This window comes from Pseudoxanthomonas kalamensis DSM 18571 (assembly GCF_010211745.1).
Lineage (GTDB): Bacteria > Pseudomonadota > Gammaproteobacteria > Xanthomonadales > Xanthomonadaceae > Pseudoxanthomonas_A > Pseudoxanthomonas_A kalamensis.
Window position 1 is genome coordinate 1 of record NZ_PDWQ01000005.1, and the last position, 226,025, is coordinate 226,025.

Sequence of the window (226,025 nt, forward strand, 5' to 3'; positions counted from 1 at the left end):
CGCGCCCCCCGCTCCACCGCCCCCGGTCGTGGAGGCGGCTCCCGAAGCCCCTGCTCCCGAAGCCAGCCTGCCGCTGTCCGCACGCGAACGGGCCGCAACTGTCGGCGGCACGACTGCCGTCCAGCGCCAGCAGGCCGATCCCGAACTGCAGGCCGACATGGCCGCCAAGGCCGAGACCAACGCGGACCGCAATGCCTCCCTGGACAGCGTCGTCGTCACCGGCAGCCGCATGGCAAGGGGCGACGGCGCGGTCGAGGACGATGCGCAGCTGTCGCGACGGAAGTGGATCAAGCGCATCCAGCAGCGCCTGGACGATGGCGACACCGACGGCGCCCGCGCCAGCCTGCGCCTGTTCGTCGACAAGTACACCGAGGACAAGGTGCCGCAGGACCTGCGCTTCCTGCTTGAGGAATGAGCCACACCCTCGCCCACCCGGTCCGGCTGGAAACCGAAGTCAAGCACAGCCGCTTCCTGGCCCTGGCCGCGTCGGCGGACGATGCGCAGGCCGCGCTGCAACACGTCGCGCGGGTGTCCGACCCCGGCGCCACCCACAATTGCTGGGCCTACCGGATCGGCGACGAATACCGCTCCAGCGACGACGGCGAACCGGCCGGCACTGCCGGGCGGCCGATCCTGGCCGCAATCGACGGCCAGGGCTACGACCACGTGGTCGTGGTGGTGACCCGCTGGTTCGGCGGCATCAAGCTCGGCGCCGGCGGCCTGGTCCGCGCCTACGGCGGCGCGGCTGCCGAATGCCTGCGCACCGCCCCGCGGGTCGAACTCGTGGCCACCACCAGCGTGACCCTGCATGTCGGCTTTCCCGACCTGGGCGCCGCGCACCAAGCGCTGGCGGCCGCCAACGCGCACAAGCACGCCGAAAACTTCGATGCCGAAGGCGCCCGGCTGTCGGTCGAACTGCCCATCGATGGCGTCGAAGCCTTGAAAATCCGCCTGCGCGACGCCACCCGTGACCGGGTAAGGTTTCTGGATACCGACGAATGAGTTCCCCCGACGCCGGCGCCGCCGGCAGCATGGACGCCGCAGCCGCGGGCAAACCGAAACCGCGCCTGGGCAGCCTGCGTGCGTTGTGGCCCTTCGTCCGTCGCCACGCCGGCCTGTTTGCTGCATGGATGATCGCGCTCGGCGTCGCCTCGGCCGCCACCCTGTACCTGCCGACCGCCTTCCGCCAGCTGGTCGACGACGGCTTCCAGAGCGGTGGCGCCAACATCAACCGCGCCTTCGTGCTGATGCTGTGCGTGGTGATCGTACTGGCGCTGGCCAGCGCCTCGCGATTCTTCTTCGTCTCCCTGCTGGGCGAAAAGGTCGTCGCCGATCTGCGCCGGCAGTTGTACGCGCACCTGATCGGGCTGGACGCCGGCTTCCACGACCGCACCCGCAGCGGCGAACTGGTGTCGCGGCTGACCGCCGACAGCGAACTGCTGCGCAGCGTGGTCGGCAGCAGCATGTCGGTCGCCCTGCGCAGCATCGTCACCGTGACCGGCAGCGCGGTGATGTTGTTCGTGACCAACCCGAAACTGGCCGCGTACGCTCTGGTCGGCATTCCGCTGGCGGTGCTGCCGATCGTACTCGGCGCGCGCCGGGTGTCGAAGACCTCGCGCGCCAGCCAGGACCGGGCGGCCGACGCCAACACCCTGGCCAGCGAAACCCTGGGCGCGATCCGCACCGTGCAGGCGCACGCGCGCGAGCCTTACGAGCAGGCGCGCTTCGGCGATGCCGTCAACGCCACGGTGAAGACCGCGCGCAAGCGCATCCTGACCCAGGCGCTACTGACCGCGGTGGCCATCACCACCATCTTCGGCGCACTGATCCTGGTGCTGTGGTCGGCCGCGCACCAGGTCGCCGACAACACGATGAGCGCCGGCACCCTGGCCCAGTTCGTGCTGTACGCGATGATCGGCGGCGGCTCGGTCGGCGCGCTGGCCGATGTCTGGAACGAGCTGCAACGCGCCGCCGGCGGCATGGGCCGGATCAACGAACTGCTGCAGGAAACTCCGGCCATCGTCGCCCCGGCAAGGCCGCAACCGCTGCCGCAACCAGTGCGCGGCGAGATCCGCTTCGAACACGTGCGCTTCCGCTATCCCTCGCGCCCGGACCTGCCGGCGCTGGACGATTTCGACCTGCAGGTCCGTCCCGGCGAGACGGTCGCCTTGGTCGGCCCCTCGGGCGCCGGCAAGAGCACCGTGTTCTCGCTGCTGCTGCGCTTCCACGACGTCGAAGCCGGCGCGATCCGCGTCGATGGCACCGACCTGCGCGAACTCGACCCCGCCCGCTTGCGCGAAAGCATCGCCCTGGTACCGCAGCAGCCGACCATCTTCGCCGCCAGCGCCGCCGACAACATCCGCTACGGCCGCCTGGACGCCGACGACCAGGCCCTGCGCGCGGCCGCGCGTGCGGCCAAGGCCGACGAATTCATCGACGAACTGCCGGAAGGCTACGACAGCCAGTTGGGCGAACGCGGTGCGCGCCTGTCCGGTGGCCAGCAGCAACGCATCGCCATCGCCCGCGCCCTGCTCAAGGACGCGCCGATCCTGCTGCTGGACGAGGCGACCAGCGCACTGGACGCGCAGAGCGAACGCGCGGTGCAGCAAGCACTGGAAACGCTGATGCACGGCCGCACCACCTTGGTCATCGCCCACCGCCTGGCCACCGTGCTGAAGGCCGACCGCATCGTGGTGATGGACCACGGCCGCATCGTCGCCCAGGGCACGCACGAACAACTGCTGGCCGAAGGCGGCCTGTACGCCGACCTGGCGCGACTGCAGTTCATCGACTGAAGCCGCGCCCTTCGCCGCGCGGCTGCGGGTACCATGTCGCGATGAAGCAAATCAGCATCCATACCGACGGTTCCTGCCTCGGCAATCCCGGTCCCGGCGGCTGGGCCGCCCTGCTGCGCTACGGCAAGCACGAGCGAGAACTGGCAGGCGGCGAAGCGCACACCACCAACAACCGCATGGAACTGATGGCCGCGATCATGGCGCTGGAGAGCCTGAAGCATCCGTGCACGGTGTCCCTGTACATCGATTCGCAGTACGTTCGCCAGGGCATCACCGAATGGATGCCGAACTGGCTGCGCCGCAACTGGAAAACCGCCGGCGGCGACCCGGTGAAGAACCGCGACCTGTGGGAACGGCTGCACGCGGCTACCGGGCCGCACGCGATCGAGTGGCACTGGGTCAAGGGCCACAACGGCGACCCCGACAACGAACGCGTGGACGAACTGGCGCGCGAACAGGCCGAGAAGCTGCGCGACGCCGCAGCCGCATGAAGCACGCCCTGCTGCTGGAAACCCCGCGCCTGCGCCTGAGCCTGCTGTCGGACGACTCGCCGGCCGACGCCGATTTCGCGCTGCGACTGCTCAACGACGCCGACTTCATCGCCAACATCGGCGACCGCGGCGTGCGCACCCAGGAGCAGGCCAGGATCTGGCTGCGCGACGGCCCGGTCCGCAGCTACCGCGAGCACGGCTACGGCATGTACCGGGTGGACGAGAAGGCCGGCGACCGCGCGGCCGGCGTGTGCGGGCTGGTGAGCCGCCCGGGCCTGGACGGCCCCGACCTGGGCTATGCCCTGCTGCCGGAGTGCCGCGGCCGCGGCTATGCCGTCGAAGCCGCCGCCGCCGTACTGGAACATGCGCGCGGACAACTGCGCCTGGGCCGGCTGCTGGCCATCGTCAACCCCGACAACACCGCCTCGGCGGCGGTGTTGCAGAAACTGGGATTCGGCTTTGCGACAATGGTGCGGCTGCCGGGCGACACGCGCGAACTGCGCCTGTTCCGCTTCCCTGCCCCCGGCCGCACTGCCTGAAACCTGCGGAAACCGAATGCGCCAGATCATCCTCGACACCGAAACCACCGGCCTGGAATGGAAGAAGAACAACCGCATCGTCGAGATCGGTTGCGTCGAACTGGTGGAACGGCGGCCGAGCGGACGGACCTACCACCAGTACATCCATCCCGAGCGCGAATTCGAACCCGGCGCCGCCGAGGTCACCGGCCTCAGCCTGGATTTCCTGAACGGCAAGCCGAAGTTCGCCGAAATCGCCGACGAGTTCCTCGCCTTCGTCGACGGCGCCGAACTGGTGATCCACAACGCCGCGTTCGACATCGGCTTCCTCGACTACGAGCTCTCGCTGCTCGGCCCGCATTACGGGCGGATGGAGCAGCGGGTGCAGGTGGAAGACTCGCTGCAACTGGCGCGGCAACGTTTCCCCGGCCAGCGCAATTCGCTGGACGCGCTATGCCGGCGGCTCGGCGTGGACAACGCCCATCGCCAGCTGCACGGCGCCCTGCTCGACGCCCAGTTGCTGTGCGAGGTCTACCTGCACCTGACCGCCGGCCAGGGCGAGATCGGCTTCGACAGCGTCGAGGAACCGCAGGCGCAGCGCGCGACCGCCGTGTTCGGTGGCGGCGCGGTCGTCGCAACATCCGACGATCGTCCGCGCGTGCGCGTCGACGACGAGGAACGGGCCGCGCACGAGGCGCGGCTGGAGAAGTTGCGCAAGACGGCTGGCGGCGCGGCGTTGTGGGACCTGGTGTCCGGCGCCTGACGCGGATGATTACTGGCAGCGCACCAGGATCGCGGTGACGTTGTCCGAACCGCCGCCATCCAGTGCGGCGGCGACCAGGGTATCGACGCATTCCTGCGCGCTGCAGTCGTACTGCCGCAGCAAATTGGCGATGCCGTCGTCGTCCACTTCCTCGGTCAGGCCGTCGCTGCACAGCAGCAGCTGCATGCCCGGCCGCAGTTCGCCGGTCAGCGTTTCCACGTTCAGCTGCATCGGATCGGTCACCCCCAGCGCCTGGGTGACCACGTTGCGGTGCGGATGGCTGCGCGCCTGTTCGCTGGTCAGCGCGCCCTGGGCGATCAGTTCCTGCACGTAGCTGTGATCCTGGCTGAGCTGGGCCAGATGGCCTTCGCGCCACAGGTAGGCGCGGCTGTCGCCGACCCACGCCACTTCGAAACGGTTGCCCTGGACGCGCATCGCGACCACGGTGGTGCCCATCGGCAGGCTGTCGTTGCGGCGGCGGGAGATGCGGATGATTTCCTCGTCGGCGGTGCGGATCGCCTGCGGCAATGGCGCGCCGCCGCGGACTTCGCGCACGATGGTTTCGCGCGCCAGCGCGCTGGCCACTTCGCCGCAGGCATGCCCGCCCATGCCGTCCGCCACCAGCCACAAGCCCAGGTCGCTGTCGCCGTAGTAGGTGTCTTCGTTGAGTTCGCGGCGCAGACCCACGTGGGTCAGGTGTCCGAATTCGATCATGCTGCAACTGCCGGAGGATGGGTGGACTGCCCTGTCCGCGCTGTCCAATGTATGCAAGCTGGCGACGGACAAATGTCCGGATTCACTCATTTCTGATGGATCCCGAATGTTCGGACAGCACCCCTGCATGGGTTAATACGCAATCCCGCGACAGGTGAGGACATTCCCGCGACCGCCTGCTGTGCGCATCGGTTCAGGCAACAGCGGCGCCGGCTTGCCAATACGGGCGCGCCTCGGGAGGAATCGCGGCCAGGGTCCGCTTTTCGGCCTGGAAGACATTCACCGCGCGCCACGGCCGCAGCGCGTCGGCAGCATCGTCCTGCCGTACCGACCAGGCCGGTCCCAGGGTCGAACCGCGTCCGGTATCCGCCAGGGTCAGGCCTGCACCCTGCAGCCGGTGCCGCCAGGCATCGCCGCGCAAGGCCGACAGCCCGCTCTCGCGCCAGCGCAACCGGTAGCCGCTCCACGGATTCAGGGCGAACATCAGCAGCCGTCCGCCGGGTTGCAGCACGCGGGCGCATTCGGCCAGCAGCGCCTCCATGCCTTCCATGTCGAGGATGTGCTGGATCACCACGGTGCCGACCGATTCGATCGCCAGCGGCAACGGCAGCCGGCAGTCCAGCGCCCCGCGCAGGCCATGGCCGACCCGCTGCAGGCGCAGGCCGCGCGGCGGCAATGCCGTCCCGTCGCCCTCGGCTGGCAACGGGCCGAGCCACAGCCACGGCTGCGCCGGCAGGCCGTGGCGCAGGAAGGCCTCCAGCCGCGGCTGCTCGGCCGCCAGCAGCGCCTGCCCCGGCCGGGAGGCGAACCAGACCAGCGGGTCGGCGGGCGGCTTGACGGACAGGGTCGGCATTGCCCAATTGTAGGTTCAGCAGGGCGACACGGGCGGGGCCCGCCTCGGGTTAAGCTGTCCGGCCTTCCGGTCCTGCCCCTGCCTATGCGTCTGACTGCCCTGCCGGCCTTCGAGGACAACTACATCTGGGCCCTGGTCGATGACGAGGGCGATGCGGTCATCGTCGACCCCGGCGATGCGGCCCCGGTGCTGGCGGCGACCGAAGCCGGGCTGTGGCCGGCGGCGGTATTGCTGACCCACCACCATCCCGACCACATTGGCGGCGTGGCCGCCCTGCGCGCGCGCTGGCCGACCCTGCCGGTGTTCGCGCCGGAGGACTCGCGTATCCCGGTGGCCAGCGAGCGGGTCGGCGACGGCAGCCGGATCCGGGCCAATGGCTGGGATTTCGAGGTGATCGCCGTGCCCGGGCATACCCTGAGCCATATCGCCTTCCATCGCCGCGGTGGCAGCGACAGCCCCGGTCACCTGTTCTGCGGCGATACCCTGTTCAGCCTGGGCTGCGGGCGGCTGTTCGAAGGCACCCCGGCGCAGATGCTCGCGTCGCTGGACCGGCTGGCCGCCCTGCCCGCCATGACCGAGGTCTGCTGCGGCCACGAATACACCCTGGCCAACGCCGCCTTCGCCCTGGCCGTCGAACCCGGCAACGCCGAGCTAAAGAAGGTCGCCGCCGAAGCCGAGCACATGCGCCAGGCCGGCCGCCCCAGTCTGCCCTCGACCCTGGCCCGGGAATGCGCGGCCAACCCGTTCCTGCGCGTGGACCAGCCAGCCGTGCGGGCCGCCATCGCCCGCCGGTTGGGGCGCGAGCCGGCCGATCGGGTGGAAACCTTCGCCGAACTGCGGCGCTGGAAGGACGGATTCCGCGCATGAGGGCAGTGACCGGGCTGGGCGCCCTGCTCCTGCTGCTGATGGCGTGGCCGGCGGCGGCGGCGGCACCGCCCAAGGCTGCCGATCCGGCAATCGAAGCCGCCGCTCCGGCCGACCCGGTGACCGCGACTGACGGTTCCGGTTCCGTTGCCGCAAGCGACCCGGCCCCCAACGACGACACCCCGGCCGCAGCCGCAACGACCGACACCGGGACGGCCGCGAACGCCCCCGCCGCACCGGAGACGCCGCTACCAGCGGTTCCGCCGATCGACCTGGCCAGCCTGCCGTTGCCGGCGCTGCCGCCGATCCGGCTCGACAGCCTGCCGCCACCGACGGTCCGCAACGGCGTGGACATCTACCGCCAGTTCCGCGAAGGCCTGGCCGACCCGGTCTGCGACGAGGCCGCCACCCGCGACCGCTGGAAGCGCCACTTCGGCCATGCCCCCGGCCGGCTGGCCGAGGACGGCGACGATCTGCTGCCGCTGTTCGGCTACGTGGTCGAGCAGTTCCGCGAGGCCGGCCTGCCGACCGAATACGCGCTGATCCCGTTCATCGAGAGCGGCTACAAGCCCTCGGCGCGCAGCAACAGCGGGCCGCTGGGCATGTGGCAATTCATCGTCAGCACCGCGCGCAACCACGGCGTGCAGATCCGGCCGGGCTACGACGGGCGGCTGTCGCCGGTGGAATCCACCCGCGCCGCGACCAGCTACCTGAAGACCCTGCACAAGATGTTCGGTCGCGACTGGCGGCTGGCGATCATGGGCTACAACGCCGGCGAATACCGCATCCTGCAGTCGATGCGTCGTGCCGGGGTCAATTCCGCCAATGCCGACCCGGCCAAACTGCCGGGCCTGTCGCCGATCACCTATGCCTACGTGGAAAAGCTGCACGCGCTGGCCTGCATCCTGGAACAGGCCGAGGACCGCGACGACTGGCTGCGGCAACTGGATCGATCCGTGCCGCGGCTGGCCGCGCAGCCGCTGCCGGCCGGCGCCAGCCTGGACGACTGGGCGCGCCGGCAGGGCCACGACCCGGCCTGGCTGAAGCGCCTGAACCCGGCGCTGACCAAGCCGGTCCGCCGCAACGGCAAGCCGCTGCTGGTGCTGGCCCCGGCCGGACCGGGCGGCACGGTCGTGGCGGCGGCGCCAGAGCTTGGGGAAGCACAGCCCGCCACGGCCAGCACCGCCACGGACGACAGCACACCGCGTCCGTCGAGCTATGTGGTCAGGCGCGGCGATTCGCCGTGGACCATCGCCCGTCGCCACGGCCTGAGCGTCAAGCAGTTGCTGGCGCTGAACGGCCTTCCGGCCAATGCCGTGCTGCGCCCCGGCCAGGTGCTGAAACTGGACGCCGCCCCGGTTCCCTGAACAGGCCGGCGCGGCGTGGCAGAATAGCGCCGCATTCCAACCGCGAGCACACCATGGGTTTCCTGCAAGGCAAACGCGCCCTGATCACCGGCATCGCCAGCGAGCGTTCGATCGCCTCCGGCATCGCCGAAGCCATGCACCGCGAAGGCGCGGAACTGGCCTTCACCTACCAGAACGACAAGCTGAAGACGCGGGTCGAAAAGGCCGCCGCCGAGTACGGGAGCGACATCGTGCTGCCGCTGGACGTGGCCGACGACGCCCAGATCGCCGCCTGCTTCGAGCAACTTGGCCAGCGCTGGAGCAACGGCTTCGACATCGTCGTCCACGCCATCGCCTTCGCCCCGCGCGAAGCGATCAGCGGCCAGTTTCTCGACGGCCTGACCCGCGAGAACTTCGCCCTGGCCCACGACATCTCGGCCTATTCGCTGGCTGCGCTGGCCAAGGCCGCGCGGCCGCTGATGCAGGGCCGCCAGGGCGCCCTGCTGACCCTGAGCTATCTTGGCGCCGAGCGCGCGCTGCAGAACTACAACCTGATGGGCGTGGCCAAGGCCAGCCTGGAAGCCACCGTGCGCTACCTGGCGCTGAACCTGGGCCCGGAAGGCATCCGCGTCAACGCCGTCTCCGCCGGCCCGATCAAGACCCTGGCCGCCGCCGGCATCTCCGGCTTCCGCAAGATCCTCGGCCATGTCGAACACGAGGCCCCGCTGCGGCGCACGGTGACCATCGAGGACGTCGGCAACGCCGCCGCCTTCCTGTGCTCGGACCTGGCCGCCGGCATCACCGGCGAGGTGACTTACGTCGATGCCGGCTACAACATCCTCGGCATGACCGGGCTGGGCGACGCCGAATAGCGCGCCGAGCCGCCCGCAATTCCTTCCCTCCGCCGACACGCCCGAGGCTTCGATGGCCGGTTCCAGCCTGTTCGCCCTGATCGACGACATCGCCACCCTGCTGGACGACGTCTCGGTGATGACCAAGGTCGCGGCCAAGAAGACCGCCGGCGTGCTCGGCGACGACCTGGCGCTGAACGCGCAACAGGTCACCGGGGTGAACGCCGACCGCGAACTGCCGGTGGTGTGGGCGGTGGCCAAGGGCTCGCTGGTCAACAAGGCGATCCTGGTCCCGGCCGCGCTGGCGATCAGCGCGCTGGAAACCTGGCTGCACGGCAAGGGTTACAACATCCCGCTGATCACCCCGCTGATGATGGCCGGCGGCACCTTCCTGTGCTTCGAAGGCGTGGAGAAACTGCTGCACAAGTTCCTGCACGGCAAACAGGAAGACGCGCAGCACCACGCCGAACTGGTGCAGGCGGTGCAGGACGAACAGGTCGACATGGTCGCCTACGAGAAGGACAAGATCCGCGGCGCCGTGCGCACCGACTTCATCCTGTCGGCGGAGATCATCGTCATCTCGCTGGGCACGCTGGCCGGACGCAACCTGACCGAACAGCTGCTGACCCTGATCGCGATCGCCCTGATCATGACCGTCGGCGTGTACGGGCTGGTCGGCGGCATCGTCAAGCTGGACGATGCCGGCCTGGCGCTGAACGCCGATACCCGCGCCGGCGGCTGGGCCGGCTTCAAGCGCGCGCTGGGGCGCGGCATCCTGCGCAGCGCACCGTGGCTGATGAAGGGCCTGTCGGTGGCCGGCACCGCCGCGATGTTCCTGGTCGGCGGCGGCATCCTCGCGCACAGCATCCCCGCCCTGCACCACCTGATCGAACCCTACGCCGCGGGCGGTTTCGGCGGCCTGCTGTCGATGCTGTTCAACGCCGCTGTCGGCATCGCCGCCGGCGTGGTGGCGGTCGCCGTGGTCACTCTGGTCTCGCGCTTGCGCCGCAAGGCCCCGGCCGACGCCGGCGGATGAACCGTGCCGGCGCCCGTCCTCGCGGGCGGGCCGGCTTTCGTGCGAGCATTCAGTCATGAGCGTGCAGTCGAGCATGTCCAAACGTCTCCCTCCCTGGCACGAGCACATCCGCCTGCCGAGCGGTCGCGAACTGCTCATCCGGCCGATCCGGCCCGAGGACGCCGGCCCGATCCAGGGCAGTTTTTCGCTGCTCGGGCCGGAAGAAGTCCGCCACCGTTTCCTGCAGACGCTGCAGGAACTGACCCCGGAGATGGCGCAGCGCCTGTGCCAGCCGAACCCGAAAAGCGAATTCGCCCTGGTCGCGGCCGAACCCTTGCCGCCGGGCGAAGCACTGATCGGCGCGGTGGCGCGGGCCTCGCTGGTGCCGCGCACCCGCGATGCCGAATTCGCCATCCTGGTCAGCCGCTTCATCGCCGGCCAGGGCCTGGGCCGCAAGCTGATGCAGAAACTGGTCAAGTGGGCCAAGGGCATGAAGCTGGACTACCTGCAGGGCAGCGTGCTGGACAGCAACCAGCCGATGCTGCAACTGGCCGACTCGCTGGGCTTCCGCCGCCAGCCGCAGGACGGCGCGCCAGGTCTGGTGCGGGTGGTGCTGGACCTGAACGAATAGGCCGTCGCCGCGGGCGGCCGTTAAAATGTCCGACTTCGCGCTGGGCACGCCCGTGTCCGGCGCTGCCGTTGTTTTGCGCATGAGCCGAATGAACCGATCCGCCTTTCCCTTCGACGCCCTGTCCCCCCCGCCGCTGCCGCGCGGCAGCCAGACCCGCGCCTGGTGGAAGGCGCCAGCCTCGCCGACGGCGCTGGCATGGCACGCGATCCGCGCTGCCCGCGCGCATGCCGCGCCGCTGCTGCTGGTGGCGCGCGACAACCACGGCGCGCACCAGTTGGAATCGGACCTGCACACCCTGCTCGGTGGCGACCCCGCGCTGCCGGTACTGGCCTTCCCGGACTGGGAAACCCTGCCCTACGACCGCTTCAGCCCGCACCCGGACATCATTTCGCAGCGCCTTGCGACCCTGCACCGATTGCCGACGCTGGCGCGCGGCATCGTCATCGTACCGGTGCAGACCCTGATGCAGCGCCTGCCGCCGCTGTCCTACGTGGTCGGCGGCAGCTTCGACTACCGCCTCGGTCAGACCCTGGATTTCGACGCCGAGAAGCGGCGGCTGGAATCGGCCGGCTACCGCCATGTGCCGCAGGTGCTGGACCCGGGCGACTTCGCCGTGCGCGGCGGCCTGCTGGACGTCTATCCGATGGGCAGCGACACCCCCCTGCGGCTGGAACTGCTGGACGACAGCATCGATTCGATTCGCGCCTTCGACCCGGAAAGCCAGCGTTCGTTGCATGCGCTGGACACCGTGCAGCTGCTGCCGGGACGCGAGGTGCCACTGGACGAGGCTTCGCTGGAACGCGCGATGGAGCAGCTGCGCGAGCGCTTCGACCTGGATACCCGCCGCAGCGCGCTGTACCAGGACCTGAAGTCGGGTCTGGCCCCGGCCGGTATCGAGTACTACCTGCCGCTGTTCTTCGACACCACCGCCAGCCTGTTCGATTACCTCGGCGAAGGCGCGCTACCGCTGCTGTCCGATGGCGTCGACGAAGCCGCCGAAGCGTTCTGGGCGCAGACCCGCAATCGCCACGAGCAGCGCCGACACGACATCGAACACCCGCTGCTGCCGCCGGATGCGCTGTACCTGCCGCCGGACGCGCTGCGCCAGCGGCTCAACCGCGGCCTGCGAATCGAAGTCTGTGCCACCGGCCACCCGCGTCACGACGAAGCGCAGGCGCTGGGCGACCAACCCGCCGCTTCGCTTCCGCTCGCGGTCAAGGACGCAGCTCCCGGCGCGGCGCTGAAATCCTTCCTGGACAGTTATCGCGGCCGCGTGCTGATCGCCGCCGATTCGCCCGGCCGCCGCGAGGCGCTGCTGGAAGTACTGCAGGCGGCGGAACTGAAACCTCAGCTTGTCGAAAGCTTCTCCGCTTTTGTTCGTCATCCCGGCGCAAGCCGGGATGACGGCACGACGGCCGACGATGTCCGCTTCGCCATCGCCGTGTCACCGCTGGAAGACGGCTTCGCCGTCGACGACCCGCAGATCGCAGTGCTGACCGAGCGTCAGCTGTTCCCGGAACGCGCCACCCAGCCCAATCGGCGCCGACGCAGCGGACGTGAACCGGAAGCGATCATCCGCGACCTCGGCGAACTGGCCGAAGGGGCGCCGATCGTGCACGAGGACCACGGCGTCGGCCGCTACCGCGGGCTGATGACGATGGATGTCGGCGGCCTGCCCGGCGAGTTCCTCGAAATCGAATACGCCAAGGGCGACCGCCTGTACGTGCCGGTCGCGCAGTTGCACCTGATCAGCCGCTATTCCGGCGCCAGCGAAGACACCGCGCCGCTGCATTCGCTCGGCGGCGAGGCCTGGAGCAAGGCCAGGAAGAAGGCGCAGCAGAAGGTCCGCGACGTGGCCGCCGAACTGCTGGAAATCCAGGCACGCCGCCAGGCCCGCGCCGGTCTGGCGCTGCCGCTGGACCGGGCGATGTACGAACCGTTCGCCGCCGCCTTCCCGTTCGAGGAAACGCCCGACCAGCACGCCGCCATCGAGTCGGTACTGCGCGACCTGCAATCCAGCCAGCCGATGGACCGGGTGGTCTGCGGCGATGTCGGTTTTGGCAAGACCGAAGTCGCCGTCCGCGCCGCGTTCGCCGCCGCCAGCGCCGGCAAGCAGGTCGCGGTGCTGGTGCCGACCACCCTGCTGGCCGAGCAGCACTACCGCAATTTCCGCGACCGCTTCGCCGACTGGCCGCTCAAGGTGGAAGTGCTGTCGCGCTTCAAGACGCCCAAGGAGATCAAGGCCGAACTGGCGCGATTGGCCGAGGGCAAGCTGGACGTGATCGTCGGCACCCACCGGCTGCTGCAGGCGGACGTGAAGTTCGCCGACCTGGGGCTGGTCATCGTCGACGAGGAACAACGCTTCGGCGTGCGCCAGAAGGAGGCGCTGAAGGCATTGCGCGCCGAAGTGCACCTGCTGACCCTGACCGCCACCCCGATCCCGCGCACGCTGAACATGGCGATGGCCGGGCTGCGCGACCTGTCGATCATCGCCACCCCGCCGGCCAACCGGCTGGCGGTGCAGACCTTCGTCAGCGCCTGGGACACCGCCCTGCTGAAGGAAGCCTTCCAGCGCGAGCTGGCGCGCGGCGGCCAGGTGTATTTCCTGCACAACGACGTCGAAAGCATCGGCCGCATGCAGCGCGATCTGCAGGAGCTGGTGCCCGAGGCGCGAATCGGCGTGGCCCACGGGCAGATGCCCGAGCGCGAGCTGGAGCAGGTCATGCTGGGCTTCCAGAAGCAGCGCTTCAATGTGCTGCTGTGCACGACGATCATCGAGTCGGGCATCGACATTCCCAACGCCAACACCATCATCATGAACCGCGCCGACAAGTTCGGCCTGGCCCAGTTGCACCAATTGCGCGGTCGGGTCGGCCGTTCGCATCACCGCGCCTATGCCTACCTGCTGGTGCCCGACCAGCGCAGCATCACCGCCGACGCGCAGCGCCGGCTGGAAGCCATCGCCTCGATGGACGAGCTGGGCGCGGGCTTCACCCTGGCCACCCACGATCTGGAAATCCGCGGCGCTGGCGAACTGCTCGGCGAAGACCAGAGCGGGCAGATGGCCGAGATCGGCTTCAGCCTGTACACCGAACTGCTGGAACGCGCGGTGCGCAGCATCAAGCAGGGCAAGCTGCCGGACGCCGACGCCGGCGAGGATAGCCGTGGCGCCGAAGTCGAACTGCACCTGCCGGCACTGATCCCGGAAGACTACCTGCCCGACGTGCACACCCGACTGACGCTGTACAAGCGCATCAGCGGCGCCCGCGATGTCGAGGAACTGCGCGAGTTGCAGGTGGAAATGATCGACCGCTTCGGCCTGCTGCCGGAACCGGCGAAAAACCTGTTCACGGTGGCCGAACTGAAGCAGTCAGCCACTGCGCTGGGCATGCGCAAGCTGGAACTGGGCGAGAACGGCGGCCGCATCGTGTTCGAATCCAAGCCGGACATCGACCCGATGACCCTAATCCAGATGATCCAGAAGCAACCGCGCATCTACGCGATGGACGGCCCCGACAAACTGAAGATCCGCCTCCCCCTGCCCGAACCTGTCGACCGCCTCAACGCCGCCCGCGGCTTGCTGGCGGCGTTGGCCAAGGGTGGCTGAGCCTACCCGGGCCGCAGCATATGGCGGCGAGCCAGGGCCCACCCTACGCCAGCCGGGAAAGTGTAGGGCGGGCTCAAGCCCGCCTTGCGAGTTAACCACCACGGCAATGGACGTACACCGCTGGCAATCCACCGTCCGGGGCTCGTCAGGGAGGCGCGACTGCCGTTCAGCGGTAGACTCAAATAAATCTTGGCAGATGGGGAACTGCATGGACTGGATCAATCCACTAGCAACCGTGGCCGCATCGTTTGCCGGCGCATGGGCAGCGTTCAAGCTGCAATCCACACAGCAGAAGAATGAAGAAGTTCAGAAGAACATTACAGCCGCCAATCGCACTCTATTGACGCTCATGCAGCAGGTCAATGAACTCAAGCTATTCCAGATTGACCAACTTGACCCCTACCGGGAAAGTCCGGCAAGGCACATTCAAATTCTGCCTACGCTTCCCTACAGTACGGAATCTCTAAAGTTTGACTTTCAGTCCCTTTCGTTTTTCAACACTAAAGGCGGATTTCAAATCTTATTTGAATTGAGCGTAGAAGAAAGACGCTACATTGAAGCTCTGAAGGCGATCAACGAACGATCCCTAATGATGCGCGACTCAATACACCCTATGCTAATTGCTGCCGGCTTTGATGAAAAATCGCTCTACTCAAAAGATGACTACTTGAACGCACTTGGCGAATCCCTTTACATGCAGCTAAAGAGACTGACTAATCAAGTCTATTACCATGTAGATAGAACAATAGACTCGATCTATGAAATGAATGAAAGATTCAAAACAGAAACAAAAAAGAAGTACCCAAAAGCCACATTGGTCAACTTTGAATTTGCATCTGACGTTCAGCAGCAAAAGCAGTCGGACTCCCTCAAATATGGTGACCCTGACCAGGATTAGCAGATACCCGTACGCAGCGATGCGACCTGCCCTGGACCTGGGATATTCGGACTAGTAGAAACTTGAGAGGCCCATAGGTTGGGGTGAGCCTGCGAACCCCAACATGCAGACAGCAGGCATAGCAGATGGCCCAACTGTCGACAGGGCGATGTGGTGTTGGGGTTCGCAGGCTCACCCCAACCTATGCAGTCATGTGGCCTAAAGTTTGTTCGCCCGCTGCGCCTGCTGTTCAGCCAGGGTCAGAGCGACGTTGTTGCGCAGGTAAGCGGGTTCCAGTTTGTCGGCCGGGAGAGCTTCGCCGCGGGCGAAGGCGGTGGCGGCCAGCCGGGCGACATCAGCGGCGTGCGGCAGGGCCGTGCTGTCGATGCGGCTGAAGCGCGGGGCCAGTTTCGTTTGCAGGATGCCTTCGCCGGCCGCGAAGCCGGTGCCGACGCCGATCCAGCCATCGTCCTCACCGGGCAGGACATGGTCGGTCGGGGCGATCACGACCTCGTTCCCCTGCCCCTGCGGTTCGCCGCCTTCGACATGGAAGGTCGCCGCGTAGATTTCGCCCATCCGCGCGTCGATGGCGGCCAGGATGCGACTACCCTCGAACATTTCGGCCATGCCCCGCATGGCCAGCGCGCGCAACGTGGATACCGGCAACACCGGCAGGTCCAGCGCCAGCGCGATGCCCTGCGCCAGCGCCACGCCGAGACGAACGCCAGTGAAGGCGCCGGGGCCGCGGCCAACGGCGACCGCGTCCAGTTGCGCGCGGGCGATACCGGCGTCGGCCAGCAAGGCCTCGGCCCACGGCAGCGCCAGTTCGGCATGGCGGCGTGGCGCGACCTCGAAGCGCTCGCGCACCTCACCGTCCAGCCACAGCGCTACCGAACAGCCTTCGGTGGAGGTTTCAAAAGCGAGCAGCCGCATACCAGTCGTCTTCCTCGGGTTCGGTCGTGGTGATCGGGGCATCCAGCGTTTGCGCATCGGCGCCGAAGAACGCGGCCACCTCGCCCAGGTCGCGGGTGCGGGCGAATGGCGGCAGCGAGTCCATGAACACCCGGCCATAGGATTTCTGGTCCAGCCGCGGGTCGGCCAGCACCAGCACGCCGCGGTCGGTTTCGCTGCGGATCAGCCGGCCCACGCCCTGCTTCAGCGCGATCACCGCCTGCGGCAGTTGTTCGTCGCGGAACGGGTTGCCGCCGGAACGACGAATCGCGTCCAGCCGCGCCTCGAACACCGGGTCATCCGGTGCGGCGAACGGCAGCTTGTCGATGGCGACCACGCTGAGCGCCTCGCCGACCACGTCCACGCCTTCACGGAAGCTGGCCGTGCCCAGCAGCACGCCGTTGCCGGACTCGCGGAAATGCTGCAGCAGGGCCGCGCGCGGCATCTCGCCCTGCACGAACAAGGGCCAGGCTTCGTCGCGCAGCGCTTCGGCGGCTTCGCGCAGGGCGCGATGCGAGGCGAACAGCAGGAAGGCGCGACCGCCGGACGCCTGCAGCACCGGCTTCAGCGCGGCGACCAGGGCGCGGGTGTAGTCGCGCGAATTCGGCTCCGGCAATCCGGCAGGCTGGTAGCACAGCGCCTGCCGCGACCATTCGAACGGGCTGGGCTGCAGCAGGGTCTGCGGATCGTCCAGGCCCAGCCGCAGCGCAAGATGGTCGAAGCGCTCGCCCACGGCCAGCGTGGCCGAAGTGAATACCCAGGCCGCGCGCGACTGTTCGCGGTGTGTGCGCAGCGGTCCGGACACGTCGAGCGGCGTGCGTTGGCAGCGGAAGCCGCGCGTGGTCAGTTCGTACCAGTACACGTCCTGGTCGGGGTCAGTGGCGGCTTCGGCGACTGCCTGCGTTTCGTCCGGCTCCGCGTCGTTTGCATCTTCCACGGCATCCGCATCTTCCGGCGCCTGGCCCAGCCATCGACGCAGGCGGCCGACGATGTCGACGTTGCGCGCCGCGCAGGCATCGAGGCCGGGCGAGGCCTCGGTCAGCGGCGCCAGCGCCTCGCGCAGCTGCGCCAATGCCTCCAGCAGCGCATCGAAGCCTTCGCGCACCTCCGGCTTGGCCAGTGCGCGTTCGCGGGTGCCGCGCGCCGGCAAGCCTTCCAGATTGGCGCGCAGTTCGCGCAACGCCTGTTCCAGCGTGCGGACCGGCGGCTGCAGCGCCGCCAGTGCGCCGGGTACGTTGTGGCATTCGCTCAGGCAGTCGCGCGCCAGTTCCTGCAGCGGCCGCATGCCGAAGCCTTCGCCGAAGAAGTTGGCGGCCAGTTCCGGCAGCTGGTGCGCCTCGTCGATGACGAAGGCCTGCGCGCCGGGGAGGATTTCGCCAAAGCCTTCCTGCTTCAACGCCAGGTCGGCCAGCAGCAAGTGGTGATTGACCACCACCAGATCGGCGGCCTGCGCGCGCTGACGCGCCTGCACGACGAAGCAATCCTCCCAGAACGGGCATTCGCTGCCGAGGCAGTTGTCGACAGTGGAGGTGACCAGCGGCAGCAGCGGCGAATCTTCCGGCAGCCCTTCCAGTTCGGCCATGTCGCCGAATTTGGTCCGCCCGCTCCAGGCGACGATGCGCTGGAACTGGCCGACCTGTTCGCGCGAGGTCAGCCGCGGTTCGCCGCGCGCCTGTTCCAACCGGTAGCGGCACAGGTAGTTGGCCCGCCCTTTCAGCAACGCCGATTTCAGCCCGGTGCCCAGTGCGTCGCGCACGCGCGGCAGGTCACGGTGGTAGAGCTGGTCCTGCAGGGCGCGGGTGCCGGTGGAGATGATGGTCTTCATGCCCGACAGCAGCGCCGGCACCAGGTAGGCGAAGGTCTTGCCGGTGCCGGTGCCGGCTTCGGCCAGCAGGGTTTCGCGCTGCTCGAAGGCCTCGGCAATGCTCGCCGCAAGCCGTTGCTGGGCCTGGCGCGGGGAGAAGTTGTCCAGTTGGCTGGCCAGCGCGCCGCCCTGGTCGAGGGCCTCGCGACTGGCGGCGGCGAGTCGTGACATTGCTACATTCTAGTCACGCCGGCCACCGTGCAGGCTTGGATCTGCGCATGCGCGGACGCCGCGTTGAGGTCTTCGCCACGGGCCAGCCGCGCCTGCTCGATCGCCGCCCAGTGCCGCCGGCACAGCGGGCCGACCCGCGAGCCAAGGTCGAAGGCGCGCCGGGCCAGCCGTTCCACCCGCTCGTAGTCGGCCTGCAGCAGCGCCACTTCGGCACGCTCCTGCAGCACCGCCGGGTCGTCGCCGACGATCAGCAGGGCCTGGTTCAGGGCATTCACGGCAGTTTCGATATCGCCTGCGGCCAGCGCCCGCTCCGCGGCCAGCCGCAGGTCTTCCACCTGCGGGTCGCGCAGCGGCTGCACCTGCAATTCGGTGTCCTCGCCGCCACCGGCTTCGCGCACCGCGACCAGCCGTTGTTGTGGCGATACCGACGGCTCGACCGGCACAGTTACCAAAGACGAACCAGCGCAGGCGCACAGTGCCCACGCCACTACAAACCCGCAAACGTACTCTCGCAGCGTCATGGCGTGGACGGCGCCGGGGTGTCCGCCGGCGGATCTTCCCGCTTCGGCGGCAGGCCAAAGAAGCGCCGCCAGCCGCTGGCCTTCGGTGCTTCCTGCGTGGCCGGGTCGGTCGGCGACGGTCCGGCGACCTCGTCCGGCAGCGCCGACGGCGGTTCGATCACGCAGGAACGGTACGCTGGCACGAAGCCGACCACGAACGGCAGGCGGCGCGCGCCGGGGCAGCCGGCATCGGTACTGGCGTCGCCGACCACCCATTGCCAGTCCATGCCCTTGTTCGACACCCGCAGCGGCGCACTGGGCAGGCGCGAGAACAGCCCCGACCACACCCGCATGGCATGGGTGGCGCCATACAGTCCGGCCTGCTGGTTCTGGTCGTTGCCGACCCAGACCACGGCCAGGTGATCGCCGGTGTAGCCGGCATACCAGCTGTCGCGGCCGTCATTGGTGGTACCGGTCTTGCCGGCCGGCTTCAGCCTGCCCAGGCCATCGGCCAGCAGTCCACGGCCGGTACCGTTGCTGACCACGTCCTGCAGGGCCACACCGACCAGATTTGCGGCCAGCGAATCGCCCGGCTGCGCCGGCGCCGGGGTCTTGTCGTAACGCTTCAGCAACTTGCCGTCCGGATCGAGCACGCCGCGCACCGCGTGCAAGGGCTGGATCTCGCCGCCCGAGGCCAGGAACTGGTACAGCTGGGCCATCGCGTAGGGGCTCTGGTCGGTGGAGCCCAGGATCAGCGCCGGATTGGGCTGGGCCTCGATCCCGGCCAGCACCTTCAGCAACTGCGCCAACCGCTGCGGATCGACCTGCATGCCGACCCGCACCGTCGCCTGGTTGTAGGAATGCGCCAGCGCATCGATCATCCGCACCGTGCCATGGCTGCGGTTGTCGGAATTGTCCGGCCGCCATTCACGGTTCTTGCCCAGCCGCACCGCCACCGGCGAATCGTCGACCCAGGTCGCCAGCGACCAGCGGTCCGGCTGCGCCAGCGCCAGCAGGTAGACGAAGGGCTTCAGCAGCGAACCGACCGGCCGCTTGGCCTCGACCGCGCGGTTGAAGCCCGGCTGCGACACGTCGCGGCTGCCGACCACGGCCAGCACGTCGCCGTCGTGCACGTCGGTGACCACCATGCCCACCTGCAACGGTGGCCGGTCCTTGCGCTCCAGCGATTTCAGCGCACGCGTCGCCGCGCCTTCGGCATAGGCCTGCGCGGAAGGCGACATGCCGGTATGCACGGTCAGGCCGGCGCCCTGCAGCGCGCCTTCCGGATAGTCGCGCGCCAGCTGGCGGCGGACCAGGTCGACATAGGCCGGGAAGCGATTGGCCGCGGTCAGTCCCGGGGTGGCGGTGACCCCCAGCGGCGCCTGCAATGCGCGCTGGTATTCGGCGTCATCGATCAGCTTCGACTCGTGCATCATCCGCAGCGCCAAGTTGCGCCGGTCCAGCGCGCGCTCCGGATGGCGACGCGGGTCGTAGTAGGACGGACCCTTGACGATGCCGATCAGCAGGGCGATCTGCTCGGTGCTCAAGGCCTCCAGGTCGCTGCCGAACCAGTACTCGGCGGCCGCGGAAACGCCATGGATGGCCTGGTTGCCACGCTGGCCCCAGTACACCTGGTTGAAATAGGCCTCCAGGATGGTGCGCTTGTCGTAGCGCGCATCGAGGATGATCGCGTACAGGATCTCGTTGAACTTGCGCGCCGGGGTCACTTCCTTGCCGATCCCGAGCAGGCCGCTGCGCGCCAGCTGCTGGGTGATGGTGCTGGCGCCCTGGCGCACCTTGCCGCCCGACTTGAGCGTCACCCACAGCGCACGCGCGATACCGCTGAAATCGATACCGTGGTGGCGGGCGAAGTCGCGGTCCTCCACCGACTGCAGGCCGGTGACCAGCAGTTCCGGCACGTCTTCCAGCCGGACCAGGCGGCGCTCTTCCTGCTTCTGCCCGTACAGGGTGGCGATCCGCGCCGGATCCAGTCGCACCGCCTTCAGCGCCTGATCCTTGTCCAGGTCGCGCACGCTGCCGACCCGGCCGCCGGTCAGGCTCACCCGGATGCGCTTGGCAGGCACCCGGCCGTCCACGTCGATGTAGCCGCGGCTGGAAATGGTGAAACCGCTTCCCTCCACGGCATAGGTTCCCGGCAGCGTGCCGGCACCGTCGTCGCGGTAGGCGGACGCGGCCAGTTCGGTCTTCAGCGTGGCCGCATCCATCGCCAGCCCGGGCGAGAGCAGCAGCGGACGGGCGTACACCCGGGTCGGCACCTGCCATTGCAGCGCACCGAAGCGCTGGCTGACCTGATGGTTCAGGTACAGCATGTACGGGATCAGGAAGCCAAGCCCCAGCCCCAGCAGCGCCAATACCGCCTTGACCAGCCAGCCGCGCCAGGCCGGCGCGCCGTCTTCGTAGTCCGTGTCGGGGTCTGCTTCGTCGTTGCGGGCCACGGGAATGCGACAATGGGATGAACGGCGAGTCTAGCGCAGCCCGGTGGTGCTGCGGCCCCGCCACAAGACCCCCGCTCAGCTGGAGTTGCAAACGGAATGTCGATTTCCCTGGCCGGCCTGCGTTATCGCATCCAGCGCACGCTGGGCCTGATCCGCCGGGGTCTGACCAGCCTGCGCACGCGCGGCTGGCAGGCCAGCTGGGAACGCGCGCAGCTGCTGTTCCGGCGCGAGCAGGCGCCGTTGTCGGCTGCGCTGTATTTCCCGACCGGCTACCCGCTGGCCGTCGATGGCGACGACTTCATGCCATTCGTGGTACCGGCCAGCGTCACCCCACGCGCCAGCGTCGTCATCCCGGTCTACAACCAGCTGGCGCATACCCTGGCCTGCCTGCATGCGCTGGCCGATCATCCGCCGCAGGCCGCGTGCGAGATCATCATCATCGACGACGGTTCCAGCGACCGCAGCGGCGAATGGCTGCCGCGCATCGAAGGCCTTCGCTACCACCGTCGCGCCGAGAATGGCGGCTTTGTCGCTGCCTGCAACGACGGCGCAGCTGTGGCACGCGGCGAATACGTGGTGTTCCTCAACAACGACACCGTACCGCAACCGGGCTGGCTGGACGCCCTGCTGGCCACCTTCGAAACGCATCCGGATGCGGGCCTGGTCGGCGCGCAACTGCTGTATCCGGATGGCCGCCTGCAGGAAGCCGGCGGACAGGTATTCGCCGACGGCAGCGGCTGGAACCGCGGCCGCTTCGAATCGCCGGACGATCCGCGCTATGCCTGCCTGCGCGAGGTCGATTACTGCTCCGGCGCGGCCATCGCCGTGCCGCGCGCGCTGTTCTCGCGGCTGGGCGGGTTCGACACCCGCTACGCCCCGGCCTATTACGAAGACACCGACCTGGCCTTCGCCGTGCGCGCAGCCGGGCGGCGCGTGCTGTACCAGCCGCTGGCGCGGGTGGTGCATGCCGAAGGCGCGACCGCCGGCACCGATACCGGCCAGGGCATCAAGGCCTACCAACTGCGCAACCGGGACCGCTTCCGCGACAAGTGGCGCGGTGCACTGCACGACCAGCCCGCGCCCGGCAGCCGGCTGTCCGATGCCGTTCCCGGTCGATGCCGGATCCTGGTGATTGCCGACGCGGGGCCGCGTCCGGACCGCGATTCCGGTTCGCTGCGCCTGTTCAACCTGATGCGCTTGCTGGACGAAGAAGGTGCGCAGGTGGTGTTCTTGCCCGCCGACCGCCGCCATGACGGCGACTACACCCGCGCCTTGCAGGGCGTCGGCGTACAGGTCTGGTATGCGCCGTGGCTGGACGAACTGCCAAACTGGCTGCGCGAACACGGCGGCAGCTTCGACACGGTGATGGTGTGCCGTTACCACCTGGCCGAAGGCCTGCTGCCGCTGTTGCGCCAGCATGCGCCGCAGGCGCGGGTCGTGTTCGACAGCGTCGACCTGCATTACCTGCGCGAGACACGGGGCGCCGAACTGGCCGGCGATGCCGCATCGAAGCGCGCGGCCGCTGCCACCCGCGAACGCGAACTGGCGGTGATCGCCGGCAGCGATGTCACCCTGGTGGTCAGCGCGAACGAATGCGAACTGTTGCGGCGGGACGCGCCGCAGGCACGGGTCGAGATCGTCTCCAACCTGCATCGCCCCGCCGGTCCCGGGCTGCCGTTCGCGCAGCGCCGCGACCTGGTGTTCGTCGGCGGCTTCGGCCATCCGCCCAATGCCGACGCCGTGCTGTGGTTCGCGCGCGAAGTCTTTCCACGCGTGCGCGAACGGCTCCCCGACGTGCGGTTCCACTGCATCGGCAGCAATCCGCCGGCAGCAGTCCGCGCCTTGCAGGACATCCCCGGCGTGATCGTGCACGGTCACGTACCGGAACTGACACCGTGGATGGAAGGCGCGCGGATCGCCGTCGCCCCGTTGCGCTACGGCGCCGGGGTCAAGGGCAAGATCAATCTGAGCATGGCGCACGGGCAACCGGTGGTGGCTACCACGTGCGCGGCCGAAGGCATGCATCTGCGCGACGGCATCGATGCGCGGATCGCCGATTCGCCTGACGCCTTCGCCGATACCATCGTCCGCCTGTACGGCGACGAGGAGTCATGGAATTCGCTGGCACGCAACGGGCTGCAGAACGTTGCCACCCATTTCTCGATCGATGCCGCGCGGGCGGCGGTGCGGCGAGTGTTTTTCACGGCAGCAGCCGACCAGACAGCGGCCGGCTAACCACCGGCATCGCGCACGCGGGCAGCGAATTCGGCCAGCCCAGGCGCTGCGGCATCGGTCGCCCGCGCCTGTTTCACCGCTTGCGTGGCGAAGGCTACGTCGCCGGCGCGCAGGCGCTCTTCGCCGGTAGCGATCCACTTGCCCGCCAGTCGGCGGCGTGCATCGGCCAGCGCATCCGAGCGCGCATCCAGCGTTTGCCAGGCATCGAAACAGGCCTGCGCGCGGCGCACGCGATTGCGTCGCAATTCGTCCTCGAAGCAGGCCTGTACCGCCACGGTGACGCGGCGCGCGACCGCCTTCACTTCGGCCGAATCCGGCGCCAGCGATTGTGCGCTGCGCAGCTTGTCGTACGCGCTGTCACCCGGCGGCGCGATCCATTCGCCACGCGTTTCGGCACGGGCGATTTCGTCCAGCAGGGTCTGCACGCGACGCTGCCTTTCCGCCCCCGGCAGTGACAACGACGCGGACTGCGCATGCGCCTGGCGCGCGCGCTGCAGGGCACGTTCGGCATCGCGGACGGCCACCGCGTCGGGCTGCAACGCCTTCGCCGCGGCCAGCTGCCTTTCGGCTTCGTCGAAACGGAAGTCCGCCGCCAGCGCGGCAGCGGCGCGCGCATGCGCCTGCACCACCTGTTCCAGGCCGCGCTGTGCGGCATCGTCCGCTCCGGCGGCCAGCACCTGACGGTACAACGCCTGCGCGCGATCCAGCTGTCCGTGCTGCAGGGCGCGATCGGCCTGCCGACGCCGCTGTTCGCGCACCCGCGACAATTCCGCGCGCGCCTGCGGCAGTTCGGCATGGCCGGCGTCGTAGCGGTCGGCCGCAGCGATCATCGCGGCGGCGGCAGCCAGATCGTCCTGCCCCAGAGCATGCCAAGCCTGTTGCAGCAGATCGGTCAGCGCGTCCTCGCGCCCTTCCAGCGCCTCGACGCGTTGCGGTTGTACTGCCAGCACACGCTGATACAGCGGCAATGCCGCGTCCTCGGCGCCATCGAGACGATGCTCGGCCAAGGCCTCGGCCGCCTGCGCAAGCCATTGCTCCACGCCGGCGCTGGCTGCCTGCCGTTCGCGCAGTTCCGCGGCTACCGCGTCGGTGAGTTCACGTGGCGCCTGCAGCTCGCGCGCCAGTTTCAGGGACTCGTTCGCATCCGCCAATCGGCCGTCACGCAAGGCCGTCCGTGCCTGGCCGATGGCGGCGTTGGCGACCCGGGTCAGGCCGGCACGAGCCTCGCTGCGATCCGAATCCAGCGCCAATGCCGCCTCGTAGGACTGGCGCGCGCCGCTGCCGTCGGCCGCGTCCAGCCGTCCTTCGTGCAGGGCGGCATCACCGGCATCGAGCAGAGCCTGCACCTTCGATGCTGGCCACAGCGCATCGGCCAGCGGTTGCCGGAACAGCAATGCGATCACCACCAGCAGCAACAGCACGGCCACCGCCCACTGCCAGTGGCGACGACGGCGCCAGGCCGGTACCTGCCGGTGCGCGCGCGGTCGGGACGGGATATCCGCAGGCCAGCCAGGCGACGGCTCGATGCGATTGCGCAGCTTGTCCGATGGGCCGGTCACCGCGACAGCATACCCTCGCCTCCCGACCACTCAGGCTGAACGGCGCGCCTCTTCGACCCCGGGTAACGCATCCAGCTTGCCCAGCAGGGTCGACAGCTGCGCATAGTCGGCGACCCTCAGGCGCAGGCGAAAACGCACCCGACCGCTGTTGCGCAGCGGCTCGCTGTGGATGCCCAGCACGTGCACATCCTGCTGCGCGATCAGGTTGGTCACGTCCTTCAGCAACCACTTGCGGTCCACCGCGGTGAGCTGCACGTCGGCCTCATAGCCACCTGCACCGCTGCCCCATTCCACCGGCAGCACCCGTTGCGGATTCGCCGCGGCCAGCCGCTGAAACGCCGCGCAACCGGTGCGATGCACAGTGACGCCGCGGCTGCGGGTCAGGTAGCCGGCGATCGGTTCGCCGGCCACCGGCTGGCAGCACTTGCCCAGCTGCACCAGCAGGTTGCCCACGCCCTGCACGGTGAAGCTCGAACCCGCGTCCGCAGACCTCCGTGCAGGTGGTGGTCGCGGCGAAGGCGCTGCCGGAGCCGGCGGACGCTGCTCCTCGAACAGGGCGCGCCCGACTTGGGTCGGACCGACATCTCCGAGTGCGATCTGCACGTACAAGTCGTCCACGCTATCGGCATGGAAGCGCTTCAGCAGCGGCGCCAGATCGGCACTCAGCTGACCCATCCGCCGCAGTTCGCGTTCGAGTATCTCGCGACCGGCCTGCACGTTGTTGGCGCGGTCGAGCTTGTGAAACCAGGCCCGGACCTTGTCGCGCGCGCGTCCGCTGGCAAGGAAGCCGTTGGCCGGCAGCAGCCAGTCGCGCCGAGGCTCGGCGATCTTGGCGGTCAGGATCTCGACCCGGTCGCCACTGCGCAAAGTGTGGCCGAGCTGAACGATGCGGCCATTGACCTTGGCTCCGCGCGTGCGATGCCCGACCATGGTATGCACGTGGTAGGCGAAATCCAGCACGGTGGCGCCCTGCGGCAGGTCGATCACCTCACCCTTCGGGGTCAGCGCGTAGACTCGGTCCTCGGCCAGCTCGTCCTCCAACCCGCCGCCGAGCGTGTCGCCTTCGCCGGATTGCTCCAGCAACCGGCGCATCCAGGCGATCTTGCGTTCGAAACTGCGGTCGGCACCCTTGCTGCCGCCTTCCTTGTAGCGCCAGTGCGCGGCCACGCCCAGTTCGGCCTGCGCATGCATTTCGTGGGTGCGTATCTGCACTTCCAGCGTGCGCCCCTCGGGACCGACCACGGCGGTATGCAACGAACGATAGTCGTTGGCCTTGGGGCGGGCGATGTAGTCGTCGAACTCGCTGGGGATCGGCGCCCACAAGGCATGCACCACGCCCAGTGCGGCATAGCAGGCGGCCACGTCGTCCACCGTCACCCGTACCGCGCGCAGATCGTACAGTTCGTCCATCGGCACCTGCTTGCGCTGCATCTTCCGCCAGATGCTGTAGATGTGCTTGGGCCGGCCGCTGATTTCGGCGGCGATGCCGTGTGCGACCATCGCCTCGCGCAGCTGCGCCTTGACCCGTTCGATGAAGCGTTCGCGCTCGATCCGCTTGCCGTCCAGTTCGCTGGCCAGCTGCCGGTAGGTATCCGGCTGCAGGAAGCGGAAGGTCAGGTCTTCCAGTTCCCACTTCAGCTGCCAGATACCCAGCCGGTTGGCCAGCGGTGCGTGGATGTCGCGCGTCAGCAGGGCCAGCGCGCGGCGCTCCTCATCGGGCAAGTCGCCGGCCGCTCGCATCCGCGCCAGCTGCCGCGCCAGCAGGATCGGCACCACCCGCAGGTCCTGCACGATCGCCAGCAGCAGCCGGCGCAGCCCTTCGGTATTGCTGCCTGCCGGATGCTCGGCATGCAGGGCCCAGACCTGGGCGGCGGCCTTCTGTCCCTCGACCAGGCTGGCGATGGCCGGATCTCGCGCGGCCAAGTCCGGCACGACTTGCTCGCGCAGGGCCGGCACGTCGTACCACAGCGTCGCCACCAGTACCTCGGCATCGGCCGACAGCCCGCCGAGAATGTCCAAGGTATCGGCCAGCACGTCCCACGGCAGGCGGCACTCGACCATGGCCGGCGCCGATGCCAGCCACGCGCGCGCACCGTCGCGCAGCGCCGGTGGCAATCCGCCCAATACAGGCCGATCGAACAGTTCGCGCAGGTTTTCGCTGGGGATTTGCGGCACAGCCAACATTCATTCCGGATATCACTACACTACCCGGCACCCGATCCGAGGAACAGACCATGCCAAGACCGGCCGTGATGCTGCATGTCGTTTTCGTCGCCCTGCTGCTGGCGCTTGCGCCAATACCGGGGATGGCACAGGAACAGACGGACGCCGACCTGAAGAAGCAGATGTCGGCGGAGGAATTCCGCGCCGCCGGACTGGACAAGCTGTCGCAGGAAGAACTTGCCAACCTCAACGCCTGGCTGAACCGCAAGGTCGATGCCGTCACCACCGCGGTCACCGCCACGCTTGCCGCGGAAGTCGCCGAAAAGGCCCGCGAGGAAGGACGCCAGGAGGTCGTGCAGAAGAACCGCGGCTTCTTCGACTTCGGCTCCGACGAGCCGATCATCTCGACCATCGACGGCGAGTTCAAGGGCTTCGGCAAGGGTCGCCAATACCGTCTGGCCAATGGCCAGGTCTGGGAGCAGACCGACTCTGCCACCCTCGCCGGCGTGCGCCGCGACAATCCGGAGGTCAGCATCAAACCCGGCGTCCTCGGCGTCTGGTACATGAAGGTCAAGGGCTACAACACCTCAGCCAAGGTGCGCAGGATCAAGTAGCTGGCCGGCCGACATGCCTTCGTCATCCGGCAGGCCAATACTGGCCGACTTGAATTTGCGGAGACTAGGATCATGTCGGTAATCCTTCGCCTCGTCGTCATCTGCGCCTTGTTGTTGGCGCTATCCGCGCCCGCGCCAGCCGCCGAATACGTCCGCATCGAGCAACGCCTGTCTCCGGAGCAGATGCGGCAGACCGGACTGGATCGGCTCAGTGTGGAACAGCTGGAACTGCTGAACCAGTTGCTGCAGATGCCCGCAACGGCAAGTGCGACGACTGCGGGTGACGTTGCGACCGCTTCCGACGACGGTTCGCTGGCCTTTATCGGCCTGGGCCAAGCGTCCATCCATGCGCGTGCCCGTGGCCGCGTCGAAGGCTGGGAGCCGGGCAGCGTGTTCGAGCTGGACAACGGCCAGCGCTGGCAGGTGCTGAAGGGCAAGCTGCGCCTGCGCGAGCCGGTCGAATCGCCGGAGATCCTGCTGGTGCCGGGCATCGCCGGACGCTGGTTCCTGCAGGTGGACGAAGACCTACCGAAGGCCCGCGTGTTCCGCATCGACTGATCAGCGTCGCGACGACGCCTGCAGTCCGGCCAGCCGCTGTGCCAGCTTCTTCGCCGAAACGCCCCCACGCGCAGCCAGCTCCTGCGCGAACAGCGATACCCGCAGTTCTTCCAGCTCCCAGCGCAGCGCCTGCCATTCCGGTTGCGCGTCGGTGCCTGCTGCGCGTGCCGTCGCCAGCGCATCGGCGAACGGCTTGATTTCCAGCATTCGCGCCTGGTCGCGCGAGGGGTCGCGCAAGGCACGCTCGACCCGCAGCGCCATCGCCTTCAGGTAGCGCGGGAACTGCGCCAGCGCCACGGCCGGGGTCCGGCGCAGGAAGCCAGGATGCACCAAACCATCGAGCTGCTCGCGCAGGTCGTCCAGATTGCCGCGCGCCCAGCCGACCAGCGGCGCTTCCAGCGCGGGGCGCAGCTCAGCGACCGCCGCCAGGATCGTTTCTGCCAGCGTCAACCGTTCCATTGCCTCGGCGAACAGCGCGCGACCGGCCTGTTCACGGCGCTGGACGAAGGCCTCGCGGGTGCGGATGTCCTGCAGGCCGTCGGCCAGCACCGCGTTCAGCGCCGCATCGACGATGTCCGCACGCAGCCGATCCTTGTCGGTCGCGGCCTGACCCCCAGTCTCGGCGAAACGCTCGATGGCTGCGTACAGCAGGCCGATCTTCGGCGACACCGGCAACTGCCGGCGCGCCTGCCGCAGCGTGTCGGCCAGCGCCATTTCCAGCAGCCGGCGCACGCCGCGCGGATGCGCGCGAACGGCATCGTCGCGATCGGCGAATACCTGCAGGTCAACCCGGCCATCCACCTCCTGCAGCGCCGGCCATGCCGGCACACCGGCTTCGCCCGGAACCTGCAACGGAATCGGCTCGGCCGGGAACTCCTGCAGACCTTGCGTGGCCAACGCACGTCCGGCGCGGGCGGCGAACGCCTGTCCCGCGCGCTCGCCGAAACACGCGAGCAAGACGTCCAAATCACGGGATTCGGCCAGCACCCGGCCTTTGTCGTCGCGCAGGCGCAGGTGCATGCGCAGATGCGGTTCCAGCGCAGCCTCGTCGAAGTCCGTGGCCGCCACTGGCGCGCCGGTGGCCTTGCCGAGAAAGCGCGCCAGTTCGCCACGGATGTCGTCGGCACTGGGCTGCGGAAAGGCCTCGAAGAAGGCGCGGCCGAAATCCGGTGCCGGCACGTAGTTGCGCCGCTGCGCCTTGGGCAGGCTGCGGATCAGCGCAGCCGACTTCTCGGCGACGAAGCCCGGCGCCAGCCACGACAGCCGCGCCGCATCCAGCGCACCCAGCAGGTGCAGCGGCACATCCAGGCTGACGCCATCATCGGCCGCGCCCGGCTCGAAGCGATACTGCAACGGCAGCCGCGCATCGCCCAGCGCGAAGTACTTCGGATAACGATCTTCTTCGCTGCCCTCGCCCGGCAGCAGATCGGTCAGCGACCAGCGCAGGCTGCGGCGCGACGCTTCATCCAGCGTCTTCCACCACGCGTCGAGCCCGGCGGCGGAATGGATTTCGGACGGAATCCGGTCCAGATACCAGCGCGCCTGCCAGTCCTCGTCGGCAACGATGCCGGCGCGGCGCAACTTGGCCTCTTCTTCATGCGCCTGCGCCAGCGTCTTCAGGTTGTCGGCGACGAATCCGGCGCGGCTGTTGATCTCGCCGCTGACCAGGCTCTGACGGACGAAGATTTCGTGCGCCTCGGCCGGGGCGATGCGGCCGTAGTGCACCGGCTTCTTCGGCGCCAGCACCAGCCCGAACAGGCTGATCTGCTCCGAAGCCAGCACGTGCCCCTGTGCGCGCGACCAGTGCGGGTCGAAATGCTTGCGCGCCAGCAGATGCGGCAGCTCGGCGATGACCCAGTCCGGCTCGATTGCCGCATTGCTCAGACCCCAGACCTTCTGCGTGTCCAGTAGGGTGGCGCTGAGTACCCACGGCGGCGTGGAACGCCCCGCGGATGACTTCGCCAGCGCCGAGCCGGGAAACAGCTGGAAGCGGCGCTGTCGCGGCGCCTGATAGTCACCCTTGTCGGTGCGATGGCCGATCTGGGTCGGAAGCCCGGCGATCAGTGCGCGATGCAGGAACAGGTAGGCGCCCTGGCGTTCGCGTTCGTTGGAGCCCTCGCGCAGCAAGGCCGAGGGCTCGCCTGGCTGCCAGCCGAGTTCGGCGCACAGCAGCAGCAACTGGCGATGCAGTTCGCGCCATTCGCGCATGCGCAGGAACCCGAGGAAGTGCCGTCCGCACCAGTCACGCAGCTTCGACTGGGTCAGGTCCTCGTGCGCCTGCCGGTAGCCTTCCCACAACTTGAGGATGCCGACGAATTCCGAGCGCGGGTCGGCAAACTTCGCATGCGCGTTGTCGGCCGCTTCGCGCGCCTCCGGCGGCCGCTCGCGCGGGTCCTGGATGCCGAGAAAGGCGGCGATGACCAGCATCTCGCGCAGGCAGCCATGCCGTTGCGCGGCCACCAGCATCCGCGCCAGCTTGACGTCGACCGGCAAGCGCGCCATCTGCCGGCCGATCGCAGTCAGCCGGCGCTCGCGATCAACCGCACCCAGTTCGGCCAGCTGCTGCCAGCCGTCGGCGACGGCGCGCTCGTCCGGCGGCTCCAGAAACGGAAAATCCTCGACCCGTCCCAGCCCCAGCTGCAGCATGCGCAGGATCACCCCGGCCAACGACGCGCGCCGGATCTCCGGGTCGGTGAACTGCGGCCGCGCCTCGAAATCGGCCTGCGAATACAGCCGGTAGCACACACCTTCGGCGATGCGCCCGCAGCGGCCGCTGCGCTGGTTGGCGCTGGCCTGACTGACCGGCTCGATGTGCAGCCGGTCCAGCTTCTGCCGCGGGCTGTAGCGTTTGACCCGGGCGAACCCCGGATCGATCACGTAGCGGATCCGCGGCACCGTCAGCGACGTCTCGGCCACGTTGGTAGCCAGCACCAGTCGTCGCTGCGGCCCCGGGTTGAATACCCGATCCTGGTCGCGCGCCGACAATCGCGCGTACAGCGGCAGTACCTCGGTCTGCCGGTACTTGCGCCGCTCCAGCGCCTGATGCGCGTCGCGGATTTCGCGCTCGCCGGGCAGGAACAGCAGCACGTCGCCGCGCGGGGCGTGGCGGGTGATGTCGTCGACCGCGGCGACGATGGCGTCGTTGACGCTGCGCTCGCCTTCGCGCGACTCGCCCTCTTCCCCGGTCTCGCCCTCCAGCGGCCGGTAGCGTATCTCCACCGGCCAGGTACGGCCCTCGACTGAAATCACCGGCGCATCGTCGAAATGGCGGGAAAAGCGTTCCGTGTCGATGGTCGCCGAAGTGACGATCAGCTTCAGGTCGCGGCGCTTGCGCAACAGCTGCTTCAGGTAGCCGAGCAGGAAATCGATGTTGAGGCTGCGCTCATGCGCCTCGTCGACGATGATCGTGTCGTAAGCCGACAGCCAGCGGTCCGAAGCGATTTCGGCCAGCAGGATGCCGTCGGTCATGAACTTGATCCGGGTGTCGTCGCCGGCCTGGTCGCTGAAGCGCACCTGGTAGCCGACCGCGCCACCCAGCGGCACCTGCAGTTCCTCGGCCACGCGCCGTGCCACCGCACGCGCGGCGATCCGCCGCGGCTGGGTGCAGCCGATGGTCCCGGCCACGCCACGGCCGGCGGCCAGGCACAGCTTGGGCAACTGGGTGGTCTTGCCGGAACCGGTTTCGCCCGCAATCACCACCACCGGATGCTTTCGGATCGCGGCGACAATGCGCTCGGCCTCGCGCGCCACCGGCAGCGATTCGTCCACCGTGACCGATGGCGTCGAAGCCGCGCGCGCCTCGCAGGTGGCGACCGAAGCCGCCAGCGCCCGCTCGAACGCCGCTCTCGCCGTCGCGTCGCGCGGCTTGCCCCGCCAGCGCGACCACAGCCCGTGCAGGCGGCCGCGATCGCGGCTGAGCGCGCGGCCGATGCCGCGCCGCGCCGCCCTCAATGCCTCGTCGATGTCCTTGTCAATAGAACCCATCAATAGGACCGAATCACGATTTCACTTTCACATAAGGTGCCGATGGCGATATTGTGGCGTCATCACTCATAGGAGTCGCGTCATGGCCAAGAAATCCGCCAGCAAGAAAGCCCGCGTCGTCGCCGACGCCTCGCCCAGGATCGACATCGGCATCGGTACCGGCGACCGCAGGAAGATCAGCGAAGGCCTCTCGCACTTCCTCGCCGACGCCTACACCCTCTACCTGAAGACCCACAACTACCACTGGAATGTCACCGGGCCGATGTTCAACTCCCTGCATGTCATGTTCGAAGGCCAGTACACCGAACAATGGACGGCGCTGGACGAAATCGCCGAACGCATCCGCGCCCTGGGCTTCAACGCACCCGGCTCGTATGCCGAGTTCGTCGCCCTGTCCAGCATCAAGGAAGCGCCCGGCGCGACCGCGGTGCCGGAAGCCACCGAGATGATCCGGCAGCTGGTCGCCGGCAACGAAGCGGTCTGCCGCACCGCCCGCAAGGTACTCAAGGCCGCCGGCAACGCCGGCGACGACCCCACCGCCGACCTGATGACCCAGCGCCTGCAGGTGCACGAGAAGAACGCCTGGATGCTGCGCTCGCTGCTGGAGTGAACCACCAGCTGTCCCGGCAATGACGAAAAAGCCCGCATCGTGCGGGCTTTTTCGTCTGTCCTGCCGGAGCGGACGGAATTTGGTCGGGGTAGCCGGATTCGAACCGACGACCACTTGTCCCCCAGACAAGTGCGCTACCAGGCTGCGCTATACCCCGGAGGGGGGCGATTATACAGGATGCCGGCGGATTCCCGCCGAGCCTCAACGGCGCAGCAGATGCAGGATTTCCTCCAGCTCCATGCGCACCTGGCGCACGATCTGGTTGCTCAGCGCCGACTCCTGCCTGGCGCCCTCGCCGTCCAGCCGCAGGCGGGCGCCGCCGATGGTGTAACCCTGTTCGTACAGCAGGCTGCGGATCTGCCGCACCATCAGCACGTCGTGGCGCTGGTAGTAGCGGCGGTTGCCGCGGCGCTTGACCGGCTCCAGGCTGGGAAACTCGGTCTCCCAGTAGCGCAGCACGTGCGGCTTGACGTCGCACAGCTCGCTGACCTCGCCGATGGTGAAATAGCGCTTGGCCGGGATCGGCGGCAGCTCGCGGTTACTGCCGGGGTCAAGCATTCGGCTCGCCTCCGGCGTAGACCTCGACGCGCTCCTTCAGCTTCTGCCCGGGGCGGAAGGTGACCACGGTACGCGCGGAAATCGGAATCTCCTCGCCGGTCTTGGGATTGCGGCCGGGGCGCTGGTTCTTGCGCCGCAGGTCGAAGTTGCCGAAACCGGAAAGCTTGACCTGACGTCCCTGTTCCAGCGCTTCGCGCAATACGTTGAAGTATTCGTCGACGAATTCCTTCGCCTCGCGCTTGTTCAGGCCCACCTCGTCATAGAGGCGCTCGGCCATTTCCGCTTTCGTCAGTGCCATTCGGTTTCCCCTGCTCCTGCCTGCGACTACTGTCCCTGGCCGCGAACCTTCGCCCCGTGTTCGCGACCGACGGCAGCCATGATATCGCGCATGACCGCGTCCACATCCGGGTCAGTCAGAGTGCGCGAGTTGTCCTGCAAAATCAAGCCCATAGCCAGACTCTTGCAACCCGGCTCCACACCCTGACCGACGTAACGGTCGAACAACCACAGATCACGCAGATTGCCACCGGCAGCGGCCTTGACCGTGGCCGCCAGTTCGGCCCAGCCGACCGATTCGGCCACCACCAGCGCCAAGTCGCGGCGCACCGAGGGATAGCGAGACAGCTCGGCTGCACGCGGCAACGCGCGCCGCGCCAACGGTTGCAGGTCGATCTCGAAACCCAGCACGTCCGCGTCCAGGTCCAGCGTGCGCTGCAGGCGCGGATGCAGCTGGCCGATCCAGCCGATGCGCTCGCCGTCGCGCCAGACCTCGGCCGAACGGCCCGGATGACCAAAACCTTGCTGCGCCGGACGGAACTCCAACACCGCGCCGGCGACTGCGGCAAGCGATTCCAGATCGCCCTTCAGGTCGTGGAAGTCGACCGGTCGCGCCGGCTCGCCCCATTGCTCGGCCCGTGCATCACCGCAGGCGACCGCGGCAATGCGCAGGGTTTCGCGCGGTGCTTCGCCGGGGCCGGCCTGGTGGAACACGCGGCCGAATTCGAACAGGCGTACGCGTCCGGCCTGGCGGGCCAGGTTGCGATGCAGCGCATCGACCAGCCCCGGCAACAGCCAGGTACGCATGACTCCGAGTTCGGCGCTAAGCGGATTGGCCAGCGGCACCGCATCGGCCTCCACGCCCCAGTCGCGCAGGCGCTGCGCGTCGAGGAAGGCGTAATCGATCGCTTCCCGATATTCGCGCGCCAGCAATTGCCGACGCAGCGTGGCTTCGTCGACCCGGGTTTCGCTCTGCATCGCCACCCGCGTCGGTCCGCCGGGCAGCGTCGTCGGAATGCGTTCGTAACCGTGGATGCGCGCCAGCTCCTCGATCAGGTCTTCCTCGATGGCAATGTCGAAGCGGCGGCTCGGCGCCACCACGCTCCAGCCATCGGCCACCACCGCGGCCTGCAGGCCCAGCGCGCGCAGGATGCGTTCGATTTCGGCATCGGCGATCTCCACCCCGAGCACACGGGCGATCCGTGCGCGGCGCAGCAGGATCGCACTGCGCCGGGGCAGCTGTTCCGGCAACTCCGCCTCCAGCACCGGCCCTGGGGTGCCGCCGGCCAGGTCCAGCAGCAGCCGGGTCGCGTATTCGATCGCCTGTCGCGGCAGCTCCGGATCCACGCCACGCTCGAACCGGTGCGAGGCATCGGTATGCAGGCCCAGTTTGCGGCCGCGGCCGATGATCGCATCGGGGGCGAAGTACGCCGCCTCCAGGAACACGCTCTTCGTCTCCGCGGTAACGCGGGTGTCGAAGCCGCCCATCATGCCGGCCAGCGCGACCACCCGGTCGGTGTCGGTGACGACCAGGAAGTCGTCGTCGAGTTCCGCATCGCGTCCGTCCAGCAGTTTGACCGCTTCGCCGGCGCGCGAGCGACGTACGCCGACCGAGCCGTGCAGGGTGTCGCGGTCGAAGGCGTGCATTGGCTGGCCCAGCTCCAGCATCACGTACTGGGTGATGTCGACCAGCAGCGACAGCGGCCGCACGCCGCTGCGGCGCAGGCGCTCGGCCATCCATACCGGGGTCGACGCGGCAGCGTCCACGCCTTCGATCACGCGCCCGCAGTAGCGCGGCGCGGCGGCACCGGCGTGCAATTCGATGGCCAGGCGGGCATCGCTGGCTGCCGGCACCGGTTCGGTCTCGAAGGCCGTCACTTCGCTGCCGCACGCTGCGGCGACGTCGTAGGCGATCCCGCGCACGCTGAAGCAGTCGGCGCGGTTCGGGGTCAGCTTGATCTCGATGCTGGCGTCAGGCAGGCCCAAGTAGTCGGCGACCGGCATCCCGACCGGAGCGTCGTCGGGCAGTTCCAGCAGCCCGGAAGCGTCAACATCGGTGCCCAGTTCCTTCGCCGAGCACAGCATGCCGTTCGATTCGACGCCGCGCAGCTTGGCGGCCTTGATTTGGAAGTCGCCGAACTTCGCCCCGACCAGCGCCAGCGGCGCGACCAGCCCGGCGCGGGCATTCGGCGCGCCGCAGACGATCTGCAGCGGCTCGCCGCGGCCGGCATCGACCTGGCAAACCTGCAAACGGTCGGCCTGTGGATGCTTTTCCGCCGACAGGATGCGGGCCACCACTACGCCGTCCAGCGATTCGCCCAGCGCGCTGACCTCTTCCACTTCCAGTCCGATCGCGGTCAGGGTGGCGGCCAGCTCGTCGCGACTGGCGGAAACGGGGACGTGGCTGCGCAACCAGTTTTCGGAGAACTTCATCGTTTCGGAATCCGTAGGGCGGGCCCAGGCCCGCCATTTAATGAATCAGGTGCCGCAATGCCGGAACACGCGGCGGGCCAGGGCCCGCCTACGCGAACTGGCGCAGGAAGCGCACGTCGTTGTCGAAGAACGCACGCAGGTCGCCGACGCCGTAACGCAGCATGGCCAGACGCTCCACGCCCATGCCGAAGGCGAACCCGGTGTAGCGCTCCGGGTCGATGCCCGAGGCCTTCAGCACGTTCGGATGCACCATGCCGCAGCCCAGCACTTCCAGCCAGCGCGTGCTGCCGTCCGGCTGCTGCCAGGCGATGTCGACCTCGGCGCCGGGTTCGACGAAGGGGAAGTAGCTGGGGCGGAAGCGCATCTCAAAATCGCGCTCGAAGAAGGCGCGCACGAATTCGACCAGGGTGCCCTTGAGGTCGGCGAAGGTGGAATGCTCGTCGACCAGCAGGCCTTCGACCTGGTGGAACATCGGCGAATGGGTCTGATCGCTGTCGCTGCGGTAGACCTTGCCGGCCGCGATCATCCGCAGCGGCGGCGCGTGCTCGGCCATGTAGCGCACCTGCACCCCGGAGGTGTGCGTACGCAGCAGGCGACCGTCGCCGAAGTAAAAGGTGTCGTGCATGGCGCGCGCCGGATGGTGCGGCGGGAAATTCAGCGCCTCGAAGTTGTGCCAGTCGTCCTCGATTTCCGGACCGTCGGCCAGTTCGTACCCGAGTCGGGCGAAGATCTCCGTCATCCGCTCCAGGGTGCGGGTGATCGGATGCAGTCCGCCACGGCCGTCGTTGCGGCCGGCCAGGGTCACATCGACCGCTTCGCCGGCCAGGCGCGCGTCCAGTGCCGCATCTTCCAGCACCTGCTTGCGTTCGGCCAGCGCCTGGCCGATGGCGTCGCGGGCACGGTTGATTGCCTCACCTTCCACCTTGCGCTGTTCGGCCGGCAGCGTGCCCAACCGCTTCAGCTGCGCGGTGATGCTGCCCTGCTTGCCCAGCAGGCCCACCCGCAGGGTTTCCAGCGCGTCCGGGCTGGCTGCCGCGGCGATGTCGGCCATGGCTTGCGCGGACAGGGTTTCGATTTCGCTCATCTGCAATCGGTTCCAGGTTACGGCGGTCCATCCCGCAGGAGCGGCGTCAGCCGCGAACGTTTTTCGTCGATCAGCGGGTCGCGGCTCACACCGCTCCTGCAACAAGGATCGCAAAAAACGATGGGGAAGGACTCGCGCCCTTCCCCACGTTCCGTCCGGCGATGTCCTGCCGGCGATGTTCACTGCAGTGGAGACGCGGCTATCAGGCCGCGAGTGCGCCCTTCGCTTTTTCGGCCAGAGCGGCAAAACCGGTCGCATCGTGCACGGCGATGTCCGCCAGCACCTTGCGGTCCAAGGTGATGCCGGCCTTCTGCAGACCGTTCATGAAGCGGCTGTAGCTCATGCCGTTGATGCGGGCCGCCGCGTTGATGCGGGTGATCCACAGCGAACGGAAGTTGCGCTTCTTCTGCTTGCGACCGATGTAGGCGTACTGCTGGGCCTTGATAACCGCCTGCTTGGCGACGCGGAAAACCTTGCGGCGGGCGTTGTAGTAGCCCTTCGCACGGCTGATGATCTTCTTGTGACGACGACGCGCCGTCACGCCACGCTTGACTCGTGCCATGGTTCAGTCCTCAGAGATAGGGCAGCATGCGGTCAAGACGGCCCGAATCTTCCTTGCGGACGATCTGGCCGGCGCGGGCTTCGCGCTTGGTCTTGGTCGCTTTCTTGGTGAGGATGTGGCTGCGGTTGGCCGAGCCAGCCTTGTACTTGCCGGAAGCGGTCTTGCGGAAACGCTTGGCCGCGGCCCGGTGGGTCTTGATCTTGGGCATTGTGGAATCCTTGCTTGGATTGTTTCGTAACTGGTCTGGGCGGTGGCTTGCGCCACGCTTTCCGTCCTGCTCCAACCGGCTGGTAAGTCATTGATCCAAAAAGAAATCAAGACGGGTTCCTTGTTTTCGCGACCGTTTCCGGCCACGACTCCCGGCGAACCGGGCCGCGTATTATGCCCGGCAGCGGTTTTCCTTGCAAATCAGCGGGTTCTTGCAGAAGCGCCCTTCCAGGGCACTGTCCGAACCTGCGGAATTGTCCGCGGAGCGTCCGGGCATGGCGGCCGCACCCTGAAAACGCGCGCCTGCGCAAAGCCGAAGGGCGCCCTGCGGCGCCCTTCCTGCCCACCTCCGCGAACGGGAGGCTGGTTCTCGGATCACTTCTTCTTCGGCGCGATCATCATCACCATCTGCCGGCCTTCCAGCCGCGGGCGCGACTCGATGACGATCTCGTCGCCCAGTTCGGCCTCGATCCGCGCCGCCATCTGCCGACCCAGTTCCTGGTGGCTCATCTCGCGACCACGGAAGCGGATGTTGATCTTGACCTTGTCGCCCTCTTCCAGGAAGCGGCGAATGTTGCGCATCTTGATCTGGTAGTCGCCTTCGTCGGTGACCGGGCGGAACTTCAGCTCCTTGATCTCGACCTGCTTGGTCTTCTTCTTGGCTTCGTTCGCCTTTTTCTGCTGCTCGAACTTGAACTTGCCGAAATCCATGATCTTGCATACCGGCGGATCGGCCTGCGGCTGGATCTCGACCAGGTCCAGGCCATCTTCTTCGGCCATGGCCAACGCTTCGTCGCGGGACAGGATGCCCACCATTTCGCCGTCGGCGCCGATCACGCGTACCCGGGGGACGCGGATATCCTGGTTCTTGCGGTTCTGCTTGCTATCGGGGGTACTGATGTGTCGGTCTCCAAGGGTTCGCCCGGCCGGTACGACTGGGCGGAAACCGGTCCGGGGGCTGCCCGGGCCGGGACTGGCCTACGCGGCAGAGTCGGCGCGCAGACGTTCGGCGAAAGCGGCCACGGACATCGTGCCCAGGTCCTCCCCCGAACGCGTACGCACCGCCACGGCGCCATTTTCCTTCTCGCGGTCTCCCACCACCAGCAGGTACGGCACGCGTTGCAGCGTATGCTCGCGAATCTTATAGCCGATTTTCTCGTTCCGCAAATCGGTGACGACCCGGAAGCCTTGATTTGAAAGGGTTTTCCGGACCTCTTCGACATGGTCGGCCTGGGCGTCGGTGATATTGGCCACCACCGCCTGCACCGGCGCCAGCCAGACCGGGAAGGCGCCGGCATGGTGCTCGATCAGGATGCCGATGAAACGCTCCATCGAGCCGACGATGGCCCGGTGCAGCATCACCGGATGCCGGCGCTGGCTGTTCTCGTCCACGTATTCGGCGCCCAGCCGGCCCGGCATCATGAAATCCACCTGCATGGTGCCCAGCTGCCAGGTGCGGCCGATGGCGTCCTTCAGGTGGTACTCGATCTTCGGCCCGTAGAAGGCGCCCTCGCCCGGCAGCTCCTGCCATTCCACCCCGCAGGCCGACAGCGCGGCGCGCAATGCGGCCTCGGCCTTGTCCCAGGTGGCGTCGTCGCCGAGCCGCGATTCCGGGCGCAGCGCGATCTTGATCTGAATGTCGTCGAAGCCGAAGTCGGCGTACACCTGCAGCGCCTGCTGGTGGAAGGCGGTCACCTCGGCCTCGATCTGGTCCTCGGTACAGAAAATGTGGCCGTCGTCCTGGGTGAAACCGCGCACGCGCAGGATGCCGTGCAGCGCGCCGGACGGCTCGTTGCGGTGGCAGGCGCCGAACTCGCCGTAGCGGATCGGCAGGTCGCGATAGCTGTGCAGGCCCTGCTTGAATACCTGCACGTGACCCGGGCAGTTCATCGGCTTGACCGCGTAGGTGCGGTTCTCCGACTCGCTGAAGAACATGTTGTCCTGGTAGTTGTCCCAGTGCCCGGACTGCTTCCACAGGGTCACGTCGAGGATCTGTGGGCAACGCACCTCGCCGTAGCCGGTGTCGCGGTAGACCTTGCGCATGTACTGCTCGACCACCTGCCACACCGCCCAGCCCTTCGGGTGCCAGAACACCAGGCCGGGCGCCTCTTCCTGCAGGTGGAACAGGTCCTGCGCCTTGCCGATCCGGCGATGGTCGCGCTTCTCGGCTTCCTCGATCCGCTGGATGTAGGCCGCCAGCTGCTTCTTGTCGGCCCAAGCGGTGCCGTAGATGCGCTGCAGCTGTTCGTTTTTCGAATCGCCGCGCCAGTAAGCGCCGGAAATCCGGGTCAGCTTGAATGCCTTCAGGAAGCGCGTGTTCGGCACGTGCGGACCGCGGCACATGTCCACGTACTCCTGATGGTGGTACATGCCCATCGCCGTCACTTCCGGGCCCATGTCCTCGATCAGCCGCAGCTTGTAGTCCTCGCCGCGCGACTTGAAGATTTCCACCGCCTCGGCACGCGGCGTCATCTTCTTGACCACGTCGTAATCCTGGTCGATCAGCTCGCGCATGCGCTGCTCGATCGCCGCCAGGTCGTCCGGGGTGAACGGACGCTCGCTGTAGATGTCGTAATAAAAGCCTTCGTCGATGACCGGACCGATCACCATCTTGGCGTCCGGGTACAACTGCTTGACCGCATGCCCGACCAGGTGCGCACAGGAGTGGCGGATGATCTCCAGCCCCTCCTCGTCCTTGGGCGTGATGATGCGCAGGCTGGCGTCGTGGTCGATCACGTCGCAGGCGTCGACCAGCACACCGTCGACCGCGCCGGCGACGGTCGCCTTGGCCAGGCCGGCGCCGATCGATTGCGCAACGTCCATGACGCTGACGGGATGTTCGTATTCGCGGCAGCTGCCGTCGGGAAGGGTGATGTTGACCATGGTGGTATCCGGGGACTCTGGATGCGGGAGGCCGATGGCCTGCAACCGCGGCAAAAAAGACGAAAGGCGCCACGCGGGCGCCTTTTCGGCTGGCCTCGCGGGGGTGTCAGCAGTGGGCGGTCGTAGTGCTCATGTCGCACGCTCGGCCGGCGTTTCCGCGGGCCACCTTTGCCATCCGTTCCGATATTGACGCGCATGGTAGCGCAATTCGGCCGCACCGGCCCGAGGCCGGCGGGCGGTTGTCCGCGATTGGTATCATGGCCAGCCAACCTCCCTGCCAGCCCCCATCTGGAGCCCGCCCGATGACCCCGCAAGATCTGCTATCGACCTATGGCCCGCGCGAGTCGATGGAGTACGACGTGGTGGTGGTCGGCGCCGGACCGGGCGGACTGGCGACGGCGATCCGGCTCAAGCAACTGGCCGCCGAAGCCGGCCGCGAGGTCTCGGTCTGCGTGCTGGAGAAGGGCTCCGAGCCCGGCGCGCACATCCTGTCCGGCGCGATCATGGATCCGAAGGCGCTGAACGAGCTGTTCCCGGACTGGAAGGACCAGGGCGCGCCGCTGAAGCAGGCGGTGACCCGCGACCAGTTCCTGTTCCTCGACGAAACCGGCGCCAAGGCCACCCCGAACTGGCTGCTGCCGGGCTGCTTCCACAACAGCGGCAACTACATCGTCAGCCTCGGCTCGGTGGTGCGCTGGCTGGCGCAGCAGGCCGAAGCGCTGGGGGTGGAAATCTTCCCCGGCTTCGCCGCCGCCGAAGTCCTGTACACCGACGACGGCGCGGTCAAGGGCGTGGCCACCGGCAACATGGGCATCGGCAAGGACGGCGAGCCGACCGACCAGTTCCAGCTGGGCATGGAGCTGCACGCCAAGTACACGATCTTCGCCGAAGGCGCGCGCGGGCAACTGGGCCGCGAGCTGATCGCGAAGTATCGACTGGACGCCGGCAAGGACCCGCAGAGCTACGGGATCGGCATCAAGGAACTGTGGCAGGCCGATCCGGCCAAACACCAGCCGGGCCTGGTGGTGCATACCGCCGGCTGGCCGCTGGACAGCGACACCTATGGCGGCTCGTTCCTGTACCACGCCGAGGACGGCAAGATCGCGGTCGGCTTCGTGGTCGGGCTGGACTACAAGAACCCGTGGCTGAGCCCGTTCGAGGAATTCCAGCGCTTCAAGACCCACCCGGCCATCCGCGCGCACTTGGAAGGCGGCAAGCGGATCGGTTACGGCGCCCGTGCGATCACCGCCGGCGGCCTGTTGTCGCTGCCGAAGCTGGTGTTCCCCGGCGGCGCCTTGGTCGGCTGCGAAGCCGGCACCCTCAACGCCAGCCGGATCAAGGGCAGCCATGCCGCCATCAAGACCAGCATGCTGGCCGCCGAGGCCGCGTTCGCGGCCCTGGGCGAAGACCGCCAGCACGATGAACTGAGCGCCTACCCGGTCGCGTTCGAGAACAGCTGGCTGCACGCCGAGCTGAAGCAGTCGAAGAACTTCAAACAGTGGTTCAAGAAAGGCCGTTCGCTGGCCACGCTGATGACTGGCATCGAACAGTGGCTGCTGCCCAAGCTGGGCATCCGCAACCCGCCGTGGACGCTGCACCACGACACCCCGGACTACGCCAACCTGCAGCCGGCGGCGCAGTGCCCGAAGATCGACTACCCCAAGCCCGACGGCGTGCTCAGCTTCGACCGGCTCAGCTCGGTGTTCCTGTCCAGCACCAACCACGACGAGGACCAGCCCAGCCACCTGACCCTGAAGGACGCCACGATCCCGGTCGAGGTGAACTGGAAGGAGTACGCTGGTCCCGAGGCCCGCTATTGCCCGGCCGGGGTGTACGAATTCGTCGGCGTCGAAGACGGCCAGCCGCGCCTGCAGATCAACGCGCAAAATTGCGTGCACTGCAAAACCTGCGACATCAAGGACCCGACCCAGAACATCGTCTGGGTGGCGCCACAAGGCGGCGGCGGACCGAATTACGCGGGGATGTGAAGCACGATGGGCGGAATCCGGTCATGCAAGGTCCGGGCCGCCTGCTACCGCTCGTCATTCCCGCGAAAGCGGGAATCCATGGGGCTTGTCATTCACTAGTTAGGCGCTCATCGGGGGTTCGTAAGTGCCATGAAGAAGCGCGGAGAGTTCAGGGTCGCTGTTGCCGTATTTGTCGTTCTCATGGCATTGAGCGCCCTCAATCGGCTTTATCGCGTTTCTAGTCGTGAGGGCATTCCAATGCTCTCGTCCGAGGCAGTGGCGTCAGGCTGGCTGTACTGGCTCGGCATGGGAATCGGCCTTGTTGTGGCTGGCTTGTACTACCTCGGCAAGCGGGACTAGGCTGGTGCCTTGAAGGCCGCGCCCAACAATTCATTCAAGCCGACGCTGCTTCGCAGGTCGGATTGACTCAGGCCTCATTCGTCCGTGGATTCCCGCCTGCGCGGGAATGACGGCAATTATCAGGACCGTCCCTACACTCGTTCGCCTTCGGCACGGGTCCGGCGGCCGTGGCGGATGTCCAGGTACAGGCTGTAGGCCGCGGTGAAGGCCGGGAACAGGTTCTGCAACACACCCACGGCGTCCTGCTTGCTGGAGAACAGGAAGTAGCTCAGCGTCATCGCGCTGCCCAGCAGGCTCATGTACCAGAACAGCCGCGGGATGACCGGGCGCCCGGCCTTGCGCGAAGCCAGGAACTGCACCAGCCAGCGCGAACCGAACATGAAGGCGCCGGTCAGGCCGATCAGCTTCCACGGTGTCAGGTGCAGGCCGGTCCAGGCCAGCGAGACTATCTGTTCGTTCATCATGCCCATCGCGGAAACTCAGCCGCCCTGCCCCAGTTCGTCGATCGCGGTCAGCTTGCTGCGGCGGATCAGCCAGGCCACCCCGCGTAGGTCGCTGATACCGGCCAGCGCGCGTTGCAGGTTGTTGTACTTGGACACGCCGCTGGTGCGCGGCCGGTGCGAAACCGGCACGCTGACCGTCTGCCAGCCGGCGCGCTGCATCAACGCCGGCAGATAGCGGTGCATGTGGTCGAAGTACGGCAAGTCGAGGAAAGCCGCGCGCTCGAACAGCTTGATCCCGCAGCCGGTGTCCGGCGTCTCGTCGCGCAGCATGCGGCTGCGGATCGCGTTGGCCCATTTCGAAGCCCAGCGCTTGCTGCCGCTGTCTTGGCGATCGACCCGCCAGCCGGCGAACAGCTTGACCTGCGGCGCGGCGGCAGCGCGCGCGGCCAGCAGCTTGGGGATGTCGGCCGGGTCATTCTGGCCGTCGCCGTCCAAGGTGGCGATCCACGCCCCGCGCGCGGCCTTAATGCCGTTGCGCACCGCCGTACTCTGCCCGCTGCGGGTCCGGTGATGCAGTACGCGCAACTGCGGATGCCGCGACTGCAGTTCCTGCAGTACCTGCAGCGAACGGTCGTCGGAGTCATCGTCCACGCAGACGATCTCGAACGCCATCGCGTCGAGCGCGGCCACCGTCTCGGCGATCAGCGGGTCGATGTTGTCCTGTTCGTTGAACACCGGGATCACCACCGAGACCTGCGGCGTCATGGCGCGCCCGCTCCGGCAGCGCCGGCCGGCTGACGACAGGCGGCGAACAGGTCGCGTTCGCGGCGGTAGTCGCCGGTTTGTACGTCCATGATGCCCAACACCGAATCGAACAGGTTGTCGTGGCTCCAGGCGCGGCGCGTTTCGCCGGCCAGGCAATCGCGGTCGGTGTCGCTGTCGGCCAGGAAGCCCGGCGAGAACCACATCGTCATCGGCACCCGGGTCTGTTCGTCCGGGGCGATGGCATACGGCACTCCGTGCAGGAACAGGCCCTTCTCGCCCAGCGATTCGCCATGGTCGGAAACGTAGATCATCCCGCCATGATATCGGGACTGTTGGCCGATCAGATTAATCAAACGGGCCAAAACGTGGTCGGTGTACCCAATGGCGTTGTCGTAGGCGTTGACGATCTGCGCCGGGCTGCAGTCGCCGAGGTCGGCCGTTTCGCAGACCGGGGTGTAGCGGCGGAACTCCGGCGGATAGCGCTGGAAATAGTTGGGGCCGTGGTTGCCGACCATGTGCAGCACCACCACCCGGTCGCCGCGGCCATCGCCCATCCAGGTCGCCGCGCGCTCCAGCAGGATGCCGTCCAGGCAACGGTCGTCGCCGCAGTAGGCGGGATCGCTCGCATTGCTGGTGGATTCGTACGGCAGCCCCTGACACACGCCCTTGCAGCCGGACTGGTTGTCGCGCCACTCGACCGACACCCCCGCGCGTGCCAGCACGTGCAGCAGGGATTCGTGGCTGCGGATCTTCTTCTTGTCGTAGCCCGTGCGCCCGTACGGCGAAAACATGCACGGCAGCGAGACCTCGGTGCTGGTGCCGCAGGCACTGACGTCGGTGAAATTCAGCACGTCCGGGATTGCCAGCAGCTCCGGAGTCGTCTGTCGGGCATAACCGTTCAGGCCCCAGTTGCCTGCGCGCACGGTCTCGCCCACCACCATGACCAGGAGGCGCGGCTTGCGGCCGGCGGGGCTCGGCAACTGGCGGGCATCGCCGGCCACCGTCAGCAAGGCCGGCTTCGGTCCCGGCGGGTCTTCCTGCAGCACGGTGAACAGCGACACCAAGTAGTTGGCCGGGGTGACCAGGTAGCGGGCCTGGTGCTGGTTGCGCATCAGGGCCGACAGATGCTGCGACGACGCCAGTGCCGCGGTGACGCCCAGCGCCGCCACGCCCAGCCACAACGCGACGCGTGCCAGCACGGCGCTTTTCCAGCCACTGCGGCGCACCCGCACCCAGGCCAGCGCCAGCAGGGCGGGAATTGCGGCCGCTGCCGCGAGCAGCGTGTCCCAGGACAGCAGGTCGCGCGATTCCCTGGCATCGGTGTGCAGCACGTTGCGCACCATGTCCGCATCCAGGTAGATGCCATAGGCATCGATGTAATGCCCGGCCAAGGCCGACACGACCAGTAGCAACCCCAGCAACACGCGCGCCCAGGGTCGCCAGACCAGCAGGCTCAATACCAAGGCATTGACCGCCAGCAGCAGGCCGAACACGCACAGCGCCCAGCCCGGCGAGCGGGTTGCGTCTTCCATCGCCACCCGCCAGAACGCCTGGTTGCCGAACACGGCGAAATACGCGCTGGCCAGCAGGATCAGGATTTCGGTCCGCAACTGCGGACGCTGGCGCAACAGCGCCAGGGCGCGTTCCCGCCATTCGGGAACCGCCTTCGCTGACAGGGATGTGCTCACGCGTGCATCGCCTGTACTGGCGACGCGGGAATGACGGACTGCATGTTGCCGGGCTGCGGATGAAGGTCGTTGCGACCGATGCCTTCATGCTGATGGCGGCCCTGTCGGAGTCGGGTCGGAACGCTGTCGGAAGATCGTTAACCGCAGGCAACGGTCAGCGCGGATTCATTCGCTTTCGTCGCCACCTGCCGCATCGGCATCGGCACCGGTTTCGAAGGGCGGCGTGACGCATCCGGGTCTCCATGCCGTGCCGGGTACCAGCCACCAGCGCCGACGATTGGACGTGCCCGCATAGACGCTGCGCTCGTGATCGACGCAAGGGCCGATCGCTTCCTCCAGCACGAACAGCCAGCGCCGGTCCGGATCGGCCGCCAGCCAGGGGCCGGCCTCGGCCCATTGCAGGTGCCAGGGTCGTTTGAATCCGAAATCGGTCGCCGGCCGGTCGGCCTGCAACAGGTTGTGTTCGCGCCAGGCCAGCATGCCCAGTTGCGCGTCCGGCCCGATCCGGGCGCCGACATCTCGCATCAGTTTCTGCGCCGAGCCGTATTCACTGAGTACTGGCTGGATGCCCAATCCGTGGCAGGTCCACAGCGCCGCCGTCGCCAGCACCAGCGCCGGTCCAAGGCGTTTCCCCCGCCCCCAGATGGCCGCGACCAGGACCAGCCCGCCCAGCGCCAGCAGCGCATGACCCAGCCGCGCGGCATCGCCAACCTGCATCTCGCGGCGGGTCATCTGTTCCTGCACCCAGGCCAGTTCGCCATGCAACAGCACTGCGCCCAGCGCCAGCGTCAGCAGGCCGAGCAGCCACAGCCATGCCGACAGCAGGCGGCGCACCCCGGCCCGCTGTAACAACTCCGGCAACAGCGGTCCCGCCGCCAGGCACAAGGCCGGCAGCATCGGCAGCACGTACACCCCGCGCTTGCCCGGGCTCAGGCTGAAGAACAGCAGCACCAGTAGCGCCCAGCCCAACAGCAGCCAATGCCGCGGATCGGCTTGCCGCAGCCGCCGCCACCAAGCCGGCAACAACCACGGCGCCAGCAGCACGCCGGGCAACCACAGGCTCAGCATCACCTGCAGGTAGTACCAAAACGGCTTCACGTGGTGCCAGGCATTGGCGTAGCGGGTGCCGGTCTGCTTGAACAGCATTTCCCGCGCATAGGCCTGCAGGGCGGGATCATGGCTGGACAGCACGGTCGCCAGCAGCGGCACCAGCCATACGCCGGTGCCGGCAAGGAAGCCCAGCACACCGACCAACCCATGCCAGCCCGAGCCGCTGCCGCGCAGCGGATCGCGACGGCGGACCAGCAGCCACGGCAGGAATACCAGCAGCGGCAGGAACCCCACCCCCTTGGTCACCGTGCCCAGGCCGGCGGCGAAGGTCCCCAGCGCCAGCGTTCGCCAGTCCCGCCGCAACAGCAGGTAACGCAATAGCGCCCACAGCGACAGCGTGGTCATGCCGACCAGAACCATGTCGATCTGCGCGCGCCCGGCCTGCAGGCCGAATTGCAGGGTCGCGAACAGCCCCAGGGTGGCGTAGCGCGCCGCCTGCCGGTTCCACAGCCGCCGCCCCAGGTCGTACACCAGCCCCAGGGTTAGCAACGCGGCCAGCAGCGAGGGCAGCAAGAAGGCGATCCGCAGGTTGCCGGTCAGCTGGTAGGCCGCCGCCTGCAGCCACATGAACATCGGTGGCTTTTCGGCGTAGATCTCGCTGCCGCGATGCGGGAACAGCCACTGCCCCGACTCCACCATCTGCTTGGCGGCCAGTGCGAACCGCGGCTCGTCCGGCGGCGTCGGCTCGCGCAGGCCGATCCCGGCCGCCAGCGACAGCGCCGCCAGCAGCACCAGTACGGCAAAGCCGTAGCGCTCCGACCAGGCCTGCCGCGCCGGGGGTCGCAAACCGCTCAAATCCGCTGTCTCCCGATCCGCTCGTGCATACCCTGGCCGATGAAACGTGTAAGGTTTGTCGGAACGGCTCCGACAGGCTTGCGACATTTCCCCGCACATGCTGCGGAGCCCGTCGAAGCCGCCGGGATGATAGCGGCAACCTGCCGAGGATGTGCAGTCATGCGTCTGCTGGTGATCGAGGACAACCGCAGTCTGGTCGCGAACCTGTTCGACTACTTCGAAGCCCGCGGCCATACCCTGGACGCGGCGCCGGACGGCGTCACTGGCCTGCACCTGGCCAGCTGCCACCACTACGACGCCATCGTGCTGGACTGGATGCTGCCGCGGATGAACGGCCCCGAAGTGCTGTACAAACTGCGCAACGAACACGGCTCGGACGTGCCGGTGATCATGCTGACCGCACGCGACGAACTGCCGGACAAGATCGTCGGCTTCCGCTCCGGGGCCGACGACTACCTGACCAAACCCTTCGCCCTGCCGGAACTGGAAGTACGGCTGGAAGCCCTGTTGGCCCGCGCCAGCGGGCAGCGCGCCAGGCGGGTGCTGGAAGTCGCCGACCTGCGTCTGGACCTGGGCACGCTGGAAGCCACCCGCGGCGGGCAGTCGCTGCACCTGTACCCGGCCTGCCGCAAACTGCTGGAAGTGCTGATGCTGGCCAGCCCGGCCGCGGTCACCCGCGAACGGCTGGAATACGCGCTGTGGGGCGACAGCCCGCCCGATGGCGACATGCTGCGCTCGCATATCTACGAACTCCGGCGCAGCGTCGATGGACCGTTCGAGACCAAGCTGATCCACACCCTGCCGCGCACCGGATACCGGATCGGCCTGCCCTACGCCTCGGCCGCCGATGGACGATAGGCACAGCCTGCGCCGACGCATCCTGCACTGGCTCGGCATCTACGCCGTGCTGCTGATGCTGGCGGTGTTCGTGCAGGGATTCGCCCTCAACGAAAGCGCCGAACGCCTGGTCTGGCAATCGCTGCTGGACGCCGAGATGGACAACTACCTGCAACGGCGCGCCGAAGACCCGGCCTACCGCTGGCGCGATACCGGCCACATCCACCTGTACGCCCCCGACAGCGATGCGCCGACGCCCGAACCGTTGCTGCAACTGCCGGCCGGCCTGCACGATGAAATCGACGTCGACGGCAGGCTGGTGGCCTCCCTGATCCGCGACGTCGACGGCACGCGCTATGCGCTGACCCTGGGCATCGACGAATTCGAGCAGCAGGAGCGCCGGTTGACCGGGCTGATCGTCATCACCACCCTGCTGCTGGTGCTGGTGCTGGCGGCGCTGGTCGCCTGGGGACTGCGGCGGATGCTGCGCCCGCTGTCGGACCTGGCCAGCGATATCGCCACCCTGAAACCCGACCGCCACGGCCAGCGGATCGAGGTCGCCCCCACGGCAGGTTCCGAACTGCACGTCATCGCCGGCGCGCTGAACGACTACCTGCGCCGGCACGAATTGTTCGTCGAACGCGAGCGCGTCTTCATCGATACCGCCAGCCACGAACTGCGCACGCCGATCGCGGTGATCGCCGGCGCCACCGAACTGGCGCTGGAGCAACCCGACCTGTCGGCCGCCACCCGCGCCCGCATCCAGCGCGCCGACCGCACCGCGCGCGACGTCGAGCAACTGATTTCCCTGCTGCTGGTGCTGGCGAAGGAGCCGGAAAAACTGTCGCGCAACAACGACCGCCTCGCCCTCGACGAGCTGATCCCGGATATCGTCGACGACCACCGCTACCTGGCCCGCGACAAGGACCTCGACATCGTCGCCGAACCGCTGCCGCACTGCGAGATCGTCGCCCCGCTCGCGGTGGTGCAGGCCGCAATCGGCAACCTGCTGCGCAATGCCATCGAGAAGAGCGACCAGGGCACCATCCACGTCCGCCTCAGCACCGACGCCACCGTCACCATCGAGGACCCCGGCCACGGCATGACGCCCGAACAGATCAGCCGCATCTACGCCCAGGTCGCCCGCGGTGGCGGTCGCGATGGCGGCGGCATCGGCCTGGATCTGATCAGCCGCCTGTGCGAACACCTGGGCTGGCGATTGAACATCGAATCCGCCCCTGGGCACGGCACGATCAGCACGCTGCGCTTCCCGCAATAGCCCTTCACGCTCGTCCATACCCGATCCGGACAGCGCAAAGGCCGGCCAATGTGCCAACAGGCACAGAACCCGCCGCCGGCATGACCCTACGCTCCGCCGCGTCTGCACGAACGCAGTCATGCCACGAGCCTCACGCCATGAAACCCATGTACTTGTTCCTCGATACCCACGACAAGGCCAGCCAGACGTTCCCGGAAGGCATCTCCACCGCCGATTTCGAAGCCTTCTTTGCCCAGTACGAAGCCGCCTGCACGCAGGAGGGCGTCATACCTATCCGCATCCATGTCGGGCTGGAAGCCGGTCGCGCCTTCTGCCTGAATCTCGCCCCGGATGCCGAAGCGGTCCGCAAGGCGCACGAGCGTGTCGGACTGCCATTCGATTCGATCACCGAAGTGAAGACCGCAAGCCCCGGTGATATCTTCTTTTCCGGATCGACTGACTGACCGCATCTCCCGCCAGTGGGCACTCTCGACCACGTACAGGTATTCGAACGCCTCGGTCCGGCAGGAAAAGCCCTGCTGGACCGGGGTACGGTCCGCATTACCGCGCAACGGCAACAGTCGCTGCTCTACAAGGGTCAGTCGATCTCGGGAGCCTATGTCGTCATCGACGGTTGCCTGCGGGTCTACACGATCTCGCCCTCGGGCACCGAAGCCACGCTGTATACCCTCGCCCCCGGAGAAACCTGCGTGCTGGCCCTCAACAGCCTGTTCAACGACCTGCGATACCCGGCCTGGGTGGAGGCGCAGGAAGATTCCAGCATCGCCTTCATTCCCGGCAACGTCTATCGCTCGCTGTTCGCAACCGAAGCATCGGTCCGCGACCTGACGGTGCGCGCCTTGTCCACCCTGACCTTCCGCTTGATACAGGAGCTGGAAGTGATGCATTCCGGTCGCAACAAGGACCGACTGGCGCACTTTCTCCTGCACCACGCCACGAACGACGGAACGATCCGGATGACCCAGCAACGGATCGCGCAGCATCTCGGCACGACGCGCGAAGTCGTCACCCGGCTGATCGGGGAACTGGCGGATGCCGGCCTGGTGGAAACCGCGCGCGGCCGGATCGTCATCCTCGACTGCGACCGCCTGACTTTGCTGGCCTCGCCGGGCCTGAGCCTGCGCCAGGAGCCACGATCATGCAGGTGAAGGGCGCCGCCGGAACCCCCTCAGGCCCGCCACCCGAAACGCTGACCGTCGCTGCAATACAGCTCGACTGTCGGCTGGGCGATCGGGACGGCAATCTCGCCAAGGCAGCCGCGCACCTCGAAGATGCCGCGCGCCGGGGCGCCCGTCTGGTCCTGCTGCCGGAGATGATGCCCGGCGGTTATGCCTTGAGCGAAGCAATCTGGGACACCGCCGAACCGCTCGATGGACCGACCACACGCTGGATGCGCGCCCTGTCGAAGCGCTTGGGCCTGTATATCGGCACCAGCTTCCTCGAGGTAGAGAACGAGGATTTCTACAACGCCTTCGTACTGACCGGCCCGGACGGCGACATCGTGGCGCGGGTCCGCAAGAATCCTCCGGCCTCGTTCGAAGCCTATTTCTTCGCCGCCGGCAACGACCCGCACTGGTTCGACACCCCGATCGGCCGGATCGGCGTCGGCATCTGCTACGAGAACGCGCTGTACGACCGCTATGCCGAACTCCACGATGCCGGCATCGACCTCTACCTGAGACCATTCTCCGGAGCCTCCTTCGAAGCCAGATTCCCGATCCGACAGCGCGACGCCGACGTGCTCAACGCCGCCTTGCGCGACGGCACTGCCGAAACTGCCCGGCTGATGGGTATTCCGGTACTGATGGCCAACAAGGTCGGACGCCTGCAGACCCCTCTTCCGGCCGGCTTTCCGTCTCAGGACATCGAGTTCCCCGGTTACAGCGCCATTGCCGACAGCGACGGCGCCTTGCTGGGGCAACTCATGCCGGGACAGGAAGGCGTCGTGATCGGCACGGTCCGGCTGGATCCGCGCCGAAAGCGCGCAGAACGGGAGCCTCGCCGCCACGGCCGCTGGACCGCACGGATGCCCTGGTGGGCGTTCATCTGGCGATTGACCCAGCGCATGGGCGAAAGGCATTACCGCAAGGACCCGACGCGTCGGCGAATGGCCGCGGAAAAATCGGATGCCCGTGATATGGAAGCCGCATCGACTGCCCGGGATTCATCCTAGGAGCAGTGCCGTCCTGTTACCGGCATCAGGAGCGCAGGAAATGGGCGCAGATGCCAATGCGTGCAGAAGACGACGCATTGGTGGGCGGTACAGGGTTCGAACCTGTGACCCCTACCATGTCAAGGTAGTGCTCTACCGCTGAGCTAACCGCCCGAAGGGACTGCGATGCCCCGGCAGCGGGGCCGAGGGCCGCGCATGATAGCACCGCTTCGGTCGCGGCGGAATCCGCCCCGCGCTCAGGTCGACAGGCTGGCCGCCTTCAGCCGCTGGATCTGGTCGCGGACCTGCGCCGCCTGCTCGAATTCCAGATCGCGCGCATGCTGGTACATCTGCTGCTCCAGCGTCTTCAGGCGCGCGGCCAGCTTGGCCGGGTCCAGCGCGCCGTAGTCGGTTTCCGGTTCGGCCACCCTGCGCTTGCCGCGCCCGCGCGAATCGACCGCCTCGCTGCGCGCGCCTTCCAGAATGTCGGTCACCGGCTTGGCCACCGACCGGGGCACGATGCCGTGTTCGGCGTTGTATTCCAGCTGCTTGTCGCGGCGACGGTTGGTTTCGTCGATCGCCGCCTGCATCGAGCGGGTGATCCGGTCGGCGTACAGGATGGCCTTGCCGCGCAGGTTGCGTGCGGCGCGGCCGATGGTCTGGATCAGCGAGCCGGTCGACCGCAGGAAGCCCTCCTTGTCGGCGTCCAGGATCGCTACCAACGACACCTCCGGCATGTCCAGGCCTTCGCGCAGCAGGTTGATGCCGACCAGCACGTCGAACTTGCCCAGCCGCAGGTCGCGGATGATTTCCACCCGCTCCACCGTGTCCACGTCCGAATGCAGGTAGCGCACACGCACGCCGTGCTCGCCCAGGTATTCGGTCAGGTTCTCGGCCATGCGCTTGGTCAGGGTGGTGACCAGCACGCGGTCGCCCAGGGCCACACGTTCGTTGATTTCCGACAGCAGATCGTCGACCTGGGTCGCCACCGGGCGGATCTCGACCTGCGGGTCGACCAAACCGGTCGGCCGCACTACCAGTTCGACCACCTCGTCGCCGGATTCGCGCCGTTCATACGGACCGGGCGTGGCCGAGACGTAGATGCTGCGCGGCGAACGCTCCTCCCATTCCTCGAAACGCAGCGGCCGGTTGTCCAGCGCCGACGGCAGCCGGAAGCCGAATTCGACCAGGGTTTCCTTGCGCGAGCGGTCGCCCTTGTACATGGCGCCGATCTGCGGGATGGTCACGTGCGATTCGTCGATCACCAGCAGCGCGTCAGCCGGCAGGTAGTCGAACAGGGTCGGCGGCGGCTCGCCGGGCGCCTTGCCGGTCAGATGCCGCGAATAGTTTTCGATGCCCGAGCAGAACCCGACCTCGGCCATCATCTCCAGATCGAACTGGGTGCGCTGGGCCAGCCGCTGCGCCTCGACCAGCTTGTTCTGCGCGTACAGCTGCTCCAACCGCTCCTTCAACTCGACCTTGATGGTGTCGATGGCCGCCAGCACGCGATCGCGGGTGGTGGCGTAGTGGGTCTTGGGATACACCGTGTAACGCTGCAGCTTGCGCAGGGTCTCGCCGGTCAGCGGGTCGAACAGTGTCAGCGATTCGACCTCGCCATCGAACAGTTCGATCCGCAGCGCCTCGACGTCGCTCTCGGCCGGGTGCACGTCGATGGTCTCGCCACGCACGCGGAAGGTGCCGCGCTGCAGCTCGTATTCGTTGCGGGTGTACTGCAACTGGGTCAGGTGATGGATCAGTTGTCGCTGATCAATATGTTCGCCCAGCGACAGGATCAACCGCAGCGACAGGTAGTCCTCCGGTGCGCCAAGGCCGTAGATCGCCGACACCGTGCCCACCACCAGCGCATCGCGCCGCGACAGCAGCGCCTTGGTCGCCGCCAGCCGCATCTGCTCGATGTGCTCGTTGATCGAGCTGTCCTTCTCGATGAAGGTGTCCGAGGCCGGTACGTAGGCCTCGGGCTGGTAATAATCGTAATAGCTGACGAAGTACTCCACCGCGTTGTGCGGGAAGAACGCCTTGAACTCGCCGTACAACTGCGCGGCCAGGGTCTTGTTCGGCGCCATCACCAGGGTCGGCTTCTGCACCTGCTGCACCACGTTGGCGATGGTGTAAGTCTTGCCCGAACCGGTCACACCGAGCAGGGTCTGCTTGGCCACGCCAGCCTCGAAGCCATCGACCAGGCGCGCGATCGCCTGCGGCTGCTCGCCGGCCGGGGAATAGGGGGAAACGAGTTCGAAACGTTCGGACATGGGGGACTCGCCAAGGCGATCAGCAAGCATAGCAGCGATGCCGCGACGGTCGCCGCCTCAGCGGACGACAGCCCGACACGGCAATTTCCTACCCCGGCGTCATCCCGGCGGCAATGCAAGACCACGGGCGGACTGGCGATGCTGTCCGCGTCCACCAACCACAACCGGGAGTCGTGCCATGCACAGGAAGTGCCGTCGTTCCGTCGTCCATCCGCGTCCGCGCGGGTTCACCCTGATCGAATTGCTCGCCGCCGTCTCCATCAGCGCCATCCTGCTGGGCCTCGGCGTTCCGGCCATGCAGGGCCTGCTCGAACGGCAACGGGTCGATGCCGCCATGCACGGACTCACCAGCCACCTGGCGATGGCCCGGCTGGCGGCGGTGGACTACCGAACCCCGGTCAGCCTGTGCCCTGCCGACGGTCTCGGCGGCTGCCGCAGCGACAGCGATTGGAGCGGCGGCTGGCTGCTGTACCGCAACCCCGACGGCGCGCGCCAGCCGGCCGACGCGGACGCGATCCTGCGCCGGGGCGAAGCCTCGCTGGCCAGCGACCTGCGCTTCGTCTCCACCCGTGGCCGCCCGCAGGTGCGTTTCCTGCCGGATGGCCGCAGCTCGGGCAGCAACATCACCTTCAGCCTGTGCCGCGAAGGCAAGGCGCTGGGTCAGGTCGTGGTCAACAACGCCGGCCGCATCCGCAGCCAGCGCCCCGGCGTGGACAGTTACTGCACCGGCTGAACCGGCCCCGCCGCGGCTTGCCCCTGCCCCGGCCGGCCCCTACAATATGCGGCCCCGCCCGAATAGCTCAGCCGGTTAGAGCACTTGACTGTTAATCAGGGGGTCGTTGGTTCGAGTCCAACTTCGGGCGCCATGACATTCCGAAGGCCTGCGCAGCGATGCGCGGGCCTTTTCCTTGTCCGGCGATCCCCGGGGTGGGTCCGTTCCGGTTTCCGCGATATCGACCGGAGCCAGTCAGGGCGGAAACGCGAATCGTTCTCGCTGAAAGCCTCGCCCATGGTCCGATCACGACCAAAGTATGAACACTCCGGCACCTAGCTGCGGAATCACCGCAAAAATGTCGATAAACCGCTGTTTCCGAGCGATGTAGCACGTCCGCGTCGGGCTTTGCCTTGATCCGGATCAATACACCTGAACCGGACATACACTTAAACTTATTCGATTCAGTGTGCTCAGGAACTCGACGATGCAGACCGCAGTTCAGACCAAGACCGCGACTTACAACGACAAGGTCGTCCGTCAGTTCGCCATCATGACCATTGTCTGGGGCATCGTCGGCATGAGCGTGGGCGTGTTCATCGCCGCCCAGCTCTACTGGCCGACCCTCGGCGAAGGCATTCCGTGGCTGAGCTACGGCCGCCTGCGTCCGCTGCACACCAACGCGGTCATCTTCGCCTTCGGCGGCAGCGCCCTGTTCGCCACCAGCCTGCACGTGGTCCAGCGCACCTGCCATACCCGACTGATCTCGGACAAGCTGGCCGCCTTCGTGTTCTGGGGCTGGCAGGCGGTGATCGTGGCCGCGGCCGTGACCCTGCCGATGGGCATCACCCAGAGCAAGGAGTACGCCGAGCTGGAGTGGCCGATCGACATCCTGATCGCGGTGGTGTGGGTCGCCTACGCGGTGCTGTTCATCGGCACCATCGCCATCCGCAAGGTCAAGCACATCTACGTGGCGAACTGGTTCTACGCCTCGTTCATCATCGCCGTGGCCCTGCTACACATCGTCAACAACCTGTCGATGCCGGCCGGCCTGACCAAGTCCTACCCGGTCTACAGCGGTGCGGTCGATGCGATGGCGCAGTGGTGGTACGGCCACAACGCGGTCGGTTTCTTCCTGACCGCCGGCTTCCTCGGCATGATGTACTACTTCGTGCCCAAGCAGGCGCAGCGGCCGATCTACTCCTACCGCCTGTCCATCGTGCACTTCTGGGCGCTGATCGCCGTGTACATGTGGGCCGGCCCGCACCACCTGCACTACACCGCCCTGCCCGACTGGGTGCAGTCGCTGGGCATGGTGTTCTCGCTGATCCTGCTGGCGCCGTCCTGGGGCGGTGCGATCAACGGCATCATGACCCTGTCGGGGGTGTGGCACAAACTGCGTACCGATCCGATCCTGAAGTTCCTGATCGTCTCGCTGTCGTTCTACATGATGAGCACCTTCGAGGGGCCGATGATGTCGATCAAGACGGTCAACTCGCTGAGCCACTACACCGACTGGACCATCGGCCATGTGCATTCCGGCGCGCTCGGCTGGGTGGCGATGATCTCGATCGGCTCGCTGTACGTGATCCTGCCCAAGCTGTTCGGCCGCAGCCAGATGCATTCGATCAAGCTGGTCGATGCGCATTTCTGGATGCATACCATCGGCGTGGTGTTCTACATCGCCTCGATGTGGATCGCCGGGGTCATGCAGGGCCTGATGTGGCGCGCGACCAACGCCGACGGCACCCTGACCTACAGCTTCGTCGAATCGCTCAACGCCACCTACCCGTACTACCTGATCCGTTTCATGGGCGGTGCGCTGGTGCTGTCGGGCATGTTCGTGATGGCCTGGAACGCATGGAAAACCTACCGCGCTGCCGATTCCATCCCCGAACAGCAGGTGATCCCGCCCGACACCAGCGAAGCGCACGCCTGAGGACCGGACGATGAGCAACCCGAATTCGCACGAGAAAATCGAGAAGAACGTCGGCCTGATGGCCGCGCTGATCGCGCTGGTGGTGTCGTTCGGCGGCTTGGCCGAGATCGTGCCGCTGATGTACCAGGCCGAAGCGATCGAACCGCTGGAGGGCGTCGAGCCCTACCCGGCGCTGCAGCTGGCCGGGCGCGACGTGTACGTGCGCGAAGGCTGCTACAACTGCCACTCGCAGATGGTCCGCACCCTGCGCTTCGAGAGCGAGCGCTACGGCCACTATTCGCTGGCCGGCGAATCGGTCTACGACCGCCCGTTCCAGTGGGGCAGCAAGCGCACCGGTCCGGACCTGGCCCGCGTCGGCGGTCGCTATTCCGACGCCTGGCATCGGGTGCACCTGACCGATCCGCGCGCGGTGGTGCCCGAATCCAACATGCCCAGCTTCTCCTGGCTGGGCAAGACGCCGCTGGACCCGGACACCACGGTCCGGCACATGCGCGCGCTGCAGCGCCTGGGCGATCCCTACAGCGACGAACAGATCCAGCAGGCGCCGGCGGAACTGGCCGACAAGACCGAACTGGACGCCGTGGTCGCATACCTGCAAGGGCTGGGCAAGCATGCCCCGCGCGGAGGCTGAAATGATTTCCGGAATCGTGACCGCAGTGCTGATGATCCTGTTCCTGGCCGGCTGGGCCTGGGCCTGGAGCCCGCGCCGCAAGGCCGCCTTCGACGAGGCCGCGCGCCTGCCGCTTGAAAACGACGAGGAGAGCCGAGCATGAGCCTGGGATGGACCCTGTTCGTGATCGTCATCGTTGCGATCAACATCTTCGGCTGCCTGTGGCTGCTGTGGTGGACCGCGCGCCGTCGCCCCGGCGATCCCGCACCCGAGGAAACCAGCCATGTCTGGGATGCGGACCTCACCGAGTACAACAAGCCGCTGCCGAAGTGGTGGATCAACCTGTTCTACCTGACCATCCTGTTCGCGTTCGGCTACCTGTTCTGGTACGGCGGCCTGGGCGGCATCGCCGGCTACAGCCAGTGGTCCTCGGCGCGCGAGCACGATGTCGAGAAAGCCGCGCAGGATGCCAGGCTGGAGGAAACCTTCCGCCCCTACGCCAACCAGCCGATCGACCAGCTGGCCAGGGATCCTACCGCGCTGTCGCTGGGTCGCTCGATCTTCAACAACAACTGCGCGCTGTGCCACGGCTCGTCCGGCCAGGGCGCTATCGGCTATCCCAACCTGACCGACGACATCTGGCATTGGGGCGGCAGCCCGGACCGCATCCTGCAGACGGTGCTCGACGGCCGCGAAGGCATCATGCCGCCGTGGGCCAGCGTGCTGACCAGCACCGGCGGCGAGAACGCGGTCGACTACACCGTCGCCTACGTGCGCACCCTCGGCAATCCGGAACTGCTGCGCAACGACTACATGGCCGCGCAGGGCAAGAAGCTGTACGAAGGCGTCTGCGTCGCCTGCCACGGGGTCGACGGCAAGGGCAACCAGGACTTGGGCGCACCCGACCTGACCGACGACTACTGGATGTACGGCAGCAGCAAGGAAAGCCTGGTCGAAGCCCTGACCCACGGCCACCACGGCAGCATGCCGGCGCATCGCGAGCTGCTTGGCGAGACTCGCGCCCGCCTAGCCGCCTCCTACGTGTGGTCGCTGTCGCACCCGGCCGGCGGAGCCGCCGAATCGCAGTGACGCCATGAGCCAGGACTTCAGCGAGCCGCGTTTCGACCACCCACCCCGCCCGCTGGCGCAGCGGGTCGGGGCGATCGTGTGGCCGAGCTTCTTCGCCGCCGGTGTCGCGACCATGGTGTTCTTCGCCTTCGTCGATCCGCTCGCGTTGCGCGACATGACCTTCCCCGATCTGCCGCTGACGCGCGAGCTGGGCTACACCATCGGCTTCTTCATGTTCTGGCTGGCCACCGCGTCCTCCAGCCTGTTCACCTGGATCCTGCTGCGGCCCTCCAGCCGCTTCAATCGCGCGCTGCCGCCGGAAAATTGACGATGTTCCCCACCATCGGCACCCCTTTCATCGGCATGCCGCCATTTCGACATCAGATGTTCTGCACTCCGTCCGCCGGTCTTTGGCGGAACGCGGATACCGGAGAAGTCGAATGAGCCGCCGCATTCCCGCCGACGTGGTCGACGACCAGGGCAATTCGCTCTACGTCAGCGAACGCAAGATCTACCCGCGCGACGTCTCCGGCACCCTGAACCGGCTGCGGGTGGCGGCGGTGTTCTGGCTGCTGGGCATGTTCTACCTGTTTCCGTGGCTGCGCTGGGACGGACGCCAGGCGGTGCTGTTCGACCTGCCGGCGCGCAAGTTCTACGTGTTCGGGCTGACCTTCTGGCCGCAGGACTTCCTGTTCCTGGCCCTGCTGCTGATCATCGCGGCGATGGCGCTGTTCTTCTTCACCACTCTGGCCGGACGCCTGTGGTGCGGCTACGCCTGCCCGCAGACGGTGTGGACCGAGGTGTTCCTGTGGATGGAGCGCTGGACCGAAGGCGACCGCAACGCGCGGATGAAGCTGGATGCAGCGCCGTGGAGTGCGCACAAGCTGCTGCGCAAGGGGAGCAAGCATCTGGTCTGGGCGCTGTTCGCGCTATGGACCGGCTTCACCTTCGTCGGTTTCTTCACTCCGATCACCGACCTGGCCGCGCGCCTGTTCGACCTGTCCTGGGGCGGCTGGGAAACCTTCTGGGTGCTGTTCTACGCCCTGGCCACCTGGGGCAACGCCGGTTTCCTGCGCGAGCAGGTGTGCAAGTACATGTGTCCGTATGCGCGCTTCCAGAGCGCGATGTTCGACCGCAACACCCTGATCATCGCCTACGACCCGATGCGCGGCGAGCCGCGCGGTCCGCGCAAGCGCGGCCTCGGCAGCGTGTTGGACCGCGCACGCGGCCTGCTGGACAAGCAGACCGCCTACGACTACGTGTTCCGCGCCAACCGGCATCCCACCGCCGCCGACAACCGCTTGCAGGCGCACGGCACCATCACCTTCGACGCTGGCGCCGGGGCGGCGATCGAGCCGCTGCCGAAGTTTTCCACCGAGGAACTGGGCGACTGCGTGGACTGCACGATCTGCGTGCAGGTCTGCCCCACCGGCATCGACATCCGCAACGGCCTGCAATACGAATGCATCGCCTGCGGCGCCTGCATCGACGCTTGCGACGAGGTCATGCAGAAGGTCGGCTATCCGAAGGGACTGATCCGCTATTCCACCCAGAACGCGATCGACGGCAAGCCCAGTCGGGTGCTGCGGCCGCGCATCTTCGTCTACGGCGCGCTGCTGCTGGCCCTGTGCGCGCTGTGGGTGTGGGGCGTGAGCGCGCGCAGCGAATTGATCGTCGAGGTGCTGCGCGACCGCAATGCGCTGTACCGCGAACTGGCCGATGGTGGCGTCGAGAACAGCTACACGCTGAAGATCGTCAACAAGTCCGATCACGCGCAGGATTACCACATCGCGCTGGAAACTTCGGCACCGGGCATCGCTTTGCGCGACAATGAGGCGAATGTGAGCGTGGCCGCCGGCCAGGTCCTGTCCGCGCCGGTGGTGCTGGTCGCCCCGGCCGGCACCGACGGACGCCACGAAGTGCGTTTCGTCGTCGAAGGCGGCGGCGCGCGCGAGGAAATCGACAGCAGCTTCTTCGGACCGATGTGATGGACAACGACAACCGCCCCTTCTGGCGCACCCCCGCAATGTGGCTGGTGCTGGGACTGCCGCTGGCCGCGGTGGTGGCCGGCATCGCCCTGGTCGTGACCTCGATCCGTAGTGGCAGCAGCGATGCGGTGATCGACGATGTCCAGCGCGTCTCGCAGATCCAGACCACCGATCTGGGCCCGGACGAACTGGCAAGCCAGCTCAAGCTCAGCGCCGTGCTGCGCTTGCTGGAAGACGGCGGCGGCGTGGAAGTGATTCCGGTGTCCGGCGATTTCCCGCGCCAGGACAGCCTAGTGCTGGTCTTGCAGCATCCGACCGAAGCGGACCAGGATCTGCGGCTGGAACTGACGCCGTCGGACACCGGCTGGCGCGCCGACGCCGAAGTCAGCGACCGTCACGACTGGATCCTGCAACTGTCCCCCGCTGATGGCCACTGGCGCCTGCGCGGACGCGTTCCCAAGCAGCTGCATGCCGCCCGCCTGGCACCGTCGTTGAAGCCGTGACGGCATGGCGGACGATCCCGCAAGCGCGGGCTGCTACCACTGCGGCGAACCGCTGCCGGCGCAACCGGTCCTGAGCCCGTCCGGCGGGCAGACCCGCCGCTTCTGCTGCCAGGGCTGCGCCGCCGCCGCCGACTGGATCGCCGAATCGCACCTGGACGATTACTATCGCCTGCGCACCGCGCCGTCGGCGCGGGTCGGCACCGACACCATCGATCTGTCTCAGTGGGATCGCGAGGAATTGCTGCGCGAGCACGCGCACGACATCGAAGGCGGCCGCAGCATCACCCTGCTCACCGACGGCATGCGCTGCGCCGCCTGCGCGTGGCTGATCGACCGCGCCCTGAGCCGCGAGGATGGCGTGCTGGACGTCACCGCCAACGCGGTCACCGGGCGTATCCGGATCGGCTGGGACCCGCAACGCACGCCGCTGTCGCCGATCCTGCAGCGGTTGTCGCAACTGGGCTATCGCCCCTATCTGGCCGCCGGCGACGCCAGCGAACAGGCCCGTGCCAGCGAACGCCGGCGCTGGCTGCTGCGGCTGGGCGTGGCCGGCCTGGGCGCGCTGCAGGCGATGATGTTCGCCGAAGCGCTGTACCTGGATTTCGACCAGCAAATGGCGCCGGCCACCCGCGACTTCTTCCGCTGGATCACCTTCCTGGTCGCCACCCCGGTCGTGTTCTACTCCGGCTGGCCGTTCTTGGCCGGTTGCTGGCGCGAACTGCGCCAGCGCCACATCGGCATGGACACGCTGATCGCCACCTCGACCCTGCTGGCCTACTTCGCCAGCCTGGTCGAAACCGTGCGCGGCGGCCGCCACGTCTGGTACGACGCGGCGGTGATGTTCGTGTTCCTGCTGCTGGCCGCGCGCATGCTGGAACAGCGCGCGCGCAACATCGCCAATGCGCAGGTCGACGCACTGGCGCGGGCACGCCCGGTGTTCGCCGTGCGCGAGCGCAACGACGGCAGCCGCGAGTCGGTGCCGCTGTCCGAACTCCGCGCCGGCGACACGGTCTGCATCGGCGTCGGCGACAACGCGCCGGCCGATGGCGCCCTGCTCGAACGCGACGCCTGGTTCGAGGAGTCGCTGCTGACCGGCGAATCCGGCCCGGTGCACAAGCGCATCGGCGAGGAAATCTTTGCAGGTACCAGCTGCCGCGAAGCCCCGGTGCGGCTGCGGGTCACCCGGACCGGCCCCGATACCCGGCTGTCGCAACTGACCCGACTGGTGGAACAGGCACAGGCGCATCGACCGCGCATCGCGCACGTCGCCGACCGGGTCGGCACCCGCTTCGTTTCCGCGCTGCTGCTGGTGGCCGTGATCGTCGGCCTGGGCTGGCGCCTGTACGACCCCGACCGCGCCTTCGAGGTCACCCTGTCGCTGTTGGTCATCAGCTGTCCCTGCGCGCTGTCGCTGTCGGTACCCGCCGCGCTGGCCACCGCGCACGGCACGCTGGCGCGGCTGGGCGTGCTGGCCACCCGCGCCGATGCGCTGGAAACGCTGGCCAGGGCTACCGATGTCGTATTCGACAAGACCGGCACGCTGGGCCAGACCCAGCCCGCATTGGCCGATGTGCAAATCTTCGACGGATTCGACCCGGCGGCCGCGCGCCGCATCGCCGCCGCGCTGGAACGCGACGCCAACCACCCCATCGCCGCCGCCTTCGCCGACGACGACGCCGGCATGCGGGTCGATGCTCTTCAGGCCGTTCCCGGCCAGGGCATCGAAGGCGAAGTCGAAGGCCGTCGCTGGCGGCTGGGCCAGGCCGGGTTCACCACCGGCCGCGACGACGATGGCGCCCTGTGGCTGGGCGACGGCGAACGTCCCGTTGCCCGCTTCAGCCTGCAGGAATCGCCGCGCACCGATGCCGCCGCCGCGCTGCAACGGCTGCGCGAACTCGGCCTGCGCCTGCATCTGGCCAGCGGCGACGGCCACGACGCCGTCGCGCGCTTCGCGCAGGAACTCGGCATCGACCGTGCGCTGGCACGGCAATCGCCGGAGGGCAAGCTGGCCCTGGTTCGCAGACTGCAATCGGAAGGACGCGTGGTGGCGATGGTCGGCGACGGTCTCAACGATGCGCCGGTGCTGGCCGGCGCCGATGTCTCCATCGCCATGGGCGAAGGTGCCGCGCTGGCCCAGCGCGCGGCCGATCTGGTACTGGCCGGAACCCAACTGGCCCGCATTCCGGCCACCATCGCCGTGGCCCGCCGCACCCGCCGGATCATCGCCGAAAACCTCATCTGGGCGTTGGGCTACAACCTGATCGCCATCCCGCTGGCCGCCAGCGGCCGGGTCACTCCCTGGGTCGCCGCGCTGGGCATGGCGCTATCCTCGCTGATCGTCACCCTGAATGCGCTGCGCCTGGCGCGGAGTCCCGCATGAGAATTCTGCTGTTGCTGGTACCGATCAGTCTGGTGCTGCTGGGCATCGCCGTGTGGGCCTTCGTCTGGGCGGTGCGCCGTGGCCAGTTCGACGATCTGGATACGCCGGCGCTGGACGTGCTGGTCGACGACGAGGAACGCGAGCCGAAACCGCCGCCGCGTTCGAACACGGATTCCGGCGATGCCGGTTGACTGGCTGGTGCTGCTGGCCGCGTTGACCAGCGGCCTGCTCGGCGGACTGCACTGCACGGCCATGTGCGGCGGCATCGCCACCGGCTTTTCCGCGGCTTCGCCCGGCGGCGGCTGGAGCATGGCGCTGCAGGCCAACCTGGGACGCGTCGGTGGCTATGTGCTGGCTGGCGCCATCGTCGGCGGCTTCGGTCACGGCCTGCTGGGGCTGCTGCGCAATCCGTGGGTCGGCGTCGGCCTGCGCCTGCTGGTCGGCCTAGCGCTGATCGTCGTCGCCTTGCGCCTGCTCGGCCGCAACGGCTGGCTGGCGTTCCTGCCGCGCCCCGGGAACCGCGTGTGGGCCTGGCTGCAACCATTGCAGCGGCGCCTGCTGCCGGCCGATACGGCGGCGCGGCGGATCGGGCTGGGCCTGCTGTGGGGCTGGCTGCCCTGCGGCTTGAGCTACAGCCTGCTGTCGGTGGCGTGGATGCAGGCCAGTGCCTTCAACGGCGCCCTGACCATGCTGGCCTTCGGCCTGGGTACCTTGCCGGTCATGCTGCCGCTGACCTGGTCGGGCCAACGCGTCGGCCGCTGGCTGCAACGCCCCGGCCTGCGCGGACTCGCGGCCGGCTTCCTGCTGCTGACCGGGCTGCTGACGATCACCGCACCGTGGCTGATGCGGGTCCCCGCACTGCATGCCACGCTGAAGGCGCTGGGTTGCGCGCCATTGCCGGGCTGAGTCAACCCGCCAGCAGCGGCCGCGGCGGCGCGGCGGGATTCATGGCCAGCTGGTAGCGCTGCCAGAAGGTATCGGCGATCTGTCTGGCCATGTCGTCCGCCTGCGAGCGCATCGCCTCGTTGCCGGATTCGGCCGTTGCCTGCCGGAACAGCTGCAGCCAGCGCAGGAACATCTCCGCGCTCAATTCCTTCAATTGCAGGTGCTTGCGCATCGGCATGCCCTGGAAGCGCCGGGTGCCACGCAGCATCGCCGACCAGAAATCCGTGAGCAGAGCCAGATGCGCCGGCCAGTCCGCGACATGCGCATCGAATACCGGCCCCAGCAAGGCGTCCCGGCGCGCGCGGTCGTAGAACCGCTGCACCAACGCGGCGATCTCGTCTTCACTGCACAAATCCGGACCCGGCCGGCGCGGCTTCTCGGTCGAACTTTCGGTCATGGCATCCCTTCCTGCGCGCTATCCGGATTCAGATCGCGCGCGAATACTGTCCCTTGCCGGACTCGTCCAGATAACGGTCGAAACACATCGCCAAGGTCCGCAGCAGGGCGCGGCCGCGCTGGGTCGCGCGGATGCGATCCGGCGTGCGCAGAACCAGTCCATCGTCCTGCAGCGCATCGATCCTCTGCAATGCCTTGGCGAAATACATCTGGAAGTCCACGCCATGCCTGCGCTCGACCTCCTGTACATCGATCACGCCCTGGCACATCAGTTGCTGGATCACATCCGCGCGCAGCACGTCGTCGGCATCCATCCGCATCCCGCGCCAGACTGGAAGCCGGTCTTCGTCGATTCGCGATTCCCACTCGGGCAGGTCGCGGCAATTCTGCGAAAAACAGTCACCAACATGGCTGATCGCACTCACGCCCAAGCCCACCAGATCGGTATCAGCATGGGTGGTATATCCCATGAAATTACGATGCAACCCGCCTTCGGCCTGCGCCCGCGCCAGATCGTCGCCAGGCAAGGCGAAATGATCCATGCCGATGTACAGATAGCCCGCCGCCGACAGCTTTTCGACCGCCAGTCCCAGCAAGTCCAGTCGTGCCTCGGGCGGTGGCAGCTCCTCGTCGCGAATCTGCCGCTGGGCGCGGAACATCGTCGGCAGGTGCGCGTAGCCGTAGATCGCCAGCCGGTCCGGTCGCGCCGCGATGGTCGTATCCAAGGTGGCGCCGAAACCCTTGAGGGTCTGCTTCGGCAGGCCATAGATCAGATCGACGTTGACCGATCGCATGCCGTACTGCCGGCAGGCATCGATCACCTCCAGGGTATCGTCGATCCCCTGTACCCGGTTGATCGCATGTTGCACCGCCGGATCGAAATCCTGCACCCCGAGGCTAGCTCGGTTGAAGCCGATCGCCGACAAAGCGGCGATCTCTTCTGCGCCGACGAAACGCGGGTCCAGTTCGATGGAGAAATCGCGACCGGACTCCCGGCTGAACTCGAGATTCCGACCCAAGGCATCGACCAGCTCGCCGATCAGCTGCGGGCTCAGGAAGTTCGGCGTGCCGCCGCCGAGATGGAGTTGCACGACCTCACGGTCGCGCGAGAACAGCGGCGCCACCATCCGGATCTCGTGCTGCAGACGCTCCAGATAGGCACGTCCGCGCGTCTTGTCGCGAGTGATGACGCGGTTGCAGCCGCAATAGAAACACGGGCTCTGGCAGTATGGAACATGCACGTACAGCGACAGATTGCGTACCGGCTCCGAATCGTTGCTCCGCCGCACCATTTCGGCGTAATCGCTGCTGCCGAAGTCGCTGTGGAAATGCGGAGCCGTCGGATACGAGGTATATCGCGGACCCGGTCGGTCATACCGGCGCAGCAGGTCCGCATCGAACGTCCAGCGACGCATCGCATTGGCAATGGGCACGATTTCAGCCATGCCTCCAGTATCCCGATCCATCGGGAAAGGCTCCTTGATCAGGATCAACCCGGACTGTTGGTAAAGCCTATCGACCGGCCCCGTCCCTGCCCTTCCGGGCAAGAACCAGCCGCCGGATCACCAGCAGTCCGCCTGCGTGCCGGTACCCGTCTGCCCCCTGGCCCCCTGCGCATTGATCGAGAGCGTGCCGCATTTGCTATCCGGCTGGCTGCTGGTGGGTGTAGCCGTGATGCTGTACGTCTTTGCTCCAGGAGCCCCATTGAACGCTATCGTGTAGAAACTATTCAGATCCTGACCACACTGGGCCAAGGTCGGCGGGGCGTTGGGATCGTTATAGGTCAGATGCGTCGTGTAATAGCGCTCCATGAACTGCGCTCGCTCCTGCAAGCAGGTCGTAGCCGCCGCACGTCGCGACTTGATCACGAAGTGCTGGTAACTCGCATTGGCAATCGTGGCCAGAATCGCCACAATTGCCACCACGATCATCAGTTCGATCAGCGTGAATCCGAATTGAATGTTCCTGCCAGAAAAACGACAACCATTTGTCATCACCCTAGAAATTTTCATATGCCTGCCTAATCACCGATTATTTCGCGCCACGAAACCCGCCCTGTTGTCGTATTCAGGTCAACGGGGAAATCACTGACACCTCCGCTGGATCCACCCACCACAGCAAGATTGTTGAGGATTGCAGGCAGAGAAGGCATGCCGACACTTGGATCAATGGAGCCGACCGACACAGGAAGCCCCGTTCCGGGATCAATGGTCTCGTCGGAATAAAACCCATCGCCATCAATATCGAAGAACGATGTAGTGAGGCTGGTGCCACTGAATGCATCCAATGCATTGATGAATCCGGTACCGCCTGGCAAGCAAGGATCCATGTCCGGAATGATGGTGGAAGCAATAAACGTACTGGCTATGACCTGAATATCACTGACCACCCTTTCCCCCTCGGGTGTTCCCGGAGGGTTCGGCGGAGTGAGCAAATCGATGTACCAGCCTCGCTTAGATTCGTCCAGATAACCATGCGGCTCAAACCCTCTGATTGCCGATCCATTAGCGGCAGTGCCGGCAACGATGATGTTGCGCTGCTGAAGCTGCAAACTGCGGGAAGTGACTGCTGTCATGCCATCCTTGATTCCGTACAGACTTTGCACCTCATGATTAGATACATCGTCAAGAGACATGAATCGCCCAGTACCAAAGAAAACCCATAGCTCATAGGTATTCGGATCGCGTGCGAGTGCCGGCGCCGAAGTGATCGGCTGCCGCTCACCATCGGCATTCACAGCAGTGAACATCAGCAGCCTGTTACTTGCCGAGGCCCATGCCGTCGTGCTGGCGGAAGACAAATTGAACTTCCAGAGATTACCGCTCAGATCTCCCGCAAAGACATAATCTACCGTACCGTTTCCATCGATATCGCGAGTTGTAGCAGCCATCAAGCCATTCGGCTGTGCGGACGACCCTTCACCCGTATCGATCTCCGCCAGCAGCGTACCATTCAACGCATACACAAGCAGCACCGCCCGTTCATTCTGGCTATTCACACCATTCGGAACGATGACTCCTACCTGCCCATTATTGAGCTTGGCAATGATAGGCTGCCCCAGAACTTGCCCCATGTTCAACCCCGGCGTCTCGGTACGCTCCCACCTGACATCGGAATCGTCGAAAGTATTCGGATGCGTTACATCCAGTGAATAAATCCCCTTCCCTCCACGCCCCAACGCGCCCACGAGAACGCTTTGAGCCGGAGTCTGGCTGCGACGGGAAATGGAAATTGGTCCATCAACAAAATAGCGATGCTCGTAGTCCGGATCACTCAAAGTCGCCAGATCTGGAATGCTGATGCCTCCCGGCACATATGCAAATACTTCAGATCCGTCATCCGCATCGAAAGCATGCAACATGCCATCGTTGGCACCAACATAGACGACGTCGGTTCCCCTGTCATATGCAGGGGACGAATGAACGATATCCCCTAGCAGGTGGTTTCGATCTCTCAAGGTGCCGCCATTACCAATCTCCAGTGATCGATCGCCAGCTATGTAAGCCGCGTTATCTGCACCGGAGACCGAAGGAGAGTCCGTGCGCACAAGAGCTGCAATCTGAGATGATGTCGGGAAAGTTGCGCCCGTAACACCATTGTAGGTAATGATGTTGCGTCCCGTCGCGGGTATTCCCGCCGATGCATTCCATGAAGGAGTGCTACTAACCGTCAATCCGGTGATTGGATAGGAATTCAATTCTCCCGTCCATTTCCCCGAAATGAATCGGGCTTGGAATATTTCGGCTCCTGCATTGACCTGCGTTGAATTCGTCGAAACATTGGCAAAAGAGCCTGTTCGCTCAGTGATTGCTGCCAAGGCGGCGCGGAGTGCATTAGTAAATTCGTCAGCATCGTTCGCCAACACAAAGCTACCATGCCCGTTGATCGAGGCATGCCACAAATCATCAATGCTTCGCGAGGTGTTGTTGTCAGGAGATGGCCAACTGATTGCCCCCGAGGTCAATCCGGGGAGATCCGTACTTGGATCCAGTGTGCCGGCGGCACCAATCGAGATTGCGAATGTCGTCATGTGCTGCCAGAAAGCAGGATCAGCAGAAGACGTGGGCACGTTATTGCCGAGATCCGGACGCAGATCCCGGTTCCAGTAGTACATGGCGATGTCGGCCAACGAGTCGGAATACGTGCTCGTGTATGGAGGTGAAGGCGTGTACTGGTAGCTTCCGCCATTGGTAATGGACGGACCATTCACGCTATCAACTTCGCCTACCGAGTTTGAGTAGCCGCTGTCATTCCGATAACCATCAGTCGTCAGCAGCGTGAAGTTCTGTCGACAGCTGAATTGATCGACTCCAATCTCAGGGCCATACGGACCGGTGCTAGTATCGTTATCGCGATACAGTATTCCGGCCTTATTCAGAGCATCGCGCAACGGCGTATTGCCACTGGCCGTTGCCCCATACAACCGGGCATACCAAGTGGACTTGTTAGTGATGCTTCCGTCGTCCAGAAAAAGACCCGGATTACCGGTATCCACGATCCGGAACGGATTGCCGAACGTAATCGGGTTTCCAGTCATCGTTCTCGCATGAATGGTCCGGAAGCCTACGCGCATATTCTCACCCAACTCGCTGAAAGCTCGCCCAGTGCCCGCTTTGGCCACTTTCATACGGGTGCGATGGTAGGAATACCAGACGGCAAAATTTGCGCGCTCGTCCGCTTCATTGCGGCCGATTGGTGTAGTAAACGTACAGTTCTTCCACCTCCAAGTGGTGCCGCCCATGCCACTGGAACACCCTCGTCCAGTCTCGCCCTCGGGGTAGCTTCCTCCCTGCAGGTACTCCGACTGTACGACTCTTCCATCAGTATGTATCTGATAGCGCCAGTAATTCTTGGCATCTCCGAATGAACTCGGATCACCAGGATCCTTGGGGACATAAAAAGTCTGTGTGCCCGCATACAAATTGGTAGTCGCGCCACTGGCCAATTCAACGCTGGAATATACTGCGCCATAATTCAAGCCGCCCGTCATAGGCGACCCATTCGCCTGCAACCACGGCTTGTAGTCTGTGTACGGGTTGTAGTAAATCGTGTTGCGCGTATACGCAGACATGGCGATATTCAGCGTGCTCGTACTCGGCACGTTGTCCGGCATCCGCGTATATTCCATCGACCCTGAATCGTCGAGCACGAAAAGAATATTAGGAGGAATGCGGCCACTGGATTGCAACGGCTCGGCTGGAAATGCCACGTAAGCATTGGCCGGCAAGGCCAGCATGGTCACCAGAAAAGTCACCGATACTGACTGCAGATAAGCTCGCACGCGTCCGGACATGGATTCTTGAGAAGTGAATTTCATACGTGAATTCCTCATTACCCCGATCATGGCGCAATGTAATTGGATTGCAGGACAACACTTGCACGGTCAGCGCCCTGACTTCTTGCCGTCACTCGGTATAGCGGTCGCACGCAAAGCGGGTCCCCCGTGTATTTCGGATCCACGTTACATTCGAGCCAACTTTCCACTGTGCCTATATATTCGACAAAGAACTCGGGAGGCGAGGCATTGTCGCTGATCGCTGCTGTTGTCGCCGTTCTCCAGATGAAGCCCGGATCGGAAGCGCGATCAACGTCGGCAGGGTTAGGCGCTTCGCAAACGCCGGTAGAACAACCGGACCCGACAGCCGGCGGCTGACTATTGTGATCGATGGAATACTGCTCTGCCACCGCTTCGCCTTCTCGCAATGCCGCTTCGGCCGCCTGAAAATTGATGCTGCGGTCAAACATGTTGGCCGTCATCCTTTCCTCAAGCAATGTACCGCGCAATGCCGCCAAGCCGAGCAAGGTCATGATCAGAAGCAGGATCAAGACCACGATAAGCGAGGCGCCAGAAGAGTGTCTTTTGAAATTCGTGTTTGTACGCATCACGGATTCCTGTTGCGCAAGCTCGCCACCTGAATGACCCGACGCTCTATCGGGTTACCATCCGTCCCAGTGTTTCCTTGCCCAAGAAGATTTAAATCTATATTGACAGCAGTCACGTCGTTCCAGCCTGCCGCCGGAATCGTATCCGCAGCAGCATACTGATTGGTTCCGGGAAGCAGATATCTCAACGACATGTTCTGCACGTCCTCGAGGATTTCCTGGCTATTCAGCGTTCCGCCTGATGTCAAAATCGTCTGGTACAAAGATTCGCCACTTCCCGAGGAGCTATTCCCGATATACCAAGCTGCGGCATTGACTCGAGTTATGGAAGCATTTTCGCCAAAGGTGAATACCCCCCCCCGAAAGCCCGAGATTGGATATGGCATTCCCGGGAGAGCCGCCACCGACAGCATGAGCAATCGACGTGGTGCCTCCTCCATTGGTCATCTGGAAAATGGCGCCAAGACGCACCACACCTTCGCTCTCTGAGTTAGGCCCGCATACCAGTAGAATGTCTCCTGTGGAGAATCCATGGGCCGCGTTATTGACCGTGAATGTCGCTGCCGAAGGATCATGTGCTGTGACATTGGCAACGATATCTCCGCCAGACAACACCACCAGCGCATCCGTTCCAGCCACCCGCTGTGCGGCTGCGGAACCGAATGGAATGCCATTGATCGCCTCTGCTCCGGAATAGCCTCTAAGCGAGCCTCCCGTCGTCCCGATACCCCAATTGCTCCACCAGTTACTGGCCGGGGAATTCAGCACATTGACGATAGCCATGTTGCCCCAGCTATTGCAAGGATTCCCTCCTGCTTCACGCACATCTCTGGCCATCAGCTCAAAAGCGACGCGCGCACTCTCCTGTACGCGACCTAGACTTTCGGATGCACGATATGCCTGCTGGTTTGATAGAAATATGCCGATGGCAGCCGCGACAACCAGGAGGCCCAGCACCAACGCAACCATCAGCTCGATCAGACTGAAACCAGTGACATGCTGCGGCAGGAATCGCTGCTTGCGGGATTGGATAAAAATACTCCTCATAACTGAGTCACCGTTGTCACGCTTTCGGTCGTACTGCCTGCGCCGGTATTGCCTTGAGCACGGCTATCGTCCCACTGAACCACTACCGTACAGACCCCATTTCCATCGCAATTGATGCTGCCGCATGTGTTGGGACTATTCCCGAGAGTCGTTTCGAGGGAAGTAATCCAATTCGCAACATCCGTTTCTGCCAAGGCCCCCGTTCCAGGTGGAGCGCAGGTCAATGCACGGTTGTAATCGCCAGCAAGCGCCGCATCTCGATTTGCCCGCATTGCATCCAGGATGGCATAGGACTGGATTACCGCCTGGCTGCGCTCCAGTGAGCTCTGACCATTCTTGAGTGCAGTGGCCTGCATCGCAGCGATGCCCAATAACCCGATCCCCATGATCAGAACGGAAATCATTACTTCAAGCAGACCGACGCCCATCTGTCTGCCCGCGGAAGCGCCGTGCGCACGAGACCTCGATACCATTCTCACCCTATTGTCCGTTGACCTCATGGACAGGCTCCCGCATTGGAACTGGGTATAACATTGACACGACTGCCTGCCGCGATGTTCACGCTACGAATGTTCTCAGCAGGTCGTGTCGTCGGAATACAAACGACAATATTGGCAGCAAGCAATGCTCCAACGGCGTCCCGCGCCATGCCATCGGAACGGAAATCCACGCTGTCCACACCTGCGCTGAGCTCTACCGGCGCTTTCACCGAACCGGTGCGCAGCACTTCCAATGGCGATGTCCCGGGAATCACCGTCAGCCATGTCTCCCATGCTCCCGTCGCGCCGGCGCAGGTGGCGCCATCAGTACTGCGGCACACAGTGATGGTGCGGTTGCGGCGAATGGCCTCGGAACGCGCGAGCTGCAGATCGGCGACCAGGCTGTTGGCCTGGCCGGTCAGCCGGTTGCTGTTGATCAGGGAGGTAAAGCTGGGCACGGCCAGAGTGACCAGAATCGCCAGCACGGCGACAGTCACCATCAGTTCGATCAGCGTGAAGCCGTCATTCTGGCGAATATGAGAGATCATGCGCCCCAAGCGCATGGATGGCTGCAACGGACGCGACATGCGGTCCTTCCCCGGATTTATCACCCGGGTAAGCTAGTCCGAATGCTTTCCGTGCCGCCAGACATCACCGATAGGCGGCACGGCGGCACGCCCCAACGGCATCCAGGTTCCCCTAATCTCTCTTTAGAGGGCATCATCTGCCCGTGAACACCCCCGCCATCGACCGCATTGCGGATACATCGCCCGGCCCGCTGGACGTCCTCTGGCAGGCGCCGGTCATCACCTGGGTGGTGATCGCTGGAGAGGGCTTGGCCGCCATCCTGTCGATGGCCCCCGGCGTGACGATCGACCGCTGGGTCTATTTCGGACTGGCCTCGCTGGCCATCCAGTGGGTCCTGCTGCTGACCTTGGGCGGGCTATACCTGCTGCGCCAGCAGATCTCCACCGCCCGCCCCCTGCATATCGCCTATCTGGCCCTGAGCCTGTTGTTGATCGCCACCGGCCTGGTCTGGCTGGCGGCCTGGGCCGTGCTCGGCGAGAGCTGGTCGATCGGGCGCAATGCCTGGTACGGCATCCTGCTGCGCTTCGGCGGCATCGCGCTGTGCGTTGGCCTATTGGGTCTGGTCGCCTTCCAGAACCACTGGCGCACCCGGCAACTGGCCGTACAGGCCAAGCAGGCCGAACTGGAGGCGCTGCAGGCGCGCATCCATCCGCACTTCCTGTTCAACACCCTCAACACCGGTGCCGCGCTGGTGCACCAGCGCCCGGACGAGGCGGAAAACCTGCTGCTGGACCTGGCCGACCTGTTCCGTGCCGCCCTGTCCGGCCCCAGCCGGATACCGCTGGCCGACGAACTGACGCTGACCCGGCGTTATCTGGAAATCGAGGCATTGCGATTCGGCCCGCGACTACGGGTCGTCTGGTCATTGCCGGATACCCTGCCCCACATCGAAGTCCCGACCCTGAGCCTGCAGCCGCTGGCGGAAAATGCCATCCACCACGGCGTGGAGCCTTCGACCTCGGGCGGAGATATCCGGATCGAAGTCGACACGGATGCCGACACCGTCCGCATCCGCGTCCGCAACTCGTTATCGGCGACCGCTCCCGCCGAGGGAACCGGCCGCCATCACGTCGGTCTGAAGTCCGTGCAGGCGCGGATCGAGGCGATGACGCAGGGCCGCGGGCGGGTGGAAACGCAGGACCATGGCGACGAATTCATCGCCAGCATCACGCTTCCGTACCTGCCTGCCGCCGATCAGGTCGAGACCCGATAACAGGGACGATACTCGCCGGAAATCTTCATCCTGCGCTGCTGCACGAAGGCGCGCAGCAGGGCGTCCAGCGCCTGCATCATGTCCGCATCGCCACGGATCTCGAACGGACCGAACTCCTCGATCCGGCGCATGCCGTCTTCCTTCACGTTGCCGGCCACGATGCCGGAAAAGGCGCGGCGCAAATCTGCCGCCAGCGCATGCGCCGGCCGTCCACGATACAGATCAAGTGCCTTCATCGCCTCGTGCGTGGGAACGAACGGCTGCTGGTATTCCAGCGGCACGTCCAGCGCCCAGTTGAAGAAGAACGAGTCCTTCTGCGAAATCCGGTATTCGCGCACCTGCTTGATCCCGGCGGTCATCCTGCGCGCCACCGCGGCCGGATCGCCGATGATGATGTCGTACTTGGCCGCGGCCTCGTCGCCGAGGGTCAGGCGGATGAACTTGTCGATCTGCTCGAAATACGGCGCGGCGATGGTCGGGCCGCTCAGCACCAGCGGGAACGGCAATCCGGCGTTTTCCTCGCGCAGCAGGATGCCCAGCAGGTACAGGATTTCCTCGGCCGTGCCGACGCCGCCCGGGAACACGATGATGCCGTGGCCGATGCGGACGAAAGCCTCCAGCCGCTTCTCGATGTCCGGCATGATCACCAAGTGGTTGACGATCGGATTCGGCGATTCGGCGGCGATGATTCCCGGCTCGGTGATGCCGATGTAGCGCGTGGTGCGCCGGCGCTGCTTGGCATGGGCGATGGTCGCGCCCTTCATCGGACCCTTCATCGCGCCCGGCCCGCAGCCGGTGCAGATGTCCAGCCCGCGCAGGCCCAGCTCGTAACCGACCTGTTTGGTGTACAGATACTCCTCGCGAGAGATCGAATGCCCGCCCCAGCACACCACCAGGTTCGGCGGCGCCGGTTGCAGGATGCGTGCGTTGCGCAGCAATCCGAACACCGCATTGGTGATGCCCGCCGAGGTATCCAGTTCGGCCTCGAATTGCGGCCCCAGCTCGATCGCCGTGTACGCCAGATCGCGCACCACCGAGAACAGCAATTCGGCGATACCGCGGATGATCGTGCCGTCGACGAAAGCGACCGATGGCGCGTTGACCAGATCGATGCGCACGCCACGATCGTGCTGCTGTACCTGGATGTCGAAATCGGGATAGAGATCGCGCGCCGCGCGCGGATCGTCCGAAGCGCTGCCGCTGGTCAGCACCGCCAGTGCGCAGCGGCGCAGCAGTTCATGCATGCCGCCGCTGGAAGCATCCCGCAGGCGTGCCACTTCCGTGCGCGACAACACGTCCAGCCCGCCGCGCGGATAGATCTGCGCGTCCTGTACCGGCAACGCCCTCGATGCCGTATTGCTCATAGATCGTCCCATGTCGTATTCAAGTCGGGCGACTTTAGCGCCCCGGCCCGGAAAAGGAAACGGCCGAGTTGCCCCGGCCGTTTCGGCACTTCGACACTGATCGTCCGGGATCAGAACTCGTAACGCAGGGTCAGCAACGCCGACCAGCGCGAGACAAGGCGGGACGGGTACGAGGAGCTGGAATCGTACACGTACACGCTTTCCGGGCTGCTGCTGCGGCTGAGGTCATACTCGTAGGTGCCATCGGCATTGACGCCGGCAAGGTATGCCAGATAACGCGTGTTATCCGAGAAGGTCTCGCCCTCGGTCTGCCCCCAATCCTTGTTCAACAGGTTGAGGAAGTTGTAGATATCCAGGCGGACAACGGCCTTGTGCTCCTTGAAGAAGCCGGGCAGTTCCTGCTGAATGCCGAGGTCGAGCTGATTGACCCACGAATAATGGTCCTCGTTGCGTCCTGCAATCGAGCCACGCCGTGAGGCAAGGTACGGATTGCTGTCGATGAACGCATGGAACGCCGCGATCTGCTCGGGCGTCGCCGAACCGTAACTCACCAGCGGATCGTTGATCAGCGGGATATAGGCCGGATCCTGGTAGATGCGGTCGCCGTTGGCATCGCCGTCGAACGTCCAGGTGTAGGGCAAGCCGTCATGACCGTTGTAGTAGGCCGCAACGCTGGTCTTGTAATCGCCGAAGAACGCATGTTCCCAGCCCAGCGAGGCTTTCACCGAAAGCGGGATGACGCGACCGGCCGTGGTGGCGATTTCCTGGTTCGGATTGACGCGGGACACATACTGGTAGGAAGAGAACGCCTGCGAACTGCCGTCCGAAGCGACTTCGGTCGCGTGGGTGTAGGTCACGCTGAGGCCGCCGAACCAGCCGTCGCTCAGCGGCTTGTCCAACGCGAACGTCACCGCTGTGCTGGCGCCCTTGTCGGTATTGCCGAGCAAGGTGGAGTTGTAGGCGAATGCCGGATCCAGGCCACAGTTCTTGTTGCTGTTGGACGTCGATCCGCCCAGCGTGCACCAGTAGCTCTCGCGCCCGTCGGCCAGGACGCCCTGCGGCGTGCCGATGTTCAACGCCTGATAGAAGATGCCATCACGATTCCTGATGTGCTGCACTTCGACCGAACCGATCAGGCCCAACCACGGCAGTTCGGCGTCGTAGCCCAGGCTAACCTTCCACACGGTCGGCAACTTGAAGTCAGGATCGATCACATCCACCTGGCATGGGGCCGAGGCCGTGCAATCCACACTGCCGGAGATGTCGGCGCCCGGCGGGATGGGCATGTTGTACGGATCGGTGGGATCGTACGGCAGGGTGCTCGGGTCATCCCAGGAGAAGCGCCGGGCCGTCACGCCGGTGTTCTGGTACGGATTGGCCAGCCACACGAACGGCGGAATGCTCTGGAACGCGCCGATACCACCGCGCAACTGCGAATAGCGCTCGGTGTCGAAGGTGTAATTGAAGGAGAAACGCGGCAGGATGACCTTGTTGTCCGTCCCCAGCTTGTAGGCGTTGGTGAAGCCGAATGCCTCCTCGAAACCGGGGGAGACTTCCGGCGCCTTGTCGGCCTTGGGAATGTTGACGCGCACGCCGTACTGGATGGACAGCTTGTCGGTTACCTGCCAGATATCCTGGATGAAGGGACTGATCTGGGAATAGACCAGCGCGGCAGCGGTATCCGCCTCGGAATACGAGCCGACCGGACGACGGACGGCATAGCTGTAGTAATCGCCTGCCTCGAACTCGTCCAGACCGGTGCCGTTGCCATTCTTGTCACGGAACTGGTATTCGCCGTGCAGGGTCTTGCCGTAGAGGTTGAACACGTCGTGACGCTGGAAGTCGACGCCGCCCTTGATGGTGTGGTTGCCGGCATAGTACGTGCCCGACAGTGATGCGGCCAGCTGCTTGGTGTTGATCTGGTTTTCGTGCCGGTTGTCGTCCTCGCCGATGAATATCCTGCCATCCTCGACATAGACGATCGATTCGGTATTGTCGACGAACGCACCATCGATCTGGTCGAATTTCTGCTGGCTCACCTTGAATTCGGTGCTGAAATTATCCGTCCAGTCACTGAAAAGTTGCAGGCTGGTGTTCTTGGATTCGACGTTCCTGAAATACCAGTGATTGGTCAGGATTGCCGTGTTCGAGGACAGGTCGTACGGAATCGGGCGCGCTTCCTCCGTCTGCTGGTAGGTCAGACTGGCGCGATGATAGTCATTGATGTTCCAGTCGATCTTGGCCAGATAGCGCTTGTTTTTCAGAACCGAGTCCAGTGCGCCATAGGCATTGTCCTTGACGCCCCACGAGTCGGCAATGGCGATCGCTTGATTCACCTCGTCCATCGAGATCAGGCCGTTGGCCACGCCGTCGGCGGGAGTGGCGCCGCCGAATTCGGAAATTTCCTGTTCTTCGTACGAAGCGAAGAAGAACAACTTGTCCTTGATGATCGGACCGCCGATGGTCACACCATAGGTCTCGTCCTTGTCGAACAGGTCATAGTCCTGGCCATCGCGTGAGGCAACCATGCTGCCGGCATCCTTCATCGCGTAATACACCGAACCATGGAACTCGTTGGTACCGGACTTGGTGACCGCGTTGATGGTTGCGCCGACGGTGTCCTGCGACACGTCATAGTCGGACACCTTGATGTCGTAGGCTTCGATGGTATCCACCGAAATCGGGCTGCCGGTATAAGGCATGCCGTTGCTGTTCAGGCCGAAGGGGTCGTTCTGCGACAGGCCGTCGACCATGATGTTGTTGAAGCGGTTGTTCACGCCGGCAACCGAGATCGAACCACCCGCCTGGTCGATGACGGTGACGCGCGGGTCGAGGCGAGCCACGTCGTCAAGCGAGCGGTTACCCTGCGGCAGAAGCTCCAACTGGCGACCGCTGACCGAAGTACCCACACCCTTGTTGTCCGGCGTGAACACGTCCAGGCCGCGACTGCCGACGACAGCCACCGTGCCCAGGGTGGTGGCATCGCCCGAACCCAGTTGCGCATCGACATTGCCGACCTTGTTCAGTTCCAGGTACACGCCTTCCTCGGTATCGGTACCCGTCCCAGCCTTGGTCACGGTGATCGTGTACGGACCGCCCACACGCAGGCCGCGGGCCACGTAACGGCCGCTGGCATCGGTGGTGGCGCGGCTGACCGTACCGGACTCGACGTGGGTGATGGTGACCTCGGCACCCGCAACCGGCGCCCCGCTGCTGTCGATGACTTGGCCGCCAACACCGGAGGAGGTGCTCTGCGCGAACGCCGGCGCGGCAGCCAGCGCGGCCACGAGGCCCAGGGTGAGTTTGGACATCCGGAGACAGCGTTGATTCATGGCTTGGGGTCCCTTGCGTGGTTTGAATGACTTGAAGTGGAAACGGGTCGACGGACAGGCCATACGACGCATGCGGGTCGCCCCGCCAGGGAGGCGCCCCACTGTCGAAACTATGGAATACCTGCAACCTTCCAACCGGCACCGAAGGTTAATAACAGGTTAACACGATAGAGCAGGATTGTGACGCCTTGGTGACAACTTTCTGCGCCGCAGCAACCCGCTATCTCCTTGATGCTTAACGCATTAAAGGTTGGACGATGAAAGTTTCAGGTAAGTACTTATACCGTCAAGGAACATCTGCACCGAGATGGCCACCAGCAACATGCCCATCAGGCGTTCGACCGCGGTCAGCGCCCGCCGGCCAAGCCACTTGTATACCAATGTGGCCGAAAACAGGATCGCCGAGGTGGCACCCCAAGCGATCAGCAAAGCCAGGCTCCATTCGCCCAGCCGCCCGGGCTCGTTGCTGCCCATCAGCATCACCGCCGCCATGCCCGACGGCCCGGCCACCAGCGGGATGGCCAGCGGCACGATGAACGGCTCGCCGCTCGGAATGTCGCCCATCAACCCCTCCGGGCGCGGGAATATCATCCGGATGCCGATCACGAACAGGACGATCGCGCCGGCGATCTGCACCGACTCCTGACGCAGGTGCATCACGCTGAGGAAGTACTGGCCGCACCACAGGAACAGCATCAGCACGACCAGCGCGATCAGCAGTTCGCGCATCAGCACCCATCGTTGCCGTTGCGGCGGCAATGGCTTGAGCACGCTGAGGAACACCGGGATGTTGCCCAGCGGATCCAGGATCAGGAACAGCAGCAGCGCCGCCGACAGGACCGTCATGCGTCGATGTCCATCGCAGTCGGGTGCCATATCCGGCCGCGATGCGGCGCGCCTGCCGGCGACAGCAGGGTGACGCAGGCACCGGCATAGGCATCCGGCTCGCGGGTATCGGCATCGTGATCGTCAGCCCAGGCGCGCGAACGCAACGGCGTGCGCATCGGCCCCGGTTGCAGCGCCGAGACCCGTACCGGGGTGGACGCCAGTTCGGCGTGCAGCATGCCGACCAGCGCTGCCAAACCGTGCTGGGCCACGCCGTAGGCACCCCAGTAGGCCGAACCCGCCTGTTGCAGATCGGCCAGAGCGAACACCAGGGCGGCATCGTCGGCCTGCTTCAGTAGCGGCAGGCAGGCCTGCGACAGCCACCAGGCCGCGGTCAGGTTGACGTGGATGGCGCGAGCGAACGCTGCCGGGTCGGTATGTTCGAGCGGCGTCAGCCCGCGGAATTCGGCCGCGCAATGCAGCACGCCGTCCAGCCGCCCCAATTCGCTGCCGATCCGGTCCGCCAGTTCGGCGTAATCGTCCGGCGCGGCGCCTTCCATATCCAGTGGGTACAGCAGCGGCTCGGCGCCGACCTGTACACAGGCGTCGTAGACCCGGTTGAGCTTGGGCAGCTTGCGGCCCAGCAGGACCACCGTAGCCCCAGCCTGCGCGCACGCCGCCGCCGCCGCGCTGCCCAGCCCGCCGTGGGCGCCACTGACCAGCACCACCCGGCCCTGCAGCGCACCGGCCGCCCGGGTTGGCAAGGGCGCCAGGTTCATTGCGGCAACGTTTCGGACAGGATGCGCTGCAGTTCGCCGGCCTCGTGCAGTTCCAGCACGATGTCGCAACCGCCGATCAGCTCGCCGTGGATGAACAGCTGCGGGAAGGTCGGCCAGTTGGAGAAACGCGGCAGGTTGGCGCGGATCTCGGGTTCTTCCAGCACGTTGATCGCGTGGAAGCTCGCGCTGCCGGCTTCTTCCAGCGCGCGCACGGCACGGCTGGAAAAGCCGCACATGGGATATTGCGGGGTGCCCTTCATGAAGAGCACCACCGGGTGCGCATCGACTTCGGCCTGGATGCGTTCCACCACCGACATGGTGTTTTTCTTTGCCATCGACAGGTCCGGGACCGGTCCTACGTTAAACTGGCGCACATTGTACGCCCTGTCCGACTTTCGACCGCCAAGCAAAGGAAACCCGCCATGGCCATTGAACTGCCCGCCCTGCCCTACGACCGCACCGCGCTGGAGCCGCACATCTCCGGCGAAACCATCGATTTCCACTACGGCAAGCACCACAAGACCTACGTGGACAACCTCAACAAGCTGATCGAAGGCACCGAGTTCGCCGATCTGCCGCTGGAAGACATCATTCGCAAATCCCAGGGCGGCATGTTCAACAACGCCGCCCAGATCTGGAACCACACCTTCTACTGGAACTGCCTGAAGCCCAACGGCGGCGGCCAGCCCACCGGCAAGCTCGCCGAACTGATTGACCAGGCCTTCGGCGGCTTCGACACGTTCAAGGAAGAATTCACCAAGACCGCCATCGGCACCTTCGGCTCCGGCTGGGGCTGGCTGGTGCAGCGTCCGGACGGCAGCCTGGCCCTGGCCAGCACCTCCAACGCCGCCACCCCGCTGACCGGCGAGGACACCCCGCTGCTGACCATCGATGTCTGGGAACACGCCTACTACATCGACTACCGCAACGCCCGCCCGAAGTACGTCGAATCGTTCTGGTCGCTGGTGAACTGGGATTTCGTCGCCGGCAACCTGCGCTGATCGACGCCGCAAGCTTCATCCGCGACAAGGCCGGGGCAACCCGGCCTTGTCGTTTCCGGCGGTTGACCGGTGGGCGCACACGACTCAGTCGTCGCTCAGCTAGCTGTCCCGCCGTCGAACGCCGGCCAGGCACACGGTCAACATTCTCCGCCCTGCGCGCTTTTCCGGGATGCGTTCCGCAACCGGAGAAGCACCATGAACACCGCACGCTGGATCCTCGTTTCCACCCTGCTGCTTGCCGGCCTGGCCGGCACCGCGACCGCGGCGCCGCGCCACGACCGCGACCACAACCCGCCCGGCCGCATCGGTGGTCCCGGTACCAACTGGGAGAACCCGCCCGGCTGGCGCGGAGGTCCCGGTGCCTCACCGAACTACCGGCTGTACCGCTACCGGGGGCATCGCTACCGCTTCACCTCGACCCGCGGCGGTTACTACTTCAGCGCCCGCTTCGGCTACTGGCACCCGAAGTACGGCCTGTGGAACCAGGTCCGCCGTTGCTGGCTGGACCTTGACGACAACCCACCCGGCCGCATCGGCGGCCCCGGCAGCAACTGGGAGAACCCGCCCGGCTGGCGCGGGGGCCCCGGCGCCTCGCCGGACCGTTACGGTCGCTGCCGCTGAATCATGCATGGGCCGGCCGTCATGGCCGGCCCATGACAGTCGTCACTGGCGGGCAGGACCAAAGAGGCGGACACTGGACCGGTTTCCTCGCCCCTGTCGCCCATGTCCGCTCCCTTCCACGCCCATCTGGCCCCGTACCTGTTCTCGGCACTGCTGGTCTTTCTGGTGTTCCGGCGCATCCGTCGCAATTTCGGCTTGCAGCCCTGGCGACCAGTCCGGATCGGTATCCGCCTGACCCTGCTGGGACTGGTCGCCCTGCTGCTGGCCAGCGCCGCCATCTTTGTTCCGCAGCTGCGCATGGCGGTGATTGCCGGATTCGTCACCGGCCTGCCGCTGGGTCTGTTCGGCTTGATGCATACCCGGCTGGAATGGAACAACGGGCAACGCTGGTACACCCCGAATCCATGGATCGGCCTGGCGCTGACCGCGCTGCTGGTCGGACGCCTGGGCTGGCGGATCTTCCATGCCGACCTGCTGACCGCGCAGTCCGCGCCGCAGGCCAGCGCGCTGACCCTGGGACTGGCCGCGCTGCTGATCGGTTATTCGCTGGCCTATACGGTCGGACTGATCCTGCGCATGCGCCGGCTTGCCGATGCGCATCCGTCCGCCGCGGCGAACGGGGCGGTCGCCTTCACGACGAGTGCAGCGCCGTCACCGCCGGCGCCACCTGCGCCGCTCGATTGATCGCCGCACCCAGGTCTTCCAGCGCAACGGCCAGTTCGCCCGCCGTTCCGGCACGCAGGGTGGCATGGCCGACCTTGCGGCCCGCGCGCGGCGACTTGCCGTAGTCGTGCCAGTGGCCGCCCGGCAAGGCCAGCACCGCATCGCGGTCGGGCAGTTCGCCGATCCAGTTCAACATGCATGACTGGCCGATCGCACGCGTGCTGCCCAGCGGCAGGCCCAGCACCGCGCGCAGGTGGTTCTCGAACTGCGAGGTCTCCGCGCCTTCGAGGGTCCAGTGTCCGGAGTTGTGCACGCGTGGCGCCATCTCGTTGGCCAGCCATTGCCCGTCACACAGGAACAGCTCCAGCGCGAACACGCCGACATAATCCAGCGCCGCGGCCAGCCGGCGCGCATGGGCCTGCGCCGCTTCGGCCAGTTCGGGCGCCAGCGATGCCGAGGCCAGGCTGGCCGACAGCACGCCGTCGACATGCCAGTTCTCGGTCATCGGCCAGGCGCGGAATTCGCCGTCGCGGGCGCGCACGGCCACCACCGACAACTCGCGCTGGAACGGCACGAAGGCCTCGACGATCAAGCCGACGCTTTCGGCCTGCGTACCCAGCGCCGCCCACGCCGCGTCGATCTCGGCCGCCGACTTGATCCGGAACTGGCCCTTGCCGTCGTATCCCAGCCGGCGGGTCTTGAGGATGCACGCCCCGCCGATGCGGGCGACCTCGGCCTCGAGTTCGTCGCGGGTCGCCACCGCGGCGAAATCGCCGACCGGGATCTCCAGTTCGCGGAACAGGTTCTTCTCGACCCAGCGGTCCTGCGCGACCGCCAGCGCATGCGGGTTGGGGAACACCGGAACGCGTTCGGCCAGCCACTCGGCGCTTTCGGACGGGACGTTCTCGAAATCGAAGGTGACCACGTCCACCCTGGAGGCGAATTCGGCCAGCGCCTGCTCATCGCGGTAATCGCCCACCAGCAGCGGCGCGAACTGTCCCGCGCAAGCATCGGCGACTGTGTCCATGACCAGGAAGCGCAAGCCCAACGGCGCCCCGGAAAGCGCCAGCATGCGGGCCAGCTGCCCGCCGCCGAGGATGCCGACGGTGGTCATTGCCGCGGATCGTCGGCGGCGATCACGTCTGCGGTCTGCTTGCCGCGGAATGCCTCCAGGACTTCGGCGATCGCGGCATGTTCCGGTGCCAGCAGGGCGGCGGCGAACAGCGCCGCGTTGGCCGCGCCGGCATTGCCGATGGCGAAGGTGGCCACCGGGATGCCCGCCGGCATCTGCACGATGGACAGCAGCGAATCCATGCCGTTCAGCGCCTTCGACTGCACCGGCACGCCCAGCACCGGCACGGCGGTCTTGGCCGCCAGCATGCCCGGCAAGTGGGCCGCGCCGCCGGCGCCGGCGATGATCGCGCGCAGGCCGCGCGAGGCCGCCGACTCGGCATAAGCGAACAGCACATCGGGGGTGCGGTGGGCGGACACTACCCTGGCCTCGTACGGCACGCCCAGCGCGTCGAGCTTCTGCGCGGCGTGCTGCATCGTCTCCCAATCCGAACGCGAACCCATTACCAGGCCGACGAGCGGGGCGGTCTGCGGGGCGGTCATGGCCATCCTCGGTCGCTAAAGGGGCATTTTAGCGGGATTCGGTCCGCGGGGCGCGGGCGCGCAGATGGTACGCTTTCGCCCCACTTCGACCCGTTGCCCGCATTCCATGGACCGCAAACTGCTCGACATCCTCTGCTGCCCCGTCTCGCGCCAGCCACTGGCCGTGCTGACCTCCGATGGGCTGGAGGCGCTGAACCGCGCCATCGCCGCCGGCAAGCTCGTGCGCACCGACGACACGCCACAGCGCGACCCTGTGCGCGAGGCGCTGGTGACGCGCGACCGCAAGACGGTGTATCGCGTGGACGACGGCATCCCGGTACTGCTGGCCGAAGAAGGCATCGCCACCGCGCAGATCGACGGCTTCCCGGAAAAATGACCACTGCCTTCGCCCCGCCGCCCGACGGGACGGTGCAGGCCGATGTCGCCGCCGCGCTGACCGAGGACCTGGGCAGCGGCGACGTCACTGCCGCCCTGTTGCCCGATGATGCGGACATCGCCTACCTGCTGTGCAAGCAGGACGCGGTGGTGTGCGGGCGGCCGTGGTTCGATGCCTGCCACCGTGCGCTCGATCCCGCCGTGGAAATCGACTGGCGGGTGGACGAAGGCCAGCGGGTGTCTTCGGGCACGGTGCTGGCGACGCTGCACGGACGCTCGCGCGCCCTGGTCAGCGCCGAACGCACCGCGCTGAACTTCATGCAGACCCTCAGCGGCACCGCCACCGACACCGCCGCCTATGTCGATGCCGTGCGCGGCACCGGGACCCGGATCCTGGACACGCGCAAGACCCTGCCCGGCCTGCGGCTGGCGCAGAAATACGCCGTGCGCTGCGGCGGCGGCCACAACCATCGGATCGGCCTGTACGACGCGGTGATGCTGAAGGAAAACCATATTCGCGCCTACGGCTCGCTGCCGGCGGCGATCACGGCCGCGCGCACGGCCCAGCCCACGCTGCCGCTGATCGTCGAGGTGGAAACGCTGGAACAGTTGCGGCAAGCGCTGGACAGCGGCTGCGACCGCATCCTGATCGACGATTTCCCTGCAGAACTGCGTCGCGAGGCGGTGCGTATCGCCGCGGGCCGCATCCCGCTGGAAGTCTCCGGCGGGGTGACCCTGCAAGGCATCCGCGCGATCGCCGAGGACGGCGTGGACTGCATCTCGATCGGCGGCCTGACCAAACACGTGCATGCCATCGACCTGTCGATGAAGCTCGGTCCGGCACCCTGAGGCCACGACAAGAGCGCGCATCCATGTCGCCTCCCGCCACAATCGGGCTGATGATCGCCGCCGCGGCCGCCTATGCCTGGTGGAACAGCGCCCGCGCTGCGGCCGAACGCGCCGGCCTGCTCGGCCGCAATGCCTGCACCGCCGCCGGCGTGATCTGGCTGGACGAATCGGTGCATGCCACCGGCATCCGTCTGCGCCGCGGCGACGACGGCCGGCTGGGGCTGGAACGCAGTTTCCGCTTCGAGTATTCGCGCGACGGCGCCGATCGCCACAGCGGCAAGCTGGTCCTGCACGGCGACCGGCTGGTGTCCTTCATCGGCCCGGTCACGCCTTCAGTAACCCGGATCGACCTGCACTGACGGCAGGCAATCCGTTCGCGCGGCTGCAGCGACGGCTCGCGGATCGCTAGCGGTGGCCGTCGTGTTCGCCTGCACCCATGTTCATGCCGGCGCCCATGCCCATTCCAGCCGCCGCCATTCCCCCGCCGGCACCCCCGCCGCCGCCGCCCTTGCCGCCGCCTTCGTTCTTGCCTTTCGCGGCCGCCACCACGCGTGCCGGCCCCTGCCGGGGAATGACCAGCTCTGTCGGCACCGGCTCCAGATCCAGGGCGCGCCGGATGAAATCGCGCAGGGAAACGACCAGTTCATCGGTATGGACGGGGCGGCCCGCAGCCAGTTCGACCGCCATTCCTGTCGCCAGCCGCACCTGATCCTCGGTGCCCAGCAGGATGATGTCCGACAGCGCCGCCTCCACCGCATCGCGCATGCGCCGGGCCCGGTCGTTGTCCTTCGCCATCTCCCCTCCGGCCCCGGCCGGGGGCTCGTCATGCCCGAGGTCGCGCTTGTGGGTCGGGTCCACGGCGAGGTCGCCGGTGAACGAGCCGCCGAGCGTCTTGTAGGCGGCGATCAGCGTCCGCAGACGCTCGTTGATCTGGCGGTTTTCCCGTTCGCGCCGCTGCTGCACTTTCTGCATCACGATCAGCCGGATGCCGACGCCGATCAGGGTGATGACGATCAACCCCAGCAGCGTCGACAACAGGCCCTGCAACGAACTGAAATCGAGGTTGCGCATGGCCAGGGCTCCGGATGCGACTCAGGCGCGAGCGCTCACTTCACCACGCGCAGGAACGGCGGGCGCTTGCCGGAAGGCGGGGTATCGTCCGGCGGCGTCTCGCCATCGTCGGATTGCAGGCCCTCGTCGTCGCCGTCGATGGCCACCAGGCCATCCGGCGCGTTGTCGGCTTCCTCCGGCGCCGGCACCATGTCCTCCGGCAACGCCATGCCCTGCCCGGTTTCGCGCGCGTAGATCGCCAGCACGGCCGCGACCGGCACCACCACCGGGTAGCTGACCCCACCGAAGCGGGCGCTGAAGCTGACCGTCTCGTTGTCGATCACCAGCCGGGCCACCGCGCGCTGGGCGATGTTCAGCACAACCTTGCCTTCCTTGACCGCGCTCGGCGGCACCTGCACGCCCTGCCGGGTCGCGTCGACCAGCAGGTGCGGGGTCATGTCGTTGTCGGCGATCCACTCGGCCAGCGCCCGCAGCAGGTACGGGCGGTGGCTGGTCATGCGGGGATACGAATCGCTCATCCGGAATCCGTGCCTGCTGCCTTCAAGCCGGCAGGCTGTGCAGGGCCTTTTCCTGATCGGTCAGGCTGCGCATGAAACCGGGGTTGCGGAAGATCCGGTTGCCGTAGTCCTCGATCGCCTTGCCGCCGTCCTTCGGCAGCGGCACCTCCAGCGACTCCAGCCGCCAGATGATCGGCGCCATCGCGCAATCGGCCAAGCTCATTTCCGGGTTCAGGAAGAACTTGCTGGCCTTGAACAGCGGTACCGAGGCGGTGAGCAGTTCCTTCAGGCGCTTGCGCCCGGCATCGGCCTGCTGCTTGTTGCCCAGCTGGATCGCCTGCACCTGCGGCACCCAGTCGTGCTCGATCCGCAGCATCGCCAGACGCAGGCGCGCGCGCGAAAGCGGGTCGACCGGCATCAGCGGCGGGTGCGGATAGCGTTCGTCGAGATATTCGCTGACCACCGACGCCGCATACAGCACCAGGTCGCGTTCGACCAGGGTCGGCACCGAGTGGTAGGGGTTCAGGTCGATCAGGTCCTCGGGCGGATTCTGCGGATCCACTGCGACCAGATCGTAGGTCACACCCTTGGCCGCCAGCACCAGCCGCACGCGGTGGCACAGAACGTCGTCGACGGAAGAAAACAGCGTCAGGGTATTGCGCATACGGGGACTCGCAGCCATCACGGCTCTCCGGGCGACCGGAATCCGCCGATCGCAACGGCACCGCCGGCCCCTTGCCGGCGGTCACCACGGTCGATCAGTGCACGTCGCTCCAGTATTCCTGCTTCAGCAAGTAGGCCAGGAAGGTCAACGCGACCAGGAACAGGATCACCCACACGCCCAGCTTCTCGCGCTTCAACGCCGCCGGCTCGCCGGCGTATTGCAGGAAGTTGGTGATGTCGCGGACGGTCTGGTCGAATTCGGCCGCGCTCTGGCGACCGGGCTGGGTGACCTTGAGCGCCTTGACGTGGCGCTCGCCGATCTCGTCGGGCTCGCCGAACTCGGCGTGCTGCAGCCCCTGCAGTTCCCACAGCGGGTTCGGCATCGAGGCGTTGGCGAACAACTGGTTGTTCCAGCCCAGCGGACGCGATTCGTCCACGTAGAACGACTTCAGGTAGGTGTAGATCCAGTCGCTGCCGCGCACCCGCGCGATCAGGCTCAGGTCCGGCGGCATCTTGCCGAACCACTTCTCGGCCGAGCCGTGCGGCATCGCCACCTGGATCTGCTCGCCGAACTTGGCGCCGGTGAAGTTGAGGTTGTTCATCACCTCGTCTTCGGTCAGGCCCAGGTCCTCGGCCATGCGCGAGTAGCGCAGATACTTCAGCGAGTGGCAACCGGAGCAGTAGTTCATGTACAGGGCCGCGCCGCGCTGCAGCGACGCCTGGTCGCCGAGGTCGTTGCCCGCGTGCATCACGCCTTCGCCGCCGCTGGCCAGGGCCGCGAACGACACCACCACTCCGCCGGCGAACGCCGCCAGCCTGGCAACCAATGTCTTAGTCATGCGTCGTCACCCGTTCCGGCACCGGCTTGGTCTTGTCCCACATGGTCCACAGCGGCATGGTGATGAAGAAGAGGAAATAGAAGACAGTCAGACCGCGACCGATGTAGGTCTCGACGATGTCGGTGCCCGGACCGGCGCCGATCTTGCCCAGCCAGACGAAGCTGATCGCGAACAGCGCCAACAGCAGCTTGGACAGCAGGCCGCGGTAGCGGTAGGACTTGACCTTGGCGCGGTCCAGCCACGGCACCAGGAACAGGATCGCGATGGCCCCGAACATCACCAGCACGCCGCCGAGCTTGTTGGGCACCACCCGCAGCATCGCGTAGTACGGCGTGTAGTACCACACCGGCTTGATGTGCTCGGGGGTGACCAGACGATTGGCCTCGGAGAAGTTGTCGTGCTCCAGGAACCAGCCGCCGAAGGCCGGGGCGAAGAAGATGATGAACGCGGCCACCACCAGCAGGCAGCCCACGTAGAAGCTGTCCTTGACCGTGTAGTACGGGTGGAACGGCACGCCGTCGGCCGGCGCGGTCGGCGACCAGCGGTTGCCCTTCGGGCCCTTCTTGATCTCGACGCCGTCGGGGTTGTTGGACCCCACTTCGTGCAGCGCGCCCAGGTGCAGCACCACCAGCAGCAGCAGCACCAGCGGCACCGCGATCACGTGCAGGGCGAAGAAACGGTTCAAGGTGGCGTCGCTGGGCAGGTAGTCGCCCATGATCCATTCGGTCAGTCCGTTGCCGATCACCGGGATCGCGCCGAACAGCGAGATGATCACCTTGGCGCCCCAGAACGACATCTGCCCCCACGGCAGCACGTAGCCCATGAAGGCTTCGGCCATCAGCGCCAGGTAGATCAGCATGCCGAGGATCCACACCAGCTCGCGCGGCTTCTGGTAGCTGCCGTACATCATGCCGCGGAACATGTGGATGTAGACCACGATGAAGAACAGCGACGCGCCGGTGCTGTGCATGTAGCGGATCAGCCAGCCCCACTCCACGTCGCGCATGATGTACTCGACCGAGGCGAAGGCTTCCGCCGCGCTCGGCTTGAAGTGCATCGTCAGGAAGATGCCGGTGACGATCTGGTTGACCAGCACCACGATCGACAACACGCCGAAGATGTACCAGATGTTGAAGTTCTTCGGCGCGTAGTACTCGGTCATGTGCTTGCGGTACATCGGCGTCAAGGCCGGCGCACGCTGGTTGACCCAGTCCATCAGGTTGTTGGCGGTGCGTACGATCACGTTCGACATGGCTTAGGCCCCTGCTTCCGGATCGACACCGATCACGATGGTGTTGTCGTCCTGATAGTGGTGCGGCGGTACCAGCAGGTTCAGCGGCGCGGGCACGCCCTGGAACACGCGTCCGGCCATGTCGAAGCGCGACTTGTGGCAGGGGCAGAAATAGCCGCCCTTCCAGTCCGCGTCGTACGGTTCGGGACGGATCTCGGCGACCATTTCCGGCGAGCAGCCCAGGTGGGTGCACAGGCCGACCAGGACCGAGATTTCCGGCTTCAGCGAACGGTATTCCGGGTCGCCCTGCAGCACGTAGGCCGGCTGCTGGTCGACCACCTTGGATTCGGGGTCGCGCAGGCGCCCGTCCAGAGTCGGCAGGGCATCCAGGATGGCCTTGGATCGCTTGACGATCCAGATCGGCTGTCCGCGCCATTCCAGGATCATGCGCTGACCTTCCTGCAGTCCGCTGATGTCGGCCATCACCGGTGCGCCGGCCAGCTTGGCGCGCGCACTGGGATTCCAGGACTTGATGAAAGGTACCGCCGCAAAACCGGCACCGACCGCACCGACCACCGCCGTGGTCGCCGTCAGGAACCGGCGCCGGCCCGTATTCACGGGCTCATTGCCCCCATCGTTTGCCATCCGGCACTCCGCAAAAAGATCAGGTAGCTAAAGTGGCTGCCACGACCCACGCCCAAACCCCGGCACGGGCCGCTCAAAAGACGAGGCAGTGTAGCGGAAGGCTTGCCGAAACGACAACATCGGCAATGAAATCAACCTGTTACGCAGACACCACGGGGCCGGCGACGGCGTTTCCGCGTCAGCGCGAGGCCACCGTACCGCGGTAACGGTCGGCCAGCACCTTGACCCGCTCGACGTAGCGCCGGGTTTCCCGATACGGCGGCACACCACCATGACGGTCCACCGCGCCTTCGCCGGCGTTGTAGCCGGCTGCCGCCAAGCCCAGGTCGCCCTGGTAGCGCTTCAGCAGCCAGGACAGGTATTTCACCCCGCCGCGGATGTTCTGTGCCGGGTCGTAGGCGTTGGTCACGCCGAACCGGGTCGCCGTGGCCGGCATCAGCTGCATCAGCCCCTGCGCGCCAGCGTGCGAGAGCGCCATCGGGTTGTACGAGGATTCGGCGTGCATGATGGCGCGGATCACCGCCTCCTCGACCCCGAACTCGCGCGCGGCCGAGGCGATCTCGCTCTGGTAGGCCGTAGTGTTCAGCCGCAGCTTGCCGAAATTCAGCCCCGGGTTGCCGCAGGCGAAGCAGGTTTCGATGAAGCTGTACTTGATGGTACGCAGGCTGGCCACGTTGGCCGAGCCCTTGGGACGGCTGCTGGTGTAGTGGCGCACGCCATCCTTGACGTAGGAATACACCTGTCCGCTGACCACCCGGCGTGTGCCGGTCGACCGTGCGGGCATCGGGGTGGATGGCGAGGCCGTGACGCTGGGCAGGGAGGCATCCACCGACCCCATCGCCATGCCGGCGGTGGTGGCAGGCTTGGCCGGGGTGGAAACCGTGCTGGGCCGCGACGGCGCCGGATTGCGCTCGGGCGTGTAGCGGCTGACCACCTCGCACTGCGCGTTGGGCACCCGCTTGCTGACGTAGTTCGGCACGCCATCGCTGCCGGTGCAGCGGTACAGCGTACCGGCACTGGCCGGCACGGCCGCCGCCAGCGCAAGGCCGACCATCAGAGCGAGCGGAACCCCCTTCATGCGCACCAGTGTCCCAGCTTCGCCTGCCATTGCCAAGTCCTTGTCCGACAAAAGGATTCCCCGCTTTTCCTGAAGGCCAGATCGCCAATTCCTGCCCGACAAACGCTGAAACCCGGCGCCGCCGGCCGTACACTGCCTGCACTGTTCATCCACCCGTCTGGAATAAGCGCCATGCCCGGGACCCCGAATACCGCCCTGCCGGCCACGGCCGGCACCCCCGCGTCTGCCCCCGACCTGCTGCACCCCCTGCCCGGCCGCAAGGCCGTCCCGGCGGGCGCCGTGCGCGGCAAGCTGTTCATCAAGACCCACGGCTGCCAGATGAACGAGTACGACTCGGCCAAGATGGCCGACGTGCTGGCCGAGCACGAAGGACTGGAGTTGACCGACAACGCCGAGGAGGCCGACGTCATCCTGGTCAACACCTGCTCGATCCGCGAGAAGGCGCAGGAAAAGGTGTTCAGCCAGCTCGGCCGCTGGCGCATCCTCAAGGAAGACAGACTGAAAGCCGACGGTCGAAACGTCATCATCGGGGTCGGCGGCTGCGTGGCCTCGCAGGAAGGCGAAGCCATCGTCAAGCGCGCCCCGTTCGTGGACCTGGTGTTCGGCCCGCAGACCCTGCACCGGTTGCCCGAACTGATCCGCGCCCGCCGCGAGCAGAACCGGCCGCAGGTCGATATCAGCTTCCCCGAGATCGAGAAGTTCGACCGCCTGCCCGAGCCGCGCGCCGAGGGCCCCAGTGCCTTCGTCTCGATCATGGAAGGCTGCAGCAAGTACTGCAGTTTCTGCGTGGTGCCGTACACCCGCGGCACCGAGATCAGCCGCCCGTTCGAGGACGTGCTGGTGGAAGTCGCACGACTGGCCGGCCAGGGCGTGCGCGAAATCAACCTGCTCGGCCAGAACGTCAACGCCTACCGTGGCGACATGGGCGATGCCGGTCCGGGTGGTGAGCCGCAATACGCCGACCTCGGCCTGTTGATCCGCACCATCGCGCAGATCGAAGGCGTCGGCCGCATCCGCTTCACCACCTCGCATCCGCTGGAGTTCTCCGACTCGCTCATCGAGGCCTACCGCGACGTGCCGCAGCTGGCCAATTACCTGCATCTGCCGGTGCAATCCGGCAGCGACCGCATCCTGAGCGCAATGAAGCGCGGCTACACCACGCTGGAATTCAAGCAGAAGATCCGCAAGCTGCGCGCGGTGCGTCCGGACATCTCGATCAGTTCGGACTTCATCGTCGGCTTCCCCGGCGAAACCGACGCCGACTTCGAAAAGACCATGAAGCTGATCGAGGACGTTGGCTTCGACCAGAGCTTCTCGTTCATCTATTCGCGCCGCCCAGGCACCCCGGCCGCCGACCTGCCCGACGACGTCTCCGATGCAGTCAAGCACGCGCGGCTGGATCGCCTGCAGCAGCACATCAACGCCCACGCCGCCGGCATTTCGCAGCGAATGGTCGGCAGCGTGCAGACGGTGCTGGTCGAAGGGCCCTCGCGCAAGAACCCTGCCGAGCTGACCGGCAAGACCGAGAACATGCGCTCGGTGAATTTCCCAGGCAACCCGCGCCTGATCGGCAGCTTCGTCGATGTGGAAATCACCGAAGCGCTGACCAACTCGCTGCGCGGGCGGGTGGCAATGGGAAATCTGGATGACTGAGATCACGATCCGCCAGATCCAGGCGGAAGAATTCAACCGGGTGTGGCCGATTTTCGGTGAAATCCTCGCCAGCGGGGATACCTACGCCTATCCAGCCGATCTGTCCCTCGAGCAGGCATGCGCCATGTGGACCTCGGCGCCTGCCCGCTGTTTCATGGCTGAAATCGCCGGAGAGATTGTCGGTTGCTATCGACTCGCCCCCAACCAGCCAGGTCCGGGCGATCATATCGCCAACAGCAGCTACATGGTCGCTTCCGCAGCGCGAGGGCGCGGGGTCGGCGAGGCACTATGCGTGCATTCGCTGCAGGAAGCCCGACGCAGCGGCTTCCAGGCCATGCAGTTCAACTTCGTCGTCAGTACCAATACCGCAGCGGTACGGCTATGGCGACGCCTCGGATTCGAAGTCGTCGGCACCTTGCCAAAGGCATTCCGCCACCCTCGACTCGGGCTTGTGGACAGTCTGGTGATGTACCGCCTGCTGTAGCTCCGGTGCGATGCTCGCCGCGCGCTCAATCCAGCCGCTTGCGGAAGCGGGTGATTGCCAGGGTCATCATCACCGCGGTGAAGGCCAGCAGTGCCAGCACGTCGCGCCACAGGTCGGCCAGGTCGGCACCGCGCAGGATGATGCCGCGGATCAGGCGCAGGAAATGGGTCAGCGGCAGTACTTCGGCCAGCCACTGCGCCGCCCGCGGCATGCCGGCGAACGGGAACATGAAGCCCGACAGCAGGATCGACGGCAGAAACACGAAGAAGGTCATCTGCATGGCCTGGAACTGGGTGCGGGCGCGGGTGGAGATCAGCAGGCCCAGGGTCAGGTTGGCCGCGATCAGCAGCAACGCCGCCAGGTACACGTCGAGCAGACTGCCGCGAATCGGCACCTGAAACAGCCACGCGCCCAGTCCCAGCACCACGCTGGTCTGCAGCAGGCCGACCACGATGTAGGGCACCACCTTGCCGATCATCAGCTCGGCGCTGCTGACCGGGGTGGCGATCAGCAACTCCATGTTGCCGCGCTCGCGCTCGCGCACGATGGCGACCGCAGTGAACAGCACCATGGTCATGGTCAGGATCACGCCGATCAGCCCCGGCACGATGTTCACCGCCGAACGCCGCTCCGGGTTGTAGAAACTGACCACGCTGACCTGCCCCCTGCCCAGGCCGAGCGGTCGCGTGTTGGTCGTGGGTGTGGTATCCAGCGGCAACTGCGCCAGCTGCATCGCCGCGCTCTGCACGATGGTATCGCTGCCGTCGACCAGCACCTGCACCGCTTCGCGGCCATCGAAGCGACGCGCCTCGAAATCCGCCGGGATCACCACGCCCAGGCTGATCCTTCCCGCGCGCAGCCCGTCCATCAGCTGCTGCGGCGAGGTCGCGCTCAGGGTCGGCTCGATCACCCCCGATGCCACCATGTCCATCACCAGCGCGCGCGAAGCGCTGGTATTGTCCAAGTCGGCGACCCCGGTGGAGAGATGACGCAGGTTCTGGTTGATCGCGTAGCCGAACAGCACCAGCTGCATCACCGGCACGCCAAGGATCATCGCCAGAGTGATGCGGTCGCGGCGCAGTTGCCGCACTTCCTTCTGCATCACCGCCCATAGCCGTCCCAGCTTCACGCCGCATGCTCCCGCACCTGCGGCGCATGGGTGGCCGAAACGAACACGTCTTCCAGATTCGGCTCGCCGGATTCCACCTCGGCCGGCATGCCCTGTTCGCGCAGCCCGGCCTTGAGACGTTCGGCGGCGCCGGCTCCGTCCTCACACAGCACGCGCAGCGAATTGCCGATCTGCGCCACGCTCAGCACCCCGGGCAAGCCGACCAGCAACTGCTGCGCGCGCCGCGGTTTTTCGGCATGCACGACCACGCAGCGGCCGGCCAGAGCATGGGTTAGGTCGCCCGGCGTGCCGTCGGCGACCAGCACGCCGCGGTCGAGGATGGCGATGCGATGGCAGCGCTCGGCCTCGTCCATGTAGTGGGTGGATACCAGCAGGGTGGTGCCGGCGTCAGCTAGGTCGAACAGTTTTTCCCAGAAATCGCGCCGCGATTCCGGATCGACCGCACTGGTCGGCTCGTCGAGGAACAGCAGCTCCGGGCGATGGATCACCGCCCCGGCCAGCGCCAGCCGCTGCTTCTGCCCGCCACTCATGGTCCCGGCCAGCTGCTTCTGCCGGTCGGCGAAGTCGTATTGTTCGATCAGTTCGTCGATGCGGAGCTTCGCCTGCGCACGCGGCAGCGATTGCACGGCAGCGAGGAATTCCAGGTTCTCGCGCACGCTGAGGTCTTCGAACAGCGAGAACTTCTGCGTCATGTAGCCGATCCGCAAGCGCAAGGCCTCGGCCTGCGCCGGAATCGACAACCCCAGCACCTCGATCTCGCCTTCGCTCGGCGTCAGCAGGCCGCACAGCATGCGGATGGTGGTCGACTTGCCGGAGCCGTTCGGGCCGAGGAACCCGTACACGCTGGCCTTGGTCACGGCCAGGTCGACGTGATCGACCGCGACCAGATCGCCGAAGCGCTTGGTCAATCCACGCGCTCGAATCGCCGGTTCGACCGCCGGTTCCGGATTCATTTCGCGAATTCCGCCCGCACCGGTACACCGGCCGGCAGTTGCGCCGCCTCGACGCCGAGCTGGATCTCGGCCAGATAGCTCAGCCGTGCCGCATCGTCGCCACTTAGCGCGTAGTACGGGGTGAAGGTCGGATCGCTGCGGATGCTGCGCACCTTGCCTTCATAGACGGTCGCATCACCATCGATGTGCACCTTCGCCGCATCACCGACCTGCACACCGGCCCGCAACGGCTCCGGGATGTAGACCCGCGCATACGGCGCATCGCCAGCCAGCAGCACCATCAGCGGTGCGCCGACCGGCGCCTGGTCGCCAAGCTTGTACGGGATGCTGTCCACCCGCGCTGCGCGTGGCGCGGTCAGGCTGAGCTTTTCCAGCGTCACCGCCTGCACGTCCGCCTGCGCGCTGGCTGCAGCCAGCGCGGCCTGGCCCTGCGCGAGTTGTTCGCTACGAGTGCCACGCTCCAGTTCCAGCAGGGCCTGCTGCGCCGCGCGCACCTGGGCTTCGGCACTGTCCGCGCTGGCGCGCGCACTGTCGACCGAGGCGGCGGACACCAGTTGCCGCTGTCCAAGCGGACGCAGGCGGTTGTAGTTGGCGCGTGCGTCGCGCGCCTGCGCCTGCGCAGCCGCCAGTTCGGCGCGCGCGCGATCGATGTCCTCGCGCCGCGGCCCGGCCTGCAGTTCCGCCAGCGCCTGTCCGCTCTGCTCGGCCTGCGCCTGCACCGCCTGCAATTGCGACTGCGTGCGTGCGGCTTCCAGCTGCAGCAACACGGTGCCGGCGGCGACCTGCTGGCCTTCATGCACGTCGATCGCGACGATCTTCTCCGCCGCTGGCGACGGCAGGGTGATGCGATCCCATTCCAGCGTGCCCAGCACCTGCGGCGCGGACTCCGTGCAGGCCGGCAGCAGTAGGGCTGCCAACAGCGGCAGCGCCATGCGGACGATGCGTGTCTTGCTCATTTCAGCTCCAGTCCACGATCCAGCAGCACCAAGGTGTGCCGGCGCAGGGTTTCGAAATCGATATCGTCGGTGGCGAACAGGCTGCGCCAGATCGGCGCGCCTGCGATCGGAAACAGGGTCAGGCCGACCAGCGAGACCATCAGCAGGCGCGGATCGAGATCGGCGTTCAGCTCGCCCTTCTGCTGGGCGGCGGCGAAGCGCTTGACCATCACCTGCGGAATCGCCGGCCCGATCCGCTCGAACATCATCGAACGCAGCGCACCGCCTTCGGACAGCACTTCGCGCACCCACAGCGCCGGCAGCCAGGGATGCTCGGTCACCACCGCGCCGACGCCGCCGACGAAACCGGCGACCAGCGCGGCGATGTCGTCGCCGGCCTGCGCCACCCCCTCGCGCAGGCGATTCAATGCCGGCTGCAGGCGCTCATCCGCCACCACCTGCAACAGCCGCGGCTTGTCGCCGAAGTAGTAATGCAGCATCGCCGGCGTCACCCCGGCTTCGGCAGCGATGCCGCGCAACGAGGTCGCGGCGATGCCTTCGCGCACGAAACAGGCCAGAGCCGCATCCAGCAGGCGCTCGCGCTGGTCCTGGCCATCGGGCTGCGGGCGACCGGGAGCGCGCCGGCGCGGCGGCGTGGTGGTGGCCGTCTTCGGGCGCGCCCGGGCAGGTGTTTTCGCTGGCATGCGCCATATTTAATTCAATATTTAATTAAAAGGCAAGCGCCATCCGTCGGAAGGCACCCATCTCCCCCGATCCTCGGTGCCGCGCTACCCTGATCGCATGCGTGCCCCCACCACCCGCGAATTTGCCCTTGACCCCGCCGACAACGAACGCCTGGCCAACCTGGCCGGACCGTTCGACGCCCACCTGCGCCAGGTCGAACTGAAGCTGGGGGTGGAAATCGCCAACCGCGGCAACCTGTTCCGCATCACCGGTCCGGACCGGGCGGTGGCCGCGGCCGACCGGCTGCTGCATGAGCTGTACGCCGAGACCGCGAATGAAACCTTCGACAGCCAGGCCATCCACCTGCGACTGAACGCGGCCAACCTGGAGCGCGCCGCCGAGAGCGATTACGCGCCGCAGGACGTCAACATCAAGGTCAAGCGCGGCACCGTGCGTGGCCGCGGCCCCAACCAGGCCAAGTACCTGCATGCCATCGCCACCCACGACATCAATTTCGGCATCGGCCCGGCCGGTACCGGCAAGACCTTCCTGGCCGTAGCCAGCGCGGTCGAGGCGCTGAACGAATCGCGCGTGCAACGGCTGGTGCTGGTGCGCCCGGCGGTGGAGGCCGGCGAGAAGCTCGGCTTCCTGCCCGGCGACCTCAGCCAGAAGGTCGACCCCTACTTGCGTCCGCTGTACGACGCGCTGTACGAGATGCTCGGCGTGGACAAGGTGATCAAGTTGCTGGAAAAGAACGTCATCGAGATCGCGCCGCTGGCCTACATGCGCGGACGCACGCTCAACGACGCCTTCGTCATCCTCGACGAGGCGCAGAACACCACCATCGAACAGATGAAGATGTTCCTGACCCGCATCGGCTACGGCAGTACCGCCGTGGTCACCGGCGACCTCACCCAGATCGACCTGCCGCGCAACATGAAATCGGGCCTGAAGGACGCGCTGGACGTGCTGCGTGACGTGGACGGCATCAGCTTCAGCTTCTTCACCAGCCGCGACGTGGTCCGGCATCCGCTGGTCGCCAAGATCGTGCATGCCTACGACCAGCGCGACGACAAGGACGCGGAAACCGGAGCGGCGTAAGATTGCCGGCATGACCCAGGGCCCGGTCCGCCTCGATATCGCCGTCAGCTATGCCCTGCCGCGCAAGGGCCTGCCGGCCTCGACCAGTTTCCGGCGCTGGGCGGCGGCGGCACTGCATGGGCGCATCCGCGAAGCCGATGTCGCCATCCGCATCGTCGACGCCAAGGAAGGTCGCGCCCTGAACCGCCACTACCGCGGCAAGGACTACGCCACCAACGTGCTCAGCTTCCCGGCCGACATGGCCGAAGGGGTCAAGCTGCCCAAGGGCGTGAAGATGCCGCTGCTCGGCGACCTGGTGATCTGCGCACCGGTGGTCGCCCGCGAAGCCCGTGAACAGAAGAAACCGCTGGCCGCGCACTACGCCCACCTGACCGTGCACGGCGTGCTGCACCTGCTCGGCTGGAACCACGAGGACGACCGCGAAGCCGAGTGCATGGAGCAACTGGAACGCGAAATCCTGGCGGAGCTGGGGATCGATGACCCGTATGCGGAAGGCTGAGCGTTGAGCCCTTCCGAAGACACCGGCATGCTCGTCATGCAACTGGAATACGCACTGCTCGATCCGCAGGTGCGCTCCGATCTGGCCCGGCTGGACGCCTTGCTGACCGACGACTTCTTCGAGGTCGGGGCTTCGGGGCGTTCGTTCGGCAAGGAAGAGGTATTGAGCCGGCTCCCGACCGAACCCGTGGCGACCTTTGCGCCCAGTGCCATGCAAGCCCATGCACTGACTGCGGATGTGATTCTGGTGACCTACGCCTGCGAACACGTTCGTCTCGGCCATGCTGTCCGTTCTCTGCGCAGCTCGCTGTGGATTAGGGATTCCAGCGGATGGCGGATGCGCTATCACCAAGGCACGCTCGCCGAGACGTGATCCGACGACGCTCCGGAAGGTGCATTTGCATCAATGCTCTTCGTGGCAAACTACAGCGCATGAACTACCTCTTGCCTGCCGCCGTTGCTCTGCTCGCCCTCGCGCCCGTCGCGCAAGCCGACGACTCGCCCGCCATCGACCTGACGGCGCTGATCGAATGCGGTAGCGACTATGCCGGCTTCGTCGCCACCGAAGCGTTGCGCGACGATCCGCTGAAGGCCGTTGCCGCCGGCTGGCAGCCGTTGCCGCAGACCAACATGTTCATGAGCGAGTACCGGCTGGTGCAGCCGATCACCGTGTTCGGCCAACCCACCGACCACATCGCCTTCAGCGGCAGCGGCGTGGTCGCCATCCTCGACCTGCCCGATCCGCGCCCGCTGGCACAGATGCTGGAGCTGGAAACGGCCATCGACACGCCGCAGAAGGCCATGTTCGGCAAGGAAGTGCTCAGCGAGAAGCGCACCGCGCCGGATGGCACCGTGGTCATCGAATCCGCCGTCATCACCGTTTCCAACGTCGACTCGCACCCCGGACAGACCCTCGCTGGCTGCAGCTACAGCCTTGATCTGCCTGAGGAAACCGACGAGCAAACGGCACCGGCAGCGGAAACGCCGCACTAGCCTGCTACACTGCCGCCGAGCCCCGCTCGCTGCGGGCGCCTGCATGCACCACACGAGATGTCCGACGACGACAGTACCTCCGCGCCGGAGTACGCCGAAAAGCCCTCCGAGCGCTCACAGGAAAAACGCCGCAGCTGGCTGGACCGCATCAGCTCCGCGATTTCGGGCGAACCGAACACGCGCGACGACCTGATCGAACTGCTGCGCGACACCCACGACAGCGGCGTCATCGAGGCCGATACCCTGCGAATGATGGAAGGCGCCATCGCCGTGGCCGGCATGACCGTCGGCGACGTGATGGTGCCGCGTGCGCAGATGGTCGTGCTGCCGGCCGAAGCCAAGCTGCTGGAGCTGATGAAGCTGGTGGTCGAATCCGGGCATTCGCGCTTCCCGGTGCACGGCGAGGACAAGGACGAGATCCTCGGCATCCTGCTGGCCAAGGACCTGCTGCGCGGCGTGGTCGAGGACAACGGCCCGCGCAGTATCCACGAACTGCTGCGTCCGGCGGTGCTGATCCCGGAATCGAAGAACCTCAACGTGCTGCTGCGCGAATTCCGCCAATCGCGCAACCACATGGCCATCGTCGTCGACGAATACGGCGGGGTATCGGGACTGGTCACCATCGAGGATGTGCTGGAGGAGATCGTCGGCGAGATCGACGACGAACACGACGACGCCGAAGACCCGCAGGCGCTGATCGCCGCACAGGCCGACGGCCAGTTCGTGGTCGATGCGCTGACCCCGATCGACGACTTCAACGAGCGCTTCGGTGCCGACTTCGACGACGACGAATACGACACCATCGGCGGCCTGGTCACCGCCGAGATCGGCCACCTGCCCGAGGCCGGCGAAGAGCTGACTCTGGGCCGGTTCCTGTTCCGCGTCACCAGCGCCGATGCGCGCCGGCTGCACGCCCTGCATGTCAGCGTGCATGTCGATCCCTGAGTGGCTACGGCGGGCGCTGCTGCTCGCCCTGATGCTGTACGCGGCGTCGGTCCAGGCCGGCGAGCTGCGCGTCGGCGTGCTGACCATGCAGCCGGGCGAGGTGTTCTTCGAACGCTTCGGCCACAACGCCATCATCGTGCAGGACACCGGCAGCGGCGAGACCGTCAGCTACAACTTCGGCTACTTCGACCCGGATGAACCCGGCTTCGTCGGCAACTTCGCCCGCGGCCGGATGATGTACTACCTGGTCGCATTGCCATTGCAGCAGGACCTGTCCTATTACCGCAGCGTCGGTCGCGGCGTCGATGTGCAATGGCTCGACCTGGAGCCGGCGCGGGCGCAGGCGTTGGCCGCCAGCCTGGCCGAACGTTCGCGTCCCGAGAACGCGCGCTACCGCTACGACTACTTCACCTCCAACTGCTCCACCCAGGTGCGCGATGCATTGGACGCGGCCATGGACGGCGCGCTGAAGCGCCAGTTATCCGGGCGCTCGCGCGGCATCACCTATCGCAGCGAATCGGTGCGGCTGGCCTCGCCGTCACCATGGATGTGGATCGGCTTCGACCTGGGCCTGTCCGGCTACGCCGACCGGCCGCTGTCGCGCTGGGACGATGCCTTCATCCCGATGCGTCTGGCCGAAAGCCTGGACGAGGCAAAGAACGCCGACGGCCAGCCGCTGGTCGCCGCGCGCGAGCAACTGCTTCCGCAGCGCCTGCCACCGGAGCCGCCTGCACAAGCGCGCCGCTGGTGGCCTTGGCTGCTGGCCGGGCTGGCGATCGCCTGCGGCCTGTTGCTGCTGCGCCATCGCCCGCGACTGGTCGCGGCGCTGGCGCTGGCGCTGTGGCTGCTGTGCGGCATCGGCGGCGCGCTGCTGGCATGGCTATGGGGGTTCAGCGCCCATCAGGCGGCGTGGGCCAATCAGAACCTGCTGCTGCTGAACCCACTGTGCCTGCTGCTGTTGCCCGGCGGCATCGGTGCACTGGCCGGCCGCAGCCCCGGCAAGATGTTCCGCTGGCTGCTGGCAATCGTGGCGGCGTTGTCGGTACTGGCCTGGCTGCTGCACTGGCTGCCGACCTATCCGCAACTCAACCAAGCCTGGATCGGCCTGCTGTCGCCGATTCACATCGCCCTGTCGATGATCTGGTCGCGACGTCAGGCAAACAACTGAAGCCCACCAACGGCGACGCTTCGTTCTGCATACGTATGCTTACTGCGGCGCAGCTTGCCGCGCCGGAACGACTATCGCAGCATGAGCCGTCCCCCGCTCGGTCGCTGCCATGTTCTCACGTTTCGTCGCCCTGCCGTTCCTGCTGTTCGCCGTCTGTGCACCTGCTTTTGCCGATCAAGCCGCGCCCGCCCCCTCCAAGCCCGCGGCCACGGTAGTTTCACCCAATGGCGAATTGTCGGTCACCGCAAGCACCGATTCGGAGAATCGCCCTTACTATTCGGTTTCGCGTCGCGGCAAGCCGCTGATTTCCCCTTCGCGGCTGGGCTTCATCTTCAACGATGCGCCCAAGCTGGAACGCAACATCGCGTTGGCCGGACAGCAGACCCGCAGCTTCGACGAAACCTGGGAGCAGCCCTGGGGCGAACAGCATTTCATCCGCAACCATTACAACGAGTTGCGGGTGACCTACAAGGAAACCGCCAAGCCGTTCCGGAGCTTCGACGTGGTCTTTCGCGTCTACGACGACGGCCTCGGTTTCCGCTATGAATTTTCTCAGCAGGGCACGCTAGGGCAGATCCGGATCGGCGAGGAACTGACCGAATTCGACTTGGCCGAGGACGGGACCGCCTGGTGGATTCCCGCCGGCGAATTCAACCGTGCCGAACAGCTCTACCAGCGCACCGCTATCGGCGAAGTCGGCTACGCGCAGACGCCGATCACCTTCAAGCTAGCCGATGGCTCCCACCTGTCCATCCACGAGGCTGCGCTGGTCGATTATTCCGGCATGAACCTGATCCGGGTGGAGAACCGGCGACTGAAGGCGCAGCTCACCGACGGCATCGGCGGGCCGAAAGTGGTGCGCGACGCGCCGTTCCACACGCCGTGGCGCACATTGCAGGTCAGCGACACCGCCGGCGGACTGGTCGAGTCCTCGCTGATCCTGAACCTCAACGAGCCAAACCAGTTGGATGACGTCTCCTGGTTCAAGCCGATGAAATACGTCGGCGTGTGGTGGGAGATGCACCTGGACAAGAAGACCTGGTCCTCCGGGCCCAAACATGGCGCCAGCAACGAAAACGTGATGCGGCACATCGACTTCGCCGCCGCGAACGGCTTCGGTGGCGTGCTGGTGGAAGGCTGGAACGTCGGCTGGGACGGCGACTGGTTCGGCAACGGCGAGGACTTCAGCTTCACCCAGCCCTACCCCGACTTCGACATCGACAAGCTGGCCGCCTACGCGCGCTCGAAAGGCGTGCAGCTGATCGGCCACCACGAGACCTCGGGGCATGCCGCCCACTACGAATCGCAACTGGACGCGGCCTTCGCGCTGGACCAGCGCGAGGGGATCCACATGGTCAAGACCGGCTACGTGGCCGATGCCGGGCAGGCCAAGGTGATCGGCACCGACGGCAAGCTGCACTATGCCTGGCACGAGGGCCAGGACATGGCCCGCCACTACCAGAAGGTGGTCACCGAGGCAGCGAAATACCAGGTTGCGATCAACAGCCACGAGCCGATCAAGGACACCGGCCTGCGCCGGACCTGGCCGAACTGGGTCTCGCGCGAGGGCGCGCGCGGCATGGAATACAACGCCTGGGGCAATCCCGGCAATCCGCCCGAGCACGAAGCGAACCTGGTCTTCACCCGCATGCTCGCCGGACCGATGGATTTCACCCCCGGCGTATTCGGCATGCAGACCAAGCCGGGCTCGCGCGTGGCCACCACATGGGCCAAGCAACTGGCGCTGTATGTGGTGATCTACAGTCCGATCCAGATGGCCGCCGACCTGCTGGAAAACTACGAAGCCAATCCCGGGCCGTTCCAGTTCATCAAGGATGTACCGACCGACTGGGAAGAGACCCGCGTGCTTGCCGGTGAGGTCGGCGACTTCGTGGTCACCGCGCGCCGCGAGCGCGACGGCAACGACTGGTACCTGGGGGCGATCACCGATGAACAGCCGCGCACGCTGAAAGTGCCGCTGTCCTTCCTGTCCCCCGGCCGGGAATACGTTGCGCAAATCTACCGCGATGGTCCCGATGCAGACTGGGATAAGCGTCCCGAGTCGATCGTCATCGAACAGCGCAAGGTCGACAGCGGCGACACTCTGGAACTGATCCTCGCGCCGGGTGGTGGGCAGGCGATACGCTTCGTCGCCGAGTAGGCGTTCTTGCCAGCGCAACATGACTGGCGCAGGATGCGCGGCATGAATCCGGACCCGCCTTCGACCTCCAATTCCCACCTGTCGCAGGCGTCACAGGCGGCCGGCATGCCTGCCTGTGTGGTCAATTGCGCCGTCTATCGTCGCGATGGCAGCCGCGAGAACATCGACCTGGACCGGATCAGCGAAGTACTGGCCGACGATGACAGCAGCTTCGTCTGGATCGGCCTGTACGAACCGGAAGACGAGGTGCTGGAGAAGTTGCAGGAAGAGTTCCACTTGCACGATCTGGCCATCGAGGACGCCAGCGTCGCCCACCAGCGCCCCAAGGTGGAGGCCTACGGCAATTCGCTGTTCCTGGTCGCCAGTACCGCGCAGGTGGTGAATGAACGCATCGCCTACGGTGAAACCCACATCTTCCTCGGCCCGCGTTACCTGGTGACCGTGCGTCACGGCGCCTCGCTGTCCTATGCCGCCGCCCGTTTGCGGATCGAGCGCGAACCGGAACTGCTCGCGCTGGGTCCGTCCTACGGCATGCATTCGGTGCTCGACTTCATCGTCGACAACTACCTGCCGATCGTCGAGGAGTTCAAGGCCACCCTGAACCGGCTGGAACACGCCATCGTCAGCGAGAACTACCATCGCGCTACGGTCAAACGCCTGTACGATCTGAAGCGGGAACTGACCTACATGCGGGTCGCAGTGGCGCCGATGCAGGACGTGCTGTCGCAACTGGTGCGCAGCAACAGCCCGCTGATCCCCGAGGAAGTCCGCTTCTACCTGCGCGATGTGCACGACCATTCGCTGCGCACCAACGAAACCATCGACGTGCTGCGCGACATGTTGAGCACCGCGCTGGGTGTCAACCAGGCGCTAGTAACGCTGTCGCAGGGCGAGGTGGTGCGCAAGCTGGCCGGCTGGGCCGCGTTGCTGGCCGCACCGACGCTGATCGCCAGCTGGTACGGCATGAACTTCGACCACATGCCGGAATTGCACGGCAAGTACAGCTATCCACTGATGATCGCCGGCGTGGCCGTGGTGGTCGGTGTGCTGTACCGCTATCTGAAGAAGGTACGCTGGATCTGAACCTGCGCTTGCGGTCGGCGATCAGTGGTCGACGATCAGCGACCGGCAATCAGCCGCCGGCCAGCAGCCGCAGCATCTGTCCGGTCATGTAGGCGCCATAGGTACCCAGCGCATAGCCGAGCACCGCCAGTAGTACGCCGACCGAAGCCAGCCCGGGATGGAAGGCCGTCGCCACGATCGGCGCCGAGGCCGCACCGCCGATGTTGGCCTGCGAACCGACTGCCATGAAGAACAGCGGTGCGTGGATCAGCTTGGCGACCAGCAGCAGCAGGCCGGCATGGACGGCGATCCAGATCAACCCCAGCACGAACAGCCACGGCCGCTCCAGCAAGGCGCCGATGTCCATCTGCATGCCGATGGTCGCCACCAGCACGTACAACATCACCGAACCGATCTTCGATGCGCCCGCACCTTCCAGCGTGCGTGCGCGGGTGAAGCTGAGCAGCAGGCCCAAGGTGGTCGCCAGCAGCACCATCCAGAAGAAACCCGAAGTCAGGCTGTAGTCGGCCAGCTTCCATTCGGCTGGCAGTGACTTGATCCAGCCGACCAGCGGCGCGGCCAGCAGGTGCGCCAGTCCGGTCGCGCCCAGGCCCGTGGCCAGGATCAGCATCAGGTCGGTCAGCGAGGGATTGCGTGCATGCTCGGCGTGATAGGCCTCGATGCGGTGCTTGAGATCGTCGATCGCGCGGGTATCGGCACCAGTCCAGCGGTCGAAGGCCTGCGAGCGTGCCGCCAGGAACAGCAGTACCGCCATCCACACGTTGGCCACCACCACGTCGACCGCGATGAACTGGCCGAACAGGTTGCTGTCGATTTCGAACACTTCCTTCATCGCCGCCTGGTTGGCGCCGCCACCGATCCAGCTGCCGGCCACCGCGGTCATGCCGCGCCAGGTTTCGCCGGCCACCGTCTCCGGATGGATCACGCCCATGGCCAGGAAGGCGACCGCCGCACCAAGCATTACCCCGATCGTCCCGGTCGCGAACATGATCAGTGCCTTCGGCCCCAGCCGCAGGATCGCGCCCAGGTCGATGGCCACGCAGAACAGCACCAGCGAACTGGGCAGCAGATAGTCGCGCGCCATCGGGTACAGGCCCGATGCATGGCCGTCGATCAGGCCGATGCTGTTCCAGATCGCTGGCAGCAGGTAGCACATCAACAGAGCCGGCACCACGGCGTAGAACTTTTTCCAGAAACCGCTTGACCTCGATGCGCCCCAGAACACGAAGCCCAAGGTCACGGCCAGCAGGCCCATGACCACGGCGTCGTTACTGATCAAAGCTTGATTGGCGGATTCGACGGCTGCGGCCATGGACGAGATTTCCGTAGTCGGGACAGGGAGAGGGCGCGTCGCGCACGACGCGCCCTCGGAACGGTCACTGACCGATGTGCTGCTTCAGCCAGTCATTGACGGTGTCGTGCCACAGCACGCTGTTGTCGGGCTTGAGCACCCAGTGGTTCTCGTCCGGGAAGTACAGAAACTTCGATTCGATGCCCTTGCGCTGCAGTGCGGTGAACACTCCCAATCCCTGCTCGACCGGAATGCGGAAATCCTGCTGGCCGTGGACCACCAGCATCGGCACCTTCCAATCGGCGACGTGATTGACCGGATTGAACGTCTCGTAGTCCGCCTTCGGATCGTACGGCGTGCCGCCGTTTTCCCACTCGCTGAACCACAGTTCTTCGGTCGAGTACCCCATCATACGGTTGTCAAATACGCCATCATGCGTCACCAGACATTTCCACGGCTCGTTCCAGTTGCCAGCGATCCAGTTGACCATGTAGCCGCCGTAGCTGGCCCCCAACGCACAGGCGCGGTCGCCGTCCAGGAACGGATACTTTTTCAGCGCCGCGGCCCAGCCCTTCTGCAGGTCTTCCAGCGGGCGGTCGCCCCAGTGCCGGCTGATCGAATCAGTGAAGGCCTGTCCATAGCCAGTGGAGCCATGGAAGTCGATCATCACTACCGCATAGCCCTGTCCGGCATAGGTCTGCGGGTTCCAGCGATAGCTCCAGCCGTTGCCGAAGCTGCCCTGCGGGCCGCCGTGGATCAGGAACGCAACCGGATACTTCTCGCCGGGCTGGTAATTCCATGGCTTGACCAGGTAGCCATACACGGTTTCGCCGTTCCAGCCGATGAAGTGGAACTGTTCGTACTCGCCGAATTGCACGTCGGGCAGAGCCTCGCCGGCACTGGACGTAATCGCCCGTTGCGGTGACTGCCCATCGGCGCCGGTGACGAACAGCTGATCGCCACTCTGCAGGCTGCTGCGGGTGAAGGCCAGGGTGTCGCCAGCGAGGTCGAACGCCGACACCGTACCCTGCGCGCCGACCACGTTGCTGACTTCGCCGTTGTCCAGCGAGACTGCGAACAGCGGATGCTGGCCCAGCTCCTGCGCGGTGGTGTAGATCGTGCGGCCATCGGCCGAGAGGACGATGCCGTCGGCCGAGGCATCCCAGCGCGGCGCCAGTTCGCGGGTCTGCCCACTGGCCAGATCCATCGCCATCAGCGCCATGCGATCGGCCTCGAAGCCGGGACGCTTCATCGCACGGTAGTACAGGGTCTTGCCGTCGTGGCTGAACACCGGACCGGTATCCCAGGCCAGGTTGGCCGCAGTCAGGTTGGTCGGCGCGCCGCCGTCCAGCGACAACCGGTACAGGTCGAAGTTGGTCGACCAGGGTTCGCTGCTGCCGGCCACGCGGATGCTGGCCACCAGCGACGCGCCATCCGGCGCCCAGGTGTATTCACTGCTGTCACCGAACGGCTTGGACGGCACGTCGCCCTCCAGCGTGTCGCTCAGCGATTGCGCACTCGTCACCAGGCTGCCCTTGCCGGTCGGCAACGTCGCCACGAACAGGCGGCTGCGCCGACCATCACTCCAGGCGTCCCAATGGCGCACGAACAGGCGCTCATAGACCACGCCACTGGCCTTGCCGGCGGCAGTGTCATCCAGTTTCTGCTTGCTGCAGGCGAAGTCGGCCTTGCACTCGGCGAAGGTTTCGGTACTGAACGCCAGCCGCTTGCCATCCGGCGACAATTTGTAGCTGCCGATATCGAGGGCGAAATTGGTGAGCTGGTTCGGCGGCATGCCGCCCGTGCTGGGAATCACGTACAGCTGCTGCGTGCCAGACTGGCTGCTGAGGAAGTACAGGGTCTTGCCATCGGGCGAGAACGCCGGGGAATTGACGCTCCAGCCCTCGGGAGTGATTCGCACCGGCGGCCGCAGGTCGCGGGTCAACAGGTTGCGGGCATACAGCCCGGTCAGCGCCTTGCCGGTCTCCGGATTCAGGCTACGCTTGGCGAACACCACCATGTGGCCATCGGGAGACAGCGTCGGCGACGATACCCGGTCCAGCTTGACCAGGTCGCGCACCTCGAGTCCGCGGGCATCGGCCAGGACCGGCCATGCGGCCAGTAGGCACAGGGGCAACAGGGCGTTGTGCAAACGCATCGGCAAGGCTCCGGAACAGGGAAACCCCGATGTTAGGCGCTAAATGCGCCCCAGCGCAAAGGCGTCTGGTCACGCCTTTTGCGCCGTGTGTCCACTCAACGCGGACCAGGCTCGACCTCGCCAAGCGCCTTAGACTTGACGCCCGTGCGGTACAGCAGCCAACCGACAATGAACAGCACGACCAGGCCGACGATCTCGCCCTGCTGGAAGATCTCGGGCAAAACCAGGACATCGGGGTCATCGGTGGCGTAGATGGCGATACCCACCGCGATGCCCATCAGCGCTTCGCCGGTGATCAAGCCGGCGGCGAACAGAGTGCCCGGTCGGTGCAGACGGTCCCGCGTCTCCTCGTCCTTCGTGCCCGCCATGCCATGACGCTTCTCGACCAAGTAGGCGAGCAGGCCGCCCAGGAAAATCGGCACCATCAGTTCCAGCGGCAGGTAGATGCCGATGGCAGCCGCCAACACCGGCACACGAAAACTGCTGCTCCTGGCCTTCAACACTTCGTCAATGGCAATGATGACCGCGCCGATCACTGCGCCGATGCCAATGATGCTCCAAGGCAGTTCGCCACCGAACAGACCCTTGGCCACCGACGCCATCAGCGTGGCCTGCGGGGCGGATAGCGGATTGGGATGCTCGGCCGTCGGTGCGCCAATACCGTAAGCCTCGGACAGAATGTTCAGCACCGGGGCCATGATCAGCGCGCAGGAGAATGCGCCAATTCCCAGCATCAGCTGCTGTTTCCACGGCGTGGCACCGACCAGATAGCCAGCCTTGAGGTCCTGAAGGTTGTCGCCGCCGACTGCCGCAGCGCAGCACACCACAGCGCCGATCATGATCGCGGCTACCGCACCCAGCGGTGCACCGCCGGCTCCGACTGCCATGCGTCCACTCTCGCCCAGCAGCAACAGCAATACAACCGAGGCAAACAGGATGGTCGCAATGGTGATGCCGGACACCGGGTTGTTCGACGAACCTACCAGACCCGCGAGATAGGCCGATACCGACACGAACAGGAAACCCGCCACGATCATGATGATGGCCATCGGGATACTGACGTGCCACACGCCAACAATGGCCTGGTACAGCAGCAGCAGCGGCAGCACGAACACCACTAGGGCGATCAGCATCCATTTCATTGGCAGGTCGCGCTCGGTTTCGGCAACGTCGTGACCACCCGAGCCTGCGCGCGCAGCAGCGATGCCACTCTTCACGCCCGACAGCAGCGACTTGCGCAGCGAGAACAGCGTCCATACGCCGCCGATCAGCATCGCGCCGACTCCGAGATAGCGGATCTTGGCCGACCAGATTGCGCCGGCCGCATCTTCAGCTCCCGCCCCCACGATGCTCTGCGCCAGCGCCGGATCGGTGCCCAGGAAGGCCATGTGGTACAGCGGAATGGCGATATGCCACGACAGGATGCTGCCCGACAACACCACGATGCCGATATTGAGGCCGACGATATAACCCACGCCCAGCAGCGCCGGCGAGAGGTTGGTGCCCATGTAACCCAGGTACTTGCCGAAAAAGCCCGCGCCTGCGGCAGTATCGGGAATCAGACGCATACCGCTGTGCGCAGCGACCTTCAGCAGTGCTCCGATGGCGGCGGAAAAAGCCAGGATTTTCAGACCCGGACCCGGGTTCTCGCCAGCCTTCAGCACTTCGGCCGCGGCCTTGCCTTCTGGGAACGGCAGCGGGTCCTCGACAATCATCGAACGGCGTAGCGGTACCGAGAACAGCACGCCCAGCAAACCGCCCAAACCGGCGATAGCCAGTACCCACGAATACTGGAAGTCCTGCCAGTAACCCAAGATGATCAGCGCGGGAATGGTGAAGATCACCCCGGCGGCGATCGACGAACCTGCCGATGCGCCGGTCTGCACGATGTTGTTCTCCAGGATCGTGCCGCCGCCCAGCAGGCGCAGCACGCCCATCGACACCACCGCCGCGGGAATGGCCGTCGCCACGGTCAGGCCGGCGAACAGGCCCAGATAGGCGTTGGCTGCCGACAGCACCACGGCCAGCACGACCGCGAGCACCACGGCCCGGAAGGTCAACTGCGGTACGGCTTCTCCTTTCATCGCGGTTCCCGGTCGGCAGACAAGGCCCACACGCTACCCGATGCGGCAGCGGCGGGAAAGTGCGGCGATATACTCGCCCGAGTCCCCCAGGAGCCGGCTGTGACCGCAACTACCGCTTCAATCTCTCCGACCCACGGCGATTTCCTCGGCCACCCCAAGGGCGTCTACGTCTGCTTCTTCACCGAGATGTGGGAGCGCTTCTCGTTCTACGGCATGAAGGCGCTGCTGCTGCTGTACCTGACCAAGTACCACCTGTTCGGCGACAAGGCCGGTTACGACCTGATCGGCGCCTATGGCGGCCTGGTCTATTGCATCCCGGTGATCGGCGGCCTGCTGGCTGACCGCTGGCTGGGCATGCGCAAGGCGGTGGTGTTCGGCGGCATCCTGCTGGTGCTGGGCCATCTGGGCATGGCTTTCGAAGGCAGCCCGGCCGCCGCCAGCGGCGATGTCATCGTCCGCGACGAGACCGCACTGCGCATCACCTACCTGTCGCTGGCGCTGATCATCATGGGCGTCGGCTTCCTGAAGCCCAACATCTCGACCATCGTCGGCAAGCTGTATGCCGATGGCGACCCACGTCGCGACTCCGGGTTCTCGCTGTTCTACGCCGGCATCAACCTCGGCGCGCTGTTCGCTTCGCTGATCTGCGGTTTCCTCGGCGAGGTCTACGGATGGAAATACGGCTTCGGTGCCGCCGGCATCGGCATGCTGCTGGGGCTTGGCATGTTCCTGTGGGGACAGAAATACCTGCATGGCCACGCCGAACCGCGCGAACCTGCCCTGCTCCGCCAGCGCATGCTGGGACTGCCGCGCGAATGGCTGATCTACCTGTGCGCGGCGCTCGGCACCCTGCCGGTGGCTTGGCTGATGTGGGCCGCAGCCAACGGCAGTTTCGCCCTGGGCGGAGAATTCTCGCTGGCCGCGCTGCTGATGGTGCTGGTGCTGGGCGCGGTGCTGCTGTGGTTCGGCTGGTTCCTCGGTACGCAATGCACGCCGGTGCAGCGCGGGCAGATGCTGGCGCTGATGGCGTTGATCTTCATGGCCCTGGTGTTCTTCACCTTGTACGAACAGACTTACGGCTCGTGGGTGACCTTCACCGACCGTATGCTGGAAAAGGATCTGGTGCCCGCCCTGGTCGTCCGCGACGGTCTGCCGCTGCCGTGGTCGATCGCCTCGCTGCTGCTGGCGCCGCTGGCCTTCGTGCTCGCCGCCGAGCTGTCGGACCGCCGACCCGGCTCGTCGACGCCGCGCTGGCTGTTCGCCGGCGTGGTCGCACTGATGCTGGTCTTGCTGGTACGCGACTGTCTGGTGCTGCCGCAGACCGCGGGTTCGCTGACCTACCTCGGCGCGCTGTTCCTGGTCCTGCTGGCGCCGCTGTTCGCCGCGCTGTGGGGCTGGCTGGGCCGGCATGGCGCCGACCCGTCCAAGCCGTTCAAATCGGCGATCGGCCTGGCTTTCGCCGGCCTGTCCTTCATCCCGCTGGCCTGGGCCGCGCAACAGGTCGGGATCAGCGGACAGATGGCAAGCGTCTGGTGGCTGGTGATGGCCTATTTGCTGCTGGAAATCGGTGAAATGTGCCTGTCGCCGGTCGGACTGTCGGCCGTGACCCAATTGGCCGTGCCGCGCGTGGTCAGCCTGATGATGGGCACCTGGTTCCTGGCCACGGCCTTCTCGGAAATGCTGGCCGCCCAGTTCGGCAAACTGGCTGCCGTCGACGTCCCCGAAGGACAGACCATCGACCTGGCCGAAGCCGCTGCCGGGTACGCCCACCTGTTCTGGCTGATGATGTGGATCGGCCTCGGCTGCGCCCTGATCGCACTGATATTCACACCATTGCTGAAACGGATGATGCACGGAACGGAGTAGCACCGTACAGCTTCCAGCTTCGACTCCTCAGGCCAGCATTACTCTCCAGAATAGAGCAAGCACCCATGCGGCCATGGCCCGTCGTGCCGTAATAGAATGCAGATCGTTACCGTCGGGAAGTACTTCCTAGGTTGCGCCCGAAGAACTCCAATAGCTTCGTGTAGTACTCGCGCAGATTTTCTTCTTTATAGAACCCATGACCTTCTGTCTTATAGTAGAGGGATTCAACAGGAACTCCAGCGGCCCGCAAGCGTTTTTCCATCAATTCGGTATGCTGAACAGGGGCACGCTCGTCCTCGCCGCCAGCCGCAAGGAACACCGGAACCTTGATGCGATCGGTCATGTTGACCGGAGAAACCGCGGCCAGCTGTGCCTGATCCCCTACCCAATCCCGAAGATAATTCCGTCCGGATTTCATTTCTCCTATGTCGCCCCGTGTATACATCATCGGCAAGTCGTAGATACCTACATATCCAGCCGCACACCGATAGAGATCTGGCTCCTTGGCAGCCCCCATCATGGATGCATATGCGCCGTAACTCGCTCCGTAGATGCATATCCTGCCAGCATCAGCGATACCATTGCCGATGGCCCAGCGGGTCGCATCGGTGACGTCATCCTGCATTTTCCCACCCCACTCGCGGGCACCAGCTTCACCAAAGGCTCGCCCGTAACCGGGCGAGCCGCGAAAATTGACCTGTAGAACCGCGTACCCTGCAGCAGCCAGCATCTGCACTTCTGCATCGAATCCCCAACCATCCCGGACTTGGAAGGGGCCGCCATGGACCAGTACGACCATTGGCAACCCCTTGCCAATACTGCCCTTAGGCACGGTCAGGTATCCATGCAATGCCAGTCCGTCCCTCGCCGGGAAATGCACCGGAGTTTTCACCGACATTCTTTCCGGTTCCAGCCAGTCCCTGCGGCTCAGAATATAATCGACTTTTTTCGCTTGGGTATCGAACAAGTAGAAGTCGCCAGGGTTTGTATCGGAATAAACTTCCAGCAATGCCAATTTCCCGTCGTCCGTGCGGGAGGTCACCAGCACCACCGATCCGGGGAAAGCCTCCTCCAGCCCACGCTGCATACGCGCATGGCTACCTTCCGGATCCAGATACCTCCAAACCGGCTTCCCATCTTGGAACAATGCACCCACCAGAACGTTGCTCCTGCCATCCGAATACATCATTCGTGTGGGATCAGTATTGTCGTTTCTCAGCACTTCGCGCTTTTCAGCACCTCCCAGATTCCATTCGACGACCGAATCGGCGCCCTCGCTTCGCTCGACCTGGAGATAAGCCAAACGTCCACTCTCGCTGAATCCAACTGGCCACTCGACGAGTCCCGTCACTGCCTCGTCATTGATCAGCCGCCACTCCTGATTACCGTCATCGCGGTAATAAAGTTTGTTGGCGTTATCGGCCATGGCACCATAAGCAAAGCGGACAATCCCTGAAGCATCCGTGGCGAAATTTGCATCCGGCACCGGGGAACGGGCCACTTGGACCCTGCGTCCCGAATAGACGTCCATCCTTTCAACACGCGTGTACTGAGATTCGCCAAATGGCCGTATCCTGACCAGTACGCTCTTCTCATCATCCGGAAGAATGTCGACAAGCTGGCCAGCAACTGCTTCAACCTGTTTCCTCTGGATGCGCGTCCCAGGACCGCTGCTTTCGACCCGATAGCCGAGCAGGTTCTCCTTTCTGGATCCATCCACGTTCATCGCAAAAAGCTCGCCGGTAAGTTGCGGCTGATCGAGCATGCCGAGCTTCTGCGCCACCGAAAACAGCACACGCTCCTGATTCACCCACCAGAAATCCGCCACGTGATTGTTCCGACCGAGGGTAATCGAACCCGTAACCTTGTTGTCAGACCTGCGTAGGATTACTAATGCCGTACGGTCCTCCTGTTGAACCGTGGCAGCATAGTAGTCGCCCAGCGGAGAAATCTTGATGTCGGTAAAGGAATCCTTGCGAATGAAGCCTTCAACTTTAACCTGTGCAGACGCCGCCGATGCACTTACCGCTATCACGATCAGCAACGCCAGCCATGCGCCTGGAAAGTATCGGCAATGGATACCCCGAATGGTCATGTCCATCAATCCCCTCCCAAACCCGGTTATCTGTATTCCGATATTCCGACAGTAACAGCACTTTAGCAATGCCCCTTGCGCCCGGCGCTCCTGCCCGGCCAGCGATTGCTCCTTTCCAAAACTCACTAAGGCCTTCTGTCTACTCACGACATGGTCAAGGTAAGGAGATAGAGGGCAGTTCCATGCCGGAGCGGATCCGTCTGCCATACCTCCTGATCAGTGAATATCCCGGAGAACCCTCCGCAACGACTGTTCCCATGGTGAGAGATCGATTGCGAAGCCTTCTCGTAATCGGGAAGTGTCCAGGCAAGAATACACAGGCCGCTTGGCCAGCGTGGGGTATTCCGCGGTGGTGATCGGCACGATAGTCGGCATGCGTGCAATCAGCCCCCGTTCGTGCGCCTGGCCGACGATGGCTTCGGCAAAACCGTGCCAGCTGGTCTGGCCGGTCGCGGTCAGGTGCCACAGACCCGATTCGCGGAATGGTTGACCTAGAATCTGCGCCGTGACATCGGCAATCAGTGTTGCCGATGTCGGCGTGCCGACCTGATCGGCCACCACCCGCAGCTCGTCGCGTTCGCCAGCCAGCCTGAGCATGGTCCGCATGAAATTCCTGCCGTGGCTGGCGTAGACCCAAGCGGTGCGGAAAATCAGGTGACGAGCTCCGCTGTTACGGATCGCCTGCTCGCCAGCCAGCTTGCTGGCGCCATACACACCAAGCGGAGAAGTCGGGTCGTCCTCGCGATATGGGCGCGTTCTCGTGCCGTCGAACACATAATCGGTGGAATAATGCACCAGTAACGCACCGCACGATGCGCAAGCTTGCGCCAATGACGCTGGTGCCTCGGCATTGGCGTGATAAGCAGCTTCTGGTTCTGTTTCGGCACGATCCACTGCCGTATAGGCGGCCGCATTGACCACCACGTCGGGCGACAGACGGCCGACCAGCGGCGCCAAGGTGTCCGGACGGTCGAAGTCGGCAATCTCGCAAGCCGCACCATCCGGCAACCGTCCGCTGCGCGTGGTGCAGATCACCTCGCCCAATGGCGCCAGACTGCGCCGCAACTCATGGCCGACCTGACCATTGGCACCAAGCAGGAGAAATTTCATCCCGGATAGACTGGCAGGCGTTCCGGCGGCACTTCGGACAGGAACGGCGCCTTGCTGTCCTTGCCCGACAACTGCGGCTCCGACACCGGCCAGTCGATCGCGAGTTCGGCGTCGTTCCAGCGGATACCGGCATCGGCAGCAGGATCGTAGGTTGCCGTGCACAGATAAGTGAACAGAGCGCGTTCGCTGAGCACGACGAAGCCGTGGGCGAAGCCCTCGGGGATCCAGAAATGCCGCTTGTTCTCCGCGTTCAGCAACACCGCGGCCCAGTGCCCGAAGTGCGGAGATCCGCGACGGATATCGACCGCCACGTCCCAGACCTCGCCTTCCAGCACCGAAACGTACTTGCCTTGCGGATTGGGCCACTGATAATGCAGCCCCCGCAACACACCGCATGACGAGGACGAAACGTTACCCTGCACGAACGTCGGCGACAAACCGTGCCCGGCCAGTTTGTCCAGATTGAAGGATTCGTAGAAAAAGCCGCGCTCGTCGCCGAATACCTTCGGCTCGATGACGATGCACCCCGGCAAGCCGGTCTCGATCAGGCTCACGGCACGTAGCCTCGCTTGGCCAGACTCAGCAGGTATTGGCCATATCCGTTTTTGGCCAGTGGCCTGGCCAGCACTTCGAGCTGGCTCTCATCGATCCAGCCATTGTTCCATGCGATTTCTTCCGGACAGCACACCCGCAGGCCCTGCCGCGCCTCGATCGTCTCGATGTAGTTGCCGGCTTCCAGCAAGGATTGGTGAGTGCCAGTATCCAGCCATGCATAGCCACGACCGAGTTGTTCCAGATGCAGCGTACCTTCTGCCAGATAACAGCGGTTGAGGTCGGTGATCTCCAGCTCTCCGCGTGGCGACGGTTTCAATGCTGCCGCAAAATCACTGGCGCGACCATCGTAGAAGTACAGACCCGTCACGGCATAGTTCGATCTCGGTTTTTCCGGCTTTTCCTCCAGCCCGATGACGCGTCCATCCTCGTTGAATTCGGCTACACCGTAACGCTCCGGGTCGCTGACCCAGTAGCCGAACACCGTTGCACCGTTTTCACGCGAGTCGGCCCGCTTCAACAGCGCGGTCAGGCCGGGGCCGTGATAGATGTTGTCGCCCAGCACCAGGCAACTCGGCTTGCCGCCGACGAAGTCCCGTCCTATCAGGTAGGCTTGGGCCAAGCCGTCCGGGCTGGGCTGTACCGCGTATTCGATGCGCATGCCCCACTGCGAACCGTCGCCCAGCAGCGACTGGAACAGGGCCTGCTCGTGCGGGGTATTGATGATCAGCACTTCGCGGATTCCGGCCAGCATCAATACGCTGAGCGGATAGTAGATCATCGGCTTGTCGTAGACCGGCAGCAGCTGCTTGCTGATGGCCATCGTGATCGGATACAGCCGCGTGCCCGAACCACCGGCCAGGATGATGCCCTTGCGTGCGGTCATGCCGCCGCTCCGATACGTTCAAGACGGTAGCTGCCATCGAGCACGCGCCGCACCCAATCCTGGTTGTCCAGATACCAGTCGACGGTTTCGGCAATGCCCTGCTCGAAGGTATAGCTTGGCTCCCAGCCCAGCTCATCGCGTAACTTGCCAGCATCGATGGCATAGCGGCGATCATGTCCGGGCCGGTCGGCAACATGGACGATCTGGGTTTCGCGAGGCTGACCGTCCTCGCGCGGACGGCGCTGGTCCAGCAGGCGGCAGATCGTCCTGACCACCTCGATGTTCTGCTTCTCGGAATTGCCGCCGACGTTGTAGGTCTCGCCGACCCGTCCTTTGGCAAGCACCGTGCGAATGGCTTCGCAGTGATCGGCCACGAACAGCCAATCGCGTACCTGCTTGCCGTCGCCGTAGACCGGAAGCGGCTCGCCGGCCAGGGCCTTGGCGATCACCAGCGGAATGAGCTTTTCCGGGAAGTGATACGGCCCGTAATTGTTCGAGCAATTGGTGGTCAGTACCGGCAGGCCATAGGTATGGTGGAATGCGCGGACCAAGTGATCGGAAGCGGCCTTGGAAGCCGAATACGGCGAGTTCGGCGCATACGGCGTGGCTTCGGAGAACTTGCCGGTTTCGCCCAGCGTGCCATAGACCTCGTCGGTGGACACGTGCAGGAAGCGGAACGCCTGCTTCGCCTGGCCCTCCAGCGATTTCCAGTAGTCGCGCACCGACTCGAGCAGCCCGAGCGTACCGACGACATTGGTCTGCACGAATGCGGCGGGGCCGTCGATCGACCGATCGACATGGCTTTCGGCGGCGAAATTGATCACCGCATCGGGACGATGTTCGGCCAGCAGGCGCGACACCAACTCGCGATCGCCGATATCCCCCTGCACGAACACATGATCGGGATTGCCACGCAACGAGGACAGGGTGTCGAGGTTGCCCGCATAGGTCAGCGCGTCCAGATTGACGACCCGGATCCTGCGCGGGATTGCCTGCAGCGCGAAATTGCCGCCAATGAAACCGGCTCCGCCGGTGACTAGCCAAGTCGGCACGTCATCTCCTTGTCGATTGCCAGAATGCTCGTCTCGAAACGAATCTTCATCCGAACTCGAGCTGCCGCCTAGAACGGGATATCGTCGTCCGCGAAATCATCGGCCGGCGCGGGCGATGCTGCCGGTGCGGGACGGCGCTGCCCGCCTTGCGCACCACCGTGCTCCTGCCGCTGCGGACGCGAACTGCGATCACCGCCGGCGCTGTCGCCGCGACCGCCCAGCATCTGCATCTCGTCGGCAATGATGTCGGTGGAGTATTTCTCGACACCATCCTGCCCGGTGTACTTGTCGTAGCGGATCGAGCCTTCCACGTAGACCTGGCTGCCCTTGCGCAGGTATTCGCCGACAATCTCGCCCAGCTTGCCGAAGAACACCACCCGGTGCCATTCGGTGCGCTCCTGGGTATTGCCGTCGCGGTCCTTGCGCACGCTGGTGGTCGCCAGGCTGATGCGGGTCACCGCCATGCCGCCCTGGGTGTAACGGGTCTCGGGGTCGTTGCCCAGGTTGCCCACCAGGATTACCTTGTTGATGCCGCGTGCCATATCGTTCCCGTGATCTGCCCCGCCCAGCGCGGGTAATGACAGTGGAGTATAGCCGCGCACGGCCGGGCATCGGTAAAAGCCCCGTCTTCCGGTAGGGATTTCCGCCGCCGCGCCCCTTATAATTCAGGGACTTTCCCCGACCCTCCCGCATGTCCGCCGTCGAATCCCTCCGGCCAGCACTGGCCCTGCCGCAGATCCAGGCGCTCGCCTCCGACGACATGGCCGCCGTCGACCGGCTGATCCGCCAGCGCCTGTCCTCGGACGTGGTGCTGATCAACCAGATCGCCGACCACATTGTCTCTGCCGGCGGCAAGCGCCTGCGACCGATGCTGGTGGTGCTGGCCGGCCAGGCCGCGGGCGGCAGCCGGGCCGAGCATCACCTGCTGGCGGCGATCATCGAATTCATCCACACCTCGACCCTGCTGCACGACGACGTGGTCGACGAATCCAGCCTGCGCCGCGGCCGCAGCACCGCCAATGCGCTGTGGGGCAATGCGCCCAGCGTGCTGGTCGGCGATTTCCTCTACTCGCGCAGCTTCCAGATGATGGTCGAGCTGGACCGCATGGAAGTGATGCGGATCCTGGCCGACACCACCAACCGCATCGCCGAGGGCGAAGTGCTGCAGTTGCTGCACGTGCACAACCCGGATACCGACGAAGCTGCCTACCTGCGGGTGATCGAGCGCAAGACCGCGGTACTATTCGCCGCCGGCACCCGGTTGGGCGCGCTGGCGAGCGACGCCGGCGACACCGTGCAGCAGGCGCTGTACGACTACGGCATGCAGCTGGGCTACGCCTTCCAGATCGCCGACGACGTGCTGGACTACAGCGCCGATGCGTCCCAGCTCGGTAAGAACCTCGGCGACGACCTGGCCGAAGGCAAGGCCACCCTGCCGCTGATCCACGCCATCGCCCACGCGGGCAGCGATACGCTACGCGAACGCTTGCGCGAGATAGTCCGCCAGGGCGACGGCGACGCTATGCCGGAAGTGCTGGCCGCCATCCGCGCCGCCGGCAGCATCGACTACAGCCGCCAGCGCGCGCGCGAATACGCCGAAGCCGCCGAACAGGCGCTCGACGGTCTGTCGGACACCGCCGCCCTCGCCGCCTTGCGCGGGCTGGCGCGCTACGCCATCGAGCGCGTGTACTGATGGGTTTTCCGGCCGCCGAGCGCGCGACCCTGCTTGCGGTGAAGGGGGTCGGCCCTACCGTGGTCGACCGCCTCGAACAGATCGGCTACGGCTCGCTGCAGGAACTCGCGGGGGCAACGCCCGAAGACATCACCCGCCAGATCGCGGCGATGCTGGGCACCACCTGCTGGCGCAACAGTCCGCAGGCCCGCGCCGCGATCACGGCAGCGATCGCCGCAGCACAGGCTCAGTCCGCAGCGTCGAACACTTCGGCAAAGAAATCCGCCATCGCCCGGTAGGCGCGCTTGGCCGCACGCTCGTCGTAACGACAGTTGCTGGCCGGATCATTGCCCGCATCGGCCTCGGCAAAGCAGTGCACGGCACCGCTGTAATCGACGAATTGCCAGTCAGCGCCGGCCGTATCCATCTCTTGCTGGAACGCGACGACATCAGCGGCGGAAACCGACTTGTCGTCGGCACCGTTCAATACCAGCATCGGCGTCTTCACCACCAGCGTGGCGCTCTGCCCGCCCGGTGTCAGGCCACCATGCAGGCTGACCACGCCGGCCACGTCGTCGGCGCCGCTGCGCGCCAGCTCCAGCACCGTGCTGCCGCCGAAGCAGAACCCTAACGCGCCGATCTTGTCGGCCTGCAGCGGCGCTTGCCCGGCCTGGGCTTTCAGTGCATCGACCGCGCCACGGATGCGTGCCCGCAGCGGCTCGCGATCCTCGCCACGCAGGCTGCCGGCGATGGCCCCGGCCTCCTTCGCATTGGACGGCCGCCGCTCCTTGCCGTACACATCCGCCACCAGCACCACGTACTGGCGGCCGGCGATCGCCTTGGCCTTCTCGACGGCCGCATCGGTCACGCCCATCCAGTTCGGCACCATGACCAGGCCGGGACGCGGTGCAGCATTGTCCGGGTCGTAGACCAGATAGCCGCTGAAACGCTCGCCGCCGACGCCCCACTCCAACGGCCTGGCCTGCGGCTCGGCCTGTGCCGAACCCAGCCACAGCAGGCCGATCAGGCCAGCCAATCGCACGCATACGTTACGCATGGCGAACTCCCGCTAGTCGAGGAAACTCCAGTCTAACCGTGCGTACCCGACATGTCGCATGACGGGATCATGACGGGATTCGGAAGAGAGCCGCCGACCCTGTTGTCCGTCTCCGGCTAGAACCGGATCCTGCCGGTCAGGATGTCCTTGAACATCACCCAGTCGCCGATGAACGAATAGATCGGATGCTTGAACGTGGCCGGCCGGTTCTTCTCGAAGAAGAAGTGCCCGACCCAGGCGAAACCGTAGCCGCAGAACAGCGCAGCCAGCAGCCACCAGGGATTGCCCTGCAGGATCGCCCAGGCGACCAGCAGCAACACCCCGCAACTGCCGATGAAATGCAGCCGCCGCGAGACGTTGTTGCGGTGCTCGCTGAGATAGAACGGATAGAAGTCGCGGAAACTGGCGAAACGGCTCATTTCCCCTCCCGAGGCATGCGGCGTGTGCCAGCGGCATGATGGCGCGAATGGCCGCAGTGCACAACGGCGCCGCGGCTCAGGATTCCGCGGTTGGCTCCTGCCGCTTGACCTGTTCCCACAGCGCCTCCTGCTGCTCCAGGCTGCGTTCCGGCAGCGGCTGGCCCTCCGCGTCGGCCAGCGCCTCCATCGCGCGGAAGCGGCGCTCGAATTTCAGATTGGCGCGGCGCAAGGCAGCACCAACGTCGACCTTGGTGTGCCGAGCCAGGTTGGCGACGACGAACAGCAGGTCGCCGATCTCGTCTTCCAACCGCGCGTGGTTCCGTTCGACCGATCCCGTCGCCAGTTCGGCGCGGACTTCCTCGATTTCCTCGTACAGCTTGTCGATCACCGGCCCGGTGTCCGGCCAGTCGAATCCGGTGCGTGCCGCACGTGACTGCAGCTTCACCGCCCGCTGCCACTCCGGCAGGCCGCGGGCCACGCCGGCCAGCGCCGAGTCGTCCTGCTCGCCGGCGGCATGGCGTTCAGCCTGCTTGATCTCGTTCCAGCTGCGCTCGACCGCAGCCGCATCCTCGCGCGAGGCGTCGCCGAATACATGCGGGTGGCGGCGCAGCATCTTGTCGCTGATTGCCTCGACCACATCGGCGAAGGCGAAGGCGCCCTGCTCCTGCGCCATCTGTGCATGGAAGACCACCTGGAACAACAGGTCGCCCAGCTCGTCCTTCAAGTCGGTCAGATCGTTGCGGTCGATCGCGTCGGCGACTTCGTAGGCTTCCTCGATGGTGTACGGCGCGATAGTCGAGAAATCCTGCTGCAGGTCCCACGGGCAGCCCCGCTGCGGCTCGCGCAGACGGGCCATGATCTCCAGCAATCGCGCGATATCGCCGGGCGCGCTCACGCTTCCGCCTCCGACAGCCACGACTGCCACGGCAGCGCCGGGTCGCCGAGTGCGATGAAGTCGCCGTTGAGCAGGGTTTCGCGGCGGTTGTAGCGGAAGGCACGGCCGTCGGGCGCCAGCAGCGCTCCGCCGGCGGCCTCGAGGATGCACTGCGCCGCGGCGGTATCCCATTCCGAGGTCGGCCCGAAGCGCGGGTACGCGTCCAGTCCGCCCTCGGCGATGCGGCAGAACTTCAGCGAAGACCCCAGTCCAACCCGTTCGATCTCGCCCATCCCCGCCAGCAGCGCCTCGGTGCGCGCGTCACGGTGCGAACGGCTGGCCGCGACCCGCAACGGTGGCAGCGCCGGGCGCCGGGTCCGCAGCACGGTGTCGGTCTCGCCATCGCGACGGAACGCCGACTGCCCCTGCTGCGCATGCCACAGGGCACCGGTCACCGGTGCCAGCACCACGCCGAACACCGGCTGGTGGTTCTCGATCAGGGCGATGTTGACGGTGAACTCGCCGTTGCGCTTGACGAACTCGCGGGTGCCATCCAGCGGATCGACCAGCCAGTAGGTCGGCCATTCGCTGCGTTCTTCCCACGGGATGTCGGCGGCTTCTTCCGACAGCACCGGCCAGTCCGGGGTCAGCTTCTGCAAGCCCTGCACGATGATCCGGTGCGCGGCCATGTCGGCCTCGGTCAACGGGCTGCGATCGGCCTTTTCCTCGACCGAGAAGTCGCTGTCGTACACGGCGAGGATCGCCTCGGCGGCTTCGCCGGCCAGCGCGATGACCGCCTCGCAATGGTCCGCGGACAAGCGTTTCATGCTGTGCCCCTCAACCATTCGCGGGCGATGAACAGCGCCGCCAGCGAACGGCCCTCGGAAAAATCCTCGCGCAGCATCAGTTCGTCCAGCCGATCCAGCTTCCACGGCACCACTTCAAGCTCCTCGGGCTCGTCTCCCGGCAGCTTCTCCGGGTACAGGTCGCGCGCCAGCACCAGCCAGGATTGATGACTCATGTAGGTCGGCGCCAAAGTCATTGGCCGCAGCACGTCGATCCGGCGCGCGCCGTAGCCGGCTTCTTCCTTCAGTTCGCGATCGGCGGCCTGCGCCGGGCTTTCGTCGCCGTCGATCCGGCCCTTGACCAGGCCCAGCTCGTAGCGGTGCATGCCTGCCGCATATTCGCGCACCAGCAGCACCGTGTCCGCGTCCAGCATCGGCACCACCACCACGGCACCGCGACCGCGGCTGACCAGGCGCTCGAAACGCCGGCGTTCGCCATTGGAGAACTCCAGATCCATGCGTTCGATCCGGTACGGACCGGCATCGACCTCGTTGACGCCATGGATGACCGGAAGCCTGCGGCTCATGCGCCCGTGTCCATGCGGCGGCGGCGCGCGGCCGATATGATGGAAAGATCGTCTGCAAGGATCATGCGCCGAGCATGCTATCAGAGCCCACCCCGATTCCCGAGTCCGACCACGCGCGGCAATGGCGCGCGCGCGACCTGGCCGTGCTGTGGCACCCGTGCACGCAGATGCGCGAACACCTGTCCGAAACCCTGCCGCTGGTGCCGATCGCGCGCGGCGACGGCGCCTGGCTGGTTGGCCAGGACGGTCGCCGCTATCTGGATGCGGTCAGCAGCTGGTGGACCAACCTGTTTGGCCACGCCGAGCCGCGCATCGCTGCCGCCATCGCCCGCCAGGCCGGCACCCTGGAACAGGTGATCCTGGCCGGCTTCGGCCATCCGCCGGCGATCGAACTGGCCGAGCGCCTGCTGGCGGTCGCCCCACGACAGGCGGGTCGCGCGCCGCTGGCCAAGGTGTTCTACGCCGACAACGGTTCGGCTGGGGTCGAAGTGGCGCTGAAAATGGCCTTCCACTGGTTCCACAACCGCGGCGAGCCGCGGCGTACCCGCTTCATTGCGCTGGAAAACGGCTACCACGGCGAAACCCTCGGTGCGCTGGCGGTCGGCGACATCCCGTTGTATCGGCAGGTCTACGCACCACTGATGGGTCAGGCGCTGTTCGCGCCCTCGCCCGACGCCTATCTGGCCGCTGCCGGCGAAACCGCCGAGCAGCGTGCGCTGCGCGCCGCTGATGCTCTGGCCGACCTGCTGGACCGCCACGCCGGCGAAGTCTGCGCACTGATCCTGGAGCCGCTGCTGCAATGTGCCGGCGGCATGCGCATGCATCATCCGGTCTACCTGCGCCGCGCACGCGAACTGTGCGATGCGCACGGCGTGTTCCTGATCGCCGACGAGATCGCCACCGGCTTCGGTCGCACCGGCAGCCTGTTCGCCTGCGAGCAGGCTGGCGTCATGCCCGACCTGATGTGTGTCTCGAAAGGGCTGACCGGCGGCTTCCTGCCGCTGGCGGCGGTGCTGGCCACCCAGTCCATCTACGATGCCTTCCTCGACGACTCGCGCGAGCGCGCCTTCCTGCATTCGCACAGCTACACCGGCAACCCGCTGGCCTGCGCGGCGGCATTGGCCTCGCTGTCGATCTTCGCCGAGGACGACGTGATCGCCAACAACCGCGAGCGCGCCGCGACGATGGCGCGACTGGCCGAACCGCTGCGCGCGCACCCGCACATGGCCGACCTGCGCCAGACCGGGATGGTGCTGGCCTTCGAACTGACCCGTGGCGGCGACAAGGCCACGCCGTTCCCGGCTGCCGCGCAGGTCGGCCTGAAGGCCTATCGTGCCGCGCTGCAACGCGGCGTGGTGCTGCGCCCGCTTGGCAACGTGCTGTACTGGATGCCGCCGTACTGCATCGACGACGAGCAACTGCAGTTGCTGGCCGAAGTCACCCGCGCCGCGATCGACGAGGCCTGCGCATGCGCCTGACCCGCTGCCACGTCGAAGTGCCGCTGGCGGTCGGGCAGACACTGACCCTGCCCGAGACCGCCGCCACCCATCTGGTCCGGGTGCTGCGCCTGCGCGCGGGCGACGACTGCGTGCTGTTCAACGGCGACGGCCATGACTATGCCGCGCGCCTGCAATCGGTGGACAAGCGCGCGGTGGTCGTCGAAGTGCTGGCGCGCACGCCGGTGCCGCGCGAATCGCCGCTGCGCATCACCCTGCTGCAAGGCGTGGCTCGCGGCGAGAAGATGGACCTGATCCTGCAGAAGACGACCGAACTCGGCGTGACGGCCATCGTGCCGGTACTGGCCGAACGCACCGAGGTGAAGCTGGACGCCGCACGCACCGCCAAGCGGATGCAGCACTGGCGCAGCGTGCTGGTTTCGGCCTGCGAACAGAGCGGGCGGGCGACGATACCGGCGCTGGCCGAACCGCAGCCGCTGGTCACGGCCGCCGCCATCCAGGCGACGTTGAAGCTGGTCCTGGACCCGGAGGGCGAATACACACTGGCGGACCTGCCAGTCCCGGAACCGGCCGAGGTCGCGATCGCCATCGGCCCGGAAGGCGGCTGGTCACCGCGCGACCGGCAGGCTCTGGTCGAGGCCGGCTTCATGGGGTTGCGGCTTGGGCCGCGCGTGCTGCGCACGGAAACAGCGGGACTGGCGACGATCGCCGCCCTGCAATCGCGATTCGGCGATTTCTAGACGGCTCAGGCCGCCTCGGCCAGCGCCTGGCCGACCATCGTCTCCAGCTTTTCCAGATCGGGCAGCAGGGCCTGGTCGTCGCCCAGCAGTACGCGCATCTGCACGCACTCGGGCAGGGTTTCCTCGCTGGCGTCGGCCAGCAGTCCATCGCGTGGCACCGAGATCAGGCGCGGGAATGACGGCGTCAACAAAGCCAGATACGGCATGCCCTCGCCGCCGGCGAGAGTCTTCAGCACCACGATCTTGCTGTTGGCGGCCACCCCTTCCTCGTCCAGCCCGGACAACCGCGAGAACGCCACCAGCGGCACCTCCCAGCCGTGCCAGTCGATCCGTCCCGGCAGCCAGTGCGGCGCATTGGCGATCACCTCGACCGGAACCCGCGCCAGCACTTCGGCCACGGTGGCGTTGGGCAGCAGCAACCGCTGGTCGGCCACCTGCACCAGTACCCCGCGGATTTCGTCGTTGGAATGGGCCATCAGTACATCCTCAGCCGTAGCAGTATTCGATCAGCCGGGTCGCCAGCTCGACCGGCGACCCCAGTTCGCCACCGCGTGCGGCCAGCGCACGCGACGCGGCCGGGTCGTAACAGCCCTGGGTGGCCTGCCCGGCAACCAGGGCACCGCGCGACTTCAACTCGACCGCCGCCTCGACGCCGCCGGTCTCGCTGCCGCTCAGCAGCAGCAATGCGCTGTGTTCGGCCGGCAGCGCGGCGATCAGTTCGGCGGTCGAGGACGGGCCTTCGCGGAAGCCGATCACGCCGTCCTTAGCCTGCACACCGACCTCGGGCAGCACGTAGACATGGCCCGGTTTGGCGGTTTCACCGGCTACCGCCAGCAGGACCGGCATGTCGGATACGCGTTCAAGCTGCTTGATCAGATTGTCGTAGCGACCGCCGTCCAGCCGCATCTGCAGCAGCACCGGCAACGGGAAGTCCGAAGGCAGTTCGGCCAGCAACTTGCGCACCGCATCGGGTCCACCGATGCCGGCCGACAACAGCACCGCGCCGCGAACCGTGGCGGCGGCAGAACTTTCGCCTTCCAGCGATTCCAGCTCCAGGGCCAGACCGCCACTGCCGGTCTGCGCGGGCGCCGGCGTTTCGGCGACGGCTTCGACCGCGGGCAACTCCGGCGGCAACGGAGGTGGCAGCGGAGCGGCAGGTTCATCAGGGGCTTCATCCGGAACTTCTTCCAGGCTTAACTCCCATTTCGGCGCCTGCACCGCCGGGGCCGCTTTCGGCTCCGTGGCGAAAGCGCCGCGCGGCAGGTCGTCGGCATTGCCTCGCGCTTCCTGCAGGTACGGCGCCAGTTCCGCACCTTCATGGCGTTGCGAAGGCGTCTGCGGCCGCCCCGGTTCCAGCGCCTGCTGGGCATCGCTCTCGCCGCCCGGCGGCAGCACGTCGCCATGTCCGGACAGCTTGGCCGCCAGATGCCGCGCCCAGCGCTGAACCGCCCATCCTTCGCGGCTGGCAGCCAGTTCGGCATCATCGTAGATCACCGTGATCGACGGATCGCTCAGCACCGCGTCCAGCGCCTCCAGACCGTCCTCGACCGCCGGCTCCAGCGCCACCAGCACGGCTTCCGGCGCGGCGGCGCGCAACACTTCCAGGTCGATCGCCTCCGGCGCCGCCTGCAGCACCGGGCTGATGCCCGCACCGCTCAACGCCTGCTGCAGCTTGTCGCGCGCCTTGCCCTCGCGCGCCAGCAGGATGACGCGCTTGGCGGAAACCTCATTCGCGGACACGGGCGATCCCCAACAGGTCGTAGACGTTGCGCATCAGATCCAGCTCCTGGTACGGCTTGCCCATGTAGCGTTGCACGCCGATCTCGAATGCGCGCTGGCGATGCTTTTCGCCGCTGCGCGAAGTGATCATCACGATCGGCACGTCGCGATAACGCGGATCGGCGCGCATCGCCGTGGCCAGCTCGTAGCCGTCCATGCGCGGCATCTCGATGTCCAGCAGCATCAGGTCCGGGATGTGTTCTTCCAGCTTCTCCAGCGCCTCGACGCCATCGCGCGCGGCCACCACTTCCAGGTTGTGGCGTTCCAGCACGCGGCCTGTGACCTTGCGCATGGTCAGCGAGTCGTCGACCACCATCACCAGCGGCACGCGGCGCTGTTCCGGCGCCGGCGTCGTGTCTTCCGGCAGCGAGGGATTGCTGATGTAGCGGCGCACCAGCGGCGCGGCGTCGAGAATGACCACGACCTGGCCGTCGCCGGTGATGGTGGCGCCGTAGATGCCCGGGATCGACGCGATCTGCGGCCCGACCGGCTTGACCACGATTTCGCGGTTGCCCAGCACCTGATCGACCGCCACCGCGGCGCGCAGGTCGCCGGCCCGCACCAGCAGCAGCGGAATCTGCGGCTGCCCTTCGGCCTTGGCCGGGACTTGCCCGACCAGCGCGCCGAGGTCGTGCAGCGCGTACTCCTCGCCGCCGTAGACGTAGCTGCCGCCTTCGGCCTCGAAACGCTCGCGGGCGATCCGGCCGATGCCGCCGACCGCCGCCACCGGCACCGCGAACTGGGTTTCGCCAATCTGCACGAACACCGCCTGGGTCACCGCCAGCGTCTGCGGCAGGCGCAGGGTGAAGGCGGTGCCCTTGCCGGCGACCGAATCGATGTCCAGCGAACCGCCCAGCTGGCGCACTTCGCTGTAGACCACATCCATGCCGACGCCGCGGCCGGCCAGCTGGCTGACCTTCTCGGAGGTGCTGAAGCCCGGTTCCAGGATCAGCCGCTCCAGTTCGCCGTCGGACAGCGACGCATCCTTGGCGATCAGTCCGCGGCGCAGGGCCTGGTTGCGGATCGCCGCATGATCGATGCCGGCGCCGTCGTCGGACACCTGCAGCACCATTTCCGAACCTTCTCGGCGCAGGGCGATCTTCACCGTGCCCTCGTCGCCCTTGCCGACCTTGCGCCGCGCGCGCGGCTGCTCCAGGCCGTGGGCGATGGCGTTGCGCAGCAGGTGTTCCAGCGGCGCGACCATGCGCTCGAGCACGTTGCGGTCGAGTTCGCCGTGCGTGCCTTCCAGTTCCAGCCGCGCCTGCTTGCCGGTATCGCGCGCCGCCTGGCGCACCACCCGACGCAAACGCGGCACCAGGCTTTCGAACGGCACCATGCGCGCGCGCATCAGGCCGTCCTGCAGTTCCGAACTCACCCGCGACTGCTGTTGCAGCAGACTGTCGTACTGGCGCGACAGGTCGTCCAGCACGCCCTGCAGGCCGGTCAGGTCGGCGGCCGACTCGGCCAGCGCGCGGCTGAGCTGTTGCAGGGTGGAGAAGCGGTCCAGTTCCAGCGGATCGAAGGCCGGATCGCGCTGGTCCTGTTCGCGCTGATAGCGAGCGACGATCTGCGCCTCGGTCTCCAGATCCAGGCGCCGCAACTGGTCGTGCAGACGGGTATTGGTGCGGTCCAGTTCGGCCATCGCGCCGCGGAACGCGCCCATCTGCTGTTCCAGGCGCGAACGGTAGATCGCCACTTCGCCGGCATGGTTGACCAGCCGGTCGAGCAGTTCGGCGCGCACCCGCACCTGTTCCTGCGGATTGGCGGCGAACAGTTCCTCGACCTGGGTGAATTCGACCTCGACCGGCGCCGACAGCGGCGCCAGTTCGACCACCGCCGTCGCGGCCGCCTCGTCCGACGCCGCGGTCCCGGCAGCCGTGCCGGTGGATGTGCCCTGCGCGCGCGCGACCACCTCGGCGATCAGCGCTTCCGGCAGTTCCATCGCACGCTGCGCTTCGGCATCGGCCAGCATCGCGTGCAGACGGTCGAAGCCGCGCTCCAGCAGGCCGATATCGTCGGCGCCCAGTTCGATGCGCTGGCCGGCCGCCTGTTCAAGCAGCGATTCGATGGCGTGGCCAAGATCGCCAGCCTCCATCAGCCCGGCCATGCGCGCACCGCCCTTCAGCGTATGCAGATCGCGCTGCAGGCCGCCGATCAGGGCAAGATCGGTCGGCGTTTCGCGCAACCGCGCCAGCAGGCCGTCGGAATGGTCGAGCAGGTCGCGACCTTCCTCGATGAAGATTTCCACCAGTTCCGGATCGTAATCGGAAGCGCTCGGTTGCGATTCCTGTTCGCCGGCCATTGCGGCGGTTTCCACTTCCGCCACGACCGGTTCCTCGGCAGGCGCTTCGACAGGCTCCTGCACCGGTTCCGCTTCCACCTCCGGCTCGAACGGCGCTTCGACCGCTTCCGCTTCGGCAGCGGCGTCATCCGGCGTTTCGACGGCGATATCCTCGACACCCGCCTCCAGTTCGACCACTTCGTCTGCCGGCGGCGCTTGCGGAACCGGCGCTTCCGGAATCTGTTCCTCCAGAACCACTTCGTCCGGTATCATGGATTCCGAAGTTTCATCGGACTCGGCCATGGCTTCGACGACCGGCTCGAATGGGATCCCGGTGTCGGCATCCTCCACCACCTCCGGCTCGGTGGCGGACGCTTCCGCCACGGGGATTTCGTCGATCGCGACTGCCGATTCTTCCGCGATTTCTTCTGCGACCTCTTCCGCGATTTCTGCTGTGGCCTCGGCCGGCGTTTCGACATCCACGGCTTCGGTCGGCACATCGATGTCCGTGACCGCTTCCGTTTCTGCCGGCGCTTCAACCTCGACCGGTGCTTCGCCACCGGCGTCGTTCGTGGTCAGACCGTTGACGATGCCTTCGGCGGTTGCCTCGGCCAGCGGCGTCCTGGCAAGCGGCACGTAGGTCAGGTCGATGTTGAAGTAATCGCTTGCCACCGGCGCCGGGGATTCATCCTCCATCCCGGAAGCCACAATGGTTTCATCGTCGATGATGATGGCATCTTCATCGTCGGCAAACGTCTCGTCCGCATCGGACAACACGATTTCGTCATCGGTTTCGACTTCGACTTCGAATTCCAGCGCACCCTCGTCGTCGAGCGCCTGCGGCGGCTGGATGGCCGGCAGGTCCTCGGCGTAGGTTTCCCGCGCCGCATCGCCATCCATCACGATCATCGCCGGAGACGGCGGCGGCGGCAGGCTGTCGCGCAATGCGGACAGGCGTTCGGCCAGTTCGTTAAACGCGGGAATCCGCGGCGATTCGGCCTGCAACGCGGCCAGCGTGCGACGAATGGCCTGCTCGCCATCGGCGACCGCGGTCACTGCCGCCTCGGGCACGGTTTCGCCGGCGGCCAGCAACCGCTTCAGATAGCCTTCGGCTGCGCCGGTGACCGCCGTGATTTCCGGCACGTCGGCCATGGCGAAGGCGCCGTTCATGGTGTGGAACGCGCGCACCAGTGCATCGTCGGCCGTGGGCGACGCCTGTTCGGCACGCTGCAGCCAGCCACGCACGGTTTCCAGGTGGGTGCCGACTTCGGTTTCCAGGATCTCGCGCAGCACCGCGTCCACTTCGGCCGGCGTGCCTTCGGTTTCGGACGGGAACCCGGCGGCGGAAAGCGCGTCGGCCTCCTGCGCCTGCTCCATCGCTTCCTCGGCCGCCTTGTCCAGCACCGCCATCGCCGGCGTGTAGTACACGTCCTCGCCGGCGGCGACCTGGTCGGCCAAGTCCTGCAGGGCGGGCAGATCGCTCTCGACCGCGCCTTGCCCGCGCAATGCGGCATTCAGCTCCGGCAACACCTCGGTCGCCTTGTCGACCACCGCCACCACCGCGGCCGAGGGCGGACGCGTGCCGTCCAGCACACGGTTGAGCATGTTCTCGACTTTCCAGCTGAACTCGCCCAGCGCGACCGCGCCGACCAACCGCCCGCTTCCCTTCAGGGTGTGGAACACGCGGCGGATGGTGCGCAGCCGCTCCATGTCCTCGGGCGCTTCCCGCCACAGCGGCACCAGCTGACCGAGGTTGTCGAGTTCTTCGTCGAACTCCTCCAGGAAGACCGCGCGGATCTCGTCGTCGACATCGCCGTTGCTGAAGTCGAAGCCTCCGACCGCGGGGGCGGATGCTTCCTCGACCACCGGCGCCGGCGCTTCGACCGCGACATCCGCAACGGTCGCGAAATCTTCTTCCGACGCGGCATCGTCGAGCGACAGCCGCGTATCGGCCGCCGGTTCGCTCGTCGGCATGCGCAGGGCATCGTCCTCGAACTGCAATGGCTCGAGCGAAATGGTGGAAGTTTCTTCCGCGGCTTCGACTTCATCGCCGGTTCCGGCCTCGACCTCGACCTCGACCTCGTCTTCGACCACGACCGGCGGCGCGTCGGCAACCACGATTTCTGCGCCACCCTGCGGCAGCGGCCAGTAATGCAGGCTTTCCAGGCTGCTGCGGGTGATGTCGAGGATTTCGTCCACGTTCGGACGGCGGTCGCGCAGCGCTTCGAGGAAATATTCCAGGCTGGCCATCGCATCGGCCAGCGTGTCCAGTTGTGGCCCGCCCGGCACCCGGCGCTTGTCGATCAGTTCGGTCGCGACGTAACGGCGCACGCCTTCGACGTAATCGCCGGCCTGCTCCATGTCGAGCATGCGCAGCGCACCGGACACTTCGTCCAGCAGGCGCGGCACTTCGCTCAGTTCGGTATGGTCCCAGTTGGTCTCGATGAAGGCCACGAAGCCTTCGCGGGCGGCGGCGAAGTTGCGGATCGCCTCCTGCGCCAGCGCCTCGACCGTGCGCCGCGATTCCAGCACGCGCGGGTCCTCGGCCTGGGCGACGTCGCCGGCGCCTAGGTTGGCGACCTGGTCGTCCAGGGTGGCGTCGACGTAGAGCAACGCGCCGGCGATGTCGAGCAGGGCGTTCTCGTCGGCCGGACGCACGCCGCGGACCAGTTCGTCGAGGGCATCGCGCTGCTGCATGACCACGGTGCGCGCCATGCCCAGGCCCATCATGCCCAGGGTGTCGGCCACCCCGGCCAGTTCGCCGACCTGGGCCTGCAGCGCCGTCACCGGCGCGCCGGTCCGCAGGTGCAGGTCCAGCGCGTCCTTGACCCGCAGCAGTTCTTCCTTGATCGCGCCGCCGACCGTGTCCAGCAGGGCGCGGTTGCGGCCGCTGATGCTGCTGCGGGCGTGGTCGATCTCGGCCTCGCTCGGCGCGGCCGCTTCCAGCTGGAACGCTTCGCGCAGCGCATCCAGCGACGGGTGCTGCGCCGGGCTGCGGCTGATCTGGTAGAGGAACTGGCGGGTGATTTCCTGCGGCGAAGCGCCGGGGCCGCTTTCGCCGCCCGGCAGCGACGGCCGGGTGGCGCGACCGACGCCGGCGAAATGGCCGCGCAGGGCTTCGCTGGCCGGCAGTGCGCCGGCGCCGATGGCCTCGGCGGCGGCCGACGCCACCCACAGCATGCGCCGCAACGGCAGCGCGTCGGTCGCGGCCAGCAGTTCGCCCAGCGCCGAAGACAGGTCGGCGGGATCGGCCGGCGCGCCGTCCTCCGGCCAGCCGGCCAGCGCCCGCTCCAGATGCGCATGCGCCTGCGCTTGGCGCGATTCGCGCTCGATCGTGGGCACCCCGAACGGGGTCGGCAGGGTTTCCGGCAACGGCCGGTCGAGGTCGGGCGCGAACAGCACGCTTTCGCTGATGCCGGGCGCGCCGCGCGCCGCGCGGATTTCGTTCAGCAGCGGCAGCAGCACGATCGGAATATCGCGATGACCGCTCTGCAGGCGTTCCAGGTAATCGGGCAGCAGCACCATGCCGCGCATCAGCGTGGCGCAGGCCTCGTCGCGGTCCTGGGCCGTGCCGGCTTCCAGTACCTCGGCCAGCAGTTCGAGTTCCTCGGCGACCATCGCCGGCGCGTACAGCTCGACCATTCGCAAGCTGCCCTGCACCTCGTGCAAGTAGCCGGCGCAGAAGCGCATGCGGCTGCCGTCCTCGGGATTCTCGGCGAAGGCCTCGATCTCCTGCCGCGCCAGCCGCAGGGTCTCGTCCAGCTCGGGCTTGACCCACCCCAGCACGGCCTGGCTCATCGCTTCCTGCAGAGCGCTCACGCACGCCTCCTTGCTGCGGACACGGCAATGCACCGGTGTCCGGAGCGTCGTGCCAGGGCCAGGTATTGCCTGTTCATCTCGGCCTTCCCCACCTTATTCCGGCAACTTGAAGTCGGCGACGGAACGGCGCAGGTCGGCGGCCAGCTGCGCCAGGTGGCCGATCGATTCGGCCGTCTGCCCCGCGCCCAGCGAGGTCTGCGAGGTGATCTGGCGGATCACGCCCATCGTGTCGGTGATGTCCGAAGCCGCGCCAGACTGCTGTTGCGCTGCGCTGGAGATGCCCTTGATCAGCTCGTTGAGGTCGTTGGACACGCGCTCGATCTCGCCCAGCGCGGTGCCGGCGTCCTCGGCCAGACGCGCGCCCGACACCACTTCGGCGGTGGTCTGCTCCATCGAGTTGACCGCTTCGTTGGTGTCGGCCTGGATCGCCTGCACCAGCGATTCGATGCGCCGGGTCGCATTGGAGGTGCGTTCGGCCAGACGCTGCACTTCGTCGGCGACCACCGCGAAACCGCGGCCGGCCTCGCCCGCCGAGGCGGCCTGCACCGCCGCGTTGAGCGCCAGGATGTTGGTCTGTTCAGAAATGTCGTTGATCAGTTCCACCACCGAGCCGATTTCCTGCGAGGACTCGCCCAGTCGCTTGATGCGCTTGGAGGTTTCCTGGATCTGGTCGCGGATCTGGTCCATGCCGCGGATGGTTTCGCGGACCACGCCGGCGCCTTCGGTGGCGATCTGCACCGAACGCTGCGCCACCTCGGCCGAGTCGGTCGAGTTCTTCGATACCTGGCCGATGCTGCGGGCGATGTCGTCGATGCGCTCGGAGGCGCTGTTGATCTGGTCGGCCTGGTGTCCGGCCGCTTCGGCCAGCTGCAGCGCGGTGGCCTGGGTTTCCTGGGTCGAGGCCGCCACCTGCACCGAGGTGTCGTTGATGGTGGTCACCAGGTTGCGCAGCTCGTCGACCGCGTAGTTGATGGCGTCGGCGATGGCGCCGGTCATGTCCTCGGTCACCGAGGCCTGCACGGTCAGGTCGCCTTCGCCGAGCGAGCTGATTTCGTCCAGCAACCGCATGATCGCCTGCTGGTTGCGGCTGTTGTATTCGACCTGGGTCTGGTAGCGGATTTCCTGTTCGCGCTGACGGCTGCGGTACAGGCTCCACAGCAGGCCGATGATCGACAGCAGCAGGGCGCCGCCGGAGAACACCGAAATCCAGAAGTTCGGGAACACGCGGGTGTCGCGGACCGAACCGAACGACGAGAACGCCTCGAACAGGCGGGTGCTGTCGTCGAGCAGCTTGCCCGAGCCCTCGGTCAGCGCGGCGGCAGCGCTCTGCGCGGCGAACAGGTTCTTGGAGCCGCCGAGGATGGCATCGAGGTCGCGCTTCATCGGCTCCCACAGCGCCACCGATTGCTGCAGCGCGCCGCTGGCGGCGCCGCGCACCGGGACGATGCCGAGGCTCTCGTTGCCCTTGCTGAGGCCTTCCAGCACCTGACCAAACAGCACCGAGTCGCGCGCCAGCGCATCGCCGGCCGCGGACGCACCGGGGCCGCCGGCACGGATCTCGGTGACCCGGCGGGCCATGTTGCCGGCCAGTACCACCTGCTGCAGGGCGTTGTAGATCTGCGAGGCCGGCGCGCCGCTGGCCGACATCGCGCGCACCACTTCGTTCAACTGCGCCTGCAGTTGCGGCACCTGGCCGACGAAGCGGTTGGCGTTGCCAGACAGCGCCAGCACCGCCGGCTCGCTGGCGATGATCTGCTCGGCGTTCTTGCCCAGCGGGGTCCAAGTGCTGACCAGTTGATCAAGCGGACGGTCGACCGCGCTCTCGTTGCCGTAACGGCTCTGCAACCCGCCGACCGTACTGTCGATCTGCTGCTTGGTCGCCTTGAACGCCTTGAACGCCGTCGCGTCGCCGGTGATCGCCTCGCGGCCCTGGTTGGCCAGCTGTTGCGACAGCACGCGCATGTCCGAAGCGCCGGTACTGGCACCGGACAGGCGGCTGCCATTCCAGGCCGACAACCCGGTGTTGGCGCCGAACACGATCACCGATAGCGCCAGCAGGATCAGCCAGAAGCTGGTCCCCAGGCTGCCCAGTTTGCCGGTGCCGGAAGTGGCAGGTGCAGTGCTCATCAATTGACCCCTGAAAACTTGTTCAAATCGCCACGACTATCAAAATGCAGGCTGCGTCGCCGTGCGGCTACAGCGCGGCCTGCCTGAATTCCGGCGTGCGCGCCAGCAACGACAGCGCGAACACCCCCCAATCCTGTTCGTCCCCGTGGAAGGCGCGTGTCACGAAGTGGCCGTAGCGGCCTTGGGTAAACGCCTCCGGCGGTTCGATCCCCTGCTCGTCGCGGAAACCGCGCTGGCCGTACAGCTCGTCGATGGTCAGCGCCACGTCGCCACCGGCCTGGCGCATCACCAGCACGCGCTGGCCCTCGTGCAGCACGGTGCGCTCGCCCTGCAGGAACTGCTTCAGGTCGACCACCGGGAACAGGTTGCCGCGCAGGTTGCCGATCCCCAGCAGCCACGGCTGCGCGCCCGGCACCGGGGTGACCGGCGGCAGCGGCACGATCTCGACCACCTCGTCGAAGCCGGACACCAGGCGGTGGCTGCCGATCCGGTAGCCGACGCCGCGCCACTGCTCCTGCAGATCCTCACGCGCCGGCAGCGCCACCGCGTGCGCCAGGCTGCGGCGCTCGTATTCGGCCAGAATATCGAACGGGGTGCGGATCATCTCCTTCTCCGGTTCGCGCTCATGGGCTGACGTAGGTGCGGATGGCCGCGAGCAGTTCCTCGCGGGTGAATGGCTTGGTCAGGTACTGTTCCGAACCCACGATCCGCCCGCGCGCCTTGTCGAACAGGCCATCCTTGGACGACAGCATGATCACCGGAGTGGACTTGAAGACCTGGTTGTTCTTGATCAGCGCGCAGGTCTGGTAACCGTCCAGCCGCGGCATCATGATGTCGACGAAGATGATCTGCGGGTGGGTGTCGGCGATCTTGGCCAGCGCCTCGAAGCCGTCGCCGGCCGTGGTCACCTCGCAACCTTCCCGCTTGAGCAACGTCTCCGCCGTCCTGCGGATGGTCTTGGAGTCGTCGATCACCATCACCCGCAAGCCGCTGAGTTCTCCAGCCGGGCTCTCGTTGTCGCTCATTTGCCTGTGTTCCCCGTTCGCGCTGGGCTTCTTCGACAGTCGGGCCCGCTGCTGAACGGCTTTTATCCCAACCTGCGCACGCACTGTCAAGCCATGACCACGGTTTCGGCGGTTTTTCCGCCAACCTGAACCCCATGATGCGAACTTCGTCTCATTGCCCGCCTGCTACCATTCGCGCAGCGCTGTTGCCGGAAGCTCCGCATGTCTCTCGACGTCCTCGTGGTGATGGACCCCATCGAGTCCATCAAGATCGCCAAGGACACCAGTTTCGCCCTGCTGCTGGAAGCCCAGCGCCGCGGCCACCGCCTGCACTACGTCCGCCCCGGCGGGCTGTCGGTGCGCGATGGCCTCGCCGTGGCCCGGACCGCCCCGCTGCGGGTGCGCGACGACAAGGACGGCTGGTTCGAGCTGGACGACTGGGCCGAAACCGCCTTCGGCCCCGGCCAGGTGGTGCTGATGCGCAAGGACCCTCCGGTCGACGCCGAATTCATCCACGATACCCAGATCCTGGGCATGGCCGCGCAGGCCGGGGCGCTGGTGGTCAACGACCCGCAGGGCCTGCGCGACTACAACGAGAAGCTGGCCGCCCTGCTGTTCCCGCAGTGTTGTCCGCCGACCCTGGTCAGCCGCGATCCGGCCGCGCTGAAGGCCTTCGTGGCCGAATATGGCGAAGCGGTGCTGAAGCCGCTGGATGGCATGGGCGGACGCTCGATCTTCCGCGCTGCGGCTGGCGAGCCCAACCTGAACGTGATTCTGGAAACCCTGACCGGCGGCGGCCACGGCTTGGCCCTGGCCCAGCGCTACCTGCCGGAGATCCGCGACGGCGACAAGCGCATCCTGCTGGTCGACGGCGAGCCGGTCGACTACGCGCTGGCGCGCATCCCGCAGGGCGACGAATTCCGCGGCAACCTGGCCGCAGGCGGTCGCGGCGAGGGCCGCCCGCTGAGCGAACGCGACCGCTGGATCGCCGCCCAAGTCGGCCCGGAGATGCGCCGGCGCGGCATGCTGTTCGTCGGCCTGGACGTGATCGGCGACTCCCTGACCGAAGTCAACGTCACCAGCCCCACCTGCGTCCGCGAGCTGGACGCGCAGTACGGCCTGAACATCGCCGGACTGCTGTTCGACGCCATCGACCGTCGCCTGGCCGGCTGAGATGGACACGGCCGTCGCCGCGCCGCCGATCAGCGACCGGGACCGGTTGGGCGCCACCCTGGTGCTGTCGCTGATCCTGCACGGGATCATCGTGCTCGGGATCGGCTTCACCCTCGACGACGCCGCGCCGGTGGTGCCCACGCTGGACGTGATCCTCAGCCAGACCCGCACCCCGCTGACGCCGAAGGAGGCCGACTTCCTGGCCGCGGCCAACCAGCAGGGCGGCGGCGAGCACGAGCGTGCGCGCCGTCCGCGCGACAACCAGGCGGGCTGGGTGCCGCAGGCGCAGGCCGGCCTGGCCCCGCAGCCGTTGCGCGCGCAGTCGCCCGAGGCCGCGCCGCCGCCCGAAGCCCGGGTGGTCACCGCTCCGGACAGCCCGGTCACCGTGCCGCCGGCCGAAACCCGCCCGCAGCCGGAGCCGGACACCCTGCCCAGGGGCGAGCAGAAGATCCGCCACGATGCCGAAATGGCTCGTCTGGCCGCCGAGATCCACCTGCGTTCGGAGATGTACGCCAAGCGGCCGAAGCGCAAGTTCGTCTCCGCCAGCACCCGCGAATACGTCTACGCCAACTACCTGCGCGCCTGGGTCGACCGCGCCGAGCGGGTCGGCAACCTGAACTATCCGGACGAGGCCCGGCGCAAGCGCCTGTCCGGCCAGCTGGTAATCAGCGTGGCGGTGCGCCGCGACGGCTCGGTCGAACAGACCCGGATCATCCAGTCCAGCGGCATCCCGGTGCTGGATTCGGCGGCGCTGCGGATCGTGCAACTGGCGCAGCCGTTCCCGCCGCTGCCCGAGACCAGCGAGAACATCGACATCCTGCACGTCACCCGCACCTGGCAGTTCCTGCCCGGCGGCGAAGTCCGCGACGAGCGCTGAGCGTCGCCTGCAACAAACCGTTTCCTCGGCATCGACGGCCGGACGACGGTCCCGTGCCATCCTGCCGGCCCACAGGAGGATCGACATGACCCTGATCATCCCGCCGCGCATCCACGACCTTGGTGACGGCTTCGAAGTCCGCCGCGCGGTGCCGACCCTGCAGGCGCGCAGCGTCGGCCCGTTCGTGTTCGTCGATCACATGGGGCCGGCCGAATTCGCCGCCGGTCGCGGCGTGGACGTGCGCCCGCACCCGCACATCGGCCTGGCCACGGTCACCTACCTGTGGTCCGGCAGCATGCACCACCGCGACACCCTGGGCTCGGATCAGGTCATCCTGCCGGGCGACGTCAACTGGATGACCGCCGGCCGCGGCATCGCCCATTCCGAACGTACCCCGGCAACGGCGCGCGGCCATGCCCACGACCTGCACGGCATGCAGACCTGGGTGGCGCTGCCGCTGGAAGCAGAGGAAACCGCGCCGGAATTCCACCACCACCCCGGCGACAGCCTGCCGCAGCAGCAGCGCGGCGGCGCCCGGCTGCGCGTCATCGCCGGTCGCGGCTTCGGCGAGGAATCGCCGGTCAAGGTGTTCTCCGGCACTTTCAATGTGGCCCTGGACCTAGAGGCGGAAGCCGAACTGGGCATCGGCCCCGATGCACCCGAGCGTGCGCTGTACATCCTGGACGGCGAGGCCCAACTGGACGGTGCCGACGTCCCGGCGCGCCACCTGCTGCTGCTGGACCCGGGCCGTCCGGCGCGGTTGCGCGCGAAGACGCCACTGAAGGCGCTGCTGGTCGGCGGCGAGCCGCTGGACGCCCCCCGCCACCTGTGGTGGAACTTCGTCTCCAGTTCGCGCGAGCGCATCGAGCAGGCCAAGCATGACTGGCAGGAAGACCGCTTCGGACGCATCCCCGGCGAAACCGAATTCATCCCGCTGCCCGAGCGCTGAGCCCTGCAATAACAAAAATTCAACATTTCCTCGCGGGGCTTCCGCTATTTTCTGCGCGCCGCCACTACCCTAATCTCACAAACGGTGGCCACGACAACAACTTACATCCGGGGAATTCACATGACTCTTGGGAAAAAACTTGCAGCCGAATTTCTCGGCACGTTCTGGCTGGTGCTGGGCGGCTGCGGCAGCGCCGTGCTGGCGGCCAATTTCGGCGGCGACGGCAACCCGCTGGGCATCGGCCTGCTGGGCGTGTCGCTGGCCTTCGGCCTGACCGTGCTGACCGGCGCCTATGCCTTCGGCCACATTTCCGGCGGCCATTTCAACCCGGCGGTGAGCTTCGGCCTGTGGGCCGGCGGCCGCTTCCCGACCAGGGACCTGCTGCCCTACATCGTGGCCCAAGTGCTGGGCGCGATCGCCGCGGGCTTCATCCTGTTCCAGATCGCCAGTGGCCAGGCCGGTTTCGCGATCGACCCGACCTCCGCCGGCGCTTTCGCCAGCAACGGCTATGACGCGCTGTCGCCGGGCGGCTACAGCGTGGCCGCAGCCTTCCTGTGCGAAGTGGTGCTGACCGCGTTCTTCCTGATCGTGATCATGGGCTCGACCCACGGCCGCGCCCCGGCCGGTTTCGCCCCGATCGCCATCGGTCTGGCGCTGACCCTGATCCACCTGATCAGCATCCCGGTCACCAACACCTCGGTGAACCCGGCCCGCTCCACCGGCGTGGCGCTGTTCGCCGGCAGCGGCGCGATGGGCCAGCTGTGGCTGTTCTGGCTGGCGCCAATCCTCGGCGGCCTGATCGGCGGCATCCTGTACAAGGGCATCTGCCGCAACGAACCCGAGGTTGTCGGCAACTGACGCTCAGCGCACCAAGCTTGCACGAAAAGGAAAAGCCACGCCCAAGGGCGTGGCTTTTTCATTGCCGTGACGAATTCCTGTCGGCTCAGAAACGGCCTTCCTGGTAATCGACAAAGGCCTGCATCAGTTCCTGCCGGGTATTCATGACGAACGGGCCGTGCCGCATCACCGGCTCGCGCAGCGGTCGGCCGGCGACCAGGATCGCGCGCAACGGCTGCTTGCCGGCGCGCAGAGCCAGCCGGTTGCCGCCGCCGAGGATCGCCAGTTCCTGCGACTCCAGCGCACGCGCATCCTTGCCCTCGCCGACCGTGGCCGCGCCCTCGTAAGCGTACAGGAAGGCGTTGTGGCCTTCCGGCAGCAGGTAGTCCCAGCCGACGCCCGGCTCCAGCGCGATGTCCAGATAGACCGGATCGGTGGCCGGCTGCGAGATCGGGCCGTCAATACCGTCGACCCGGCCGGCGATGACCTTGATCGCCACGCCCTCGGTCGGCTGCGCCAACGGCAGCCGCGCCGGCGCGTATTCCTGGTACTTCGGCTCGCTCATCTTGTCGCGCGCCGGCAGGTTGATCCACAGCTGGAAGCCGCGCATGCGCCCGGATTCCTGTTCCGGCATTTCCGAATGCACCAGGCCGCGACCGGCGGTCATCCACTGCACACTGCCGGGGGTCAGCAGACCCTCGTGGCCGTGGTTGTCGCGGTGGCGTATGCGCCCGTCCAGCATGTAGGTCACGGTCTCGAAACCGCGATGCGGGTGGTCCGGAAAACCGGCGATGTAGTCCTCCGCGCGGTCGGTGCCGAACTCGTCCAGCAACAGGAACGGGTCCAGATCCGGCAGCTCGGGGCCGCCGATCACCCGGGTCAGGCGGACCCCGGCACCATCGGAAGTCGCCCGGCCGCGCACCGTGCGGACGATGCGCGCCGGTTCGATGGCGTGGATGCTTGCGTTCATTGCGTTCCCCCGTGTCAGGCTGCACGCAAGATGGCACCGCCCCCGCCTGCGCAAAACCGCAGGCGCTGCAACCGTCCGTTCCATTCGTGACCGCCGCCGCGAACCGCCCCCGACGGGTCGCAGTCGTCAGGCTACGTAGATGGTCTTGATGTTCATGAACTCGTGGATGCCGTGCTCGGCCAGCTCGCGGCCGAAACCGGAACGCTTGCTGCCGCCGAACGGCAGCCGCACGTCGCTGCGCACGATGCCGTTGACGAAGGCCGCGCCGCACTGCAGCTGCCGCGCCACCCGCTCGCCGGCCTGCGCATCGGCGGTCCACACGCTGCCGCCGAGGCCGAAGCTCGTGTCGTTGGCCACCTGCACCGCCTCGGCTTCATCGGCCACACGCAGGATGCTGGCCACCGGCCCGAACAGTTCCTCGCCGTAGGCCGGCATCCCCGGCGCGACCGCATCGAGGATCGAGGCCGGATAGCCGGCGTGCGAGTCGTCCGGCCGGCACCCCAGCAGCGGCACCGCGCCGGCGGCGATGCTGGCCTCGACCTGGCGATGCAGTTCGTCGCGCAGATCCTGGCGGGCCATCGGCGCCAGCGTGGTGGCCTCGTCGGCGGGGTCGCCCAGCCGCAGCTGCGAGGCGGCCTGGACGAAACGTTCGACGAAGGCGTCGGCGATGCCGGCGGTGACGACGAAACGCTTGGCCGCGATGCAGGTCTGGCCGGCGTTGTCGAAGCGCGACTTCACCGCGGCCGGTACCACCATGTCCAGATCGGCGTCGTCCAGCACCACGAAGGCGTCGCTGCCGCCCAGCTCCATCACGCATTTCTTCAGCTGGTCGCCGGCGTTGGCGGCGATCGAGCGACCCGCGCGTTCGCTGCCGGTCAGGGTCACCGCCGCCACCCGTGCATCGCGCAACACTTCGGCCGCCTGCGCATTGTCGATGTGCAGCACCGAGAACACCCCCGGCGGCAGGCCGGCCGCATCCAGCACTTCCTGGATGATGTCGGCGCAGCGCGGCACGTTGCTGGCGTGCTTGAGCACCGAGACGTTGCCGGCCATCAGCGCCGGAGCCAGGAAACGGAACACCTGCCAGATCGGGAAATTCCACGGCATCACCGCCATCACGCAGCCGATCGGCTCGTAACACACGTAGCTGGATGCGGCCTCCGTCGCGATCGGGGTATCGCGCAGGTAATCGGCCGCATGCTCGGCGTAGTAGTCGCAGGCGCCGGCGCACTTCTCCACCTCGGCCAGCGCCTCGCGGCGCAGCTTGCCCATCTCGGCGGTCATCACCCGCTGGATGTCGTCGCGCCGCCGGCGCAGTTCGGCGCCAGCGCATCGCACGTGCTCGCCGCGCGTCTGCAACGGCAACGCCGCCCAGGCAGGGAAGGCGGCGGCAGCAGCGGCCAGGCGCGCTTCGACCTCGGTCGCGGCCTTCAGCTCGTGGCGGTATTCGCTCAGACCGGTATGGGGATTGACGGTTTCCACGCTCATGCTTCATGCGCGCGCGTTGCCGCACGCGTCCTCCGGGTTCATTGCTATTCCGCAGCGACCGACGGGACCGGGGCGACAGCGTTTGCCATCGCTCCGGCTCAGCCGTTCTCCTGCAACGCCATCTGCATGTCGAGCTGACGACGCTTCTCGGCCCGCTGCATCCACCACCAGCCAGCCACCACCACCACCGATACCAACAGCACCATGATGGTCGCCAGCGCGTTGATTTCCGGGTTCAGGCCGCGACGCACCGACGAGAACACCTTGATCGGCAGCGTGGTCGAGCCGGGGCCGGACACGAAGCTGGCCACCACCACATCGTCCAGCGACAGGGTGAACGCCAGCAGCCAGCCCGACATCAGCGCCGGGGCGATGATCGGCAGGGTGATCTGGAAGAACACCTTGATCCGGTTCGCGCCCAAGTCCATCGCCGCCTCTTCCAGCGACTTGTCCAGTTCGGTCATGCGCGAGGAGATCACCACGGTGACGAAGGCGATGGTGAAGGTGACGTGGGCGATCCAGATCGACATCACGCCCTTGGCCTGGAATTCGCCCAGGCCCAGCGCGCCGATCACGTCGCCCATCGACACGAACAGCAGCAGCATCGACAGGCCGAGGATCACGTCCGGCATCACCAGCGGCGCGGTGATCAGGGCGCCGAACACCGACTTGCTGGGGAAGCGCCGCATCCGTGTCATCACCAGCGAGGCCAAGGTACCCAGCACCACCGCCATAGTCGCGGTCCAGAACGCCACCTTCAGGCTGAGCCAGGCCGCCTGCAGCATCGACCGATCGCGGAACAGTTCGCCATACCATTTCACCGAGAACCCCGACCATACCGTGGCCAGCCGGCTCTCGTTGAACGAATACACCATCAGGATCAGGATCGGCAGGTACAGGAAGCCGAAACCGAGCGCCAAGACCAGCCAGGTGAATCCGTGCTTGCGCAGCGCGTTCATGTCAGCCTCCCTTCGATCTCGCGCTGTTGCACGCGGTTGAAGATCAGGATCGGCACCAGCAGCAGCAGCAGCATGGTCACCGCCACCGCCGAAGCGCGCGGCCAGTCGGTCGCGGTGAAGAAGTCGTTGACCAGCTGGCGTCCGATCATCAGCGTATCGGGACCGCCGAGCATCTCCGGGATGACGTACTCGCCGACCGCGGGGATCATCACCAGCATGCAGCCGGCGATGATGCCGGCGCGCGACAGCGGCAGGGTGATCTTCATGAACGCCTGCCACGGCTTGGCGCCGAGGTCGTAGGCCGCCTCCAGCAGGCGGTTGTCGTGCTTGATCAGGTTGGTGTACAGCGGCAGGATCATGAACGGCAGGTAGCAGTACACGATGCCGATATAGGCCGCGATCGGCGTGTACAGGATCTTCAGCGGCTCGTCGATGATGTGCAGCTTGATCAGCAGGTTGTTGAGCAGGCCGTTGTTCTTGAGGATGCCGATCCAGGCGTACACGCGAATCAGGAACGACGTCCACGACGGCAGCACCACCAGCATCATCGCCACGTTGCGCGCCGACGGCGACATCCGCGAGATCACGTAGGCGATCGGATAGCCGATCAGCAACGCCAGCAGGGTCGATACCGCGGCGATCCAGATCGAGCTGGCGTAGGCCTGCACATACAGCGAGTCGGTGATCAGGGTGATGTAGTGGCTCAGGTTGAGCTTCAGCGTCACCGCGTTCTCGATGTATTCCACCACCGGCGAATACGGCGGCGAGCGGCCCTGGTCGCGCATCGAGAACGAGATTCGCAACACGATCAGGAACGGCACCGCGAAGAACACCAGCATCCACAGGTAAGGGACGGCGATCACGCCCCAGCGCGGCCCCGGCAGCAGCTTCTTCAATTTGGCGATGTTCATGAGGTCAGCACCACCCCTTCGTTGTCGCCCCAGGACAGCCACACCTCGTCGCCCCAGGTCATGCCCTCGCTGGCCCAGCGCTCCTGGTTGGCGAAGTTGGCCATCATCTTGTAGCCGCTGGGCAGGCGCACATGGAACACCGAGTGGCTGCCGAAATAGGCGATGTCCTCGATCTTGCCGTGCGCCTTGTTGTACTTCTGGTCGGGCTCCTCCTTGCTGATCCAGACCTTCTCCGGGCGCACGCCGAAGCCGACTTCCTGGCCTTCGTAGCCGGAGATGCCGTGGCCGACGTAGACCAGGGTCGACAGCGCCTCGGATTCGATGGTCACGTATTCGGCCTGGTCGTCCTTCACCTTGCCTTCGACCATGTTGACCGAGCCGATGAATTCGGCGGCGAAGCGGCTGGTCGGCGATTCGTAGATCTCGTCGGGGGTGCCGACCTGACGGATCCGCCCGGTGTCCATCAGCGCGATCCGGGTGGCCATGGTCATGGCCTCTTCCTGGTCGTGGGTGACCATCACGCAGGTCACGCCGGAGGTCTCGATGATCCCCACCAGTTCCAGCTGCATCTGCGTGCGCAACTTCTTGTCCAGCGCACCCATCGGCTCGTCCAGCAGCAGCAGCTTGGGGCCCATTGCCAGCGACCGCGCCAAGGCCACCCGCTGCTGCTGACCGCCGGACAGCTGGTGCGGCTTGCGCTTGGCCAGCGCGTTGAGATGGGTCAGGCTGAGCATCTCCTCGACCCGCTTGGCGATCGCCGGCTTGGCCATCTTCATCTGCTTCAGGCCGAAGGCGATGTTCTGTTCCACCGTCATGTGCGGGAACAGCGCATAGGACTGGAACATCATGTTGATCGGCCGCTCGTACGGCGGCAGGCCGTTCATTTCCTGGCCGTCGACGAAGATCTTGCCCGAGCTCGGCGTCTCGAAACCGCCCAGGCAACGCAGCAGGGTCGATTTGCCGCAGCCGGACCCGCCGAGCAGGGCGAAGATCTCGCCCTTGCGGATCGACAGGTTGGTGTCCTCGACGGCGACGAAATTGCCGAACTCCTTGCGCACGTCGACGATGTTGACGTACTTGTCAGCTTCCTTTACCGCACCTGCCTGTTCCTGCGTCATGTCGTGCCCTCGGGATCGGATCCAGCGATGGGGCCCAGCGAATCCCGGAACACTCACTCCGGCATCGTTGCCCCGCAAGTCTTGCAAGGGGTGGAGCGCCGCATGGCCGGCGGCGTGCCCGCCGGCCACGGTCTATCTGTCCGCTTACTTCCCGGTCTTCAGGTCGGTCCAGATCCGGGTGTACTGCTCGTTGACCTCCGGCGGGATGATCGCGAAGGTGAACAGCTTGGCCGCGACTTCCGGCGGCGGATAGATGGTCGGGTCGCCGGTGATTTCCGGATCCATCAGCTCCTTGGCCGCGGTCACCGCGTTCGGATAGCTGATGTAGTCGGAGTTGTTGGCCATCACCTGCGGGTCCAGCAGGTAGTTGATGTAGGCGTAAGCCTCGTCGACGTGCTTGGCGTCCTTGGGAATGGCCAGCATGTCGAACCACAGCGGCGCGCCTTCCTGCGGGATCGAGTAGGCGATGTCGACGCCGTTCTCGGCCTCGGCGGCGCGGTCGCGGGCCTGGATGATATCGCCCGACCAGCCCAGCACCAGACAGGTGTCACCGTTGGCCAGCGCGTCGATGTACTGCGAGGAATGGAAGTTGGTGATGTACGGGCGGATCGTCTTCAACAGCGCGGCCGCCTTGTCGATCACCGCCGGGTCGGTGCTGTTCGGGTCTTCGCCAAGATAATTCAGTGCGATCGGGATGATTTCGCTGGGGGTGTCCAGTAGGGTCACGCCACAGTCCTTCAGCTTGGAGATGTTCTCCGGCTTGAACACCAGGTCCAGGGTGTCGGTGATGTCGGTGCTGCCGAAGGCGGCCTTGACCTTGCCGACGTTGTAGCCGATGCCGGTGGTGCCCCACATGTACGGCACCGCGTACTGGTTGCCCGGGTCCTGGCTCTCGAGCTTCTGCATGAACTCGGGATCGAGGTTGGCGTAGTTGGGGATCTTGCTGCGGTCCAGCGGCAGGAACACGCCGGCCTGGATCTGCCGGCCGAGGAAGTTCAGCGTCGGTACCACCACGTCATAGCCACTGGAACCGGCCAGCAGCTTGGTCTCCAGCACTTCGTTGCTGTCGAACACGTCGTAGGTGACCTTGATGCCGGTCGCCGCCTCGAAGTTCGAGTTGGTGTCGTCGGCGATGTAGTCGGACCAGTTGTAGACATTGACGACCTTGTCCGCCGCCGCGCCACCTTCTCCGCCGCCGCCACCACAGGCCGCCAGGGTACAGGCGGCCACCATCATTCCCAGGATTCGCAGTTTCATCGCACTCTCCACATGGCCCGAAGGGCATTGTTGATAGGAACCCGGATCCCGCCGAGCCGGAACCCGCCTTGCACCTGCCGCCCCCTTCCGAACTACTTGCCCAGCTCTGCGGCCGTTTCGTCGAGCGACTTCCAGATCTTCCCGAACAGTTCGTCGACCTGGTCCCGGGTCAGGATCAAGGGCGGCGAAAGCAGCATCGAATCGTAGGTCGCCCGCAGGATCAATCCATTCCGCAGGGCCAGGTCGCGGCACAGCGATCCCACTTTACCCCGATCCTCGAAGAATGCACGCCGGCCCTTGTCGGGGACCAATTCCAGCGCGCCGACCATGCCGGCGATGCGCGCCTCGCCGACCAGACGATGCTCGCCCAGCTCGGCCCAGCGCTGCGCCAGGTAGGGCGCCACTTCGTCGCGGGCACGCTCGACGATGTGCTCTTCCTGCAGGATGCGGATGTTCTCCAGCGCCACCGCCGCGCAGACCGGGTGGCCGGAATAGGTGGCGCCGTGGGCCAGTTCGCCGCCCTGTTCCTTCAGCACCTTGGCGACGCGGTCGTTGAACATCGCCGCACCCAGCGGGATGTAACCCGAGGTGATGCCCTTGGCCACCGGCATGATGTCTGGCTGAAAGCCGAAGTATTGCGAACCGAACCACTCGCCGGTGCGGCCGAAGCCGCAGATCACCTCGTCGGCGATCAGCAGCACGTCGTACTTGCGGCAGATGCGCTCGATCTCCGGCCAATAGGTCTGCGGCGGGATGTACACGCCGATCGCGCCCATGATCGGCTCGCCGATGAAGGCCGCCACCCGCTCCGGCCCCAGCTGCAGGATCTTGTCCTCCAGCCGCCGCGCCGCGACCAGGCCGTACTCGTCCGGCGACAGGTCGCCACCATCGGCGAACCAGAACGGCGGATCGATGTGGTGGATGTCCGGGATCGGCAACCCGCCCTGCTTGTGCATGCCCTTCATGCCGCCGAGGCTGGCACCGCCGATGGTGGTGCCGTGGTAGCCGTCGTGGCGGCCGATGAAGATGTTCTTCTGCGGCTGGTCCTGCACCGCCCAGAAATGCCGCACCAGGCGCAGGATGGTGTCGTTGGCCTCCGAACCGGAGTTCATGAAGAAGGCGTGGTTGATGTCGCCCGGCGCCAGTTCCGCCAGCTTGGCCGCCAGCCGGATGGTCGGCTCGGTGGTGCACTGGAAGAAGCTGTTGTAGTAGGCCAGCTCGGTCATCTGCCGCGACGCCGCCTCGCCCAGCTCCTTGCGGCCGTAGCCGATGTTGACGCACCACAGCCCGGCGAAGGCGTCCAGCAGCTGGTTGCCGTCGGCGTCCCAGACGTAGCAGCCTTCGCCGCGGGTCAGGATGCGGGTACCACGCTCGGCCAGCGCCGCATTGTCGTTGAACGGATGCAGATGATGGGCGGCATCCAGCCGCTGCAGCGCGGTCGTATCGGGGTGTTGCATGGATTCTCCTCGGATTGCATTGCCGGGACGTCGCCGTCCGCGACCTGGCCCGCCGCACGGACCGGTCGCGGAGCGCATCCGCCCCTGCGGGATTTCACACGTTGAGCAGCAGGAACTCACGTTCCCACGAACTGATGACACGGAAGAAGGTTTCGTATTCCTTGCGCTTGACCGAGACGTAGGCGCGAACGAAACGCGGCCCCAGCAGGGTCTGCAACGGGTTGCTTTCGGCCAGCGCGTCCAGCGCCTCGCCCAGCGAGCGCGGCAGGTCGAAACCGCTGTCCTGCGCGCTGGCGGTCAGCGGCGGGGTCGGCTTGAGCTTCTCGCGGATGCCGAGCAGGCCGCAGGCCAGGGTCGCGGCCATCGCCAGGTAGGGATTGGCGTCGGAACCGGCAAAACGGCTTTCGACACGGGTGTTCTCGCGCGTATCCATCGGCACGCGCAGGCCGCAAGTGCGGTTGTCGTAACCCCAGTGCACGTTCTTCGGCGAGACCTCGCCGAACATCAGCCGGCGGTAGGAGTTGACGTTGGGGGCGAAGAACGCCATCGCCATCGGCCCGTACTTCTGCAATCCGGCCAGATAGTGGAAGAACATCGGGCTGGGCTTATCGTCGCTCTTGCCGGCGAACACGTTGCGGCCCTTCCTGGTCTCCACCACGCTCTGGTGGATGTGCATCGAACTGCCCGGCTCGTTCTCCATCGGCTTGGCCAGAAAGGTGGCGTAGACGCCGTGGCGCAGCGCCGCCTCGCGCATGGTGCGCTTGAACAGGAACACCTGGTCGGCGCGCGACATCGCGTCGGAATGGATGAAGTTGACTTCCAGCTGCGCCGCGCCGGATTCGTGGATCAACGTGTCCACGTCCAGTTCCATCGCATCGCAGTAGTCGTACATCAGGTCGAGGATCGGGTCGAACTCGTTGACCGCGTCGATCGAATACGACTGCCGCGCCGTCTCCGGGCGGCCGGAGCGGCCGGCCGGCGGCAGCAGCGGGAAATCCGGATCGGTGTTCTTCTGTACCAGGAAGAATTCCAGCTCCGGCGCCACCACCGGGCGCAGGTCGAGGTCCTCGTAGGCGTTGAGCACCCGCCGCAGCACATTGCGCGGCGCCAGTTCGTGCGGCTTGCCGTCCTTGGTCAGGCAATCGTGGATTACCTGCGCAGTCGGGTCGGTCGCCCACGGCACCATCCGCACGGTGTCGGCGTCCGGGCGCAGGAACATGTCCGAGTCCGACGGCGAAGTCAGCTCGTAGTAGTCCTCCGGATATTCGCCGGTGACGGTGGTGGCGAAGATGCCCTCGGGCAGGCGGGTGCCGTAGTCGTGGCTGAACTTGTCGGCCGGGATGATCTTGCCGCGCGCGTTGCCGGTGATGTCCGGCACCAGGCATTCGACCTCGGTGATGTTGCGTTCCTTCAGCCAGCGCCGCAGCGCGCTTTCGGTCTGCTCGGGCGTGCTCTTGCGATGGGATTGGCGCTGGCTCACGCGATCGCGTCCTCGGTTGCGTTGCATTGACCGGACACCGTGCCCTCGCCCGCCGCACGCCGACGGGCGTAGGCCCGGCAAGCGTCGCCGAAGGCGCGGAAGATGCCCAGATAGAAGGGGTTTTCGGTGACCTGCCACTCGGGGTGCCACTGCACGCCGAGCAGGAAGCCGTCGCCGGCATGGCGGAAGCCTTCGATCAGCCCGTCCGGCGCCACCGCCTCGACCTTCAGTCCGCGACCCAGCCGGGCCACGCCCTGTCCGTGCAGCGAGTTGACCTGCACCGACGGCGTGCCGGCGATGCCGGCGAGGATGCCGCCCGGGTTCAGCGTCACCGTATGTGCCGGCGCGTACTGCTGTTCCAGCGGCGCGTCGGGGTTTTCGCGATGATCCATGAAGCCGGGCACCTCGTGCACCTTCTGGTGCAGGCTGCCGCCCAAGGCCACGTTCACTTCCTGGAAGCCGCGACAGACCGCCAGCACCGGCAAACCCAGTTCCAATGCCAGCGAAATCAGCGGCAACGTGTTGGCGTCGCGCGCCGGATCGTGCAGGTTGCCTTCGTAGCTGGGCTCGTCGGAATAGTGATGCGGCTCGATGTTGCTGACCGCGCCGGTCAGCAGCAGTCCGTCCAGCGGTTCCAGCAACTCGCGCAACGGCAGTCCGGGTTGCAGGGCCGGCAGCAGCAGCGGCAGCGCGCCGGCGCCATCGACCACCGCGCGCACGTACTTCTCGCCGGTGGCGAGAAAGGGGTGCTGGCCGATGAGCTTGCGATCGGTGGGCAAACCGACCCGTGGCGCGCTGGCCATGGAGACGACTCCGAGGGACTTGCGGCGAAGTTAACCCGGCTGTTTTATTTTTACAACACGTCACACGAATTCGGCCTTGTGACGCCCCTTAATGATGCGATGCAGCACCATTTTCGGGCGTAATACGCGTTATCCGTGATTTTCACGTTGAGTATTCTTGACAGCCGGAAGCTCTGCTAAGCTCGTCCGGAACCCTCGTGAAACCATCATGACCCCAGCCTCCGATACCGCCTCCCCCATCCCCGGCAACGTCGCCGCCGACGACCTGTCCACCCTGCAAGGCATGCCCGACTGCGAGCAGGTCGATCTGCTGCTGTTCGACATGAACGGCCTGCCGCGCGGCAAGCGCATCGCCCGCGAGGCGCTGGAAAAGGTCTACGCCAACGGCGTCTGCCTGCCGATGTCGCTGATCGCCACCGACATCACCGGCAATACCGTCGAGGAAACCGGGCTGGGCTACGACATCGGCGACGAAGACCGGATCTGCCGCCCGGTGCCCGGTTCGCTGCGGCCGGTGCCGTGGTCGCCGCGACCGATGGCGCAACTGCTGCTGGGCATGGAGGACGCGCAGGGCCGGCCGTTCGAAGCCAATCCGCGCGAAGTGCTGCGGCGGGTGCTGGAGCGCTACGCGCAGCGCGGGCTGAAACCGGTCGTCGCGGTGGAACTGGAGTTCTACCTGCTCGACCGCCTGGCCGACGCCGACGGCCGTCCGCAACCACCGATCAACCCGAACACCGGCGGCCGCAACCGCAGCACGCAGGTCTACTACATGGACGACCTGGACGACTATCGCGGTTTCACCGACGCGGTCGCCACCGCCTGCATGGCACAGGGCATCCCCGCCGATACCGCGGTCGCCGAATACGCGCCCGGCCAGTTCGAGATCAACCTGAAACACCGCGACGACGCCCTGCTCGCCTGCGACGAGGCGATCTGCCTGAAGCGCGCGATCAAGGCGGTGGCGCAGCAGCAGGGCCTGCAGGCCAGCTTCATGGCCAAGCCCTTCGTCGAGCAGGCCGGCAACGGCCTGCACATTCACGTCAGCGTGCTGGACGCGGCCGGCGACAACATCCTGGCCTGCACTCCGGAAGCGCCGTCCGATGCCCTGCGCCATGCGATCGGCGGCCTGCAGCGCAGCGCGCGCGATTGCCTGCTGCTGTTCGCCCCGCATGCCAACAGCTACCGGCGCTTCGTACCGAACGCCTTCGTCCCGCTCAACGACAGCTGGGGCTTCAACAACCGCAGCGTGGCGATGCGGGTGCCGTACAGCGACCCGGCCAACGTCCGCGTCGAGCACCGCATCTCCGGTGCCGACGCCAACCCCTACCTGGTCGCCGCCGCCGTGCTCGCCGGCATGCTGCACGGCATCGAGAACGGTTTCGACCCCGGCCCACCGATCGTCGGCAACGCCTACGAGCAGTTGGAGAACCGCAGCCCGTTCTGGCACGAGGCGATCGACGACTTCATGGCCAGCGACTTCATCGCCGAGCAGTTCGGCGAAAGTTTCCGTCACGTGTATGGGCAGCAGAAGCTGAAGGAACTGCGCACCTTCTACGTCCAGGTCACCGATCTGGAATACGCGTGGTACCTGCGCTCGGTATGACCGCGACCCCAGCGCCCTATCCACCCAGCTGGTACGCCGCCAGCGCCGAGCCACTGCCGTTGCAGCCGGCGTTGCAGGGCCGCATCGACGCCGATGTCTGCGTGCTCGGCGCCGGCTATGCCGGACTGGCCGCCGCGCTGGAACTGGCCGAGGCCGGTTACAAGGTGGTGGTGCTGGAAGCCGAGCGGATCGGCTGGGGCGCCTCCGGCCGCAACGGCGGCCAGGCCATCGCCGGCTTCGGTTGCGGCGAGTCCAGGCTGGAGGCGCTGGTCGGCTTCGACGATGCGCGCAAGATGTTCGACCTGTCGCTGGAAGGCCTGCGCTGGCTGCGCGGGCGCATCGAGCGCCACGGCATCGACTGCGACTGGCGCGACGGCCACGCCACCGTGCCGATCAAGCCGCGCCAGCAGGCCGAAGTCGAAGCGGCGATCGAGCACTTCCACACTCGCTACGACTACCCCGTGCAGTGGTGGGACCGCGAGCGCCTGCGCGAGCAATTGGCCAGCGACCGCTACCTGGGTGCGATGTACGACCCGCAAAGCGGCCACCTGCATCCGCTGCGATACGCGCTGGGTCTGGCCCGCGCGGCGCTGGACGCCAGTGTGCGCATCCACGAGGGCTCGAAGGTGACCGCCCTGCAGCACGGCGCGCGGCCAGTGTTGCGGACCGCGCACGGCGAAGTGCAGTGCGAGTTCGCCGTCATCGCCGGCAACGCGCTGATGCACGGCATCGCCCCGGAACTGGAATCGCGGATCATGCCGGTCGGCACCTACATCGGCGCCACCGCGCCGCTGGGCGAGGAACGTGCACGCGCGCTGATCCGCAACGACATGGCGGTGGCCGACACCAACTGGGCGCTGGACTATTTCCGCCTCAGCCGCGACCACCGCCTGCTGTTCGGCGGTCGCGCCAGTTATTCCACCCTGCCGCCGCCGGACCTGCGCGGCACCATGACCCGGCGTATGCGCGCAGTGTTCCCGCAGCTGCACGACGTGGAGATCGAATACGTCTGGGGCGGCATGATCGACATTTCGCTGAACCGCGCCCCGCACTGGGGCCGACTGCGCGACAACGTGTACTTTGCCCAGGGCTTTTCCGGCCACGGCCTGATCGCCACCGGGCTGGCCGGCACGCTGATCGCCGAGGCCATCCGCGGCCAGTCCGAGCGGCTGGACCTGTTCGCAAGAATCCCGCACCAACCGTTCCCCGGCGGTCGCGCGCTGCGCACGCCACTGCTGGTCGCGGCGATGGCCTGGTACAAGCTGCGCGACGCATTATGGTGAGCCCGACATAGTCGCCACGCTATGCTGGCAGCGTCACACGATGCCGGGCCAGATGCGTGCAAAAGGTTCCGCCACTGCTGCTCGAAGGTGTGCGTTTCGACAAACCCGAACGCCTCGCCTATCCCGATGCCGGCCTTCGTCTGGGCGACGTGGCCCGCTATTACCATGCGGTGGCGCCGCGCCTGCTGATGGAAGCCGCCGGGCGCCCGCTGTCGCTGCTGCGTTGCCCGGACGGGATCGCCGGCGAATGCTTCTTCCAGCGCCATCCCGGCGCCGGCATGGGCGATCGCGTCCATCGCGTGCCACTGCGCGAGAAGGATGGCGATCTCGCCGACTACCTGTATATCGACGATGTCCGCGGCCTGCTGCAGCTGGTCCGGCTGGGCGCGTACGAATTCCACGCCTGGGGCTCGCCGGCTGCAACGCCCGATCGCCCGGACCGACTGGTCTTCGACCTGGATCCCGGCGCCGGCGTGCCGTGGACCGAACTGGTTGCCTGCGCGCGCCTGATCCGCGACCGGCTGCAAGCACATGGCCTGCGCAGCTTCGTGCGCCTGAGCGGCGGCAAGGGCGTGCATGTGGTCGCGCCATTCGCACCGGGACCAGACTGGATGCAGGCCAAGGCGTTCTGCGAACGCATCGCGCGCGGACTGGCACGCGAGCAACTGCAACGCTACGTGGCCAGCGCCGGCAAGCGGCTGCGCACCGGTCGCATCTTCATCGACTGGCTGCGCAATACCCGCAGCGCAACCAGCATCGCCAACTGGTCGCTGCGCGCCCGTCCCGGCGCACCGGTCGCCATGCCGTTGCGCTGGGACGAACTGGGCGCCAGCCGCAGTGGCGGCGACTACCCGATGGCACGCGCGCTGCGACGTGCGTCACGTTTGCGCAGCGACCCCTGGGATGGCATCGCGACGCTGCGGCAATCGCTGCCGGCCTGAGACGCAACGGATCCACCGCACGCTCTGATCTGGATCAATGCCGCCATCCGACCCGACACCTAGAGTCCCCGCCGAACATCGCGCCGCATGCGCCGATCCACAGGGGACATCCGATGGCATTGCTTATCTGGCAGGACAATCTCAACACCGGCATCGAGATCATCGACGGGCAGCACCAGCGCATCGTCGAAATGATCAACCAGCTGCACAACGCGCAGGTCGGCGGCCACGGCAACGTGCTGGTTGGCGAGGTGCTGGACGAACTGATCGACTACACGCTGTCGCACTTCGCCTTCGAGGAAGAGCTGATGGAAGAAGCCGGCTACCCGTTCCATGCCGCACACAAACGCGTGCACGACATTTTCACCAAGCGGGTCAGCGAATACCGGATGCGCTTCCAGTCCGGCGAGGACGTCACCGACGAACTGAAGGGCATGCTGTCGCGCTGGCTGTTCAACCACATCCGCAGCGACGACAAGGCCTACGCGGAAACGGTCAAGCAGCACCTCAACCACTTCGCCCGCACCCACCAGGAAGGCGGCTGGCTGGGCCGCACGCTGAAGCGGCTGTTCAAATAATCGGGCTCAATCAATGCCGCGGCGCGGCACGAACAGCAGCGCCAGCAGGGTCAGGCCGGCCATCCCGGCCAGGTAGTAACCCACCGACGCCAGGCCATGCCGCTCGCCCAGCATGGTGGCGATGTACGGCGCCGGCGAGGCGCCGATGATGCCGGCCATGTTGAACGCCAGCGAAGCGCCGGTATAGCGCACCCGGGTCGGGAACAGCTCGGACAGGATGGTGCCGCAGGGTCCGTAGGTCAGGCCCATCGCGCCCAGCCCGATGGCGAGGAAGGCGAGCACGCCCCAGTCGCTGCCGGATTCGAACAGCGGCGCGAAGGCGAAGCCGAACAGGATGATCAGCACCGTCGCCGCGACCATCGCCTGCCAACGCCCGTAGCGGTCGGCGTACAGCGCCGACAGCGGGATGGTGGCGGCGAAGAACAGCACCCCGACCATCTGCAGCAACAGGAAGTGTTCGCGGCCGTAGCCCAGTTTCGAAGTGCCCCAGCTCAGCGAGAACACCGTCATCAGGTAGAACAGCACGAAGGTGGCGACCAGCGCCAGGGTGCCGGCCAGCAGCAGGCCGGGATGTTCGCGCAGCACCGTCAGCATCGGCAGCTTGGCGCGTTCGCCGCGCTCCAGGGTCTTCTGGAAATCCGGGGTCTCGGTGATCTTCAGCCGCACCCACAGCCCGACCATCACCAGCGCCGCGCTGGCCAGGAACGGGATGCGCCAGCCCCAGGCCATGAACTGCGCATCGTCCAGCAATTCGGTCAGCAGCAGGAAGATTCCGGTCGAGCACAGGAAACCGATCGGCGCGCCGAGTTGCGGAAACATGCCGTACCAGGCGCGCTTGCCCGGCGGCGCGTTCTCGGTCGCCAGCAGCACCGCGCCGCCCCATTCGCCGCCCAGGCCCACGCCCTGCCCCAGCCGGCACAGCGCCAGCAGCAGCGGTGCGGCGATGCCGATCTGCCCGTAGGTCGGCAACAGGCCGATCGCCACCGTCGAGATGCCCATCGTCAGCAAGGCCGCGACCAAGGTCGCCTTGCGGCCAACGCGGTCGCCGAAATGACCGAACAGCGCCGAGCCGAACGGCCGCGCGATAAAGGCCAGGGCGAAGGTGGCGAAGGATTTCAGGGTCGCCGAGGCGGCGTCGCCCTCGGGGAAGAACAGGTGCGGGAAGACGATGACCGCCGCGGTGGCGTAGATGTAGAAATCGAAGAACTCGATGGTGGTGCCGATCATGCTGGCGAACAGCACCCGAGCCTTCGAGTTGCCCGCGGGATGGGCGGCGTGCGTGGCGGTCATGCATCATCCGGTGTGCGAAACCGGGCGATTCTGCCAGATTCGCCGCGCCGCCGCCTTTCGGCCCGTCGGTTCACCCGGCCGGATTCACCAGCACCGGGGCATCGCGGTAGTACTGCGGAAACACCTTCTGCAGCTGCCGCAGCTTGGGCGCGTCGTGGAACATGATGTACGGCGAATGCGGATTCCGGGTCATGTAGTCCTGGTGGTAGTCCTCGGCCGGGTAGAAGGCCGTGTACTTCTCCACGTTGGTCGCCAGCGGGCGCGGAAAATACTTCGCCGCGTCGAGCTGCTCGATGTAGGCATGCGCGACCCGGCTCTGGGTCGGCGTGGTCGGGAAGATCGCCGACCGGTACTGGGTGCCCACGTCCGGCCCCTGCCGGTTCAGTTCGGTCGGGTCGTGGACCACGCCAAAGAAGATCCGCAGCAGGGTGCCGTAACTGACCTCGGCCGGGTCGTAGGTGATGTACACCGACTCGGCATGGCCGGTGCGGCCGCTGCTGACCATTTCATAGCGTGCATGGCTGGCGTTGCCGCCGGCGTAACCGGACATGACCTGCTTGACCCCGCGCACATGCTGGAACACGCCCTGCACGCCCCAGAAGCAGCCGCCGGCGAAGATCGCCACCTGGTTGCCGGGCTTGCCGACCGCTTCGTCCAGTTCCGGCGCCGGCACCACCGCCATCGGGGTCGCCGCCATCTTGCCGTCGTCGCGATCGGCGCCGTGGCCGCTGCACTGCCAGACCAGCAACGCCGACAGGGCGATCAGCCCGCCGATCAGATAGCGCCAGCCGCGCCCCCTCGTCATCGTGGTGGAAACATTGCTCATGATTCACACTCCTTGTCCGTTGCCGTCTTCAACCGAAGGTGAAGGCATAGGCCGCCGCGCCGGGGTCGAGGAATTCGATCTCGAACGTGCGCTCGCCGATCTCGCCCGGTTGCCGCAGCAATTGATAGAGGCGTTGTTCGGTCACCGTACCGTTGCCGTCGGCGTCCACGTCGACCCCGGCCGCCGCACCCGGCGCCTGGCCGTCGATGCGCACGCGGAAACGCACCGGCGTGCCGTCCGCGCCCGGACCCAGCACCAGGTGCAGGTCGCGGGCCTGGAAACGGAAGGCGATCCGGCCACCCGCGCCCGCGTCCACCGCACGCTCGGATTCGACCTGCCAGCGGCCGCCCAGCCCCCAGTCGTTCAACGCCAACTGCGCCGGCAGCGCGTAGTCGACTGCGGTGTCGCGCGCGACCGGCCCGGAGGCGAAGTTCTGCGCGCGCCGGTAGCCCAGGTAGGTTTCGCTCGAGCGCACCTTGTCGAAGTCCGCCGCCTGCTGCACGCCGTCGGCGCGCACCGTCGCCATCGGCGCATCGTCCAGCCCGGACGCGCCGGCTTCGCGCAGCAGCTGGCGGATCACCCGCTCGGATTCGTCGTACTTGCCTTCGCCGAAATGGTGGTAGCGGATGCGACCCTGCGCATCGATGAAGTAGTGCGCCGGCCAGTAGTGGTTGTCGAACGCCTTCCACACCGCATAGTCGTTGTCGATCGCCACCGGATAGTCGATGCCCAGATCGCGCAGCGCCTTGTGCACGTTGTCCACGTCGCGCTCGAAGGCGAACTCCGGCGTGTGCACGCCGATCACCACCAGCCCCTGCTCGCGGTACTTGGCCTCCCATGCCTTCACGTACGGCAGGCTGCGCAGGCAGTTGATGCACGAATAGGTCCAGAAATCGACCAGCACCACCTTGCCGCGCAGCGCGGCGGCGTCCAGCGGTGGCGAATTGAGCCACTGCACCACACCGTCCAACGGCGGCATCGCACCCTCGTCGCCCAGCGATTCCGGGTCGCTCATCCGCGCCATTCCGGCCACCTGATCGGAACGCCCGCCAAGCTTCTCGACCAGCGACTGCTCCAGTCCGCCGGTCGAGGCGGTGGAGATGCGCGCCAGCACGCCGGTGTCCAGACCGAAGGCGATCGCCAGCGCGCCCAGCAGCATCGCCGCGCCGAGGCCACGGCGGATCCATTCACCCACGCCCAGCGAGCGCTTCATCGCCTCGAACACCTTGCCGCCCAGCAGCAAGGCCAGCGCCAGCGAGGTCGCCGCGCCCAGCCCGTAAGCCAGCAGCAGCAGGGTCGAATCTGCGCTGGCGCCCTTCACCGCCGCGCCGGTCAGCACCAGGCCCAGGATCGGCCCGGCGCACGGCGCCCACAGCAGGCCGGTGGCGATGCCGAGCAGGAACGAGGCGCCCGGCCCGATCCCGCCCTGCGCCTGCGCCTTGCCGTAGATGCGGTTGCCGACCCGGACCAGCGGGCGCGACAAGCGCGTGGCCAGCGACGGGAACAGCAGGCTCAGGCCGAACACCGCCACCAGCGCCAGCGCAATCCAGCGTCCGTACTGGTTGGCCGCCACCACCCAGCCGCCGCCGACCGCGGCCAACGTGGCGACCAGGGCGAAGGTCGCGACCATGCCGGCCAGCAGCGGCAGGCTGCTGCGCCAGAACGGCTGCCCGGCGCCGGAAAACACGAACGGCAGCACCGGCAGGATGCAGGGGCTGAGGATGGTCAGCACGCCACCCAGATAAGCCAGCAGGAACAACAGCATGTCGCTTCCTCGTGATCGGGAACGGAACCGCGGCGGCGCTCAGACCAGCGCCGGCTGCGGATGGAAACTCATCGCTGCGCCGTTCATGCAGTAGCGCAGGCCGGTCGGTCGCGGACCGTCATTGAACACGTGGCCGAGATGGCCGCCGCAGCGACGGCAATGCACTTCGGTGCGGACCATGCCCAGGCTGCGGTCGCTGCGCGTGCCGACCGCGTTCTCCAGCGGCTGCCAGAAGCTGGGCCAGCCGGTGCCACTGTCGAACTTGGTGCGCGAGGAAAACAGCGGCAGCGCGCAGCCGGCACAGGCGAACACGCCGCCGCGGTGCTCGTCGTTCAGCGGGCTGGAAAACGGCCGTTCGGTGCCGTGCTCGCGCAGCACGTAGTACTGCATCGGGCTCAGCCGGCGCTTCCATTCGGCATCGCTGTAGCTGATCTCGAAGGTCTCGGCCTCGCGTGCCTGCGCCTCGGGCGCGCGTACCGCCAACCGCAGCAGGCCGGCGCCGCCCAGCAGCGCGGCTGCACTGCCGCCCGTCGCGATCAGGAAATCCCTTCGGCTGCTCATCGTGTCCACCTCGTTCGGCTCCGGCCCGTTCCGGATGGGCGCAGACTAGCCCGGCACGGTTCCCCAAGTCCTCACGCAGGTTTAAACATTCCGTGACAAACGGCCGCCGTGGCTCCGGCACAATGTATCCATTCAGGTTTCCCGGATGTTCCATACCGTGCCGAACGAAGCGTCCCGACGCATCCTGCTGGTGGAAGACGATGCCCACATCGCCGAGCTGCTGGCCATGCACCTGCGCGAGGAACACTACGACGTGGTCCATTGCGACCATGGCGGCGATGCGCTGCGCCGGCTGCAGCAGGAGGACTGGGACGCGCTGGTGTTGGACCTGATGCTGCCCGGCGTGTCCGGGCTGGACATCTGCCGCCAGGCGCGCGAGCGCAACCGCTACCTGCCGATCGTCATCATCAGCGCACGCGCCAGCGAGACCCACCGCATCCTCGGCCTGGAACTGGGCGCGGACGATTACCTGGCCAAGCCGTTCTCGGTGCTGGAACTGGTCGCGCGGGTCAAGGCGCTGTTCCGCCGCGTCGATGCGCTGGCGCGCGAGGCGCGAATCGACGCCGGGGTGCTGGAATGCCACGACGTCGCCATCGACCCGGTCGCGCGCCAGGCCAGCCTGCGCGGGCAACCGCTGGATCTGCCGCCGCGCGAATTCGACCTGCTGCACTTCTTCGTCCGCCACCCCGACCAGGTGTTCTCGCGCATGCAACTGCTGGACGCGGTCTGGGGCCACAACCACGAAGGCTACGAACACACCGTCAATACCCACATCAACCGGCTGCGTTCGCGGATCGAGGACGATCCGGCGCAACCGGCGCGGATCCTGACCGTCTGGGGCAGCGGCTACCGCTTCGCCTCGCAACAGGGTAGCGGCGCATGAAGCTGGACCTGACCCGAAAACTGTCGCTGGTATTCGCCGCCCTGCTGCTGGTGTGCAGCGGCACCTCGGCCTGGCTGCAACTGCGCGCCACCCGCATCCACGAGCAGGAAGTCGTGCAAGGACTGTCGCGCGGGCTGGCCGAGCACATCGCCGGCCATACCCAACTGATGGATGCCAACGGTCTGATGCCGAACGCGGTCGAGCGTCTGTTCGGCCAGTTGATGGCGGTCAATCCCAGCGTCGAGGTCTATCTGCTCGACGACGATGGCCGCATCACCGGCCACGCCGCGCCGGCCGGCAGCCTGCGCCGCGACCGCGTCGATCTTGCCCCCGTGCATCGCTTCATCGACGGCGCGGCATTGCCGATCCTCGGCGACGACCCGCGCAGCGCCGGTGGCCGCAAGGTGTTCAGCGCCGCGCCGCTGCAAGTGGACGGCCGCGACCGCGGCTATGTCTACGTGGTCCTGCTCGGCCAGGCGCACGACCGTTTCGCCGTGCGCGGCGCGACCAGCGCGGCGCTGGACCTGGCGCTGTGGTCGATCGGCCTGGTCGCCCTGCTGTGCCTGTTCGCCGGCCTGACCGCGTTCGCCCTGATCACCCACCCGTTGCGCAAGCTCACCGACGAAGTGCGCCGCTTCGACGCCGCCGGTGAGCCGGTGCCGCCGCCGACCGACGAAGTCGCTGGCGGCAGCAACGATGAAATCTCGGTGCTGCGCCGCGCCTTCCACCAGATGACCGTGCGACTGGGCGAACAATGGCGCGCATTGACCCGGCAGGACCGCGAGCGCCGCGAATTCCTCGCCAACATCTCGCACGATCTGCGCACGCCGCTGTCTTCGCTGCACGGCTATCTGGAAACCCTGCTGCTGAAGGACGCCACGCTGGCGCCGGACGAACGTCGCCGCTATCTGGGCATCGCCCTGGACCAGAGCCGCAAGGTCGGCACGCTGGCGCGTTCGCTGTTCGAACTGGCGCGGCTGGAACAGGGTTTCGTGCAGCCGGAATGGGCCGACTTCGCCGTCACCGACCTGGTGCAGGACGTGTTGCAGAAATTCGAGCTGGATGCCGGCTCGCGTCAGGTCACGCTGAAGGCCGATGCGGTTCCGCCGCTGCCGGCCGTGCATGCCGACCTCGGCCTGGTGGAACGGGTACTGACCAACCTGATCGACAATGCATTGCGGCACGTACCGGCCGGTGGCGACATCACCATTGCCCTGGCCGCGCGCGAACACGGGGTGGAAGTGCAGGTCAGCGACAGTGGACCGGGCATCCCGGCCGATCTTCGCGAACGCCTGTTCCGCCGCGCCGATGACGACGATGCAACGCTACCGAACAGCAGCCGCCCCGACGGCGGCCTCGGCCTGCGCATCGTGCAGCAGATATTGCAACTGCACGGCAGCCGGCTGGAACTGCTCGACCTGCCCGGCCGCGGCGCCGCCTTCCTCTTCATGCTCCCCCGCGCCGACCGCACCCGCCCCCTGTAGGGGCAGCGCAAGCCGCGATGAGGCGTACAGGTTGGGGGCAGGACGTCGCAGAAGGATGATCAGAACTCCAGAGTCACGGACTCTCCTACGGACAATCCCCGCCAATGCTGATCCAATGCTTCAATCCGCTCGCGTACGGCAAGAATATCCTCGGGACTGACAGGTAAGGGCGGGCATTCGCGGGCACGGCAAGTCACCCGGTACAGATCGATCATGTCTTTTGGGGAACTGTCGCCGCCTGACCAGGCATCACCCTGAAACACTTCCACCAAGCGCTCCACACCATCGCTTTCCGACTCCGACACCACCTGGAAGCTGGCAGCTTCCCCATCACGGACGCGGCCAAGAAAGCCATGCTTGTGCAAGGTGCTTTCGACAGCGTAATGCACCATGTCATGCGGAATGATCTTCTGCTTTGGGCAATCGATGACCTCTTCCTTACCATCACGGAAGATCGACATGCGGTCATTCTTTCCACTGCCTTTGGTGAAGATGATTTTCACTTCTGCGCTCTAGTCACCCGATCACCAAGTGTCGCGAATCGGCGTCATCACGAAGGATACATAGACTGGAGTTCGCAAGCTTGCTCCAACCTAAGCTTTACAGCACATAGGTTGGGGTGAGCCTACGAACCCCAACACTTCTCACTCACCGGCACCGGTTGCTCCTGTACGCAACATTATTTCCGCTCGCCAGCTTCAAAACCATCCGTCATACCGGCCGCCCAATCTTCCGACATCAATCCCTGTCGGATATATCGATGTATCGAACTGTACTGCCAATCCGACGCTCTGGACACATGGCCATGCTTCACCGGATTGATATGCACGTAATCCACGTGCCGCTGCAAATCATCCTCGTCCACGACCAAGTGTTCCCAGAACCGTCTCTGCCATATCCCCCGCTCTCCCTTGCGACGACGTGAGGCGCGAATCCACTCGTCCTTCGGTAGCCTTCTTGAAAAGCCTGCCTTGATCAGCATCCAGCGGGTCGCACAATCGCCATCGCCTTCAGGCAAGGTCCACACGGCATGCAAATGTTCCGGCAATACCACCCACGCAAGAATATCGAACGGATGCGCCTGCTTCACTCTGCGCGTTACGGCCCGCAGCACATCGACGTGATCCGTCAGCAACGTGCGTGAACGATCAGCCAAATTAACCGTGAAGAAGTACGTGCCTCCTGGCTGATGGCTTCGCCGATATTCCATATCGGAGACATCATCTCCCCGTGTGTTGGGGTTCGCAAGCTCACCCCAACCTATGCGCTGTTGGACATACGAGTGAGCATCCTATCGCGGCTTACGCCGCTCCTACAGAGTGTCGGTAAGACTGGACGCCTGAATCCATTCCTCACGCATCCAGATTGATCCAGGTCGCCTTGACCTCGGTGTATTTCTCGAAGGCGTGCAGCGACTTGTCGCGGCCGTTGCCGGATTGCTTGTAGCCGCCGAACGGGGCGGTCATGTCGCCGCCGTCCCAGTAGTTGACCCACACGCTGCCGGCGCGCAGCTTGCGCGCCACCCGGTGCGCGCGGCTGATGTCGCGCGTCCACACCCCGGCAGCCAGACCGAATTCGGTGTCGTTGGCCAGCCGCAACGCTTCGGCCTCGTCGTCGAAGCCGATCACCGACAGCACCGGGCCGAAGATTTCCTCGCGGCTGATCGTGTGCCCATGCTCGACCTCGTCGAACACGGTCGGCTCGACGTAGCAACCACCGGCCACCACGTCGGCGCGCTTGCCGCCCAGCACCAGTTTCGCGCCTTCGCTGACGCCCTTCTCGATGTAGCCAAGCACGCGCGCGGTCTGGCCTTCGTCCACCAGCGCGCCCATCGGCGCACCCGGCTCCAGCGGGTGCCGCGGGTGCATGCGCCGGCCAGCCTCGACCACGGCGGCGACGAATTCATCCTTGACCGAACGCTGTACCAGCAGCCGCGACGCCGCCGTACACACTTCGCCCTGGTTGTAGAAGATGCCCATCGCCGCGGCCTCGGCCGCCTTGCCCAGGTCGGGCGCGTCGGCGAACACGATGTTGGGGCTCTTGCCGCCGCACTCCATGTACGCGCGCTTCATGTTGGAGCGACCGGAACACTGCAGCAGGTGCTTGCCGACCGCGGTGGAGCCGGTGAACACCAGCCCGTCCACGTCCATGTGCAGGGCCAGCGGCTCGCCGGCGCCCTTGCCGAAGCCGGGCACCACATTCAGCACGCCCGGCGGCATGCCGGCCTTGATGGCGATCTCGGCCAGTCGGATCGCGGTCAGCGGCGATTTCTCCGACGGCTTGAGCACCACCGAATTGCCGGTGGCCAGCGCCGGCGCCAGCTTCCAGATCGCCATCAGCAGCGGGAAATTCCACGGCACGATGGCGCCGACCACGCCCAGCGACTCGCGGGTGACCAGACCCAGTTCGTCCGGCCCGGTCGGCGCCACCTCGCCGTAGACCTTGTCCAGCGCCTCGCCGGTCCAGGCCATGCAGCGGACGCTGGCGGCCACGTCGACGTTGCGCGCATCACCGACCGGCTTGCCCATGTCCAGCGATTCCAGCAGCGCCAGTTCGTCGCCGTGTTGTTCGATCAATTGGGCGAAGCGGGCCACGATCTTCTTGCGGTGCGATGGCTTGGCCTCCGACCAGGCGCCGGATTCGAAGCTGCGCCGCGCCGAGGCCACCGCGCGGTCGATGTCCTCCGCCTCGCATTCGGCGACCTGGCCGAGCGAACGGCCGTCGATCGGACTGATGCAGTCGAAGGTCTTGCCGGAGGCGGCATCGACGTAGTGGCCGTCGATGAAGGCCTGGGTGCGGATGTCCAGGCCGTCGGCCAGGGCCTGCCAGCTGTCGCGGGTGCGCGGTGCGTTCATGCTTGCTGCTCCATCGTGAAGTTGCCCGCCGGCAAGGATCGGCAGGCTCAGAACGTGGCCGGGGTGTTGGCGCTGAAGATCACCGCTTCGCCCTGACCGACATTGCGGAACCGGTGCGGCACCCGGCTTTCGAAATAATAGGCCTCGCCGGCGCGCAGCACGCGCACCTGTTCGCCGACCGTCACCTCGACCTCGCCGGACACCACCACCCCGCCTTCCTCGCCGTCGTGGACCAGCATGGTGTCGCCGGTGTCGCTGCCAGGCGGCATGACTTCGCGCAGGATGCACATCTGCCGCTGCGGGTGTTTCTGCCCGACCAGGTAGTAATGAATGCCGTTGCTGCCCACGTCCGGCAGTTCCCCGTCGGCGTAGAACGGCCCGTCCGGCGAGTCGTGACCCAGGTCCAGGGTGAAGAAGTCGGCCAGCGAAATCGGAATCCCGTCCAGCACCTTCTTCAGCGAACTGACCGAGGGGCTGACCTTGTTCTGTTCGATCAGGGAGATGGTGCTGTTGGTGACCCCGACCCGTTTGGCCAGCTCGCGCTGGCTCAGGGACTTGGATTTGCGAACCAGTTGCAGGCGGGCGCCTATATCCATCTCACCTTCCGGTCATGCGTTCGGGTGTGCGCAGATACTTTACATCCGCGCTTGTCATGGCCAGTTTAACCCTGATTTCCTCCCCTGTTGTAAAGTTTTTTCAACGCGCTAAGCTGTGCTCCACCTCCCCAGCCAACCTCCGGCCAGCGCCCATGAACACTCCCCTTTCCGCCGCCGATCTGGCGGACTACTACAGCCGGCAGTCGCAACAGGCTCCGGAGTCGCTGGACGCGTTCTGGATGCCGTTCACGGCCAACAAGCAGTTCAAGGACGCCCCGCGCCTGCTGGCCAGCGCCGCGGGCATGCATTACCGCTCGGTCGACGGCCGCGAGATCCTCGACGCCACCGCCGGGCTGTGGTGCTGCAACGCCGGCCATGCGCGGCCGCGGATCGTCGAGGCGGTCCGCCAGCAGATCGGCACGCTGGACTTCGCCCCCAACTTCTCGATGAGCTCACCGCTGCCGTTCATCCTGGCCAAGCGGCTGGCCGAGATCACCCCCGGCAACCTCAACCACGTGTTCTATGCCAACTCCGGCTCGGAAGCGGTGGACAGCGCGCTGAAGATCGCCCTGGCCTACCACCGCGCCCGCGGCGAAGGCCAGCGCACCCGCCTGATCGGCCGCGAGAAGGCCTACCACGGGGTCGGCTTCGGCGGCATCTCGGTCGGCGGACTGCCCAACAACCGCAAATGGTTCGGCCCCGGCCTGCCGGCGGTCTCGCACATCCGCCATACCCTGGACCTGCAGCGCAACGCCTTCTCGCAGGGCCTGCCGGCGCACGGCATCGAGCTGGCCGAGGATCTGGAGCGGCAGATCGCGCTGTACGACGCCTCGACCATTGCCGCGGTCATCGTCGAGCCGATTTCCGGTTCGGCCGGCGTGATCATCCCGCCGGAAGGCTATCTGCAGCGGCTGCGGGAAATCTGCAGCAAGCACGGCATCCTGCTGATCTTCGACGAAGTCATCACCGGCTTCGGCCGGGTCGGCAAGCCGTTCGCCGCGCAGCGCTTCGGCGTGCAGCCGGACATGATCACCGCGGCCAAGGGCATCACCAATGGCTGCGTGCCGATGGGTGCGGTGTTCGTCTCCGACGACATCCACCAGGCCTTCATGCAGGGCCCGGACAACGCCATCGACCTGTTCCACGGCTACACCTATTCCGGCCACCCGCTGGCCTGCGCCGCCGCGCTGGCCACGCTGGACACCTACGCCGAGGAAAACCTGTTCGACAAGGCGATCGAGCTGGGCGACTACTGGCAGCAGGGCATCCATTCGCTGCAGGGCCTGCCCAACGTCATCGATATCCGCAACTACGGCCTGATCGGCGCGGTCGAACTGGCCCCGCGCGCCGGCGCGCCCGGCAGCCGCGGCTACGACGTGTTCGACCACGCATTTCGCCATGGCGACATGCTGACCCGGGTGACCGGCGACGTGATCGCGTTGTCGCCGCCTCTGATCCTGGAGAAGCCGCACATCGACCAGATCTTCTCGCGCCTGGCCGACGCCCTGCGCGCCACCGCCTGACTCGTCGTTCCCTGTCCACGCCGAAGCGCTCCCCACACGCGCGGCTCCACTTCGCATCCATCGAGAATCGAAAAATGCTCATCGGCGTCCCCAAGGAAATCAAAAACCACGAGTACCGCATCGGCCTGACCCCGGCCGGCGCCCGCGAACTGGTCGCCAACGGTCACCAGGTCATCGTCCAGCGCGACGGCGGCAAGGCCATCGGCCTCGACGACGACCAGTACCTCAAGGCCGGCGCGCAGATCGTCGACAGTGCGGAAGAGGTCTTCGCCCGTGCCGACATGGTCATCAAGGTCAAGGAGCCGCAGCCCGGCGAGTGCGCGATGCTGCGTCCCGGCCAGGTGCTGTACACCTACCTGCACCTGGCGCCCGACCCGGAACAGACCGCCGCGCTGGTCAAGTCCGGCGCCACCTGCATCGCCTATGAGACGGTCACCGATTCGCGCGGCGGCCTGCCGCTGCTGACGCCGATGTCCGAGGTCGCCGGACGCATGTCGATCCAGGCCGGCGCGCATGCGCTGGAGAAGGCCCAGGGCGGTTCCGGCGTGCTGCTGGGCGGCGTGCCGGGGGTGAAGCCGGCCGAAGTGCTGGTGATCGGCGGCGGCGTGGTCGGCATCAACGCCGCGCGCATGGCGATGGGTTTGAACGCGCACGTCACCGTGCTCGACCGTTCGCTGGACCGGCTGAAATACCTGGACGAACTGTACGGGCACCAGCTGACCACCCTGTATTCGACCCGCGATGCCATCGAGGAACGCCTGCCGTACACCGATCTGGTGATCGGCGCGGTGCTGATCCCCGGCGCCGCCGCGCCCAAGCTGGTGTCGCGCGAGCAGCTCAGGCTGATGCGTCCCGGTTCGGTGCTGGTGGACGTGGCCATCGACCAGGGCGGCTGCTTCGAGACCAGCAAGGCGACCACCCACCAGCAGCCCACCTACGAAGTCGACGGCATCATCCATTACTGCGTGGCCAACATGCCCGGCGGCGTGGCCCGTACCTCGACCTTCGCCCTGACCAACGCCACCCTGCCGTTCGCCGTGCAACTGGCCAACAAGGGTGCGAAGCAGGCCCTGCTCGACGACCCGCACCTGCTCAACGGCCTCAACGTGCACGCCGGCAAGGTCACCTACCAAGCCGTGGCCCGCGACCTGGGTTACGACTACGTGCCGGCGGCGCAGGCGCTGGCGTAATCATTCATCCCGCTTGTCTGCAGGAGCGGTGTAAGCCGCGATGAAGTTTCAGCAGTAAAGCCGGTCGCGGCTTTCACCGCTCCTGCAGGCACCGCTCCCGCAGGGATCCATCCGCCGGAGACATCGCATGACCACGACCCTTCCCCACTTCATCGGCGGCCAGCGCATCGACGCCGGCCAGCGTCACGGCGACGTCTTCGATCCGGCCACCGGCCAGGTTGCTGCGCGGGTGCCGCTGGCCTCGGCCGACGATGTGACCCGCGCCGTGGACGCCGCCGCCGCCGCGTTCCCGGGCTGGGCCGCGACCACGCCGCTGAACCGCGCGCGGGTGATGTTCCGCTTCAAGGAACTGCTGGAGCGCCACGCCGACGACCTGGCCGCCTGCATCACCGCCGAACACGGCAAGGTGCTGTCCGATGCGCGCGGCGAAGTGACGCGCGGACTGGAGGTGGTCGAGTTCGCCTGCGGCATTCCGCACCTGGTCAAGGGCGAACACTCGATGGATGTCGGCCGCGAGGTCGATTCGTGGACCGAATACGCGCCGCTCGGCGTGGTCGCCGGCATCACCCCGTTCAACTTCCCGGCGATGGTGCCGCTGTGGATGCTGCCGGTGGCGCTGGCCTGCGGCAACAGCTTCATCCTCAAGCCGTCCGAACGCGATCCCTCGGCCTCGCTGCTGCTGGCCGAACTGCTGCAACAGGCCGGCCTGCCCGACGGCGTGTTCAACGTGGTCCACGGCGACAAGGTGGCGGTGGACGCGCTGCTGGACGAACCGCGTGTGCAGGCGATCAGCTTCGTCGGTTCCACCCCCATCGCCGAATACATCTACGCGCGCGGTTCGGCCAACGGCAAGCGGGTGCAGGCGCTGGGCGGCGCCAAGAACCACATGGTGGTGCTGCCCGACGCCGATCTCGACGGGGCGGTATCGGCCCTGCTCGGTGCCGGTTACGGTTCGGCCGGCGAGCGCTGCATGGCGATCTCGGTCGCGGTCTGCGTCGGCGACGCCACCGCCGATGCCTTGGTCGCCAAGCTGGCGCCGCGGGTCGCCGCGCTGAAGGTCGGCCCCGGCTGCCAGGACCCGGAGATGGGGCCGCTGGTCACCGCCGCGCATCGCGACAAGGTGCGCGGCTACGTCGATGCCGGCGTGGCCGAAGGCGCGCAACTGGTGGTCGACGGCCGCGGGCTGGCAGTCGAAGGTCATGCCGAAGGCTTCTTCCTCGGCGGCTGCCTGTTCGACCGCGTGCAACCCGGCATGCGCATCTACCGCGAGGAAATCTTCGGTCCGGTGCTGTGCGTGATGCGGGTGCCCGACCTGGAGACCGCACTGCAACTGGTCAACGCGCACGAATACGGCAACGGCACCGCCATCTTCACCCGCGACGGCGGTGCCGCGCGCGAATTCTCGCATCGCGTGCAGGCGGGCATGGTCGGCATCAACGTGCCGATCCCGGTACCGATGGCCTTCCACAGTTTCGGCGGCTGGAAGCGTTCGATCTTCGGTCCGCTGCACGTGCATGGCCCGGATGGCGTGCGTTTCTACACCCGTCTCAAGACCGTCACCGCGCGCTGGCCAGACACCCACGCGGCCGAGTTCGCGATGCCGACAATGAAATAGCCGCACCTACCGGTCACCCTCGTCCCGGCCAACGACGAGCGGATACGGATCAGGTGACCCGAATGAATCACGATCCCGACGCCGCCTTCGACAGCGGCAGCATCGACCAGGCCTTCACCCGCCCCTCGCCCTACGGCACCCGGGCCGAACCGGCATATTCCGGCGCCCTCAGTTTCCTGCGCCGTCGCTACAGCAAATCCTTGCAGGACGTCGACGTGGCCGTGGTCGGCGTGCCGCTGGACCTGGCCACCACCTACCGCCCCGGCGCACGGCTGGGGCCGCGCGCGATCCGCGCCGCGTCGGTGTCGCTGGCCTGGTGCGCGCCGTATGCCTGGGACTTCGACCCCTGCGAACGCCTGCACGTGATCGACTGGGGCGATGTGCTGTTCGACCACGGCCGCCCGGAGCGGATCGTCGATGCCATCGCCACGATCTTCGCCGAATTCGTCCGCCATGGCGTGGTGCCACTGGCGCTGGGCGGCGACCACTTCATCAGCTATCCCATCCTGCGCGCACTGTCGGCGGCACACGGGCCACTGTCGTTGATCCACTTCGACGCCCACAGCGACACCTGGCGCGACGAGTCCGGACGCATCGACCACGGCACCATGTTCTTCCACGCCGCCCGCGAAGGGCTGGTCGATCCGGCGCGCTCGATCCAGGTCGGCATGCGCACACTGAACCCGGAAGACCACGGTTTCCAGGTGCTGGACGCACGCTGGCTGCACGAGCACGGCACCGCGGCCTGCATCGAACGCATCCGCCAACGCATCGGCGACCATCCGTGCTACGTCAGCTTCGACATCGACTTCCTCGACCCGTCCTGCGCCCCCGGCACCGGCACCCCGGTGATCGGCGGCTTCGGTACCCATCAGGCTTTGCAGCTGATTCGCGGCCTGGCCGGCCTGAACATGGTCGGCATGGACGTGGTGGAAGTCGCCCCGGCCTACGACCACGCCGAAATCACCGCCCTGGCCGCCGCCTCCATCGCCCAGGAACTGCTGGCCGCGCATGCCAGCCGCTTCGGAGGCCGTGCATAGGTCGGCGGGTGGACAAAACTTGTCCATCCACCGAGCAAATAACCCCGCACGCCGAGCAAATATCCCGGAACACCGGCCTTTTTGCCCGGAGCGCCGAGCTTTTCTCTCGAAATGCCGAGCTTTTTACTCGGCAGCCCGACCTTTTAGCCCGGAGCGCCGACCTTTACGGGCGGCGCCTCGCCATATTCAGGCCGCCCGCCTGGAAAATCGCCCGGGATTCCGCCAATGAAGCCTGAATGGCGGGATGTTTTCCCGAAACGTGAAATGAGGGCACGGGGGCCATAGGTTGGGGTGAGCCTGCGAACTCCAACCTATTCGGACTCCATCACCCTGCAGACTCAAGCGGACAACGCGGGGCACCACCTGCCAGTTCATGCATCCGCACCACCACCGCATTGAAGGTGCGGGCCATCGGCATGCCGCGTTGTGCAAGCACGCGACTGATGGATTCGTAGTAGCGCAAAGTGCCATCGCGCCCACCGGTGAACCGGTCGAAAACCCGGGTCCCCACCGCGGGATCTTCAAGATCGCTCACAATGGTCCTGGCGTTGTGCAGTTTGTCGCAACCCGATACCAGCAACGAAGCTGCCGGCTCTTCGCCCAGATGCCGCAGATACTTCAGTTTCCGCGACCACCAATCCTCGCGCTTCTGTTCCGGCGTTGTTGCCGATGCCTTGGAACTGGCCGTGCCATCGGTGCAATCCCTGACGATTGCAATGACCGCCTCCCCGAAACGCTCGCGGATCAGTGCATCATGCTCCTCGCCGCAATCTTCCAGCACGTCATGCAACAAGCCTGCGATGGCCTGATCCTCATTGCCGTGATACTCCAGCACCAGACTGGAAACCGCCAGCAGGTGGTACAGATACGGAATATTGGAGCCTTTTCGCACCTGTTGCCCATGCGCAACACGCGCATATTCGACCGCTTCCGAAAAGCGCTCGCTGAGTTTGCTCATTATCACTCCCCTGTTCGGATTGGCATGATTCGCTTGTTCCCCGGACACGAAACAAATTACGCCAATGCAATCTCAAAAGCCGCGACATGATCCGGCTGTGCATAAGCCAAGTTTCCTGCCATGACCGCCCCTGATCGCAGTATGCTCCCTGCGGACCCTTTCATTGGATCACCGCCATCGTGACTCACGCCCGCCTCTGGCCGCTGCTGCTCTGTACCCTGCTGATTTCCGTTCCACTGCTTGCCTCCGAACCCGTCGCAACCATACGGGTGGCGTTCGACCGTGACGGCATTACCGATGTGCGGACCACTGGGCTGGCCGATGTGGCGGCCGGACGTGCGGTCACTCCCGATGATCCGGTGCGGATTGCCTCCATCTCCAAACTGGTCGTCACCCTGGGCGTGATGCGGCTGGTCGAACAGGGCAAGCTGGACCTGGACGCCGATGTCTCCGGCTACCTGGGCTGGCCGCTGCGCAACCCGGCCTTTCCGGATACCCCGATCACCCTGCGATTGATGCTGTCGCACCGCTCCAGCCTGACCGACGCTGCCGGCTACTACGCCACCCCGCTGGGCGGCCAGTTGAAGGACACCGTGGATGACCCACGCGCCTGGGATGGCGAACACGCGCCGGGCAGCTACTTCCGCTACACCAACCTCAACTTCCCGCTGGTGGCGATGATGATGGAAAACGTCACCGGCGAGCGCTTCGACACCCTGATGAACCGGCTGGTGATTGCTCCGCTGGGCCTGCATGCCTGCTACAACTGGGAAAGTTGCGACGAAGCCACCGCCGCCCGCGCCGTGGTGCTGTACGACGACGACGGCACTCCCGTGCGCGACGACAACCACGGCCGCAAGCCGGATTGCGCGGTGGTGGTCGGCGAGGACGGCAACTGCGACCTGTCGCGCTGGCAGCCCGGCGAAAACGGGGCGCTGTTCTCGCCGCAGGGCGGTCTGCGCATTTCCGGCAACGATCTGGCCAAGGTCGGCCGTCTGCTGCTGGGCCATGGCGAAGTGGACGGCGTGCGACTGCTGTCGGCCGAATCGCTGGACACCATGCTGCAGCCGGTGTGGGAACTGGATGACGGTAACGGCCTCGGTCACGAGGAAGACGACACCGGCGAACCCGGCGGCGCACTGGCCTTCTTCTGCCGCTATGGCCTGGCCGTGCAGACTCTTGCCACCCCGCGCCCCGGTTGCGGCGACGATCCATTCGGCGACGGCGTCACCCGTATCGGCCATTCCGGCAGCGCCTACGGCCTGCACTCCGGGTTGTGGGTCGATCCGGCCAGCGGCACCGGCGTGGCCTTCTTCGCCACCGGCGTCGGTAGTGCGCCGAACGGCACGCATTCGGCGTTCACCGATATCGAGGAAGCGCTGGCCACCGGCAAGGCCACTCCCTGATCGACGCGCACCTCTCGCTTCTCTCCACTCCGTATTGCCCCCTCTCCCGCATGCGGGAGAGGGTTGGGGGGTGAGAGCCAGGCTTGGCTGAGAGCAAGAGCCCTACTCGTCGTCATCCCGGCGCAAGCCGGGATGACGAAACAAAGGACATGACGGTTCTTCGGTCGTCATGCCCTCACAAACAAGCCCCCCTGTTTTTCAGATCAATGCGCGCGGCGGATTCCCACCTTCGCGGGATGACGAAGCCAAGGCTCAGGACACCTTGGTGAACAACCGCTTGCGCGATATGTGCTTGCCGGACAGCATGAATTCGCCATCGCCCAGGTAGTGCAGGGTCTGCGGCGACTTCGGCGACGGTGCGACATGCGCCTTGACCACGCGGAAAACGAAGAAGTTGTACGCGTCGACCAAGGCATCATCGTGCAACACGCATTCGAAACTGGCGTGGCATTGCGAGAGCAGCGGTGGCTTGACCCGGCTGGCCGCTTCGGTCTGCAAACCGAAGGCCGAGAACTTGTCGACCTCGGTGCCACTGCAATTGCCGATTCTGGAAACGGTATCGACGATGTCGGCGGTGGGCAGGTTCAGTACGCATTCGCCACTGCGACGGATCAGTTCGTGGCTGTGGTTGCCGCCGGAAATCATGCAGCCAACCAACGAAGGCACGAATTCCATCACCGTGTGCCAGCCCAGGGTCATGACATCGCGCTCACCCTGCCATTGCGAGGTGACCAGCAGTATCGGCCCTGGCTCGATATAGCGACGAACCTCCGATACCGGGTAATCCTGCTTGCTTCTGTTCGCCATCGTGCATCTCCGCTGTCTGCCTGTCGATACGATAACGCAGCTGGCGAGTACAGCTAGCGTCGCGTCAATCGCCAAGCGCGGTGGATGCGCGGGTTGCGTTCGAAATCCGGAGGAATGGTCTGCGGGCTGATCTCCTCGCAATGGGCGAACCCGGCCACACCTTCCTCGTCCAGGCGGAAGCGGCGGAAGTTGTTGCTGAAGTACAGCACGCCGCCCGGCGCCAGTCGCGCCACCGCCGCGCGCAACAGACGCAGATGTTCGGCCTGCACGTCGAAATCCTCGGCGCGCTTGGAGTTGGAAAAGGTCGGCGGATCGCAGAACACGATGTCGTATTCGTCCTGCTCGGCTTCCAGCCAACGCAACGCGTCGGCCTGCACCAGCTGGTGCGCGTTGCCACCCAGTCCGTTCAACGCCAGGTTGGCCGCGCACCATTCCAGATAGGTGGCCGACAGGTCCACGCTGGTGGTGCGCGCCGCGCCGGCGACCGCCGCCTGCACGCTGGCCACGCCGGTGTAGCAGAACAGGTTGAGGAAGCGCTTGCCGCGCGCTTCCTGCGCCATCCGTGCGCGCAGTGGGCGGTGGTCGAGGAACAGGCCGGTGTCGAGGTAATCGTGCAGATTGACCTGCAAGCGAGCGCCGGATTCGCGCACGACGATGAATTCGTCGCGCTGGTCCATGCGTCCGTACTTGCTGCCGCCCTTGCCGCGCATGCGTGACTTGATCGCGACCTGTTCGCGCGGCACCGCGAAGGCCTCGCGCACGGCGGCCAGCAGTTCGCTGAAACGACGGCGCACATCGGCTTCGGGAATGCTGGCCGGGGCGGCGTATTCCTGCACGTGCAGCAGCGTGCGCTGCGCACCGCCGTCTTCGGCATACACGTCGATGGCGGCCGAGTATTCCGGCAGGTCGGCGTCGTAGGCGCGGTAACAGGTGACGCCTTCGCGCTGCAACCAAGGCTTGAGCTTGCGCAGGTTCTTGCGCAGGCGGTTGGCGACCATCTGCGCGCCTTCGCTCAACGGTCGTTCCGCGTCCGCCGCTCGTACCGGCGGCGCCAGCGGATCGCAGACGATCAGCGCGCATTCCAGTGCGCCGTTGAAAAGCTGGTACTTCTTCGCCGCGCGCAGGCCGGTGGCACGGGCCAGTTCCTCGTTACCGCACAGCAGGCTGGCGCGCCACTGCGGCAGCGCGCGCTTCAGCGCTTCGCCCAGCGTGCGGTACAGCGCAGCGTCGGCGGCCAGGCGTTCGTCGTAAGGGGGGTTGCACACGACCAGACCGCGTTCGGCACCGGGATTGCGCAATTGCGCCACGTCGCCGGTCTCGAATGCGATCTGCCAGGCCAGGCCGGCCAGCACGGCGTTGTCCTTCGCGCTGCGGATCGCGCGCGGATCAATGTCGCTGCCGAAAAACGCCGGACGCAGCGCGGCGCGTCCGGCCTGCTCGCGCTGCGCGGCCTCGGCATACAGTTCGCGCCACAGCCCGGCGTCGAAGCCCGACCAGCGGCTCGGCAGCACGTTGCCGTAGCGCTGCAGCCCCGGGGCGACATCGGCGGCGATCAATGCGCCTTCGATCAGCAGGGTGCCACTGCCGCACATCGGGTCGAGCAGCGCGCCACCGTCGCGGTACAGCTGCGGCCAGCCACCGCGCAGCAGCACGGCCGCGGCCAGGTTTTCCTTCAACGGCGCCTCGTTCTGCTCGCGTCGCCAACCGCGGCGATGCATCGGCCCACCGGACAGGTCGATCGACAGCGTCGCCCTGCCCTTGCGCAACGACAGGTTGATGCGCACGTCCGGACGCTCGACGTCGACCGATGGCCGCTCCTCGCCGCGCGCGCGAAAGCGGTCGACAATGGCGTCCTTGATCCGCTGCGCGGCGTAGCGGGCGTGGGTGATAACGGCGCCGGAGACGTGGGCGTCGATGGCGAACGTCAGCTCCGGCCGCAGATGGTTTTCCCATTCGATCGCATACACGCCGTCGTACAGCGCCTGTTCGTCCGGGCAGTCGAAGTCGGCGATTGGCCACAGCACCCGGCTGGCCAGCCGCGACCACAGCACCGCGCTCAGCGCATCGCGCAGTTCGCCTTCGGCGTTGACCCCGGCGATGGCGGCAGTGGCGCGCGCCGTGCCCAGCGCCTGCAGCTCGTCGGCCAGCAGGTATTCCAGTCCCTTGGCGCAGGAAACGAAGTATTTCATCGCGGTGCGGTCGGCGGCGCCGGCTACAGCGTTTCCAACAGGCGCGCGAACGCCTCGGCCGACGCTTCCACGTGCGCGGCCAGCCGATGGCTGTCGTCGACCAGCAGCAGACGGGCGCGACGTGGCTGCGCCCAGGCCACGACATCGGCAGCCGGGATCAGTTCGTCGTCCCAGCCGTGGATGATGGAAAGCGGCACCTCGGCCGCCTGCAGCGGCGGCGCCGGATGCATGTTCACCGGCGGCGCCATCAGGAACAGGCCACGCAGCGGCACTTCCATCGACACCTGCCCGGAAATCCACGCGCCGAGGCTGGAACCGGCCAGCACCAACGGACCGCGTGCGGCGGCAGTCTGCGCCAGTCCGCGCAGGCGCTCGACCCGGGCGTATACGTCGCCCAGCGGACTGACCTCTCGACGTGCGTCGAGGTCGGTGTAGTCGGGACGTTCGTGGCTCCAGCCCAAACGTTCGGCCGCCTCGGCCAGCGCAGTGACCTTGGTCGCGTCGGAGCCGCTTTCGAAGCCGTGGGAAAGAATGCAATGTCCGCGACTCACGCCGTGCCGCCTCCGTGGGGTAATCCGACCGCCAATGCTAGCATTCGGCCATGCCCGTCGACCCCGCTCCCCTCCGCGTCATCGCGCAACCGCTGCCGTACCAGCAGCGGTTGCAGCAGCGCCTGCTGGCGCAGATCGACCTGGTGGTGATCCACTGCACCGAACTGCCCGATCTGGCGACCGCGCGCGAATACGGCGAGCGCGTGCGCTACGACTCCGGCACCGGCAACAGCGGCCACTATTACATCGACCGCGACGGCAGCGTGCTGCAATACGTGGACCTCGACCGCGTCGCCCACCACGTGCGCGGCCACAACCCGCGCGCGGTCGGGATCGAACTGGTCAACACCGGCCGCTGGCCGGACTGGCTGGCCGCCGGCCACCAGCGCATGGACGAACCCTACCCGGACGTGCAGATCGATGCGTTGATCGCTCTGCTACGACATCTGCAGGACGCAGTACCGTCGCTGCGCTGGATCGCCGGGCACGAGGATCTGGATACCGAACAGGTCCCAGCCAGCGACGACCCGGAGGTGACAGTCTCGCGCAAGCTGGACCCGGGCCCGCGCTTTCCGTGGCCACGCGTGCAGGACGCCATCACCCTGCGCCGGTGGCTGCCGGAATCGCCGGCATCCTGCAGCGACCGCCCGCTATAATCGCGGCGTCCCCCGCCGGAATCCCGCCTTGTCCGACGCGCCCGAATCGAACGTACCTGCATCGACCCCGCCGCAATCGACGGTGTCCGAACTGATCGAGCTGCTTTCGCTGGAGCGGCTGGAAGAGAACCTGTTCCGCGGCCAGAGCCGCGACATCGGCACCAAGTACGTGTTCGGCGGCCAGGTGCTGGGACAGGCGCTGTCGGCCGCGCAGGCCACCGTCGGCCGCGACAGCGAACGCCATGCGCATTCGCTGCACGCCTATTTCCTGCGCGCCGGCGACATCGATGCGCCGATCGTCTACGACGTCGACCGCACCCGCGACGGCGGCAGCTTCTCGGTGCGCCGGGTCAGCGCCATCCAGCACGGCAAGGTGATCTTCTTCTGCGCCGCCTCGTTCCAGGCCACCGAACCAGGCGCCGAGCACCAGGCGACGATGCCGGACGTACCGCAACCGGAAGACATCGCTCCACGTCCACCGCGTCCGCCGGAAGTGATCGCCCGACTGCCGCCGAAAGTGCAGCGCTGGCTGTCGCGCAGTGGCCCGTTCGAGTTCCGCCACGTGTCCCCGCGCGACGATCTGGACCCGTCAAAGCGCCCACCATTCCAGCAGGTCTGGTTCCGCCTCAGCGAAGCGGTCGGCGACGCCCCGGAACTGCACCAGGCGCTGCTGGCCTATGCCTCCGATTTCCAGTTGCTGGGCACGGCGACCTTCCCGCACGGCATCAGCTACTACCAGCCGAACGTGCAGATGGCCTCGCTGGACCATGCGTTGTGGCTGCATCGTCCGTTCCGCGCCGACGACTGGCTGCTGTATTCCATCGACAGCCCCAGCGCGCAGCATTCGCGTGGACTGGCGCGCGGGCAGATCTTCGACCGCCACGGCCGGCTGGTGGCCAGCACCGCGCAGGAAGGCCTGATACGGGTGCTGCCGGAAGCCGCCACCGGCCCGTGAGCGCAATCGCGGACTGAGCCATGCGTCAGGTATTCACCAGCCAGCGACTGGAAACCGTGGAAGGCGTCGGCAAGCTGCTGACCGACGCCGGCATCGAGATCTACATCCACAACGGCCGCTCCTATCGCGGCGGTCGCGGCGGGCAGTTCAGCTACAGCGAACCGCTGCCGGCGCACCAGCAGCCTTCGTTGTGGGTCCGTCACGCCGACGACCAGCCGCGCGCCCGTGGAATCCTGCGCGCCGCCGGCCTGCTCGACAGCACACGACGCGACCAGGCCGTGGGTCTGCAGTTCCGCAGCGAGCTGGATGCGCCGAAGCCCGGCCGCTGGGCCTGGCGGCTGCGGCTGTTGCTGCTGGCCGCCATCGCCGGGCTGGCTATGCTGATGTGGTTGCGCCACCGTACAGCCATGACGCCCGCACCCACGCAGGAGCCGCCGACGCAGTCCTCGCCGGCCGCGAACGACGAGAACCGGGTCCGCATCCGGCCCGCCAGTGGCTGAGGTCCGGTCAAATCCGTCGTTCTTTCGGGTCACGCTGCCGCGGCTACGACTACGTGATGGGCCGCAAGGCGGTCGCGCTGAGCACGGTCTTCGCCTTGAGCATGATCGTGTTCGCAATGTATCGGCAAGGATATTTCTGAGGTCGGACCCGGCTTCCGGCCGAAACGAAAAGCCCGCGACCAGGCGCGGGCTTTTCGCTTTCTGCAACGTTTATGTCGTCAATTCTTCGGCGGTGGCATGTCGTCGCCCGGAGGCGGCATCTGCCCGCCCCGCGGACCGGCACCACGCTTGCCGCCCATCGGATGCGCCGGCTTTGCCGCGTCGAACTCGGCACGGCTCAGCTTGCCGTCCTTGTCGGTATCGGCCTTGGCGAACCATTCGTCGCGATGCTGCTTCATCCGCAATTCGCGGTCAGCCTTGTCGATGTAGCCATCCTTGTTGACGTCCATCCTGTCGAAGTGCTCGGCCACCGGATTTTTCGCCGCTGCCGCTTCGGCCTTGCTGACACGGCCATCATTGTCGGTATCCAGACGAGCGAAGCCGCCGCCCGAACCGTGGCCGCCGGAACCCATCCGGCCCTTGCGATCGCCACGCTGCGGCCTGGGCATCTCGTCGCGGGACAGCTTGCCATCCTTGTTCTTGTCCATCTCGTCGAACTTCTCCGCCAGGCGCGGGAACTTCGCCGCCTCGCTGCGTTCAATGACGCCGTCGCCATTGGCGTCGACCTTGGCGCGCGGCGGCGGCGATGTGTCGTCCGCGGTCTGGGCAATGGCGAATGCGCTGCCGCCCACGGTCAGGGCCGTCAGCACGGCCAGTGCGATCAGATTCTTGCGGGTCATGGCACTACCTCGATTCATGTGGCGCGAATTCGCCACTGTCCCTGTCAACGCGCGGGAATCGGCCCGGTTGACCCTGTCCCCGCCGGATTCAGCTGGCGGACAGTCGCGGCCGCCGTCGCCCGCGCAGTATCCTGATCGCATGAAGCGCCGTTTCTCCCCTACCACTGCCGTCGCATGCGCCGTCGCTACGGAGCGGTGGCGGGAGCACGGCGCGGGATGCCGCCGATGATGTCCCGCGACCCGTCCGCCAACGCCGACGAACTGCGCCTGTTCCACACTGGCGACCATCCCTGCGGCTACTGGCCCGAGCGCACCGCGCGCGACCTGGTGCTGGACCCGCGCAACCCGCGCCTGCTGTCGTTCTATCCCAATGCCCTGCTGTGGGGGTTCCGCCGTTCCGGCGACCTGGTTTACCGCCCGCATTGCGAACACTGCAACGCCTGCACCGCGGTGCGCATCCCGGTGCTGGATTTCCAGCCGAACCGCAGCCAGCGCCGCTGTCTGGCGCGCAGTCCGCAGATCGAAGCGCGGGTAGTTGCGGCCGAGCGCAACGACGAGCACCTGGCGCTATACCAGCGCTACCTGCGCCATCGTCATCTACAGGGTGGCATGGACGATCACGGCGCCGCCGAATTCGACCAGTTCCTGATCGGCAGCTGGTCGGAAGGCCGCTTCCTGGAGCTGCGCGATCGCAGCGCCGAAGGCCATGGCCGGCTGGTCGCGGTGGCGGTGACCGACGTGGTGCCCGGCGCATTGTCGGCGGTGTACACCTTCTACGATCCGGACTATGCCGACATTAGTCCCGGCACCTTGGCCATCCTCAAGCAACTGGAATGGGCGCGGCGCGAGCTGCGCAGCTATCTGTACCTGGGCTACTGGATCGACGGTCATCGCAAGATGGACTACAAGCGGCATTTCCAGCCGCTGGAATACTTCGATGGCCGCGGCTGGAAGCGTCGCGACACCGCCGTGGACGATGACGCATGACCGCGGCGCGCGTCACCCACGCGCCATGCGCACATGGCATCATCGGGACATGATCCGTCTGCGATTCCTGCTCGCCTGCCTGTTGCTGCCAGCCCTGCTGCTGGCCTGCGCGGCGAAGCCGGCGGCGACCGACAACCCGCCCGCCATGCACGGGGAAACGATGCGCATCGCCACCTACAATGTTTCGCTGTTCGACAACGATGCCGGCGGACTGATCGCGCGGCTGAAGCTGGGCAGCCGCGATGCGCGCCGGATCGCCGCGGTGCTGCAACGGGTACGGCCGGACATCGTGCTGCTCAACGAATTCGACTACGACGCCGAAGGCCGCGCCGCCAATCTGTTCCAGCGCGACTACCTGGAGCAGGCGCAGGACGGCGGTGGCGAGCCGCTGCATTACCCGTACCGCTATCTGGCACCGGTCAATACCGGCGTGCCCAGCGGACTGGACCTGGACGGCAACGGCCAGGTCGGCGGCGAAGGCCGCGAGCGCGGCAACGACGCCTGGGGTTACGGCCTGCATCCCGGCCAGTACGGCATGCTGCTGCTGTCGCGCTATCCGATCGACACCCAGACCGTGCGCAGCTTCCAACGCCTGAAGTGGAGCGCGATGCTAGGCGCGGCGCGTCCGCGCATGCCCGACGGCACCGCATTCCATGACGACGCCGTGTGGGCGCAGTTGCGGCTGTCCTCGAAGTCGCACTGGGACGTGCCGGTGGACACGCCGCTGGGCCGACTGCACGTGCTGGCCTCGCACCCGACCCCGCCGGTGTTCGACGGCCCGGAAGACCGCAACGGCGCGCGCAATGCCGACGAGATCCGGCTGTGGCGCGAATACCTCTCGTCCGGCGACACGCCGTGGCTGTGCGACGACGACGGCCGCTGCGGCGGACTGGCCGACAGCGAGCGCTTCGTGATCCTCGGCGATCTCAACAACGATCCTGCCGATGGCGATGGCCGCCACGACGCCATCGTCGAACTGCTTGAACATCCGCGCGTGCTGCGCTACGTGCCCCCGCGCAGCGAAGGCGCGGCCGAGGTCGGGCTCCGCTATGCCGAACAGGGGATAAGCCGCCGCGGCAATCCGGCGCAGGCCACCGGCGACTTCGGCCCGAAGACGGGCACCCTGCGGCTGGACTACTTGCTGCCGTCGGTCGGCTTCATCCCGCGCGGCAGCGGCGTGTTCTGGCCCGCCGCCGGCACGCCGGAAGCGGCGATCGCCGGCGCCAGCGACCATCATCTGGTCTGGGTCGATATCGAACGACCCTGAAGCTGGTCGGCGTCAGCGCGGGCCGAAGCCGAATTCGCCTTCGTTCTGCGCCGACACGATCATCCGGATCATGCTGGTCGGCACCATCAGTTCGACCTGCACCTCCTGCCCGTCCGCATTGCGGCCGACCAGGTTCATCTCGGTGAAGGCGCCGCCAGTATCGATCTCTCGGCAGAACACGTGCGGACCGTTCGGTTGATCGGTCAGGTAGGGCTTGATCGCCTCGCCCAGCATTTCCAGCGCCTGCGGAAACAAATACACGGCAAAGCCGCCATGTCCATTCATCGAATCGCTCCTTCGTTCATTGCCGACGGATGCCTCATTCCAGACGGATGCCAATCGCCGCAGCCGCCTCGCGCGCCCGCGCCCGCGCCCGCTCGACATCGTCACCGCGCGCCAGCGTCACCCCGACCCGCCGCTGCCCGTCCACCCGCGGCTTGCCGAACAACCGCAGCGCGGTGGTCGGCGCGGCCAGCGCGAGCTCGACATGCTCGAACGCCGGCACGCCGTGCCCCTGCGCCAGCATCGCGCACGAGGCCGACGGCCCCTTCAGACCGATCCGGCCCTCGGCATCCGCGTCCACCGGCAGGCCGAGGATCGCGCGTGAGTGCAACGCGAATTCCGACAGTTCCTGCGACACCAGGGTCACCAGCCCGGTGTCGTGCGGGCGTGGCGACACTTCGCTGAACCAGACGTCATCGCCCTTGACGAACAACTCGACGCCGAACAGGCCCCAGCCACCGAGGTCATCGGTGATCGCGCGGGCAATAGCCTTCGCGCGTTGCAGCGCCAGCGTCGACATCGGCTGCGGCTGCCAGCTTTCGCGGTAGTCACCGTCCTTCTGCCAATGGCCGACCGGGTCGCAGAACGCGGTGCCACCGGCGTGACGCACGGTCAGCAGGGTGATCTCGTAATCGAAATCGATGAAACCCTCGACGATGCAACGCCCGGCGCCAGCGCGACCGCCGGTCTGCGCGTAATCCCAGGCCGCATCGACGTCCGCCGCGTCGCGGACGGTGCTCTGGCCCTTGCCGGAGGACGACATCACCGGCTTGACCACGCAGGGCAGGCCGACCGCCGCCACCGCAGCGCGGTATTCCTCGGCCGTATCGACAAAGCGGTACGGCGAGGTCGGCAGGCCCAAGGTCTCGGCGGCCAGCCGGCGGATGCCTTCGCGGTCCATCGTCAGCCGCGCGGCGCGCGCGGTCGGGACCACGCGCTGTCCGTGCTCGCGTTCCAGCGCGACCAGGGTTTCGGTATGGATGGCCTCGATCTCGGGCACCACCAGGTGCGGTTTTTCCTTTTCTATCAATGCCTTGAGCGCGATTGGATCCAGCATGTCCAGCACATGGCTGCGATGCGCAACCTGCATCGCCGGCGCATCGGCATAACGGTCGGCGGCAATCACCTCGACCCCGAACCGCTGCAGCTCGATCGCGACCTCCTTGCCCAGTTCGCCCGATCCCAGCAGCAGGACACGGGTGGCGGACGCGGACAGCGGGGTACCGAGCGAAGTCATGGAGGCAGTCGGGAAGTGGAAAGGCCGGCAGTGTAGCGGCCCATGGCGCCAGCCGACGAACGGTCGACAAATTTGATATCAATTTGATATCTTAATTTCACGAACCCGGAGAACCACCATGAAAGAGAATTCAATCCGCTCCCTGCCCGGCATTCCGTTCCTGCTCGGCGTCCTCGTCGTCGGCATACTGGCCGTCTGGCTGTTCATCCACGGCATCGGCCCGAAAAACGGCTCAGGTCCCGATTCGCCGCTGCTGATGCTGGGCGCGGTCGTGCTGGCCATCCTTGCCTTCCTCAGCCTGATCGGCCTGTACAGTGTGCAACCCAACCAGGCCGCGGTGCTGAGCCTGTTCGGCAAGTACATCGGCACGGTCAAGGAAAACGGCCTGCGCTGGAACAACCCCTTCTACGGCAAGAAGAAGGTCAGCCTGCGCGTGCGCAACTTCGAGTCCGGCAAGCTGAAGGTCAACGAGCTGGACGGCAGCCCGATCGAGATCGCCGCGGTCATCGTCTGGCGCGTGGTCGATTCGGCCGAGGCGGTGTTCAACGTCGACGACTACGAGGGCTTCGTCCACATCCAGTCCGAATCGGCGCTGCGGGCGATGGCCACCAGCTATCCCTACGACCAGCACGAGGAAGGCCAGGTCGCGCTGCGCAGCCACGCCGACGAGATCAGCCAGCACCTGAAGGAACAGCTGGACGCGCGCCTGACCACCGCCGGCGTGGACGTGCTGGAAGCGCGCATCAGCCACCTGGCCTACGCGCCGGAAATCGCCCAGGCCATGCTGCAGCGCCAGCAGGCCAACGCCATCATCGCCGCGCGCACCCGGATCGTCGCCGGCGCGGTCGGCATGGTCGACATGGCCCTGGCCGAGCTGCAGAAGAACGGCGTGGTCCAGCTGGACGAGGAGCGCAAGGCCGCGATGGTCAGCAACCTGCTGGTCGTGCTGTGCGGCGAGCGCGCCACCCAGCCGATCGTCAACGCCGGCACCCTGTATTGATCCGGCACCTGCGGGGGCGGCGTCTGCCGCTCCCGCAAGGATGAAGAACCCGCAATGAGCAACGAAAAGAAAGCCTATCCGCTGCGCATCAACGCCGAGGTCCTGGCCGCGGCGCAACGCTGGGCCGACGACGAATTGCGCAGCCTAAACGCACAGATCGAATACGTGTTGCGCGACGCACTGCGCAAGGCCGGCCGGCTGGCGCCGCCGGAAAAGCCGCACAAATAAAGGAGACGTCATGAGCACACGCTGGAACTATCTGACCGTGAAGGTCAAACCCGGGCTGATGGGCGGTTTCGACCCCGAAGCCATCCAGTCGGAGCTGGTCAAGCACGGCAACCAAGGCTGGGAGCTGGTCAACATGATCGCTCCAACCCACGGAGTTTCCGCCCTGCTGATCTTCAAGCGCCCGGTCTGAGGCATTCCCTCCATCGTTGCCGAACAGGAGCATCGCCATGCTGCACATCGTCAAGTTGATCGACCGTCGTTTCCCCACCCGCCGCAATGCCATCGTGCTGGCGTTGCTGTCCGCCTCGCTGCTGGCGCTGGCCGCCGGCATCCTGCTGCAACAGGCGGGCTGAGCCATGTCCAGGCTACCCGCCCTGTTGCTCACCGCGCTGATGTTCGTCCTGCTGGCTCCGCTCACCGCACGGGCCGACACCGCCGAATCGGTGGCCATGCAGTTGCTGGATCATCTCGACGCCGGCGAGTACGCCGCCGCCGAGGCCATGTTTACCCCGGAGATGGCCGCGGCCGTGCCCGCCGACAAGCTGGGCGCGCTGTGGGAATCGCTGCCAGCCCAGGTCGGCGCCGCCCGCGGTCGCGGCCCGGCCACGGTCGCCGCCCATGAACAGACCCAACTGGTGACCGTGCCGTTGCACTATGCCAATGCCGTCCTGCTGGCGCAGGTCGCGGTCGAGGCCGACGGCAGGATCTCCGGCTTTTTCATCCGCCCGGCGCCGCCGCCGGCTGCCGCGGCGGTGGACACCGATGCCGGTTTCGGTGAACGCGATTTCGCCGTCGTCACCGATCGCGGCGAGTTGCCGGGCACGCTGGCGATGCCGAAGGGCGCCGGCCCCTTCCCCGCCGTGGTGCTGGTGCACGGCTCCGGGCCGCAGGACCGCGACGAAACCATCGGCGCCAACCGGCCGTTCCTCGACATCGCCCGCGGCCTGGCCGCGCAGGGGATCGCGGTGCTGCGCTACGAGAAGCGGACCAAGGTGCGGCCGCAGGATTTCGCCGAGGGCGACTACACGATGGACGAGGAAACCACCGACGACGCGGTGGCGGCCATCGCCACGCTGGCGTCCGCGCCCGATGTCGATCCGGCGCGGCTGTTCGTACTCGGACACAGCCAGGGCGGCATGCTGGCGCCGCGGATTGCCGTCCGCTCCGGCAAGGTCGCCGGGCTGATCCTGCTGGCCGCGCCCGCACGCTCGCTGCTCGACCTGCTGCCGGAACAGAATCGCTACCTGTTCGGTCTGGACGGCCAGGTTTCCGCCGAGGAAACCGCCTTCCTCGACCGGCTCGACGCGCAGATCGCAGCCGTCCGCGACGATGGCGAAGTCGCCGCCGCCGATTCCCCACTGGGCCTGCCGGCCGGCTATTGGCGCGCCTTCGAACGCGTCGATCCGGTCGCCGACGCCAAGGCGCTGCAACTGCCGCTGTTGCTGTTGCAGGGCGGGCGCGACTTCCAGGTCGTCGATGCCGACTGGCAGCGCTGGCAGGCCGCCTTCGGCAAGGATCCCCGCGTCACCCTGCGCCACTACCCGGCGTTGAACCATCTGGGCATCGCCGGGCAAGGCCCCGGTTCGCTGGCCGAATACCAGCAGGCCGGCCATGTCGATCCGCAACTGATCGACGATGCCGCCGCATGGATCAAGACGCACTGACATGGGCGAGAAGCAGGAATTCGCCGTCGTCCCGCCATCGCCGGCGCTGTACTGGGTGTTCGCGGCGATCTGGCTGGCGCTGACGGCCGTGGTCCTGTTGCGCACCGACGCCAGCGCCTGGCACGCGGACCCGCTGCCGTGGTGGCTGGTGCCTCCGTTCGCCTGCGCGCTGGTGGTGATCGGCCCGGTGATCCTGCTGCTGCGCCGGCACATTTCCATCGAGAACGAAACACTGGTCGTGGGCGCCGGCCTCAACACCCGCAAACAGCCGATCGCCGACTTGGTGCTGGAACAGGCGCGCATCCTCGACCTGGACGAGCACGTCGAGCTCAAGCCCATGCTGAAACTGTTCGGCGCCGGCCTGCCGGGCTACCGGACCGGGCACTACCTGCTGCGCAACCGCAGCCGCGCCTTCTGCCTGCTCACCGATCGCAGCCGGGTGCTGGTCCTGCCGCAACGCGACGGCAAGTACCTGCTGCTCAGCGCGGAAAAACCGCGCGAACTGCTCGACCGGCTGCGCGATCTGGCATCGCCTGCCGCACGCGGCTAAGCTGCGCCGATGCGCGGCAGCCCCCGGATCCTGATCAACACTCCCGAAATCGAACTGTGGCCGGCATCGCTGCTGCGCGCCTGCAGCAACGCCGATGCGCGCCTGCTGGCCGGCGCTTCCAATGTATTGCGCCGCAAGCGCGACGGCCGCTATCTGGCGGCCCTGCTGCCGAGCGGCGCGATGCCGTTGCAGCCGCGATGGCTGCACGAACCGGGGATCGGAGCCGCGCTCGACGCGGCCGAGGCCATGGGCGATGCCTGCTTTGCGTTCACCGCCGATCCGGAGCCGCTGCCGCTGCACCACCTGCACGAACGGTTGCGGCGCCTCGACATCGACGCCGACGCCTATGCCGAACGTACCGGCCTGGCGCTGGTCGCCGAGCCGGCATGGCTGGCCTTCGCCGGCTTCGACCGCTACCGGCGCCCGTTGTGGCTGCATCCGCGCGCCGCGCGCGCCTGGGAACGTCTGTGCCGCTCGGCACGTGCCGACGGCATCTCCCTTGAGGCGATCTCCGGCTACCGTAGCCACGACTACCAACTGGGCATCTTCGAACGCAAACTCGCGCGCGGGCAGACCCTGCCGCAGATCCTGCAGGTCAACGCCGCGCCCGGTTTCAGCGAACACCACAGCGGCCTGGCGCTGGACATCAGCAGTCCGGGCGAACCGCCGGCCGAGGAGTCGTTCGAACACACCCCCGCCTTCGCCTGGCTCGGCGCGCACGCCGCCGGGCACGGTTTCGCGATGAGCTATCCGCGCGACAATCCGCACGGCATCGTCTACGAACCGTGGCACTGGCGCTATCACCCGGACTGATCTGGCAGGACGACGGCAGGCTCCGACGAAACACGCGCCGCGTGTTCCTTGAAGAATCAGTCCTGCGAGCGGTTGGTCGCGGCCTTGGCCTCGCTGGCGAAATCGGCGATGCGCCACAGGTACAGGCTGGCATAGGTCCGGTACGGGCCCCACTTCTCGCCGCGCGCCAGCAGTTCCTTCGGCGTCGGCATCGCGTCGCGCTTGTCCACCAGCTGCGCGCCCTTGCGCACGCCAAGGTCGTCGACCGGCAGCACGTCCGGGCGCCCGAGCCGGAACATCAGCATCATTTCCACCGTCCAGCGGCCGATGCCGCGGATCGGGATCAGCGCGGCCACGATCTCGTCCTCGTGCATCCGCGACATCTGCCGCAGGTCGGGTACTTCGCCGCGCGCCTCGCGCAGGGCCAGATCGCGCAGGGCCAGGGTCTTGTTGCCGGAGACACCGCAGGCGCGCAGGCCTGGGTCGTCGATCCGCGACAGCGTGTCGGCATGCAGGCGCCGGCTGCCGATGGCAGCTTCGACCCGGCCGACGATGGTGCCGGCCGCCTTGCCGCTAAGCTGCTGGAACAGGATCGCGCGGGCCAGCGCATCGACCGGGTCGAACGAACGTCGCCAGCGCGGCTCCGGCTCGATATGGCCGATCTTGCACATCCAAGTGCCCAGCTTGCGGTCGCGGCGACTCAGGTGGTCGTAGGCGGCTTCGGTATCGAATCCGCGCGGATGACGGGGCATATCAGGGACTACCTGCGCAAGGCATCGACGGCCCACAGCAGCCAGCCCAGCATCAGGCAGATGCCACCGACCGGGGCCAGTCGGGTGCCGATCTGGAAAAACGCATTGAACGCCAGGCTGCCGGAAAACAGCAGGGTGCCCAACAACAGTAACAGCAGGCCGCCGCGCCCCATCCGTCGCGTGGTGCCCGAGGCCAGCGCCGCCAGCGCGATGCCGTGACCGAACGCGAACAGCGCGGCCGATTGCAGGTGCGAGCGCGCCAGTTCGGCGAACGCACCGTGCGCGGCGTAGGCGGACAGGCCGACGGCGATGCTGGCCAGCAGACCTCCGGCGAACACCAATGCCGATGGCTTGCGCTGGCGACGGTCATGGAACATGGTCAGGACTCCCTCGGACAAGGCGCTCCGGCCAGGACGGCGGAATTCCTGTTCCGCATGCGCGACGCGCCGCAAGATGCGGCGCGTCGGCGTGTTTCAGGTTGCGGCGTGCGCAGGCTGCACGGGCTTACTGCTTGACCGCCCAGAACACCTCGAACTCGCCATCGGCAGTGAACGAGCCATCGACACCGCTCTTCCACGACTCGAACGGGCGGTCGGTGACCTCGTAGCCGTTGGTCAGCGCCCAGGCGCGCAGCGAGTTGCGCACCACGTCCAGTTCGGCCATGTAGCCGGTGTACTTGGCATGCGCGGACGGATGCGCGGCGATGTGGACGTATTCCACCGGCGTGCCCTTCAGGTCCAGCTTGAGCGGCTCCGAGCTGCCGGCGACGCCGAGGCCGCCTTCAGGCTGCGCGGCGCCCTTCTTGCGCACCGGCTGGGCCACGTCGAAGGCATAGCGCTCGACGCCGAAATCGGTGGTGACGATGCGCAGCGGACCGGCGGCTTCCAGACCATTGGCCTCCATCGCGCGCTTGATCCATTCCTGGTTCGATTTGATCGAGGCCTTGATCGCTTCGTTGTTGCGCTCGATGTTGCCGGCGTTGACGAACAGCATGTCGATGTCCGGCAGGTTGACGATCTTCAGCTCGACCAGCCTGCTGCCCTCGATGCGGTAATCGAAGTTGGGCACCGTGGCCAGCAGCGTGGTCAGCCTGGACAGGCTGGACTTCATCACGTCGCCGATGTTGCGGCTGACGTACATGCCCATGTAGCGCCCGATCAGGTCGAAACCATAGCTGACGTCGTAAGCCTGGGTGATCTTGACGTTGCGGTTGTTCTTGCCGGTCGGCTCGAGGGTGAAAGTGGTGTGCTTGTTCTTGCCCTTGCTGCCGTCCTCGATGGCATAGACCACCTTGCCCGGATCGCCGGCGATCTGCGGCGCCTCGCTCTCGGTGATGGTCCAGCTGCCCTTGTGCCAGTTCTTGTAGCTGTTGGAAGCGAAATCGACCCGCGCCCCGACCCCGGAATTGGACTCGTCACCGCCGGAGTAGTTCAGCTCGGCCGGATTGCGCGGCAGCATCTGGTTCCAGTCCTTCAGGCGACGGACGTTGTTCACCGTGTCGTACACAATCGTCATCTTGCGATTGCTTTCCACGCTTTCCACCAGGTGGCGCTTGGAGGGCAATACCAGCCCCACCAGCAGGAACAACACGAGCACCAGTGCCAACGCAATCAGGATCTCAAGCAAGCGAGTCATTCAACAAGTCTCCGGCGGGTCCTGGCCGTCTGAACGACGGCACAAGTCCCAATCGTAGCAGGCTTGGCAGGCCGTGGTCAGCCTCTCCGAATCCGGTGAACGGAATTCTTACATCTGCGCCCGAAGCCTCTCATTTGTAACTTTCACGGCTGGGTGGACCTGTATCAGACCAGCTGCAACTCGAAGGCCATCAGCACCGCCCGGGTTCGATCGCGCACCCCGAGCCTGGACAGGGCAAGCGGCCGTCGCCTGCGAGCCATCGGCTCGCGCGGCCGCGAGCGCCCGGCGCGCTGCGCCGGGCCGGACATCTTGCCGGTCAGACCAATTGCAATTCGAATGCCTTCAGCACCGCCCGGGTACGGTCGCGTACGCCGAGCTTGGACAGGGCAAGCAGCCGTCGCCTGCGAGCCATCGGCTCGCGCGGCCGCGAGCGCCCGGCGCGCTGCGCCGGGCCGGACATCCTGCCGGTCAGACCAATTGCAATTCGAATGCCTTCAGCACCGCCCGGGTACGGTCGCGCACCCCGAGCTTGGACAGGATGTTGGAGACGTGGTTCTTGATGGTGCCTTCGGCCACGCCCAGCGAATTGGCGATTTCCTTGTTGGAAAAGCCGCTGGCCATCAATCGCAGAATCTCGGTTTCGCGATCGGTCAGCGGGTCGGGCCGGTCCAGGCTGGTGAAGTCGTTGCGCATGTTCTCCAGCCCCGACAGCAGGCGCTGGGTCACCGCCGGCTGCACCAGCGATCCGCCCTCGGCCACCGTGCGGATCGCACCGACCAGTTGCTCCAGCGATACATCCTTCAGCAGATACCCCTTGGCGCCGGCCTTCAGTCCGGCCAGCACCAGCTGGTCATCGTCGAAGGTGGTCAGGATGATGCTGGGCGGCAACTGCTGACTGCGGGCCAGCATCTGCAACGCCTCCAGTCCGGACATCACCGGCATCCGCATGTCCATCAGCACCACGTCCGGACGCAGCTGCGGGATCAGTTCCACCGCCTGCTTGCCGTCAGCGGCCTCGGCCACCACCTCGATGCCGTCGTCCAGCGCCAGCAGGGAGCGGATGCCCTGGCGCACCAGGGTCTGGTCGTCGACCAGGCACACTCGGATCATTCCACACCTCCACTGATCGGTTCCGCATGGGTGTCGGCCACCGGCTGCAGGGCGTCCTCGGCCGGGATCCGCAGGGTCAGCCGGAAGCCTCCGCCGGCGCGCGTGGCGATCGTCATGTCGCCACCGTACTGGTTCAGGCGCTCACGCAGGCCGCGCAGGCCGTTGCCGGACGTGACCTGCTCGGCCCCGCGTCCGTCGTCGCGGGCCCGGACGACAATATGCCCGTCCTCGCGCCGGCACTCCAGCCACAGGTTGCGCGCGCCGGAATGGCGAACCGCATTGGTGATGATTTCCTGTGTGCAGCGCAATAGGACATGGGCACGCTGGGGGTCGTTCAGGGTCAGCGTGTCCTCGATATCCATATGGATGTCCAGCCCGGGTACCCCCTCGGCCAGCGGCAGCAGTGCGGCCGCCAGGCTCATGGCGCCGTCCTCGCGCAGCTGGCTGACGGCCTCGCGCACGTCGGTCAGCAGCAGCCGAGCCAGAGTGTGGGCCTGGCGGACATGCTCCTGGGCCCGCCCCTCGGTGATGTGGCTGGCCACTTCCAGATTCAGACTCAGGGCGGTCAGATGATGTCCCAGCAGGTCATGCAGTTCGCGGGAGATGCGCGTGCGCTCGTTGGCCCGGGCGCTTTCGGCCAGCAGCACCCGGGTCGCGCGCAGTTCGGCGTTCAACCGCCGCTGCTCCTCGCGCGCAGCCGCCTGCTGCCGGGCCACATAGGTCGTGACCAGCACGAACACGGCGAAACCGACGTAGAACGAGGCCTGGAACACCGCCTCCCAGAAGTTGAAGATGCCCAGTGCCATGAACGAAGGCACCAGGAACACGTGCGCCAGCACCAGCCAGACCACCGCATTGCGCAGGCTCAGCAGCCACGGCAGCACCCCGGCCACGATCAGCATCAGCAGCGCGCCCAGGCCGGTCTTGGTGAACAGCCCCACCGCCACCGCCGCCGCAGTCAGCAGCAGCAGCAGGATGATGTCCGCCGGCGCGGTGCGGACCACACGCGGCGCCCCCAGCGAGCGCGTGGCCAGCCAGTAGCTCAGGCCGAAGACCAGATAGGACACCACCGCCATCGGCACGTTGATGCCGTCCTCGTCGACCCCGCTGGACGGGGGCAGGAACCAGGCATTGCCGATGATCGGGATCCCCACCAGGGCCCAGGTGTACAGGCCGGCGGCACGCAACAGGCGGGTATGGCTCAGGCGGGACCACATGCCGGCATCTTACGGGTCCCGCCGAGCTCCGGCCCCGGACCGGAAGTCATGCCCGCCCCCGCCCCGGCCGCCCATGCGATAATCTGCCGTTGCACCGCGTAGCGGTTGGTTTTCCCCCCGGAGTCAAGGAATGTCGATCCTCATCCGCGACGTGCGCGAGCACGAGCTGGATTCCGTACTGGCCCTCAACAACAACGCCGGCTCGGCCATCCTGCCGCTGGATCAGGTCCGCGCGCGCCGGTTCTACGAGCAGGCCGAATATTTCCGCGTCGCCGAGCGCGACGGCAACCTGGCCGGGTTCCTGGCCGGGTTCGGCGCGTCCGCGGACCACGACAGCAGCAACTTTGCCTGGTTCCGCCAGCAGTACCCGGATTTCTTCTACATCGACCGCATCGTGGTCGCCAGCCGCCGTCGCGGCGGCGGCGTCGGTCGCGCCCTGTACGCCGACGTGCAGAGCTATGCCGAGCTCCGCTATCCGCAGCTGTGCTGCGAAGTGTTCCTGGACCATGGCGCCGACGCCGCCCTGCTGTTCCACGGCAGCTTCGGCTTCCGCGAAGTCGGCCAGCACGTCATGCCGGAAGTCGACGTCCGCGCCTGCATGCTGACCAAGGAACTGTGCAGCTATCCCTGGGTTCGCGACACCTACGGCGACGCCCTGCCCGACCTGCCCTGGACCCGTGCCCGCATGGCCGATATCGCGCAGGCCGCGAGGGCGAACCCGGCATGAGTGCGACGGTCACGACCCGCTACGAGCAGGCCGGCGAGCTGAAGATCGGCCAGGTCGGCATCGCCAACCTGCGGGTGCGCACGATGGACGTGGCGCAGCTGGTGCAGGAGATGCGCGAACGCGTGCAGCGCGCGCCCAAGCTGTTTGGTCGCGCCGCGGTCATCGTCGATTTCGGCGGACTGGCCCAGGTCCCCGACTTCAACGCCGCCACCCAGCTGCTGGACGGACTGCACGAAGCCGGCGTCATCCCGGTAGCGCTGGCCTACGGCACGCCCGAGATCGACCGTCTGGCCGAACAGCTGAACCTGCCGCTGCTGGCCAAGTTCCGCGCCCAGTACGAGCGCAGCGAACCCGCGCCGCCACCGCCGCCCGCCGAGCCGCCGCCCGCACCCAAGGCGGCGCCGAAAGCAGCCCTGCCGGCCGCCACCCAGCCGGGTCTGGTGCAGAAGACCCCGGTGCGCTCCGGCCAGCAGCTGTACGCGGAAAACCGCGACCTGACCGTACTCAGCGCCGTCGGCGCCGGCGCCGAAGTGATCGCCGACGGCTCCATCCACATCTACGGCAGCCTGCGCGGTCGCGCCCTGGCCGGCGCGCGCGGCAACGAAGAGGCGCGGATCTTCTGCCGCGAGTTTCACGCCGAATTGGTCGCCATTGCCGGACACTACAAGGTACTGGACGACTTGCCGAAGGACGTGGTGGGCAAGCCGGTGCAGATATGGCTGGAAGGCGAACAACTCAGGGTCGAGATCAGCGATTGAACCGATCGTCCGCAAAATCGACCGAATCATCCAAGGAGAACAGCATTGACTGAAATCATCGTCGTAACGTCCGGCAAGGGTGGCGTCGGCAAGACCACCTCCAGCGCCAGCATCGCCTGCGGGCTCGCGCGTCGCGGCAAGAAGGTCGCGGTCATCGACTTCGACGTCGGCCTGCGCAACCTCGACCTGATCATGGGCTGCGAGCGCCGCGTGGTCTACGATTTCGTCAACGTCACCCAGGGCGAGGCCACGCTGAAACAGGCCCTGATCAAGGACAAGCGTTTCGACACGCTGTACATCCTGGCCGCCTCGCAGACCCGCGACAAGGACGCGCTGACCAAGGAAGGCGTCGAGAAGGTGCTGAAGGACCTCGCCGCGGACGACTTCGACTACATCGTCTGCGACTCGCCGGCCGGCATCGAGAAGGGCGCCTACCTGGCCATGTACTTCGCCGACCAGGCGGTGGTGGTGGTCAACCCCGAAGTCTCCAGCGTGCGCGACTCCGACCGCATCCTCGGCCTGCTCGACTCCAAGACCCGCAAGGCCGAGGAAGGCAAGACGCTGAAGGCCAACCTGCTGCTGACCCGCTACAGCCCGGCGCGGGTGGAAACCGGCGAGATGCTCAGCATCAAGGACGTGGAGGAAGTGCTGGGACTGAAGACGGTGGGCGTGATCCCCGAATCCGGCGACGTGCTCAACGCTTCCAACAAGGGCGAGCCGGTCATCCTGGATCTGGAATCCAATGCCGGCCAGGCCTACGACGACACCGTCGCCCGCCTGCTCGGCGAGGACCGCCCGATGCGCTTCATCACGCTGGAGAAGAAGGGCTTCTTCAACAAGCTGTTCGGGGGTTGAGCATGGGACTTTTCGATTTCCTGAAAGCCAAGAAGAACACCGCCGAAACCGCCAAGAACCGCCTGCAGATCATCATCGCGCAGGAGCGTACTTCGCGCGGCGCCCCGGACTACCTGCCGCTGCTGCGCCGCGAACTGCTCGAAGTGATCAAGAAGTATGTCAACGTCGATGCCGAAGCAGTCAAGGTCGATGTCATCAAGGACGGCGACAACGACGTGCTGGACATCTCGGTGGCGCTGCCCGAAGCCAACGGCTGAGTCGCGACGCGGGCGCAACCGCGCCGCGCAACCACCTCATCCGGCATGAATCCGGCGACTGATCTCGACGCCTCGTCCGCGCAGGCCTGCGTGCTGTGCGTGCGCGACGTGCCGTTAGCGGCGCTGCACGCCCTGCTGACCCGCTTCGGCCTGCGCCTGCATCGCATCGACGACGGCGCCGCCATTCCCGGCAGTTACTGGGGCGAGCCGGAAGCCGGGGTCATCGCCAGCGACGTCTACGCGCGCGACGACACCCCCGTGCATTCGCTGCTGCACGAGGCCTGCCACCTGATCGTGCTGTCGCCGGAGCGGCGCGCGCGCGTGCACACCGACGCCACCGATTCGGACATCGAGGAAGACGCCACCTGCTGCCTGCAGGTGATCCTGTCCGACGACATCCCCGGCGTCGGCCGCCAGCGGCTGATGGCCGACATGGACGCCTGGGGCTATTCGTTCCGGCTCGGCTCGACCCGTGCCTGGTTCGAGCACGATGCCGAAGACGCGCGCGAATTCCTCCGCCAACGCGGCCTTGCCCACCGCTGAGCCGCGCCCGCCCGCCGCCGCTGCGGCGCGGCTTGCGTGCCGCTGCGGCACGCACTAGCCTGCGGTTCCCGCTTCGCATACCGCCCGGAACCGCCCATGAAATCGCGTCGCCTCCTGCTTGCGCTGGCCGTCAGCGCCTCCCTGATCGCCCTGTCCGCCTGCAAGAAGGAGCCCGCCGGCACCGGCACGGCCACGCCCGAACCGCCGAAGGGGGAAACGGCCGACGAGTTCATCGTCCGCGTCAACGACGAACTGCGCGCCATGTATCCCGAGCTGACCTCGGCGCAATGGCTGTCCAATACCTACATCAACGACGACAGCCAGCTGCTCGCCTCCAAGGCCAACGAACGCTACCTGAGCCAGCTCAACGACTGGATCGAGCAGGCACGCAAGTTCGAAGGCCAGCCGATGTCGCAAGAAACCGCCCGCGCCATCCACCTGCTCAAGCTGATGACCGCAATGCCCGCGCCGAAGGACCCGGCCAAGCTGAGCGAACTGGCGCAGATCGCCACCCGCATGGAAGGCATGTACGGCGCCGGCAGCTACTGCACCGGCGAAGGCGATGGGAAGCACTGCCGTGACATCGGTCAACTGTCCGAAGTGCTGGCCAAGAGCCGCGACTACGACAAGCAGCTCGACGCCTGGCGGGGCTGGCACACCATTTCGGTGCCGATGCGCGCCGACTACACCCGCTTCGTCGAACTGGTCAACGAGGGCGCCAAGGACCTCGGCTACGCCGACGCCGGCGAGATGTGGCGCAGCGGCTACGACATGAGCCCGGCCGAGATCGCTGCCGAAACGGACCGCCTCTGGGGCCAGGTCAAGCCGCTGTACGAACAGCTGCACTGCTACACCCGCAACAAGCTGGTCGCGCAATACGGCGCCCGCGGCCAGGTCGAAGGCGGCTTGCTGCCGGCGCACCTGATGGGCAACCTGTGGCAGCAGGACTGGGGCAACCTGTGGGACATCCTGGAGCCGTTCAAGAACGCCGGCAGCCTGGACATCACCGGCGCACTGGAAAAGCAGTACCAGCAGAACTACAGCCGCGAACTGGCCAAGGCCGGTCCGGGGCCGACCACCGACGCCATCTTCCAGGCCGAGCGCGCCGCGCAACTCGACACCGCCAAGCAGATGACCGAGCGCGCGCAGGATTTCTACACCAGCCTGGACATGCCCAAACTGCCCGGCAGCTACTGGAACAAGACCCAGTTCATCAAGCCGCTGGATCGCGACGTGGTCTGCCACGCCAGCGCCTGGGACATGAACATGGCCGGCGACGTGCGCACCAAGATGTGCATCAAGCCCAACGAGGAAGAGTTCACCACCATCTACCACGAACTCGGCCACGTCTATTACTACCTGGCCTACAACAAGCTGCCGCCGCTGTTCCAGGGCGGCGCCCACGACGGCTTCCACGAGGCCATCGGCGACACCATCGTGCTGGCGATGACGCCGGAATACCTGAAGTCGGTCGGCCTGATCGACGGTCAGGAGCAAAGCCAGCAGGCGCTGATCAACGCGCAGATGCGCATGGCTCTGGCCAAGGTCTCGTTCCTGCCGTTCGGGCTGATGATCGACCGCTGGCGCTGGGGCGTGTTCGACGGCAGCATCAAGCCCGCGGACTACAACAAGGCGTGGTGGGAGCTGAAGGCGAAGTACCAGGGCGTGGCGCCGGCCAGCCCGCGCGGCGAGGAGTTCTTCGATCCGGGCGCCAAGTACCATGTGCCCGGCAACACGCCGTACACGCGCTACTTCCTCTCGCACGTGCTGCAATTCCAGTTCTACAAGAGCCTGTGCGATGCCTCGGGCTACAAGGGGCCGCTGTACGACTGCACTTTCTATGGCAACAAGGCCGCCGGTCAGAAGTTCTGGGCCATGCTGGAAAAAGGCGGCAGCCAGCCCTGGCAGGCCACGCTGAAGGAAATGACCGGCAGCGAGCAGATGGACGCCAGCGCCGTGCTGGAATACTTCTCGCCGCTGCAGCAATGGCTGAAAGAGCAGAACGAAGGCCAGACCTGCGGCTGGCAGGAGCCGGACTCCGCCGAAGCGACTGCAAAGTAACAGGATTTTCCCGCATCGGCCGCCGGCTTCATGCCGGCGGCGATGTCATTCGGAAGCGGTCATGTCGGACGTCGCTGCCGGTTTCGACAGCCGCATCTCCCAGCGCCAGAACGTCCAGCCCAGCAGCATCAGCACCGTCGCCCCCAGCGTCAGATGGACGATGTCGTCGCTGAGCAGCGGCGACAGCACGCCGGCAATCAGCGCGTTCAGCGCCAGCCCGGTGAAGGCTTGCATCGACGAGGCCGAGCCGCGCTGATGCGGGTACATGTCGAGGATTTCCAGCGTCACGATCGGAAACACCAGGGCGATGCCGAACGCGTTCAGCGTCATCGGCAGTACCGCCCACGGCACTTTCGGCGCCTCCGCCAACACGCTGTAGCCGAGATTGCAGGCCACCGCCACCGCACAGCAGAGGAAACCGATATTGGCCAGCTGCACCCGTGAAATGCGCCCGGCCGTGCGCGCCGACACGAAGGAGCCAGCCATCATCCCGCTGATCATCGGGATGAAGAACCAGCCGAACTGACGCTCGCCCAGGCCGAGGATGTCGACCACGAAGGCCGGCGCGGAAGCGATGAACAGGAACAAGGCGCCGAAGTTGAACGCCGCGGCGGCCGCCAGGCGCTGGAAGCGCGGACTGAAGAAGATCGAGCTGTAGTCCCACAGCAGCATCTTCGGCCGCAGCGAGATGCGCGAAGCCTTCGGATGCGTTTCCGGCAGCCACGCCCAGGTGGCCAGCAGCAGGAATACGCTGAACACGACCAGGAACCAGAAGATCAGCGTCCAGCGCCCCCAGCCCAGCAGCCAGCCGCCGACCACCGGCGCCAGCGCCGGGGCGACGCCGAAGATCATCGTCACCTGGCTCATCATGCGCTGCGCGGCGTCGCCCTGCAGCACGTCGCGGATCACCGCGCGGCCGACGATCATGCCCACCCCGGCCGACAACCCCTGCAAGGCGCGGAAAATCAACAACGTCGACAGGTCGCCCGCCAGCGCGCAACCCACCGAGGCCAACACGAACACGACCAGCCCGGCCAGGATGATCCGCCGGCGGCCGAGCGCATCGGACAGCGGGCCGTGCACCAGGCTCATCAGCGCAAACGACAGCAGATAGATCGATACCGTCTGCTGCATCGCCAGCTTGTCGGCGCCGAGATCGGCGGCGATCGCGGGAAACGCCGGGAAGATGGTGTCGATGGAAAATGGGCCGAACATCGCCAGCCCGGCCAGCAACACGGTCAGGCGCGGGATGGATACGGCGGGGGCGGACTTCATCGCGATGGCCGCCGTGGACGGCGGCGGAGGCTGGGGAGGGCCGGTCATGGTAGCTGCTTTCCTGCCATCGCCGCAGTCGCGCAACCGCAGCCGCGGCCGGCTATAATCGATCCGCAGCATCTGGTGGGAGAAGCGTCGGGCCTCGGCCTGCCGCTGCCGAAGGCGCAACCGCCCGTAATCGCTCAGGCCCGATACCACCACGGCTACAGACACTCTGGAGAGACCGGAACCGCCTCGGCGGCACCCGGCGCCGAAGGGGCACGAAGCACGGACCACGTCCGCGCCTCCAAACTCTCAGGCAAAAGGACAGAGGGGCACACTGCCGGTCTTCAGGACCGTCCCGGTTGCGGGACGCCTCCTGCCCGGCATCGCCCCCTTCCGGATGCCCGCCGCCATGCCCAACACCCCCTCGCTGCGCGAACTCGAACACCGCGACGCCTTCGCCGAACGCCACATCGGCCCCAACGATGCCGAAATCGCCACCATGCTGGGCGAGATCGGCCACGACTCGCTCGACGCCATGACCGCGGCCATCGTGCCTGCCAGCATCGCCGGCAGCGGCCGGCTCGAGCTGCCCGGCGGCATGACCGAAGAGGACGCGCTGGCGAAGATCCGCGGCATCGCGGCGAAGAACAAGGTCTTCCGCAGCTTCATCGGCCAGGGCTACTACGGCACCCGCACGCCCAACGTCATCCTGCGCAACATCCTGGAGAACCCGGCCTGGTACACCGCCTACACGCCGTACCAGGCGGAAATCTCGCAGGGCCGCATGGAAGCGCTGATCAACTTCCAGCAGATGTGCGCCGATCTGACCGGGATGGACATCGCCAATGCCTCGCTGCTGGACGAAGCCACCGCCGCCGCCGAGGCGATGACCCTAGCCCGGCGCTCGTCGAAGTCGAAATCGAATACCTTCGTGGTCTCCGGCGACACCCATCCGCAAACGCTGGAAGTGCTGCGGACCCGCGCAGAACCGCTGGGACTGACGGTGACGACCGTCGATTCGCCCGAGGCATTCCATGCCGCGCTGGCCGGCGGCGACTTCTTCGGCCTGCTGGTGCAATACCCGGCCTCCAGCGGCTGGTTGGCAGACTGGGGCGCCCACGCCGATGCCGTGCATGCGGCCGGCGCGCTGTACGTGTTCGCCACCGACCTGCTGGCGCTGACCTTGTTGAAGCCGCCGGGCGAGATGGGCGCCGACATCGTGATCGGAAACTCGCAACGCTTCGGCGTGCCGTTCGGATTCGGCGGCCCGCACGCGGCGTTCATGGCTTGCCGTGATGCCTACAAGCGGCAGATGCCCGGACGCCTGATCGGCGTATCGGTCGATGCCGAAGGCAACCCCGCCTACCGGCTGACCCTGCAGACCCGTGAGCAGCACATCCGCCGAGAGAAGGCCACCAGCAACATCTGCACTGCGCAGGTGCTGCTGGCGGTGATGGCCTCGATGTACGCGGTCTACCACGGCCCCGAGGGCCTGACCCGGATCGCCTCCCGCGTGGCGCGGCTGACCGCGATCCTGGCCGCCGGCCTGCGCCAGCTCGGCCACGAAACCGTGCACGCCCGCGCCTTCGACACGCTGTGTATCGATGCAGGCGAACAGTCTGCCTCCCTGCTCGCCCGCGCCACCATGCTGGGCGCCAACCTGCGCGTGCGCAACAACGGTTCGATCTGCATTTCGCTGGACGAAACCACCACCCGCGCCGATATCGAATTGCTGTGGCGGATTTTCGCCGGTGATGAGGCGACGCTCCCGGACATCGACGCACTGGACGCCAGCGCACCGTCGCTGATTCCGGAAGAGCTGCGCCGCACTTCGCAATTCCTGACCCATCCGGTGTTCAACACCCATCACAGCGAGCACGAGATGCTGCGCTATCTGCGTGCGCTGGCCGACAAGGACCTGGCGATGGATCGCACGATGATCCCGCTGGGCTCGTGCACGATGAAACTCAACGCCACCGCCGAGATGCTGCCGATTACCTGGCCGGAGTTCGCCAACCTGCACCCGCTGGCGCCGGCCGGGCAGACCGCAGGCTACAAGGAACTGATCGACGGGCTGGAAGCGATGCTGGTGGAAATCACCGGCTACGACGCGGTCAGCTTCCAGCCCAATTCCGGTGCGCAGGGCGAATATGCCGGCCTGCTGGCGATCCGTGCTTACCACCGCGCACGCGGCGAAGACCATCGCAACATCTGCCTGATCCCCGAATCCGCGCACGGCACCAACCCGGCCAGCGCGCAGATGGCCGGGATGAAGGTGGTAGTGACCCGCTGCGACGCCAACGGCAACGTCGACGTGGCCGACATTCGCGCCAAAGCCGAACAGCATGCGTCCGACCTGGCCGCGCTGATGATCACCTACCCGTCCACCCACGGCGTGTTCGAAGAAGATATCGTCGAAATCTGCGACATCGTGCATGCCCACGGCGGGCAGGTGTACACCGACGGCGCCAACATGAACGCGCTGGTCGGCGTCGCCAAACCCGGCCAGTGGGGCTCGGACGTTTCGCACCTGAACCTGCACAAGACCTTCTGCATCCCGCACGGCGGTGGCGGTCCCGGCGTCGGCCCCTGCGCGGTCAAGGCGCACCTGGCGCCGTACCTGCCCAGGCATTTCGGCGGCGAAGGCGGCGGCATGGTGGCGGCCGCCACCCACGGCAGCGCCAGCATCCTGCCAATCAGCTGGATGTACATCGCGCTGATGGGCGCGTCCGGCCTGCGCAAGGCGACCCAGGTCGCCCTGCTCAACGCCAACTACATCGCCCACCGGCTGGCACCGCACTACAGGACGCTGTACACCGGCCGCAACGGCCTGGTCGCGCACGAATGCATCCTCGACCTGCGCCCGCTGGAAAAGACCACCGGCATCGGTGCCGAGGACGTGGCCAAGCGCCTGATCGATTTCGGCTTTCACGCGCCGACCCTGAGCTTCCCGGTCGCCGGCACGCTGATGGTGGAACCGACCGAAAGCGAATCGCTGCACGAACTGGACCGCTTCATCGACGCGATGATCCAGATCCGCGACGAGATCCGCGCGATCGAGGACGGCCGTCTGGACCGCGAAGACAATCCGCTGAAAAACGCCCCGCACACGGCCAATGTCGCCAGCGCCAGCGAATGGGCTCACGCCTATCCGCGCGAACTGGCGGTATTCCCGCTGCCTTCACTGAAGCGGCAGAAGTACTGGCCGCCGGTGGCGCGCGTGGACAACGTTCATGGCGACAAGAACGTGTTCTGCGCCTGCATCCCGGTGGACGCCTACCGGGAGGACGCCGAAGCCTGAACGATCGCGCGGACTTGGGCACAATGGCGGGAGACGACCGCTCCCGCCCCCATACCGACATACGCCCATGTCCCTCGTATCCCGTTTCCTCTGCTGGTTCGCACTGGCGTTCGCCCTGAACGCCGCTGCGGCCGAACCCGACCGCCGCATCGCTGTCACCATCGACGATCTGCCCTGGCAAGGCATCGGGAATACTCCGGAAGACCAGCTGCAGGCGCGTCACGCGGCACTGATCGCGCAACTGAAGCTGGCCGGGGTACCGATCACCGGTTTCGTCAACGAGGGCAAGCTGGAAGTCGATGGCGAACAACAGCCATCCCGCGTCGTGATGCTGCGCGACTGGCTGGAGGCCGGCTTCGAACTGGGCAACCACACCCATGGCCACCTCGATCTGCATGAGATCGGCCTGGAGGCCTACGAACAGGACATCCTGCAAGGCGAACGCGTGTTGCGCCCGTTGCTGGCCGAGTACGGATCCGCACCGCGCTGGTTCCGCCACCCTTACCTGCGCGCAGGCCGCACGCCCGAAGACCGCGCGACGCTGTCGGCCTTCCTGCACGATCACGGCTACCGCATCGCCCCAGTCACCGTCGACAATAGCGAATGGATCTGGGCTTTTGCCTATGTGCGCGTGCTCGACGGCCAGGCCGATGTGCCGGATCGGGAGGCTGTGCTGGAGCGCCTGCGTCACGGCTACATCCCGTACATGCTGAACAAGATCGACTACTACGAGCAGCAGTCGCAGGCCCTGCTCGGCTATGCCCTGCCACAGGTCTGGCTGATGCATGCCAACGAACTCAATGCCGCCACCTTTGCCGAGCTGATCGCCGCAGTGCAGCGTCGCGGCTATCGCATCGTGACCCTGGAAGACGCGCTACGCGACCCTGCCTATCGACGTGGCGAAGATGGTTACAACGGCCGCTACGGCCCCAGCTGGCTGCACCGCTGGGCAATGGCCGAGAACAAGCCGCGCGAGTTCTATGCCGGGGAGCCCACGGTACCGCAATGGGTCCTGGACCTGGCCGGAGTGGCGTCCGAGTAAGCCGTCAACGCGCTTCCCGCTAGACTTGCCGTGTCGGATGCCCGTCACGGGCACAGGAAACCCACATGTTCGATATCGCCGTCGTCTGCCTGGTCGTCACCGCCCTGCTGGCCTATCTCAATCATCGCTTCATCGGCCTGCCCACCACCATCGGGGTGATGGCCGTGGCCCTGCTGCTGTCGCTGGGCCTGATCGGGCTGGACCACCTGGGTTTCGGCGCCTTGCACGACTACGAGGCCGGCCTGCTGCAATCGATCGACTTCGCCGAAGTGCTGATGCAGGGCATGCTGTCGATGCTGCTGTTCGCCGGCGCCATGCACATCAACCTGGGCCAGCTGCGCGACTACCGCTGGCAGGTCGGCACGCTGGCGGTGCTGGGCACCGCGCTGTCGACCCTGATCGTCGGCTTCGGCCTGTACTGGCTGCTGCCGTGGCTGGGATTCGAACTGTCGCTCGGCTATTGCCTGGTGTTCGGCGCGCTGATCTCGCCGACCGACCCGATCGCGGTGCTGGCCCTGCTGCGTTCGGCCGGCGCCCCGGATACCGTGCGCCTGGTCGTTTCCGGCGAGTCGCTGTTCAACGACGGCGTCGGCGTGGTGCTGTTCTCGCTTCTGCTGACCATGGCTGCACAGGGCGAAGCGCCGACCTTGTCCGAAGGCGCCATCCTGCTGACCCACGAAGCTGGCGGCGGCCTGCTGCTCGGCGCCGCGCTGGGCGCGGTGCTGTTCTATCTGCTGCGCAGCATCGACAACTACAAGGTGGAAGTGCTGCTGACCCTGGCCGGCGTGCTGGGCGGCTACGAACTCGCGCACAGCCTGCACGTTTCCGGACCGCTGGCGATGGTGGTGGCCGGCCTGATCGTCGGCAACCACGGTCGCGCCTATGCCATGTCCGACACCACCCGCCAGAACGTCGACATGTTCTGGGAGTTGCTGGACGAAATCCTCAATGCGGTGCTGTTCGTGCTGCTGGGACTGGAAATCGTCATGGTCCAGTTCAACGCGCCAATCCTGCTGGCCTCGGCCGCGGCGATCGCCATCGCCCTGCTGGCCCGATTCCTGGCCGTGGGCCTGCCGATTGCGAAGCTGTCGAAGGCGTTCCGCCTGCCCGACGGCGCCTGGAAGATCCTCACTTGGGGCGGACTGCGCGGCGGCATCTCGGTGGCACTGGTGCTGTCGTTGCCTGCCGGCCCGCAGCGCGACCAGTTGCTGGCGATGACCTACGCGGTGGTGGTGTTCTCGATCCTGGTCCAGGGCACCACGATCAAGCCGATGATCCGCCGCATCCTGGCGACCAATACCGGCAGCCAGGCGCGCTGATTTCAGGGAACCGTCGGGACGCGCAGCATTCCGTCCGCCCGACTCGATCACGCATAACGTCCGCCACTCACCAGTCTCGAAGGCAGGAACAACGTCGCTGCCGTCACCGCAAGCGCCAGCACAAGCCACGGCAACCCGTAGTCGGCAGCGATACCAGCGATGTATTGCAGTTGCCCATCCAGCGCGTCGACGGCGGCCGGATCGCGCAACAGGCCAAGCCCCTGCTGGCAAACCGCGGCCAGCGCCACCACCAGCGCCAGCAGGCCGGGCCATGCCCGCGCCCAGGGAAATGCCAGCGACGGCCGGGTTGCCGATTCCCGCTCCACCGCATCCATCACCGAGGCAACGAACCCCGGCGATGGGGTAATCGTGTCCTCGCTGGCCAGCAGTCTGTCGATGTCTTCGCGATTCATAGCCGTTGCCTCAGTTTCGATTCGAGGAAATTCCGTCCGCGCGACAATCTGGCCTTGACCGTGCCCTCCGGCAGTCCAAGGCTGCGCGCCGTTGCCGCAATGTCCTGTTCGTGAAAATAGAACAGGACCAGCGGATCGCGATACTTCGGCGGCAGCGACTGTACCGCGCGCTGCACCAGCGCACGACGACCGGCTTCGTCGACCGCATCCTCCACCGATCCGGCCAGCGCCATCTGTTCGTCGACCGGCACCATCTCCGGGCCGGATCGACGCAACTCGTCGCGGTACGCATTGGTCGCCAGTGCGAACAGCCAGGTGGAGAATGCGGCATCGCGTCGCCACGAGCGCAGACGACGAAATGCCCGCAGGAAGGCCTCCTGGGCCATGTCCTCCGCCTTGCCGCGGTCACGACAGAACCGGTAGGCGAGATTCACCAAGGGACCCTGCCAACGCTCGACGATGGCGGAAAAGGCTGCCGTGTCCCCTTCCAAGACACGCTCGACTGCGATCCGGTCGTTTTCCCGCTCATGTGCCATCAACTGCCCTCCTGTCCCGTGAGACGGGCATTCGGGGAGGCCGGTTGCGTTATTTTCAACGCGCCGCCAGGAAATAATGCAACCGTGGTGGAAGCAGCCTCGTCAAACGAAGCAGATACACCCACTTGGCATCCGAGGAGATTCTCACAATGATGGCATTCTGGCTGATGATCGCCGTCGTCGTCGCAGCAGCGCTGGCGTTCATTTCGGTATTGGCCTGGCTCGACGGCCGGCGCAAGGAACGCGAAGCGCACTATCGCAATGAAATGGCACGGCGGATCGCCGAGGCCAGCGACCCGGCTCCGGTGCTGGAATACATCGGACGGATCGAGCAGGCCGAAGCCGCGCAGACGCGAACCAAGGCGCGCGTGAGCGGCCTGATCACCCTGGCAACTGGCGCAGCGCTGATGATCTTCCTGCACCAGATTGCACCGGGCACGGCCGTCTACCTCGTCGGCCTGATCCCGTTGCTGGTAGGCGTGGTGCTACTGGTCTCCTCCGAACTCTTCATGCGGACAAGAAAGTAGGTCGATAGCCGGGATGAGTGCGCAGTCCACGCCCCTTGCATGACCACCGTGGGCAAGGGGTTCCCGGATTACGCGAACGGATCCTGCAGCACCATCGTGTGCTCGCGGCCGGGGCCGGTGGAGACGATGGCCAGCGGACAACCGGCCAGCTCCTCCAGCGCGCGCAGATAGGCACGCGCGGCCGGCGGTAGTTGTTCCCACTCGGTGATGCCGTGGGTGTTCTCGTCCCAGCCGGGGAACTCCAGGTACACCGGGGTGATCTCGTCCCAGCCGGCGGCGTCCAGCGGCGCGTATTCGGTGCGCTTGCCACGGTATTCGTAGGCGATGCACACCTTCAGCGACTTCATGCCGTCCAGCACGTCCAGCTTGGTGATGCACAGGCCGCTGATGCCGTTGATCGCCACCGCGCGCTTCAACGCCACGATATCCATCCAGCCGCAACGGCGCGGACGACCGGTGGACGCGCCGTATTCCTGGCCGCGATCGCGGATGCCCTGGCCGACATCGTCGTCCAGTTCGGTCGGGAACGGACCGCCGCCGACGCGGGTGGCGTAGGCCTTGGCGATGCCCAGCACGTAGTCGATGGCATCCGCGCCGACGCCGGTACCGGCCAGCGCGCCGCCGACGGTGGTGTTGGAACTGGTGACATACGGGTAGGTGCCGTGGTCGATGTCCAGCAACGCACCCTGCGCGCCTTCGTACAGCACCTTCTTGCCCTGCTTGCGCAGTTCGTGGAGGATACCGGCCACGTCGGATTTCATCGGCTGCACGTACTCACCGAAGGCCAGCGCCTCGTCATAGGTCTGCCGAAAGTCGATGGCCTCGCCGCCCAGGTACTTCGTCAGCACGAAGTTGTGGTAATCCAGCGCGGTACGCAGCAGTTCTTCGAGCTGCCCGGGATAGTGCAGGTCGGCGACGCGGATGCCGCGCCGCGCCACCTTGTCCTCGTAGGCCGGGCCAATGCCACGGCCAGTGGTGCCGATGGCCTTGCCGCCGGCAGCCTTCTCGCGCGCCTGGTCCAGGGCGATGTGGTACGGCATGATCAGCGGCGTGGCCGGACTGATCTTGAGCCGCGAGCGCACTTCCACGCCGTTGCCTTCCAGTTCGTCAATTTCCTTCTTCAGCGCCGCCGGCGACAGCACCACGCCGTTGCCGATCAGGCACAGCGCGCCTTCGCGCAGGATCCCGGAAGGAATCAGGTGCAGCACGGTCTTCTTGCCGCCGATCACCAGCGTGTGGCCGGCGTTGTGGCCGCCCTGGAAGCGCACGACGGCGCCGATTTCCTCGGTGAGCAGATCGACGATCTTGCCCTTGCCTTCGTCGCCCCACTGGGCGCCGAGAACGACGACTGACTGACCCATGGCCGGTGACTCCGCTGCATGCGGCCATCGGGGCCGCGGAATGGGCCGTGCCGGCTGCGGCGTTGTCAATGCCGGCGATTCCATCGGGGAACCACCGGCCACGCCCGTCCTGACACGGAAAAAGCCGGAAGGGCAATTGCCCCTTCCGGCTTTTTTGCATTATCCGGGTTTTGTGCAACAGCGGCTACCCCGCCGCCCGTAGACTGCACGCAGGGCCGCATCGCCACGGAAGCGCCCGCCGCCGGGAGAGAGCGGCGGCGGGCGCGCTTCCGTCAGCGGCGTGCCACCGGCCTGGCCTTCGGCGCCACCGCCGACACCGGCTTGCGCGACGCCGGGGCCGTGCGGCCGACCTCGATCCGGTCGCGGTTCTTTTCCACCGTTTTCAGGCCGATACCCTTGACCATGGCCAGTTCGTCGGCGCTCTTGAACGGGCCGTTGGCCTTACGGTACTCGATGATGGCCTGGGCCTTGGCCGGGCCGACATTGATCAGCACCGCGTCCAGGGTGGCCGCGTCGGCAGTGTTGATGTTGACCTTGTCCGCGGCGAAGGCACTGGTGGCCAGCAGCAGCGACAGCACGACCGCCTTGATCAAATGTGAAAAATGCTTCATTTCCATGCTCCTTGCGATGAATGGGGATGTCCCCGGTCCGCTTCCGCTCTGCGGCCGGCAGGGACAGTTTTCCGCATCGAATGGGGGCAGGCTACCGGGGCTGCGCCGGTGTTTCTGCCGGGAAATGCCGCTGCGCCCTGTAGGAAAAGTCCTACCGGTGGCAGGGCGTAGAATTGCAGCCACGTTCGCCACCGGAAATCGCCATGGACTCCAGCCGCCTCGACCGCTACGTCGCCGAAAAATGGGACGACGACATCATCCCGCAGTTGGTCGACTACATCCGCATCCCCAACAAGTCGCCGATGTTCGACAAGGACTGGGTGGCGCACGGTTACATGGACGACGCGGTGGCGCTGATGGAGCGCTGGGCGCGCAGCCAGCCGATCGCCGGCATGCAGCTGGAAGTCGTCCGGCTGGAAGGCCGTACCCCGCTGATCTACATCGAAATCCCGGCCAGCGACCCCACCAGCGGCGAGGACAGCGTGCTGCTGTACGGCCACCTGGACAAGCAGCCGGAGATGACCGGCTGGGACAGCGATCTCGGGCCGTGGACCCCGGTGATCAAGGGCGACCGGCTGTACGGACGCGGCGGCGCCGACGATGGCTACGCGATCTTCGGATCGCTGGCCGCGATCCTGGCGCTGCAGGAACAGGGCCTGCCGCACGCGCGCTGCGTGGTGCTGATCGAGGCCTGCGAGGAATCCGGCAGCTACGACCTGCCGGCCTACGTCGACCATCTGGCCGCGCGCATCGGCAAGCCGTCGCTGGTGGTCTGCCTGGATTCGGGCTGCGGCAACTACGACCAGTTGTGGTGCACCACCTCGTTGCGCGGCATGGCCGGCGGCAATTTCGGCGTCAAGGTGCTGTCCGAAGGCGTGCATTCCGGCGACGCTTCCGGTGTGGTGCCGTCCAGCTTCCGCATCCTGCGCCAGCTGCTGTCGCGGCTGGAGGACGAGGCCAGCGGCAGGATCCGCATCGAGGGCCTGTTCGCCGAAATTCCGGACGAGCGCCGCGACCAGGCAAGCAAGGTCGCCGAGGTGCTGGGCGACGAGGTCTACAGCAAGTTCCCGCTGCTGCCGGGCATGCGCCCGATGTCCGACGATCTGACCGAGCTGGTGCTCAATCGCACCTGGCGCCCGGCGCTGTCGGTGACCGGCGTGGACGGCATGCCACCGCTGGAATCGGCCGGCAACGTGCTGCGCCCGCACACCGCGGTCAAGCTGTCGCTGCGACTGCCGCCCACCCTGGACGGCACCGCCGCCGGCGAGCTGCTCAAGCAGGTGCTGCTGAGCGACCCGCCGTATGGCGCACAAGTCGAACTGAAACTGGAGAAGGCTTCCACCGGCTGGAATGCCCCGGCGATGTCGCCGTGGCTGTCTTCGGCCATCGAGGACGCCTCGCAGGCGGTGTTCGGCAAGCCGGCCATGTACATGGGCGAAGGCGGCACGATCCCGTTCATGGGCATGCTGGGGGAGAAGTTCCCAGGCGCACAGTTCATGATCACCGGCGTGCTGGGCCCGCATTCCAATGCGCACGGACCGAACGAATTCCTGCATATCCCGATGGGCAAGCGGATGACCGCCTGCGTGGCCCGGGTGATCACCGAGCATCATGCCGCCAGCCTGCGCGGCGAGACCGCCGGAATCGCCGCCGTGGCCGGGGGCAGCCAGCATGGCGAACACGGCTGCTGCTGACGCTTTTCCGGACCAAAAGGGCTGCTAGGATAGGCCTTCCATCCCACCCTCGCGCGAGAGGAACCCCATGTTCGACGGAGTCTTCGGCTACATCATCGGCGGTGCCGTGATCGGCATCCTCGCCCGCTTCATCAAGCCCGGTGCGGACCCGCTGGGCTGGATCCTGACCATCCTGCTCGGCATTGCCGGTGCCTACATCGGCGGCTACTTTGTCCCCGGCGGCGGCTGGCTGGCCTGGGTCGCGGCGATCGGCGCGGCCATCGTGCTGCTGTTCCTGTACGAGATGGTGCGCAAGAAGAAGAAATGACCGCGAGCGCATGCCACACGAGAAACGCCCCGTTTGGGGCATTTCTCGTTTACGCATCCCGGTCGCGCCGGACTCAGCCGCTGCGCCCGTATACATCCTCGAAGCGGACGATATCGTCCTCGCCCAGGTAGCTGCCGGACTGCACCTCGATCAGTTCCAGCGGCACCTTGCCGGGATTCTCCAGCCGGTGCTTGACCCCCAGCGGGATGTAAGTGCTCTCGTTCTCGCTCAGCAGCAGGATGTCCTCGCCCCGAGTCACCTTCGCCGTACCGCTGACCACGATCCAGTGTTCGGCGCGGTGATGGTGCATCTGCAGGCTCAGCGCAGCGCCCGGATTGACGGTGATGCGCTTGACCTGGAAACGCTCGCCCATGTCGATGGAGTCGTAGGCGCCCCACGGCCGGTAGACCTTGCGATGCAGGACCGCCTGGCTGCGTTGCTCGGCCTTCAGCTGCGCGACCACCTGCTTGACCTCCTGCACGCGGTCCTTGCGCGCCACCAGCACCGCATCGTCGGTCTCCACCACCACCACGTCGTCGACGCCGACCAGGGCGACCATGCGCTGCGCGTAGGCGTAACTGTTGCGGCTGTCCACCGCGATCACGTCGCCGTGGTGCGCATTGCCGTCGGCATCGCGTTCGGCCACCTCCCACAGCGCCGACCACGAACCGACGTCGCTCCAGCCGATGTCCACCGGCAGCACCATCGCATGCGCGGTCTTTTCCATGACCGCGTAGTCGATCGAATCGGAAGGGCCGGCGGCGAAAGCGGCCTTGTCCAGGCGGACGAAATCGCCGTCATGGCGCGCCGCGGCGAAGGCCACGCGCACGGCATCGAGGATGTCCGGACGAAATTGCTTCAATTCGTCGAGGAAGCGACCGGCACGGAATAGGAACATGCCGCTGTTCCAGTAATAGCCGCCGGCATCCAAATACGACTGCGCCGTCGCCGCATCGGGTTTCTCGACGAAGCGCAGGACCTTGCGCAGACCCTTGCCGGACTCGGCCTGGATGTAGCCGAACCCGGTTTCCGGTGCATCCGGGACGATGCCGAAGGTGACCAGGGCGCCTTCGGCCGCCGCCGGCATCGCCGCGCGCACGGCGACCTGGAACGCCGCTGCATCCCGGACCACGTGGTCGGAAGGCAGCACCAGCAGCAGCGGATCTTCGCCGCCGGCCATCGCCTGCAGGGCTGCGGCCGCGATCGCCGGCGCGGTGTTGCGACCGACCGGCTCCAGCAGGATCGCCGGGGTCGGCGCCCCCAGCTGGCGCAGTTGTTCGGCCGCCAGAAAGCGATGCTCCTCGTTGGCCACCACCAGCGGCGGCAGGTCCCCCAGCGGCGCGACCCGGCGCCAGGTCTCCTGCAACAGGCTCTCTTCCCCGATCAACGGAAGGAACTGCTTGGGATAGGCCTCCCGCGACAACGGCCACAGCCGCGTACCGGACCCACCGGACAACAGGACGGGTTGCAGTTTGTCCATGCGCTACTCTCAGACCGATAATGTGTCAGTTTACCCTCTGGGACGATGGACCCGATTCCGACCGCAGCGCATGACCCACCCCATTCAGGCCCGCCCTAATCAGGCTCGCTCTAATCAGGATGTTTCCGCACGGACCGCACAGCGCCTGGCCTGGGCGCGCGCGGGATTGGATGACGCCAATGCCACGCTGGAGCGTGCCTCGATCGATGCCGGTCAGCGCAGCTACTGGCGCAGCCACGGCGCCGGCGTCAGCCGCATCGTCATGGACGCCCCGCCGGGGCTGGAGGACGTGCGCCCCTGGCTGCAGGTCCGCGAACTGCTGGCCGGCCACGGCGTGCGCGTTCCCGACGTGCTGGCCCGCGATGTCGAAGCCGGCTTCCTGCTGCTGGAGGACCTCGGCGGTCCGACCCTGGCCCAGGCGCTGGACGCAGACAACGCCGATGCCTGGTTCGAAGCCGCCACCGGCCAGCTGCTGACCCTGCAGCGGATCGCCCCACCCGACGACATGGGCGAATTCGGCGAAGCCCTGCTGCAGCGCGATGCCGGCCTGTTCGAGGAATGGTTCCTGCGCCGCCATCTCGGCCTGGAACTGGGTTGCGACGACAGTGCGCGGCTGGAACTGGTGCAGCAGCGACTGATGGACTGCGCCCTGTCGCAGCCGCGGGTCCTGACCCACCGCGATTTCATGCCGCGCAACCTGATGCCGGTGTCCGACGGCCCGGCGGTGCTGGATTTCCAGGACTGCGTGCGCGGCCCGATCGCCTACGACGCGGTCAGCCTGTTCAAGGACGCCTTCCTGAGTTGGCCGCTGGCGCGAGTGGACGGCTGGCTGGCGCGCTACCACGCGCGCGCCGCGCAAGCCGGCCTGCCGGTGCCGCCGTGGGAACGGTTCCTGCGCGACGCCGACTGGATGGGCGTGCAGCGGCACCTGAAGATCCTCGGCATCTTCTCCCGTCTGCACTACCGCGACGGCAAGAGCCGCTACCTGCCGGACACCCCGCGCTTCATCGCCTACCTCGACGAAGTGGTGCCGCGCCACCGCGAATTGCAGCCGCTGGGCGAACTGCTGGAAACGCGCATCAAGCCGGCCCTGCGGGCCCGGGCCGCGGCATGAGGGCGCTGATTTTCGCCGCCGGCTTCGGCGAGCGCATGCGTCCGCTGACCGATCACCTGCCCAAGCCGCTGATCGAAGCCGGCGGCCAGCCGCTGATCGCCTGGCACTTGCGGAAGCTCGCCGATATCGGCGTGCGCGAGGTGGTGATCAACACCTCGTGGCTTGCAGAAAAGTTCCCGCAGATTCTCGGCGACGGCGCGCGCTGGGGCCTGCGCATCCGCTATTCGCACGAAGGCGACGCACCGCTGGAAACCGGTGGCGGCATGCGGCATGCACTGCCGTGGCTGACCGAGGAACGCGATCCGGACGCGCCTTTCATCGCCGTCAACGGCGACATCTGGACCGATTACGACTTCGCACGGCTGCCGCGCGAACCGGCTGGCCTGGCGCACCTGGTCCTGGTCGACAATCCCGAACACCATCCGCAAGGCGATTTTCACCTGGACGCGGATGGCCGCGTGCATGCGGATGGCGATCCCCGGCTGACCTTTGCCGGCATTGGCGTGTACCGCCCGACCCTGCTCGAGGGCTGGCGCGAGGTCATCGGCCCCACCCCGGGCGCGCAGGTCGAGCCGTCACGATTCCAGCTGGCGCCGCTGCTGCGGACGGCGATGCGCAAGGGACAGGTGCATGGCGAACGCCTGGACGGCCGCTGGACCGACGTCGGCACCCCGCAACGGCTGCAGGCGCTGAACGAGGAGTTGCAGGAGACCGCCTGATCGGCGGACGGACCCAACGCGGAAATCGGCGCTACTTGGCGCAGCGGGCGCACAGCCCGTGCACTTCCAGCGTCTGCGCCTGCGGGTGGAAGCCCAGGGCCTTGGCGCGCGCGTCCAGTTGTGCGACCACGTCGCGGTCTTCCAGCTCCACTGCGTTGTGGCAGCGGTCGCAGATCAGGAACGGCACTGAATGCTGCGCGCTGCTGGGATGATGGCAGGCGACGTAGGCGTTGACCGATTCCAGCTTGTGCACGAAGCCGTTGGCCATCAGGAAATCCAGCGCGCGGTACACCGTCGGCGGTGCGTCGGCGCCGACGCCTTTCTCGGCGCGCACCCATTCCAGCAGTTCGTAGGCCTTGACCGGCTTGCCGGCCTTGGCGATCAGTCCCAGCACCCGCGCACGGATCGCGGTCAGGCGCAGCCCGCGCTCGCGGCATGCCTGTTCCACCGCCGAGACGAAGCCGTCGGCGTCGTCGACGTGGTGCTTGGGATCGGTGCAGGCGCGTTGCCGAACCATGGGCGAATCATGCCTCCTTCGGCAACAGGATGAGGGCAGCGTCGATCCGCTTCAAGGCTTCGCCCTGTCCGGCCAGATAGACCGTGTGCGAGATGTCGGGGCTGACCTGGGTGCCGGTGATCGCCACCCGCAGCGGTTGCGCCACCTTGCCCATGCCAATCTCCAGCGCCTCGGCGACCCGGTGCAGCGCGGCCGATACCGCTTCCACGTCCCACGCCGGCAGTGCCGCCAGCAGCTCGCGTGCCTTCGACAGCGGTGCGGCGGCGGCAAGCTTCAGGTGCTTGGCCACCGCGGCCTCGTCGTAGATCTCCAGCGGCCGGTACCAGACCTGCGCCTTCTCGGCCATTTCCTGCAGGGTCTGCACCCGCTCGCGCAGGGCGATGACCACATCGACCGATGCCGGACCGGTAGCCGGGTCGATGTCCAGCCGTCGCAACTGATACTCCAGTTGCGGCGCGATCGTCGCCGGGTCGTCATTCTTCAGATAGTGCTGGTTGACCCAGCCCAGCTTGGCCATGTCCAGCCGCGCGGCCTTGGAATTCACGTCCTTCACGTCGAACAGGTCGATCAGCTCCTGCCGCGAGAACAGTTCCTGGTCACCATGCGACCAGCCCAGCCGCGCCAGGTAGTTGATCAGCGCGTGCGGCAGGTAGCCGGCGTCCTTGTACTGCATCACGTCGGCCGCGCCGGTACGCTTGGACAGCTTGGCGCCCTGCTCGTCCAGGATCATCGGCATGTGCGCGAACTTCGGCACCAGCGCACCCAGCGCTTGGTAGATATTGATCTGTCGCGGCGTGTTGTTGATGTGATCGTCGCCGCGAATCACTTCGGTGATGCCCATGTCCCAATCGTCCACCACCACCGCGAAGTTGTAGGTGGGGTAACCGTCCGGACGGAAGATCACCATGTCGTCCAGTTCGCTGTTGGCGATCTCGATGCGGCCCTTGATCAGGTCATCGAAGGCCACCACGCCGCCGAGCGGATTCTTGAAACGGATGACCCGGTTGGGATCGTCGCGGTACGGCAGGCCCAGATCGCGCGCGGCACCGTTGTAGCGCGGCTTCTCCTGCTTCGCCATCGCTGCCTCGCGCATGGCGTCCAGCTCTTCCCGTGTCTCGTAGGCGTAGTAGGCCTTGCCGGCCACGACCAGCTGTTCGGCCACTTCACGGTAGCGGGCCACCCGATCGGTCTGGTAGACCGGACCCTCGTCGTAGTCCAGGCCCAGCCAGTCCATCGCCTCCAGGATGGCGTCGATGGCCGCCTGGGTACTGCGCTCGCGGTCGGTGTCCTCGATCCGCAACACGAACTGCCCGCCGCGGTGGCGCGCCTCCAGCCAGCAGTACAGCGCCGTGCGCGCGCCGCCGATATGCAGGTAGCCGGTGGGACTGGGGGCGAAGCGGGTACGGCAGGTCATGAGGAGCTGGGCGGCAGTGGAGGCCATCCATTTTAACGAAGCCGGATTCGGCCTGCTGCGGGCGGGCCACACCTCCCATCGCCGTCAATCGCCCCGGGCGGCCGCCATGCCGGAACCGCGACTACAATTCTCACATGACCACCCTGTTCATCTCCGACCTGCACCTGGACGCCGAACGCCCGGACACCACCGAGCTGTTCGGCGCCTTCCTGCGCAACCAGGCGCGGCGCGCCGAGGCGCTGTACATCCTGGGCGACCTGTTCGAGACCTGGGTCGGCGACGACGACGATTCGCGGGTCGGCGCCTGGGTCGCCGCGCACCTGCGCGAACTGGCCGACAGCGGCGTACCGGTGCACTTCATCCGCGGCAACCGCGATTTCCTGCTCGGCTCCGCCTATGCCCGCCATGCGGGATTCCGCATCCTGCCCGATCCGGCGGTGATCCTGCTGTACGGCACGCCGGTGCTGCTGCTGCACGGCGACCTGCTGTGCAGCGATGACACCGCCTACCAGGCGTTCCGTGCGCAGACCCGCGACCCGGCCTGGCAATCGGCCTTCCTCGCCCAACCGCTGGCGGCGCGCCAGGCCTTCGCCGCGCAGGCACGCGCGGCCAGCCAGGCACGGCAATCCGAGCTGAAAGACGGCGGCATGGGCAATTTCGAAACCATCACCGACGTGACCCCGGCGACGGTGGAAGCGACCTTCGCCCGCTACGGTATCGACACCATGATCCACGGCCATACCCATCGCCCGGCCGTACACCGGCTGCAGGTCGGCGGCCGCGAATGCCATCGCATCGTGCTGGGCGACTGGTACGAACAGGGATCGGTACTGCGCGTCGATGCCGAGAGCATGAAACTGGAAAGCCTGCTGTAGCAGCAGCGGCGTCAGCCGCGACCGTGGTCCTGATCGCGGCTACGGCGCTTCCAGCGCCGCCAGTTCGTCCTCGTCGAAACCGGCCTGCAGCCGCGCCTGCAGGTTGAACGGCCCGCGCAGGTAGCCGCTGGCGTATTCGCGCAGCAATTCGCGGAATCGCTGTAGCGGCTCGATGCCGCGCTGCGCGCAGTACCAGCGGAACCAGCGCGAACCGGCAGCCACGTGCGCGACTTCCTCACGCAGGATGATCTCCAGAATGCCGGCGGTGGCCTCGTCACCCAACTCGCGCAACCTGACGATCATGCCCGGGGTCACGTCCAGCCCACGCGCCTCCAGCACCCGCGGCACCAGCGCCATCCGCGCCAGGCCGTCGTGCGCGGTCTTTTCGCACATCTCCCACAGGCCGTTGTGGGCGTCGAAATCGCCGTAGTCGTAACCCAGTTCGCGCAGGCGGTCGCGCAGCAGGACGAAATGCCGCGACTCGTCATGGGCCACGCCGATCCAGTCCGCGTAGAACTCCGCCGGCAGCCCGCGGAAGCGGTACACCGCGTCCCAGCCGAGGTCGATGGCATTCAGTTCGATGTGGGCGATGGCATGGATGAAGGCCCCCCGGCCCTCGACGCTGCCAAAGCCGCGGCGCGGCAGCTCGCGCGGATGCACCAGCCGTGGCTTCGCCGGCCGCCCCGGCATCCGGATCGGTTGCGGCGGCGGGGCATCGGACGGGATCTCCAACTCGCCGCGCGCGAACGCGGCCGCGCGGCGTTGCGTCAGCGCGACCTTGTCGGCCGGGTCGGCGGCGGCCAGGCACTCGGCCGCGGCGGCGAACAGCGAAGTCATGATCCGTTCCCGTTCGTCATTCCCGTGAAGGCGGGAATCGCTTGTGCATCCGCGATCGCCACCTGCGTCATCACAGCGGAACGCAAGGCGGGATCCCGGCTTTCACCGGGATGACGACAACAGGGAAACACGGCATCGACGCCACGCCCGCGGAGTCGCAGCGGGATCAGGACATCGCCCGCCGCTTGCGCTTGGCCTCGTCCGAACGCATCTGCTGGATGCGCTCGAAATAACCCGGGTCGATGCCGGTGACGTAGTTGCCGTCGAAGCAGGACGAGTCGAACGTCTTCAGGTCCAGGTTGCCTTCGCGCACGGCCATCTCCAGGTCTTCCAGGTCCTGGTAAATCAGCCAGTCGCAACCGAGCAGCTTCTCGATCTCCTCGATGCTGCGGCCGTTGGCGACCAACTCGTCGGCCGCCGGCATGTCGATGCCATAGATGTTGGGGTGGCGGACCGGCGGCGCAGCACTGGCCAGATAGACCTTGCGCGCACCGGCGTCACGCGCCATCTGCACGATCTGCTGGCTGGTGGTGCCGCGGACGATGGAGTCGTCCACCAGCAGCACCACCCGGTTGCGGAATTCCAGATGGATCGGGTTGAGCTTGCGGCGCACCGACTTCACCCGTTCGCCCTGTCCCGGCATGATGAAGGTGCGGCCGACGTAGCGGTTCTTGACGAAGCCCTCGCGGTATTTCACGCCCAGCACGTTGGAGATTTCCAGTGCCGCGTCGCGCGAAGTGTCGGGGATCGGGATCACCGTGTCGATGTCGTGGTCCGGGCGCAGGCGCAGGATCTTCTCGCCCAGCTTGATGCCCATGCGCATGCGCGCCTTGTGCACCGACACGTTGTCGAGCATCGAGTCCGGGCGCGCGAAGTACACGTATTCGAAGATGCACGGCGTGTGCTCCTGCGGCGCCGCGCACTGCTCGGCGAACAGGTCACCGCGCGCGGTGATCACCAGCGCCTCGCCGGGCTGCACATCGCGCACGCGCTGGAAGCCGAGGATGTCCAGCGCGGTGGATTCGGACGCCACCGCGTATTCGGTGTTGCCATCGGCGTGTTCGCGCTTGCCCAGCACCAGCGGACGGATCCCGTGCGGGTCGCGGAACGCCACCAGCCCCAGCCCCAGCACCACGCTGACCACCGCATAGCCGCCCTTGCAGCGGCGGTGCACGCCGGCCACCGCGCGCATCACTGCCTCCGGGGTCAGCATGCGCTGCGCGTCCAGTTCGTAGGCGAACACGTTCAGTAGCACTTCGCTGTCCGAGTCGGTGTTGATGTTGCGGCGATCGGCCTCGAACACCTGCTGGCGCAGCGCCTCGGTGTTGATCAGGTTGCCGTTATGGGCCAGGGCAATGCCGTAGGGCGAATTGACGTAGAACGGCTGCGCCTCGTCCATGCCTTCGGAGCCGGCGGTCGGATAGCGGCAATGGCCGATGCCGACCCGGCCCTCCAGCACGCTCATCGTCTTGGCGTCGAACACGTCGCGCGCCAGCCCGTTGCCCTTGTGCACCCGCAGCCGGGTGCCGTCGGCGGTGGCGATACCGGCCGCGTCCTGTCCTCGATGCTGCAGCACGGTCAGGCCGTCGTACAGCAGGCCTGCGACATTCTGGTTGCCGACGATGCCGACGATGCCGCACATGGGCGTTCTCCAATGCGATGGCGCTTCACTCGTCGGAAGCGGTTCGGGGCTGGGAATCTTGCGGGACGCCTTCGTCCAGCGGCACTGGCAACCTGTCTTGGCCGCCATTATCGCCGTTCGGCGCCGCATTGCCAAAATCGACCTGCTGCGCCGCCCAGTCCGGCAGCCAGCCGCGCAGCCATTCGGCCCCCGGCAGCAAGGTCCGCACCACCGCCGATTGCCGCCACGAAGGCTCCTGCGGCATGCCGGTGAAGCCCAGCAGCAGCAGCAGGCAGCAGGCGATGAAGCCGCCGCGCAGCAGGCCCAGGCCGAGCCCCAGCACCCGGTCCAGCCCGGACAGGCCGATCGACTTGACCAGCTTGCGCACGATCCAGCCGACCAGACCCACGCACAGCATCACCACGACAAAGCTCAGCGCGTAGCCGCCCAGCAGTTCGGAGGCGTTCGGGGTGCCGTCGTCGGCCAGCCACCAGGCGACTTCGGCGCCGAAGCCGAACGCGGCCCAGCCGGCCAGCAGCCAGGCAGCGATCGAGGCCAGTACGCCGATGAAGCCGCGCATCAGGCCGAACAGCGCCGAGAGTCCGATGATCGCCAGCAGGCTGAGGTCGGTGATGCCCATCGGCCGCGGGACTACGGGTGCGACCGCACCATGCCGGCGATGCCGGTCTTGGCCGCGATCTGCGCCTTCAGCTTCTCCGCTTCGTCACGACTGGCGACCGGGCCGACGCGCACGCGCTGCAGGGTGCCCTTGTCGGTGCGCACCGGTTCGACGAAGGCGCTGAAGCCGGCACCGCGCACGCGGTCGCGCAGGGCATTGGCGTCGCTGGCGCTGGCGAAGGCGCCCAGTTGCACGGCAAAACCGACCGTGGCCGTCGATCTGGCAGGTTCCGGTGCCGGCTTCGGCGGCGCAGCGGTGGCCGGAGCCGCAGCAGCCGGCTTGGGCGGCTCGGATTTGACGGCCGGGGCCTCGGTCGCGGCGACCGCGACCTGCGGCGAGGCCGGCGGCGATTCGGGCTCGGCATCCAGCGCAATGACCTGGGCGTTGACGTCGCTGCGCACCTTGACCGCCTGCAGGCGCACCACCTCGGCTTCGGCACGGTCGGCATAGGGTCCGATCCGGACCCGGTACACGGTCTTGCCGTTCAGCGTATCGGCAACCCGAAAGCCCGGCAGTTGCGATTGCTTCAACCGCGCCACCACCGCGTCGGCGTCGGACGTGGTGGCGTAGGCGCCGAAACTGACCGCATAGTCGCCGGCGGCCGTGGCCGCCGGCAGCATCGGCGCCTGCGCGCCGGGCGTCGCGACCGCGTCAGTGGCCGGCGTCGCCGTCACCGTGGCCGGTGCGCTCGGGTCCAGCCCCACCGCGCCGCCCTGCGGTAGTTCGCCGACCGGTCCCAGCGGGATTTCCACGAAATCGTCGGCCGGCGCATCCGGCACCCGCATCGACACGTCGGAAACGCCGCTGTCCGGCGCCGGCCCCTTGATCAGCATCGGCAGGAAGATCACGGCCAGCGCGATCAGGACGACGGCGCCGATCAGGCGTTGCTTCAGGGATGAGTCCATTGAAACCGGGGGATGCGGCGAAAGGCCATCGGATTATACGGCCCGCTTCGCCACGCTCGCCGTCACTGGCCTGAATGCAGGAACGTCAGCGCCTCGGCCGCGGTATGGAAGGATCCCAGCACCAGGAGGCGGTCGCCGGCAGACGCCGCCCGCAAGGCCGCCTGCACGGCCTGCGCCACCGTCGCATGGGGTTCGCCGTTGCCGGCCGCCGTACCGGCCAACTGCGCCGCCAGCGCCTGCACGTCCTGTCCGCGTCCGTCCTGCCCCTCCAGTCCGGCCAGGAACCAGCGGGCGATCCTGCCTTCAAGCGCCGCGACCACGCCGGCCACGTCCTTGTCGGCCAAGGCGGCCAACACCGCCAGGTTGGTGGCTACTGGCGGCTGCAAATCCAGCCATTGCGCCAGCGCGGCGGCGGCCTGCGGGTTGTGACCGACATCGACGACCACCTCGACCCCATCGCGACGGAAGCGCTGCAGGCGCGCCGGTACCCGTGCCGCAGCCACGCCTTCGGCGAAGGCGGAAAGCGGGATATCGGCATCCAGCGCACGCAACGCCGCAATCGCGGTGGCCGCGTTAGCGCGCTGCACCGGCGCTTCCAGCGCCAGGTTCGGCAACGTCATTTCGAAACCGATCTCGCGCCAGCGCCAGTGACCGGCATCGACCGCCTCGTGGAAGAAATCGCTGCCGGCGCGGATCGCGCTGGCGCCGATCGCATAGGCATGCCGCAACACGCTGGACGGCGGGTCGTCTTCGCCCAGCACCAGCGGCTTCCAGGCGCGGGCGATGCCGGACTTCTCGCGTCCGATCGTCTCGCGGTCCGCGCCCAGCCAGCCGACGTGGTCGATATCGACGGTGACGATCACCGCCGCGTCCGGATCGACCAGGTTGACCGCATCCAGACGTCCGCCCAGCCCCACTTCCAGCACCGCCAGATCCAGCGCCGACTGTTCGAACAGCCACAGCGCCGCCAATGTGCCGAATTCGAAATAGGTCAGCGGCGTATCGCCACGCGCGGCGTCCACCGCCTCGAAGGCGCGGACCAGCGCATCGTCGTCCGCGTCGCTGCCGTCGATGCGTACCCGCTCGTTGTAGCGCAGCAGGTGCGGCGAGGTATAGGCACCGACCTTCCAGCCTGCCGCGCGCGCGATGGCCTCGACGAAGGCCACGGTAGAGCCCTTGCCGTTGGTGCCGCCGATGGTGACGACATGCTTCGCGGGCTTGCCGAGGCCAAGCCGCGTGGCGACTTCGCGCACGCGCTCCAGCCCCATCTCGATGGCGCGGGGATGCTGGCGCTCGATATGGTCGAGCCAGTCCTGCAGATTCCGGCTCATGCAGCGTGCGTTCCGCTCAGAGCGCCCGGTGCTTGGCCTCGCCGAAGAACGGCGTGTGGTGGGCGCAATCGTTCAGCCGCACCACTTCCAGCGCTTCGACCGACGGGCCTTCCAGCAGGTTCAGCGTGGTCGGGGCCTGACGGAAACTCCACAGGCGGGCGATCGGCAGACCGAGAATGCGGCACAGGATGACCCGGTTGACCGCATCGTGCGCGACCAGCAGCAGGGTGTCGTCGTCGCCCAGGTCCTCGCAGGCGCGCGCCAGTCCGCGCCAGGAACGGTCCAGCACCTGCCGCAGCGATTCGCCGCCGGGCATCATCACCGTCTCCGGCTCCTCGCGCCAGGCGCGCAGGCGGGCCGGATCCTTGTCGTTGATCTCGCTGGCCAGCAACCCTTCCCACTCGCCATGGGCGATTTCCTGCAGATCGATGTCCTGGGTCAGCATCTCCGCGCGCGCCGATCCAAGCGCCAGTTGCGCGGTGCGCGTGGCGCGCGACAGCGGCGACGCCACCGCGCGGGTGATCCCGACCTCGGCCAGGCGCGTGCCCAGCGCCTGCGCCTGGGCCTCGCCCACGGGGGAAAGCGGGATGTCGATCTGGCCCTGGTAGCGGCCTTCGGCGTTCCACGGCGTTTCGCCGTGACGGGCAAGCAGGATGCGCATGCGTGGATTCCGGTAGGGGTACGACCGCCACCGTCCGGAGCGCCGAAACGGAAGCGGGAGCGGATGATACCCGCTCCCGCCTGTTCCCGACCCGGAACCTGCCGCGTCGAACCAGCTCAGTCGTCCAGACCGGCTTCCTTCAGCAACTGCGGCGCGGGTGCAACTTCCTGCATGATCCAGCGCAGGTAGCGCCCGTCGACGGCGATCATGCGGGTCATCGCCGAATCGAACACCCAGTTGCTGCTGACCGATTCCCAGTTGCCGTCAAAGGCCAGTCCGACCAGCCTGCCGTGCGCATCCAGCACCGGCGAACCGGAGTTGCCGCCGGTGATGTCCAGATCGGACAGGAAATCCACCGGCACGCTGCCCAGGCGCTCGTCCTCCAGCCCGCCATAGCGCTTGGCCGCGACCGCCTCCAGCAAGGCCTTCGGCGAATCGAACGGATCCTCGCCGGTCTCCTTGGCGGCCACGCCTTGCAGCGTGGTGAACGGGGTGTATTCGACGCCGTCCTTCGGCGAATAGCCCTTCACGTTGCCGAAGGTGATCCGCAGCGAACCGTTGGCGTCCGGATACACGTACTCGCCCTGGCTCTTCTTGTAGTCGGCCAGCGCTTGCAGGTAGACCGGGCGGTACTTGAGCTGTTCGCCGGTCTCGGCCTTGTCGTGCTTCTCGATCTCCAGCAAGGCCGGCATCACCGCCACGGCGTAGCGGATCGCCGGATCGTCGCTGCCTTCGAACGCGGCGCGGTCGGCCTGCAGCCACTTCAGGCGCTCGTCGGTACCGCCGAGCCCGGTGGCGGCAAGCCTCTCGACCGCAGCCTGCACCGCCGCCGCATCGTCCTTGCCCAGCCAGGCGTCGATCGCCTCGATGCGCTGGCCGGCCGGCAACTTGACGTACTGGTCCAGCCAGTAGCGCTGCAACTGCGCGTCCATCGCCGGCACGTAACGCCGCTCCATCTGTTTCATCGAGCCCTCGATACCGGGGATGTCGCGCTCCTGATAGCCGGATTCGCGCTCGGCGTCGGGCTTGGCGCGCTCGATCGACAGGCGGTACAGGCTCACCGCCGCGCCGAGCACTCCGGTGCGATTGAGCTGGCGCAGCACCAGGTCGCGCTGCTGGGTGGCCTTGCCCTGTTCGACCAGGCCGACCAGGGCATCGTGCGCCTGCAAGGCCGGCTTGCCGGCGACGCCCTGCCGCTTCAGCCAGTCCAGCACCGCGGTTTCCTCGGCGCGCTTCTGCCCTTCGGCATCAATGCGCGCGAACCCTTCCAGCTGCCCGCGATAGTTCTTGCTGGTGTTGTTCCAGCCGGCCATGGTGCTGGCGTACTTCACCCGGATGTCGGGATCCTGCTTGCCGGCGGCCTCGACCAGCGCGATCAGGTTTTCGTAATGTGCGGCGACCGTCGGATAGGCCCATTGCGCGGTGTTCTCGAACTCGGAGACCAGCGCATAGCGGTTGGTGCGGCCGGGGTAGCCGGCCACCATCACGAAGTCGCCCGCGCCCAGCGGCTGATCGGCGAATTTCAGCCAGTGCTTCGGCTTGTACGGCACGTTGTCCTTCGAATACGGCGCCGGCTTGCCGTCCTTGCCGACGTAGACGCGCAGGAACGAGAAATCGCCGGTGTGCCGCGGCCACATCCAGTTGTCGATGTCGCCGCCGAACTTGCCGACGCTGCCCGGCGGCGCGTAAACCAGACGCACGTCCTTGATTTCCAGGTTGCGGAACAGCCGGTAGGTGTTGCCGCCGGAAAAGCTGTACAGACGGCAGCGGTAACCGGCTTCGGCTTCGCAATCGGCAATCCGCTGCTTCTGGAACGATTCCAGCGCCTGCGTGCGGGCCAGCGCATCCTCGCCAGCCGCGGCAATCGCGGCCTTGGCATCGACGGTCACGTCGGTGATCCGGTCGAGCACGTACACGCGCCCATTCGGGCCGGCGCTGAGCTCATCGCCCGGCTTGGGCGCATTGAAACCATCGACGATCAGGTTGCGCTGCGCGGTCGAGTTCAGCTGGATGGCGCCGTAGGCGCAGTGGTGGTTGGTGACCACCAGGCCGTCCGGCGAAACGAAGCTCGCCGTGCAGAAGCCCAGCGACACCACTGCTCCCATCGGTTCGCCGGACAGGTCGGCCAGCTGTTCCGGCGACAGTTTCAGGCCGGCCTGCTCCAGCGGGCCGGCGATTTCCGGCAACTGCTGCGGAACCCACATGCCCTCTCCGGCCAGGACCGAGGGCGCAACGGACAGGGAAAACGGAACGGCCATCGCCGCGACCAATCGCACAAAACGCATGGAAACCCCTTGATGGACAATACGTTACGTTACATTGTAACAAGCACGACACGCACGTGCCCGTGCCATTGGGCCTACTCCCCTCTCACGGGGAGGGTTGGAAACGCTGGCGCTTATAATTCGCGCCTTCCCGAATACCGCAGGCCACGCCGATGGCGCAAACGATGAAAGCTCTGGTCAAGCGCGAAGCCGCCAAGGGCATCTGGATGGAGGAGGTGCCAGTACCGGTGCCGGGCGCCAACGAGGTGCTGATCAAGCTGGAGAAGACCGCGATCTGCGGTACCGACCTGCACATCTACCTGTGGGACGAATGGAGCCAGCGCACGATCCGCCCAGGCTTGGTGATCGGCCACGAGTTCGTCGGCCGCATCGTCGAACTCGGGCCCGGCGTCGGCGGCTACCGCATCGGCCAGCGCGTGTCGGCGGAAGGCCACATCGTCTGCGGGCATTGCCGCAACTGCCGTGCCGGCCGCCAGCACCTGTGCCCCAACACCATCGGCATCGGCGTCAACCGCGACGGTGCGTTCGCCGAGTACCTGGTGATGCCGGCCAGCAACCTGTGGCCGATCCCGGACCAGATCCCGTCCGAACTGGCGGCCTTCTTCGACCCGTTCGGCAACGCCGCGCACTGCGCACTGGAATTCGACGTGATCGGCGAGGACGTGCTGATCACCGGCGCCGGCCCGATCGGCGTGATCGCCGCGGGCATCTGCAAGCACATCGGCGCCCGCAACGTGGTGGTCACTGACGTCAACGACTACCGACTGAAGCTGGCCGCCGAC

At 66.5% G+C, this 226,025-nt stretch carries 211 protein-coding genes, 3 tRNA genes, 4 pseudogenes and 1 riboswitch (1 of these 219 running past the window's edge); of the genes and pseudogenes, 101 read left to right on the forward strand and 117 right to left on the reverse strand.

From position 1 onward, the window contains the following. From CSC70_RS10485 to dnaQ, 6 genes and pseudogenes are all read left to right on the forward strand, one after another. Nucleotides 1–415: pseudogene (locus CSC70_RS10485) on the forward strand (hypothetical protein); the annotation flags it as partial. After that, nucleotides 412–1,002, forward strand: coding sequence for an IMPACT family protein (locus CSC70_RS10490; protein WP_162456597.1), 591 nt, complete (start codon nt 412–414; stop codon nt 1,000–1,002). The pseudogene CSC70_RS10485 and the gene CSC70_RS10490, both read left to right, overlap by 4 nt. 29 nt (nt 1,003–1,031) lie before the next feature. After that, on the forward strand, nt 1,032–2,795 hold the full coding sequence (locus tag CSC70_RS10495; RefSeq protein ID WP_162456835.1) for an ABC transporter transmembrane domain-containing protein: 1,764 nt from the start codon (nt 1,032–1,034) through the stop codon (nt 2,793–2,795). 41 nt (nt 2,796–2,836) lie between these two features. Further along, nucleotides 2,837–3,286, forward strand: coding sequence for a ribonuclease HI (gene rnhA, locus CSC70_RS10500; protein ID WP_162456598.1), 450 nt, complete (start codon nt 2,837–2,839; stop codon nt 3,284–3,286). Further along, nucleotides 3,283–3,825, forward strand: coding sequence for a GNAT family N-acetyltransferase (locus tag CSC70_RS10505; RefSeq protein WP_162456599.1), 543 nt, complete (start codon nt 3,283–3,285; stop codon nt 3,823–3,825). Before rnhA ends, CSC70_RS10505 begins: the two co-directional genes overlap by 4 nt. 16 nt (nt 3,826–3,841) lie before the next feature. Next, the gene (dnaQ, locus tag CSC70_RS10510) at nt 3,842–4,567 is read left to right on the forward strand and encodes a DNA polymerase III subunit epsilon (RefSeq protein WP_162456600.1); all 726 of its coding nucleotides are present in this window, start codon (nt 3,842–3,844) and stop codon (nt 4,565–4,567) included. A gap of 9 nt (nt 4,568–4,576) precedes the next feature. On the opposite strand, the gene CSC70_RS10515 is transcribed toward dnaQ, so the two are convergent. Together CSC70_RS10515 and CSC70_RS10520 are read right to left on the reverse strand one after the other, a co-directional pair. Next, nucleotides 4,577–5,281, reverse strand: coding sequence for a PP2C family protein-serine/threonine phosphatase (locus tag CSC70_RS10515; RefSeq protein WP_162456601.1), 705 nt, complete (start codon nt 5,279–5,281; stop codon nt 4,577–4,579). 193 nt (nt 5,282–5,474) lie between these two features. After that, nucleotides 5,475–6,134, reverse strand: coding sequence for a class I SAM-dependent methyltransferase (locus tag CSC70_RS10520; protein WP_246189397.1), 660 nt, complete (start codon nt 6,132–6,134; stop codon nt 5,475–5,477). Nucleotides 6,135–6,218: 84 nt separating this feature from the next. Between CSC70_RS10520 and gloB the strand changes: the two genes are divergently transcribed. The 7 genes from gloB to CSC70_RS10555 all read left to right on the forward strand — a co-directional run bounded on the left by gloB (nt 6,219) and on the right by CSC70_RS10555 (nt 15,346). Beyond that, the gene (gene gloB / locus CSC70_RS10525; protein ID WP_162456602.1) at nt 6,219–7,001 is read left to right on the forward strand and encodes a hydroxyacylglutathione hydrolase; all 783 of its coding nucleotides are present in this window, start codon (nt 6,219–6,221) and stop codon (nt 6,999–7,001) included. Beyond that, a complete protein-coding gene (locus CSC70_RS10530) occupies nt 6,998–8,365 on the forward strand; it encodes a lytic transglycosylase domain-containing protein (RefSeq protein ID WP_246189398.1) in 1,368 nt (455 codons plus the stop codon). The genes gloB and CSC70_RS10530 overlap by 4 nt, the downstream gene beginning before the upstream one ends. A gap of 53 nt (nt 8,366–8,418) precedes the next feature. Further along, nucleotides 8,419–9,216 (forward strand): enoyl-ACP reductase FabI, encoded by a 798-nt coding sequence (locus tag CSC70_RS10535; protein ID WP_162456603.1) that lies wholly within the window; start codon nt 8,419–8,421, stop codon nt 9,214–9,216. Between the two features lie 52 nt (nt 9,217–9,268). After that, nucleotides 9,269–10,231, forward strand: coding sequence for a DUF808 domain-containing protein (locus CSC70_RS10540; RefSeq protein WP_162456604.1), 963 nt, complete (start codon nt 9,269–9,271; stop codon nt 10,229–10,231). Between the two features lie 73 nt (nt 10,232–10,304). Further along, the gene (locus CSC70_RS10545; RefSeq protein WP_425501569.1) at nt 10,305–10,841 is read left to right on the forward strand and encodes a GNAT family N-acetyltransferase; all 537 of its coding nucleotides are present in this window, start codon (nt 10,305–10,307) and stop codon (nt 10,839–10,841) included. Between the two features lie 88 nt (nt 10,842–10,929). Further along, nucleotides 10,930–14,448: a transcription-repair coupling factor gene (gene mfd / locus CSC70_RS10550; protein ID WP_162456606.1), complete on the forward strand. Its 3,519-nt coding sequence runs from the start codon at nt 10,930–10,932 to the stop codon at nt 14,446–14,448. Between the two features lie 208 nt (nt 14,449–14,656). Beyond that, on the forward strand, nt 14,657–15,346 hold the full coding sequence (locus tag CSC70_RS10555; protein ID WP_162456607.1) for a hypothetical protein: 690 nt from the start codon (nt 14,657–14,659) through the stop codon (nt 15,344–15,346). Between the two features lie 198 nt (nt 15,347–15,544). Here the strand turns inward: CSC70_RS10555 and tsaB are convergent, their stop codons facing one another. Genes tsaB through mrcB form a run of 4 tightly spaced genes read right to left on the reverse strand, consistent with a single transcriptional unit; the run spans nt 15,545 to nt 21,273 of the window. Then, on the reverse strand, nt 15,545–16,258 hold the full coding sequence (tsaB, locus tag CSC70_RS10560) for a tRNA (adenosine(37)-N6)-threonylcarbamoyltransferase complex dimerization subunit type 1 TsaB (protein ID WP_162456608.1): 714 nt from the start codon (nt 16,256–16,258) through the stop codon (nt 15,545–15,547). Continuing rightward, nucleotides 16,239–18,311 (reverse strand): DNA repair helicase YoaA, encoded by a 2,073-nt coding sequence (yoaA, locus tag CSC70_RS10565; RefSeq protein ID WP_162456609.1) that lies wholly within the window; start codon nt 18,309–18,311, stop codon nt 16,239–16,241. Before yoaA ends, tsaB begins: the two co-directional genes overlap by 20 nt. Nucleotides 18,312–18,313: 2 nt before the next feature. After that, nucleotides 18,314–18,832, reverse strand: coding sequence for a tetratricopeptide repeat protein (locus CSC70_RS10570; protein ID WP_162456610.1), 519 nt, complete (start codon nt 18,830–18,832; stop codon nt 18,314–18,316). Then, nucleotides 18,829–21,273, reverse strand: coding sequence for a penicillin-binding protein 1B (gene mrcB, locus CSC70_RS10575; RefSeq protein WP_162456838.1), 2,445 nt, complete (start codon nt 21,271–21,273; stop codon nt 18,829–18,831). Before mrcB ends, CSC70_RS10570 begins: the two co-directional genes overlap by 4 nt. A gap of 90 nt (nt 21,274–21,363) precedes the next feature. Between mrcB and CSC70_RS10580 the strand changes: the two genes are divergently transcribed. Further along, on the forward strand, nt 21,364–23,502 hold the full coding sequence (locus CSC70_RS10580) for a glycosyltransferase (protein WP_162456611.1): 2,139 nt from the start codon (nt 21,364–21,366) through the stop codon (nt 23,500–23,502). Here CSC70_RS10580 and CSC70_RS10585 read toward each other — a convergent pair. Both CSC70_RS10585 and CSC70_RS10590 read right to left on the reverse strand, forming a co-directional pair. Further along, nucleotides 23,499–24,929 (reverse strand): hypothetical protein, encoded by a 1,431-nt coding sequence (locus CSC70_RS10585; protein WP_162456839.1) that lies wholly within the window; start codon nt 24,927–24,929, stop codon nt 23,499–23,501. The genes CSC70_RS10580 and CSC70_RS10585 overlap by 4 nt on opposite strands. Nucleotides 24,930–25,091: 162 nt before the next feature. Beyond that, complete coding sequence (locus CSC70_RS10590; RefSeq protein WP_246189415.1) at nt 25,092–27,236, reverse strand: RelA/SpoT family protein; 2,145 nt, start codon at nt 27,234–27,236, stop codon at nt 25,092–25,094. 59 nt (nt 27,237–27,295) lie between these two features. On the opposite strand from CSC70_RS10590, the gene CSC70_RS10595 reads away from it, so the two are divergent. Beyond that, nucleotides 27,296–27,838 (forward strand): hypothetical protein, encoded by a 543-nt coding sequence (locus CSC70_RS10595; protein WP_425501570.1) that lies wholly within the window; start codon nt 27,296–27,298, stop codon nt 27,836–27,838. A gap of 72 nt (nt 27,839–27,910) precedes the next feature. Beyond that, on the forward strand, nt 27,911–28,396 hold the full coding sequence (locus tag CSC70_RS10600; protein ID WP_162456613.1) for a hypothetical protein: 486 nt from the start codon (nt 27,911–27,913) through the stop codon (nt 28,394–28,396). On the opposite strand, the gene hrpA is transcribed toward CSC70_RS10600, so the two are convergent. Continuing rightward, nucleotides 28,397–32,380 (reverse strand): ATP-dependent RNA helicase HrpA, encoded by a 3,984-nt coding sequence (gene hrpA, locus CSC70_RS10605; protein ID WP_162456614.1) that lies wholly within the window; start codon nt 32,378–32,380, stop codon nt 28,397–28,399. Nucleotides 32,381–32,462: 82 nt separating this feature from the next. On the opposite strand from hrpA, the gene CSC70_RS10610 reads away from it, so the two are divergent. After that, the gene (locus tag CSC70_RS10610; protein WP_162456615.1) at nt 32,463–32,990 is read left to right on the forward strand and encodes a Dps family protein; all 528 of its coding nucleotides are present in this window, start codon (nt 32,463–32,465) and stop codon (nt 32,988–32,990) included. 80 nt (nt 32,991–33,070) lie between these two features. On the opposite strand, the gene CSC70_RS10615 is transcribed toward CSC70_RS10610, so the two are convergent. The 9 genes from CSC70_RS10615 to thrS all read right to left on the reverse strand — a co-directional run bounded on the left by CSC70_RS10615 (nt 33,071) and on the right by thrS (nt 40,993). Then, nucleotides 33,071–33,147 (reverse strand) — tRNA-Pro (locus CSC70_RS10615). Nucleotides 33,148–33,191: 44 nt separating this feature from the next. Continuing rightward, nucleotides 33,192–33,548, reverse strand: coding sequence for a MerR family transcriptional regulator (locus tag CSC70_RS10620; RefSeq protein WP_162456616.1), 357 nt, complete (start codon nt 33,546–33,548; stop codon nt 33,192–33,194). Further along, nucleotides 33,541–33,846: an integration host factor subunit alpha gene (locus CSC70_RS10625; protein WP_162456617.1), complete on the reverse strand. Its 306-nt coding sequence runs from the start codon at nt 33,844–33,846 to the stop codon at nt 33,541–33,543. Before CSC70_RS10625 ends, CSC70_RS10620 begins: the two co-directional genes overlap by 8 nt. A 26-nt stretch (nt 33,847–33,872) precedes the next feature. Beyond that, nucleotides 33,873–36,257: a phenylalanine--tRNA ligase subunit beta gene (gene pheT, locus CSC70_RS10630; RefSeq protein ID WP_162456618.1), complete on the reverse strand. Its 2,385-nt coding sequence runs from the start codon at nt 36,255–36,257 to the stop codon at nt 33,873–33,875. Between the two features lie 88 nt (nt 36,258–36,345). Next, complete coding sequence (gene pheS / locus CSC70_RS10635) at nt 36,346–37,341, reverse strand: phenylalanine--tRNA ligase subunit alpha (RefSeq protein WP_162456619.1); 996 nt, start codon at nt 37,339–37,341, stop codon at nt 36,346–36,348. A 202-nt stretch (nt 37,342–37,543) separates the two neighbouring features. Beyond that, complete coding sequence (gene rplT, locus CSC70_RS10640; RefSeq protein ID WP_162456620.1) at nt 37,544–37,903, reverse strand: 50S ribosomal protein L20; 360 nt, start codon at nt 37,901–37,903, stop codon at nt 37,544–37,546. A gap of 10 nt (nt 37,904–37,913) precedes the next feature. Further along, nucleotides 37,914–38,111 (reverse strand): 50S ribosomal protein L35, encoded by a 198-nt coding sequence (gene rpmI / locus CSC70_RS10645; RefSeq protein WP_162372906.1) that lies wholly within the window; start codon nt 38,109–38,111, stop codon nt 37,914–37,916. A gap of 374 nt (nt 38,112–38,485) precedes the next feature. Beyond that, a complete protein-coding gene (infC, locus tag CSC70_RS10650) occupies nt 38,486–39,010 on the reverse strand; it encodes a translation initiation factor IF-3 (RefSeq protein ID WP_162456841.1) in 525 nt (174 codons plus the stop codon). A gap of 78 nt (nt 39,011–39,088) precedes the next feature. Further along, nucleotides 39,089–40,993: a threonine--tRNA ligase gene (gene thrS / locus CSC70_RS10655; RefSeq protein ID WP_162456621.1), complete on the reverse strand. Its 1,905-nt coding sequence runs from the start codon at nt 40,991–40,993 to the stop codon at nt 39,089–39,091. Nucleotides 40,994–41,295: 302 nt separating this feature from the next. Between thrS and CSC70_RS10660 the strand changes: the two genes are divergently transcribed. Both CSC70_RS10660 and CSC70_RS10665 read left to right on the forward strand, forming a co-directional pair. Beyond that, complete coding sequence (locus CSC70_RS10660; RefSeq protein WP_162456622.1) at nt 41,296–42,981, forward strand: electron transfer flavoprotein-ubiquinone oxidoreductase; 1,686 nt, start codon at nt 41,296–41,298, stop codon at nt 42,979–42,981. Between the two features lie 129 nt (nt 42,982–43,110). Further along, on the forward strand, nt 43,111–43,320 hold the full coding sequence (locus tag CSC70_RS10665) for a hypothetical protein (RefSeq protein WP_162456623.1): 210 nt from the start codon (nt 43,111–43,113) through the stop codon (nt 43,318–43,320). Between the two features lie 131 nt (nt 43,321–43,451). Here the strand turns inward: CSC70_RS10665 and CSC70_RS10670 are convergent, their stop codons facing one another. From CSC70_RS10670 to CSC70_RS10685, 4 genes are all read right to left on the reverse strand, one after another. Then, nucleotides 43,452–43,784, reverse strand: a complete 333-nt coding sequence (locus CSC70_RS10670) for a lipid-A-disaccharide synthase N-terminal domain-containing protein (protein WP_162456842.1) — start codon at nt 43,782–43,784, stop codon at nt 43,452–43,454. A gap of 15 nt (nt 43,785–43,799) precedes the next feature. Then, the gene (locus tag CSC70_RS10675; RefSeq protein WP_162456624.1) at nt 43,800–44,528 is read right to left on the reverse strand and encodes a glycosyltransferase family 2 protein; all 729 of its coding nucleotides are present in this window, start codon (nt 44,526–44,528) and stop codon (nt 43,800–43,802) included. Continuing rightward, nucleotides 44,525–46,204: a phosphoethanolamine transferase gene (locus tag CSC70_RS10680; protein ID WP_162456843.1), complete on the reverse strand. Its 1,680-nt coding sequence runs from the start codon at nt 46,202–46,204 to the stop codon at nt 44,525–44,527. The genes CSC70_RS10675 and CSC70_RS10680 overlap by 4 nt, the downstream gene beginning before the upstream one ends. Nucleotides 46,205–46,381: 177 nt before the next feature. Continuing rightward, complete coding sequence (locus CSC70_RS10685; RefSeq protein ID WP_246189416.1) at nt 46,382–48,112, reverse strand: ArnT family glycosyltransferase; 1,731 nt, start codon at nt 48,110–48,112, stop codon at nt 46,382–46,384. Between the two features lie 168 nt (nt 48,113–48,280). On the opposite strand from CSC70_RS10685, the gene CSC70_RS10690 reads away from it, so the two are divergent. From CSC70_RS10690 to CSC70_RS10710, 5 genes are all read left to right on the forward strand, one after another. Next, entirely contained in the window at nt 48,281–48,979 is a 699-nt protein-coding gene (locus tag CSC70_RS10690; protein ID WP_162456626.1) for a response regulator transcription factor, read from the forward strand. Further along, nucleotides 48,969–50,237, forward strand: coding sequence for a sensor histidine kinase (locus CSC70_RS10695; RefSeq protein WP_162456627.1), 1,269 nt, complete (start codon nt 48,969–48,971; stop codon nt 50,235–50,237). The genes CSC70_RS10690 and CSC70_RS10695 overlap by 11 nt, the downstream gene beginning before the upstream one ends. A 137-nt stretch (nt 50,238–50,374) precedes the next feature. Further along, nucleotides 50,375–50,680 (forward strand): DUF4242 domain-containing protein, encoded by a 306-nt coding sequence (locus tag CSC70_RS10700; protein WP_162456628.1) that lies wholly within the window; start codon nt 50,375–50,377, stop codon nt 50,678–50,680. A 15-nt stretch (nt 50,681–50,695) separates the two neighbouring features. Next, entirely contained in the window at nt 50,696–51,385 is a 690-nt protein-coding gene (locus tag CSC70_RS10705; RefSeq protein ID WP_162456629.1) for a Crp/Fnr family transcriptional regulator, read from the forward strand. Next, entirely contained in the window at nt 51,376–52,410 is a 1,035-nt protein-coding gene (locus CSC70_RS10710; protein ID WP_162456630.1) for a carbon-nitrogen hydrolase family protein, read from the forward strand. The genes CSC70_RS10705 and CSC70_RS10710 overlap by 10 nt, the downstream gene beginning before the upstream one ends. A gap of 78 nt (nt 52,411–52,488) precedes the next feature. On the opposite strand, the gene CSC70_RS10715 is transcribed toward CSC70_RS10710, so the two are convergent. Together CSC70_RS10715 and uvrB are read right to left on the reverse strand one after the other, a co-directional pair. Then, a tRNA-Val gene (locus CSC70_RS10715) sits at nt 52,489–52,563 on the reverse strand. 83 nt (nt 52,564–52,646) lie between these two features. Next, entirely contained in the window at nt 52,647–54,659 is a 2,013-nt protein-coding gene (gene uvrB / locus CSC70_RS10720) for an excinuclease ABC subunit UvrB (protein ID WP_162456631.1), read from the reverse strand. 178 nt (nt 54,660–54,837) lie between these two features. On the opposite strand from uvrB, the gene CSC70_RS10725 reads away from it, so the two are divergent. From CSC70_RS10725 to CSC70_RS10780, 12 genes are all read left to right on the forward strand, one after another. Continuing rightward, entirely contained in the window at nt 54,838–55,392 is a 555-nt protein-coding gene (locus tag CSC70_RS10725; protein ID WP_162456632.1) for a GspH/FimT family pseudopilin, read from the forward strand. Between the two features lie 56 nt (nt 55,393–55,448). Continuing rightward, nucleotides 55,449–55,525 (forward strand) — tRNA-Asn (locus tag CSC70_RS10730). Nucleotides 55,526–55,858: 333 nt separating this feature from the next. Next, the gene (gene ccoN, locus CSC70_RS10735) at nt 55,859–57,310 is read left to right on the forward strand and encodes a cytochrome-c oxidase, cbb3-type subunit I (RefSeq protein ID WP_162456633.1); all 1,452 of its coding nucleotides are present in this window, start codon (nt 55,859–55,861) and stop codon (nt 57,308–57,310) included. Nucleotides 57,311–57,320: 10 nt separating this feature from the next. Continuing rightward, a complete protein-coding gene (gene ccoO, locus CSC70_RS10740) occupies nt 57,321–57,941 on the forward strand; it encodes a cytochrome-c oxidase, cbb3-type subunit II (protein WP_162456634.1) in 621 nt (206 codons plus the stop codon). Nucleotide 57,942: 1 nt separating this feature from the next. Then, nucleotides 57,943–58,083, forward strand: a complete 141-nt coding sequence (locus CSC70_RS10745) for a cbb3-type cytochrome oxidase subunit 3 (RefSeq protein ID WP_162456635.1) — start codon at nt 57,943–57,945, stop codon at nt 58,081–58,083. Then, nucleotides 58,080–59,009 carry a cytochrome-c oxidase, cbb3-type subunit III gene (gene ccoP / locus CSC70_RS10750; RefSeq protein WP_162456636.1) on the forward strand — a complete coding sequence of 310 codons (930 nt, stop codon included), beginning with the start codon at nt 58,080–58,082 and terminating at the stop codon, nt 59,007–59,009. The genes CSC70_RS10745 and ccoP overlap by 4 nt, the downstream gene beginning before the upstream one ends. Nucleotides 59,010–59,013: 4 nt before the next feature. Beyond that, nucleotides 59,014–59,316 carry a hypothetical protein gene (locus CSC70_RS10755; protein WP_162456637.1) on the forward strand — a complete coding sequence of 101 codons (303 nt, stop codon included), beginning with the start codon at nt 59,014–59,016 and terminating at the stop codon, nt 59,314–59,316. A 112-nt stretch (nt 59,317–59,428) separates the two neighbouring features. Beyond that, the gene (locus CSC70_RS10760; protein ID WP_162456638.1) at nt 59,429–60,976 is read left to right on the forward strand and encodes a 4Fe-4S dicluster domain-containing protein; all 1,548 of its coding nucleotides are present in this window, start codon (nt 59,429–59,431) and stop codon (nt 60,974–60,976) included. Further along, nucleotides 60,976–61,479 carry a FixH family protein gene (locus CSC70_RS10765; protein ID WP_162456639.1) on the forward strand — a complete coding sequence of 168 codons (504 nt, stop codon included), beginning with the start codon at nt 60,976–60,978 and terminating at the stop codon, nt 61,477–61,479. The genes CSC70_RS10760 and CSC70_RS10765 overlap by 1 nt, the downstream gene beginning before the upstream one ends. Before the next feature lie 4 nt (nt 61,480–61,483). After that, a complete protein-coding gene (locus CSC70_RS10770; RefSeq protein WP_162456640.1) occupies nt 61,484–63,859 on the forward strand; it encodes a heavy metal translocating P-type ATPase in 2,376 nt (791 codons plus the stop codon). After that, on the forward strand, nt 63,856–64,050 hold the full coding sequence (ccoS, locus tag CSC70_RS10775; protein WP_162456641.1) for a cbb3-type cytochrome oxidase assembly protein CcoS: 195 nt from the start codon (nt 63,856–63,858) through the stop codon (nt 64,048–64,050). Before CSC70_RS10770 ends, ccoS begins: the two co-directional genes overlap by 4 nt. Beyond that, nucleotides 64,040–64,765, forward strand: coding sequence for a sulfite exporter TauE/SafE family protein (locus CSC70_RS10780; RefSeq protein WP_162456642.1), 726 nt, complete (start codon nt 64,040–64,042; stop codon nt 64,763–64,765). The genes ccoS and CSC70_RS10780 overlap by 11 nt, the downstream gene beginning before the upstream one ends. 1 nt (nt 64,766) lies before the next feature. Here the strand turns inward: CSC70_RS10780 and CSC70_RS10785 are convergent, their stop codons facing one another. From CSC70_RS10785 to CSC70_RS10820, 9 genes are all read right to left on the reverse strand, one after another. Beyond that, nucleotides 64,767–65,201, reverse strand: a complete 435-nt coding sequence (locus tag CSC70_RS10785; protein WP_162456643.1) for a group III truncated hemoglobin — start codon at nt 65,199–65,201, stop codon at nt 64,767–64,769. 28 nt (nt 65,202–65,229) lie between these two features. Next, entirely contained in the window at nt 65,230–66,645 is a 1,416-nt protein-coding gene (gene hemN / locus CSC70_RS10790; protein WP_211369473.1) for an oxygen-independent coproporphyrinogen III oxidase, read from the reverse strand. 117 nt (nt 66,646–66,762) lie between these two features. Next, the gene (locus CSC70_RS10795) at nt 66,763–67,212 is read right to left on the reverse strand and encodes a type IV pilin protein (RefSeq protein ID WP_281349610.1); all 450 of its coding nucleotides are present in this window, start codon (nt 67,210–67,212) and stop codon (nt 66,763–66,765) included. An 8-nt stretch (nt 67,213–67,220) separates the two neighbouring features. Then, a complete protein-coding gene (locus tag CSC70_RS14600) occupies nt 67,221–70,517 on the reverse strand; it encodes a pilus assembly protein (protein WP_211369474.1) in 3,297 nt (1,098 codons plus the stop codon). 23 nt (nt 70,518–70,540) lie between these two features. After that, nucleotides 70,541–71,083, reverse strand: a complete 543-nt coding sequence (locus CSC70_RS10805; RefSeq protein WP_162456644.1) for a pilus assembly PilX family protein — start codon at nt 71,081–71,083, stop codon at nt 70,541–70,543. Then, the gene (locus tag CSC70_RS14730) at nt 71,083–71,346 is read right to left on the reverse strand and encodes a PilW family protein (RefSeq protein ID WP_246189402.1); all 264 of its coding nucleotides are present in this window, start codon (nt 71,344–71,346) and stop codon (nt 71,083–71,085) included. The genes CSC70_RS10805 and CSC70_RS14730 overlap by 1 nt, the downstream gene beginning before the upstream one ends. 22 nt (nt 71,347–71,368) lie before the next feature. Then, complete coding sequence (locus tag CSC70_RS10810; protein ID WP_246189403.1) at nt 71,369–72,130, reverse strand: PilW family protein; 762 nt, start codon at nt 72,128–72,130, stop codon at nt 71,369–71,371. Next, nucleotides 72,127–72,558, reverse strand: a complete 432-nt coding sequence (pilV, locus tag CSC70_RS10815) for a type IV pilus modification protein PilV (protein WP_246189404.1) — start codon at nt 72,556–72,558, stop codon at nt 72,127–72,129. Before pilV ends, CSC70_RS10810 begins: the two co-directional genes overlap by 4 nt. A gap of 68 nt (nt 72,559–72,626) precedes the next feature. Continuing rightward, on the reverse strand, nt 72,627–73,196 hold the full coding sequence (locus tag CSC70_RS10820) for a GspH/FimT family pseudopilin (protein ID WP_281349611.1): 570 nt from the start codon (nt 73,194–73,196) through the stop codon (nt 72,627–72,629). Nucleotides 73,197–73,414: 218 nt separating this feature from the next. Between CSC70_RS10820 and CSC70_RS10825 the strand changes: the two genes are divergently transcribed. Continuing rightward, a complete protein-coding gene (locus CSC70_RS10825) occupies nt 73,415–74,410 on the forward strand; it encodes a sensor histidine kinase (protein ID WP_246189417.1) in 996 nt (331 codons plus the stop codon). Here CSC70_RS10825 and ppnN read toward each other — a convergent pair. From ppnN to grxD, 5 genes are all read right to left on the reverse strand, one after another. Beyond that, nucleotides 74,392–75,774 (reverse strand): nucleotide 5'-monophosphate nucleosidase PpnN, encoded by a 1,383-nt coding sequence (gene ppnN / locus CSC70_RS10830; RefSeq protein WP_162456646.1) that lies wholly within the window; start codon nt 75,772–75,774, stop codon nt 74,392–74,394. The genes CSC70_RS10825 and ppnN overlap by 19 nt on opposite strands. A gap of 110 nt (nt 75,775–75,884) precedes the next feature. Then, nucleotides 75,885–79,085: a TonB-dependent receptor gene (locus tag CSC70_RS10835; protein ID WP_246189405.1), complete on the reverse strand. Its 3,201-nt coding sequence runs from the start codon at nt 79,083–79,085 to the stop codon at nt 75,885–75,887. A gap of 264 nt (nt 79,086–79,349) precedes the next feature. Continuing rightward, entirely contained in the window at nt 79,350–79,952 is a 603-nt protein-coding gene (locus CSC70_RS10840; RefSeq protein ID WP_162456648.1) for a YhgN family NAAT transporter, read from the reverse strand. Beyond that, the gene (locus tag CSC70_RS10845; protein WP_162456649.1) at nt 79,949–80,710 is read right to left on the reverse strand and encodes an SDR family NAD(P)-dependent oxidoreductase; all 762 of its coding nucleotides are present in this window, start codon (nt 80,708–80,710) and stop codon (nt 79,949–79,951) included. Before CSC70_RS10845 ends, CSC70_RS10840 begins: the two co-directional genes overlap by 4 nt. Next, on the reverse strand, nt 80,707–81,027 hold the full coding sequence (gene grxD, locus CSC70_RS10850; protein WP_162456849.1) for a Grx4 family monothiol glutaredoxin: 321 nt from the start codon (nt 81,025–81,027) through the stop codon (nt 80,707–80,709). The genes CSC70_RS10845 and grxD overlap by 4 nt, the downstream gene beginning before the upstream one ends. A gap of 105 nt (nt 81,028–81,132) precedes the next feature. Here grxD and CSC70_RS10855 point away from each other — a divergent pair, with 105 nt between their 5' ends. From CSC70_RS10855 to CSC70_RS10865, 3 genes are all read left to right on the forward strand, one after another. Beyond that, nucleotides 81,133–81,711, forward strand: coding sequence for a superoxide dismutase (locus CSC70_RS10855; RefSeq protein WP_162456650.1), 579 nt, complete (start codon nt 81,133–81,135; stop codon nt 81,709–81,711). 195 nt (nt 81,712–81,906) lie between these two features. Further along, a complete protein-coding gene (locus CSC70_RS10860; RefSeq protein WP_162456651.1) occupies nt 81,907–82,332 on the forward strand; it encodes a hypothetical protein in 426 nt (141 codons plus the stop codon). A 102-nt stretch (nt 82,333–82,434) separates the two neighbouring features. Further along, on the forward strand, nt 82,435–83,016 hold the full coding sequence (locus CSC70_RS10865; protein ID WP_211369475.1) for a CcdC protein domain-containing protein: 582 nt from the start codon (nt 82,435–82,437) through the stop codon (nt 83,014–83,016). Here CSC70_RS10865 and CSC70_RS10870 read toward each other — a convergent pair. After that, nucleotides 82,964–84,109 carry a 5-(carboxyamino)imidazole ribonucleotide synthase gene (locus CSC70_RS10870; protein ID WP_162456652.1) on the reverse strand — a complete coding sequence of 382 codons (1,146 nt, stop codon included), beginning with the start codon at nt 84,107–84,109 and terminating at the stop codon, nt 82,964–82,966. The two genes, CSC70_RS10865 and CSC70_RS10870, sit on opposite strands and share 53 nt — an antisense overlap. Beyond that, nucleotides 84,106–84,609 (reverse strand): 5-(carboxyamino)imidazole ribonucleotide mutase, encoded by a 504-nt coding sequence (gene purE / locus CSC70_RS10875; RefSeq protein WP_162456653.1) that lies wholly within the window; start codon nt 84,607–84,609, stop codon nt 84,106–84,108. Before purE ends, CSC70_RS10870 begins: the two co-directional genes overlap by 4 nt. A gap of 106 nt (nt 84,610–84,715) precedes the next feature. Between purE and CSC70_RS10880 the strand changes: the two genes are divergently transcribed. From CSC70_RS10880 to CSC70_RS10890, 3 genes are read left to right on the forward strand one after another with little or no spacing between them, the layout of a single operon-like run. Then, a complete protein-coding gene (locus CSC70_RS10880; protein WP_162456654.1) occupies nt 84,716–84,985 on the forward strand; it encodes a Trm112 family protein in 270 nt (89 codons plus the stop codon). Next, nucleotides 84,982–85,833, forward strand: coding sequence for a carboxylating nicotinate-nucleotide diphosphorylase (nadC, locus tag CSC70_RS10885; protein WP_162456655.1), 852 nt, complete (start codon nt 84,982–84,984; stop codon nt 85,831–85,833). The genes CSC70_RS10880 and nadC overlap by 4 nt, the downstream gene beginning before the upstream one ends. Before the next feature lie 23 nt (nt 85,834–85,856). Then, the gene (locus CSC70_RS10890; protein ID WP_162456656.1) at nt 85,857–86,192 is read left to right on the forward strand and encodes a DUF3301 domain-containing protein; all 336 of its coding nucleotides are present in this window, start codon (nt 85,857–85,859) and stop codon (nt 86,190–86,192) included. 46 nt (nt 86,193–86,238) lie between these two features. On the opposite strand, the gene CSC70_RS10895 is transcribed toward CSC70_RS10890, so the two are convergent. The 7 genes from CSC70_RS10895 to CSC70_RS10925 all read right to left on the reverse strand — a co-directional run bounded on the left by CSC70_RS10895 (nt 86,239) and on the right by CSC70_RS10925 (nt 91,857). Then, nucleotides 86,239–86,904: a hypothetical protein gene (locus tag CSC70_RS10895; protein ID WP_162456657.1), complete on the reverse strand. Its 666-nt coding sequence runs from the start codon at nt 86,902–86,904 to the stop codon at nt 86,239–86,241. 35 nt (nt 86,905–86,939) lie between these two features. Continuing rightward, the gene (locus CSC70_RS10900) at nt 86,940–87,422 is read right to left on the reverse strand and encodes a ClpXP protease specificity-enhancing factor (RefSeq protein WP_162456658.1); all 483 of its coding nucleotides are present in this window, start codon (nt 87,420–87,422) and stop codon (nt 86,940–86,942) included. 22 nt (nt 87,423–87,444) lie between these two features. Next, entirely contained in the window at nt 87,445–88,083 is a 639-nt protein-coding gene (locus CSC70_RS10905) for a glutathione S-transferase N-terminal domain-containing protein (RefSeq protein ID WP_162456659.1), read from the reverse strand. A 76-nt stretch (nt 88,084–88,159) separates the two neighbouring features. Beyond that, a complete protein-coding gene (locus CSC70_RS10910) occupies nt 88,160–88,813 on the reverse strand; it encodes a cytochrome c1 (protein ID WP_425501580.1) in 654 nt (217 codons plus the stop codon). Nucleotides 88,814–88,895: 82 nt separating this feature from the next. Then, nucleotides 88,896–90,155, reverse strand: a complete 1,260-nt coding sequence (locus CSC70_RS10915; RefSeq protein ID WP_162456661.1) for a cytochrome b — start codon at nt 90,153–90,155, stop codon at nt 88,896–88,898. Nucleotides 90,156–90,158: 3 nt separating this feature from the next. Further along, nucleotides 90,159–90,779: a ubiquinol-cytochrome c reductase iron-sulfur subunit gene (gene petA / locus CSC70_RS10920; RefSeq protein WP_162456662.1), complete on the reverse strand. Its 621-nt coding sequence runs from the start codon at nt 90,777–90,779 to the stop codon at nt 90,159–90,161. Between the two features lie 178 nt (nt 90,780–90,957). Beyond that, nucleotides 90,958–91,857 carry a lytic transglycosylase domain-containing protein gene (locus CSC70_RS10925; protein ID WP_162456850.1) on the reverse strand — a complete coding sequence of 300 codons (900 nt, stop codon included), beginning with the start codon at nt 91,855–91,857 and terminating at the stop codon, nt 90,958–90,960. 171 nt (nt 91,858–92,028) lie between these two features. Between CSC70_RS10925 and miaB the strand changes: the two genes are divergently transcribed. Together miaB and CSC70_RS10935 are read left to right on the forward strand one after the other, a co-directional pair. Beyond that, on the forward strand, nt 92,029–93,510 hold the full coding sequence (miaB, locus tag CSC70_RS10930) for a tRNA (N6-isopentenyl adenosine(37)-C2)-methylthiotransferase MiaB (RefSeq protein WP_162456663.1): 1,482 nt from the start codon (nt 92,029–92,031) through the stop codon (nt 93,508–93,510). Then, entirely contained in the window at nt 93,503–93,994 is a 492-nt protein-coding gene (locus tag CSC70_RS10935; protein ID WP_162456664.1) for a GNAT family N-acetyltransferase, read from the forward strand. Before miaB ends, CSC70_RS10935 begins: the two co-directional genes overlap by 8 nt. A gap of 25 nt (nt 93,995–94,019) precedes the next feature. On the opposite strand, the gene CSC70_RS10940 is transcribed toward CSC70_RS10935, so the two are convergent. The 4 genes from CSC70_RS10940 to CSC70_RS10955 are packed head-to-tail and all read right to left on the reverse strand — an operon-like array spanning nt 94,020 to nt 97,715. Next, complete coding sequence (locus CSC70_RS10940; protein ID WP_162456665.1) at nt 94,020–95,123, reverse strand: ABC transporter permease; 1,104 nt, start codon at nt 95,121–95,123, stop codon at nt 94,020–94,022. Beyond that, nucleotides 95,120–96,046 carry an ABC transporter ATP-binding protein gene (locus CSC70_RS10945; protein WP_162456851.1) on the reverse strand — a complete coding sequence of 309 codons (927 nt, stop codon included), beginning with the start codon at nt 96,044–96,046 and terminating at the stop codon, nt 95,120–95,122. Before CSC70_RS10945 ends, CSC70_RS10940 begins: the two co-directional genes overlap by 4 nt. 26 nt (nt 96,047–96,072) lie before the next feature. Then, nucleotides 96,073–97,032 (reverse strand): HlyD family secretion protein, encoded by a 960-nt coding sequence (locus CSC70_RS10950; protein WP_162456666.1) that lies wholly within the window; start codon nt 97,030–97,032, stop codon nt 96,073–96,075. Further along, complete coding sequence (locus CSC70_RS10955; protein ID WP_162456667.1) at nt 97,029–97,715, reverse strand: TetR/AcrR family transcriptional regulator; 687 nt, start codon at nt 97,713–97,715, stop codon at nt 97,029–97,031. Before CSC70_RS10955 ends, CSC70_RS10950 begins: the two co-directional genes overlap by 4 nt. Nucleotides 97,716–97,812: 97 nt before the next feature. On the opposite strand from CSC70_RS10955, the gene CSC70_RS10960 reads away from it, so the two are divergent. The 8 genes from CSC70_RS10960 (at nt 97,813) to CSC70_RS10995 (ending at nt 105,644) form a co-directional block, all read left to right on the forward strand. Beyond that, complete coding sequence (locus tag CSC70_RS10960) at nt 97,813–98,796, forward strand: PhoH family protein (RefSeq protein WP_162456668.1); 984 nt, start codon at nt 97,813–97,815, stop codon at nt 98,794–98,796. Between the two features lie 10 nt (nt 98,797–98,806). Then, nucleotides 98,807–99,295 (forward strand): rRNA maturation RNase YbeY, encoded by a 489-nt coding sequence (gene ybeY / locus CSC70_RS10965; RefSeq protein WP_162456669.1) that lies wholly within the window; start codon nt 98,807–98,809, stop codon nt 99,293–99,295. Between the two features lie 3 nt (nt 99,296–99,298). Continuing rightward, nucleotides 99,299–99,667 carry a nuclear transport factor 2 family protein gene (locus CSC70_RS10970; RefSeq protein ID WP_211369476.1) on the forward strand — a complete coding sequence of 123 codons (369 nt, stop codon included), beginning with the start codon at nt 99,299–99,301 and terminating at the stop codon, nt 99,665–99,667. Nucleotides 99,668–99,726: 59 nt separating this feature from the next. Beyond that, entirely contained in the window at nt 99,727–100,287 is a 561-nt protein-coding gene (locus CSC70_RS10975; protein WP_162456670.1) for a hypothetical protein, read from the forward strand. A 57-nt stretch (nt 100,288–100,344) separates the two neighbouring features. Then, nucleotides 100,345–101,232, forward strand: a complete 888-nt coding sequence (locus CSC70_RS10980; RefSeq protein ID WP_162456671.1) for a CorC family transporter — start codon at nt 100,345–100,347, stop codon at nt 101,230–101,232. After that, complete coding sequence (locus CSC70_RS10985) at nt 101,219–102,400, forward strand: lipoprotein N-acyltransferase Lnb domain-containing protein (RefSeq protein WP_425501572.1); 1,182 nt, start codon at nt 101,219–101,221, stop codon at nt 102,398–102,400. The genes CSC70_RS10980 and CSC70_RS10985 overlap by 14 nt, the downstream gene beginning before the upstream one ends. Nucleotides 102,401–102,509: 109 nt before the next feature. Next, nucleotides 102,510–104,561: a glycoside hydrolase family 97 protein gene (locus CSC70_RS10990; RefSeq protein ID WP_162456673.1), complete on the forward strand. Its 2,052-nt coding sequence runs from the start codon at nt 102,510–102,512 to the stop codon at nt 104,559–104,561. 105 nt (nt 104,562–104,666) lie between these two features. Next, entirely contained in the window at nt 104,667–105,644 is a 978-nt protein-coding gene (locus CSC70_RS10995) for a magnesium and cobalt transport protein CorA (protein ID WP_162456853.1), read from the forward strand. Nucleotides 105,645–105,693: 49 nt separating this feature from the next. On the opposite strand, the gene CSC70_RS11000 is transcribed toward CSC70_RS10995, so the two are convergent. The 3 genes from CSC70_RS11000 to CSC70_RS11010 form a co-directional block, all read right to left on the reverse strand. Next, a complete protein-coding gene (locus CSC70_RS11000) occupies nt 105,694–106,956 on the reverse strand; it encodes a DUF819 family protein (RefSeq protein WP_162456674.1) in 1,263 nt (420 codons plus the stop codon). A 64-nt stretch (nt 106,957–107,020) separates the two neighbouring features. Further along, nucleotides 107,021–109,093, reverse strand: coding sequence for a S9 family peptidase (locus tag CSC70_RS11005; protein ID WP_162456675.1), 2,073 nt, complete (start codon nt 109,091–109,093; stop codon nt 107,021–107,023). A 95-nt stretch (nt 109,094–109,188) separates the two neighbouring features. After that, nucleotides 109,189–111,177 (reverse strand): OPT family oligopeptide transporter, encoded by a 1,989-nt coding sequence (locus tag CSC70_RS11010; protein WP_162456676.1) that lies wholly within the window; start codon nt 111,175–111,177, stop codon nt 109,189–109,191. Nucleotides 111,178–111,276: 99 nt separating this feature from the next. Here CSC70_RS11010 and CSC70_RS11015 point away from each other — a divergent pair, with 99 nt between their 5' ends. Further along, the gene (locus CSC70_RS11015) at nt 111,277–113,043 is read left to right on the forward strand and encodes a peptide MFS transporter (RefSeq protein WP_246189406.1); all 1,767 of its coding nucleotides are present in this window, start codon (nt 111,277–111,279) and stop codon (nt 113,041–113,043) included. A 106-nt stretch (nt 113,044–113,149) separates the two neighbouring features. Here CSC70_RS11015 and CSC70_RS11020 read toward each other — a convergent pair whose 3' ends face one another. The 6 genes from CSC70_RS11020 to ssb form a co-directional block, all read right to left on the reverse strand. Beyond that, nucleotides 113,150–115,138 carry an alpha/beta hydrolase family protein gene (locus CSC70_RS11020; RefSeq protein ID WP_162456855.1) on the reverse strand — a complete coding sequence of 663 codons (1,989 nt, stop codon included), beginning with the start codon at nt 115,136–115,138 and terminating at the stop codon, nt 113,150–113,152. Nucleotides 115,139–115,354: 216 nt separating this feature from the next. Further along, the gene (rfbD, locus tag CSC70_RS11025) at nt 115,355–116,248 is read right to left on the reverse strand and encodes a dTDP-4-dehydrorhamnose reductase (protein ID WP_162456677.1); all 894 of its coding nucleotides are present in this window, start codon (nt 116,246–116,248) and stop codon (nt 115,355–115,357) included. Continuing rightward, nucleotides 116,245–116,802, reverse strand: coding sequence for a dTDP-4-dehydrorhamnose 3,5-epimerase (gene rfbC / locus CSC70_RS11030; protein ID WP_162456678.1), 558 nt, complete (start codon nt 116,800–116,802; stop codon nt 116,245–116,247). The genes rfbD and rfbC overlap by 4 nt, the downstream gene beginning before the upstream one ends. Then, entirely contained in the window at nt 116,799–117,686 is an 888-nt protein-coding gene (rfbA, locus tag CSC70_RS11035) for a glucose-1-phosphate thymidylyltransferase RfbA (protein ID WP_162456679.1), read from the reverse strand. Before rfbA ends, rfbC begins: the two co-directional genes overlap by 4 nt. Continuing rightward, on the reverse strand, nt 117,683–118,738 hold the full coding sequence (rfbB, locus tag CSC70_RS11040) for a dTDP-glucose 4,6-dehydratase (RefSeq protein WP_162456680.1): 1,056 nt from the start codon (nt 118,736–118,738) through the stop codon (nt 117,683–117,685). Before rfbB ends, rfbA begins: the two co-directional genes overlap by 4 nt. 68 nt (nt 118,739–118,806) lie before the next feature. Then, on the reverse strand, nt 118,807–119,280 hold the full coding sequence (gene ssb / locus CSC70_RS11045) for a single-stranded DNA-binding protein (RefSeq protein ID WP_162456681.1): 474 nt from the start codon (nt 119,278–119,280) through the stop codon (nt 118,807–118,809). 149 nt (nt 119,281–119,429) lie between these two features. Here ssb and CSC70_RS11050 point away from each other — a divergent pair, with 149 nt between their 5' ends. Together CSC70_RS11050 and CSC70_RS11055 are read left to right on the forward strand one after the other, a co-directional pair. Beyond that, entirely contained in the window at nt 119,430–120,431 is a 1,002-nt protein-coding gene (locus CSC70_RS11050; protein WP_162456682.1) for a polyprenyl synthetase family protein, read from the forward strand. Next, nucleotides 120,431–120,709 (forward strand): helix-hairpin-helix domain-containing protein, encoded by a 279-nt coding sequence (locus CSC70_RS11055; protein ID WP_162456683.1) that lies wholly within the window; start codon nt 120,431–120,433, stop codon nt 120,707–120,709. Before CSC70_RS11050 ends, CSC70_RS11055 begins: the two co-directional genes overlap by 1 nt. Here the strand turns inward: CSC70_RS11055 and CSC70_RS11060 are convergent. The 5 genes from CSC70_RS11060 to nudE all read right to left on the reverse strand — a co-directional run bounded on the left by CSC70_RS11060 (nt 120,658) and on the right by nudE (nt 124,132). Continuing rightward, entirely contained in the window at nt 120,658–121,467 is an 810-nt protein-coding gene (locus CSC70_RS11060) for a dienelactone hydrolase family protein (RefSeq protein ID WP_162456684.1), read from the reverse strand. The genes CSC70_RS11055 and CSC70_RS11060 overlap by 52 nt on opposite strands. 116 nt (nt 121,468–121,583) lie before the next feature. After that, complete coding sequence (locus CSC70_RS11065; protein WP_162456685.1) at nt 121,584–121,886, reverse strand: Mpo1-like protein; 303 nt, start codon at nt 121,884–121,886, stop codon at nt 121,584–121,586. A gap of 76 nt (nt 121,887–121,962) precedes the next feature. Next, entirely contained in the window at nt 121,963–122,781 is an 819-nt protein-coding gene (gene mazG / locus CSC70_RS11070) for a nucleoside triphosphate pyrophosphohydrolase (protein WP_162456686.1), read from the reverse strand. Next, complete coding sequence (gene cysQ, locus CSC70_RS11075; protein WP_162456687.1) at nt 122,778–123,587, reverse strand: 3'(2'),5'-bisphosphate nucleotidase CysQ; 810 nt, start codon at nt 123,585–123,587, stop codon at nt 122,778–122,780. Before cysQ ends, mazG begins: the two co-directional genes overlap by 4 nt. Then, nucleotides 123,584–124,132 (reverse strand): ADP compounds hydrolase NudE, encoded by a 549-nt coding sequence (gene nudE / locus CSC70_RS11080; protein ID WP_162456688.1) that lies wholly within the window; start codon nt 124,130–124,132, stop codon nt 123,584–123,586. The genes cysQ and nudE overlap by 4 nt, the downstream gene beginning before the upstream one ends. Nucleotides 124,133–124,206: 74 nt before the next feature. Here nudE and bioA point away from each other — a divergent pair, with 74 nt between their 5' ends. Then, nucleotides 124,207–125,610 carry an adenosylmethionine--8-amino-7-oxononanoate transaminase gene (gene bioA, locus CSC70_RS11085; RefSeq protein ID WP_162456689.1) on the forward strand — a complete coding sequence of 468 codons (1,404 nt, stop codon included), beginning with the start codon at nt 124,207–124,209 and terminating at the stop codon, nt 125,608–125,610. Continuing rightward, entirely contained in the window at nt 125,601–126,329 is a 729-nt protein-coding gene (locus CSC70_RS11090) for a 16S rRNA (uracil(1498)-N(3))-methyltransferase (RefSeq protein WP_162456690.1), read from the forward strand. Before bioA ends, CSC70_RS11090 begins: the two co-directional genes overlap by 10 nt. Before the next feature lie 5 nt (nt 126,330–126,334). On the opposite strand, the gene CSC70_RS11095 is transcribed toward CSC70_RS11090, so the two are convergent. The 7 genes and pseudogenes from CSC70_RS11095 to pilG form a co-directional block, all read right to left on the reverse strand. Continuing rightward, nucleotides 126,335–126,805: a chemotaxis protein CheW gene (locus tag CSC70_RS11095; RefSeq protein WP_425501574.1), complete on the reverse strand. Its 471-nt coding sequence runs from the start codon at nt 126,803–126,805 to the stop codon at nt 126,335–126,337. A gap of 10 nt (nt 126,806–126,815) precedes the next feature. Then, a complete protein-coding gene (locus CSC70_RS11100) occupies nt 126,816–128,069 on the reverse strand; it encodes a chemotaxis protein CheB (RefSeq protein WP_162456691.1) in 1,254 nt (417 codons plus the stop codon). Beyond that, nucleotides 128,056–130,593 (reverse strand): annotated as a pseudogene (locus CSC70_RS14900) (response regulator); the annotation flags it as partial. The pseudogene CSC70_RS14900 and the gene CSC70_RS11100, both read right to left, overlap by 14 nt. Before the next feature lie 804 nt (nt 130,594–131,397). Beyond that, nucleotides 131,398–134,187: pseudogene (locus CSC70_RS14905) on the reverse strand (Hpt domain-containing protein); the annotation flags it as partial. Nucleotides 134,188–134,301: 114 nt separating this feature from the next. Further along, nucleotides 134,302–136,335, reverse strand: coding sequence for a methyl-accepting chemotaxis protein (locus CSC70_RS11110; RefSeq protein WP_162456693.1), 2,034 nt, complete (start codon nt 136,333–136,335; stop codon nt 134,302–134,304). Nucleotides 136,336–136,402: 67 nt separating this feature from the next. Further along, the gene (locus CSC70_RS11115) at nt 136,403–136,936 is read right to left on the reverse strand and encodes a chemotaxis protein CheW (RefSeq protein WP_162456857.1); all 534 of its coding nucleotides are present in this window, start codon (nt 136,934–136,936) and stop codon (nt 136,403–136,405) included. A gap of 22 nt (nt 136,937–136,958) precedes the next feature. Further along, entirely contained in the window at nt 136,959–137,360 is a 402-nt protein-coding gene (gene pilG, locus CSC70_RS11120) for a twitching motility response regulator PilG (RefSeq protein ID WP_162456694.1), read from the reverse strand. 201 nt (nt 137,361–137,561) lie between these two features. Here pilG and gshB point away from each other — a divergent pair, with 201 nt between their 5' ends. The 4 genes from gshB (at nt 137,562) to aqpZ (ending at nt 141,196) form a co-directional block, all read left to right on the forward strand. Then, complete coding sequence (gene gshB, locus CSC70_RS11125) at nt 137,562–138,512, forward strand: glutathione synthase (RefSeq protein ID WP_162456695.1); 951 nt, start codon at nt 137,562–137,564, stop codon at nt 138,510–138,512. Between the two features lies 1 nt (nt 138,513). Beyond that, a complete protein-coding gene (locus CSC70_RS11130; protein ID WP_162456696.1) occupies nt 138,514–139,389 on the forward strand; it encodes an energy transducer TonB in 876 nt (291 codons plus the stop codon). Nucleotides 139,390–139,474: 85 nt separating this feature from the next. Next, the gene (locus CSC70_RS11135) at nt 139,475–140,338 is read left to right on the forward strand and encodes a pirin family protein (RefSeq protein WP_162456697.1); all 864 of its coding nucleotides are present in this window, start codon (nt 139,475–139,477) and stop codon (nt 140,336–140,338) included. Between the two features lie 120 nt (nt 140,339–140,458). Then, complete coding sequence (aqpZ, locus tag CSC70_RS11140) at nt 140,459–141,196, forward strand: aquaporin Z (protein ID WP_162456698.1); 738 nt, start codon at nt 140,459–140,461, stop codon at nt 141,194–141,196. 85 nt (nt 141,197–141,281) lie between these two features. Here aqpZ and CSC70_RS11145 read toward each other — a convergent pair whose 3' ends face one another. From CSC70_RS11145 to CSC70_RS11185, 9 genes are all read right to left on the reverse strand, one after another. After that, on the reverse strand, nt 141,282–142,145 hold the full coding sequence (locus CSC70_RS11145) for a pirin family protein (RefSeq protein WP_425501575.1): 864 nt from the start codon (nt 142,143–142,145) through the stop codon (nt 141,282–141,284). 126 nt (nt 142,146–142,271) lie between these two features. Beyond that, complete coding sequence (locus CSC70_RS11150; RefSeq protein WP_162456699.1) at nt 142,272–143,633, reverse strand: NAD-dependent succinate-semialdehyde dehydrogenase; 1,362 nt, start codon at nt 143,631–143,633, stop codon at nt 142,272–142,274. 98 nt (nt 143,634–143,731) lie between these two features. Further along, on the reverse strand, nt 143,732–144,592 hold the full coding sequence (locus CSC70_RS11155) for an ABC transporter permease subunit (protein ID WP_162456700.1): 861 nt from the start codon (nt 144,590–144,592) through the stop codon (nt 143,732–143,734). Then, nucleotides 144,589–145,503, reverse strand: coding sequence for an ABC transporter permease subunit (locus CSC70_RS11160; protein WP_425501576.1), 915 nt, complete (start codon nt 145,501–145,503; stop codon nt 144,589–144,591). Before CSC70_RS11160 ends, CSC70_RS11155 begins: the two co-directional genes overlap by 4 nt. Next, entirely contained in the window at nt 145,500–146,621 is a 1,122-nt protein-coding gene (locus tag CSC70_RS11165; protein ID WP_162456701.1) for an ABC transporter ATP-binding protein, read from the reverse strand. Before CSC70_RS11165 ends, CSC70_RS11160 begins: the two co-directional genes overlap by 4 nt. Before the next feature lie 144 nt (nt 146,622–146,765). After that, on the reverse strand, nt 146,766–147,878 hold the full coding sequence (locus CSC70_RS11170) for a polyamine ABC transporter substrate-binding protein (RefSeq protein WP_162456702.1): 1,113 nt from the start codon (nt 147,876–147,878) through the stop codon (nt 146,766–146,768). 92 nt (nt 147,879–147,970) lie between these two features. After that, nucleotides 147,971–149,335, reverse strand: a complete 1,365-nt coding sequence (locus CSC70_RS11175) for an aspartate aminotransferase family protein (RefSeq protein WP_162456703.1) — start codon at nt 149,333–149,335, stop codon at nt 147,971–147,973. A gap of 94 nt (nt 149,336–149,429) precedes the next feature. After that, nucleotides 149,430–150,815: a glutamine synthetase family protein gene (locus CSC70_RS11180; protein WP_246189407.1), complete on the reverse strand. Its 1,386-nt coding sequence runs from the start codon at nt 150,813–150,815 to the stop codon at nt 149,430–149,432. Beyond that, nucleotides 150,812–151,618: a gamma-glutamyl-gamma-aminobutyrate hydrolase family protein gene (locus tag CSC70_RS11185; protein WP_162456705.1), complete on the reverse strand. Its 807-nt coding sequence runs from the start codon at nt 151,616–151,618 to the stop codon at nt 150,812–150,814. The genes CSC70_RS11180 and CSC70_RS11185 overlap by 4 nt, the downstream gene beginning before the upstream one ends. A gap of 208 nt (nt 151,619–151,826) precedes the next feature. Here CSC70_RS11185 and CSC70_RS11190 point away from each other — a divergent pair, with 208 nt between their 5' ends. The 4 genes from CSC70_RS11190 (at nt 151,827) to CSC70_RS11205 (ending at nt 156,023) form a co-directional block, all read left to right on the forward strand. Next, the gene (locus CSC70_RS11190) at nt 151,827–153,221 is read left to right on the forward strand and encodes a glutamine synthetase family protein (RefSeq protein WP_162456706.1); all 1,395 of its coding nucleotides are present in this window, start codon (nt 151,827–151,829) and stop codon (nt 153,219–153,221) included. After that, the gene (locus CSC70_RS11195; protein ID WP_162456707.1) at nt 153,218–154,504 is read left to right on the forward strand and encodes an NAD(P)/FAD-dependent oxidoreductase; all 1,287 of its coding nucleotides are present in this window, start codon (nt 153,218–153,220) and stop codon (nt 154,502–154,504) included. Before CSC70_RS11190 ends, CSC70_RS11195 begins: the two co-directional genes overlap by 4 nt. 56 nt (nt 154,505–154,560) lie before the next feature. Next, complete coding sequence (gene ligD / locus CSC70_RS11200; protein WP_162456708.1) at nt 154,561–155,445, forward strand: non-homologous end-joining DNA ligase; 885 nt, start codon at nt 154,561–154,563, stop codon at nt 155,443–155,445. 113 nt (nt 155,446–155,558) lie between these two features. Further along, nucleotides 155,559–156,023: a bacteriohemerythrin gene (locus tag CSC70_RS11205; protein ID WP_162456709.1), complete on the forward strand. Its 465-nt coding sequence runs from the start codon at nt 155,559–155,561 to the stop codon at nt 156,021–156,023. 6 nt (nt 156,024–156,029) lie between these two features. Here CSC70_RS11205 and CSC70_RS11210 read toward each other — a convergent pair whose 3' ends face one another. The 4 genes from CSC70_RS11210 to msrB form a co-directional block, all read right to left on the reverse strand. Then, nucleotides 156,030–157,313, reverse strand: coding sequence for an MFS transporter (locus tag CSC70_RS11210; RefSeq protein WP_162456710.1), 1,284 nt, complete (start codon nt 157,311–157,313; stop codon nt 156,030–156,032). 70 nt (nt 157,314–157,383) lie between these two features. Beyond that, on the reverse strand, nt 157,384–158,139 hold the full coding sequence (gene msrA, locus CSC70_RS11215; protein WP_162456711.1) for a peptide-methionine (S)-S-oxide reductase MsrA: 756 nt from the start codon (nt 158,137–158,139) through the stop codon (nt 157,384–157,386). A gap of 28 nt (nt 158,140–158,167) precedes the next feature. Next, nucleotides 158,168–159,904, reverse strand: a complete 1,737-nt coding sequence (locus CSC70_RS11220) for a cytochrome c biogenesis protein DipZ (RefSeq protein ID WP_162456712.1) — start codon at nt 159,902–159,904, stop codon at nt 158,168–158,170. 39 nt (nt 159,905–159,943) lie between these two features. Beyond that, nucleotides 159,944–160,465 (reverse strand): peptide-methionine (R)-S-oxide reductase MsrB, encoded by a 522-nt coding sequence (gene msrB / locus CSC70_RS11225; RefSeq protein WP_162456713.1) that lies wholly within the window; start codon nt 160,463–160,465, stop codon nt 159,944–159,946. A gap of 145 nt (nt 160,466–160,610) precedes the next feature. Between msrB and CSC70_RS11230 the strand changes: the two genes are divergently transcribed. Then, nucleotides 160,611–161,348 carry a response regulator transcription factor gene (locus CSC70_RS11230; protein ID WP_162456714.1) on the forward strand — a complete coding sequence of 246 codons (738 nt, stop codon included), beginning with the start codon at nt 160,611–160,613 and terminating at the stop codon, nt 161,346–161,348. Beyond that, complete coding sequence (locus CSC70_RS11235) at nt 161,345–162,832, forward strand: sensor histidine kinase (protein WP_162456715.1); 1,488 nt, start codon at nt 161,345–161,347, stop codon at nt 162,830–162,832. Before CSC70_RS11230 ends, CSC70_RS11235 begins: the two co-directional genes overlap by 4 nt. A 59-nt stretch (nt 162,833–162,891) precedes the next feature. Here CSC70_RS11235 and CSC70_RS11240 read toward each other — a convergent pair whose 3' ends face one another. The 4 genes from CSC70_RS11240 to CSC70_RS11255 form a co-directional block, all read right to left on the reverse strand. Further along, nucleotides 162,892–163,335 (reverse strand): hypothetical protein, encoded by a 444-nt coding sequence (locus tag CSC70_RS11240; protein WP_162456716.1) that lies wholly within the window; start codon nt 163,333–163,335, stop codon nt 162,892–162,894. A gap of 176 nt (nt 163,336–163,511) precedes the next feature. Beyond that, a complete protein-coding gene (locus CSC70_RS11245) occupies nt 163,512–164,042 on the reverse strand; it encodes an REP-associated tyrosine transposase (protein WP_162456717.1) in 531 nt (176 codons plus the stop codon). Nucleotides 164,043–164,184: 142 nt separating this feature from the next. After that, on the reverse strand, nt 164,185–165,687 hold the full coding sequence (locus tag CSC70_RS11250; RefSeq protein WP_162456718.1) for an aldehyde dehydrogenase: 1,503 nt from the start codon (nt 165,685–165,687) through the stop codon (nt 164,185–164,187). Between the two features lie 47 nt (nt 165,688–165,734). Further along, a complete protein-coding gene (locus CSC70_RS11255; protein ID WP_162456719.1) occupies nt 165,735–166,283 on the reverse strand; it encodes a cupin domain-containing protein in 549 nt (182 codons plus the stop codon). Between the two features lie 152 nt (nt 166,284–166,435). Here CSC70_RS11255 and aptA point away from each other — a divergent pair, with 152 nt between their 5' ends. The 4 genes from aptA (at nt 166,436) to speB (ending at nt 171,651) form a co-directional block, all read left to right on the forward strand. Next, complete coding sequence (gene aptA / locus CSC70_RS11260; RefSeq protein ID WP_162456720.1) at nt 166,436–167,806, forward strand: omega-aminotransferase AptA; 1,371 nt, start codon at nt 166,436–166,438, stop codon at nt 167,804–167,806. A gap of 74 nt (nt 167,807–167,880) precedes the next feature. Further along, nucleotides 167,881–168,996 carry an alanine dehydrogenase gene (gene ald / locus CSC70_RS11265; RefSeq protein ID WP_162456721.1) on the forward strand — a complete coding sequence of 372 codons (1,116 nt, stop codon included), beginning with the start codon at nt 167,881–167,883 and terminating at the stop codon, nt 168,994–168,996. 127 nt (nt 168,997–169,123) lie between these two features. Continuing rightward, complete coding sequence (locus tag CSC70_RS11270; RefSeq protein WP_162456722.1) at nt 169,124–170,611, forward strand: CoA-acylating methylmalonate-semialdehyde dehydrogenase; 1,488 nt, start codon at nt 169,124–169,126, stop codon at nt 170,609–170,611. A 62-nt stretch (nt 170,612–170,673) separates the two neighbouring features. Next, nucleotides 170,674–171,651: an agmatinase gene (gene speB, locus CSC70_RS11275; RefSeq protein WP_162456723.1), complete on the forward strand. Its 978-nt coding sequence runs from the start codon at nt 170,674–170,676 to the stop codon at nt 171,649–171,651. Between the two features lie 325 nt (nt 171,652–171,976). Here the strand turns inward: speB and CSC70_RS11280 are convergent, their stop codons facing one another. Continuing rightward, a complete protein-coding gene (locus tag CSC70_RS11280) occupies nt 171,977–172,609 on the reverse strand; it encodes an HD domain-containing protein (protein WP_162456724.1) in 633 nt (210 codons plus the stop codon). 179 nt (nt 172,610–172,788) lie between these two features. Between CSC70_RS11280 and CSC70_RS11285 the strand changes: the two genes are divergently transcribed. After that, complete coding sequence (locus CSC70_RS11285; protein WP_246189408.1) at nt 172,789–174,015, forward strand: serine hydrolase domain-containing protein; 1,227 nt, start codon at nt 172,789–172,791, stop codon at nt 174,013–174,015. A 252-nt stretch (nt 174,016–174,267) separates the two neighbouring features. Here CSC70_RS11285 and CSC70_RS11290 read toward each other — a convergent pair whose 3' ends face one another. The 3 genes from CSC70_RS11290 to CSC70_RS11300 are packed head-to-tail and all read right to left on the reverse strand — an operon-like array spanning nt 174,268 to nt 177,562. Beyond that, a complete protein-coding gene (locus tag CSC70_RS11290; RefSeq protein ID WP_162456725.1) occupies nt 174,268–174,822 on the reverse strand; it encodes a flavin reductase family protein in 555 nt (184 codons plus the stop codon). A 53-nt stretch (nt 174,823–174,875) separates the two neighbouring features. After that, complete coding sequence (rlmKL, locus tag CSC70_RS11295) at nt 174,876–177,011, reverse strand: bifunctional 23S rRNA (guanine(2069)-N(7))-methyltransferase RlmK/23S rRNA (guanine(2445)-N(2))-methyltransferase RlmL (protein WP_162456726.1); 2,136 nt, start codon at nt 177,009–177,011, stop codon at nt 174,876–174,878. Between the two features lie 23 nt (nt 177,012–177,034). Further along, complete coding sequence (locus CSC70_RS11300; RefSeq protein ID WP_162456727.1) at nt 177,035–177,562, reverse strand: alpha/beta hydrolase; 528 nt, start codon at nt 177,560–177,562, stop codon at nt 177,035–177,037. Nucleotides 177,563–177,612: 50 nt separating this feature from the next. On the opposite strand from CSC70_RS11300, the gene CSC70_RS11305 reads away from it, so the two are divergent. From CSC70_RS11305 to CSC70_RS11315, 3 genes are read left to right on the forward strand one after another with little or no spacing between them, the layout of a single operon-like run. Next, nucleotides 177,613–178,218 (forward strand): N-acetylmuramoyl-L-alanine amidase, encoded by a 606-nt coding sequence (locus CSC70_RS11305; RefSeq protein WP_162456728.1) that lies wholly within the window; start codon nt 177,613–177,615, stop codon nt 178,216–178,218. Nucleotides 178,219–178,246: 28 nt separating this feature from the next. Next, entirely contained in the window at nt 178,247–179,173 is a 927-nt protein-coding gene (gene tesB / locus CSC70_RS11310) for an acyl-CoA thioesterase II (RefSeq protein WP_246189409.1), read from the forward strand. A gap of 20 nt (nt 179,174–179,193) precedes the next feature. Beyond that, complete coding sequence (locus tag CSC70_RS11315) at nt 179,194–179,673, forward strand: putative signal transducing protein (RefSeq protein ID WP_162456729.1); 480 nt, start codon at nt 179,194–179,196, stop codon at nt 179,671–179,673. Nucleotides 179,674–179,891: 218 nt separating this feature from the next. Here the strand turns inward: CSC70_RS11315 and CSC70_RS11320 are convergent, their stop codons facing one another. Continuing rightward, nucleotides 179,892–180,512 carry an EF-hand domain-containing protein gene (locus CSC70_RS11320; RefSeq protein WP_162456730.1) on the reverse strand — a complete coding sequence of 207 codons (621 nt, stop codon included), beginning with the start codon at nt 180,510–180,512 and terminating at the stop codon, nt 179,892–179,894. A gap of 216 nt (nt 180,513–180,728) precedes the next feature. On the opposite strand from CSC70_RS11320, the gene CSC70_RS11325 reads away from it, so the two are divergent. Continuing rightward, nucleotides 180,729–181,499, forward strand: coding sequence for an arginyltransferase (locus CSC70_RS11325; protein WP_425501581.1), 771 nt, complete (start codon nt 180,729–180,731; stop codon nt 181,497–181,499). After that, nucleotides 181,450–182,766 carry an endonuclease/exonuclease/phosphatase family protein gene (locus CSC70_RS11330; RefSeq protein ID WP_425501577.1) on the forward strand — a complete coding sequence of 439 codons (1,317 nt, stop codon included), beginning with the start codon at nt 181,450–181,452 and terminating at the stop codon, nt 182,764–182,766. Before CSC70_RS11325 ends, CSC70_RS11330 begins: the two co-directional genes overlap by 50 nt. A gap of 12 nt (nt 182,767–182,778) precedes the next feature. Here the strand turns inward: CSC70_RS11330 and CSC70_RS11335 are convergent, their stop codons facing one another. Next, the gene (locus tag CSC70_RS11335; protein ID WP_162456732.1) at nt 182,779–183,051 is read right to left on the reverse strand and encodes a hypothetical protein; all 273 of its coding nucleotides are present in this window, start codon (nt 183,049–183,051) and stop codon (nt 182,779–182,781) included. A 34-nt stretch (nt 183,052–183,085) separates the two neighbouring features. After that, entirely contained in the window at nt 183,086–184,285 is a 1,200-nt protein-coding gene (gene purT / locus CSC70_RS11340) for a formate-dependent phosphoribosylglycinamide formyltransferase (RefSeq protein ID WP_162456733.1), read from the reverse strand. A gap of 118 nt (nt 184,286–184,403) precedes the next feature. Here purT and CSC70_RS11345 point away from each other — a divergent pair, with 118 nt between their 5' ends. From CSC70_RS11345 to CSC70_RS11370, 7 genes are read left to right on the forward strand one after another with little or no spacing between them, the layout of a single operon-like run. Further along, a complete protein-coding gene (locus CSC70_RS11345; protein ID WP_162456734.1) occupies nt 184,404–185,285 on the forward strand; it encodes an SPFH domain-containing protein in 882 nt (293 codons plus the stop codon). A gap of 54 nt (nt 185,286–185,339) precedes the next feature. Beyond that, entirely contained in the window at nt 185,340–185,513 is a 174-nt protein-coding gene (locus CSC70_RS11350; protein ID WP_162456735.1) for a type II toxin-antitoxin system antitoxin, read from the forward strand. A gap of 10 nt (nt 185,514–185,523) precedes the next feature. After that, entirely contained in the window at nt 185,524–185,703 is a 180-nt protein-coding gene (locus CSC70_RS11355) for a DUF4177 domain-containing protein (protein WP_162456736.1), read from the forward strand. Between the two features lie 37 nt (nt 185,704–185,740). After that, complete coding sequence (locus CSC70_RS14825; protein WP_281349613.1) at nt 185,741–185,866, forward strand: hypothetical protein; 126 nt, start codon at nt 185,741–185,743, stop codon at nt 185,864–185,866. 3 nt (nt 185,867–185,869) lie between these two features. Continuing rightward, entirely contained in the window at nt 185,870–187,177 is a 1,308-nt protein-coding gene (locus tag CSC70_RS11360) for an alpha/beta hydrolase (protein ID WP_246189411.1), read from the forward strand. Nucleotide 187,178: 1 nt separating this feature from the next. Then, nucleotides 187,179–187,727 (forward strand): PH domain-containing protein, encoded by a 549-nt coding sequence (locus tag CSC70_RS11365; protein ID WP_162456737.1) that lies wholly within the window; start codon nt 187,179–187,181, stop codon nt 187,725–187,727. Between the two features lie 9 nt (nt 187,728–187,736). After that, nucleotides 187,737–188,540 (forward strand): M15 family metallopeptidase, encoded by an 804-nt coding sequence (locus tag CSC70_RS11370; RefSeq protein WP_162456738.1) that lies wholly within the window; start codon nt 187,737–187,739, stop codon nt 188,538–188,540. 56 nt (nt 188,541–188,596) lie between these two features. Here the strand turns inward: CSC70_RS11370 and CSC70_RS11375 are convergent, their stop codons facing one another. The 6 genes and pseudogenes from CSC70_RS11375 to CSC70_RS11405 all read right to left on the reverse strand — a co-directional run bounded on the left by CSC70_RS11375 (nt 188,597) and on the right by CSC70_RS11405 (nt 193,233). After that, nucleotides 188,597–189,271: a DNA-3-methyladenine glycosylase family protein gene (locus CSC70_RS11375; RefSeq protein WP_162456739.1), complete on the reverse strand. Its 675-nt coding sequence runs from the start codon at nt 189,269–189,271 to the stop codon at nt 188,597–188,599. A gap of 8 nt (nt 189,272–189,279) precedes the next feature. After that, the gene (locus CSC70_RS11380; RefSeq protein ID WP_162456740.1) at nt 189,280–189,648 is read right to left on the reverse strand and encodes a DUF423 domain-containing protein; all 369 of its coding nucleotides are present in this window, start codon (nt 189,646–189,648) and stop codon (nt 189,280–189,282) included. 127 nt (nt 189,649–189,775) lie between these two features. Further along, a complete protein-coding gene (locus CSC70_RS11385; protein WP_162456741.1) occupies nt 189,776–190,906 on the reverse strand; it encodes a polyketide cyclase in 1,131 nt (376 codons plus the stop codon). A gap of 316 nt (nt 190,907–191,222) precedes the next feature. Beyond that, nucleotides 191,223–191,291: pseudogene (locus CSC70_RS14740) on the reverse strand (DNA-binding response regulator); the annotation flags it as partial. An 83-nt stretch (nt 191,292–191,374) separates the two neighbouring features. After that, complete coding sequence (locus tag CSC70_RS11400; protein WP_162456744.1) at nt 191,375–192,016, reverse strand: response regulator; 642 nt, start codon at nt 192,014–192,016, stop codon at nt 191,375–191,377. After that, on the reverse strand, nt 192,013–193,233 hold the full coding sequence (locus tag CSC70_RS11405; RefSeq protein WP_162456745.1) for a sensor histidine kinase: 1,221 nt from the start codon (nt 193,231–193,233) through the stop codon (nt 192,013–192,015). The genes CSC70_RS11400 and CSC70_RS11405 overlap by 4 nt, the downstream gene beginning before the upstream one ends. A 130-nt stretch (nt 193,234–193,363) precedes the next feature. Here CSC70_RS11405 and CSC70_RS11410 point away from each other — a divergent pair, with 130 nt between their 5' ends. The 6 genes from CSC70_RS11410 (at nt 193,364) to CSC70_RS11435 (ending at nt 198,434) form a co-directional block, all read left to right on the forward strand. Beyond that, nucleotides 193,364–193,960 carry a GNAT family N-acetyltransferase gene (locus tag CSC70_RS11410; RefSeq protein ID WP_162456746.1) on the forward strand — a complete coding sequence of 199 codons (597 nt, stop codon included), beginning with the start codon at nt 193,364–193,366 and terminating at the stop codon, nt 193,958–193,960. Further along, complete coding sequence (gene minC / locus CSC70_RS11415) at nt 193,957–194,718, forward strand: septum site-determining protein MinC (protein WP_162456747.1); 762 nt, start codon at nt 193,957–193,959, stop codon at nt 194,716–194,718. The genes CSC70_RS11410 and minC overlap by 4 nt, the downstream gene beginning before the upstream one ends. A 45-nt stretch (nt 194,719–194,763) precedes the next feature. After that, nucleotides 194,764–195,573, forward strand: coding sequence for a septum site-determining protein MinD (minD, locus tag CSC70_RS11420; protein WP_162456748.1), 810 nt, complete (start codon nt 194,764–194,766; stop codon nt 195,571–195,573). A 2-nt stretch (nt 195,574–195,575) separates the two neighbouring features. Then, on the forward strand, nt 195,576–195,830 hold the full coding sequence (gene minE / locus CSC70_RS11425) for a cell division topological specificity factor MinE (protein WP_162456749.1): 255 nt from the start codon (nt 195,576–195,578) through the stop codon (nt 195,828–195,830). Between the two features lie 45 nt (nt 195,831–195,875). Further along, nucleotides 195,876–196,373: a hypothetical protein gene (locus CSC70_RS11430; RefSeq protein ID WP_162456750.1), complete on the forward strand. Its 498-nt coding sequence runs from the start codon at nt 195,876–195,878 to the stop codon at nt 196,371–196,373. Between the two features lie 96 nt (nt 196,374–196,469). Next, nucleotides 196,470–198,434 (forward strand): M2 family metallopeptidase, encoded by a 1,965-nt coding sequence (locus CSC70_RS11435; RefSeq protein WP_162456751.1) that lies wholly within the window; start codon nt 196,470–196,472, stop codon nt 198,432–198,434. A gap of 45 nt (nt 198,435–198,479) precedes the next feature. On the opposite strand, the gene CSC70_RS11440 is transcribed toward CSC70_RS11435, so the two are convergent. Then, nucleotides 198,480–199,709, reverse strand: a complete 1,230-nt coding sequence (locus CSC70_RS11440) for a multidrug effflux MFS transporter (protein WP_162456752.1) — start codon at nt 199,707–199,709, stop codon at nt 198,480–198,482. Nucleotides 199,710–199,913: 204 nt separating this feature from the next. Beyond that, nucleotides 199,914–200,029, forward strand: a riboswitch (glycine riboswitch). A gap of 74 nt (nt 200,030–200,103) precedes the next feature. Between CSC70_RS11440 and gcvP the strand changes: the two genes are divergently transcribed. The 3 genes from gcvP (at nt 200,104) to CSC70_RS11455 (ending at nt 205,356) form a co-directional block, all read left to right on the forward strand. Next, complete coding sequence (gene gcvP, locus CSC70_RS11445) at nt 200,104–202,995, forward strand: aminomethyl-transferring glycine dehydrogenase (RefSeq protein WP_162456753.1); 2,892 nt, start codon at nt 200,104–200,106, stop codon at nt 202,993–202,995. A 67-nt stretch (nt 202,996–203,062) separates the two neighbouring features. Continuing rightward, nucleotides 203,063–204,037 (forward strand): polysaccharide deacetylase family protein, encoded by a 975-nt coding sequence (locus CSC70_RS11450; RefSeq protein ID WP_162456754.1) that lies wholly within the window; start codon nt 203,063–203,065, stop codon nt 204,035–204,037. A gap of 65 nt (nt 204,038–204,102) precedes the next feature. Further along, entirely contained in the window at nt 204,103–205,356 is a 1,254-nt protein-coding gene (locus tag CSC70_RS11455; RefSeq protein ID WP_162456755.1) for a cation:proton antiporter, read from the forward strand. A 47-nt stretch (nt 205,357–205,403) separates the two neighbouring features. Here CSC70_RS11455 and CSC70_RS11460 read toward each other — a convergent pair whose 3' ends face one another. Both CSC70_RS11460 and CSC70_RS11465 read right to left on the reverse strand, forming a co-directional pair. Next, on the reverse strand, nt 205,404–205,769 hold the full coding sequence (locus tag CSC70_RS11460) for a hypothetical protein (protein WP_162456756.1): 366 nt from the start codon (nt 205,767–205,769) through the stop codon (nt 205,404–205,406). After that, the gene (locus CSC70_RS11465) at nt 205,766–206,305 is read right to left on the reverse strand and encodes an RNA polymerase sigma factor (protein ID WP_162456757.1); all 540 of its coding nucleotides are present in this window, start codon (nt 206,303–206,305) and stop codon (nt 205,766–205,768) included. Before CSC70_RS11465 ends, CSC70_RS11460 begins: the two co-directional genes overlap by 4 nt. 149 nt (nt 206,306–206,454) lie before the next feature. Between CSC70_RS11465 and CSC70_RS11470 the strand changes: the two genes are divergently transcribed. After that, nucleotides 206,455–206,832: a hypothetical protein gene (locus CSC70_RS11470; protein ID WP_162456758.1), complete on the forward strand. Its 378-nt coding sequence runs from the start codon at nt 206,455–206,457 to the stop codon at nt 206,830–206,832. Between the two features lie 68 nt (nt 206,833–206,900). Here CSC70_RS11470 and CSC70_RS11475 read toward each other — a convergent pair whose 3' ends face one another. Both CSC70_RS11475 and CSC70_RS11480 read right to left on the reverse strand, forming a co-directional pair. Continuing rightward, nucleotides 206,901–208,193, reverse strand: coding sequence for an adenylosuccinate synthase (locus tag CSC70_RS11475; RefSeq protein ID WP_162456759.1), 1,293 nt, complete (start codon nt 208,191–208,193; stop codon nt 206,901–206,903). Between the two features lie 272 nt (nt 208,194–208,465). Then, nucleotides 208,466–208,804, reverse strand: coding sequence for a ComEA family DNA-binding protein (locus tag CSC70_RS11480; RefSeq protein WP_162456760.1), 339 nt, complete (start codon nt 208,802–208,804; stop codon nt 208,466–208,468). 203 nt (nt 208,805–209,007) lie between these two features. On the opposite strand from CSC70_RS11480, the gene CSC70_RS11485 reads away from it, so the two are divergent. Together CSC70_RS11485 and CSC70_RS11490 are read left to right on the forward strand one after the other, a co-directional pair. Continuing rightward, nucleotides 209,008–210,498: a M20 family metallopeptidase gene (locus CSC70_RS11485; protein ID WP_162456761.1), complete on the forward strand. Its 1,491-nt coding sequence runs from the start codon at nt 209,008–209,010 to the stop codon at nt 210,496–210,498. Between the two features lie 67 nt (nt 210,499–210,565). Then, nucleotides 210,566–210,805 (forward strand): GlsB/YeaQ/YmgE family stress response membrane protein, encoded by a 240-nt coding sequence (locus CSC70_RS11490; protein ID WP_162456762.1) that lies wholly within the window; start codon nt 210,566–210,568, stop codon nt 210,803–210,805. A gap of 73 nt (nt 210,806–210,878) precedes the next feature. On the opposite strand, the gene CSC70_RS11495 is transcribed toward CSC70_RS11490, so the two are convergent. Further along, nucleotides 210,879–212,285: a mannose-1-phosphate guanylyltransferase/mannose-6-phosphate isomerase gene (locus tag CSC70_RS11495; RefSeq protein ID WP_162456763.1), complete on the reverse strand. Its 1,407-nt coding sequence runs from the start codon at nt 212,283–212,285 to the stop codon at nt 210,879–210,881. A gap of 70 nt (nt 212,286–212,355) precedes the next feature. On the opposite strand from CSC70_RS11495, the gene CSC70_RS11500 reads away from it, so the two are divergent. Together CSC70_RS11500 and murU are read left to right on the forward strand one after the other, a co-directional pair. Then, nucleotides 212,356–213,399 carry an aminoglycoside phosphotransferase family protein gene (locus tag CSC70_RS11500; protein ID WP_162456764.1) on the forward strand — a complete coding sequence of 348 codons (1,044 nt, stop codon included), beginning with the start codon at nt 212,356–212,358 and terminating at the stop codon, nt 213,397–213,399. Then, nucleotides 213,396–214,118: an N-acetylmuramate alpha-1-phosphate uridylyltransferase MurU gene (gene murU, locus CSC70_RS11505; protein WP_162456765.1), complete on the forward strand. Its 723-nt coding sequence runs from the start codon at nt 213,396–213,398 to the stop codon at nt 214,116–214,118. Before CSC70_RS11500 ends, murU begins: the two co-directional genes overlap by 4 nt. A 31-nt stretch (nt 214,119–214,149) precedes the next feature. Here murU and CSC70_RS11510 read toward each other — a convergent pair whose 3' ends face one another. After that, nucleotides 214,150–214,635 carry a Fur family transcriptional regulator gene (locus CSC70_RS11510; RefSeq protein WP_162456766.1) on the reverse strand — a complete coding sequence of 162 codons (486 nt, stop codon included), beginning with the start codon at nt 214,633–214,635 and terminating at the stop codon, nt 214,150–214,152. A gap of 7 nt (nt 214,636–214,642) precedes the next feature. Then, nucleotides 214,643–216,049 carry a glutamate--tRNA ligase gene (gene gltX / locus CSC70_RS11515; RefSeq protein WP_162456767.1) on the reverse strand — a complete coding sequence of 469 codons (1,407 nt, stop codon included), beginning with the start codon at nt 216,047–216,049 and terminating at the stop codon, nt 214,643–214,645. Nucleotides 216,050–216,183: 134 nt separating this feature from the next. Here gltX and lpxH point away from each other — a divergent pair, with 134 nt between their 5' ends. Further along, the gene (gene lpxH, locus CSC70_RS11520) at nt 216,184–216,924 is read left to right on the forward strand and encodes a UDP-2,3-diacylglucosamine diphosphatase (RefSeq protein ID WP_162456768.1); all 741 of its coding nucleotides are present in this window, start codon (nt 216,184–216,186) and stop codon (nt 216,922–216,924) included. Between the two features lie 39 nt (nt 216,925–216,963). Here lpxH and CSC70_RS11525 read toward each other — a convergent pair whose 3' ends face one another. From CSC70_RS11525 to CSC70_RS11555, 7 genes are all read right to left on the reverse strand, one after another. After that, a complete protein-coding gene (locus tag CSC70_RS11525; RefSeq protein ID WP_162456769.1) occupies nt 216,964–217,761 on the reverse strand; it encodes a ferritin-like domain-containing protein in 798 nt (265 codons plus the stop codon). A gap of 166 nt (nt 217,762–217,927) precedes the next feature. Continuing rightward, on the reverse strand, nt 217,928–219,403 hold the full coding sequence (purF, locus tag CSC70_RS11530; RefSeq protein WP_162456770.1) for an amidophosphoribosyltransferase: 1,476 nt from the start codon (nt 219,401–219,403) through the stop codon (nt 217,928–217,930). A gap of 25 nt (nt 219,404–219,428) precedes the next feature. Continuing rightward, nucleotides 219,429–220,022 (reverse strand): CvpA family protein, encoded by a 594-nt coding sequence (locus tag CSC70_RS11535; protein ID WP_162456771.1) that lies wholly within the window; start codon nt 220,020–220,022, stop codon nt 219,429–219,431. An 11-nt stretch (nt 220,023–220,033) separates the two neighbouring features. Then, on the reverse strand, nt 220,034–220,966 hold the full coding sequence (locus CSC70_RS11540; protein WP_162456772.1) for an SPOR domain-containing protein: 933 nt from the start codon (nt 220,964–220,966) through the stop codon (nt 220,034–220,036). 62 nt (nt 220,967–221,028) lie between these two features. After that, nucleotides 221,029–222,297 carry a bifunctional tetrahydrofolate synthase/dihydrofolate synthase gene (gene folC / locus CSC70_RS11545; RefSeq protein WP_162456773.1) on the reverse strand — a complete coding sequence of 423 codons (1,269 nt, stop codon included), beginning with the start codon at nt 222,295–222,297 and terminating at the stop codon, nt 221,029–221,031. 16 nt (nt 222,298–222,313) lie between these two features. Then, on the reverse strand, nt 222,314–222,958 hold the full coding sequence (locus CSC70_RS11550) for a histidine phosphatase family protein (protein WP_162456774.1): 645 nt from the start codon (nt 222,956–222,958) through the stop codon (nt 222,314–222,316). A 116-nt stretch (nt 222,959–223,074) separates the two neighbouring features. Continuing rightward, nucleotides 223,075–225,162, reverse strand: coding sequence for a S46 family peptidase (locus tag CSC70_RS11555; RefSeq protein ID WP_162456775.1), 2,088 nt, complete (start codon nt 225,160–225,162; stop codon nt 223,075–223,077). Nucleotides 225,163–225,395: 233 nt separating this feature from the next. Here CSC70_RS11555 and tdh point away from each other — a divergent pair, with 233 nt between their 5' ends. After that, on the forward strand, nt 225,396–226,025 hold the 5' portion of the coding sequence (gene tdh, locus CSC70_RS11560) for an L-threonine 3-dehydrogenase (RefSeq protein WP_162456776.1). The gene runs 405 nt beyond the window's last position; only the first 630 of its 1,035 coding nucleotides appear in the window; it begins with the start codon at nt 225,396–225,398; its stop codon lies beyond the right edge, outside the window.

Coding starts and splice junctions, on each gene's coding strand:
- rnhA (WP_162456598.1), top strand. CDS start 2,837: ATGAAGCAAATCAGCATCCATACCGACGGTTCCTGCCTCGGCAATCCC.
- CSC70_RS10600 (WP_162456613.1), top strand. CDS start 27,911: ATGTCGGTAATCCTTCGCCTCGTCGTCATCTGCGCCTTGTTGTTGGCG.
- CSC70_RS10820 (WP_281349611.1), bottom strand. CDS start 73,196: ATGTCGCGTCCGTTGCAGCCATCCATGCGCTTGGGGCGCATGATCTCT.
- CSC70_RS11450 (WP_162456754.1), top strand. CDS start 203,063: ATGTCCCTCGTATCCCGTTTCCTCTGCTGGTTCGCACTGGCGTTCGCC.
- CSC70_RS10495 (WP_162456835.1), top strand. CDS start 1,032: ATGGACGCCGCAGCCGCGGGCAAACCGAAACCGCGCCTGGGCAGCCTG.
- CSC70_RS10990 (WP_162456673.1), top strand. CDS start 102,510: ATGTTCTCACGTTTCGTCGCCCTGCCGTTCCTGCTGTTCGCCGTCTGT.
- msrB (WP_162456713.1), bottom strand. CDS start 160,465: ATGAGCAGCCGAAGGGATTTCCTGATCGCGACGGGCGGCAGTGCAGCC.
- ccoO (WP_162456634.1), top strand. CDS start 57,321: ATGAGCAACCCGAATTCGCACGAGAAAATCGAGAAGAACGTCGGCCTG.
- CSC70_RS11130 (WP_162456696.1), top strand. CDS start 138,514: ATGGACACGGCCGTCGCCGCGCCGCCGATCAGCGACCGGGACCGGTTG.
- cysQ (WP_162456687.1), bottom strand. CDS start 123,587: ATGAAACGCTTGTCCGCGGACCATTGCGAGGCGGTCATCGCGCTGGCC.
- CSC70_RS10840 (WP_162456648.1), bottom strand. CDS start 79,952: ATGACGGTCCTGTCGGCGGCGCTGCTGCTGTTCCTGATCCTGGATCCG.
- CSC70_RS10625 (WP_162456617.1), bottom strand. CDS start 33,846: ATGGCACTGACGAAAGCGGAAATGGCCGAGCGCCTCTATGACGAGGTG.
- gshB (WP_162456695.1), top strand. CDS start 137,562: ATGTCTCTCGACGTCCTCGTGGTGATGGACCCCATCGAGTCCATCAAG.
- CSC70_RS11060 (WP_162456684.1), bottom strand. CDS start 121,467: ATGCGTAACGTATGCGTGCGATTGGCTGGCCTGATCGGCCTGCTGTGG.
- CSC70_RS10780 (WP_162456642.1), top strand. CDS start 64,040: ATGCCGGTTGACTGGCTGGTGCTGCTGGCCGCGTTGACCAGCGGCCTG.
- ccoN (WP_162456633.1), top strand. CDS start 55,859: ATGCAGACCGCAGTTCAGACCAAGACCGCGACTTACAACGACAAGGTC.
- CSC70_RS11355 (WP_162456736.1), top strand. CDS start 185,524: ATGAGCACACGCTGGAACTATCTGACCGTGAAGGTCAAACCCGGGCTG.
- CSC70_RS10910 (WP_425501580.1), bottom strand. CDS start 88,813: ATGCACGCGGGCAACGACCTCGGCGACCAGGCGTCGCTGCAGCGCGGC.
- CSC70_RS11290 (WP_162456725.1), bottom strand. CDS start 174,822: ATGGCGAACAGAAGCAAGCAGGATTACCCGGTATCGGAGGTTCGTCGC.
- CSC70_RS10785 (WP_162456643.1), bottom strand. CDS start 65,201: ATGACCGAAAGTTCGACCGAGAAGCCGCGCCGGCCGGGTCCGGATTTG.
- CSC70_RS11210 (WP_162456710.1), bottom strand. CDS start 157,313: ATGACCGCCACGCACGCCGCCCATCCCGCGGGCAACTCGAAGGCTCGG.
- CSC70_RS10660 (WP_162456622.1), top strand. CDS start 41,296: ATGACCCCGCAAGATCTGCTATCGACCTATGGCCCGCGCGAGTCGATG.
- murU (WP_162456765.1), top strand. CDS start 213,396: ATGAGGGCGCTGATTTTCGCCGCCGGCTTCGGCGAGCGCATGCGTCCG.
- CSC70_RS10760 (WP_162456638.1), top strand. CDS start 59,429: ATGAGCCGCCGCATTCCCGCCGACGTGGTCGACGACCAGGGCAATTCG.
- nudE (WP_162456688.1), bottom strand. CDS start 124,132: ATGAGCCGCAGGCTTCCGGTCATCCATGGCGTCAACGAGGTCGATGCC.
- CSC70_RS10980 (WP_162456671.1), top strand. CDS start 100,345: ATGTCCGACGACGACAGTACCTCCGCGCCGGAGTACGCCGAAAAGCCC.
- speB (WP_162456723.1), top strand. CDS start 170,674: ATGAATCACGATCCCGACGCCGCCTTCGACAGCGGCAGCATCGACCAG.
- pilG (WP_162456694.1), bottom strand. CDS start 137,360: ATGAGCGACAACGAGAGCCCGGCTGGAGAACTCAGCGGCTTGCGGGTG.
- rpmI (WP_162372906.1), bottom strand. CDS start 38,111: ATGCCCAAGATCAAGACCCACCGGGCCGCGGCCAAGCGTTTCCGCAAG.
- ppnN (WP_162456646.1), bottom strand. CDS start 75,774: ATGAGCAATACGGCATCGAGGGCGTTGCCGGTACAGGACGCGCAGATC.
- msrA (WP_162456711.1), bottom strand. CDS start 158,139: ATGAGCAATGTTTCCACCACGATGACGAGGGGGCGCGGCTGGCGCTAT.
- CSC70_RS11405 (WP_162456745.1), bottom strand. CDS start 193,233: ATGTGGTCCCGCCTGAGCCATACCCGCCTGTTGCGTGCCGCCGGCCTG.
- nadC (WP_162456655.1), top strand. CDS start 84,982: ATGACCACTGCCTTCGCCCCGCCGCCCGACGGGACGGTGCAGGCCGAT.
- CSC70_RS11250 (WP_162456718.1), bottom strand. CDS start 165,687: ATGAACGCACCGCGCACCCGCGACAGCTGGCAGGCCCTGGCCGACGGC.
- CSC70_RS11190 (WP_162456706.1), top strand. CDS start 151,827: ATGACCCCAGCCTCCGATACCGCCTCCCCCATCCCCGGCAACGTCGCC.
- minC (WP_162456747.1), top strand. CDS start 193,957: ATGAGTGCGACGGTCACGACCCGCTACGAGCAGGCCGGCGAGCTGAAG.
- CSC70_RS11525 (WP_162456769.1), bottom strand. CDS start 217,761: ATGACTTCGCTGTTCGCCGCCGCGGCCGAGTGCCTGGCCGCCGCCGAC.
- CSC70_RS10960 (WP_162456668.1), top strand. CDS start 97,813: ATGCGTGCCCCCACCACCCGCGAATTTGCCCTTGACCCCGCCGACAAC.
- CSC70_RS10580 (WP_162456611.1), top strand. CDS start 21,364: ATGTCGATTTCCCTGGCCGGCCTGCGTTATCGCATCCAGCGCACGCTG.
- CSC70_RS10610 (WP_162456615.1), top strand. CDS start 32,463: ATGGCCAAGAAATCCGCCAGCAAGAAAGCCCGCGTCGTCGCCGACGCC.
- ybeY (WP_162456669.1), top strand. CDS start 98,807: ATGACCCAGGGCCCGGTCCGCCTCGATATCGCCGTCAGCTATGCCCTG.
- CSC70_RS11555 (WP_162456775.1), bottom strand. CDS start 225,162: ATGTGGGTTCCGCAGCAGTTGCCGGAAATCGCCGGCCCGCTGGAGCAG.
- CSC70_RS11055 (WP_162456683.1), top strand. CDS start 120,431: ATGGGTTTTCCGGCCGCCGAGCGCGCGACCCTGCTTGCGGTGAAGGGG.
- CSC70_RS11170 (WP_162456702.1), bottom strand. CDS start 147,878: ATGAAACTGCGAATCCTGGGAATGATGGTGGCCGCCTGTACCCTGGCG.
- CSC70_RS14600 (WP_211369474.1), bottom strand. CDS start 70,517: ATGAAATTCACTTCTCAAGAATCCATGTCCGGACGCGTGCGAGCTTAT.
- CSC70_RS10695 (WP_162456627.1), top strand. CDS start 48,969: ATGGACGATAGGCACAGCCTGCGCCGACGCATCCTGCACTGGCTCGGC.
- CSC70_RS11485 (WP_162456761.1), top strand. CDS start 209,008: ATGGACTCCAGCCGCCTCGACCGCTACGTCGCCGAAAAATGGGACGAC.
- minE (WP_162456749.1), top strand. CDS start 195,576: ATGGGACTTTTCGATTTCCTGAAAGCCAAGAAGAACACCGCCGAAACC.
- CSC70_RS11385 (WP_162456741.1), bottom strand. CDS start 190,906: ATGACTCGCTTGCTTGAGATCCTGATTGCGTTGGCACTGGTGCTCGTG.
- CSC70_RS10795 (WP_281349610.1), bottom strand. CDS start 67,212: ATGAAAATTTCTAGGGTGATGACAAATGGTTGTCGTTTTTCTGGCAGG.
- CSC70_RS10520 (WP_246189397.1), bottom strand. CDS start 6,134: ATGCCGACCCTGTCCGTCAAGCCGCCCGCCGACCCGCTGGTCTGGTTC.
- CSC70_RS11165 (WP_162456701.1), bottom strand. CDS start 146,621: ATGACGCAGGAACAGGCAGGTGCGGTAAAGGAAGCTGACAAGTACGTC.
- CSC70_RS11280 (WP_162456724.1), bottom strand. CDS start 172,609: ATGAGCAAACTCAGCGAGCGCTTTTCGGAAGCGGTCGAATATGCGCGT.
- CSC70_RS11005 (WP_162456675.1), bottom strand. CDS start 109,093: ATGCGTTTGCACAACGCCCTGTTGCCCCTGTGCCTACTGGCCGCATGG.
- CSC70_RS11010 (WP_162456676.1), bottom strand. CDS start 111,177: ATGAAAGGAGAAGCCGTACCGCAGTTGACCTTCCGGGCCGTGGTGCTC.
- CSC70_RS10890 (WP_162456656.1), top strand. CDS start 85,857: ATGTCGCCTCCCGCCACAATCGGGCTGATGATCGCCGCCGCGGCCGCC.
- CSC70_RS10905 (WP_162456659.1), bottom strand. CDS start 88,083: ATGGCTGCGAGTCCCCGTATGCGCAATACCCTGACGCTGTTTTCTTCC.
- CSC70_RS11500 (WP_162456764.1), top strand. CDS start 212,356: ATGACCCACCCCATTCAGGCCCGCCCTAATCAGGCTCGCTCTAATCAG.
- aptA (WP_162456720.1), top strand. CDS start 166,436: ATGAACACTCCCCTTTCCGCCGCCGATCTGGCGGACTACTACAGCCGG.
- miaB (WP_162456663.1), top strand. CDS start 92,029: ATGCCCGGGACCCCGAATACCGCCCTGCCGGCCACGGCCGGCACCCCC.
- CSC70_RS10835 (WP_246189405.1), bottom strand. CDS start 79,085: ATGTCCAAACTCACCCTGGGCCTCGTGGCCGCGCTGGCTGCCGCGCCG.
- CSC70_RS11185 (WP_162456705.1), bottom strand. CDS start 151,618: ATGGCCAGCGCGCCACGGGTCGGTTTGCCCACCGATCGCAAGCTCATC.
- rlmKL (WP_162456726.1), bottom strand. CDS start 177,011: ATGAAATACTTCGTTTCCTGCGCCAAGGGACTGGAATACCTGCTGGCC.
- CSC70_RS11550 (WP_162456774.1), bottom strand. CDS start 222,958: ATGCGCATCCTGCTTGCCCGTCACGGCGAAACGCCGTGGAACGCCGAA.
- CSC70_RS10620 (WP_162456616.1), bottom strand. CDS start 33,548: ATGCTTGACCCCGGCAGTAACCGCGAGCTGCCGCCGATCCCGGCCAAG.
- CSC70_RS11435 (WP_162456751.1), top strand. CDS start 196,470: ATGAAATCGCGTCGCCTCCTGCTTGCGCTGGCCGTCAGCGCCTCCCTG.
- CSC70_RS10870 (WP_162456652.1), bottom strand. CDS start 84,109: ATGACCACCGTCGGCATCCTCGGCGGCGGGCAGCTGGCCCGCATGCTG.
- CSC70_RS11400 (WP_162456744.1), bottom strand. CDS start 192,016: ATGATCCGAGTGTGCCTGGTCGACGACCAGACCCTGGTGCGCCAGGGC.
- CSC70_RS10900 (WP_162456658.1), bottom strand. CDS start 87,422: ATGAGCGATTCGTATCCCCGCATGACCAGCCACCGCCCGTACCTGCTG.
- ald (WP_162456721.1), top strand. CDS start 167,881: ATGCTCATCGGCGTCCCCAAGGAAATCAAAAACCACGAGTACCGCATC.
- CSC70_RS10895 (WP_162456657.1), bottom strand. CDS start 86,904: ATGCGCAACCTCGATTTCAGTTCGTTGCAGGGCCTGTTGTCGACGCTG.
- CSC70_RS10915 (WP_162456661.1), bottom strand. CDS start 90,155: ATGTCGAACGTGATCGTACGCACCGCCAACAACCTGATGGACTGGGTC.
- CSC70_RS11155 (WP_162456700.1), bottom strand. CDS start 144,592: ATGAACGCGCTGCGCAAGCACGGATTCACCTGGCTGGTCTTGGCGCTC.
- CSC70_RS11535 (WP_162456771.1), bottom strand. CDS start 220,022: ATGGGCATCACCGACCTCAGCCTGCTGGCGATCATCGGACTCTCGGCG.
- thrS (WP_162456621.1), bottom strand. CDS start 40,993: ATGGTCAACATCACCCTTCCCGACGGCAGCTGCCGCGAATACGAACAT.
- CSC70_RS10505 (WP_162456599.1), top strand. CDS start 3,283: ATGAAGCACGCCCTGCTGCTGGAAACCCCGCGCCTGCGCCTGAGCCTG.
- pheS (WP_162456619.1), bottom strand. CDS start 37,341: ATGAGCGAAATCGAAACCCTGTCCGCGCAAGCCATGGCCGACATCGCC.
- bioA (WP_162456689.1), top strand. CDS start 124,207: ATGCTATCAGAGCCCACCCCGATTCCCGAGTCCGACCACGCGCGGCAA.
- petA (WP_162456662.1), bottom strand. CDS start 90,779: ATGGCAAACGATGGGGGCAATGAGCCCGTGAATACGGGCCGGCGCCGG.
- CSC70_RS11245 (WP_162456717.1), bottom strand. CDS start 164,042: ATGGAATATCGGCGAAGCCATCAGCCAGGAGGCACGTACTTCTTCACG.
- CSC70_RS11270 (WP_162456722.1), top strand. CDS start 169,124: ATGACCACGACCCTTCCCCACTTCATCGGCGGCCAGCGCATCGACGCC.
- CSC70_RS10540 (WP_162456604.1), top strand. CDS start 9,269: ATGGCCGGTTCCAGCCTGTTCGCCCTGATCGACGACATCGCCACCCTG.
- CSC70_RS14825 (WP_281349613.1), top strand. CDS start 185,741: ATGCTGCACATCGTCAAGTTGATCGACCGTCGTTTCCCCACCCGCCGC.
- CSC70_RS11095 (WP_425501574.1), bottom strand. CDS start 126,805: ATGGCCCATTCCAACGACGAAATCCGCGGGGTACTGGTGCAGGTGGCC.
- CSC70_RS10665 (WP_162456623.1), top strand. CDS start 43,111: ATGAAGAAGCGCGGAGAGTTCAGGGTCGCTGTTGCCGTATTTGTCGTT.
- CSC70_RS11350 (WP_162456735.1), top strand. CDS start 185,340: ATGAGCAACGAAAAGAAAGCCTATCCGCTGCGCATCAACGCCGAGGTC.
- CSC70_RS11410 (WP_162456746.1), top strand. CDS start 193,364: ATGTCGATCCTCATCCGCGACGTGCGCGAGCACGAGCTGGATTCCGTA.
- tsaB (WP_162456608.1), bottom strand. CDS start 16,258: ATGCGGCTGCTCGCTTTTGAAACCTCCACCGAAGGCTGTTCGGTAGCG.
- dnaQ (WP_162456600.1), top strand. CDS start 3,842: ATGCGCCAGATCATCCTCGACACCGAAACCACCGGCCTGGAATGGAAG.
- gcvP (WP_162456753.1), top strand. CDS start 200,104: ATGCCCAACACCCCCTCGCTGCGCGAACTCGAACACCGCGACGCCTTC.
- pheT (WP_162456618.1), bottom strand. CDS start 36,257: ATGAAGTTCTCCGAAAACTGGTTGCGCAGCCACGTCCCCGTTTCCGCC.
- CSC70_RS11050 (WP_162456682.1), top strand. CDS start 119,430: ATGTCCGCCGTCGAATCCCTCCGGCCAGCACTGGCCCTGCCGCAGATC.
- CSC70_RS10755 (WP_162456637.1), top strand. CDS start 59,014: ATGAGCCAGGACTTCAGCGAGCCGCGTTTCGACCACCCACCCCGCCCG.
- CSC70_RS11205 (WP_162456709.1), top strand. CDS start 155,559: ATGGCATTGCTTATCTGGCAGGACAATCTCAACACCGGCATCGAGATC.
- ssb (WP_162456681.1), bottom strand. CDS start 119,280: ATGGCACGCGGCATCAACAAGGTAATCCTGGTGGGCAACCTGGGCAAC.
- CSC70_RS11020 (WP_162456855.1), bottom strand. CDS start 115,138: ATGACCATTCGGGGTATCCATTGCCGATACTTTCCAGGCGCATGGCTG.
- CSC70_RS11365 (WP_162456737.1), top strand. CDS start 187,179: ATGGGCGAGAAGCAGGAATTCGCCGTCGTCCCGCCATCGCCGGCGCTG.
- CSC70_RS10515 (WP_162456601.1), bottom strand. CDS start 5,281: ATGATCGAATTCGGACACCTGACCCACGTGGGTCTGCGCCGCGAACTC.
- CSC70_RS10675 (WP_162456624.1), bottom strand. CDS start 44,528: ATGACGCCGCAGGTCTCGGTGGTGATCCCGGTGTTCAACGAACAGGAC.
- rfbA (WP_162456679.1), bottom strand. CDS start 117,686: ATGACCGCACGCAAGGGCATCATCCTGGCCGGTGGTTCGGGCACGCGG.
- CSC70_RS11465 (WP_162456757.1), bottom strand. CDS start 206,305: ATGGCACATGAGCGGGAAAACGACCGGATCGCAGTCGAGCGTGTCTTG.
- CSC70_RS10860 (WP_162456651.1), top strand. CDS start 81,907: ATGAACACCGCACGCTGGATCCTCGTTTCCACCCTGCTGCTTGCCGGC.
- rplT (WP_162456620.1), bottom strand. CDS start 37,903: ATGGCACGAGTCAAGCGTGGCGTGACGGCGCGTCGTCGTCACAAGAAG.
- CSC70_RS11315 (WP_162456729.1), top strand. CDS start 179,194: ATGCGTCAGGTATTCACCAGCCAGCGACTGGAAACCGTGGAAGGCGTC.
- hemN (WP_211369473.1), bottom strand. CDS start 66,645: ATGGCTGAAATCGTGCCCATTGCCAATGCGATGCGTCGCTGGACGTTC.
- ccoS (WP_162456641.1), top strand. CDS start 63,856: ATGAGAATTCTGCTGTTGCTGGTACCGATCAGTCTGGTGCTGCTGGGC.
- CSC70_RS10765 (WP_162456639.1), top strand. CDS start 60,976: ATGGACAACGACAACCGCCCCTTCTGGCGCACCCCCGCAATGTGGCTG.
- CSC70_RS11160 (WP_425501576.1), bottom strand. CDS start 145,503: ATGAACATCGCCAAATTGAAGAAGCTGCTGCCGGGGCCGCGCTGGGGC.
- CSC70_RS11440 (WP_162456752.1), bottom strand. CDS start 199,709: ATGAAGTCCGCCCCCGCCGTATCCATCCCGCGCCTGACCGTGTTGCTG.
- CSC70_RS11195 (WP_162456707.1), top strand. CDS start 153,218: ATGACCGCGACCCCAGCGCCCTATCCACCCAGCTGGTACGCCGCCAGC.
- CSC70_RS10995 (WP_162456853.1), top strand. CDS start 104,667: ATGCCTGCCTGTGTGGTCAATTGCGCCGTCTATCGTCGCGATGGCAGC.
- CSC70_RS11230 (WP_162456714.1), top strand. CDS start 160,611: ATGTTCCATACCGTGCCGAACGAAGCGTCCCGACGCATCCTGCTGGTG.
- CSC70_RS11150 (WP_162456699.1), bottom strand. CDS start 143,633: ATGAGCGTGGAAACCGTCAATCCCCATACCGGTCTGAGCGAATACCGC.
- CSC70_RS10845 (WP_162456649.1), bottom strand. CDS start 80,710: ATGAACCTGGCGCCCTTGCCAACCCGGGCGGCCGGTGCGCTGCAGGGC.
- pilV (WP_246189404.1), bottom strand. CDS start 72,558: ATGGGCGTCGGTCTGCTTGAAGTAATGATTTCCGTTCTGATCATGGGG.
- CSC70_RS10950 (WP_162456666.1), bottom strand. CDS start 97,032: ATGAGCAAGACACGCATCGTCCGCATGGCGCTGCCGCTGTTGGCAGCC.
- CSC70_RS11145 (WP_425501575.1), bottom strand. CDS start 142,145: ATGAACGCAAGCATCCACGCCATCGAACCGGCGCGCATCGTCCGCACG.
- grxD (WP_162456849.1), bottom strand. CDS start 81,027: ATGTCGGTGGTGGAACGCATCCAGGCCGAAGTCGATGCGCACCCGGTG.
- CSC70_RS11510 (WP_162456766.1), bottom strand. CDS start 214,635: ATGGTTCGGCAACGCGCCTGCACCGATCCCAAGCACCACGTCGACGAC.
- purE (WP_162456653.1), bottom strand. CDS start 84,609: ATGACCGCCCCGCAGACCGCCCCGCTCGTCGGCCTGGTAATGGGTTCG.
- CSC70_RS11220 (WP_162456712.1), bottom strand. CDS start 159,904: ATGCTGTTGTTCCTGCTGGCTTATCTGGGTGGCGTGCTGACCATCCTC.
- CSC70_RS11370 (WP_162456738.1), top strand. CDS start 187,737: ATGCGCGGCAGCCCCCGGATCCTGATCAACACTCCCGAAATCGAACTG.
- CSC70_RS11375 (WP_162456739.1), bottom strand. CDS start 189,271: ATGCCCCGTCATCCGCGCGGATTCGATACCGAAGCCGCCTACGACCAC.
- gloB (WP_162456602.1), top strand. CDS start 6,219: ATGCGTCTGACTGCCCTGCCGGCCTTCGAGGACAACTACATCTGGGCC.
- CSC70_RS10865 (WP_211369475.1), top strand. CDS start 82,435: ATGTCCGCTCCCTTCCACGCCCATCTGGCCCCGTACCTGTTCTCGGCA.
- CSC70_RS10535 (WP_162456603.1), top strand. CDS start 8,419: ATGGGTTTCCTGCAAGGCAAACGCGCCCTGATCACCGGCATCGCCAGC.
- CSC70_RS11490 (WP_162456762.1), top strand. CDS start 210,566: ATGTTCGACGGAGTCTTCGGCTACATCATCGGCGGTGCCGTGATCGGC.
- CSC70_RS10975 (WP_162456670.1), top strand. CDS start 99,727: ATGAACTACCTCTTGCCTGCCGCCGTTGCTCTGCTCGCCCTCGCGCCC.
- CSC70_RS10710 (WP_162456630.1), top strand. CDS start 51,376: ATGCAGGTGAAGGGCGCCGCCGGAACCCCCTCAGGCCCGCCACCCGAA.
- CSC70_RS11135 (WP_162456697.1), top strand. CDS start 139,475: ATGACCCTGATCATCCCGCCGCGCATCCACGACCTTGGTGACGGCTTC.
- CSC70_RS11335 (WP_162456732.1), bottom strand. CDS start 183,051: ATGAATGGACATGGCGGCTTTGCCGTGTATTTGTTTCCGCAGGCGCTG.
- gltX (WP_162456767.1), bottom strand. CDS start 216,049: ATGACCTGCCGTACCCGCTTCGCCCCCAGTCCCACCGGCTACCTGCAT.
- CSC70_RS11470 (WP_162456758.1), top strand. CDS start 206,455: ATGATGGCATTCTGGCTGATGATCGCCGTCGTCGTCGCAGCAGCGCTG.
- CSC70_RS10770 (WP_162456640.1), top strand. CDS start 61,484: ATGGCGGACGATCCCGCAAGCGCGGGCTGCTACCACTGCGGCGAACCG.
- CSC70_RS11325 (WP_425501581.1), top strand. CDS start 180,729: ATGCCGCCGATGATGTCCCGCGACCCGTCCGCCAACGCCGACGAACTG.
- CSC70_RS10555 (WP_162456607.1), top strand. CDS start 14,657: ATGGACTGGATCAATCCACTAGCAACCGTGGCCGCATCGTTTGCCGGC.
- rfbD (WP_162456677.1), bottom strand. CDS start 116,248: ATGAAATTTCTCCTGCTTGGTGCCAATGGTCAGGTCGGCCATGAGTTG.
- CSC70_RS10985 (WP_425501572.1), top strand. CDS start 101,219: ATGTCGATCCCTGAGTGGCTACGGCGGGCGCTGCTGCTCGCCCTGATG.
- CSC70_RS10690 (WP_162456626.1), top strand. CDS start 48,281: ATGCGTCTGCTGGTGATCGAGGACAACCGCAGTCTGGTCGCGAACCTG.
- CSC70_RS10725 (WP_162456632.1), top strand. CDS start 54,838: ATGCACAGGAAGTGCCGTCGTTCCGTCGTCCATCCGCGTCCGCGCGGG.
- yoaA (WP_162456609.1), bottom strand. CDS start 18,311: ATGTCACGACTCGCCGCCGCCAGTCGCGAGGCCCTCGACCAGGGCGGC.
- CSC70_RS10670 (WP_162456842.1), bottom strand. CDS start 43,784: ATGATGAACGAACAGATAGTCTCGCTGGCCTGGACCGGCCTGCACCTG.
- CSC70_RS10530 (WP_246189398.1), top strand. CDS start 6,998: ATGAGGGCAGTGACCGGGCTGGGCGCCCTGCTCCTGCTGCTGATGGCG.
- CSC70_RS11110 (WP_162456693.1), bottom strand. CDS start 136,335: ATGAGCACTGCACCTGCCACTTCCGGCACCGGCAAACTGGGCAGCCTG.
- CSC70_RS10595 (WP_425501570.1), top strand. CDS start 27,296: ATGCCAAGACCGGCCGTGATGCTGCATGTCGTTTTCGTCGCCCTGCTG.
- CSC70_RS11430 (WP_162456750.1), top strand. CDS start 195,876: ATGAATCCGGCGACTGATCTCGACGCCTCGTCCGCGCAGGCCTGCGTG.
- CSC70_RS11460 (WP_162456756.1), bottom strand. CDS start 205,769: ATGAATCGCGAAGACATCGACAGACTGCTGGCCAGCGAGGACACGATT.
- CSC70_RS10935 (WP_162456664.1), top strand. CDS start 93,503: ATGACTGAGATCACGATCCGCCAGATCCAGGCGGAAGAATTCAACCGG.
- lpxH (WP_162456768.1), top strand. CDS start 216,184: ATGACCACCCTGTTCATCTCCGACCTGCACCTGGACGCCGAACGCCCG.
- purT (WP_162456733.1), bottom strand. CDS start 184,285: ATGACTTCGCTCGGTACCCCGCTGTCCGCGTCCGCCACCCGTGTCCTG.
- CSC70_RS11475 (WP_162456759.1), bottom strand. CDS start 208,193: ATGGGTCAGTCAGTCGTCGTTCTCGGCGCCCAGTGGGGCGACGAAGGC.
- CSC70_RS10855 (WP_162456650.1), top strand. CDS start 81,133: ATGGCCATTGAACTGCCCGCCCTGCCCTACGACCGCACCGCGCTGGAG.
- CSC70_RS10805 (WP_162456644.1), bottom strand. CDS start 71,083: ATGCGTACAAACACGAATTTCAAAAGACACTCTTCTGGCGCCTCGCTT.
- CSC70_RS11255 (WP_162456719.1), bottom strand. CDS start 166,283: ATGGATATAGGCGCCCGCCTGCAACTGGTTCGCAAATCCAAGTCCCTG.
- CSC70_RS11455 (WP_162456755.1), top strand. CDS start 204,103: ATGTTCGATATCGCCGTCGTCTGCCTGGTCGTCACCGCCCTGCTGGCC.
- CSC70_RS11480 (WP_162456760.1), bottom strand. CDS start 208,804: ATGAAGCATTTTTCACATTTGATCAAGGCGGTCGTGCTGTCGCTGCTG.
- CSC70_RS11345 (WP_162456734.1), top strand. CDS start 184,404: ATGAAAGAGAATTCAATCCGCTCCCTGCCCGGCATTCCGTTCCTGCTC.
- CSC70_RS11175 (WP_162456703.1), bottom strand. CDS start 149,335: ATGCAACACCCCGATACGACCGCGCTGCAGCGGCTGGATGCCGCCCAT.
- CSC70_RS11495 (WP_162456763.1), bottom strand. CDS start 212,285: ATGGACAAACTGCAACCCGTCCTGTTGTCCGGTGGGTCCGGTACGCGG.
- CSC70_RS10545 (WP_425501569.1), top strand. CDS start 10,305: ATGTCCAAACGTCTCCCTCCCTGGCACGAGCACATCCGCCTGCCGAGC.
- CSC70_RS11000 (WP_162456674.1), bottom strand. CDS start 106,956: ATGGCCGCAGCCGTCGAATCCGCCAATCAAGCTTTGATCAGTAACGAC.
- CSC70_RS10925 (WP_162456850.1), bottom strand. CDS start 91,857: ATGAAGGGGGTTCCGCTCGCTCTGATGGTCGGCCTTGCGCTGGCGGCG.
- CSC70_RS10810 (WP_246189403.1), bottom strand. CDS start 72,130: ATGAGGAGTATTTTTATCCAATCCCGCAAGCAGCGATTCCTGCCGCAG.
- CSC70_RS11305 (WP_162456728.1), top strand. CDS start 177,613: ATGCCCGTCGACCCCGCTCCCCTCCGCGTCATCGCGCAACCGCTGCCG.
- CSC70_RS11090 (WP_162456690.1), top strand. CDS start 125,601: ATGCGCCTGACCCGCTGCCACGTCGAAGTGCCGCTGGCGGTCGGGCAG.
- CSC70_RS10745 (WP_162456635.1), top strand. CDS start 57,943: ATGATTTCCGGAATCGTGACCGCAGTGCTGATGATCCTGTTCCTGGCC.
- CSC70_RS11380 (WP_162456740.1), bottom strand. CDS start 189,648: ATGTTCCATGACCGTCGCCAGCGCAAGCCATCGGCATTGGTGTTCGCC.
- folC (WP_162456773.1), bottom strand. CDS start 222,297: ATGAGCCGGAATCTGCAGGACTGGCTCGACCATATCGAGCGCCAGCAT.
- uvrB (WP_162456631.1), bottom strand. CDS start 54,659: ATGTCCGAACGTTTCGAACTCGTTTCCCCCTATTCCCCGGCCGGCGAG.
- mfd (WP_162456606.1), top strand. CDS start 10,930: ATGAACCGATCCGCCTTTCCCTTCGACGCCCTGTCCCCCCCGCCGCTG.
- CSC70_RS10700 (WP_162456628.1), top strand. CDS start 50,375: ATGAAACCCATGTACTTGTTCCTCGATACCCACGACAAGGCCAGCCAG.
- CSC70_RS10570 (WP_162456610.1), bottom strand. CDS start 18,832: ATGACGCTGCGAGAGTACGTTTGCGGGTTTGTAGTGGCGTGGGCACTG.
- CSC70_RS11540 (WP_162456772.1), bottom strand. CDS start 220,966: ATGGACTCATCCCTGAAGCAACGCCTGATCGGCGCCGTCGTCCTGATC.
- CSC70_RS10880 (WP_162456654.1), top strand. CDS start 84,716: ATGGACCGCAAACTGCTCGACATCCTCTGCTGCCCCGTCTCGCGCCAG.
- ccoP (WP_162456636.1), top strand. CDS start 58,080: ATGAGCCTGGGATGGACCCTGTTCGTGATCGTCATCGTTGCGATCAAC.
- CSC70_RS11360 (WP_246189411.1), top strand. CDS start 185,870: ATGTCCAGGCTACCCGCCCTGTTGCTCACCGCGCTGATGTTCGTCCTG.
- CSC70_RS11065 (WP_162456685.1), bottom strand. CDS start 121,886: ATGAGCCGTTTCGCCAGTTTCCGCGACTTCTATCCGTTCTATCTCAGC.
- aqpZ (WP_162456698.1), top strand. CDS start 140,459: ATGACTCTTGGGAAAAAACTTGCAGCCGAATTTCTCGGCACGTTCTGG.
- CSC70_RS11320 (WP_162456730.1), bottom strand. CDS start 180,512: ATGACCCGCAAGAATCTGATCGCACTGGCCGTGCTGACGGCCCTGACC.
- CSC70_RS11330 (WP_425501577.1), top strand. CDS start 181,450: ATGGCCGCGGCTGGAAGCGTCGCGACACCGCCGTGGACGATGACGCAT.
- CSC70_RS10490 (WP_162456597.1), top strand. CDS start 412: ATGAGCCACACCCTCGCCCACCCGGTCCGGCTGGAAACCGAAGTCAAG.
- hrpA (WP_162456614.1), bottom strand. CDS start 32,380: ATGGGTTCTATTGACAAGGACATCGACGAGGCATTGAGGGCGGCGCGG.
- purF (WP_162456770.1), bottom strand. CDS start 219,403: ATGTGCGGCATCGTCGGCATCGTCGGCAACCAGAATGTCGCAGGCCTG.
- CSC70_RS11235 (WP_162456715.1), top strand. CDS start 161,345: ATGAAGCTGGACCTGACCCGAAAACTGTCGCTGGTATTCGCCGCCCTG.
- CSC70_RS10955 (WP_162456667.1), bottom strand. CDS start 97,715: ATGCCAGCGAAAACACCTGCCCGGGCGCGCCCGAAGACGGCCACCACC.